General features: G+C 70.1%; 204 protein-coding genes and 2 tRNA genes (1 of these 206 only partly in view). 68 read left to right on the top strand and 138 right to left on the bottom strand.

Going from position 1 to position 230,686, the window contains the following annotated elements; translation table 11 throughout:
- Positions 1-133 precede the first annotated feature (133 nt).
- The 4 genes from VTA80_RS17690 (at position 134) to VTA80_RS17675 (ending at position 3,416) form a co-directional block, all read left to right on the top strand.
- Positions 134-925: an amino acid ABC transporter ATP-binding protein gene (locus VTA80_RS17690; RefSeq protein ID WP_407342399.1), complete on the top strand. Its 792-nt coding sequence runs from the start codon at positions 134-136 to the stop codon at positions 923-925.
- 66 nt (positions 926-991) lie between these two features.
- Positions 992-1,861 (top strand): glutamate ABC transporter substrate-binding protein, encoded by an 870-nt coding sequence (locus tag VTA80_RS17685; protein WP_407342398.1) that lies wholly within the window; start codon positions 992-994, stop codon positions 1,859-1,861.
- A 93-nt stretch (positions 1,862-1,954) separates the two neighbouring features.
- Complete coding sequence (locus VTA80_RS17680) at positions 1,955-2,605, top strand: amino acid ABC transporter permease (RefSeq protein WP_407342397.1); 651 nt, start codon at positions 1,955-1,957, stop codon at positions 2,603-2,605.
- A 142-nt stretch (positions 2,606-2,747) separates the two neighbouring features.
- Positions 2,748-3,416, top strand: coding sequence for an amino acid ABC transporter permease (locus tag VTA80_RS17675; protein WP_407342396.1), 669 nt, complete (start codon positions 2,748-2,750; stop codon positions 3,414-3,416).
- Positions 3,417-3,422: 6 nt separating this feature from the next.
- Here VTA80_RS17675 and rny read toward each other — a convergent pair whose 3' ends face one another.
- The 6 genes from rny to VTA80_RS17645 all read right to left on the bottom strand — a co-directional run bounded on the left by rny (position 3,423) and on the right by VTA80_RS17645 (position 10,050).
- Positions 3,423-4,889, bottom strand: coding sequence for a ribonuclease Y (gene rny / locus VTA80_RS17670; protein ID WP_407342395.1), 1,467 nt, complete (start codon positions 4,887-4,889; stop codon positions 3,423-3,425).
- Positions 4,890-4,931: 42 nt separating this feature from the next.
- A complete protein-coding gene (locus VTA80_RS17665) occupies positions 4,932-5,513 on the bottom strand; it encodes a regulatory protein RecX (protein WP_407342394.1) in 582 nt (193 codons plus the stop codon).
- Between the two features lie 14 nt (positions 5,514-5,527).
- Entirely contained in the window at positions 5,528-6,568 is a 1,041-nt protein-coding gene (recA, locus tag VTA80_RS17660; RefSeq protein WP_407342393.1) for a recombinase RecA, read from the bottom strand.
- A gap of 213 nt (positions 6,569-6,781) precedes the next feature.
- Complete coding sequence (locus VTA80_RS17655) at positions 6,782-7,711, bottom strand: MBL fold metallo-hydrolase (protein WP_407342392.1); 930 nt, start codon at positions 7,709-7,711, stop codon at positions 6,782-6,784.
- 13 nt (positions 7,712-7,724) lie between these two features.
- Positions 7,725-9,809, bottom strand: a complete 2,085-nt coding sequence (locus VTA80_RS17650) for an alkaline phosphatase family protein (RefSeq protein ID WP_407342391.1) — start codon at positions 9,807-9,809, stop codon at positions 7,725-7,727.
- A gap of 7 nt (positions 9,810-9,816) precedes the next feature.
- Complete coding sequence (locus VTA80_RS17645; protein ID WP_407342390.1) at positions 9,817-10,050, bottom strand: DUF3046 domain-containing protein; 234 nt, start codon at positions 10,048-10,050, stop codon at positions 9,817-9,819.
- A gap of 158 nt (positions 10,051-10,208) precedes the next feature.
- On the opposite strand from VTA80_RS17645, the gene VTA80_RS17640 reads away from it, so the two are divergent.
- Both VTA80_RS17640 and VTA80_RS17635 read left to right on the top strand, forming a co-directional pair.
- Entirely contained in the window at positions 10,209-15,134 is a 4,926-nt protein-coding gene (locus VTA80_RS17640) for an ATP-dependent helicase (RefSeq protein WP_407345806.1), read from the top strand.
- A 33-nt stretch (positions 15,135-15,167) separates the two neighbouring features.
- Entirely contained in the window at positions 15,168-15,974 is an 807-nt protein-coding gene (locus tag VTA80_RS17635; RefSeq protein WP_407342389.1) for a DNA-formamidopyrimidine glycosylase family protein, read from the top strand.
- A 33-nt stretch (positions 15,975-16,007) separates the two neighbouring features.
- Here VTA80_RS17635 and VTA80_RS17630 read toward each other — a convergent pair whose 3' ends face one another.
- The 3 genes from VTA80_RS17630 to pgsA all read right to left on the bottom strand — a co-directional run bounded on the left by VTA80_RS17630 (position 16,008) and on the right by pgsA (position 17,657).
- Positions 16,008-16,355, bottom strand: a complete 348-nt coding sequence (locus VTA80_RS17630; protein ID WP_407342388.1) for a helix-turn-helix domain-containing protein — start codon at positions 16,353-16,355, stop codon at positions 16,008-16,010.
- A 173-nt stretch (positions 16,356-16,528) separates the two neighbouring features.
- The gene (locus VTA80_RS17625; protein WP_407342387.1) at positions 16,529-17,056 is read right to left on the bottom strand and encodes a CinA family protein; all 528 of its coding nucleotides are present in this window, start codon (positions 17,054-17,056) and stop codon (positions 16,529-16,531) included.
- A 19-nt stretch (positions 17,057-17,075) separates the two neighbouring features.
- A complete protein-coding gene (gene pgsA, locus VTA80_RS17620; RefSeq protein WP_407342386.1) occupies positions 17,076-17,657 on the bottom strand; it encodes a CDP-diacylglycerol--glycerol-3-phosphate 3-phosphatidyltransferase in 582 nt (193 codons plus the stop codon).
- A 98-nt stretch (positions 17,658-17,755) separates the two neighbouring features.
- Here pgsA and VTA80_RS17615 point away from each other — a divergent pair, with 98 nt between their 5' ends.
- A complete protein-coding gene (locus VTA80_RS17615) occupies positions 17,756-19,072 on the top strand; it encodes a CapA family protein (protein ID WP_407342385.1) in 1,317 nt (438 codons plus the stop codon).
- A gap of 39 nt (positions 19,073-19,111) precedes the next feature.
- Here VTA80_RS17615 and VTA80_RS17610 read toward each other — a convergent pair whose 3' ends face one another.
- From VTA80_RS17610 to VTA80_RS17590, 5 genes are all read right to left on the bottom strand, one after another.
- Positions 19,112-21,796 (bottom strand): DNA translocase FtsK 4TM domain-containing protein, encoded by a 2,685-nt coding sequence (locus tag VTA80_RS17610; protein ID WP_407342384.1) that lies wholly within the window; start codon positions 21,794-21,796, stop codon positions 19,112-19,114.
- 73 nt (positions 21,797-21,869) lie between these two features.
- Positions 21,870-23,555 (bottom strand): ribonuclease J, encoded by a 1,686-nt coding sequence (locus tag VTA80_RS17605; protein WP_407342383.1) that lies wholly within the window; start codon positions 23,553-23,555, stop codon positions 21,870-21,872.
- Positions 23,556-23,572: 17 nt separating this feature from the next.
- Positions 23,573-24,493, bottom strand: a complete 921-nt coding sequence (gene dapA / locus VTA80_RS17600) for a 4-hydroxy-tetrahydrodipicolinate synthase (RefSeq protein ID WP_407342382.1) — start codon at positions 24,491-24,493, stop codon at positions 23,573-23,575.
- A gap of 19 nt (positions 24,494-24,512) precedes the next feature.
- Positions 24,513-25,073, bottom strand: coding sequence for a dihydrofolate reductase (locus tag VTA80_RS17595; RefSeq protein WP_407342381.1), 561 nt, complete (start codon positions 25,071-25,073; stop codon positions 24,513-24,515).
- Positions 25,074-25,083: 10 nt separating this feature from the next.
- The gene (locus VTA80_RS17590; RefSeq protein ID WP_407342380.1) at positions 25,084-25,890 is read right to left on the bottom strand and encodes a thymidylate synthase; all 807 of its coding nucleotides are present in this window, start codon (positions 25,888-25,890) and stop codon (positions 25,084-25,086) included.
- Positions 25,891-25,968: 78 nt separating this feature from the next.
- On the opposite strand from VTA80_RS17590, the gene VTA80_RS17585 reads away from it, so the two are divergent.
- The 3 genes from VTA80_RS17585 to VTA80_RS17575 are packed head-to-tail and all read left to right on the top strand — an operon-like array spanning position 25,969 to position 28,585.
- On the top strand, positions 25,969-27,441 hold the full coding sequence (locus VTA80_RS17585; RefSeq protein ID WP_407342379.1) for an NAD-dependent succinate-semialdehyde dehydrogenase: 1,473 nt from the start codon (positions 25,969-25,971) through the stop codon (positions 27,439-27,441).
- Between the two features lie 23 nt (positions 27,442-27,464).
- Positions 27,465-28,268, top strand: a complete 804-nt coding sequence (locus VTA80_RS17580) for an AzlC family ABC transporter permease (RefSeq protein WP_407345805.1) — start codon at positions 27,465-27,467, stop codon at positions 28,266-28,268.
- A gap of 11 nt (positions 28,269-28,279) precedes the next feature.
- A complete protein-coding gene (locus tag VTA80_RS17575) occupies positions 28,280-28,585 on the top strand; it encodes an AzlD domain-containing protein (protein WP_407345803.1) in 306 nt (101 codons plus the stop codon).
- 14 nt (positions 28,586-28,599) lie between these two features.
- Here VTA80_RS17575 and VTA80_RS17570 read toward each other — a convergent pair whose 3' ends face one another.
- Entirely contained in the window at positions 28,600-30,216 is a 1,617-nt protein-coding gene (locus tag VTA80_RS17570; RefSeq protein ID WP_407342378.1) for a DUF222 domain-containing protein, read from the bottom strand.
- Positions 30,217-30,606: 390 nt separating this feature from the next.
- Between VTA80_RS17570 and VTA80_RS17565 the strand changes: the two genes are divergently transcribed.
- Positions 30,607-31,164, top strand: coding sequence for a GNAT family N-acetyltransferase (locus VTA80_RS17565; protein WP_407342377.1), 558 nt, complete (start codon positions 30,607-30,609; stop codon positions 31,162-31,164).
- A gap of 139 nt (positions 31,165-31,303) precedes the next feature.
- On the opposite strand, the gene VTA80_RS17560 is transcribed toward VTA80_RS17565, so the two are convergent.
- The 8 genes from VTA80_RS17560 to VTA80_RS17525 all read right to left on the bottom strand — a co-directional run bounded on the left by VTA80_RS17560 (position 31,304) and on the right by VTA80_RS17525 (position 39,390).
- A complete protein-coding gene (locus tag VTA80_RS17560; RefSeq protein WP_407342376.1) occupies positions 31,304-31,756 on the bottom strand; it encodes a hypothetical protein in 453 nt (150 codons plus the stop codon).
- Between the two features lie 12 nt (positions 31,757-31,768).
- Positions 31,769-32,548 (bottom strand): 4-hydroxy-tetrahydrodipicolinate reductase, encoded by a 780-nt coding sequence (gene dapB, locus VTA80_RS17555; protein WP_407342375.1) that lies wholly within the window; start codon positions 32,546-32,548, stop codon positions 31,769-31,771.
- 21 nt (positions 32,549-32,569) lie between these two features.
- Positions 32,570-33,910 carry a M16 family metallopeptidase gene (locus VTA80_RS17550; RefSeq protein WP_407342374.1) on the bottom strand — a complete coding sequence of 447 codons (1,341 nt, stop codon included), beginning with the start codon at positions 33,908-33,910 and terminating at the stop codon, positions 32,570-32,572.
- A gap of 1 nt (position 33,911) precedes the next feature.
- The gene (locus VTA80_RS17545) at positions 33,912-36,140 is read right to left on the bottom strand and encodes a polyribonucleotide nucleotidyltransferase (protein ID WP_407342373.1); all 2,229 of its coding nucleotides are present in this window, start codon (positions 36,138-36,140) and stop codon (positions 33,912-33,914) included.
- 204 nt (positions 36,141-36,344) lie between these two features.
- The gene (gene rpsO / locus VTA80_RS17540; protein ID WP_407342372.1) at positions 36,345-36,614 is read right to left on the bottom strand and encodes a 30S ribosomal protein S15; all 270 of its coding nucleotides are present in this window, start codon (positions 36,612-36,614) and stop codon (positions 36,345-36,347) included.
- Between the two features lie 89 nt (positions 36,615-36,703).
- Entirely contained in the window at positions 36,704-37,747 is a 1,044-nt protein-coding gene (locus VTA80_RS17535; RefSeq protein ID WP_407345802.1) for a bifunctional riboflavin kinase/FAD synthetase, read from the bottom strand.
- Between the two features lie 84 nt (positions 37,748-37,831).
- Positions 37,832-38,803 carry a tRNA pseudouridine(55) synthase TruB gene (gene truB, locus VTA80_RS17530; RefSeq protein WP_407342371.1) on the bottom strand — a complete coding sequence of 324 codons (972 nt, stop codon included), beginning with the start codon at positions 38,801-38,803 and terminating at the stop codon, positions 37,832-37,834.
- On the bottom strand, positions 38,800-39,390 hold the full coding sequence (locus VTA80_RS17525; protein ID WP_407342370.1) for a TetR/AcrR family transcriptional regulator: 591 nt from the start codon (positions 39,388-39,390) through the stop codon (positions 38,800-38,802). The genes truB and VTA80_RS17525 overlap by 4 nt, the downstream gene beginning before the upstream one ends.
- A gap of 71 nt (positions 39,391-39,461) precedes the next feature.
- Between VTA80_RS17525 and VTA80_RS17520 the strand changes: the two genes are divergently transcribed.
- On the top strand, positions 39,462-40,922 hold the full coding sequence (locus tag VTA80_RS17520; protein ID WP_407342369.1) for a DHA2 family efflux MFS transporter permease subunit: 1,461 nt from the start codon (positions 39,462-39,464) through the stop codon (positions 40,920-40,922).
- 62 nt (positions 40,923-40,984) lie between these two features.
- Here the strand turns inward: VTA80_RS17520 and rbfA are convergent, their stop codons facing one another.
- The 5 genes from rbfA to rimP all read right to left on the bottom strand — a co-directional run bounded on the left by rbfA (position 40,985) and on the right by rimP (position 46,497).
- Positions 40,985-41,443, bottom strand: a complete 459-nt coding sequence (rbfA, locus tag VTA80_RS17515) for a 30S ribosome-binding factor RbfA (RefSeq protein WP_407342368.1) — start codon at positions 41,441-41,443, stop codon at positions 40,985-40,987.
- Between the two features lie 114 nt (positions 41,444-41,557).
- Entirely contained in the window at positions 41,558-44,422 is a 2,865-nt protein-coding gene (gene infB, locus VTA80_RS17510; RefSeq protein WP_407342367.1) for a translation initiation factor IF-2, read from the bottom strand.
- Positions 44,423-44,598: 176 nt separating this feature from the next.
- Positions 44,599-44,808, bottom strand: coding sequence for a YlxR family protein (locus VTA80_RS17505; RefSeq protein ID WP_407342366.1), 210 nt, complete (start codon positions 44,806-44,808; stop codon positions 44,599-44,601).
- 134 nt (positions 44,809-44,942) lie between these two features.
- Positions 44,943-45,968: a transcription termination factor NusA gene (gene nusA, locus VTA80_RS17500; protein ID WP_407342365.1), complete on the bottom strand. Its 1,026-nt coding sequence runs from the start codon at positions 45,966-45,968 to the stop codon at positions 44,943-44,945.
- Between the two features lies 1 nt (position 45,969).
- Positions 45,970-46,497, bottom strand: coding sequence for a ribosome maturation factor RimP (gene rimP / locus VTA80_RS17495; RefSeq protein ID WP_407342364.1), 528 nt, complete (start codon positions 46,495-46,497; stop codon positions 45,970-45,972).
- 119 nt (positions 46,498-46,616) lie between these two features.
- On the opposite strand from rimP, the gene VTA80_RS17490 reads away from it, so the two are divergent.
- Positions 46,617-47,654 (top strand): DUF4439 domain-containing protein, encoded by a 1,038-nt coding sequence (locus VTA80_RS17490; protein WP_407342363.1) that lies wholly within the window; start codon positions 46,617-46,619, stop codon positions 47,652-47,654.
- 6 nt (positions 47,655-47,660) lie between these two features.
- Here VTA80_RS17490 and VTA80_RS17485 read toward each other — a convergent pair whose 3' ends face one another.
- The gene (locus VTA80_RS17485) at positions 47,661-49,484 is read right to left on the bottom strand and encodes a proline--tRNA ligase (protein WP_407342362.1); all 1,824 of its coding nucleotides are present in this window, start codon (positions 49,482-49,484) and stop codon (positions 47,661-47,663) included.
- Between the two features lie 76 nt (positions 49,485-49,560).
- On the opposite strand from VTA80_RS17485, the gene VTA80_RS17480 reads away from it, so the two are divergent.
- The gene (locus VTA80_RS17480; RefSeq protein WP_407342361.1) at positions 49,561-50,436 is read left to right on the top strand and encodes an Fpg/Nei family DNA glycosylase; all 876 of its coding nucleotides are present in this window, start codon (positions 49,561-49,563) and stop codon (positions 50,434-50,436) included.
- A 3-nt stretch (positions 50,437-50,439) separates the two neighbouring features.
- Here VTA80_RS17480 and VTA80_RS17475 read toward each other — a convergent pair whose 3' ends face one another.
- From VTA80_RS17475 to VTA80_RS17465, 3 genes are all read right to left on the bottom strand, one after another.
- The gene (locus VTA80_RS17475) at positions 50,440-51,327 is read right to left on the bottom strand and encodes a GNAT family N-acetyltransferase (protein WP_407342359.1); all 888 of its coding nucleotides are present in this window, start codon (positions 51,325-51,327) and stop codon (positions 50,440-50,442) included.
- Between the two features lie 70 nt (positions 51,328-51,397).
- A complete protein-coding gene (ispG, locus tag VTA80_RS17470; RefSeq protein ID WP_407342358.1) occupies positions 51,398-52,552 on the bottom strand; it encodes a flavodoxin-dependent (E)-4-hydroxy-3-methylbut-2-enyl-diphosphate synthase in 1,155 nt (384 codons plus the stop codon).
- A gap of 34 nt (positions 52,553-52,586) precedes the next feature.
- Positions 52,587-53,951, bottom strand: coding sequence for a M50 family metallopeptidase (locus VTA80_RS17465; RefSeq protein WP_407342357.1), 1,365 nt, complete (start codon positions 53,949-53,951; stop codon positions 52,587-52,589).
- Between the two features lie 141 nt (positions 53,952-54,092).
- Between VTA80_RS17465 and gabT the strand changes: the two genes are divergently transcribed.
- The 4 genes from gabT (at position 54,093) to VTA80_RS17445 (ending at position 58,440) form a co-directional block, all read left to right on the top strand.
- Entirely contained in the window at positions 54,093-55,475 is a 1,383-nt protein-coding gene (gene gabT / locus VTA80_RS17460) for a 4-aminobutyrate--2-oxoglutarate transaminase (RefSeq protein ID WP_407342356.1), read from the top strand.
- A gap of 4 nt (positions 55,476-55,479) precedes the next feature.
- On the top strand, positions 55,480-56,865 hold the full coding sequence (locus tag VTA80_RS17455; RefSeq protein WP_407342355.1) for a transaminase: 1,386 nt from the start codon (positions 55,480-55,482) through the stop codon (positions 56,863-56,865).
- 109 nt (positions 56,866-56,974) lie between these two features.
- Positions 56,975-57,598, top strand: a complete 624-nt coding sequence (locus VTA80_RS17450) for a DUF6318 family protein (RefSeq protein WP_407342354.1) — start codon at positions 56,975-56,977, stop codon at positions 57,596-57,598.
- Positions 57,599-57,810: 212 nt separating this feature from the next.
- The gene (locus VTA80_RS17445) at positions 57,811-58,440 is read left to right on the top strand and encodes a PKD domain-containing protein (protein WP_407342353.1); all 630 of its coding nucleotides are present in this window, start codon (positions 57,811-57,813) and stop codon (positions 58,438-58,440) included.
- A 143-nt stretch (positions 58,441-58,583) separates the two neighbouring features.
- Here VTA80_RS17445 and VTA80_RS17440 read toward each other — a convergent pair whose 3' ends face one another.
- The 6 genes from VTA80_RS17440 to VTA80_RS17415 all read right to left on the bottom strand — a co-directional run bounded on the left by VTA80_RS17440 (position 58,584) and on the right by VTA80_RS17415 (position 66,025).
- Positions 58,584-60,281 (bottom strand): DUF222 domain-containing protein, encoded by a 1,698-nt coding sequence (locus VTA80_RS17440; RefSeq protein WP_407342352.1) that lies wholly within the window; start codon positions 60,279-60,281, stop codon positions 58,584-58,586.
- A gap of 83 nt (positions 60,282-60,364) precedes the next feature.
- Complete coding sequence (locus tag VTA80_RS17435) at positions 60,365-61,663, bottom strand: saccharopine dehydrogenase family protein (protein WP_407342351.1); 1,299 nt, start codon at positions 61,661-61,663, stop codon at positions 60,365-60,367.
- Between the two features lie 57 nt (positions 61,664-61,720).
- Positions 61,721-62,581: an ABC transporter permease gene (locus VTA80_RS17430; RefSeq protein WP_407342350.1), complete on the bottom strand. Its 861-nt coding sequence runs from the start codon at positions 62,579-62,581 to the stop codon at positions 61,721-61,723.
- Complete coding sequence (locus tag VTA80_RS17425) at positions 62,578-63,522, bottom strand: ABC transporter permease (RefSeq protein ID WP_407342349.1); 945 nt, start codon at positions 63,520-63,522, stop codon at positions 62,578-62,580. Before VTA80_RS17425 ends, VTA80_RS17430 begins: the two co-directional genes overlap by 4 nt.
- Positions 63,523-63,605: 83 nt before the next feature.
- The gene (locus VTA80_RS17420; RefSeq protein WP_407342348.1) at positions 63,606-64,784 is read right to left on the bottom strand and encodes an ABC transporter ATP-binding protein; all 1,179 of its coding nucleotides are present in this window, start codon (positions 64,782-64,784) and stop codon (positions 63,606-63,608) included.
- A complete protein-coding gene (locus VTA80_RS17415) occupies positions 64,784-66,025 on the bottom strand; it encodes a spermidine/putrescine ABC transporter substrate-binding protein (RefSeq protein ID WP_407342347.1) in 1,242 nt (413 codons plus the stop codon). The genes VTA80_RS17420 and VTA80_RS17415 overlap by 1 nt, the downstream gene beginning before the upstream one ends.
- 425 nt (positions 66,026-66,450) lie before the next feature.
- Here VTA80_RS17415 and VTA80_RS17410 point away from each other — a divergent pair, with 425 nt between their 5' ends.
- Genes VTA80_RS17410 through VTA80_RS17400 form a run of 3 tightly spaced genes read left to right on the top strand, consistent with a single transcriptional unit; the run spans position 66,451 to position 69,648 of the window.
- A complete protein-coding gene (locus VTA80_RS17410; RefSeq protein ID WP_407342346.1) occupies positions 66,451-66,927 on the top strand; it encodes an Lrp/AsnC family transcriptional regulator in 477 nt (158 codons plus the stop codon).
- Positions 66,924-68,315 carry an aspartate aminotransferase family protein gene (locus tag VTA80_RS17405; protein WP_407342345.1) on the top strand — a complete coding sequence of 464 codons (1,392 nt, stop codon included), beginning with the start codon at positions 66,924-66,926 and terminating at the stop codon, positions 68,313-68,315. The genes VTA80_RS17410 and VTA80_RS17405 overlap by 4 nt, the downstream gene beginning before the upstream one ends.
- 10 nt (positions 68,316-68,325) lie before the next feature.
- Positions 68,326-69,648, top strand: a complete 1,323-nt coding sequence (locus tag VTA80_RS17400; RefSeq protein ID WP_407342344.1) for an FAD-dependent oxidoreductase — start codon at positions 68,326-68,328, stop codon at positions 69,646-69,648.
- Between the two features lie 91 nt (positions 69,649-69,739).
- On the opposite strand, the gene dxr is transcribed toward VTA80_RS17400, so the two are convergent.
- From dxr to rpsB, 14 genes are all read right to left on the bottom strand, one after another.
- A complete protein-coding gene (dxr, locus tag VTA80_RS17395; RefSeq protein ID WP_407342343.1) occupies positions 69,740-70,951 on the bottom strand; it encodes a 1-deoxy-D-xylulose-5-phosphate reductoisomerase in 1,212 nt (403 codons plus the stop codon).
- 12 nt (positions 70,952-70,963) lie between these two features.
- Positions 70,964-72,565: an MFS transporter gene (locus VTA80_RS17390; RefSeq protein ID WP_407342342.1), complete on the bottom strand. Its 1,602-nt coding sequence runs from the start codon at positions 72,563-72,565 to the stop codon at positions 70,964-70,966.
- A 236-nt stretch (positions 72,566-72,801) separates the two neighbouring features.
- Positions 72,802-73,080: an HPr family phosphocarrier protein gene (locus VTA80_RS17385; RefSeq protein WP_407342341.1), complete on the bottom strand. Its 279-nt coding sequence runs from the start codon at positions 73,078-73,080 to the stop codon at positions 72,802-72,804.
- Between the two features lie 38 nt (positions 73,081-73,118).
- A complete protein-coding gene (locus tag VTA80_RS17380; RefSeq protein WP_407342340.1) occupies positions 73,119-74,804 on the bottom strand; it encodes a putative PEP-binding protein in 1,686 nt (561 codons plus the stop codon).
- A gap of 55 nt (positions 74,805-74,859) precedes the next feature.
- Positions 74,860-76,890: a fructose-specific PTS transporter subunit EIIC gene (locus VTA80_RS17375; RefSeq protein WP_407342339.1), complete on the bottom strand. Its 2,031-nt coding sequence runs from the start codon at positions 76,888-76,890 to the stop codon at positions 74,860-74,862.
- Positions 76,887-77,858 carry a 1-phosphofructokinase family hexose kinase gene (locus VTA80_RS17370; RefSeq protein ID WP_407342338.1) on the bottom strand — a complete coding sequence of 324 codons (972 nt, stop codon included), beginning with the start codon at positions 77,856-77,858 and terminating at the stop codon, positions 76,887-76,889. The genes VTA80_RS17375 and VTA80_RS17370 overlap by 4 nt, the downstream gene beginning before the upstream one ends.
- Positions 77,855-78,643, bottom strand: coding sequence for a DeoR/GlpR family DNA-binding transcription regulator (locus VTA80_RS17365; protein ID WP_407342337.1), 789 nt, complete (start codon positions 78,641-78,643; stop codon positions 77,855-77,857). Before VTA80_RS17365 ends, VTA80_RS17370 begins: the two co-directional genes overlap by 4 nt.
- A gap of 186 nt (positions 78,644-78,829) precedes the next feature.
- Complete coding sequence (locus VTA80_RS17360; protein ID WP_407342336.1) at positions 78,830-79,384, bottom strand: DivIVA domain-containing protein; 555 nt, start codon at positions 79,382-79,384, stop codon at positions 78,830-78,832.
- Positions 79,381-80,532, bottom strand: a complete 1,152-nt coding sequence (gene rlmN / locus VTA80_RS17355; RefSeq protein ID WP_407342335.1) for a 23S rRNA (adenine(2503)-C(2))-methyltransferase RlmN — start codon at positions 80,530-80,532, stop codon at positions 79,381-79,383. Before rlmN ends, VTA80_RS17360 begins: the two co-directional genes overlap by 4 nt.
- Positions 80,533-80,550: 18 nt before the next feature.
- Positions 80,551-81,402 carry a phosphatidate cytidylyltransferase gene (locus VTA80_RS17350; RefSeq protein ID WP_407342334.1) on the bottom strand — a complete coding sequence of 284 codons (852 nt, stop codon included), beginning with the start codon at positions 81,400-81,402 and terminating at the stop codon, positions 80,551-80,553.
- Positions 81,402-81,959: a ribosome recycling factor gene (gene frr / locus VTA80_RS17345; protein WP_407342333.1), complete on the bottom strand. Its 558-nt coding sequence runs from the start codon at positions 81,957-81,959 to the stop codon at positions 81,402-81,404. The genes VTA80_RS17350 and frr overlap by 1 nt, the downstream gene beginning before the upstream one ends.
- Before the next feature lie 56 nt (positions 81,960-82,015).
- Positions 82,016-82,765 (bottom strand): UMP kinase, encoded by a 750-nt coding sequence (pyrH, locus tag VTA80_RS17340; protein ID WP_407342332.1) that lies wholly within the window; start codon positions 82,763-82,765, stop codon positions 82,016-82,018.
- A 121-nt stretch (positions 82,766-82,886) separates the two neighbouring features.
- Entirely contained in the window at positions 82,887-83,735 is an 849-nt protein-coding gene (gene tsf / locus VTA80_RS17335) for a translation elongation factor Ts (RefSeq protein ID WP_407342331.1), read from the bottom strand.
- 38 nt (positions 83,736-83,773) lie between these two features.
- Entirely contained in the window at positions 83,774-84,832 is a 1,059-nt protein-coding gene (gene rpsB, locus VTA80_RS17330; RefSeq protein WP_407342330.1) for a 30S ribosomal protein S2, read from the bottom strand.
- A 350-nt stretch (positions 84,833-85,182) separates the two neighbouring features.
- Between rpsB and VTA80_RS17325 the strand changes: the two genes are divergently transcribed.
- Positions 85,183-85,722, top strand: coding sequence for a peptidoglycan DD-metalloendopeptidase family protein (locus VTA80_RS17325; RefSeq protein ID WP_407342329.1), 540 nt, complete (start codon positions 85,183-85,185; stop codon positions 85,720-85,722).
- Positions 85,723-85,750: 28 nt separating this feature from the next.
- Here VTA80_RS17325 and whiG read toward each other — a convergent pair whose 3' ends face one another.
- From whiG to VTA80_RS17150, 35 genes are all read right to left on the bottom strand, one after another.
- Positions 85,751-86,599, bottom strand: coding sequence for an RNA polymerase sigma factor WhiG (gene whiG / locus VTA80_RS17320; RefSeq protein ID WP_407345800.1), 849 nt, complete (start codon positions 86,597-86,599; stop codon positions 85,751-85,753).
- 112 nt (positions 86,600-86,711) lie between these two features.
- The gene (locus tag VTA80_RS17315; RefSeq protein WP_407342328.1) at positions 86,712-87,656 is read right to left on the bottom strand and encodes a tyrosine recombinase XerC; all 945 of its coding nucleotides are present in this window, start codon (positions 87,654-87,656) and stop codon (positions 86,712-86,714) included.
- Between the two features lie 168 nt (positions 87,657-87,824).
- Positions 87,825-89,042 carry a DNA-processing protein DprA gene (gene dprA, locus VTA80_RS17310; protein WP_407342327.1) on the bottom strand — a complete coding sequence of 406 codons (1,218 nt, stop codon included), beginning with the start codon at positions 89,040-89,042 and terminating at the stop codon, positions 87,825-87,827.
- Positions 89,039-90,577 carry a YifB family Mg chelatase-like AAA ATPase gene (locus tag VTA80_RS17305; RefSeq protein ID WP_407342326.1) on the bottom strand — a complete coding sequence of 513 codons (1,539 nt, stop codon included), beginning with the start codon at positions 90,575-90,577 and terminating at the stop codon, positions 89,039-89,041. Before VTA80_RS17305 ends, dprA begins: the two co-directional genes overlap by 4 nt.
- On the bottom strand, positions 90,577-90,933 hold the full coding sequence (locus VTA80_RS17300) for a YraN family protein (protein WP_407342325.1): 357 nt from the start codon (positions 90,931-90,933) through the stop codon (positions 90,577-90,579). The genes VTA80_RS17305 and VTA80_RS17300 overlap by 1 nt, the downstream gene beginning before the upstream one ends.
- 146 nt (positions 90,934-91,079) lie before the next feature.
- The gene (locus VTA80_RS17295; RefSeq protein ID WP_407342324.1) at positions 91,080-91,403 is read right to left on the bottom strand and encodes a DUF2469 domain-containing protein; all 324 of its coding nucleotides are present in this window, start codon (positions 91,401-91,403) and stop codon (positions 91,080-91,082) included.
- Positions 91,404-91,473: 70 nt separating this feature from the next.
- A complete protein-coding gene (locus VTA80_RS17290; protein ID WP_407342323.1) occupies positions 91,474-92,199 on the bottom strand; it encodes a ribonuclease HII in 726 nt (241 codons plus the stop codon).
- Between the two features lie 22 nt (positions 92,200-92,221).
- Positions 92,222-92,968: a signal peptidase I gene (lepB, locus tag VTA80_RS17285; protein WP_407342322.1), complete on the bottom strand. Its 747-nt coding sequence runs from the start codon at positions 92,966-92,968 to the stop codon at positions 92,222-92,224.
- Positions 92,969-93,154: 186 nt separating this feature from the next.
- Positions 93,155-93,514 carry a 50S ribosomal protein L19 gene (gene rplS / locus VTA80_RS17280; protein WP_407345799.1) on the bottom strand — a complete coding sequence of 120 codons (360 nt, stop codon included), beginning with the start codon at positions 93,512-93,514 and terminating at the stop codon, positions 93,155-93,157.
- A gap of 148 nt (positions 93,515-93,662) precedes the next feature.
- Positions 93,663-94,448, bottom strand: a complete 786-nt coding sequence (gene trmD, locus VTA80_RS17275; protein ID WP_407342321.1) for a tRNA (guanosine(37)-N1)-methyltransferase TrmD — start codon at positions 94,446-94,448, stop codon at positions 93,663-93,665.
- Position 94,449: 1 nt separating this feature from the next.
- A complete protein-coding gene (gene rimM / locus VTA80_RS17270) occupies positions 94,450-95,001 on the bottom strand; it encodes a ribosome maturation factor RimM (protein ID WP_407342320.1) in 552 nt (183 codons plus the stop codon).
- A gap of 118 nt (positions 95,002-95,119) precedes the next feature.
- On the bottom strand, positions 95,120-95,359 hold the full coding sequence (locus VTA80_RS17265; protein WP_407342319.1) for an RNA-binding protein: 240 nt from the start codon (positions 95,357-95,359) through the stop codon (positions 95,120-95,122).
- The gene (gene rpsP, locus VTA80_RS17260) at positions 95,359-95,790 is read right to left on the bottom strand and encodes a 30S ribosomal protein S16 (protein WP_407342318.1); all 432 of its coding nucleotides are present in this window, start codon (positions 95,788-95,790) and stop codon (positions 95,359-95,361) included. The genes VTA80_RS17265 and rpsP overlap by 1 nt, the downstream gene beginning before the upstream one ends.
- Before the next feature lie 202 nt (positions 95,791-95,992).
- A complete protein-coding gene (gene ffh, locus VTA80_RS17255) occupies positions 95,993-97,600 on the bottom strand; it encodes a signal recognition particle protein (RefSeq protein WP_407342317.1) in 1,608 nt (535 codons plus the stop codon).
- 28 nt (positions 97,601-97,628) lie between these two features.
- A complete protein-coding gene (locus VTA80_RS17250; protein ID WP_407342316.1) occupies positions 97,629-99,461 on the bottom strand; it encodes a [protein-PII] uridylyltransferase in 1,833 nt (610 codons plus the stop codon).
- Positions 99,462-99,463: 2 nt separating this feature from the next.
- Positions 99,464-99,805 carry a P-II family nitrogen regulator gene (locus VTA80_RS17245; protein WP_407342315.1) on the bottom strand — a complete coding sequence of 114 codons (342 nt, stop codon included), beginning with the start codon at positions 99,803-99,805 and terminating at the stop codon, positions 99,464-99,466.
- Complete coding sequence (locus tag VTA80_RS17240) at positions 99,802-101,112, bottom strand: ammonium transporter (RefSeq protein WP_407342314.1); 1,311 nt, start codon at positions 101,110-101,112, stop codon at positions 99,802-99,804. Before VTA80_RS17240 ends, VTA80_RS17245 begins: the two co-directional genes overlap by 4 nt.
- 163 nt (positions 101,113-101,275) lie before the next feature.
- Positions 101,276-102,490 (bottom strand): signal recognition particle-docking protein FtsY, encoded by a 1,215-nt coding sequence (ftsY, locus tag VTA80_RS17235; protein ID WP_407342313.1) that lies wholly within the window; start codon positions 102,488-102,490, stop codon positions 101,276-101,278.
- Between the two features lie 46 nt (positions 102,491-102,536).
- Positions 102,537-102,866 (bottom strand): hypothetical protein, encoded by a 330-nt coding sequence (locus VTA80_RS17230; RefSeq protein WP_407342312.1) that lies wholly within the window; start codon positions 102,864-102,866, stop codon positions 102,537-102,539.
- A 78-nt stretch (positions 102,867-102,944) separates the two neighbouring features.
- Positions 102,945-106,505, bottom strand: a complete 3,561-nt coding sequence (smc, locus tag VTA80_RS17225; RefSeq protein WP_407342311.1) for a chromosome segregation protein SMC — start codon at positions 106,503-106,505, stop codon at positions 102,945-102,947.
- 101 nt (positions 106,506-106,606) lie between these two features.
- Positions 106,607-107,059, bottom strand: coding sequence for a nucleoside-diphosphate kinase (ndk, locus tag VTA80_RS17220; protein WP_407342310.1), 453 nt, complete (start codon positions 107,057-107,059; stop codon positions 106,607-106,609).
- 19 nt (positions 107,060-107,078) lie between these two features.
- Positions 107,079-107,507, bottom strand: coding sequence for a DUF4233 domain-containing protein (locus VTA80_RS17215; protein WP_407342309.1), 429 nt, complete (start codon positions 107,505-107,507; stop codon positions 107,079-107,081).
- Positions 107,504-109,213, bottom strand: a complete 1,710-nt coding sequence (locus VTA80_RS17210; protein WP_407342308.1) for an MDR family MFS transporter — start codon at positions 109,211-109,213, stop codon at positions 107,504-107,506. Before VTA80_RS17210 ends, VTA80_RS17215 begins: the two co-directional genes overlap by 4 nt.
- 73 nt (positions 109,214-109,286) lie before the next feature.
- Positions 109,287-109,907, bottom strand: coding sequence for a TetR/AcrR family transcriptional regulator (locus VTA80_RS17205; RefSeq protein ID WP_407342307.1), 621 nt, complete (start codon positions 109,905-109,907; stop codon positions 109,287-109,289).
- Positions 109,908-109,980: 73 nt separating this feature from the next.
- The gene (dhaM, locus tag VTA80_RS17200; RefSeq protein ID WP_407342306.1) at positions 109,981-110,715 is read right to left on the bottom strand and encodes a dihydroxyacetone kinase phosphoryl donor subunit DhaM; all 735 of its coding nucleotides are present in this window, start codon (positions 110,713-110,715) and stop codon (positions 109,981-109,983) included.
- Positions 110,712-111,356 carry a dihydroxyacetone kinase subunit DhaL gene (gene dhaL, locus VTA80_RS17195; protein WP_407342305.1) on the bottom strand — a complete coding sequence of 215 codons (645 nt, stop codon included), beginning with the start codon at positions 111,354-111,356 and terminating at the stop codon, positions 110,712-110,714. Before dhaL ends, dhaM begins: the two co-directional genes overlap by 4 nt.
- A gap of 40 nt (positions 111,357-111,396) precedes the next feature.
- The gene (dhaK, locus tag VTA80_RS17190) at positions 111,397-112,392 is read right to left on the bottom strand and encodes a dihydroxyacetone kinase subunit DhaK (protein ID WP_407342304.1); all 996 of its coding nucleotides are present in this window, start codon (positions 112,390-112,392) and stop codon (positions 111,397-111,399) included.
- A 201-nt stretch (positions 112,393-112,593) separates the two neighbouring features.
- Complete coding sequence (locus VTA80_RS17185) at positions 112,594-113,967, bottom strand: bifunctional folylpolyglutamate synthase/dihydrofolate synthase (protein ID WP_407342303.1); 1,374 nt, start codon at positions 113,965-113,967, stop codon at positions 112,594-112,596.
- Positions 113,964-117,296, bottom strand: a complete 3,333-nt coding sequence (gene ileS / locus VTA80_RS17180) for an isoleucine--tRNA ligase (protein WP_407342302.1) — start codon at positions 117,294-117,296, stop codon at positions 113,964-113,966. Before ileS ends, VTA80_RS17185 begins: the two co-directional genes overlap by 4 nt.
- Before the next feature lie 232 nt (positions 117,297-117,528).
- Positions 117,529-118,584, bottom strand: a complete 1,056-nt coding sequence (locus VTA80_RS17175) for an ABC transporter ATP-binding protein (protein WP_407342301.1) — start codon at positions 118,582-118,584, stop codon at positions 117,529-117,531.
- Positions 118,581-119,576, bottom strand: a complete 996-nt coding sequence (locus VTA80_RS17170) for an ABC transporter permease (protein WP_407342300.1) — start codon at positions 119,574-119,576, stop codon at positions 118,581-118,583. The genes VTA80_RS17175 and VTA80_RS17170 overlap by 4 nt, the downstream gene beginning before the upstream one ends.
- 1 nt (position 119,577) lies before the next feature.
- A complete protein-coding gene (locus VTA80_RS17165; RefSeq protein ID WP_407342299.1) occupies positions 119,578-120,558 on the bottom strand; it encodes an ABC transporter permease in 981 nt (326 codons plus the stop codon).
- Positions 120,555-121,643, bottom strand: a complete 1,089-nt coding sequence (locus tag VTA80_RS17160) for an ABC transporter ATP-binding protein (RefSeq protein WP_407342298.1) — start codon at positions 121,641-121,643, stop codon at positions 120,555-120,557. Before VTA80_RS17160 ends, VTA80_RS17165 begins: the two co-directional genes overlap by 4 nt.
- A gap of 86 nt (positions 121,644-121,729) precedes the next feature.
- Complete coding sequence (locus tag VTA80_RS17155; protein ID WP_407345798.1) at positions 121,730-123,394, bottom strand: ABC transporter substrate-binding protein; 1,665 nt, start codon at positions 123,392-123,394, stop codon at positions 121,730-121,732.
- A gap of 93 nt (positions 123,395-123,487) precedes the next feature.
- On the bottom strand, positions 123,488-126,022 hold the full coding sequence (locus VTA80_RS17150; protein ID WP_407342297.1) for a beta-glucosidase family protein: 2,535 nt from the start codon (positions 126,020-126,022) through the stop codon (positions 123,488-123,490).
- A gap of 101 nt (positions 126,023-126,123) precedes the next feature.
- Here VTA80_RS17150 and VTA80_RS17145 point away from each other — a divergent pair, with 101 nt between their 5' ends.
- From VTA80_RS17145 to VTA80_RS17135, 3 genes are all read left to right on the top strand, one after another.
- The gene (locus VTA80_RS17145) at positions 126,124-126,816 is read left to right on the top strand and encodes a TetR/AcrR family transcriptional regulator (protein WP_407342296.1); all 693 of its coding nucleotides are present in this window, start codon (positions 126,124-126,126) and stop codon (positions 126,814-126,816) included.
- Positions 126,817-127,064: 248 nt separating this feature from the next.
- Positions 127,065-127,742 carry a LamG-like jellyroll fold domain-containing protein gene (locus VTA80_RS17140; RefSeq protein WP_407342295.1) on the top strand — a complete coding sequence of 226 codons (678 nt, stop codon included), beginning with the start codon at positions 127,065-127,067 and terminating at the stop codon, positions 127,740-127,742.
- 68 nt (positions 127,743-127,810) lie between these two features.
- Positions 127,811-128,323 carry a hypothetical protein gene (locus tag VTA80_RS17135; protein ID WP_407342294.1) on the top strand — a complete coding sequence of 171 codons (513 nt, stop codon included), beginning with the start codon at positions 127,811-127,813 and terminating at the stop codon, positions 128,321-128,323.
- Between the two features lie 28 nt (positions 128,324-128,351).
- Here the strand turns inward: VTA80_RS17135 and VTA80_RS17130 are convergent, their stop codons facing one another.
- Entirely contained in the window at positions 128,352-128,498 is a 147-nt protein-coding gene (locus VTA80_RS17130) for a hypothetical protein (RefSeq protein WP_407342293.1), read from the bottom strand.
- Positions 128,499-128,851: 353 nt separating this feature from the next.
- Between VTA80_RS17130 and VTA80_RS17125 the strand changes: the two genes are divergently transcribed.
- Positions 128,852-130,456 (top strand): DUF222 domain-containing protein, encoded by a 1,605-nt coding sequence (locus VTA80_RS17125; protein WP_407342292.1) that lies wholly within the window; start codon positions 128,852-128,854, stop codon positions 130,454-130,456.
- A gap of 98 nt (positions 130,457-130,554) precedes the next feature.
- Here the strand turns inward: VTA80_RS17125 and VTA80_RS17120 are convergent, their stop codons facing one another.
- From VTA80_RS17120 to VTA80_RS17085, 8 genes are all read right to left on the bottom strand, one after another.
- Positions 130,555-131,529, bottom strand: coding sequence for a DUF5692 family protein (locus VTA80_RS17120; RefSeq protein WP_407342291.1), 975 nt, complete (start codon positions 131,527-131,529; stop codon positions 130,555-130,557).
- A 4-nt stretch (positions 131,530-131,533) separates the two neighbouring features.
- On the bottom strand, positions 131,534-132,199 hold the full coding sequence (locus tag VTA80_RS17115; RefSeq protein ID WP_407342290.1) for a TetR/AcrR family transcriptional regulator: 666 nt from the start codon (positions 132,197-132,199) through the stop codon (positions 131,534-131,536).
- 146 nt (positions 132,200-132,345) lie between these two features.
- Positions 132,346-133,899 carry a CoA-acylating methylmalonate-semialdehyde dehydrogenase gene (locus tag VTA80_RS17110; RefSeq protein WP_407342289.1) on the bottom strand — a complete coding sequence of 518 codons (1,554 nt, stop codon included), beginning with the start codon at positions 133,897-133,899 and terminating at the stop codon, positions 132,346-132,348.
- A 60-nt stretch (positions 133,900-133,959) separates the two neighbouring features.
- The gene (locus VTA80_RS17105; RefSeq protein WP_407342288.1) at positions 133,960-134,715 is read right to left on the bottom strand and encodes an SDR family NAD(P)-dependent oxidoreductase; all 756 of its coding nucleotides are present in this window, start codon (positions 134,713-134,715) and stop codon (positions 133,960-133,962) included.
- The gene (locus VTA80_RS17100; RefSeq protein WP_407342287.1) at positions 134,712-136,022 is read right to left on the bottom strand and encodes an aspartate aminotransferase family protein; all 1,311 of its coding nucleotides are present in this window, start codon (positions 136,020-136,022) and stop codon (positions 134,712-134,714) included. Before VTA80_RS17100 ends, VTA80_RS17105 begins: the two co-directional genes overlap by 4 nt.
- A gap of 78 nt (positions 136,023-136,100) precedes the next feature.
- On the bottom strand, positions 136,101-137,144 hold the full coding sequence (locus tag VTA80_RS17095; RefSeq protein ID WP_407342286.1) for a TIGR03842 family LLM class F420-dependent oxidoreductase: 1,044 nt from the start codon (positions 137,142-137,144) through the stop codon (positions 136,101-136,103).
- 14 nt (positions 137,145-137,158) lie between these two features.
- A complete protein-coding gene (hydA, locus tag VTA80_RS17090; RefSeq protein WP_407342285.1) occupies positions 137,159-138,580 on the bottom strand; it encodes a dihydropyrimidinase in 1,422 nt (473 codons plus the stop codon).
- A gap of 13 nt (positions 138,581-138,593) precedes the next feature.
- The gene (locus VTA80_RS17085) at positions 138,594-139,442 is read right to left on the bottom strand and encodes a nitrilase-related carbon-nitrogen hydrolase (RefSeq protein ID WP_407342284.1); all 849 of its coding nucleotides are present in this window, start codon (positions 139,440-139,442) and stop codon (positions 138,594-138,596) included.
- 266 nt (positions 139,443-139,708) lie between these two features.
- On the opposite strand from VTA80_RS17085, the gene VTA80_RS17080 reads away from it, so the two are divergent.
- Genes VTA80_RS17080 through VTA80_RS17055 form a run of 6 tightly spaced genes read left to right on the top strand, consistent with a single transcriptional unit; the run spans position 139,709 to position 145,420 of the window.
- Positions 139,709-140,755 (top strand): putative F420-0 ABC transporter substrate-binding protein, encoded by a 1,047-nt coding sequence (locus tag VTA80_RS17080; RefSeq protein ID WP_407342283.1) that lies wholly within the window; start codon positions 139,709-139,711, stop codon positions 140,753-140,755.
- 5 nt (positions 140,756-140,760) lie between these two features.
- A complete protein-coding gene (locus VTA80_RS17075) occupies positions 140,761-141,792 on the top strand; it encodes a putative F420-0 ABC transporter permease subunit (protein WP_407342282.1) in 1,032 nt (343 codons plus the stop codon).
- Complete coding sequence (locus tag VTA80_RS17070; protein ID WP_407342281.1) at positions 141,783-142,661, top strand: putative F420-0 ABC transporter ATP-binding protein; 879 nt, start codon at positions 141,783-141,785, stop codon at positions 142,659-142,661. The genes VTA80_RS17075 and VTA80_RS17070 overlap by 10 nt, the downstream gene beginning before the upstream one ends.
- Positions 142,658-143,665 (top strand): 2-phospho-L-lactate transferase, encoded by a 1,008-nt coding sequence (cofD, locus tag VTA80_RS17065; RefSeq protein WP_407342280.1) that lies wholly within the window; start codon positions 142,658-142,660, stop codon positions 143,663-143,665. Before VTA80_RS17070 ends, cofD begins: the two co-directional genes overlap by 4 nt.
- Positions 143,666-143,711: 46 nt before the next feature.
- Complete coding sequence (locus VTA80_RS17060) at positions 143,712-144,074, top strand: PadR family transcriptional regulator (RefSeq protein ID WP_407342279.1); 363 nt, start codon at positions 143,712-143,714, stop codon at positions 144,072-144,074.
- Positions 144,071-145,420: a permease prefix domain 1-containing protein gene (locus VTA80_RS17055; protein WP_407342278.1), complete on the top strand. Its 1,350-nt coding sequence runs from the start codon at positions 144,071-144,073 to the stop codon at positions 145,418-145,420. Before VTA80_RS17060 ends, VTA80_RS17055 begins: the two co-directional genes overlap by 4 nt.
- On the opposite strand, the gene cofC is transcribed toward VTA80_RS17055, so the two are convergent.
- The 3 genes from cofC to VTA80_RS17040 are packed head-to-tail and all read right to left on the bottom strand — an operon-like array spanning position 145,360 to position 147,811.
- Positions 145,360-146,070, bottom strand: a complete 711-nt coding sequence (cofC, locus tag VTA80_RS17050; protein ID WP_407342277.1) for a 2-phospho-L-lactate guanylyltransferase — start codon at positions 146,068-146,070, stop codon at positions 145,360-145,362. The genes VTA80_RS17055 and cofC overlap by 61 nt on opposite strands.
- The gene (locus VTA80_RS17045) at positions 146,067-146,843 is read right to left on the bottom strand and encodes a coenzyme F420-0:L-glutamate ligase (RefSeq protein ID WP_407342276.1); all 777 of its coding nucleotides are present in this window, start codon (positions 146,841-146,843) and stop codon (positions 146,067-146,069) included. The genes cofC and VTA80_RS17045 overlap by 4 nt, the downstream gene beginning before the upstream one ends.
- Positions 146,840-147,811, bottom strand: coding sequence for a TIGR03557 family F420-dependent LLM class oxidoreductase (locus tag VTA80_RS17040; protein ID WP_407345797.1), 972 nt, complete (start codon positions 147,809-147,811; stop codon positions 146,840-146,842). Before VTA80_RS17040 ends, VTA80_RS17045 begins: the two co-directional genes overlap by 4 nt.
- Before the next feature lie 137 nt (positions 147,812-147,948).
- Here VTA80_RS17040 and valS point away from each other — a divergent pair, with 137 nt between their 5' ends.
- Positions 147,949-150,657, top strand: a complete 2,709-nt coding sequence (gene valS, locus VTA80_RS17035) for a valine--tRNA ligase (protein WP_407342275.1) — start codon at positions 147,949-147,951, stop codon at positions 150,655-150,657.
- Between the two features lie 30 nt (positions 150,658-150,687).
- Here valS and VTA80_RS17030 read toward each other — a convergent pair whose 3' ends face one another.
- Complete coding sequence (locus VTA80_RS17030) at positions 150,688-151,887, bottom strand: Vms1/Ankzf1 family peptidyl-tRNA hydrolase (RefSeq protein ID WP_407342274.1); 1,200 nt, start codon at positions 151,885-151,887, stop codon at positions 150,688-150,690.
- 174 nt (positions 151,888-152,061) lie between these two features.
- Here VTA80_RS17030 and VTA80_RS17025 point away from each other — a divergent pair, with 174 nt between their 5' ends.
- Positions 152,062-153,879, top strand: a complete 1,818-nt coding sequence (locus VTA80_RS17025; RefSeq protein ID WP_407342273.1) for an AMP-dependent synthetase/ligase — start codon at positions 152,062-152,064, stop codon at positions 153,877-153,879.
- A 22-nt stretch (positions 153,880-153,901) separates the two neighbouring features.
- Here the strand turns inward: VTA80_RS17025 and VTA80_RS17020 are convergent, their stop codons facing one another.
- From VTA80_RS17020 to VTA80_RS16995, 6 genes are all read right to left on the bottom strand, one after another.
- The gene (locus tag VTA80_RS17020; protein WP_407342272.1) at positions 153,902-154,195 is read right to left on the bottom strand and encodes a chorismate mutase; all 294 of its coding nucleotides are present in this window, start codon (positions 154,193-154,195) and stop codon (positions 153,902-153,904) included.
- Complete coding sequence (gene clpX, locus VTA80_RS17015) at positions 154,192-155,472, bottom strand: ATP-dependent Clp protease ATP-binding subunit ClpX (protein WP_407342271.1); 1,281 nt, start codon at positions 155,470-155,472, stop codon at positions 154,192-154,194. The genes VTA80_RS17020 and clpX overlap by 4 nt, the downstream gene beginning before the upstream one ends.
- A 197-nt stretch (positions 155,473-155,669) precedes the next feature.
- The gene (locus VTA80_RS17010) at positions 155,670-156,362 is read right to left on the bottom strand and encodes an ATP-dependent Clp protease proteolytic subunit (protein ID WP_407342270.1); all 693 of its coding nucleotides are present in this window, start codon (positions 156,360-156,362) and stop codon (positions 155,670-155,672) included.
- Between the two features lie 47 nt (positions 156,363-156,409).
- Positions 156,410-157,030: an ATP-dependent Clp protease proteolytic subunit gene (locus VTA80_RS17005; RefSeq protein WP_407342269.1), complete on the bottom strand. Its 621-nt coding sequence runs from the start codon at positions 157,028-157,030 to the stop codon at positions 156,410-156,412.
- Positions 157,031-157,202: 172 nt separating this feature from the next.
- Positions 157,203-158,702, bottom strand: a complete 1,500-nt coding sequence (gene tig / locus VTA80_RS17000) for a trigger factor (protein ID WP_407342268.1) — start codon at positions 158,700-158,702, stop codon at positions 157,203-157,205.
- A gap of 176 nt (positions 158,703-158,878) precedes the next feature.
- Positions 158,879-158,952: transfer RNA gene (locus VTA80_RS16995), tRNA-Pro, on the bottom strand.
- 124 nt (positions 158,953-159,076) lie between these two features.
- On the opposite strand from VTA80_RS16995, the gene VTA80_RS16990 reads away from it, so the two are divergent.
- Both VTA80_RS16990 and VTA80_RS16985 read left to right on the top strand, forming a co-directional pair.
- Positions 159,077-159,150, top strand: a tRNA-Gly gene (locus VTA80_RS16990).
- A gap of 107 nt (positions 159,151-159,257) precedes the next feature.
- Positions 159,258-160,619 (top strand): tyrosine-type recombinase/integrase, encoded by a 1,362-nt coding sequence (locus VTA80_RS16985; protein ID WP_407342267.1) that lies wholly within the window; start codon positions 159,258-159,260, stop codon positions 160,617-160,619.
- Positions 160,620-161,237: 618 nt separating this feature from the next.
- Here the strand turns inward: VTA80_RS16985 and VTA80_RS16980 are convergent.
- Together VTA80_RS16980 and mobF are read right to left on the bottom strand one after the other, a co-directional pair.
- The gene (locus VTA80_RS16980; RefSeq protein ID WP_407342266.1) at positions 161,238-161,459 is read right to left on the bottom strand and encodes an excisionase family DNA-binding protein; all 222 of its coding nucleotides are present in this window, start codon (positions 161,457-161,459) and stop codon (positions 161,238-161,240) included.
- A gap of 35 nt (positions 161,460-161,494) precedes the next feature.
- Positions 161,495-164,443, bottom strand: coding sequence for a MobF family relaxase (mobF, locus tag VTA80_RS16975; protein WP_407342265.1), 2,949 nt, complete (start codon positions 164,441-164,443; stop codon positions 161,495-161,497).
- A 451-nt stretch (positions 164,444-164,894) separates the two neighbouring features.
- Here mobF and VTA80_RS16970 point away from each other — a divergent pair, with 451 nt between their 5' ends.
- The 3 genes from VTA80_RS16970 (at position 164,895) to VTA80_RS16960 (ending at position 167,597) form a co-directional block, all read left to right on the top strand.
- Positions 164,895-165,227: a hypothetical protein gene (locus VTA80_RS16970; RefSeq protein ID WP_407342264.1), complete on the top strand. Its 333-nt coding sequence runs from the start codon at positions 164,895-164,897 to the stop codon at positions 165,225-165,227.
- 916 nt (positions 165,228-166,143) lie between these two features.
- Entirely contained in the window at positions 166,144-166,794 is a 651-nt protein-coding gene (locus VTA80_RS16965) for a hypothetical protein (protein WP_407342263.1), read from the top strand.
- 101 nt (positions 166,795-166,895) lie between these two features.
- On the top strand, positions 166,896-167,597 hold the full coding sequence (locus VTA80_RS16960; RefSeq protein WP_407342262.1) for a hypothetical protein: 702 nt from the start codon (positions 166,896-166,898) through the stop codon (positions 167,595-167,597).
- 420 nt (positions 167,598-168,017) lie between these two features.
- Here VTA80_RS16960 and VTA80_RS16955 read toward each other — a convergent pair whose 3' ends face one another.
- The 9 genes from VTA80_RS16955 to VTA80_RS16915 all read right to left on the bottom strand — a co-directional run bounded on the left by VTA80_RS16955 (position 168,018) and on the right by VTA80_RS16915 (position 175,949).
- Entirely contained in the window at positions 168,018-169,433 is a 1,416-nt protein-coding gene (locus tag VTA80_RS16955) for a PQQ-binding-like beta-propeller repeat protein (protein WP_407342261.1), read from the bottom strand.
- Positions 169,430-170,008 carry a SigE family RNA polymerase sigma factor gene (locus VTA80_RS16950; RefSeq protein WP_407342260.1) on the bottom strand — a complete coding sequence of 193 codons (579 nt, stop codon included), beginning with the start codon at positions 170,006-170,008 and terminating at the stop codon, positions 169,430-169,432. Before VTA80_RS16950 ends, VTA80_RS16955 begins: the two co-directional genes overlap by 4 nt.
- A gap of 388 nt (positions 170,009-170,396) precedes the next feature.
- Positions 170,397-171,080: a hypothetical protein gene (locus tag VTA80_RS16945; RefSeq protein ID WP_407342259.1), complete on the bottom strand. Its 684-nt coding sequence runs from the start codon at positions 171,078-171,080 to the stop codon at positions 170,397-170,399.
- Between the two features lie 257 nt (positions 171,081-171,337).
- Positions 171,338-172,021: a hypothetical protein gene (locus tag VTA80_RS16940; protein WP_407342258.1), complete on the bottom strand. Its 684-nt coding sequence runs from the start codon at positions 172,019-172,021 to the stop codon at positions 171,338-171,340.
- 242 nt (positions 172,022-172,263) lie between these two features.
- On the bottom strand, positions 172,264-172,869 hold the full coding sequence (locus tag VTA80_RS16935; RefSeq protein WP_407342257.1) for a SigE family RNA polymerase sigma factor: 606 nt from the start codon (positions 172,867-172,869) through the stop codon (positions 172,264-172,266).
- Between the two features lie 125 nt (positions 172,870-172,994).
- Complete coding sequence (locus tag VTA80_RS16930) at positions 172,995-173,345, bottom strand: hypothetical protein (protein ID WP_407342256.1); 351 nt, start codon at positions 173,343-173,345, stop codon at positions 172,995-172,997.
- A gap of 271 nt (positions 173,346-173,616) precedes the next feature.
- On the bottom strand, positions 173,617-174,345 hold the full coding sequence (locus tag VTA80_RS16925) for a hypothetical protein (RefSeq protein ID WP_407342255.1): 729 nt from the start codon (positions 174,343-174,345) through the stop codon (positions 173,617-173,619).
- Between the two features lie 278 nt (positions 174,346-174,623).
- Positions 174,624-175,202: a SigE family RNA polymerase sigma factor gene (locus VTA80_RS16920; protein WP_407342254.1), complete on the bottom strand. Its 579-nt coding sequence runs from the start codon at positions 175,200-175,202 to the stop codon at positions 174,624-174,626.
- A 192-nt stretch (positions 175,203-175,394) separates the two neighbouring features.
- A complete protein-coding gene (locus VTA80_RS16915) occupies positions 175,395-175,949 on the bottom strand; it encodes a hypothetical protein (protein ID WP_407342253.1) in 555 nt (184 codons plus the stop codon).
- A 327-nt stretch (positions 175,950-176,276) separates the two neighbouring features.
- Here VTA80_RS16915 and VTA80_RS16910 point away from each other — a divergent pair, with 327 nt between their 5' ends.
- The 5 genes from VTA80_RS16910 to VTA80_RS16890 all read left to right on the top strand — a co-directional run bounded on the left by VTA80_RS16910 (position 176,277) and on the right by VTA80_RS16890 (position 180,269).
- A complete protein-coding gene (locus tag VTA80_RS16910) occupies positions 176,277-176,999 on the top strand; it encodes an ATP-binding cassette domain-containing protein (protein WP_407342252.1) in 723 nt (240 codons plus the stop codon).
- Positions 176,996-178,222: a hypothetical protein gene (locus VTA80_RS16905; RefSeq protein WP_407342251.1), complete on the top strand. Its 1,227-nt coding sequence runs from the start codon at positions 176,996-176,998 to the stop codon at positions 178,220-178,222. The genes VTA80_RS16910 and VTA80_RS16905 overlap by 4 nt, the downstream gene beginning before the upstream one ends.
- Positions 178,215-178,820, top strand: a complete 606-nt coding sequence (locus VTA80_RS16900; protein WP_407342250.1) for a hypothetical protein — start codon at positions 178,215-178,217, stop codon at positions 178,818-178,820. Before VTA80_RS16905 ends, VTA80_RS16900 begins: the two co-directional genes overlap by 8 nt.
- A 187-nt stretch (positions 178,821-179,007) precedes the next feature.
- The gene (locus tag VTA80_RS16895; protein ID WP_407342249.1) at positions 179,008-179,535 is read left to right on the top strand and encodes a VanZ family protein; all 528 of its coding nucleotides are present in this window, start codon (positions 179,008-179,010) and stop codon (positions 179,533-179,535) included.
- Between the two features lie 137 nt (positions 179,536-179,672).
- Positions 179,673-180,269, top strand: coding sequence for a phosphoribosyltransferase family protein (locus VTA80_RS16890; protein ID WP_407342248.1), 597 nt, complete (start codon positions 179,673-179,675; stop codon positions 180,267-180,269).
- Between the two features lie 133 nt (positions 180,270-180,402).
- Here VTA80_RS16890 and VTA80_RS16885 read toward each other — a convergent pair whose 3' ends face one another.
- Both VTA80_RS16885 and VTA80_RS16880 read right to left on the bottom strand, forming a co-directional pair.
- Positions 180,403-180,693 (bottom strand): helix-turn-helix domain-containing protein, encoded by a 291-nt coding sequence (locus VTA80_RS16885; RefSeq protein ID WP_407342247.1) that lies wholly within the window; start codon positions 180,691-180,693, stop codon positions 180,403-180,405.
- On the bottom strand, positions 180,690-181,349 hold the full coding sequence (locus VTA80_RS16880) for a hypothetical protein (RefSeq protein WP_407342246.1): 660 nt from the start codon (positions 181,347-181,349) through the stop codon (positions 180,690-180,692). The genes VTA80_RS16885 and VTA80_RS16880 overlap by 4 nt, the downstream gene beginning before the upstream one ends.
- A 417-nt stretch (positions 181,350-181,766) precedes the next feature.
- Between VTA80_RS16880 and VTA80_RS16875 the strand changes: the two genes are divergently transcribed.
- From VTA80_RS16875 to VTA80_RS16850, 6 genes are all read left to right on the top strand, one after another.
- Complete coding sequence (locus VTA80_RS16875; protein WP_407342245.1) at positions 181,767-181,997, top strand: hypothetical protein; 231 nt, start codon at positions 181,767-181,769, stop codon at positions 181,995-181,997.
- On the top strand, positions 181,916-182,494 hold the full coding sequence (locus VTA80_RS16870) for an RNA polymerase sigma factor (RefSeq protein WP_407342244.1): 579 nt from the start codon (positions 181,916-181,918) through the stop codon (positions 182,492-182,494). Before VTA80_RS16875 ends, VTA80_RS16870 begins: the two co-directional genes overlap by 82 nt.
- Positions 182,491-183,579: a CU044_5270 family protein gene (locus tag VTA80_RS16865; RefSeq protein ID WP_407342243.1), complete on the top strand. Its 1,089-nt coding sequence runs from the start codon at positions 182,491-182,493 to the stop codon at positions 183,577-183,579. Before VTA80_RS16870 ends, VTA80_RS16865 begins: the two co-directional genes overlap by 4 nt.
- The gene (locus VTA80_RS16860) at positions 183,572-184,303 is read left to right on the top strand and encodes an ABC transporter ATP-binding protein (protein ID WP_407342242.1); all 732 of its coding nucleotides are present in this window, start codon (positions 183,572-183,574) and stop codon (positions 184,301-184,303) included. Before VTA80_RS16865 ends, VTA80_RS16860 begins: the two co-directional genes overlap by 8 nt.
- The gene (locus tag VTA80_RS16855; protein ID WP_407342241.1) at positions 184,303-186,546 is read left to right on the top strand and encodes an FtsX-like permease family protein; all 2,244 of its coding nucleotides are present in this window, start codon (positions 184,303-184,305) and stop codon (positions 186,544-186,546) included. The genes VTA80_RS16860 and VTA80_RS16855 overlap by 1 nt, the downstream gene beginning before the upstream one ends.
- Positions 186,547-187,132: 586 nt before the next feature.
- Positions 187,133-187,456, top strand: a complete 324-nt coding sequence (locus tag VTA80_RS16850) for a hypothetical protein (protein WP_407342240.1) — start codon at positions 187,133-187,135, stop codon at positions 187,454-187,456.
- Between the two features lie 79 nt (positions 187,457-187,535).
- Here the strand turns inward: VTA80_RS16850 and VTA80_RS16845 are convergent, their stop codons facing one another.
- The 6 genes from VTA80_RS16845 to VTA80_RS16820 all read right to left on the bottom strand — a co-directional run bounded on the left by VTA80_RS16845 (position 187,536) and on the right by VTA80_RS16820 (position 191,801).
- Positions 187,536-188,003 carry a hypothetical protein gene (locus VTA80_RS16845; RefSeq protein WP_407342239.1) on the bottom strand — a complete coding sequence of 156 codons (468 nt, stop codon included), beginning with the start codon at positions 188,001-188,003 and terminating at the stop codon, positions 187,536-187,538.
- A gap of 741 nt (positions 188,004-188,744) precedes the next feature.
- Positions 188,745-189,500: a DUF881 domain-containing protein gene (locus tag VTA80_RS16840; RefSeq protein ID WP_407342238.1), complete on the bottom strand. Its 756-nt coding sequence runs from the start codon at positions 189,498-189,500 to the stop codon at positions 188,745-188,747.
- Positions 189,501-189,534: 34 nt separating this feature from the next.
- Positions 189,535-190,146 carry a hypothetical protein gene (locus tag VTA80_RS16835; protein WP_407342237.1) on the bottom strand — a complete coding sequence of 204 codons (612 nt, stop codon included), beginning with the start codon at positions 190,144-190,146 and terminating at the stop codon, positions 189,535-189,537.
- Between the two features lie 59 nt (positions 190,147-190,205).
- Positions 190,206-190,475 carry a hypothetical protein gene (locus tag VTA80_RS16830; protein ID WP_407342236.1) on the bottom strand — a complete coding sequence of 90 codons (270 nt, stop codon included), beginning with the start codon at positions 190,473-190,475 and terminating at the stop codon, positions 190,206-190,208.
- Positions 190,476-190,629: 154 nt separating this feature from the next.
- Positions 190,630-191,295 carry a VOC family protein gene (locus VTA80_RS16825; RefSeq protein WP_407342235.1) on the bottom strand — a complete coding sequence of 222 codons (666 nt, stop codon included), beginning with the start codon at positions 191,293-191,295 and terminating at the stop codon, positions 190,630-190,632.
- A gap of 158 nt (positions 191,296-191,453) precedes the next feature.
- Complete coding sequence (locus VTA80_RS16820) at positions 191,454-191,801, bottom strand: hypothetical protein (RefSeq protein ID WP_407342234.1); 348 nt, start codon at positions 191,799-191,801, stop codon at positions 191,454-191,456.
- Positions 191,802-192,692: 891 nt separating this feature from the next.
- On the opposite strand from VTA80_RS16820, the gene VTA80_RS16815 reads away from it, so the two are divergent.
- The 3 genes from VTA80_RS16815 to VTA80_RS16805 all read left to right on the top strand — a co-directional run bounded on the left by VTA80_RS16815 (position 192,693) and on the right by VTA80_RS16805 (position 195,784).
- The gene (locus VTA80_RS16815; RefSeq protein WP_407342233.1) at positions 192,693-193,361 is read left to right on the top strand and encodes a hypothetical protein; all 669 of its coding nucleotides are present in this window, start codon (positions 192,693-192,695) and stop codon (positions 193,359-193,361) included.
- Positions 193,362-193,597: 236 nt separating this feature from the next.
- Entirely contained in the window at positions 193,598-194,431 is an 834-nt protein-coding gene (locus VTA80_RS16810; RefSeq protein WP_407342232.1) for an HNH endonuclease, read from the top strand.
- Positions 194,432-194,860: 429 nt separating this feature from the next.
- Complete coding sequence (locus tag VTA80_RS16805) at positions 194,861-195,784, top strand: pseudouridine synthase (RefSeq protein WP_407342231.1); 924 nt, start codon at positions 194,861-194,863, stop codon at positions 195,782-195,784.
- Positions 195,785-196,158: 374 nt separating this feature from the next.
- Here the strand turns inward: VTA80_RS16805 and VTA80_RS16800 are convergent, their stop codons facing one another.
- On the bottom strand, positions 196,159-196,296 hold the full coding sequence (locus VTA80_RS16800; protein ID WP_407342230.1) for a hypothetical protein: 138 nt from the start codon (positions 196,294-196,296) through the stop codon (positions 196,159-196,161).
- 520 nt (positions 196,297-196,816) lie between these two features.
- On the opposite strand from VTA80_RS16800, the gene VTA80_RS16795 reads away from it, so the two are divergent.
- Positions 196,817-197,737, top strand: a complete 921-nt coding sequence (locus tag VTA80_RS16795; protein ID WP_407342229.1) for a hypothetical protein — start codon at positions 196,817-196,819, stop codon at positions 197,735-197,737.
- 881 nt (positions 197,738-198,618) lie between these two features.
- Here VTA80_RS16795 and VTA80_RS16790 read toward each other — a convergent pair.
- A complete protein-coding gene (locus VTA80_RS16790; protein WP_407342228.1) occupies positions 198,619-200,265 on the bottom strand; it encodes a hypothetical protein in 1,647 nt (548 codons plus the stop codon).
- 633 nt (positions 200,266-200,898) lie between these two features.
- The gene (locus VTA80_RS16785) at positions 200,899-201,633 is read right to left on the bottom strand and encodes a TetR/AcrR family transcriptional regulator (protein WP_407342227.1); all 735 of its coding nucleotides are present in this window, start codon (positions 201,631-201,633) and stop codon (positions 200,899-200,901) included.
- A 128-nt stretch (positions 201,634-201,761) separates the two neighbouring features.
- Between VTA80_RS16785 and VTA80_RS16780 the strand changes: the two genes are divergently transcribed.
- The 6 genes from VTA80_RS16780 to VTA80_RS16755 are packed head-to-tail and all read left to right on the top strand — an operon-like array spanning position 201,762 to position 210,276.
- Positions 201,762-204,455, top strand: a complete 2,694-nt coding sequence (locus tag VTA80_RS16780; RefSeq protein WP_407342226.1) for a glycoside hydrolase family 3 protein — start codon at positions 201,762-201,764, stop codon at positions 204,453-204,455.
- Between the two features lie 42 nt (positions 204,456-204,497).
- Complete coding sequence (locus VTA80_RS16775) at positions 204,498-205,739, top strand: ABC transporter substrate-binding protein (RefSeq protein ID WP_407342225.1); 1,242 nt, start codon at positions 204,498-204,500, stop codon at positions 205,737-205,739.
- Entirely contained in the window at positions 205,732-206,688 is a 957-nt protein-coding gene (locus VTA80_RS16770; RefSeq protein ID WP_407342224.1) for a carbohydrate ABC transporter permease, read from the top strand. The genes VTA80_RS16775 and VTA80_RS16770 overlap by 8 nt, the downstream gene beginning before the upstream one ends.
- On the top strand, positions 206,685-207,569 hold the full coding sequence (locus VTA80_RS16765) for a carbohydrate ABC transporter permease (protein WP_407342223.1): 885 nt from the start codon (positions 206,685-206,687) through the stop codon (positions 207,567-207,569). The genes VTA80_RS16770 and VTA80_RS16765 overlap by 4 nt, the downstream gene beginning before the upstream one ends.
- Before the next feature lie 2 nt (positions 207,570-207,571).
- Positions 207,572-209,575 (top strand): beta-galactosidase, encoded by a 2,004-nt coding sequence (locus VTA80_RS16760; protein ID WP_407342222.1) that lies wholly within the window; start codon positions 207,572-207,574, stop codon positions 209,573-209,575.
- Entirely contained in the window at positions 209,572-210,276 is a 705-nt protein-coding gene (locus VTA80_RS16755) for a TetR/AcrR family transcriptional regulator (RefSeq protein ID WP_407342221.1), read from the top strand. The genes VTA80_RS16760 and VTA80_RS16755 overlap by 4 nt, the downstream gene beginning before the upstream one ends.
- A 692-nt stretch (positions 210,277-210,968) precedes the next feature.
- Here VTA80_RS16755 and VTA80_RS16750 read toward each other — a convergent pair.
- From VTA80_RS16750 to VTA80_RS16740, 3 genes are all read right to left on the bottom strand, one after another.
- Entirely contained in the window at positions 210,969-211,487 is a 519-nt protein-coding gene (locus VTA80_RS16750; RefSeq protein ID WP_407342220.1) for a Pycsar system effector family protein, read from the bottom strand.
- Positions 211,484-212,188 carry an adenylate/guanylate cyclase domain-containing protein gene (locus VTA80_RS16745; RefSeq protein WP_407342219.1) on the bottom strand — a complete coding sequence of 235 codons (705 nt, stop codon included), beginning with the start codon at positions 212,186-212,188 and terminating at the stop codon, positions 211,484-211,486. The genes VTA80_RS16750 and VTA80_RS16745 overlap by 4 nt, the downstream gene beginning before the upstream one ends.
- Before the next feature lie 1,212 nt (positions 212,189-213,400).
- Positions 213,401-214,351, bottom strand: a complete 951-nt coding sequence (locus tag VTA80_RS16740; protein WP_407342218.1) for an alpha/beta hydrolase — start codon at positions 214,349-214,351, stop codon at positions 213,401-213,403.
- 283 nt (positions 214,352-214,634) lie between these two features.
- Here VTA80_RS16740 and VTA80_RS16735 point away from each other — a divergent pair, with 283 nt between their 5' ends.
- The 3 genes from VTA80_RS16735 to VTA80_RS16725 all read left to right on the top strand — a co-directional run bounded on the left by VTA80_RS16735 (position 214,635) and on the right by VTA80_RS16725 (position 217,910).
- A complete protein-coding gene (locus VTA80_RS16735) occupies positions 214,635-214,760 on the top strand; it encodes a hypothetical protein (RefSeq protein WP_407342217.1) in 126 nt (41 codons plus the stop codon).
- 91 nt (positions 214,761-214,851) lie between these two features.
- Positions 214,852-216,384, top strand: a complete 1,533-nt coding sequence (locus VTA80_RS16730) for a PQQ-binding-like beta-propeller repeat protein (protein WP_407342216.1) — start codon at positions 214,852-214,854, stop codon at positions 216,382-216,384.
- Positions 216,385-216,524: 140 nt separating this feature from the next.
- Positions 216,525-217,910: a diguanylate cyclase domain-containing protein gene (locus VTA80_RS16725; RefSeq protein WP_407342215.1), complete on the top strand. Its 1,386-nt coding sequence runs from the start codon at positions 216,525-216,527 to the stop codon at positions 217,908-217,910.
- A 178-nt stretch (positions 217,911-218,088) separates the two neighbouring features.
- Here the strand turns inward: VTA80_RS16725 and VTA80_RS16720 are convergent, their stop codons facing one another.
- The 3 genes from VTA80_RS16720 to VTA80_RS16710 form a co-directional block, all read right to left on the bottom strand.
- Positions 218,089-218,919, bottom strand: a complete 831-nt coding sequence (locus tag VTA80_RS16720; protein ID WP_407342214.1) for an ANTAR domain-containing protein — start codon at positions 218,917-218,919, stop codon at positions 218,089-218,091.
- Between the two features lie 920 nt (positions 218,920-219,839).
- Positions 219,840-220,544 carry a hypothetical protein gene (locus VTA80_RS16715; RefSeq protein ID WP_407342213.1) on the bottom strand — a complete coding sequence of 235 codons (705 nt, stop codon included), beginning with the start codon at positions 220,542-220,544 and terminating at the stop codon, positions 219,840-219,842.
- A gap of 224 nt (positions 220,545-220,768) precedes the next feature.
- A complete protein-coding gene (locus VTA80_RS16710; RefSeq protein WP_407342212.1) occupies positions 220,769-221,383 on the bottom strand; it encodes a recombinase family protein in 615 nt (204 codons plus the stop codon).
- A 392-nt stretch (positions 221,384-221,775) separates the two neighbouring features.
- Here VTA80_RS16710 and VTA80_RS16705 point away from each other — a divergent pair, with 392 nt between their 5' ends.
- Positions 221,776-222,087 (top strand): hypothetical protein, encoded by a 312-nt coding sequence (locus VTA80_RS16705; protein ID WP_407342211.1) that lies wholly within the window; start codon positions 221,776-221,778, stop codon positions 222,085-222,087.
- A 293-nt stretch (positions 222,088-222,380) separates the two neighbouring features.
- Here VTA80_RS16705 and VTA80_RS16700 read toward each other — a convergent pair whose 3' ends face one another.
- Genes VTA80_RS16700 through VTA80_RS16690 form a run of 3 tightly spaced genes read right to left on the bottom strand, consistent with a single transcriptional unit; the run spans position 222,381 to position 224,499 of the window.
- On the bottom strand, positions 222,381-223,340 hold the full coding sequence (locus VTA80_RS16700; RefSeq protein WP_407342210.1) for a DUF3883 domain-containing protein: 960 nt from the start codon (positions 223,338-223,340) through the stop codon (positions 222,381-222,383).
- Positions 223,337-223,633, bottom strand: a complete 297-nt coding sequence (locus VTA80_RS16695) for a DUF4258 domain-containing protein (protein ID WP_407342209.1) — start codon at positions 223,631-223,633, stop codon at positions 223,337-223,339. Before VTA80_RS16695 ends, VTA80_RS16700 begins: the two co-directional genes overlap by 4 nt.
- Complete coding sequence (locus tag VTA80_RS16690; protein ID WP_407342208.1) at positions 223,630-224,499, bottom strand: hypothetical protein; 870 nt, start codon at positions 224,497-224,499, stop codon at positions 223,630-223,632. Before VTA80_RS16690 ends, VTA80_RS16695 begins: the two co-directional genes overlap by 4 nt.
- A gap of 867 nt (positions 224,500-225,366) precedes the next feature.
- Between VTA80_RS16690 and VTA80_RS16685 the strand changes: the two genes are divergently transcribed.
- From VTA80_RS16685 to VTA80_RS16670, 4 genes are all read left to right on the top strand, one after another.
- On the top strand, positions 225,367-226,791 hold the full coding sequence (locus VTA80_RS16685) for an SIR2 family protein (RefSeq protein WP_407342207.1): 1,425 nt from the start codon (positions 225,367-225,369) through the stop codon (positions 226,789-226,791).
- Positions 226,792-226,842: 51 nt separating this feature from the next.
- Positions 226,843-227,619, top strand: a complete 777-nt coding sequence (locus VTA80_RS16680; protein WP_407342206.1) for a DNA-processing protein DprA — start codon at positions 226,843-226,845, stop codon at positions 227,617-227,619.
- Positions 227,616-228,365 carry a ComF family protein gene (locus VTA80_RS16675; protein ID WP_407342205.1) on the top strand — a complete coding sequence of 250 codons (750 nt, stop codon included), beginning with the start codon at positions 227,616-227,618 and terminating at the stop codon, positions 228,363-228,365. The genes VTA80_RS16680 and VTA80_RS16675 overlap by 4 nt, the downstream gene beginning before the upstream one ends.
- A gap of 941 nt (positions 228,366-229,306) precedes the next feature.
- Positions 229,307-229,732, top strand: coding sequence for a hypothetical protein (locus VTA80_RS16670; RefSeq protein WP_407342204.1), 426 nt, complete (start codon positions 229,307-229,309; stop codon positions 229,730-229,732).
- Between the two features lie 795 nt (positions 229,733-230,527).
- On the opposite strand, the gene VTA80_RS16665 is transcribed toward VTA80_RS16670, so the two are convergent.
- On the bottom strand, positions 230,528-230,686 hold the final stretch of the coding sequence (locus tag VTA80_RS16665) for a hypothetical protein (protein ID WP_407342203.1). It continues 456 nt past the right edge of the window; the window shows 159 of its 615 coding nt (coding positions 457-615); the start codon falls outside the window, past its right edge — the gene reads right to left on this strand; it ends in the stop codon at positions 230,528-230,530.

Here is a 230,686-nt window from a genome sequence, read left to right as displayed (position 1 = left end):
GACGACGTACGTCCGGGGGCTCGTGGTCGTGGACACCGACCCTAGGGTACGGGGCCGCCCATGTTTCCGGGATGTTACCGATGCATGACCCGAAATGGTATTACCTGAAACAAATGCCGCCTACGTTCAAAGAATGGCCCAACAAACCTCCTCCCTCGCCCTGCACTCAGGTCGCGAGGAGGTGCCCGGCGAACCGCTCGTGGTGCTCTCCCACGTGAACAAGCACTTCGGCTCGCTGCACGTGCTGCAGGACATCAACCTGACCGTGCACCGGGGCGAGGTCGTCGTCGTCATCGGGCCCTCCGGCTCCGGAAAGTCCACCCTCTGCCGCGCGATCAACCGCCTCGAGACCATCGACTCGGGCTCGATCACGATCGACGGCGTACCGCTGCCCGCCGAGGGCAAGGCCCTCGCCCAGCTCCGGGCCGACGTCGGCATGGTGTTCCAGTCGTTCAACCTGTTCGCCCACAAGACGGTGCTGCAGAACGTCACCCTCGGCCCGATCAAGGCCAAGGGAATGAAGCGCGCAGCGGCGGACGCGCTGGCGATGCAGCTGCTCGAGCGGGTGGGCGTTGCCAACCAGGCCGGCAAGCTGCCGGCCCAGCTCTCCGGCGGTCAGCAGCAGCGGGTCGCAATCGCCCGGGCGCTCGCGATGCACCCCAAGGTGATGCTGTTCGACGAGCCGACGTCGGCTCTCGACCCGGAGATGATCAACGAGGTCCTCGACGTCATGGTCTCGCTGGCGAGCGAGGGGATGACGATGGTCGTCGTCACGCACGAGATGGGCTTCGCCCGCAAGGCCGCCGACCGGGTCGTGTTCATGGACGGCGGCCAGATCGTCGAAGAGGCCGAGCCCGACCAGTTCTTCACCGCGCCGCGCTCCGACCGCGCCAAGGACTTCCTCTCGAAGATCCTCACGCACTGATCGAACCCGCACGACCTGCTCTTCTCGGCACGCGCTGTACCCGTGATCGCCCCACAAGGAGAACCGATGCGCACCCGCCCCACTGCCCTGATCGCCCTGCTGTCCGCGTCAGCGCTGCTGCTGTCCGCGTGCGGGACCAACGGGGGTGACGCTGCCGCGGACGTGCCCAGCGTGGCAGCCAGCTCGTTCCCGGCCGGCTCGACCATGGAGAAGCTGGCCAAGGCCGGCAAGATCACCATCGGCACCAAGTTCGACCAGCCGCTGTTCGGTCAGGTAGGTCCCGACGGGGTCCCGACCGGTTTCGACGTCGAGATCGCCCAGCTGATCGCCGGCAAGCTGGGGATCGCCGCGGACAAGATCACCTGGACCGAGACCGTGTCGGCCAACCGTGAGACGGCCATCCAGACGGGCACGGTCGACCTCATCGTGGCGACCTACACGATCAACGACAAGCGCAAGGAGTCGGTCGCCTTCGCGGGGCCGTACTACCTCGCCGGCCAGTCCCTGCTGACACTCAAGACCAACAAGGACATCCAGGGGTCCGAGGACCTCGCCAACAAGAAGGTCTGCACCGTCTCAGGCTCGACGCCCGAGGCGAACCTGCTCGCGAACTTCCCCGACACGGACGTCAAGTCCTTCGCCACCTACGGCGACTGCCTCGAGCCGCTCCGCAACGGCCAGGTCGACGCCGTGAGCACCGACAACGTGATCCTCGCCGGCTTCGCGGCCGACAACGAGGACGTCGAGGTCCGGGGCGAGCCGTTCACCGAGGAGCCGTACGGCATCGGGCTCGCCAAGGACGACACGGTGTTCCGCACGTGGGTCAACGACACGCTCGAGGAGAGCTTTACCGACGGCGCCTGGACCGCGGCCTGGGAGGACACCGCCGGCACGGTGCTGCCGACGCCGAAGCCGCCGGTGCTCGACCGCTACTGATCGGCCCGCCGAAGCTCCGCCGCCGCTGACCGAAAGCTCGACCGGTCGCAGCAGCCCCCACACGCACGCACGCCGAAGCCCGGAGGCCATCTGGTGAACGTCCTAGCCGAGAACTACTCGGCGTACCTCACGGGGTTCGCCGTGACGTTGGAGCTGACCGTGGTGTCCGGTGCGGTGGCGCTCGTGTGGGGGCTGGTGCTTGCCGCGCTGCGGATCTCGCCGATCGCGCCGCTACGGGTCTTCTCGACCGTCTACGTCGAGCTGTTGCGCAACACCCCGCTGACGATCGTGTTCTTCTTCCTGGTGTTCGTCGCTCCCCAGTTCGGGCTCATCCCGCCCCTGGGGTTCTGGGCGGGCGTGATGGCACTGTCCGCCTACACCTCCGCTTTCGTGAGCGAGGCCGTCCGGTCAGGCATCAACAGCGTCGGGATCGGCCAGGCGGAGGCGGCCCGTGCGATCGGGCTGAGCTTCGGACAGACGCTCAGGCTCGTGATCCTCCCCCAGGCGATACGCACCGTGATCCCGCCCCTGATCAACGTCTTCATCGCGATGACGAAGAACACCTCGGTAGCCGCGGGGTTCGCGACAACCGAGGTCATGGCGACCGGGCGGCGGCTCGCCGCCACCAACCCAGGCGACAACATCCCGATCCTCATCGGGGTCGGCCTGTGCTATCTGGCCATCACCATCCCCGCGGGCATCCTGGCCAGCGTCGTCGAGCGAAAGGTGGCGTTCGCGCGATGAGCACCGTCCTGTACGACTCCCCCGGACCGATCACCCGCCGTCGGGAGCGCCTCGGCTCCGTCATCGGCGCCGTCGTCGTCCTCGCGCTGGCGTTCGTCGCCCTGAGGTACGCAGCCGGCCGGGGCGTGTTCGAGGTCGACCGGTGGGACGTCCTGTACGCGCCGTCGAAGGGGGCCAGACCGCATCCGACGTCTGGACCTCGATCATCGTCAAGGGCCTTGGCGCCACGCTGCGGGCGGCCGTCGTTGCGGCACCGCTCGCCCTCGCCGGAGGCCTGATCCTCGCGCTGTGGCGCACGGCCCGGCGGCGCTGGGTCCGACTGCCCGCCGTGCTGGTCATCGAGCTGTTCCGCGGGCTCCCGGTCCTGCTGATGATGTTCTTCGCGTCGCTCGGGTTCGGCTGGAGCGCGTTCGCGGCGGTCGTGTTCGGGCTCACCGTGTACAACATGGCGATCATGGCGGAGATCCTGCGCGCCGGACTGGCTTCCCTGCCGCGGGGTCAGGCCGAAGCGGCCTACGCCATCGGACTGACCCGGACCCAGACCCTGCTCACGATCCTGCTGCCGCAGGCCGTGCGCACGATGCTGCCGAGCCTGATCAGCCAGCTCGTGGTGCTGCTCAAGGACTCCTCGCTCGGCTTCATCGTCGGCTACGCCGAGCTGCTGCGGTCCATCCAGCTCAATGCGGCGTTCTTCAGCAACCGGTACGTCGTCGCGCTCTTCGTCGTCGGCGCGACGACCTACCTCATCGTGAACCTCACGTTGTCGCGCCTGGCCGTGTGGATCCAGCGGCGCTCGACCAAGGCCGGCTGAGCCGGGCTACCCCGCGGTCGCGCTCGCCCGGATCTCCCGGATGACCGTCACCTTGATCTCGCCCGGGTAGCTCAGGTCCGCCTCGATGTGCTTCGCGATCGCCGTGGCGAGCCCGGGGAGCTGGGTGTCGTCGACCGTCTCCGGCTCGACGAGCACGCGAACCTCGCGGCCGGCGGACATCGCCAGGACGCGGCGGACCCCGACGTGCTCGGCCACCAGGCTCTCGATCTTGTCCATCCGCTCGACGTACTGGTCGAGCTCCTCGCGCCGGGCTCCCGGCCGCGCGGCGGAGCACGCGTCGGCCGCCTGGACCAGCACCGCCTCGACCGTCTCGATCGGAACTTCGTCGTGGTGCGCGGCGATGGCGTTGACGACCGCTGCCGGCTCGCCGCAGCGTCGGGCGAGGTCGGCGCCCACGAGGGCGTGCGGGCCGGTGATCTCGGCGGTGAGCGCCTTACCGATGTCGTGCAGCAGGGCCGAGCGGCGGGCCAGATCGACGTCGGCGCCGATCTCGGCCGCCATGAGAGCCGCGATCTGGGCGCTCTCGACGAGGTGCGCCAGCACGTTCTGCCCGTAGGAGGTCCGCAGGCGCAGCCGGCCCAGGGTCGCGACCAGATCAGGGTGCAGCGCCGTGACCCCGGCCCGCTCAGCAGCCTCGTGCCCCGCCGCGATCGCCCGCTCGTGCGCGCCCGCCGCGGCCTCGGCGTACGCGGCCTCGATCCGCTGCGGATGGATCCGACCGTCGGCGACGAGCGACTCGAGCGCGACCTGCGCGATCTCGCGCCGCTCGGCGTCGAAGCACGACAGCATGACCGAGTCCGGGGTGTCGTCGATCAGCACGTTCACGCCGGTGAGCGCCTCGAACGTGCGGATGTTGCGCCCCTCCTTGCCGATGATCCGCCCCTTCATCTCCTCGGACGGCAGCGGCACGACGACGACGACGCTCTGCGAGCTCGTCGGCACGGCCAGCCGCTGCACGGCCGTGGCCACGATCCGGCGCGCACTGGCGTCGGCGCTCTGCCGGGCCTTCGCCTCGACGCGTCGCACGGCCGCCTCGGCGTCCCGGGTCGCCTGCTCGACGATCCGCCGCTCGAGCTCGGCCTGCGCGTCGACGGCACTCGAGCCTGCGATGCTCTCGAGCTCAGCGAGCACGGCGGCACGGCTCTCAGCGAGCTGGGCAGCGGCGCGGCGCTCGGACTCGGCGAGCGCCAGCTCGCGGTCCCGCAGGATGTGCGCGAGCGCGGCGGCCTCGGCCTGGTCCTCGCTCAGCGCGCGCTCCCGCGCTGCGAGCCTGGTCTCGCGCTTCTCGACCTCGAGCGCCGCGGCGTGCGCGTCCTCCCGGATCGCAGCGACGTCCTTGGTGGCCTGCTCGCGCCGCGCGGTGGCCTCCTTGCGCGCGAGCTGGACGAGCAGCAGCGCCACCAGGCAGGCCAACAACAGGCCCACCACGATCGCCATCTGGCCCAGATCCATGTGCTTCTCCTTCAACGATCCCTAGGCCATGACCGTACGGCCTCAATCGTCGCCGAAGTACCCGCTCGCCTGCATGTCCGCCGCTTCCGTGTCATCGTTCGGCTCCCCGGCCGCGGACGGACCCTCCGCGGCGAGCAGCTCGCACACGATCTTCACCGCGAGCCCGGACGAGTACCCCTTGCGCCCGAGCATCGCCACGGCCCGCCGCATCCGGACCTCCCGGGCGAGCCCACGGCTGCCCGCGAGCCGGCGTCGGGCGAGCTCGCGCGCCGTGGTCTCCTCGAGGTCCTCGTCGACGGCGCGCAGCGCCATCGACGCCACCTCGTCGTCGATGCCCTTGCGGCGCAGCTCGACCCGCAGCGCGCGGCGCGCGAGGCCACGGTCCTCGAGCCGGGCGCGAACGAGCATCCGGGCGTACTCCGCGTCGTCGATGAGGCCGACCTCGGTGAACCGGTCGAGCACCGCCTGCGCGACGTCTTCCGGCACGTCCTTGCGCGCCATCGCCTCCCCGAGCTGAGCCCGGCTGCGTGGCCCCCGGGTCAGCAGTCGCAGCGCGAGGGCCTTCGCGACAGCCTCGTGATCGACCTCGTGATCGACCTCGTGATCAGGTTCGGACTCGCTCACCGACGATCGACCGGTCAGAAGTCGACGGCGGGGCCGTCGTCGGCGGGGGCGTCGAGCTTGGCGCCCACCCCCAGCTTCTCCTTGATCTTCTTCTCAAGCTCGGCCGCCAGGTCCGGGTTGTCGCGCAGGAAGCTGCGCGCGTTCTCCTTGCCCTGCCCCAGCTGGTCGCCCTCGTAGGTGAACCACGAGCCGGACTTGCGCACGAACCCGTGCTCGACGCCCATGTCGATCAGCCCGCCCTCCCGGGAGATGCCGACGCCGTAGAGGATGTCGAACTCGGCCTGCTTGAAGGGCGGAGCCATCTTGTTCTTGACGACCTTGACCCGGGTCCGGTTGCCGACCGCCTCGGTGCCCTCCTTGAGGGTCTCGATCCGGCGGATGTCCAGCCGGACCGACGCGTAGAACTTGAGCGCCTTGCCACCCGTGGTCGTCTCCGGGGAGCCGAAGAACACGCCGATCTTCTCGCGCAGCTGGTTGATGAAGACAGCGGTGGTGCCCGACGCGCTGAGCGCACCGGTGATCTTGCGCAGCGCCTGGCTCATGAGGCGGGCCTGGAGCCCGACGTGGCTGTCACCCATCTCGCCCTCGATCTCCGCCTTCGGGACGAGCGCGGCGACCGAGTCGATCACGACGATGTCGATCGCCCCCGAGCGGATCAGCATGTCCATGATCTCGAGCGCCTGCTCGCCGGTGTCGGGCTGCGAGACCAGGAGCGCGTCGGTGTCCACGCCGAGCTTCTCTGCCCACTCCGGGTCGAGCGCGTGCTCCGCGTCGATGAAGGCGGCGATGCCCCCGGCGCGCTGCGCGTTCGCGATCGCGTGCAGTGCGAGCGTCGTCTTCCCGCTGGACTCCGGGCCGTAGATCTCGACGACCCGCCCGCGCGGCAGGCCGCCGATCCCGAGCGCGATGTCGAGCGCGATGGAGCCGGTGGGGATGACCTCGACGGGGGCGCGGCCCTCGTCGCCGAGGCGCATGATCGAGCCTTTGCCGAACTGGCGGTCGATCTGCATGAGAGCGGCTTCGAGCGCCTTCTCGCGGTCCTGGGGAGCGGCCATGGTGCACCTCGCGTGTCTAGGGGGTGGCAGCCGGAGCTGCGCTGGACTGGGGCTGGTCTGTGCTGGAGGCGACGTTATGCCCGACCACCGACATCCACCTCGGGTGCTCTCCGGTCTGTGGAGAGCCCGTCGCTGTCTTCGCCTGTGGAGAAGGCTAGCCGAACATCTGTTCGATAGCACGTCCTGTGCTCATCGACACACCGGCGCGTCGGATCAGAGAGACCCGACCTGGGCCAGCGGGTCGGTGGGTCGGAGCGTGGCGGTCCAGCTCTCTCCGGCCCGGAGCACGACCGCGAGGCAGTCCGGTGCCTCGCGCGCGAGCGCAACCGCGAACGCGTCCCCGGCGCGATCCATCCAGCCCGGCGGCAGCCGGGTCGAGGCGGGCGCGTGCAGCGTCCCCCAGTGCACCGGCACCGCGAACCGGGCCCCGACGAACGCGCACGCGCGCGCCGCGGTGATCGGACCCATGTGGCCCTCCGACAGCCGGGGACCCCACCCACCGACCGGGACGAGCGCGACGTCGACCGGCGCACCCGCCAGCGCGGGCAGGTGCAGCATCCCGGGGAAGACCGACGTGTCGCCCGCCACCCACACGCACGCCGACGCACCCCGGACCAGATGCCCGTTCGCGGCGTTGGGCCGGTGCGGCATCGGGCGGTGCCCGTGGACCGCGGGGCACAGGCGGACGCGCACGCCGCCGCCGACCGGGACCGGATCGTCCCCCAGCCGGTCGCCGACGAGCTCGCCCGGTCCGCGTGCGTCGACCCGGAACCATTCCGTGTTGCGCAGCCCCACTGCCCGGAACCCCCGCTCCGCGAGCCAGCGCGCGCTCGACGGGGCGGTGAGCACGGGGACGTCGCCGAGCAGCCGCAGCGAGCCGAGCTCGGCATGGTCGTGATGCAGGTGCGAGAGCAGCACCGCGTCGGTCGACCGCCAGACGGCAGCTTCCGGCCGGTCCCCGCGCCGGCGCAGCAGGCCCGCGTGCCGGCGCAGCAACGGGTCGGTGACCAGCCGCACCCCGTCGAGGTCGAGCACGACGGACGAGTGTCCGAGCCAGGTCACGCGCAGCAACGGGCTCTCGGGCTGCGCCCGGCCGCGCAGCACCATCGCCGGCCGGTGCCGACCACCCCCGCCGCGGCTCACGACCGCCGCCCGTTCACGGTCGCAGCCCGTTCAGGCGCTGCCAGCGGACCAGCTGGGTAAAGACCGCCTCGGATCCGATCAGCATGGACTCACCTCCCACGTCGCCGCGCAGATCGGCGTCGATCACCCAGAGCGCCGGGTACAGGATCATCGCGTCGTTCTGCGCCCCACCGAGCCCGCCGTGCGACCCGACGAGCCCCTCGAAAGCATGCACCGATCCGCGGTCGTCCACCGCGGAGATCAGGATCAGGTCACCCGCGTGCGCGAGCCCGGCGACGCGCAGCAGGTCGGGTCGTGCGTGCGGCCCGTACGGCGCGAGCGGGTCGACACCCCGGACGGCCTGCTCCGGCGGGACGCCGTCGGCAAGGAGCCTGCTGCCGCCCGCCCCGAGAGCGACCGGGCCCCGATCGCCCGTCTGGACGACGACGACGCCGATCGCGGCGCGCGCGAGCAGGCCCGGCACCAGCCGCGGCCACCGCGCGGTGATCTCGTCGAGGTCCACGCGGCCGGCCAGCCGTGGGAACCAGAGCATCCCGAGGTTCCCGGACGCGCTCACCGCGACCTCGGGCAGCGCGGCGTCGTCCGCCAGGGCGGCCGGCCCGGTCCGCCCGGTCCGATCGGCGAACCGTGCCCCACCGGACCCGCTGAGCAGCGCGTTGAGCGGGCTCCACTCCTCCCCGGCGTCGGCCCTCGATCCAGCGGTGCCCGCAGCCACCGCCGCGGCGGCGTCGTCGATGAGGCCGTGCACGACGTCGACCAGCGACGCACCCTCAGCCTGCTCGAAGGTCGCACCCAGCGACTGCCCGTGGTCGGACAGCACGACGATCCGGTAGGAACGCGGGGCGTGGTCGGCCACCTGGGCCAGGATGGCCAGCACGCGATCGAGGCCCTCGAGCGAACGCAACGACTCCGGCCGGACCGGGCCGGCGTGGTGGGCGATCTCGTCGTAGTCGACCAGGTCGACGAACACCGTGGGGGCGCCGCCCAAGAGCTGCTCGGCCACGAGCGCGGTGTTGAGGTCACGCATCAGCACGTTGCTCATCGCGCGCAGCACGACGTACACGCCGCGCCGCGAGACCCGCGGAGCGACCCCGCGGGCGCGCTGCTGCCGCCCCTGGTACAGCTCCTTGACCATCTCGCCGAGCGTCAGCCCGACCGTGCGCGTGAGCACGTACGGGCTCGAGAAGAAGCGGACGAAGGCGCTGCCCGGACCGAACCCGCGGCGCCCGCTCGCGCGGCTGATGACCACGAGCGCGGTGGGCGCGTCGCCCGTGAACATCGTGCTGATGGCGACGCCGTCGTGCGCGAGCAGCCCGTCCCCGTCGCTCAGCCGGGACTCGACCAGGGCCGCGTCGCCGGGCCGGTTGGTCACGATCATCCGGGCGAGGTCCTTGTCCCACCAACGGAACGCGGGCACCTGGACGCTGGAGCCGTGCAGCAGCCCGGCCTGGCTCGCGGGCGTCGTGGCCGGGACCTGGGCCCACCAGCCGTCGACCCGATGGGTCCCGCTGCGCAGCCAGCGCGTCATCGTGGGCACGAGCCCGGCATCGATCGCGTGGTTCAGGACGGGCCGGGACACGCCGTCGAGCTGGACGATGAGCAGCCCCGGCTCGCCGCGACCGGGCACCTGGCCGCGCCGGGCGCGCGACCTGGCCCGACGCAGCACGTCACCCAGCACGTAGCCGCTGTCGTTGCCACCGACGAGCCAGCGGGCCCCGGCCATGACCCCGGAGGCGATGACGAGCAGGAGCAGGACCTGCACCCAGCTGCGCACGGTGATGCCGGGCACGAGGTTCAGCGCACCCCAGGCGATCAGGAACTGGGCCGCGAGCCCCGCGAGCAGCGCGCCGACGATCCCGGTGGCGACCGCCAGCAGCCGCAGCACGGGCCGCACGAGCCGGTCGCCGACGGCGATGAGCGCGGCCGCGGCGAGCACGTCCAGCCACGACCCGGCACCCGCGCCGTCGAGCACGAACAGCGCGATGCCGAGCCCGAGCGCGGACGTGACCACCGCGAGCAGGCCCTCGCCGATGTCGCGCAGCGTCGGTCCCCACCACGGAGCGGTGGGTGCGGTGATCGCTGGCGCAGCCGTGGCCACCGGTGGCTCACCCCCGGGGTGGCGCCGCGCGGTGGGTGTCGGCGCCCCAGCGCCGTGCCTCGGGGACCTCGAGCGCGTCGCACAGCGCGTGCCACACGGTGCGGGGCTCGTCGCCGTCCTCGATCGCCTGTTCGGCCGTGCGACTGCCCAGCGCACCGATGACCTGATCCGAGGCGAGCGTGCGGCCGTAGGCCTCGCCGAACACCTCGTCGACGAGCGCCCAGAACTCCCGATGCCGCATACGGCCCAGCCTGCCATGTTCGCGCGTCTGTCGGTGGCGCACCGCAGAATGAGCGGGTGACCTCGCACCTCGACGGCGGCGCACCACGCGCCGACGCCACCGCGCACGAACCGACCGCGCCCGACCCGGCTGCATCCGACCCGGCTGCATCTAACCCGATGGCGGGCTTCTCGCCCGCGACCCGGGCCTGGTTCGCCGGCGCCTTCGCCGGGCCGACGACGGCGCAGACCGGCGCGTGGGCAGCGGTCGCGGCGGGTGACCACGCCCTCGTGGTGGCACCGACCGGTTCGGGCAAGACCCTGGCCGCGTTCCTGTGGGCGCTCGACGGCCTGATCGCACCGGGTGCGGCCGAGCCCACGACCCTCAACCCGGTCGATCGCTGCCGCGTCGTGTACGTGTCCCCGCTCAAGGCGCTCGCCTCCGACATCGAGCTCAACCTGCGGTCCCCGCTCGTGGGCATCCGGCAGGCGGCGACCCGGCTCGGGCTCACGGTGCCGGAGGTGACCGTCGGGGTCCGCACCGGCGACACGCCCCCGGCGGAACGCCGCGCGTTCGCGACCAAGCCCTGGGACATCCTCATCACGACCCCGGAGTCGCTCTACCTCGTGCTGACCTCAGCCGCGCGGGCCGGTCTGGCGGGCGTGCAGACCGTGATCCTCGACGAGATCCACGCGGTGGCCGGGACCAAGCGCGGAGCCCACCTCGCGGTGTCGCTGGAACGCCTCGACGCGCTGCTGCCCGCACCCGCGCAGCGGATCGGGCTGTCCGCGACCGTGCGCCCGGTCGAGTCTGTCGCGGCCTTCCTCGGGGGCGGGCGGTCGCTGGCCGACGGCGGGCGACGGGTCGTCGTCGTGCAGCCGCCGTCGACCAAGCAGATCGTGGTCGACGTCGTCGTGCCCGTCCCGGACCTGTCCGACCTGGGCGGTGCAGGCACCCCGGGGCTCGACGACCAGGTCGACCTGTCGGGGCCCGCCGCCGGGTCGCCCGCGAGGCCGTCGATCTGGCCGCACGTCGAGGAGCGCGTGGTCGACCTCGTGGCCGCGCACCGCTCCACCCTCGTGTTCACGAACTCGCGGCGCGGCGCCGAGCGGCTGACCGCGCGGATGAACGAGGTCTGGGCGGCGCGGCAGGGCGAGGACGTGCCCGATCCGGGCTCGCTGCGCCCCGCCGCCGCCCCGGGCCAGTCCGGCACCGCCGTCGGGATCGACACGTCCGACGCGACGCAGATCCTGGCCCGCGCACACCACGGCTCGATGAGCCGCGCCGAGCGGACCCGCACGGAGACCGAGCTCAAGGCGGGCCGGCTCCCCGCGGTCGTGGCGACGAGCTCGCTCGAGCTCGGCATCGACATGGGGGCGATCGACCTCGTGGTCCAGGTGGGCGCACCGCCCTCGGTGGCGAGCGGGCTGCAGCGGGTCGGGCGCGCCGGGCACCAGGTCGGCGCCGTGTCCCGCGGCGTCATCTTCCCGACCTTCCGGGGCGACCTCGTGCCGTCGGCGGTGGTCGCCGGGCGGATGCGCCGGGGCGAGATCGAACGGCTCACGGTCGTGGCCAACCCGCTGGACGTGCTCGCCCAGCAGATCGTGGCGATGGTCGCGGTCGAGGACTGGACGGTCACCGAGCTCGCCGGGGTGCTGCGGCGCTCCGCCCCGTTCACCGCCCTGGGCGACGCGACGCTGCACGCCGTCCTCGACATGCTCGCAGGGCGGTACCCGAGCGAGGAGTTCGCCGAGCTGCGCGCGCGGATCGTCTGGGACCGCACGACCGACGTGCTCACGGCCCGCCCCGGCGCGCTGCGACTCGCCGTGACGAGCGGCGGCACCATCCCCGACCGGGGCCTGTACGGCGTGTTCCTCGCCTCCGGGGGCTCCCCCGTGCCCGGTGCGAGCGACGTCCCCGCCGACGACGAGCGCACCGGCGGCCGGCTGCGCGGCGGCAAGCGTGTGGGCGAGCTCGACGAGGAGATGGTCTACGAGTCCCGCGTCGGGGACACGTTCACGCTGGGCTCGAGCAGCTGGCGGATCCAGGACATCACCCCCGACCGGGTCCTGGTCACCCCCGCCCCCGGGGTCCCGGGCCGCCTGCCGTTCTGGAAGGGCGACTCCCCCGGCCGGCCCGCGGAGCTGGGCCGGGCGATCGGGGCGTGGGTGCGCGAGCTCGCCCCGCTGCCCGACGCCGCCGCGCGCGCCGCCGTCGAGCGCGCCGGTCTCGACCCCTGGGCGGGCGACAACCTGCTCGCGTACGTGCGCGAGCAGCGCGCGGCGACCGGGCAGATCCCGGACGACCAGACCATCGTCGTCGAGCGGTTCCGGGACGAGATCGGCGACTGGCGCGTCGTCGTGCACTCGCCGTACGGGGCTCGGGTGCACGCGCCCTGGGCGCTCGTGATCGCGGCCCGGATGCGCGAGCGGTATTCCGTGGACGCCGCCGCGATGCACGCCGACGACGGCATCGTGCTCCGGCTGCCCGACATGCTCGCGGGCGACGGCGCCATCGCCGGAGCCGACGCCGGTACGTGGAGCGGGGACACGGGCCCGGCGATCGACGCCGCCGACCTCCTGATCGACCCGGACGAGGTGGCCGACGCCGTCCGCGCGGAGCTGGGCGGTTCGGCGATGTTCGGTGCCCGCTTCCGGGAGGCCGCCGCCCGGGCGCTGCTGCTCCCCCGCCGCCGACCGGACCGCCGGCAGCCGCTGTGGCAGCAGCGCCAGCGCTCGGCGCAGCTGTTGAGCGTGGCCGCGCAGTACCCGGACTTCCCGATCCTGCTCGAGGCGGTGCGCGAATGCCTCCAGGACGACTTCGACGTCGAGGCGCTCACCGAGCTCATGCGGGACGTGGCGGCGCGCCGCGTGCGACTGGTCGAGGTCACGACCCAGTCACCGTCCCCCTTCGCGCAGTCCCTGCTGTTCGGGTACACCGCGCAGTTCCTGTACGACGGCGACGCCCCGCTCGCCGAGCGACGCGCCGCGGCCCTGACCCTCGACCCGACGCTGCTCGCCGAGCTGCTCGGCCAGGGTGGGTCCACCCAGCTGGCGGACCTGCTCGACCCGGTCGCGGTGCTCAGCACCGAGGCCGAGCTCGCGGGCCTCGCCCCGGACCGGCAGGCCCGGCACCTGGAGGACCTCGCGGACGTCGTCCGCCGCCACGGCCCGCTCACCACGGCCGACGCCGCCGCCCGGACCCGCGAGGACGTTCGCGACCAGGCAGCGACCTGGCTGGGCGAGCTCGAGGCGTCCCGGCGGGTCATCCGGGTCCGGATCGGCGGGCTGGACGCGGATCGCACCGCGCAGTGGGCGGCCGTCGAGGACGCCGGCCGGCTGCGCGACGCGCTCGGCGTGGCGCTCCCTGTCGGCGTGCCGGAGGCGTTCACCGAGGTGCTCCCCGACCCGCTGGGCGACCTTGTGCGTCGGCATGCCCGCACGCACGGCCCGTTCCCCGCCGCCCAGGTCGCCGAGCGGTTCGGGATCGGCGTCGCCGTGGCGACCGACGTGCTGCGCCGCCTCGAGGCCGCCGGGGTGCTCGCGTTCGGGCGGCTGCGGCCCGACGTACTGGGCGGCACCGGGAGCGAGTTCTGCGAGGTCGAGGTGCTGCGACGGTTGCGACGCCGGTCGCTCGCCGCGCTGCGCGCCGAGGTCGAGCCCGTCGACGGCCGCGCGCTCGGCGTGTTCCTGCCGCGTTGGCAGGGCATCGGGCGGCTGCGCGGGGTCGAGGGGGTGGCCCGCGCCGTCGAGCAGCTCGCCGGGGTCGCGCTGCCGGCCTCGGCGCTCGAGACGCACGTGCTGCCCGCACGGGTCCGGGACTACTCGCCGGCGATGCTCGACGAGCTGACCGCGGCCGGCGAGGTCCTGTGGGCCGGGCACGGGTCGCTCGCAGCCCGAGACGGGCTCGTGAGCCTGCATCCCGCGGCGACGGCAGACCTCACCCTGCCGGAGCCGATCGACCTCGACGGCGCCGGCGCGCTCGACACCCCGCTGCACCGCGCCGTGCTGGCGGCGCTCGCCGGCGGGGGCGCGTACTTCATCGGCGGCCTGGGGGCGCGGGTCGACGCCCTGCTGGCCGACTCTCTGCTGGCCGACTCTCTGCTGGCCGACGCCGATCCGATGACGGCCGCCGTCCGGACCTCACCGGCGGTGCTCATGGCGGCCGTCTGGGACCTCGTGTGGGCGGGGTACGTCACGAACGACGGGTTGACCCCGCTGCGCGCCCGGCTCGGGTCGGGCGGTGGCCGCGGCACGGCACACCGCACGCGACCGTCCGCGCCGCGGGCCCGCGCGATGCTGCGTGGCTCGCGGCTCGGGCTGCGCGACGGACGCCCGGTGACGGCCGCCGGGGTCGGACCGGAGGCGAGCGGCCGGTGGTCGCTGCTGCCGTCCCGCGAGCTCGACCCGACCGTGCGCACGCATGCGCTCGCCGCGCAGCTGCTCGACCGGCACGGGATCGTGACGCGCGCGGTCGCTCCCGCGGAGGGCATCTCGGGGCAGTTCGGCGCGGTCTATCGCGTGCTTGCCGCGCTCGAGCAAGCGGGGCAGGTGCGCCGCGGCTACTTCGTCGAGCACCTGGGTGGCTCCCAGTTCGCGCTGCCGGGAGCCGTCGACCAGCTGCGGTCCGACGCAAAGGACGCCGTCGTGTCCGACGGACCGCTGGACGGGCCCGAGGACGTCGCGCGCCCGCACCTCGCCGGCGCTGTGCTGCTCGCGGCAACTGACCCGGCCAACCCGTACGGCGCTGCGCTCGCCTGGCCCCCGTCGCAGACCGGCGAGGGTGGCGACGACCCGGCCCGGCACCGCCCCGGCCGCAAGGCGGGTGCGGTCGTGGTGCTGGTCGCCGGCGCGCTCGTGCTGTACGTCGAACGCGGCGGGCGGACGTTGCTGTCCTTCTGCCCGGACGAGGCACCGCTCACGACCGCCGCTGCTCTGCTCGCCGAGAATGTGCGCTCGGGCCGGCTCGGCCGCTTGACGGTGCAGCGCGGCGACGGCGCTGTGCTGCTGGGGGGCAAGAGCCTGGACAGCCCGCTCGGCCGGGCGCTGACCGATGCCGGTTTCGCCCCAACCCCCCGGGGACTGCGACTGCGGGGCCAGGCATGACGACGCCCCGCCTGCGGCCACCGCGAGCTCGCCGTGCCCGAGGGTGACATCGTGCGCCGCACGGCCCTGCGGCTCGACCAGGCGCTCGCCGGCCAGACCCTGACCCGGGCCGAGATCCGGTGGCCGGCAGCACGCGAGGTCGCTGCCGGGCGGACGGTGCTGGGCACGATCTCCTACGGCAAGCACCTGCTGACCCGGTTCGACGACGGCCAGACGCTGCACACGCACCTGCGCATGGAGGGATCCTGGGCCATCGCCCGGACCGGTGCACCGGCCGCGGCCGCCCGCGGCGCGTTCGTCCGGGTCGTGCTGGGCACCTCGACCTGGACCGCCATCGGCACCAGGATCGGCATGCTGGACGTCGTCGCGACCCGGGACGAGCAGGCCCTCATCGGGCATCTGGGCCCCGACCTGCTCGATCCCCAGTTCCCGGGAGCTGGCCTCGTCGAAGCGCTGCGTCGCTGGGACGCCCAGGGCGCGGCACCGATCGCCGAGGTGCTGCTCGACCAGCGGGTCGTCGCGGGGATCGGCACCATCTACGCGGCCGAGTCGCTCTTCACCCGCCGGTTATGGCCGTGGACCCCGGCGGACCGGCTCGCGGATCCGGCAGCGCTCCTGCTCGCTGCGCGGGCGCTCCTGATCCGATCGGTGGCGGCCCCGATACCCACGGCGACGGGAGAGACCGCTCGCGGCCGCACGACGCTCGTCCACGGCCGCACGCATCAGCCCTGCCGACGATGCGGCACCCCGATCCGGGTCGGCCGCGCGTTCAAGCCACCCGTCGACCGACCGATCTTCTACTGCCCGGTGTGTCAGGCCGAACCACGGTCGACCGAATGACGATCGACCGGAACGTGATCAGTCGGAACTGGCTCAGCCGACTGGGGTGAGCTCTCCGCGCAACCGACCGCGACCGAGGCCGGGCTCGCCCGTGCCCCGCAGGGACGCCGCCAGCTCGACCGGAACGGTGTCCGGGATCGACAGACCTTCGGCGACGGCGATCCGCTCGCTGACCTCACGTAGGACGATCGACAACGGGACGTCCAGCGCGCCACAGATGCTGCCGAGCAGCTCTGAAGACGCCTCCTTCTGACCCCGTTCGACCTCGCTCAAGTAGCCCAGAGAGACCCGAGCAGCCGAGGACACCTCGCGGAGGGTTCGACCCTGCCGCTGGCGGGCATCCCGCAGCACATCACCGATCTCGCGGCGAAGTACAACCATGGGTCGTCCCCCTTTCGTGTCTCGTTCGAGCCCCGCATCCACCGTGGGACTCGACCCGGCGGGCCGGCGAGTCGTCACCGTAGCGTTGGCGCGTCCCCTGGTGGGGAGATTCCTACCGTACCCCGGGCCACGGACGCTACCTTCTGGGGCTCGGTTCATGGGCCTGTTCTGCATCACAATTCATCCAACGAGCCGAGTGCCTCGCCTGTTCCCGACTCACCGAGAACGTCGATCGCGAGGGCGAGCACGAGGTCCCGGGTCGCAGATCGCACGCCGGTCCGGTCTCCCGCCAGGTGCGCCGAGCGCACCCGAACGCCCGCAGGGGTCGCGACCGCCAGATGGACGGTACCCGGTAGGTGACCACCCTGCGGTTCGGGCCCGGCGACACCGGTGGTGGCCAGACCGACGTCGGCCCCGAGCAGGGCTCGGACCCCGGCTGCCATGGCTGCCGCCACGTCCGGATCCACCGGCCCCCTGCTCGCCAGCAGCTGCGAGGAGACCCCGAGCACGCTCGCCTTCAGATCGGTCGCGTACGCGACGACGCCCCCGCGCACGCTCCGCGACGCACCGGGGACCGCAATGAGCGCGGAGGTCACCAGGCCGCCCGTGAGGGACTCAGCCACGGCTACGGTCCAGCCCCGGGCCTGCAGCGCGCCTAGCAGCTCGACGGCCAGCCCGGGGGCCGCGACCGGCGGGCTCATGGTCTGGCCCATCGTCGGCTCAGCGGGCCGGCGCGCGATGGCGCAGCGCGACCGCTTGGCGAACGTAGTCGGCGCCGGTGACCACGGTCACGGCGACCGCCAGACCCATCGCGATCCCGGCGACGACCTGGATCCAGGACGGCAGCTGGTCCAGCGGAAGCAGGTAGATGGAGATCGCCACCGACTGCAGCACGGTCTTCCACTTGCCGCCGCGGGACACGGGAAGCGTCATCTTGCGCCGCAGGAGCACGAACCTCAACGCCGTGATGCCGAGCTCGCGCACCAGGATCACGACGGTGACCCACCACGGCAGCTCACCGAAGGCCGACAGGATGACGAGCGCCGTGCCGATGAGGAGCTTGTCGGCGATCGGGTCGAGCAGCGCACCGAGGCTCGTGACGAGATTGTGGCGCCGGGCGATGTAGCCGTCGACCTTGTCTGTCAGGGCTGCGAGCACGAAGACGACGGTCGCGATCAGGCGCCAGAGCACCGAGTTCCCGTCATCCACGAGCAGTGCGGCCGCGAAGAACGGGACGAGCGCGATGCGCCCGATCGTCACCAGATTCGCGACGTTCCACCGGGAAGGGGCTGCTTTGACCACATGACCAGCGTAGGCGTTCGATCTACCCGTCCTCGCCACGCCGGGCCCGAACCCCCGTTTTGGCCCCGGCGACGGCGTGTGTCGATATCGTCAGAACCGTGACCCGCCACGCCCGCACGGTGCCACCTCCGTCGCTCGTGGGTTTGGCCGTTTTCGGGGTCTTTCTGCTGGTGAGCGGCCTGACCTGGGGTATCGCCGCCGCCTGGGAGACGACGATCGCCGACGCCGGGCAGTGGGCGGCGACAGGAGCTGCGACGACCGACGAGCTCGCCTCCGATGTGTCGGTCGCGCAGCCTCTCGCAGACCCCCCGGAGCCCGTCCCGACCCCCGAACCCGACGCCGAGTTCACGATCGTGGCGGCCGGGGACGTCCTGCCGCACCTGCCGGTGCTGCGGTCGGCTCGGCTTGCCGACCGCTCGTACGACCTGACCCCGCTGCTCGCGCCGGTCGATCCCTGGATCAGGGGCGCCGACCTCGCCCTGTGCCACCTCGAGGTCCCGGTGAACCCGCCCGGTGTGGCCCCTTCCGGCTACCCCCTGTTCAGCACGGTCCCCGCGGTGGTCCAGGCACTGCGGGACCAGGGCTGGGACGGCTGCTCGACCGCCTCGAACCACTCGGTCGACCGGGGTTTCGCCGGGGTCGCCGCGACCCTCGACGCGCTCGACGCCGCGGGGCTCGGGCACGTCGGCACGGCGCGCAGCGCGACCGAGGCAGCCCAGCCCCAGCTGTACCGGCTGGTGCGCGGGGGGCAGACGCTGACCGTGGCCCAGATCTCCGCGACCTACGCCGTCAACGGCATGCCCGTCGAGACGGACAAGCCCTGGTCGGTCAACCGCATCGACGTGCCGACGCTCGTCGCGCAGGCCGTCGCGGCGCGGTCCGCGGGCGCCGACCTCGTCGTGGCGAGCATCCACTGCTGCGTGGAGTACCAGAGCGGGCCGAGCGCCGAGCAGCTGGCGATCGACCAGGGCCTGGCGGAGTCGGGGCAGATCGACGTCGTGCTCGGGCACCACGCCCACGTTCCCCAGCCGGTGGCCAAGCTTGCGGGCGGACCTCGCGGCGAGGGGATGTGGGTCTTCTACGGTCTGGGCAACTACCTGTCGAACCAGGACTCGGACTGCTGCAGCCCGGCGACGGACTCCGGCCTGCTGGCGGCGATCCACGTCCGCAAGCCCGTCGACGGCCCCGCGAGCGTCGCTGCGCTGGAGTGGACGGGTCTGACGGTCGACCGCGTGGGCAAGCACCGCGTGTACGCGCTGCCTGAGATCACTGCGGGTGCCGGCACCCTGACCTCGACCGAGGTAGCCCGACGGGCGGCCCGGGTCGCGACGGCCGTCGGCACCCAGGCAGCGCAGCGCACGACCCCGCTCACGCCCACAGGCCCGGTCCCCACCGTCGTGGCGCGGACCAGCTGACTCACCTCATCGACCGACCGAACAAGCGAACGACCTACCTCACCGGCCGGATCGGCGCGGACCGGGCTCCTCGTCGTCGGCGTCGTCGTAGTAGTCCGTGGCGACCGGGGGCGCGCCGTCGGTCATGTCGGGCTGGTCGTAGACCTGCTCGGTGCCGGGAGCCGGATCGCCGCGCAGCATCGCGAGCGTGGCGGCCAGATCGTCAACGCCGACCAGGACCTCGCGCGCCTTCGACCCCTCCGAGGGCCCGACGATCTCGCGCGACTCCAGCAGGTCCATCAGCCGACCGGCCTTGGCGAAACCGACCCGGAGCTTGCGCTGCAGCATCGACGTCGAGCCGAACTGGGTGGTCACGCAGAGCTCTGCGGCCTGCAGCAGCAGGTCGAGGTCGTCCCCGATGTCCTCGTCGACCTTCTTGTGCACCACCGTGACCGCGACGTCCTCGCGGTACACGGGCTTGAGCTGGGCCTTGACGTGCGCGACCACCGCGTGGATCTCGCTCTCGGTGACCCACGCCCCCTGGGTGCGCATCGGCTTCGCGGCCCCCATGGGCAGGAACAACGCGTCACCCTGTCCGATGAGCTTTTCCGCGCCGGGCTGGTCGAGCACGACCCGCGAGTCGGTCAGGGAGGACGTCGCGAACGCCAGCCGCGAAGGCACGTTCGCCTTGATCAGCCCCGTCACGACGTCGACGCTCGGTCGCTGGGTCGCCAGGACGAGGTGGATCCCCGCGGCGCGGGCCAGCTGGGTGATCCGCTGGATCGAGGCCTCGACCTCGCGCGGGGCGACCATCATGAGGTCCGCGAGCTCGTCGACGACGATGAGCAGGTACGGGTACGGCGCGATCTTGCGCTGGCTCCCGGGCAGCGGTTTGACCTTCCCCGCACGCACCGCGGCGTTGAAGTCGTCGAGGTGCTTGAAGCCGAACATCGCGAGGTCGTCGTAGCGCGACTCCATCTCGCGCACGACCCACTCGAGGGCCTCGGCGGCCTTCTTCGGGTTGGTGATGATCGGGGTGATGAGGTGCGGGATGCCCTCGTAGATGGTGAGCTCGACCCGCTTGGGGTCGACCAGCACCATGCGCACCTCGTCAGGGGTGGACCGCATGAGGATCGAGACAATCATCGAGTTCACGAAGCTCGACTTGCCGGCGCCGGTGGCACCGGCGACGAGCAGGTGGGGCATCTTGGCGAGGTTGGCCACGACGTAGCCGCCCTCGACGTCCTTGCCGACGCCGATCACCATGGGGTGCTCGCTGCGCCGCGCGGCCGACGACCGCAACACGTCGCCGAGCGAGACGATCTCGCGGTCGGTGTTGGGGATCTCGATCCCGATCGCGGACTTGCCGGGGATCGGCGACAGGATCCGCACGTCCGCGCTCGCGACGGCGTAGGCGATGTTCTTGCTCAGCGCGGTCACCCGCTCGACCTTGACGGCCGGGCCGAGCTCGACCTCGTACCGGGTCACCGTCGGGCCGCGCATGAACCCCGTCACGTGGGCGTCGATCTCGAACTGGTCGAGCACCGTCGTGAGCGCCTCGACGATGCGGTCGTTGGCGGCGGACCGGACCTTGTGCGGCGGCCCCTTGCCCAGGACGTCGTCGGGAGGCAGGGAGTAGATGACGTCGCCCTCGAGCATGGGCTGCTCGCCGCGCGGCACGCCCGTGGTGGGCGGCGCGACCAGGTCGCGCGCTGCCGGCTTGGCGGCGCGGCCGATGAGCGCGGTCGGCGTCGCATCGGCCGCTGTGTCGGCAGCCTCCTCCGCCACGCGGGCCGCCTCGACCACAGCGGCGCGCTTGAACGCCTCGTCGGCCTCGTAGGCGTCGAGCAGGTCGGCGTCGGACACCGGGGCGGTCTTGCGTCGGCCCGCAAGCGCACGCCGGAGACCGCGCTTGGCGGGCTTGGTCGTCTCGTCGGTCGCGGTGTGCCCCGCGTTGATGACCAGCGGGCCGTCGTCGTCCACGTCGCCGTCCGCGTCGCCGCGGTCCTTGCGCGTGAGCCGGTCGTAGCCCGCGTGCATGCGGGCGCCGATGAGGTTGACGGGCGTGGCTGTGACCACGAGCAGCCCGAAGAACGCGAGCAGCACGAGCAGCGGGACCGCGACCCACGCGGTGAGGGCGCTCGCGAGCGGGGTCCCGGTCAGGTAGCCGAGGATGCCGCCGGCGTCACGCACCGGGCCGAGCCCGTCGGCCGGGTCCGGCAGGCCCGCCGAGACCTGCAGCAGGCCGCACACCGCGAGGCCGATCGCCGACAGGCCGATCGAGACGCGTGAGTTGGCCTGGGTGCGGTCGGGGTGCCGCATGATCCGCACGGCCAGGCCGAGCAGCACCAGCGGGATCGCGTACCCGACCTTGCCGAACGTGCCAGCGACCGCGGCGTGCACCGTCGCGCCGGCACTCCCGGTCAGGGCGAACCACTCGCGGGCGGCCACGATGATCGCCAGGGCGACCAGGGTGAAGGCGACGCCGTCACGACGGTGCGCGGGGTCGAGGTCGCGCGCATCACGTCCGATCCGGCGCGCGGTGCCGCCGATGAGGTGGGCACAGCCCATCCAGATCCCGCGGATCACCCGCACCGGGAGAGCAGACCGCACGGGCTGCGCAGGCGGTCCGGCGGGGCGTTTAGGGCGCGGCGAGGCGCCGCCCGACGCGGCGGGGCGGACCGCTGAGGTCCGCGCGCGCTTCGTTGGGGCGGGCCGTCCGGAGGAAGACGTACGGGTCGCCATGGTGCCAAGGTACCGGCGGCACCCTGTTCGGGCGTTTCACAACACCCCGGGCCGGGCGAACTGGTTAGATCCGCTACGCCTCGACCACGACGGGAAAGATCAGCGGCCGACGCTTGAGCTGCGACGACACCCACCGCCCGACGACCTGCCGGACGACCTGCTCGAGCTGGAAGACATCCACGGCGCCCCCGGCCGTCGCGGCCTCGATGGCGGCGGTGACCTGCGGCACGATCTGGTCGAACACCTCGTCCGACTCGGCGAATCCCCGTGCGTGCAGGTGCGGGCCGGCGAGCACGCGACCCGTGGCGGAGTCCACGACGGCGAAGATCGAGATGAAGCCCTCCTCACCGAGGATCCGGCGGTCCTTGAGCTCCGCGTCGGTGACCCCACCGACGCTCGAGCCGTCGACGTACACGTACCCGCAGGGCACCGCGCCGACCACGCGGGCGAGCCCGTCGGTGAGGTCGATCACGACCCCGTCCTCGGCGACCAGCACCCGGTCGGCCGGCACCCCGGTCGACACCGCGAGCGCCGCGTTCGCGACGAGGTGCCGCACCTCGCCGTGCACCGGCAGCACGTTGCGCGGGCGCACGATGTTGTAGCAGTACAGGAGCTCGCCGGCGGCAGCGTGCCCCGAGACGTGCACCTTGGCGTTCCCGCCGTGCACGACGGTCGCCCCGCACCGGGTGAGCCCGTTGATCACGCGGTAGACGGCGTTCTCGTTTCCCGGGATCAGCGACGACGCCAGGATCACGGTGTCCCCCGGGCCGACGACGATCCGGTGGTCCCGGTTCGCGATGCGCGACAGCGCGGCCATCGGCTCGCCCTGGGAGCCCGTGCACATGAGCACGATCTCGTCGCCGGGCAGGGCGTCCGCCTTCTTCTGCTCGATGAGGACGCCCGCGGGAAGGGTGAGGTAGCCGAGGTCGGCGGCGATGTTCATGTTGCGGACCATCGAGCGCCCGACGAAGGCGACCCGGCGACCGTGGCGCGCAGCGGCGTCCACGACCTGCTGCACGCGGTGCACGTGCGAGGAGAACGACGCGACCACGATCCGGCGGGTCGCCGCCGCAAACACGCCGTCGAGCACCGGGCCGATCTCGCGCTCCGGGGTGACGAAGCCGGGGACCTCGGCGTTCGTGGAGTCGACCATGAACAGGTCGACCCCCGCCTCGCCCAGCCGGCCGAACGCGCGCAGGTCGGTGACCCGCCCGTCGAGCGGGAGCTGGTCCATCTTGAAGTCGCCGGTGTGCAGCACCGTGCCCGCGCGGGTGCGGATCGCGACCGCGAGCGCATCCGGGATCGAGTGGTTGACAGCGACGAACTCGCACTCGAACGGGCCGAACGTCTCGGTCTGCCCCTCGGCCACGACCAGCGTGAGCGAGTCGAGGCGGAACTCCTTGAGCTTGGCCTCGAGGAACGCGAGCGTGAGCTGCGAACCCACCAACGGGATGTCGCCGCGCAGCCGCAACAGGTACGGCACGGCCCCGATGTGGTCCTCGTGGCCGTGCGTGAGCACGATCGCCTCGATGTCCTCGAGCCGATCGGCGAGGTAGGCGAAGTCCGGCAGGATCAGGTCGACGCCGGGCTGGTTGTCCTCCGGGAAGAGCACGCCGCAGTCGACGACGAGCAGCCGCCCCTCGGTCTCGAACACGGTCATGTTGCGGCCGATCTCGCCGAGACCGCCGAGCGCCACGATGCGCAGCGCCCCGTCGGGGAGCGCGGGGGGAAGGTCCAGCTCGGGATGCGGGTGCGACACGGCGGTTCCTGCGCCGGTCAGCGGGTCGGCAGCAGGCCAGCGGCGACCAGGGCCGCTCGGACGAGCACGACCTCGTCGTCGTCGGCCTCCACGTGCGGCAGGCGCACGGTGCGGGTCGGGATGAGCCCGAGCAGCTCGAGCGCGGTCTTCGAGCGCACGACCCCGTTCCCGGAACCGCAGATGAGATCGATCGCGGGCAGCATCGAGACGAACCCAGCCCGGGCCGCGGCGAGGTCACCCGCGTCCATCGCCCGGACGAGGGCGGCCAGCCCGTCGCCGACCAGGTGGCCGGCCATGCTCACGACGCCCGCCGCGCCGTGCGCGAGGAAGGCGAGGTTGAGCGCGTCGTCGCCCGAGTAGTACGCGAGCGAGGTGCGGGACATGGTGCGGGCCGCGGCGAACACGTCGCCGGTCGCGTCCTTGACGGCGACGATCCGGTCGTGGGTCGCCAGCCGGTCGAGCGTCTCGGGGGCGTAGCGCACGACCGTCCGGCCCGGGACGTCGTAGAGCATGACCGGCAGGTCCGTGGCGTCCGCGACGGCGACGGAGTGCCGGTAGACACCCTCCTGCGAGGGACGGGAGTAGTACGGGCTGACGACGAGCAGCCCGTGCGCCCCGGCGGCGGCGGCCTGCTCGGCCATCCGCACGGCGTGCTTCGTGTCGTTGGAGCCCGCTCCCGCCACGATGACGGCCCGATCCCCCACCGCGGCGACCACGGCGGCGATCAGGTCGGCCTTCTCCGGGGCGTGCGTGGTGGGCGACTCACCCGTGGTGCCGTTGAGCACCAGGCCGTCGTGACCGTGGTCCACGAGATGGGTCGCGAGGCGGACCGCGGCCTCGACGTCGACCTCGCCGGTCACCGTCATCGGCGTCACCATCGCGGTGAGGACCGCTCCGAACGGACGTGCGGGGACGGTGGGGGTCGCTGCGGCCGGCATGGTCCCAAACTACCGCGCGCTACGCCGGCGCCTTCTCGTAGGTCACGAACCGATACCGCAGCCCTGTCGTCGAGGTGCGCCAGCCCGCGCCGGGGTCGGTCGCGACGACCTGCCAGCTCGCGTCGATCTCGGGCGCGCGCGCATCGGGCTCGTCGACCGGGTCCAGCGTCAGGTCGATCTCGGTCACCTCGAGCCGGTCCGCGAGCGCCCAGGTCGCGGCGTAGACCTGGGCGCCGCCGATCACCCACGCCTCGCCGTCACCCTCGTGCACCGCGCGGGCCTGCACGATGGCGGTCTCGACGTCGGTCACCACGGCCGCACCTTCGAAGACCTCCTCGGACGCCGCACCCGGGCGCCGGGTGAGGACGACGTTCGGGCGCCCCGGCAGCGGCCGGAACCGCGGCGGCAGCGACTCCCACGTCGCGCGTCCCATGATCACCGGATGCCCGGTCGTGACCCGGCGGAAGTGCGCGAGGTCCTCCGGCAGGTGCCACGGCATGCCGCCGTCGCGCCCGATCACGCCGGGGCCGCCGTCGGCCGAGCGGGCCTGGGCCCAGATCAGGCCGAGGCGCTCGCTCATACCGCGACCCTCATACCGCGACCGGGGCCTTGATCGCCGGATGGTGCTGGTAGTCGGCGACCACCACGTCGTCGAAGGTGTAGTCGAAGATCGACGGGGCGGGGCGCAGCTCCAGCGTCGGGAACGGGTAGGGCGCGCGGGAGAGCTGCTCACGCACCTGGTCGACGTGGTTGTCGTAGATGTGGCAGTCGCCGCCGGTCCAGATGAAGTCGCCGACCTCGAGCCCGGCCTGCGCCGCGACCATGTGCGTGAGCAGCGCATAGCTCGCGATGTTGAAGGGCACGCCGAGGAACAGGTCGGCGCTGCGTTGGTAGAGCTGGCACGAGAGCCGGCCGCCGGAGACGTAGAACTGGAAGAACGCGTGGCACGGCGCGAGCGCCATCTTCGGGATCTCGGCGACGTTCCACGCCGAGACGATCATGCGCCGCGAGTCCGGGTCGGTGCGCAGCGTCTCGAGCAGCTCGGCGATCTGGTCGACATGTCCCCCGTCCGGGGTCGGCCACGAGCGCCACTGGACCCCGTAGACGGGACCGAGGTCGCCGTCGGACGCGGCCCACTCGTCCCAGATCTTCACGCCGTGCTCCTGCAGCCAGGAGACGTTCGAGTCCCCGCGCAGGAACCACAGCAGCTCGTACACGATCGACTTGAGGTGCACGCGCTTGGTGGTCACGAGCGGGAACCCCTCGGCCAGGTCGAAGCGCATCTGGTGGCCGAACACGCTGCGCGTGCCGGTACCGGTCCGGTCGGCCTTGGGGGTCCCGGACTCGAGCACCAGTCGCAGGAGGTCCTCGTACTGCGTGCGCACCGGTCGAGTCATGCGGGTCATCCTAAGGTCGCGCCCGCGACGCGCCGGATTGTCCGGCGCGTCCTGGGTCGGGGCGCAATACTGGCGCACATGTCGACGCCGACCCTCCCCCCCACCGTTGCCGCGCACCTGCCCACCGGGCTGCTGATCGACGGGGCCTGGCGCCCCGCGACCGGCGGTGGCACCTTCCCTGTCGGGGATCCCGGCACCGGGGAGGTCCTCTTCGACGTCGCCGACGCGACCCCCCAGGACGGGCTCGACGCGCTCGCCGCCGCCGACGCCGCGCTGCCCGCCTGGCGCGCGGTGGCCCCGCGGGAGCGCGGCGAGCTGCTGCGGGCCGTGTTCGAGACCGTCATCGCCCGGATCGACGACTTCGCGGCCCTCGTGACCGCGGAGGGCGGCAAGCCGCTGGCCGAGTCGCGCGCCGAGGTCGTCTACGGCGCCGAGTACGTGCGGTGGTACTCCGAGCAGGCGGTGCGGATCAACGGGCTGACCCGCACCGCGCCGTCGGGCGCCAACCGCCAGATCGTTCTTCGCAAGCCCGTCGGGCCCGCGCTGCTCATCACGCCGTGGAACTTCCCGATCGCCATGATCACCCGCAAGGTCGCCCCGGCGTTGGCCGCCGGGTGCACCGTCGTCATCAAACCGGCCGGGCTCACACCGCTCACGACCGCGCTGTTCGCCGAGGTCGTGCGCTCCGAGCTGGAGCGGCGCGGGCTGCCGACGGGTGTGATCAACGTCGTGCCGACGTCGTCGTCGAGCCGGCTGGTCGAGCAGCTGCTCGCCGACCCCCGCCTGCGCAAGCTCTCGTTCACCGGGTCGACCGAGGTGGGCCGGGTCCTGCTGCGCGGGGCCGCCGAGGGTGTGCTCCGCACGTCCATGGAGCTCGGCGGCAACGCCCCGTTCCTCGTGTTCGAGGACGCCGACATCCCCGCCGCGGTCACCGGCGCGGTCGCCGCCAAGATGCGCAACGCGGGCCAGACCTGCGTCGCCGCCAACCGGTTCCTGGTGCACGAGTCGGTCGCGAAGGAGTTCGCGGCCGGGCTCACGGCGGCGTTCGACCGCCTCGTCGTCGGGCACGGGGCGGCCGAGGGCACCACCGTCGGCCCGTTGATCGAGGAGAAGGCCGTCGACCGCGTCGATCGCTGGGTCGCGGAGGCCGTCGACGACGGCGCCCGCGTCACCACCGGTGGCGACCGGCCGCGCCGCGCCGGCTGGTTCTACGCCCCCACGGTGCTCACGGATGTCGACCCGTCGTCGCGGATCGTGCGCGAGGAGGTGTTCGGACCCGTCGCGCCGATCGTCACGTTCACCGACGAGGACGAGGCGCTCACGATGGCGAACTCGACCGAGTTCGGGCTCGTGGCGTACGCGTACACGCGGGACGTGTCGCGGGTGTTCCGGGTCGCCGAGCGGATCGAGGCGGGCATGCTCGGGATCAACCGCGGCATGGTCTCCGACGCGAGCGCCCCGTTCGGTGGCGTGAAGTCGTCCGGGCTGGGCCGCGAGGGCGGCGAGGCCGGCATCGAGGAGTACCTCGAGAGCGTCTACGTCGCGCTGTAGTGCGGGCGCGCCGCCAGGCTAACCTGACCGGCGTGACCCAGGACCTCGGCGCGCGGACCGCCGTCCGCCAGGCCGTCAGCGTGTCCGTGGCGACCGGGCTCTACGGGATCTCGTTCGGCGCGCTGTCCGTGGCGGCGGGCCTCGACCTGCCGCAGACGGTCGCGCTCAGCGTGCTGATGTTCTCCGGCGGCTCCCAGTTCGCGTTCATCGGCATCCTCGGCGCCGGCGGCACCGGGCTGGCCGCGGTGGCTACCGCCGGGCTGCTGGGCGCCCGGAACGCGCTCTACGGCGTGCGGGTCGCCCCGCTGCTGGGCGTGGCCGGCTGGCGCCGGCCGCTCGCGGCCCACCTGACGATCGACGAGTCCACCGCCGTCGGCACGGCGCAGCCGACCGTGGTCGCGAACCGGGTCGGTTTCTGGTGGACCGGGATCGGTGTGTTCGTGGCCTGGAACGCGTGCACGCTCGCGGGTGCGGTGCTGGGCGACGCCCTGGGCGACCCGCGCCGCTACGGGCTCGACGCGGCGGCCCCGGCTGCGTTCCTCGCGCTCGTGTGGCCGCGGCTGGCCGGACGCACGGCGCAGGTCACCGCGCTGGCCGCGATCGTCGTCGCGCTCGGACTCACACCGATCACTCCCCCGGGGGTCGGCGTTCTCGCGGCCGCGGTCGTGGCGGTCGTGATCGGCTGGACCCGGCCCGTCACCGCCGCCGAGGCGCCCGACGAGGCAGCCAGCGTGGCCGCCGCCGAGGCAGCAGGCGTGGCCCCCGCCAAGGCCGACACCGCGGCTGACACCGCCGATGACACCGTCAACGGGCAGGAGCGAACGTGAACGCCTGGGCGATGACCTGGCTCGCGATCCTTGCGGCGTCGGCGGTGGTCTTCGCGATCAAGCTCCTCGGACACCTGGTGCCCACTCACTGGCTGGCCGACGCCCGGGTCGCCCGAACCGCCTCGCTCGTGACCGTGGCGCTGCTCTCGGCCCTCGTCGCGGTGCAGACGTTGACCAGCGGCTACCACGTGGTGCTCGACGCACGCGTCCCCGCGCTCGTCGTTGCGGCGGTCGCGCTCGCGCTGCGGGCCCCCTTCATCGTCGTGGTGGTCGCCGCGGCACTCACGGCAGCCGGGCTGCGCGCACTGGGTCTCTGAGCCCTCGCGTCGGTTCAGCGGCGGATCACGACGCCGTGGCGGTCGGTGAATTGCCAGCCGGTAGGTGTCCAGGTGATCTCGATGCCGTGGTCGTGGGTGTGGTCGTGGTGGTGCCAGCACAGCAGCACCCCGGTGGTGGCATCGGTGTCGCCGTGGTCACGGAACCATTGGATGGAGTGGTGGCATTCGCACATGCGCGGTGGCGCGGTGCAACCGGGGTATTGGCAATGTTTGTCACGGGCGATGATCGCGCGACGTAATTGGCCGGTGAAGGTGCGTTTGGCGCGGCCGATATTGATGAGCTGCGAGTCCGGGCTGAACATGAACCGACTGATCTCCGCATCACACAACAGTCGGTCCAGCACGACGCGCGGCACCAGCTGCCCGTCCTCGAACACCGCCGGACGAAGCACCTGCGGGACCAGCGGCGACCCGTGGGGCAGCCCGCGCCCGCGCAGCCCAGTGTCGAGCGACTCAGTACCGAGCAGCCCCTGCTCAAGCAGCCCGCCCGGTGCGGGGGGCGGGAACAGCAGGGCCGGGTCCACCCGGTCGCAGTCGGTCGGGTGCAGGGACGGGTCGAGCAGGTGGGTCACCCCGGCGCGGGTGGTCATGGCGATCAGGGTCGGGTAGTCCACCAGCACACTGATGTGCGGGCGTACCGAGGCGCCTTTGCCGGTCAGGCCCTGGTCCAACGTCAACCGGGCCAGGTCCGACAACGCCCCCGCGCGACGCTGCGACGCGGTCCGGTCATCACCGGCCGCCGGCACGCCTTGCACGGCCTGCAGGGCGACCAGGAGCCCTTGGCCGTGCTCGGTGGTCAGGAACCCGGACAGGTGGCACCCCCCGGTGGTGGCGGAGATGTCGAAGAACTCCCGCTCGGTGGCGCCGGTGTATCCCCGCTCGTCCGCTTCCGGGTCCGCGGCGGCCGCCCACCGGCGGGCGAGCATGCGCAGCGTGTCGGCGCTGACCTGGGCGGCCTGGTTCAGCAGGAACCGTTCACCGACCGGGGCGTCCGGGTCCGCCAACACCGCCCGGCGCGCCTCGCTGGTCGCCGCCGCGGTGGTCAGGATCTCGGCCTGCTCCACACTGACCCGCCCCTCACCCCCGGTGACCACCGCCGCGGCAGTCAACGGCAGCTCGTCGCGCAACGCGTGGGCCAGGCGCGTCATCCGCTTCGCGCGGGCGTAGGTCAGGTGCGCACGCCGCGCCAACCAGGTCGGGAACGTGCGCGCCCCGTTGACGTTCCACGGCACGTCGGACTCCACCACGGGTAGTGCGCGGGTGGCGATGGCCTGCAACCGGTCCGACAGCTCGAACACCCTGTCGAACAGCTCCAACGCGCCCGCCCCTTCCAGGTCCCGCGGAGATACGGCGGCCAGTGCGTCGACCTGGGCCTCGATCACCGCCACCCGCTGCGCCAACGACAACGACGCCAGCCGCGCGGACGAGTGCGGCGGCGTGGGTGTGGGTGTGGGTGTGGGTGTGGGTGTGGGTGTGGGTGTGGGTGTGGGTGGTTGCGACGACGGCCCCAGGCCGAGCGACGGCGTAGGTGTGGGCGTGGGCGACTGGGCGGCCGGCTGGGCGGGTGTGGGCGGCTGCGACGATGCGCGCTCGTCCTCTTCAAAGGTCATCTCACACCCCCCGCCGCTGCTCGTCAGGAATACCCTTGCTGCCTCAGAACGGGTGAACCGTCACCATTTCCGATGCAATCCACACTAACCGGGGGCACTGACATTCCCCGCTGCGTCGTCGGGCAGGGGTGTGGACAAAGAACAGCACACCGAAATCTGTGGATTAGCATTCGTGGGGGCCGGCTGGGGGCGGTTCATTGACCGCAATTCCTCTCGCGAGAACTGCGACCGAGCTCCGGCCCGACCGCGCCGACCTCGCACTGGCACCCGCCCCGGCAGCGGTGGCTCTGAGCAGCATCTTGATAGCCTGCGGGCACCAGACCCACCAGGCCCCACGCGTTCGGAGATCATCGTGACCCAGCTCGCAGCGACCAACCGGGTTCAGCGCTGATGGCGCTGTTCTCCGAGTCCGCGGATGTCTCCGTCCGCCCCGCCGTCGCCGGTGACGAGGTGACCATCACCGAGATCCAGCTCGCGGCGTGGCGGTCAGCTCACGCCGAGGTGCTCGGCGCTGCGGCGCTCGACAGCCTCGACGCAGCGGCGTTCCGGGCCCGTTGGGCCGCCGCGATCGTCCGGCCGCCCGGGGCCGGGTACCGGGTGCTCACGGCCTGTGAGGGCGCCACGGTCGTCGGGTTCGCCGCGGTGCGCCCGCTCCCGGCGGACGAGGCGACCCCGCTCGCACCGGTCGGCGGGGAGCTCCTCGCGCTCGAGGTCACGACCGCCTCCCAGCGCACCGGGCACGGCTCACGGCTCCTCGCGGCGGCCGTCGACCTCCTGCGCCAGGACGGCGCGAGCTACCTCGTCGCGTGGGTGCTCGACGGCGACGCCGCCCGCGCCCAGTTCCTGCGCGCCTCCGGTCTCGGGCCGGACGAGACGACCCGGGAGCTCGCTACCGGCCCCACCCCCGACAGCACCGTGTCGGAGCACCGGTGGTCGGCCGAGCTGTAAGCCGCGTCAGCTCAGCCAGTCGGCCGCTCAGCCGGCCAGCAGCTCAGCCAGTCGGCCGCTCAGCCGGCCAGCAGCTCAGCCAGTCGACCGCTCAGCCAGTCGGCCGCTCAGCCAGTCGGCCGCTCAGCCAGTCGGCCGCTCAGCGCGCGCGGTGCAGCCCCGCGGCCCGACGCAAGGACTCGCGAGCGCGCTTGCGGTCCCCGGCCGCGTCGTAGGCGAACGCGAGCCGGTACCACGCAGCCCAGTTGCCCCGGTTGGCCTCGGCTTCGGTCCGCGAACCCTCGAACGCAATCCGCGCCGCGGCGCGGTCGATCCGCCCGCTGGGCGAGCGGGGCAGGTCGTCGACCGGCAGCGCGCCGTCGGCCTCGAGCTCGTCAGCCATCCGCTGGACCTGGACGGCGAGCAACCACTCACGCGTGATGAACCACACCGCGAGGAGCGGGAGCACCAAGAAGGCCACCCCGAGCGCGACGCCGACCGGCTCTGCCGTGCGCATGAGAGCGACCGCGCGCGTCGCCACGAGCCAGACGTACAGCGCCAGGAGACCAGTCAGAGCGACCGCCACCAGGATCGAGCGCAGGTTTCGCTTCATCGTCGCGCGCCCTCAGCCGAGGTCGAGGAGGGGGTCGAGGCCGACTGTGAGCCCCGGTCGACCGGCGACCGCGCGCACCGCGAGGAGCACGCCCGGCATGAACGAGACCCGGTCGAACGAGTCGTGCCGCAGTGTCAGCTGCTCCCCCGGGTTGCCGAAGAGGATCTCCTCGTGGGCCACCAGCCCGCGCAGGCGGACGCTGTGCACGCGCACGCCGTCGACATCGGCCCCGCGCGCACCCGGCAGCCCGGTCGCGGTCGCGTCCGGGATCGGTCCCAGCCCGGCCGCGGCCCGAGCTGCGGCGATGCCGGCCGCTGTGTGCTGCGCCGTACCGGAGGGCGCATCGAGCTTGTCGGGGTGGTGCAGCTCGATCACCTCGACGGACTCGAAGTAGCGTGCGGCCATCGCGGCGAAGCGCATCGCGAGCACCGCCCCGATCGCGAAGTTGGGCGCGATCACCACCCCGATCCCCGGGACGCGGGTCAGGTGCTCCCGCACGCGCGCGAGCGACTCGTCGGTCCAGCCGGTCGTGCCGACCACGGCGTGCACGCCCGCGTCGATCAGCGCGTGGACGTTGGCCTCGGTCGATGCGGGGGTGGTGAAGTCGACCGCGACCTGAGCACCGTTCGCCGTGGCGACCGCGACGTCGTCGTCCACCTCGAGAGCGGCGACGAGCTCGAGGCCGTCCGCGCTCGCGACGGCAGTCCGCACCGTCCGGCCCATGCGCCCGCGCGCCCCCAGAACGGCCACGCGGATCGCGACGGACTCGGTCGACTCGCTTCGCTCGCTCACGGCTAGAAACCCTAGCCGCTGTCAGTCGCCGAACGGGCCGATCCGGACGATCGACCGGGGCCGGGCCGCGAGATCGGCTGCCAGCTCGCGCACGTCCTCGGCCGTGACCGCGCGGATCAGCTCGAGGGACTCGTCGAGCGTGGTGAGCTCGCCGAACACGAGCTCGGCCTTGCCGAGCCGACTCATCCGCGCGCCCGAGTCCTCCATGCCGAGAACCAGCCCGCCCGAGAGCTGACCGATGCTCCGGGTCAGCTCCCCGGCCGTGATGCCGTCGTTCGCGAGGCGCTCCCACTCCTGCTCGAGCAGCGTCGTCACCTCGTCGACCTTGGCCGGCGCGCACCCGGCGTAGAGCCCGAAGATGCCGACGTCGGCGTGGCCCGAGGCGAACGAGTACGTCGAGTACGCCAGCCCGCGCTTCTCGCGGATCTCCTGGAACAGGCGCGACGACATGCCGCCGCCCAGGGCCGCGTTGAGCACCGACAGCGTGAACCGACGGGGATCGGTCGCGACCAGCCCCGTGCCGCCGATGATGACGTTGGCCTGCTCGTTGGTGCGCCGCACCGTGACGCGCTTGCCCACCGCGGGGACGCCCGTCAGGGCATCGGGCGCGTCGGCACCAAGACGCCGGCCGAACGGGGCCGACGCCGACGTGGCATCCCAGCCGCCCTCACCGAGGGTGCGGAGCACCTGCGCGCACAGCGCGTCGTGGTCGACGCCGCCAGCCGCGGTGATGACAAGGGTGCGGGGGTTGTAGTGCTCGCGGTAGTGGTCCCACACCGCGGCGCGGGGCACCGCCTTGATCGTGTCGGGCGTGCCACCGATGGGGCGCCCGAGGGGGTGCTCGCCGAGGACGGCGGCAGCGAACAGCTCGTGCACGACGTCGGACGGGTCGTCGTCGTTCATGGCGAGCTCTTCGAGGATGACGCCGCGCTCGGTCTCGAGCTCCTCGGCGTCGAGCCGGGGCGAGCTGACCATGTCCATGATGACGTCGACCGCCATCGGCAGGTCAGAGTCCAGGATCCGTGCGTAGTAGCACGTGTGCTCCTTGCCGGTCGAGGCGTTGGCCTCGCCGCCGACGGCGTCGAACGCCTCGGCGATGTCCATGGCGGAGCGACGCGCCGTGCCCTTGAACAGCAGGTGCTCGAGGAAGTGGGTCGAGCCGTGGTGGCCGTCACGCTCGTCGCGCGACCCCACCCCGACCCAGGCACCGACCGTGGCCGAGCGCACGCCCGGCATCGTCTCGGTGAGGACCCGCACCCCGCCGGGCAGGACGGAACGACGCACGAGGGCGTCGCCGTCCTGCCCGGCGGTGAGCTCGCTGCCCGGCTCACCGGGCGCTACGAGCTCGAATGCGAGTGGCACGTCAGGCGTTGGCGTCGGCCGGGGCGCCGGACGTGGCCGTGTCGGTCGGCTCGTCGTCCACGACCGCGTGCAGCGACAGCTTGCCGCGCGGGTCGATCTCGCCGATCTCGACCTGGACCTTCTGGCCCACGGACAGCACGTCGTCGACGTTCTCGACGCGCTTGCCACCGACGAGCTTGCGGATCTGCGAGATGTGCAGCAGTCCGTCCTTGCCCGGCGAGAGCGAGATGAAGGCGCCGAACGGCGTCGTCTTGACGACGGTACCGACGAAACGCTCGCCGATCTCCGGCATCATCGGGTTCGCGATCGCGTTGATCGCTGCCCGGGCGGCCTCCGCCGACGGTCCGTCGGTGGCACCGATGTAGACCGTGCCGTCGTCCTCGATCGAGATCGTGGCGCCGGTCTCCTCCTGGATCTGGTTGATCATCTTGCCCTTCGGCCCGATGACCTCGCCGATCTTGTCGACGGGGACCTTCACCGAGATCACGCGGGGCGCGAACGGGGACATCTCGTCCGGGACGTCGATGGCCTCGGCCAGGACGTCGAGGATCGCGAGCCGCGCGTCGCGGGCCTGGGTGAGCGCGGCCGCCAGGACCGACGCCGGGAGGCCGTCGAGCTTGGTGTCGAGCTGGATGGCGGTGATGAAGTCGCGCGTTCCGGCGACCTTGAAGTCCATGTCACCGAACGCGTCCTCGGCGCCGAGGATGTCCGTGAGGGCCGCGTAGCGCGGCTTGCCCTCGAACACGTCGGAGACGAGGCCCATCGCGATGCCGGCGACCGGCGCCTTGAGCGGCACACCGGCGTTGAGCAGCGACAGCGTCGAGGCGCAGACCGAACCCATGGACGTGGAGCCGTTGGAACCGAGAGCCTCGGAGACCTGGCGGATCGCGTAGGGGAACTCCTCGCGGCTCGGGAGAACCGGCATGAGGGCCCGCTCGGCGAGCGCCCCGTGCCCGATCTCGCGACGCTTGGGCGAACCCACGCGACCGGTCTCACCGGTGGAGTACGGCGGGAAGTTGTAGTTGTGCATGTAGCGCTTGCGCGTCTCCGGGGAGAGCGTGTCGAGCTGCTGCTCCATGCGGAGCATGTTCAGCGTGGTGACGCCCAGGATCTGGGTCTCGCCGCGCTCGAAGATCGCCGAACCGTGCACGCGTGGCAGGACCTCGACCTCGGCGGACAGCGTCCGGATGTCGGCGAGCCCGCGGCCGTCCATACGCACGCCGTCGGTGAGGACGCGGTGCCGCACGAGCGCCTTGGTGACGGCGCGAACCGACGCCGACAGCTCCTTCTCGCGGCCGGCGAACTCGCCGGAGAGCTGCGCGAGCGCAGCGGCCTTGATCTCGTCGAGGCGGTTCTCGCGGTCCTGCTTGTCCGCGATCGTCAGCGCCACGGTGAGGTCGGCCTCGACGACGGCCTTGACGGCCGCGTAGGTGTCGTCCTGGTAGTCGAGGAAGCGCGGGAACTCGCGGACCGGCTTGGCTGCACGCGCGGCCAGGTCGGACTGCGCGTCGCACAGTGCCTTGAGGAACGGCTTGGCGGCCTCGAGGCCCTCGGCCACGACGGCCTCGGTCGGTGCGGTGGCGCCTTCGCTGATGAGGTTCCACGAGTCGTTCGTGGCCTCGGCCTCGACCATCATGATCGCGACGTCGTCGCCGACGATCCGACCGGCGACGACCATCTCGAAGACGGCGCGCTCCTTCTGGGAGTACTTGGGGAACGCGACCCACTGGCCGTCGACGAGCGCGATGCGCACGCCGGCGATCGGACCGGTGAACGGCAGGCCGGAGAGCTGCGTGGACAGCGACGCGGCGTTGATCGCCAGCGTGTCGTACGCGTCGTCGGGGTTGAGCGCCATGACGGTGATGACGACCTGCACCTCGTTGCGCAGGCCCTTGGCGAACGTGGGGCGCAGCGGGCGGTCGATCAGGCGGCAGGCCAGGATCGCCTCGGTGGAGGGGCGGCCCTCGCGGCGGAAGAACGACCCGGGGATGCGCCCGGCGGCGTACATCCGCTCCTCGACGTCGATCGTCAAGGGGAAGAAGTCGAACTGGTCCTTGGGGTACTTGCCGGCCGTCGTGGCCGACAGCAGCATGGTGTCGTTGTCCAGGTACGCGACGGCGGAGCCGGCGGCCTGGCGGGCGAGGCGGCCGGTCTCGAAACGCACGGTGCGCGTCCCGAACTTGCCGTTGTCGATGATGGCTTCGCTGAACTCGATCTCGGGACCCTCCATGGGTACCCTCCTCTTTCGTGAAGGCGCCGGACGGTACCGCGGCGGTCTTCGATCGAGGTCCGCGGAGGCCTTGCTCCGCGAGCCACTACCGAGGACCGGACGGGCCGGGACGGCGCGTGGTTTTCCGTGCTGCCGTGTCGCGGGGCCGAAGGCCCCACACGGGGCCAGCCCGGACCTCGGTGAGGTCCGGGCTGGTGTGACGTGCTAGCGGCGCAGGCCGAGGCGCCCGATGAGGGCGCGGTAGCGGTTGATGTCGATGCGCTTGAGGTAGCTGAGCATCCGACGACGCTTGCCGACGATGAGGAGAAGTCCCCGGCGGCTGTGGTGGTCGTGCTTGTGCTCCTGGAGGTGCGCGGTCAGGTCGGTGATGCGCTGCGTCATCATCGCGATCTGGACCTCGGGGGATCCGGTGTCGCCCTCGTGCGTGGCGAACTCGGTCATGATGGACTGCTTCTTGGCTGCTTCGAGGGGCACGGCTCTCCTGGTTGTCTCGCTGCGCGGTGCTCTGGGGCATATCCACCCGAGCGCTCTGGGTCCGCGGCCGATCTGACGGCGACCCGATGTTACCAGTCGGTGGGAGCCCCGCCCGCATCGGCCAGCAGGTCGCGAGCCCGGGTGACGTCCTCGTGCATCTGGACGATGAGTTCGTCGACCGAGTCGAACCGCAACGTCGGGCGCAGGTGCGCGACGAACTCGAACGCGACCTCCTCGCCGTACAGATCGAGGTCGGTCCGGTCGAGCGCATAAGCCTCGACCCGCTGCGTGACGCCGTCGAAGGTCGGGTTCGTGCCGATCGAGATCGCGGCAGGAAGAACGACGTCAGCCGCGTCCGCCGCGAGGGCGAGGCGCCGCAGCCAGCCGGCGTAGACGCCGTCGGCCGGGACCATCCCCGCGACCTCGGGGCCGAGGTTCGCGGTCGGGAACCCGAGCTCGCGCCCCCGCGCATCACCATGCACGACGACGCCGCGCACCCGGTGCGGGCGCCCCAGCACGGTCGCAGCGGCCGCGACGCGACCCTCGATGAGCAGCTCGCGCACCCACGTGGACGACCAGCGGCGGTGCAGCGGATCCGCTGCGTGCCGCAGGCGCTCGTCCTGGGGGGTGTTGACCTTGAGCTCGGCCGGCTCCTGCTCGGCCGCGAGGTCCTCGATCACCTCGACGGTGAAGCCGTAGCGCTCGCCGAGCTTGGTCATCGTGGCGAGGTCCCCCGCGTTGCCCCAGCCGAACCGCACGTCGCGTCCGACCACCACCGTCCGCGCGCCGAGCGCGTCCACCAGGTACCGGCTGACGAACTCCTCGGGCGACTGCCGCGCGAAGTCGAGCGTGTAGTGCTGCAGCAGGACGGCGTCGAGCCCGGTGCGCTCGAGCAGCGCGAGGCGGTCCTCGACCCCGGTCAGCAGCGGGGGCGCGGTGTCGGGGTGGTGCACCTGCGCGGGGTGCGGCGAGAAGGTCACGGCGACCGCCTGCGCACCGGCCGCGCGGGCATCGGCGACCATCCGGGTCAGCACGCTGCGGTGCCCGCGGTGCACGCCGTCGAAGTTGCCGAGCGTGACCACCGACGGCCCGAACCCCGTGGGGACCTGGGAAAGGTCGGTCCAGCGATGCACGATCACTCCCGTTGTGTATGGGCGTCCGCCCACGAAGTGGGGCGGGCCGAGGACAAGACTGCCACGCGCGCCGACCGGGCCCGGTCAGGCCGGCGCGAACACCAGCGCCGGGCGGGCGTGCAGGCCGTCCGCGGTGAGCAGCGCCACCAGCGTCCCGTCGGGCGCGATGGCCGCGACCGTCTCGCCGTCGCGCACCTGGCCGACGTCGATCCGCTTGCCGTAGGAGAGCGCGGCCGCCTCCTCGCCGGTGAGGTCGCGTACCGGGAAGGTCGCGCGCGCGGCGTCCGCGAGCGAGAGCACCTCGAGCGGGACGTCCGGATCGAGCTGCTCGAGCTCGTCGAGCGTGCGCGCCCCGGTCAGCCCGTAGCCGCCCACGCGCGTGCGGCGCAGCGCGGTGAGGTGGCCGCCCACGCCGAGGGCCGTCCCCAGGTCGCGCGCCAGGGCGCGGATGTAGGTCCCCGACGAGCACACGACGGTGACGTCGACGTCGAGGACGGCGCCGTCGGGCAGGTGCTCCGTGCGGACCTCGTGCACGTCGAACCGCGCGACGGTCACCGGCCGGGAGGCGAGCTCGACGTGCTCGCCGGCCCGCACCCGGGCGTAGGCGCGCTGGCCGTCGACCTTGATGGCGCTCACCGAACTGGGCACCTGCTCGATCGGGCCGGTCAGCTTCGCAACGACGGCGTCGATGGCGTCCCGCGTGATGCCGGACGCGTCGGTCTGGGTCAGCAGATCGCCCTCGGCGTCGTCGGTGGTGGTGGCCACCCCGAGCCGGATCGTGGCGACGTACTCCTTGTCGGCGCCCACGACGTAGGTGAGCAGCCGGGTGGCTCGCCCGATGCCGAGCACCAGGACCCCGGTCGCCATCGGGTCGAGCGTGCCGGCGTGACCGACCTTGCGCGTGCCCGCGACCCGGCGCATCCGCGCGACGACGTCGTGGCTCGTCCACCCGATCGGTTTGTCGACGACGACCAGGCCGTCCGCCGCCGTCGGGCGCCGGGGCGGGCGCACTCCCGGCTCGGTGTGCGTGCGCGTGCCCGGGACCGAGCCGGTCATCCGGCGACCGCTGCCGCGCCGGCAAGCGCCGCGGGCAGCCCGCTGCCGAACGTGCACACCGTGAGCGCGTCGAGCGCGGGGTCCTCCCCCGCGTGCTCCGGTGCGCCGACGGCGAGCATGACGTTGATGAGCATCCCGTGGGCGACGAAGACTCTCGCCTCGTCCTCGTCCTGCCCCGTGCGCTCCCGGTACAGCCGGAAGGCCTCGCTCAGCGTGTGCCGGGCCAGCCGGCCGATCTCCGGCTCGGAGCCGGAGGCGAACCCGTGCAGGAGCAGCAGGAGCAGGTCGCGGTCGGCGAGCAGCCCGACGTACGCCTCGCCCATCTCGCGCTTGGCGTCCGGGCCCGGCTCGACCGCCGCCAGCGCCTCGACGACGCGCTGGCTGGCCCGCGCGTACACCTCGGCGAACAGCTGCTGCTTGCCGCCGAACAGGCGCACCACGTAGGGCTGCGAGACCCCGGCCGCGCGCGCGACCTGATCCGTCGTCGTCCCGATGTAGCCGCCCGCGGCAAAGACGCGGAGCGCGACGTGCAGGATCTGCTCGCGCCGCTCCCCCGCGGTCATCCTTCGGACCAGTTCGTCGCTCATGCTTGACAGGTTATCAGTCAATGCCTACCGTCGGTCGAGTTAGTAATCATCCGATGCATACAGGAGCTCTCATGACTGTCACCGCACCGACCGACCAGCTCGACCCCCCTCCGGGTTCGCTCGTCGCGACCCCGCCCCGAGCCCCGGTGGGGCGGCGCGCCGTCCCGGTCGCGCTCGCCCTGGCGGCCGCCTCGATCCCGATGTTCATGTCGACGCTCGACAACCTCGTCATGACCAGCGCGCTGCCGGTGATCCAGGCAGACCTGGGCGCGAGCATCGAGCAGCTGCAGTGGATGGTGAACGCCTACACGCTCTCGTTCGCGACCCTCATGCTCACCGCCGCGACCCTCGGGGACCGCTGGGGCCGACGACGCGTCTTCCTCGGCGGGATCGCGCTGTTCACGCTCGCCTCGATCGGCTCGGCGCTGGCGACCTCCGCCGGCACGCTCATCCTCGCCCGCGCCGTCCAGGGTGTCGGCGGGGCGGCGATCATGCCGCTCTCCCTGACCTTGCTCGCCGGGGCGGTACCGGCGTCCCGCCGCGCGATGGCGATCGGCGTCTGGGGCGGCGTGTCCGGCCTGGGCGTCGCGCTCGGACCCGTCATCGGAGGCGCCGTCGTGGACGGCTTCTCCTGGCAGGCGATCTTCTGGCTCAACGTCCCGGTCGCCCTGATCGCCATCCCCCTGATCCTGCGGGCCCTGCCCGAGTCGCGCGGCCGGCGACAGCCGCTCGACGTCGTCGGCCTCACGCTGGTCGGGTTCGGGGTCCTGGCCGGGGTCTGGGGCATCGTGCGCGCCAACGAGCTCGGCTGGGGGTCCGCTCCCGTCGTCGCCGCGCTCGTCGGCTCGGTGGCCCTGCTCGCCGCGTTCATCGTGTTCGAGGGCCGGACGGCGCACCCGCTGATCCCGCTGCGGCTGTTCCGCTCGCGCAGCTTCACCGTGGCGAACGTGACATCGCTGGCGTTCTCGCTCGGCATGTTCGGGGCGGTGTTCCTGCTCGCGCAGTACCTGCAGATCGTCGACGGCTACACCCCGCTCGAGGCCGGGATCCGGACGCTGCCGTGGACGGCCGCGCCGATGTTCGTGGCCCCGATCGCCGGGCTGCTCGCGCCGCGCGTGGGCGTCCGCGTGCTGCTCGGCACGGGGCTCACGCTCCAGGCGATCGGCCTGGCCTGGCTCGCGCTCACCGTGGGTGCGTCGACGCCGTACGCCGAACTCGTGCCCGGCTTCGTGCTGGCCGGCGTCGGGATGGGGTTGACGTTCGCGCCGAGCGCGACCGCCGTGCTGGCCGACATGGTGCCGGACGACCACGCCACGGCGAGCTCGACCAACGCGACCATCCGGGAGATCGGCGTCGCGCTCGGGGTGGCCGTGCTGGTCGCCGTCTTCCAGGCCGGTGGCGGGACCCTCACGCCGACCGGTTACGACGCGGGCCTGCGTAACGCGATCCTCACCGGCGCCGCCGTGCTCGCGGTCGGCGCCATCGCCACCCGCTGGCTCCCCCGCAGCACGGGCCGCGCGACCCACGAGTAGAGCCCAGTCGTTCGAGCGGTGACGTCCACGCGGGACGTCACCGCTCGAACACGCACCAGGCGTCAGTCGTTCTCGGACTCGGCGTCCTCGTCGTCGTCGGCCACGGGGGCCTTCTTGTACGGGTCGGCGTCGCCCGCGTAGACGGCGCCGGCGGCCAGCGCGGCCACCTCGGCGTCACGGCGTGCGGCCTCGGTCAACGCGGCGGTCATGTTCGCCGCCGTCTCCGGGACGGCGTCGAGCACGAACTCGAGCGACGGGGTGAGCCGCACACCGGTCTGCTTGCCGACCTCGGACCGCATCAGCCCCTTGGCGCTCTCGAGCGCGACGGCGGACCCGGCGCGGGCCTCGGCGTCGCCCAGCACGGTGTAGAACACCGACGCGTGCTGCAGGTCGCCGGTGACGCGCACATCGGTCACCGTGACGAAACCGAGGCGCGGGTCCTTGATCCGCGTGTCGATCATCTGGGCCACGATCACCTGGATCCGGTCCGCGAGCTTGCGCGCGCGTGCGTGATCAGCCATGACTTGTTCTCCTTTAGCGGTGCTGCCTGGTCGTACCCGACGAACTCAATCCTCGTGCCGGACGGCAAAGCCCGGGTGACGACGTACCGTCACCCGGGCTCAGCCACCGTCGTACTACTTGCGAGGCTTCTCGCGCATCTCGAAGGTCTCGATCACGTCACCGATCTCGACGTCGTTGAACGAGCCGAGCCCGATCCCGCACTCGTAGCCCTCGCGGACCTCCGTGGCGTCGTTCTTGAAGCGCTTGAGCGACTCGACCGTGAGGTTGTCCCCGACGACCTTGTCCCCGCGCAGAACGCGCGCCTTGGAGTTGCGGACGATCTGACCGGACCGCACGAGCGAACCCGCGACGTTGCCGAACTTGGAGGACCGGAACACCTCGCGCACCTCAGCGGTACCGAGCTGGACCTCTTCGTACTCCGGCTTGAGCATGCCCTTGAGGGCCGACTCGACGTCGTCGATCGCCTGGTAGATGACCGAGTAGAAGCGGACGTCGACGCCCTCGCGGTCTGCGAGGTCCTCGACGCGCTCACCGAACTTGACGTTGAAGCCGATGATGATCGCGTTGTCGACCGTCGCCAGGTTGACGTCGTTCTGCGTGATGTCGCCCACCCCACGGTGGATGACGCGCAGCTCGACCTCTTCGCCGACGTCGATCTTGAGCAGCGAGTCCTCGAGCGCCTCGACGGCACCCGACACATCGCCCTTGAGGACCAGGTTGAGGGTCTCGACCTTGCCCTGCTGCAGCGCCTGCGTGAAGTCCTCGAGGCTGATGCGCTTGCGACGCTTCGCCAGGAGCGCGGCCCGCTGGGCGGCCTCACGCTTCTCGGCGATCTGCCGCGCGGTCCGCTCGTCGGGCGCCACCAGGATGGTGTCACCGGCTCCCGGGACCGAGGCGAGCCCGAGGACCATGACCGGACGCGCCGGACCGGCCTCGAGAACGCTGCCGCCGTGCTCGTCGAACATGGCGCGGACCCGGCCGTGAGCCGTTCCGGCCACGATCGCGTCGCCGACCTTCAGCGTGCCCGACTGGACCAGCACGGTCGCAACCGCACCGCGGCCCTTGTCGAGGTTCGCCTCGATGGCAACCCCTCGCGCGGCCTTGTCGGGGTTCGCCCGCAGGTCGAGGGCCGCATCCGCCGTGAGGAGGACGGCCTCGAGCAGCTGGTCGATGCCCAGCTTCTGCTTCGCGGAGACGTCGACGAACATCGTGTCGCCGCCGTACTCCTCGGCCACCAGGTTGTACTCGGTGAGCTGCTGACGGATCTTGGCGGGGTTGGCCCCCTCCTTGTCGATCTTGTTCACCGCGACCACGATCGGCACGCCGGCGGCCTGGGCGTGGTTGAGCGCCTCGATCGTCTGCGGCATCACGCCGTCGTCGGCCGCGACCACGAGGATCGCGATGTCCGTGACCTGCGCACCACGTGCACGCATGGCGGTGAACGCCTCGTGGCCCGGGGTGTCGATGAAGGTGACCGCGCGGTCGATGCCCTCGTGCATGGTCCGGACCTGGTAGGCACCGATGTGCTGGGTGATGCCACCCGCCTCACCGGCCACCACGTCGGTCTGCCGGATCGCGTCGAGGAGCTTCGTCTTACCGTGGTCGACGTGACCCATGACGGTCACGACGGGCGGACGGGCCTTGAGCTGCGAGTCGTCCTCGTCGGCCAGCTCGGCGTCGAGGTCGATGTCGAAGGCCCCGAGCAGCTCGCGGTCCTCTTCCTCGGCCGAGACCATCTCGATGACGTAGCCGAGCTCAGCGGCGAGCGTGCCGAACATGTCCTCGTCCAGCGACTGCGTCGCGGTGACCATCTCACCGAGGTGGAACAGCACCGTGACCAGGCTGGCGGGGTTGGCGTCGATCTTGTCGGCGAAGTCGTTCAGCGACGAACCGCGACGCAGGCGGACCGGCGTCGTGCCGCTCCCGCGCGGAACCTGCACGCCACCCAGCGAGGGGGCCTGCATCTGCTCGAACTCCTGGCGCTTGGCCCGCTTCGACTTCCGTCCGCGAACGGGACGACCTCCGGCGCGACCAAATGCACCCTGCGTGCTGCCGCGACCGGCACCACCGGGACGACCGCCACCACCGGGGCGACCGGCGAACCCGCCGCCAGCGCCCGGGGCGCCACCAGGAGCGCCACCACCGGCGCCACCGGGACGGCCGGCGTAGCCGCCACCGCCACCGGGACGGGCGCCGCCACCGCGACCAGCAGGGGCCGGACGGTCACCGGGGCGACCGACCGCGCTGCGCTGGGGCATCATGCCCGGGCTGGGACGCGGGCCACCGGGACGGGGACCGCCGGGACGATCACCCGAGGCTGCGGGCGTGGTGCCCGCGGCCGCGGCCGGGTCGACGCGACGCTCACCGGGACGGGGCATGCCCTGGCTCGGGGCGAACGGGTTGTTGCCGGGACGCGGTCCGCTGGTCCGGGGACCACTCGGGCGCGCACCGGGTGGTCCGGCCGGCGTACCGGTCGAGGCGGGCGCACCGGATCCGCCGGAGCGGGGCATGCCCTGGCTCGGGGCGAACGGGTTGTTGCCCGGCCGGGGCGCACCGGGGCGCGAACCGGACGGAGCCGGAGCCGCGGGCGCCGGCGCTGCCGGAGCCGGGCGCGGCCCGGGGGACGGCGCGGTCGAGCGGGCGGGCGCGGCGGCGGCGGGTGCCGTCGGGGCGACTGCTGCTGCGACCGGAGCGGCGGGTGCCGACGGGGCCGCGGCCGGAACCTCGGCCACGGGGGCGACGGGCGCCTGCGGGGCGGGGCTGGGCCGCTTGGCGCCAGGTTTGGGAGCTGCCGGAGCAGCGGTGCCATCCGTCGTCGGACCGGCCGGGTACGCGTCGCGCAGCTTGCGCACGACGGGCGGCTCGATGGTCGACGATGCCGAGCGGACGAACTCTCCGAGCTCGCCCAGCTTGTTCATGATGGTCTTGCTTTCCACACCGAGCTCTTTAGCGAGCTCGTAGACGCGGACCTTAGCCACAACTCTCCTGTCTCGGCCCGCCCGGACAGGGTCAGGCCGTCGTTAGTACTGGGTACTCATCGCTGGGTACTCATCGCTGGATTCTCATCGGGCAGCCATCGGCTTCCAACCCGCTTTCGTGTCGCTGTTGGTCGTGCTCCACTCGGCGACCGGCTGTGGAACCGGCACCGCTCCTTCTACTTCTCCTGCCGGGCTGCGAGGTACGCGCGCACCGCGGAGACCTCCACCAGGCCTGCAACATGCAGGGCCCGGGGGAATGCCCGACGGCGTTCAGCGAGCTCGAGGCACGCAGGTTCGGGGTGCAGCCACGCTCCCCTACCCGGCAGGCAACGCCTGACGTCGACCACGAGCTCGGCAACCGCTCCCGCACCCTCGATCGCAACCACGCGCACCAGCACAGATCTGGACCCGGTTGACCGACACCCCACACACGTACGCACCGGACCCGTGATCGGTCCCGGCGCGGCGCTGCTGGAGTGCCGGGTGCCTAGCCCAGCCGCAGTGAGTCTACCGCCATCGCTCACCGGGCTGAACCGGGAGCGGCCTCCCCGCTCGCGTCCGCCACGGCGGCGTCGGACCGGATGTCGATCCGCCAACCCGTGAGCTTGGCGGCGAGGCGGGCGTTCTGCCCCTCCTTGCCGATCGCGAGCGACAGCTGGAAGTCGGGCACGATCACGCGCGCGGCCCGGGCGATCGGGTCGACGACCGTGACGGAGAGCACCCGGGCCGGCGAGAGCGCGTGGGCCACCATCTCGGCCGGGTCGTCGGAGTGGTCGACGATGTCGATCTTCTCGCCGTGCAGCTCGGACATGACGGCCCGCACCCGTGAACCGAGCGGCCCGATGCAGGCGCCCTTGGCGTTGAGGCCGGGGACCTTCGTGCGCACCGACATCTTGGTGCGGTGGCCCGCCTCGCGCGCGATCGACATGATCTCGACCGTGCCGTCGGCGACCTCGGGCACCTCCAGCTCGAAGAGCTTCCGCACGAGGTTCGGGTGCGTGCGCGAGAGCGTGACCTGCGGGCCCCGCGGGCCGCGACCGACGTCGAGCACGTAGCCGCGCAGACGCTCGCCGTGCACGTACTTCTCGGTGGGGACCTGCTCGTGGGCGGGCAGGACGGCCTCGGTCCCGCCGACGTCGACGAGCACCACGCGCGGGTCGCGACCCTGCTGGATCACGCCCGCGAGGACCTCGCCCTCCTTGCCGCGGAAGTTGCCGAGCACCTGGTCGTCCTCGGCGTCGCGCAGCCGCTGCACGATGACCTGTCGTGCCGTCGCCGTGGCGATCCGCCCGAAGCCCTCCGGGGTGTCCTCGAACTCCGGACCGGGATCGCTCGCGACCCCGTCCTCGTCGAGCACGACGTCGTCCGTGGCCCACACGGTCACGTGGCCGGACTTGCGGTCCACGACCACGCGGGCCTTGGTCCGCGCGCCGGGGGTGCGGTGGTAGGCCGAGAGCAGCGCCTGCTCGATGGCCGAGACCAGCACGTCCAGGCTGATGTCGCGCTCGCGCTCCAGCATTCGCAGCGTCGTCATGTCGATGTCCATGTCAGCTCTTTCCGTCGTCGTCGTCGTCGCCCCGCGCGCGGGAGAGCTCGACCTCGACTGAGGCGCTCGCGATGTCCGCGAGCGCGATGGTGATGGGTTCGCCCGCGACGTCACGGCTCGTGGCCGCGTCGACGGGGCTCAGGATCAGCTCGGTGCCCTCGACCGCCGCGAGCCGGCCCAGAGTGGCCGTCCCGTCGCGCAAGGTCAGGCGCACGAGCCGCGTGCGTGCCCGCTTGAAGTGGCGCAGCTCCGTGAGCGGACGTGACGTCCCGGGCGTGCTCACCTCCAGGGTGTACTCGCCGTTCACGGGGGACGTCTCGTCGAGCGCCGCGCTCACTGCGCGGGCCACGTCGGCCAGCGTGTCGAGATCGAGGCCGCCGACGGCGTCGTCCTCCAGGTCGATCGTGACGCGGACCACCGTGCGTCGACCGGCCGGGACCACCTCAAGGTCCTCGAGGACCAGCCCGGCTGCGACGACGACGGGTTCCACCACCGTGCGAACCCGCTCCGTGCTTGCTGGCGTCGCCATGCGTTTCTCCCGTCGGCTCCAGCGGGCAACCCCTGCGTGGATTCGACCCTGTTGTTGTACTTGCGGCCCCTAGCCTACCGAGTCCCAGGGGATGGACCGGCATGGCAAGATCACCCGCGATGACCTCCGCACGCACATTCCCTCCCCGACCTGGATTCGAGCACCCCGCGACCGGGCGCCGACGGCCGGCCCGACGCCGCCTGCGCACCGTCGCCGCGGGTCTCGCGCTCGTCGGGTTGCTGGCGGGCTGCGGCCTTCGGGTCGAGACGCCGCCCGTGGTGGCACCCGTGCCCGACGCCAACGAGATCGCCCGCCAGCGCGCGAGTGCGGACTCCGTCGGTCTCGTGGTGCTCGCGGCCCCGGCCGGCACGGATCCCGCCGACCCGATCACCGCGCTGCGGGCGGCTGTCGTCACCCAGTCCGACGCGCACCTCGACCAGCTGGGCTCGGGCGACACCACGCCGACCGAGGACCCCGGCCCGGCCAGCCCCACAGCATCCGATCCCGCGGCGACCGCGGCTGCCGCAGCCACCGAGGCCGACCTGGTCGCGAAGCTCGTCCTCGCCGCCTCGAGCGCCCGCGCCGACGCCGCCTCGGTCCCCGACGGCGCGCTCGCCCGGCTGCTCGGATCGGTCTCGACCGCCCGCCTGCTCCTCGCGCGGCAGCTTGCCGGCGCGGCCGGCCTCGAGGTCCCGGCCCTGCCGGAAACCGTCGTGCCGACCGCGGCGCCGTCGGGCCTGGCACCGAGCGCGCTGAGCGCGATCGTGGCGGGCGAGGACGAGGCGGGGTACGGCGACGAGGTCGTCGCCGCCCAGCTCTCGGACGCGGCCCGCACGACGGCGCTCGACCGTGCGGCCGTGCACCGCGACCGCGCCGAGCAGTGGGCCCGGCTGGCCAAGCTCACCACCCCGGGGCTCGACCCGCGCCGCGCCGCCTATGCGCTGCCGGCCGGGCTGGGCGACCCCGCCGTTGCCACGGTCTTCGCGCAGACGATCGAGCTGTCGCTCGCCACGTCCTACGCCTCGCTCCTGGCCGACGCCGACCCGGACTCCCGCCCAGCGCTGGCCGACGCGCTCACTGAGGCCACCGCGACGGCGGTCGCCTGGGGTGCACCGGTGCCGGCGTTCCCAGGGCTCCCTGAGCGCGCTGCGGGCTGACGACCCTCAGCCCGCGAGCAGCGCGTCCACGAGCTCGGCGATCCGGTCGGGCGCCTCCGCGACCGGCACCTGCTCGGCCGAGGGACCGTCCGGACCCGCACGACGCGGCCGGACCTCGACGACGCCGTCGGTCAGCCCGCGACCCACGACCACGACGAGCGGGACGCCCAGCAGCTCGGCATCGGCGAACTTCACGCCGGGCGAGACCTTCTTGCGGTCGTCGTAGAGCACCTCGATGCCCCGCGACGACAACGTGGTCGCGAGCGACTCCGCCGCCTCGAACACGGCCGGGTCCTTGCCGGTGGCCACGACGTGCACGTGGGCGGGGGCGACCTGCGGCGGCCAGGCGAGGCCGACGTCGTCGTGGTGGGCCTCGGCCAGGGCGGCCAGGACCCGGGAGACCCCGATGCCGTACGAACCCATCGTGACGACCACGGCCTTGCCGTTGTGGTCGAGCACCGTCAGACCGAGCGCGGCCGCGTACTTGCGACCGAGCGCGAAGATGTGGCCGATCTCGATCCCCCGGGCGAGCTCGAGCGGACCCGAACCGTCCGGGGCCTGGTCACCGGCCCGGACCTCGGCGGCCTCGACCGTGTTGTCCGCGCCGTCCTGAGCCGCGGCGAGGAAGTCCCGGCCCGCGACGAGGTCGAAGACGTGCCTGCCGGGCGCGTTCGCACCGGTGATCCACCGGGTGCCGCTGACGATCCGGGGGTCGAGCAGGTAGCGCACGCCGAGCGGCGCACCCTTGGCGTCGAGCCCGGCGTTCTCGCCCAGGCTCTCCGGTCCGATGTACCCCGCGACGAGCTCGGGCCGGGCGGCGAGATCCGCCGGCGTAGCGGTCTCGACCTCGGCCGGGGCCATGGCGGCCTCGAGGCGCTTGAGGTCGACCTCACGGTCGCCGGGCAGCCCGACGACGAGCAGCTCGCGCTCCCCGGTGGGGCGCACCAGCGCGAGCACCACGTTCTTCAGGGTGTCCGCACCCGTCCACGGGCGGTCTTCGCGGGGGAACCGGGCGTTCGCGACGGCCACGAGCGAGTCGATGGTCGGGGTGTCCGGGGTGTCCTCGACGTGCGCGACCGGCGCGGACGCGAAGTCGATCTCCGGCGGCGCGGGCGTGGTCACGGCCTCGACGTTGGCGGTGTAGCCGCCGGCCGAGCGCACGTAGGTGTCCTCGCCGATCGCGGTCGGGGTGAGGAACTCCTCGCTCCTCGACCCACCCATCGCGCCGGACGTCGCGGCAACGATGACGTACTCGAGCCCGAGGCGGTCGAAGATCCGCCGGTACGTGTCGCGCTGGATCTGGTACGAGGCCTCGAGCCCGGCGTCGTCGACATCGAACGAGTAGGCGTCCTTCATGATGAACTCGCGGCCCCGGATGAGCCCGGCGCGCGGCCGGACCTCGTCGCGGTACTTCGTCTGGATCTGGTAGAGCGCGAGCGGCAGGTCCTTGTAGGACGAGTACAGGTCCTTGACCAGCAGCGTGAAGAGCTCTTCGTGCGTCGGCGCGAGCAGGTAGTCCCCGCCCTTGCGGTCCTTGAGCCGGAAGATGTTCGGCCCGTACTCCGTCCAGCGGCCGGTCACCTCGTACGGCTCCTTGGGGAGCAGCGCCGGGAAGTGCACCTCCTGCGCACCGGCGGCGTCCATCTCCTCGCGCACCACGGCCTCCACCTTGCGCAGCACGCGCAGGCCGAGCGGGAGCCAGGTGTAGATGCCGGGCGCCGCCCGGCGGATGTAGCCGGCACGCACGAGGAGCCGATGACTGGCCACCTCGGCGTCCGCCGGGTCCTGGCGCAGGGTCCGGACAAACAGGGTCGACATCCGCAGCAGCATGGGCGCCAGCCTACTGGCCGCCCCGGCGGGGCCCGTTCGGCGGGACGGGGCGCGGGCGGTGCGCCACGATGGGCGGATGCCTGAGCTTCCGGAGGTCGAGGCGCTCGCGCGGTTCCTGCGCGAACGCGCGGTCGGGCGCGTGCTGGCGGCGGTCGACATCGGGTCGATCAGTGCGCTGAAGACGTTCGCCCCCGCCCCGGCCGACCTCGTCGGGCGCCCGGTGGTCGACGTCGAGCGGCACGGGAAGTGGCTCGATGTGACGACGTCCGGCCCGCACCTCGTCTTTCACCTCGCCCGGGCGGGCTGGGTGCGCTGGTACGACTCGGCCCCCACGGGCCCGGTCCGGCCGGGCAAATCCCCGCTCGCCCTGCGAGCGCGACTGGCCGACGGCGCGGGGTTCGACCTCACCGAGGCCGGCACCCGCAAGCGGCTCGCCGTGCACATCGTCGAGGACCCGGCCACGATCCGCGCGATCGCGACGCTCGGGGTGGAGCCACTCGGCCCTGACTTCACCGTCGAGCGCCTGGGCGAGCTGCTCGCCGCCCGCAACCAGCAGATCAAGGGCCTGCTGCGGGACCAGTCGACGATCGCGGGGATCGGCAACGCGTACTCGGACGAGATCCTGCACGCGGCGCGCGAGAGCCCGTTCGCACTGACCCGCTCCTTCGATGCGAAGCGGACGGCACTGCTGCACGCCGCCGTCGTCGACGTGCTCAACGGCGCGGTCGCGTCGTCGTCGGGCAAGCCCGCCGCGGAGCTGAAGGACGCCAAGCGACGCGGGATGCGCGTGCACGCGCGGACCGGGCAGCCATGCCCGGGCTGGAACGGGGTGCCGTGCGGCGACACGGTGCATGAGGTGTCGTTCGCCGACTCCACGCTGCAGTACTGCCCGACGTGCCAGACGGGCGGCCGACCGCTGGCCGACCGGCGGCTGTCGCGCCTGCTGCGTTAGCGGCTAGAACAGCACCGTCGCAAACGTGCCGACCTGCTGGAAGCCCACCCGCTGGTACGCGGCCAGGGCGCGCGTGTTGTAGTCGTTGACGTACAGCGACACGATCGGAGCCACGGCCTCACGCGTCATGACGACCACGGCGGCCATCCCCCGTTCGGAGAGCTTGCGACCGCGGAGGGAAGGGGTCACCCAGACCCCCTGCACCTGCGCGACCCCGCCGGCGACGGCACCGAGCTCGGCCTTGAACGCCACCTCGACACCGTCCGGCCCGCGCACGAGGCGGACGAACGAGCGGTCCTCGGCGATCAGGGAGCGGACCCGGGTCTCGTACGGGCCGTTCACGCCCGACGCCGGCGAGTACCCGACCTCCTCGGTGAACATCTGCACGCACGCGGGAAGGATGAGGTGGTACTCGTTCGGCAAGGAGCGGCGCACGAACTGGTCGGGCTCGACGAGCGGGTCGCCGTCGATCGCGAGCGACGGCTGGTTTCCCCGGACCTCGCGCGGCTTCGACCAGGAGTCGGCGAGCCGAGCCCACAGGCCGAGCGCGGCGTCGGACTCCCCCACGATCGACGAGCAACGACGCCCCTGCGCCCGGGCCAGGTCGGCGAAGGCGTCGAGCGCGGCGTCGGTGCCCGCAGGGACGACCGGGACCAGGTTCGCCCCGGCCCAGCACACCGCAGTGAGCTCACCCGCGCGCTCGTAGCCCCACAGCTGCCCGCCCGAGGTCCTCAGACCGGAACGCGTGACCGCCTCGATCCGATTGGCGGCCAGGACGGACTGCACCGGCATCTGGGCGCACACCCGGGCCGCAGCGGGAAGATCGGCGTCGTCGAGGACGCGTCCACCTGTTGCCGTTGCCTCCAGAGTGGCGTCGCGCCAGCGTCCCATTACCCAATTGTGCACTATTGACCCCCCAAAGTGAGTCGATCCTCACCTCGGGGTGTCACAGGCATCGCGGTCAGGAGACCGTGACGACCGGTGCCGCGTCCTTGACCGGCTCCATCGACTCGGCGAGGCGCATGGCCTCCTCGATGAGGGTCTCGACGATCTTCGACTCGGGCACGGTCTTGACGACCACGCCGCGGACGAAGATCTGACCCTTGCCGTTGCCGGAGGCCACGCCGAGGTCAGCCTCGCGCGCCTCGCCGGGGCCGTTCACGACGCAGCCCATGACGGCCACGCGCAGCGGCACCTCAAGCCCCTCGAGGCCGGCAGTGACGCGCTCCGCGAGCGAGTAGACGTCGACCTGGGCGCGACCGCACGACGGGCACGAGACGATCTCGAGCTTGCGGGGCCGCAGGTTGAGGGACTGCAGGATCTGGATCCCGACCTTGACCTCCTCGACCGGCGGGGCCGAGAGCGAGACCCGGATGGTGTCGCCGATGCCCTTGCTCAGCAGCGCGCCGAACGCGGTCGCGGACTTGATCGTGCCCTGGAACGCCGGGCCCGCCTCGGTCACGCCGAGGTGCAGCGGCCAGTCGCCCTGCTCGGAGAGCAGCTCGTACGCCCGGACCATGACCACGGGGTCGTTGTGCTTGACCGAGATCTTGAAGTCGTGGAAGCCGTGCTCCTCGAACAGGGACGCCTCCCAGACCGCGGACTCGACGAGCGCCTCGGGCGTGGCCTTGCCGTACTTGGCCATGAGCCGGGGGTCCAGCGAGCCGGCGTTGACGCCGATCCGGATCGACACGCCGGCGTCGGACGCGGCCTTGGCGATCTGCTTGACCTGATCGTCGAACTTGCGGATGTTGCCCGGGTTGACCCGGACCGCCGCGCAGCCCGCATCGATCGCGGTGAAGACATACTTCGGCTGGAAGTGGATGTCGGCGATCACCGGGAGCTGCGACTTGCGCGCGATCGTGGCGAGCGCGTCGGCGTCGTCCTGCGTCGGTACGGCGACCCGGACGATGTCACAGCCGGCCGCGGTCAGCGCCGCGATCTGCTGCAGGGTCGCGTTGATGTCGGTGGTCTGCGTGGTGCACATGGACTGCACGCTGACCGGGGCGTCGCCGCCGACATTGATCTTTCCCACCTTGATCTTGCGGGTAGGTCGGCGGGGGGCCAAGACCGGGGCAGGTGCCGCCGGCATACCCAGACTGATCGGGATGCTCACCGGGTCAGTATCCCTCCTCGCGTCTGCGCGGGCCTCACAGTGTGACCGGACGCACGATGTCGGCGTAGATGAGCAGCACACCCACACCGGTGAGCAGGATGAACACCCCGTAGGCCAGCGGCATCATCCGGGCGATGTCGACCGGGCGGGGCCGCGGCAGGCCGCGCACCTTCGCCACCTGGCGACGTGCGCCCTCCCAGAGCGCGCCGGCGACGTGGCCGCCGTCGAGCGGGAGCAGCGGGATGAGGTTGAACACGAAGAGCGCGATGTTGAGCGAGGCGAGCAGGCTGAGCATCGTGAGGACCTGACCCGTGAGGCCGAAGTCGCCGCCGCCGTCGGCCGCCACCTCACCCGCGATCCGGCCGATCCCGACCGGTCCGATGATCGAGTTCTGCGAACGCGCCTGCGTCCCGAACGCCGACTGCGCGACGTCGACCACGCGCGCGGGCAGAGCCAGGACCACGGCAGCGGTCCCGACGACGCCCTGACCGACGGCCGCCGGGATAGCGGACACCGGCTGGCGCTGCAGGGCGAACTCCGGGCCGATGCCGAGGTAGCCGACAGGCTCCGTGCGGGCGGTGCCGTCGGCCGCCACGACGGCGGCGCCGTTCGCGTCGAGGATCGGGCGCTCCACCTGGACCGGGTTCACGGTGAGGGTTTGTTCGGCGCCGCCCCGCTCGACCACGACCTGGACCGTGTCGCCGCCGGACGAGCGGATCAGGCCCGAGAGCTGCGTCCAGGAGTCGACCGCCACACCGTCGAACGACGTGATGACGTCCCCGGACTCGAGCCCGGCCGCCGCGGCCGGCGACTTCGGGTCGGTGCTGGTGCAGTCCTGCGACCCCGCGGCGGGTACGCAAGGGGTGACGGCGGCGACCGTCGACGTGGCGGTCGGGACCCCGAACCCCACGAGGATGACGCCCAGCAGCACCGTGGCGATGACAAGGTTCATGACGGGCCCGCCGAGCATGACCACGAGCTTCTTGGGGGTCGACAGCCGGTAGAACGCGCGGTGGTCCTCCCCCGGGCGGATCTCCTCGCTGCTCGCCTCGCGGGCATCCTGGGCGACCCGGCCGAACCAGTTGCGCACGGGCGGGTTCCCGACGGCGTCCGGGGTCGGGTACATCCCCACGAGCCGCACGTAGCCGCCCAGCGGGATCGCCTTCACGCCGTACTCGGTCTCGCCCTTGGTGCGGGACCACAACGTCGGGCCGAACCCGACCATGTACTGGCTGACGCGCACGCCGAACTTCTTCGCGGGCACCATGTGGCCGACCTCGTGCAGCGCGATCGACAGCAGCAGGCCCGCGACCATCACGAGCACACCCACGAAGTAGGCCATGTACGTCTCCGATCCGTGCGGGCGCCGGGTGCCACGCAGTACGAGGGCGACCATCATCCCCCGGGAGTCTGACAGTTCGCTGCACGTCCTCACGGCAAGTATCTCGCCTGACAGCACTTCTACATCCCTGGAGAGGGGGCCACGGTTTCCGTCGCCCAAGGGCTCCCAATCCGCGAAATCCACCGGTATGTTCGGGGCATGACCGCCGAATCCGCGACACATCCCCTCGTCCGTCCGGACCTGCCGCAGCGCCGCCTGCTCGTGACGGCCGTGCCCGGTCCCCGTTCCGTCGCGCTCGCGAAGCGCAGGTCCGCCGTGGTGGCCGCCGGGGTGACGAGCTCGCTGCCGGTCTTCGTCGCGCGCGCCGGCGGCGGCGTCCTCGAGGACGTCGACGGGAACACCTTCATCGACCTCGGCTCGGGCATCGCGGTGACGTCGGTGGGCAACTCCGCACCGGCCGTGGTCGCGGCTGTGGCCGACCAGGCCGCCGACTTCACGCACACCTGCTTCATGATCGCGCCGTACGAGGGGTACGTCGCCGTCTGCGAGGCCCTGGCGCGTCTGACTCCCGGCGACCACGAGAAGCGTTCGGTCCTCGTCAACTCGGGCGCCGAGGCGGTCGAGAACGCGGTGAAGATCGCGCGGCGCGCGACGGGACGCGACGCCGTCGTCGTCTTCGACCACGCCTACCACGGGCGCACCAACCTCACGATGGCGATGACCGCCAAGGCGATGCCGTACAAGACCGGGTTCGGTCCGTTCGCGGGCGAGGTCTACCGGGTCCCGGCGTCGTACCCGCTGCGCGAGCCGGTCGCGATCAGCGGCGCCGACGCCGCCGCCCGGGCCATCGCGATGATCGAGAAGCAGATCGGCGCCGACCAGGTGGCCGCGATCGTCATCGAACCGATCCTCGGCGAGGGCGGCTTCATCGTCCCCGCGCCGGGCTTCCTGCCGGCGCTCGCGACGTGGGCCCGCGCGAACGGCGTCGTGTTCGTCGCCGACGAGGTCCAGACCGGGTTCGCCCGGACCGGCGCGATGTTCGCGTGCGAGCACGAGGGGGTCGTGCCCGACCTCATCACCATGGCCAAGGGGATCGCCGGCGGGCTCCCGCTCGCGGCCGTCACGGGGCGGGCGGACCTCATGGACGCCGTCCACGGCGGCGGGCTCGGCGGGACGTTCGGCGGCAGCCCGGTGGCGTGCGCCGCCGCGCTCGCCGCGATCGACCTGTACGAGCAGGCGGACCTCGCGGGGGCAGCCCGCGCGATCGAGGCCCACATGGTGCCGCGCCTGCGCGCTCTCGCCGCACGCGCCCCGCAGATCGCCGAGGTCCGCGGACGTGGCGCGATGCTGGCCGTCGAGCTCGTTCGCCCCGGCACGCTCGAGCCTGATGCCGCCGAGGCCGCCCGGATCGCCCGCGAGTGCGCCCAGCGCGGCGTGCTCGTGCTGACCTGCGGCACCTTCGGCAACGTGCTGCGGTTCCTGCCGCCGCTCGTCATCGACCTTGCCCTGCTCGACGACGCGCTGGACGTCCTGGACGACGTCGTCGTCGGGGCCGGCCCGGCGCCGGTCGGCGAGCGCTGAGCCCGTGCCGGCGAACGCCGTGCGCGCCGTCGACCGCGATGCCCTGACCTCGGGGCTCGCCGACGAGCATCGCCGGTTCGTCGGGGACCACCCGCGCTGCGGGGAGCTCGCGGCGGCCGGTCGCGCCCACATGCCGCTCGGGGTCCCGATGTCCTGGATGGCCAAGTGGCCCGGTGCCTTTCCGGTGCACGTCGTCGACGCGGTCGGTGCGCGCTTCACCTGCGCGGACGGCCTCGAGCACGCGGACCTGTGCCTGGGTGACACCGGCGCGATGTCCGGGCACTCCCCCGCCGCGACCGTCGCTGCGGTCCAGCGCCAGGCGGCGCGCGGGATGACCGCGATGCTCCCCACCCCGGATGCCGCACCCGTCGCGGCCGAGCTCACCCGCCGGTTCGGCCGGGGGCCGGAGCCCGTGACGCAGTGGCAGTTCACGCTCTCGGCGACGGATGCCAACCGCCATCTCCTGCGCTACGCCCGCCAGGTCACCGGTCGACCGAAGGTGCTGGTCTTCGACTACTGCTACCACGGCAGCGTCGACGAAAGCTTCGCCACCCTCGATGCCGCCGGCCGGGTGGTCGCGCGACGCGGCAACATCGGCGCCCCCGTGCCGCTGGCCGAGACCACGGTGGTGGTGCCGTTCAACGACGTCGCCGCGCTCGCCGCGGCCCTCGCGGTCGGCGATGTTGCCGCGGTGCTGGCCGAGCCCGCGATGACCAACATCGGCATCGTCCTGCCCGACCCCGGATTCCACGACGCCCTGCGCGCGCTGACCCGCGCTCATGGAACCGTGCTGATCATCGACGAGACCCACACGCTGTGCGTCGGACCTGGCGGTGCGGTACGGGCCTGGGAGCTCGAGCCCGACGCCGTCGTCGTCGACAAGACGATCGGCGGCCGGATCCCCGCGGCGGCGTTCGGCATGACCGCCTCTCTCGCGGCCCTCGTGCACGCGAGCGTCGCCCTCGAGGACATCGACGTCGGCGGGGTCGGCGGCACCCTCGCTGGCAACGCGCTGTCGATGGCCGCCGTGCGGGCGACGCTGACGCAGGTCCTGACCGACGACGTCTTCGCGTCCATGACCGCGCTCGCCGCCCGGTGGACGGCCGGGGTCCAGGGCGTGCTGGACGACGTCGGCCTGCCCTGGCACGTCACGCAGCTCGGCGCGCGGGCCGAGTACGCCTTCTCGCTCGCGCCACCGCGCGACGGCGCCCAGGCGGCAGCCGACGACGACTTCCCCCTGCAGCAGTATCTCCACCTGCAGGCGCTGAACCGGCGCGTGCTGCTCACGCCGTTCCACAACATGGCCCTGATGAGCCCCGCGACGACGACCACCGACGTCGACGCCCACACCGACGCGTTCGCAGAGGCCGCCGCCACCCTCGCCCCCTGAGGCCACCGCGCAAGGCGGCATCCACAGACCACACCAAAACGGTCAGGAACCGGAGCATCTCGGCTACGGTCGCGCCATGGCGCAGCGCGGGGGGCAGTCCAGGCGGGTGATGCACGACGGCGACGGGATCCTCCGGGTCGGTGCCATCCGGGCCACGACCCTGGCGTTCGCGGCGGCATTGACCCTCGCCGGGTGCACAGCCACGGCGGCACCGGCGCCATCAGCACCCGGCACCCCCGGCATCGTTCACCCCGCCGGGCCGACGACGACGCCGTCCCCCACCCCGACCCCCATCGCACCCCCACAGCGCCCCGCCGCGATGGACCGCGACGACACCGAAGGCGCCATCGCCGCCGCCACGTACTTCATCTCCCTGTACCCATACGCCTACGCCAGCGGTGACCTGCTCGCGTGGAACGCCATGAGCGATCCCGCCTGCGGATATTGCTCAGGGGTCTCCGAGGCGGTCAAGCTCTTGCACGGAGCCGGCACGCGCATAGATGGCGGCGAGATCGAAGTCGCTGCCGCGAAATCATTCCCGTTGAACGCGTCGACGGGCATCTACCCCATCGACCTCGAGTTGGTGGAGAGCCCCTCTCGTGAAGTCGCCGCGAACGGAAGTGTTCGCAACGAGATGACGGGCGGCAGAACACTTGCTCAGCTCGACATCGCCTGGTCCTCCTTGGGGTGGTCAATCCACGCGGTGAAGACGACCGATGAGCCAGACAAGTGAAGCGGGCGCTCGTCGGGACCCTTGCGATCGCAATCATCGTGGCCTCCGCATCCAGTTCGCTCGCTGACACCCGAATTGGCGGGGGCACCGAGGATGACTCAGTCACCCTTGATGGAAGAAGTTCCGCCACTCAGACCAGCACCGGACTCTCGGGCGCAGCCGCGGGACCGGTGGTGGCGTATCTGCGCACGGCGCAGTGTCCCAATCCGGCGTTGGGGACCTTGGACACCCCGGACTGCCCCAACGGCGCCGCACCAGTGCCGTCGCCGACCTGCCCCGCAGGACAAGTCGCGCTGCCCCCGCTATGGACCCGCACCGCCGATGCGACCACACCCACCGGGTGGACCCCCTGGATCCTGCTCGCCGGGACCAGCACCTGCCCCACCGACCCCGGCTTCCCGACCCTGACCACCACCGACTTCCAACGCCTGCCCCTGACCCCGTCCACCATCACCATCGAACCCCCCACCGGGTGGACCCTGGCGAACATCCCCACCATCGTCTTCACCCCCAACCCACCCCAGACCCTGCGCACCACCGTCCTGGGCGTCGCGGTCACCGTGCGCGCCACCCCCAGCGAGTTCACCTGGGACTTCGACGACCACACCACCCCAGTGACCACCACCGACCCCGGCCACCCCTACCCCCACCAAAGCCTGACCCACACCTACCGCACCGCCGGCACCCACCACCTCACGCTCACCACCCGATGGACCGGCGAGTTCCTCATCGACGGCTACACCACCTGGCAACCCATCACCGGCACCGCCCAAACCACCACCACCAGCGACCCACTGACCGTCCACACCGCCCAACCCCACCTCGTCGCCGACCCCACCTGAACATGCGATGAGACGCCCGCGATTGAGAACGCAGCGTTGAACGCCGTCGCGATCCTTCGACGAACGCATCAACCCGTCGATGAACTAAACCGCCAGACGGCAGTTACACCGTCTATCGGACACTCCCTCCCCCGCGGGTCGGGTCAGAACGGTGGTGGTGCGGGGTCCCAGGCGAGTGGGGGTTCGTGTCCGGGGGGTGGTTCGGGTCGGTGGTGGTAGACGTGGCCGGTGGGGGTGGTCCAGGTCGCGGTGCCGTCCGTGGATCGGGTCAGGCGCCAGCGGGCGTGGGTCTTGATCAGGTGGTCGCGTTTGCACAGCGGGTTGAGGTTGGCGGCGGAGGTGGATCCGCCGGTGCCGTCGGGGTGGAACGGGTCGCGGTGGTCCAGCTCGCAGCGATGGGAGGGGATCTCGCAGATCGGCAACAGACACCGGGTGTCGCGGGCGCGGATGATCGCGGCGAGGTCGTCGGGGGGCCGGTACCGGGTTGTGCCCACGTCCAGGACGGTGCCCGAGGTGGGGTCGGTCACCAGGCGCCGCCACGTGCCCACGGCAGCCAACCGGCGGGCGGTCTGCGCCGTGATCGGTCCGTACCCGGCCAGCTCCCCGGGGTTCTCGTCCGCCCCGAGCAGGGTGGCCAGGGACACGGTCACGTCCACGCGCACCCCGGCACACCCCCGACCACACGCACCGGAGGTGGAAGTCCCGGCCGCCGACGGCCCCGCGGCGCACGAACCACCGTTGGACGCCCCGGACCCGAACGCCCCGACACAGCAGCTCCCGACTCCGGTCAACCCGCCGATCGACGCCCCGGGTCCGAACGGCCCGGCCGCGAACGCCCCGACCCCGAGGGACCCGTGACCGCAGGTGCCGGTCAGGGCGGCGGCAAGGGTGTCGGCGCGCAGCTGGTCGGGGGTGCGGGGGTCGCCGGCGGTGCGCGCGGTGCGGGCCGCGGTACTCAGGGCGTTGTCGATCTGGGTGGCCACGGCGGCGGGCAGCACGGCCCAGATGCCGGCCATGCCGTCTGCCAGGCGCTTGGGGTGGCACACGCGGCGTTTGTCGACCGCGCGCACGGTGCGTTGTTCGGCGTCGGTGGGGTCGACCACGATCAACGCTTTGGCCAGGTCCCGGCGCAGCTGGGCGTGGGTGCGCCGACCCGCGTCGGGCAGCACCCGGGCCTGCACGTCCACGGCGACCTGCACCGCGACGTCGCCCAGCACGGCGGCGAAGATCTTGGCTTTGCCCCAGTCGATGTCCCCGCACCGCAGGGCGGCGGCGGTGGGTAGCAGGGGGCCGGCCAGCAGCCGGGCGGTGTCCACCAGGGTCCGGCCAGCGGCGCGGGAGGTGCCCAGGGCGGCGGCGACCTCCTCGGCCGTGATGTTCGGCTGGGAGACCTTCACGGGCCAGAACGGGTTCATCGACTCCCGCCGCGACAACGCCTCCACCACGATCAACTGCCGCGCCCGCGCACACGACGCCTCACGTTCCAAATCCCCGATCAGCTCCACCAGCGCGAAGTCGTCCAGCCCATCCACGACCGGCTCCCCGAACTCCACCGGCGGCTCCGGCTCGCCCAGCTGCGCGTCGATGAACTCCCAGAACGCCACCTGCTCGGCCGGGGGCACCGGCGCCGCTACCGGCACGTCCGTCGCATCCCAGAGCGCTGCCATCTCCTCCGAGGGCTCGATCGACACCCCCACCGCGCGCCCCAAAGCAGGCACAGCCACGGTTTCGCCGACCCGAGCACGCACCGCACCGGCACCCCGGCGCGGCGGCACGTCTCGCACGCCCAGCACGCGGTCACCCGCGTCACCGCCGTCGCCCACCCGCTCGTCGTCGAACATGTGTTTGATTCTACCCAAACCCACCCACATTGTCCTGTCGAACGGCCCGACCCAGCAAGAACTCCCGCTACGACGAACTACCGCTACGACGAGCTACCAGGAACCCGCTCCTCCATGGCCCACGGGGAGCCGAACCCTGCCGGCTCGGCGGCCGCGAGCAGGTCGAGGAACGGCGCGGCGTCGAACGCCTCCGGGCCGAGCACCCCCACCCCGGACCACACCCCGGTCGCCATGAGCTCGAGCGCCACGACGGGGTTCACCGCGGTCTGCCAGACCACGCACTGCGCGCCGTACTCGGCCATCGACCACTCGTTGTCCGTGATGTGGTGCAGATAGACCTCGCGCGGCTCGCCGTCCTTGCCTATCCCGGTCACGAGCAGGCCGGCGCAGGTCTTGCCGCGCATCCGGTGGCCGAGCGTCGCGGGGTCGGGGAGCACGGCGGCGACGACGTCGCGCGGGCTGACCGAGACCGCACCCGGGCTCGCGGGGTGCGCCGACTTGACCCGCACCGGAGTCGTCCGGTCCAGCCCGAGCGTGTGCAGCGTGCGCAGCACCGAGATGAACTCCTCACCGAGCCCGTACTTGAAGGTGACCTTCTTCGCCTCGAGGAACCGTGGCATGAGCAGCACCTCCTCGTGCTCGACGTGCACGCACTCGACCGGGCCGATCCCACCCGGGAAGTCGAAGAACTCCGGCTCGAAGAACGGCTCCACGGTGTACCACCCGCGGTCGGCCTCCCAGATCACGGGCGGGTTCAGGCACTCCTCGATCGTCGTCCAGATCGAGAACGACGGCGCGAAGATCGGCTCGCCGTCGTCCCCCACCACCACGAGGTTGGAGCCGTCGCGCGTGCCCAGCTCGTCGACCTCGCTGAAGAGGTGGTCGACGGCGTAGCGCGCGAACACGTCGGACAGCCCCGGCTCCACCCCCATCCCCACCACGGCCAGCCGGCCCGCATCGCGCCAGAGCACCTCCGCGGCGAACTGCTCGTCGGCCAGCTTCACCCCGGTCAGCTCGTAGGGGCGCTCGGCGTGCGGGTGCGACAGGGACGCCGCCATGTCGAGGTAGTCGGCCTCGGCCCCGAGCGCGCCGGTGAACACCGACATCACGAACCGGGGGTCGACGGCGTTCAGCACGTGCGTCGCGCTGTGCTCGAGGGCCAGGGCGGTCACCGCGGCCGGGTCGGAGGCGTCCACCCGTGCCGCGACGAACCGCGGCTGGGCGGGGGACGTGAGGTCGCGGTCGTTCGCCGCCTGCACCGTCCGCTCGGCGCGCACGAGGTCGTAGTCCGCCACGACCATGCGCTCGAAGAACGAGCGCCGCGCCGCGATCCGCGCGACCGCGTCACCCACGCCACCGCTACCTATTACCAGGATCCGCACGTCGAGCTCCTTCGCTGGCCTGCTGTGAGTTGTTGACTGGACTGACGTGCTGAACGCTCAGGACACCGCTGCCGCGCGGCGCCGTTTGACGGCACCGATGATCTGGACCGCGAGGACCAGCGCGAACGCGAGGAAGAACATCATCGAACCGATGACGTTCGCCTGCGGCGGGATGCCGCGGGTCGCCGAGACGTACACGAACTTCGGGAACGTCGTGAAGCTGCCCGAGTTGAAGTTGGTGATGATGAAGTCGTCGAAGCTGAGCGAGAACGCGAGCAGCGCGGCGGCCGCGATCCCCGGCACCAGCAGCGGGAAGGTGACCTTCCAGAAGGCGAGCCACGACGAGGCGTACAGATCGGCTGCCGCCTCCTCGAGCTTCGGGTCGAGGCTCGCGACGCGCGCCTTGACCGTCACCACGACGAACGAGATGCAGAACATGATGTGCGCCACCACGACGGTGCCGAACCCCGGCTGGACCCGCACCGCCAGGAACTGCGCGAGCAGCGCCGCCCCCAGCACGACCTCGGGGGTGGACATCGGCAGGAAGATCAGCAGGTTTGCCGCTGTGCGACCGCGGAACCGATACCTCACCAGCGCGATCGCTATCAGGGTGCCGAGCACCGTGGCCACCGCGGTCGCGATCACCCCGACGGTCAACGAGTTGACCAGCGACTGGCACACCTGGGGTGCACCGCACGGGTTCTGCCAGGCGGCCAAAGAGAACCCGCGCCACACGAGGTTCGACCGGCCGGCGTCGTTGAACGAGAAGGCCACGGTGTACGCGATCGGCACCATCAGGTAGATGAACCCGAGCGTCGCGAACACGGGCACGATCGACTCACCCAGGGACCATGCCCGACGGCGGCGCGGGGCGTCACCTCGCATCCGGGTCGGGGTCGCCGTCGCCTGGTTGCTCATACGAGGTCCTCGGTCCCGGCACGGCGGACGTAGAGCCCGACGAGGATGAGGATCGCAACCATGAGCACCACGGACAGCGCCGACGCCGTCGGGTAGTCGGAGACCCGGAAGAACCGCGAGTCGATGACCTGGCCGATCATCGCGGTGCTCGTCGGGTTGCCCAGCAGGCTCGAGTTCACGTAGTCGCCCGAGGCCGGGATGAAGGTCAGCAGGGTGCCGGACACCACCCCGGGCATCGACAGCGGGAGCGTGACCCGCCAGAACGTGTTCATCCCGCTCGCGTACAGGTCACCCCCGGCCTCGATCAGCCGGATGTCCATCCGCTCCAGGCTGGCGTAGATCGGCAGTGCCATGAACGGCAGGAAGTTGTAGGTCAGACCCGCGACCACAGCGAACGCTGTCGCCGTCAGGCGGCCGTCCGGCGGGAGCAGGTGCAGCCACTTCATCGCGGTCACCACGAACGCGTCGTCGGCCAGGATCTGCTTCCACGCGACGGTGCGCAGGATGAAGCTGGTGAAGAACGGCGCGATGAGCAGCACGAGCAGGAGCCCCTGCAGCAGCGTCTTGCCGCGCGCCTTGATCGCGATCACGTAGGCCATCGGGTACCCGATCAGCAGCGCCGCGAAGGTCGCGATGAGGGCGAAGGCGAACGACCGCACGATCTGCGGCCAGAACGCCGAGATCGCGTCGGGGTAGTTCTGCCAGTGGAGGGCCGGCTGGAACTCCCCGACGTCGCCGCCGGGGACCGGCACGTACAGCGACGTCGCCAGCAGAGCCACGACCGGCAGGATGAAGAAGACGACCAGGTAGAGCAGTCCGGGCAGCAGCAGCAGGTACGCACCGCTGCGCGCCCTGCGCGTGGGAACCGCCGCGATCGCCGGCCCGCCCGTCGGCCCGACGGCGGCCGCGTTCTCGGTTCCGAGCGCCGCCGCGATGCTCATGCGCGGGCCTCCGGCCCGTCGGTGCTCATGCGCGGGCCTCCGGCCCGTCGGTGCTCATGCGCGGGCCTCCGGCCCCGGGAGGCTCACGTGAGGTCCACGCCGTCGGTCACGTCGTCGGCGCCGTCCAGACCGAAGGTGAAGCCCGGCGCCCAGGCGAGGCGCACCCGGTCACCGACCGCGATCCCTGCGCCGCCGGCGAGGTTCTGGGCGAACACCCCGAACGTGCCGAGCCCCGGCACCTCGACCTGGTACTGCGTGCTGACCCCGGTGAACGAGACGTCCGAGACCACCCCGGGCCCGATGACGTTCGCGTCGTCGGGCAGCTCCTCGTCCGCGGGTAGCAGCAGGACCTTCTCCGGTCGCACGCCCACGAGCACGTTCCCCTCGCTGGACACCGCCCGGGCCTGCGGCACGACGACGCGCGTGCCGCCGACGTCGACCCCGACCCACCCGTCCCGGACCTCGCGGACCGTGCCGGGCAGCAGGTTCGACTGCCCCAGGAAGTTCGCCACGAACGCCGTGCGCGGCAGCTCGTAGAGGTCGGCCGGCGAGCCCATCTGCTCGATCCGGCCGGCGTTCATGACCGCGACGGTGTCGGCCATGGTCATGGCCTCCTCCTGGTCGTGGGTCACGTGCACGAACGTCAGGCCGACCTCGATCTGGATCCGCTTGAGCTCGACCTGCATCTGGCGGCGCAGCTTGAGGTCGAGCGCGCCGAGCGGCTCGTCCAGCAGCAGCACCGCGGGGTTGTTGACCAGCGCCCGCGCAAGCGCGACCCGCTGCTGCTGGCCGCCCGAGAGCTGGGCGGGCTTGCGATCGGCGAGGTGCCGCAGCTCGACCAGGTCGAGGCCCTCCCCGGCGCGCGCGGCGGCGTCGGGCACATGCTTGCGCCGCAGCCCGAACGCGACGTTCTCGAGCACGGTGAGGTGCGGGAACAGCGCATAGCTCTGGAACACCGTGTTGACCGGGCGCTGGTACGCCTTGCGGTCGGTGACGTCCAGCCCGCCGATCGAGATCGAACCGGCGGTGGGCTGCTCGAGCCCGGCCACCATGCGCAGGGTCGTGGTCTTGCCGCAGCCCGACGGGCCGAGCAGGGCGAAGAACGACCCCGACGGGATCGTCAGGGTCAGGTCGTCGACGGCGAGGAACGAGCCGAACGCTTTTGAGACGCGCACCAGCTCGAGGTCGGCGCCCGACTCGGTGGCGGGGCGCACCGCCGTGGGCGCCGTGCCGGGGACCGCCCCGGTGACGTCGAGCGCCATCAGGCCCCCACGGCGGTCAGGAAGTCGCCGTTGTACTTGGTCTCTTCGGCCGGGGTGAGGGAGCGGAAGACGAACGACTTCGCCAGGGTCGCGTCGTCGGGGAAGATCAGCGGGTTGTCCACGAGGGTCGGGTCGATGTCGGCCATCGCGGCCTGCGCCCCCTCGACCGGGCAGATGTAGTTGACGTACGCCGCGACCTGCGCCGCGACGGCCGGGTCGTAGTAGTAGTTCATGAGCGCCTCGGCGTTCGCCTTGTGCGTGGCGCCGATCGGGATCATGAGGTTGTCCGACCACAGCGTGCCGCCGGCGTCGGGCAGCGCGAAGGACCAGCGATCGTCGTTCTCGAAGTTGATCTGCGTGATGTCGCCCGACCAGCCGATGACGGCGACCGCGTCGCCCGAGATCAGGTCCTCCTTGTACGAGTTGCCCTTGACCTGGCGGATCTGGCCGGACGCGATGTGCTCGGTGAGCACCGCGAGCGCCGCGTAGAACTCGTCGTCGCCCCACGCGCCCGCGATGTCGACGCCCTGCTCGAGCATGATCAGCCCGACGGTGTCGCGCATCTCCGAGAGGACCTCGATCCGGCCCTTGTACTCCGGGTTCCACAGGTCCGAGACGCTCTTCATCCCGGCGGGGATCTTCTCCTTCGACCACGCCACGCCGCCGAACCCGGTCTGCCAGGTCAGCGAGTGCTTGCGGCCCGGGTCGAAGTCCACGTTCTGCAGGCTCGCGCGCAGGTTGGCCGCGTTCGGGATGTTGGCCGCAGCCAGCTCCTGGGTGTAGCCCAGGCGGATCATCCGCCCCGCCATCCAGTCGGTGAACGTGACGATGTCCTGGCCGATGTCCTGGCCGTTGGCGAGCTGGCCCTGGATCTTGCCGAAGTACGTGTCGTTGTCGTCGATGTCCTCGACGTAGTGCGCCGTGATGCCGGTCTTCTCCTGGAAGGAGTCGAGCGACGGGTAGCTCTGGGTGGCGTCGTCGTAGTCGAGGTACAGCGTCCAGTTCGCCCAGAAGACGTTCTTGTCGGTGGCCGACACATCCTTGCCCGGCGCACCCGATGCCTTGGCCGAGCCCGCAGTACCGCCCGTGCCGCACGCGGCCAGCAGCGCACCGACGCCGGCGACGCCCGCAGCGCCGGCCAGGACGCTCCGCCGCGACACCGCGCCCCGCTGGGACTGCCTGGCTTGCTGGACCAGGGCACGGATGAGCGGGTCGGCGGGAAGGTCCTGCGCGTGGTTCATCGTCTGGCTCCGGTCTCGAGTCGGGCAGCTCGGGCGGTCGAACACACCGCACCGTAGAGGGGATGTTGACACCGGATCACCTCGAATACAAGCGATTCCGTGGTTGAGCTCATGGTTCGCAACGAAAATGTTTCATGTTCGGAACATTCACGACGAGATCCGACGCTCCCGTCGCGCGATGGAAACAACTCGCTCCAGCGCGCCCCGGCGAGATCAGCCCGCCAGGTGGGTCGTGACGCGCCTGGTACGTGTCTAGTCCACGAGGCGGTGCATCGAGGGGTCTTTGCCCTCCCCGGAGCGTCTGGATCCTCCGTCCGGCTGACCTCGTCGTCGGCGCGCCCCCGGAACGACGAAATCGATAGTCAAATTGCCTTCGCACCGCGAAATCACTTGCATTCGTCGCCTGGACAGGCGAACATCGTGCCATGACACCCCGTTCGCGAAGCTCGGCGACCGTCCCTCTCGATGCGATCTCGAAGGCGATCATCGAGCAGCTCCAGGAGGACGGCCGGCGCGCGTACGCCACCATCGGCAAGGCGGTGGGCCTGTCAGAGGCCGCCGTGCGCCAACGCGTCCAGCGCCTGGTCGAGTCCGGGGTGGTCCAGATCGTGGCCGTGACAGACCCGATGCAGGTCGGGTTCACCCGCCAGGCCATGATCGGGATCAAGTGCGAGGGCGACCTCGACGCCCTCGCGGACACGCTCGCCGAGCTGCCCGAGGTCGACTACGTCGTCATCACCGCCGGCGGCTTCGACCTCCTGGTCGAGGTCGTGTGCGAGGACGACGAGCACCTGCTCGAGGTGCTCAACACCAAGATCCGCGCCCTGCCGGGCGTGCACGGTACCGAGACATTCGTCTACCTCAAGCTCCGCAAACAGCTCTACAACTGGGGAACCCGATGAGCACGCAATCACACGCCGTCACACCGCTGGGCACGCCGCGAGACGACGCCGCCCGGCGTCACCTCTGGGGCCACTTCACCCGGCAGAGCAGCTGGGAACACGGGGTTCCCACGATCGTGCGCGGGGAGGGTCACCACATCTGGGACGACACCGGCCACCAGCTCATCGACGGCCTCTCCGGGCTCTTCGTCGTCCAGCTCGGGCACGGCCGGACCGAGCTCGCCGAGGTCGCGCGCAAGCAGGCCAGCGAGCTCGCGTTCTTCCCGCTGTGGTCCTACGCGCACCCGAACGCGATCGACCTCGCCGAGCGCCTGGCGCAGCACGCGCCCGGCGACCTCAACCGGGTGTTCTTCACCACCGGCGGCGGCGAGGCGGTCGAGACCGCCTGGAAGCTCGCCAAGCAGTACTTCAAGCTCAAGGGCCAGCCGAACAAGTACAAGGTCATCTCGCGGTCGATCGCGTATCACGGCACCACCCAGGGCGCGCTGTCCATCACCGGCATCCCCGGCATGAAGGCACCGTTCGAGCCGCTCGTGCCCGGTGCGCACAAGGCCGCCAACACGAACATCTACCGTGGCCCCGCGGAGCTGCGCGACGACCCGAAGGCCTTCGGCCTGTGGGCTGCGAACCGGATCGAGGAGGCCATCATCTTCGAGGGCCCCGAGACCGTCGCGGCCGTCTTCCTCGAGCCGGTCCAGAACTCCGGCGGCTGCTTCACGGCGCCCCCCGGGTACTTCGAGCGGGTCCGTGAGATCTGCGACCAGTACGACGTGCTGCTCGTCTCCGACGAGGTGATCTGCGCGTTCGGCCGGATCGGCGACGTCTTCGCGTGCAACGACCTGGGCTACGTCCCGGACATGATCACGTGCGCCAAGGGCATGACGAGCGGGTACTCCCCGATCGGCGCGATGATCGCGTCCGACAAGCTCTTCGAGCCGTTCAAGAACGGGTCGACGACGTTCTACCACGGGTACACGTTCGGCGGTCACCCGGTGTCCGCGGCCGTCGCGCTGGCCAACCTCGACATCTTCGAGCGCGAGGGGATCACGGACCGGGTGCACACGAACGCCCCGATCTTCCGCCGCACGCTCGACAAGCTGCTCGACCTGCCGATCGTGGGCGACGTGCGCGGCGACGGCTACTTCTACGGGATCGAGCTCGTCAAGGACAAGGTCACGCGCGAGACCTTCAACGACGACGAGAGCGAGCGGCTCCTGCGCGGGTTCCTGTCGAAGGCACTGTTCGACGCCGGCCTGTACTGCCGCGCCGACGACCGTGGCGACCCCGTCATCCAGCTCGCCCCACCGCTGACCTGCGGACCGGCCGAGTTCGACGAGATCGAGCAGATCCTGCGCGGCGTTCTCTCCGAGGCGTGGACCCGCCTGTGATGATCACGGCATGACCGGTCTGCACCGCCCCTCGCTCTGGCTCGACCAGGTGGTCGCCGACGGCGACGACCTCGCGCCCCGGCCCCCGCTCGACGGGGACACCGAGGCCGACGTCGTCGTCGTCGGCGCGGGGCTGACCGGCCTGTGGACCGCCTACTACCTCACGGAGGCCGACCCCGAGCTCCGGGTCGTCATCGTCGAGAAGGAGTTCGCGGGGTTCGGGGCGAGCGGGCGCAACGGTGGGTGGTGCTCGGCGCTCTTCCCGACGTCGGCCGCCTCGCTCGCGCGCGAGCACGGGGTCCCGGCAGCGCGCGCGATGCGGGCGGCGATGCGGGACTCGGTCGTCGAGGTGGGCGGGGTCGCCGCGTTCGAGGAGATCGACTGCGACTTCGCCTATGGCGGCACGCTCCGGCTGGCACGCTCCGCCGCCCAGCTCGAGCGGGCCCGCGACGAGGTGGATGACGCCGCGCGGTGGGGCGACGACGTCACCCTGCTGGACGCCGCGCAGGCCCGCGCCCGGCTGCGGGCCACCCGCGTCCTCGGCGCGACCTTCTCCCCCGACTGCGCGCGGGTCCAGCCCGCCCGTCTCGCCCGCGGGCTGGCCCGGGTCGTCGCGGCACGCGGCGTCACGATCGCAGAGGGCACGACGGCGCTGCGCCTGTCACCGCGCGCGGTGGTCACCGACCACGGCACCGTGCGCGCGCGGCACGTGGTGCGGGCGACCGAGGCGTGGACCGCGCACCTGCCCGGGAGCCGGCGCGCCGTCATCCCGGTGTACTCGCTGATGATCGCGACCGAACCGCTGCCGGCCGAGGTCTGGGACCGGATCGGCCTGGCCCGCCACGAGACCTTCGCCGACCACCGCCACCTCGTGATCTACGGTCAGCGCACCGCCGACGACCGGATCGCGTTCGGGGGCGCGGCGCCCCGTACCACCGGGGTTCGCGCATCGACCCCGCGTTCGACCAGGAGGACCGGGTGCACGCCCACCTGCGCCGCGCGCTGGTGGAGCTGTTCCCCGAGGTCGCCGACGCCGCGATCACGCACGCGTGGGGCGGACCGCTCGGCATCGCGCGCGACTGGCACGCCAGCGTCGGGCTCGACGCGAGCACCGGGATGGCGTGGGCGGGCGGCTACGTCGGGGACGGGCTGTCCACGACCAACCTCGCGGGCCGCACGCTCGCCGACCTCCTCACGGGCCACGACTCCCCCCTCACCCAGCTGCCGTGGGTCGACCACCGGTCGCCGCAGTGGGAGCCCGAGCCCGCACGGTGGCTCGGGGTCAACGCAGGGCTCGTGCTCGCCGGCGCGGCAGACACCGAGGAGTGGGTGACGCGCCGACCGAGCGGGCTCGCGCGCCTGCTGGGCCGTGTGACGGGGCACTGACCGGCACCTGATCGGGCACCGACGGAGCGGCTACAAGCTCACCGCTGCGCCAGGAGCTCGTTCGCCCGCGCCCGCGCCCAGGTCTCGGTCGCGAGCAGGTCGGCGAGCGTGAGTGTCGCGGCGCCGATGCCGGTGTGCTCACCGAGCACGCGGGCGACCGTGTCGACGATGTCGAGGAAGCCGATCCGCCCCGCCAGGAAGGCAGCGACGCACTCCTCGTTGGCCGCGTTGTAGACCGCGGGGTGGGTCGCCGACGCCGCGATCGCGGCCCGGGCCAGCCCGACGGCCGGGAAGGCCACCTCGTCGAGCGGCTCGAACGTCCAGGCGTGCGCGCCCGTCCAGCTGCACGCCGACGCGACGTCGTCCAGCCGGTCGGGCCACGACAGCCCGAGCGCGATCGGGAGCCGCATGTCGGGCGGCGAGGCCTGCGCGATCGTGGATCCGTCCACGAACTCGACCATCGAGTGCACGATCGACTGCGGGTGCACGACCACGGTGATGTCGTCGGCCGGGACCCCGAACAGCAGGTGCGCCTCGATGAGCTCGAGCCCCTTGTTCATCAACGTGGCGGAGTTGATCGTCACGACCGGACCCATGGTCCAGGTCGGGTGCGCGAGCGCGGCCGCCGGTTGCACGTCCGCGAGCTCGCCCCGCGTGCACCCGCGGAACGGGCCGCCGGACGCGGTGAGGATCAGGCGGCGTACCTCGGCGTGGGTCCCGGAGCGCAACGACTGGGCGATCGCCGAGTGCTCCGAGTCGACCGGCACGATCTGGTCCGGTCGCTGCGTGGCGGCGGCGACGAGCGAGCCCCCGCAGACCAGCGACTCCTTGTTGGCCAGCGCGAGGGTGCTGCCACCCCGCAGGGCCGCGAGCGTCGGGCCGAGCCCCACGGAACCGGTGATCCCGTTGAGCACGACGTCGGCGCCCCGCGCGGCCAGCTCGGTAGCCGCCTCGGGACCGACGAGAACCTCGATCTCCGCGGCCGACCATCCGGCCGCGCCCGCGGCCTCGGCCAGCGCCGCCATCAGGGCCGGGGCGGCGGCCGGGTCCGCGACGGCCACTGCCCGCACCCCCAGCGCCACCGCCTGGTGCGCGAGCGCGACCGGGTCGGCGCCCCCCGCACTGATCCCCGTGACGGCGAACCGGTCCTTGTGGCGGTTGATGACGTCGATCGCCTGGGTCCCGATGGACCCGGTCGACCCGAGCAGGACAACGCTGCGCTGGCTCACGTGCGCATTGTGCACCGTCATGGAGGTTCTCCCTTACATGCGTGCGGGCTCTTCCGTGGCCGGGTCCTCGAGCGACGCGACCTCGACGAGGTCCTCGACCGGCATCGGCAGCTCGTAGGTGTGGTCGAACGGCATCTCGTTGAGGTCCAGGAGCGGGTTGTCGTCCTGGCTCGCCACCAGCTCGTGCGCCTCTTCGAGCGTGTCGACGCTCGGCATGGAGCCGGGCAACGGCCGGTTGGCCGACTCGCGCAGGAAGTAGATCGCGACGGCGCCGATGACCGCCCACGCCATGAGGTAGTACGCCGGCATCATGTCGTTGTCGGTCGTCGCGATGAGCGCCGCGATGATGAACGGCGACGTCCCGCCGAAGATGGCGACCGCGAAGTTGTACGCGATCCCCATGGCGCCGTACCGGCTCGCCGTCGGGAACAGCGCCGGCAGGGCGGAGGCGATGTTCGACACGTAGAACGCCACCGGAACGGCGATCAGCGCCAGCCCCAGCAGGGTCGACCAGATCGCTCCGTGGCCGATGAGCAGGAACGCGGGGATCGCACCGACCGCCGCGGTGATGGACCCGAACCAGAGCACCGGTCGTCGACCGATCCTGTCCGAGAGGTGGCCGGCCAGCGGGATGCAGATCGACATGACCACGAGGATCGGGATCGTGAGCAACGTGCCGTGCACCTCGTCGTACCCGAGGTTGTCCGTGAGGTAGGTCGGCATGTAGGACGTGAGGGCGTAACCCACGGTGTTGGCCGCGGCCACGACCATCATCGCGACCAAGATCATGCGCCAGTACGACTTGAAGATGCCGACGGGGCCCTTGGCGTCCGTCGACACCGTCTCGATCTCAGCCTCGTGGGCCGCCGCCTGGGCGTCGAGCGTCGCCTGGAACGCGGGCGACTCCTCGATCTTCATCCGGAAGTAGATGGCGATGAGGCCGAGCGGGCCGGCGATGAGGAAGGGCAGTCGCCAGGCCCACTCCTCCATGGCGGCCTGACCGAGCGTGAGCTGCAGGACCGAGACCAGGAGCGCGCCGAGCGCGAAGCCCATGTAGCTGCCCATGTCGAGCATGCTCGCCACGAAGCCGCGGCGGTTGTCGGGCGCGTACTCGCTGACGAACGTGGTGGCGCCGGCGTACTCGCCCCCGGTCGAGAAGCCCTGGATCAGCTTGGTGAGCACGAGCAGCGCCGCTGCCCACATGCCGATCGCGGCGTAGCCGGGGAGCAGGCCGACCGCGAAGGTCGACGCCGCCATGACGATCAACGTCATCGCGAGGACCTTCTGGCGGCCGATCTTGTCGCCGAGCCAGCCGAAGAAGACCCCGCCCACGGGCCGCGCGAAGAACGTCGCGGCGAACGTCCCGAACAGGAACAGGCTCTGGACCTTCGGATCGGACTCGGGGAGAAATACCGGTCCCATCGTGGTGATCAGGTAACCGAAGACGCCGACGTCGTACCACTCCATGGTGTTACCGACGATGGTGCCGCCCAGCGCTTTGCGCAGCATGGGCCGATCAACGATATTGACGTGCGAAACCTTGAGGCGACGAATGCGCAACCGCGGTTTGACGATCTTTTCGGCGGCGCTCTTGGCGCCCTTCTTCGAGCCGATCAAGCTTCTGCCGTGGGGCATGTGTGAAGTTCTCCTGCACGCGTCACGTCGTCGCAACACATGGCTGCACACCCAAGAGAAAAGCACCTCGGCGCAACCACGGCGTCAGAGAAGGCTTTTCGGCTCAGCACGGAGTATTCCGCGCACGAGGGGCGTCAGTTCCAATAGAGGAGCCCTAGGAAACCTTCTGACAGACTGGACGCCGAACCGCCCGAATTCTCCGGCGGTTCGGCGTCACAGCGACAACTTGGTAAAGACTATACCGCGTCCAGGTCAGTTTCGAGAATCTTGGCCAGGGCTTCGAGGGTTTCCTCGGCCCCTTCTCCCTCGGCGCGGAGCACGACGACGTCCCCGTTGGCGGCGCCCAGGCTCATGAGGGACAGGATGCTGGCGGCGTCCATCGCGTCGTCCGCCGGCTCCCCGTCGAGCGCGATCGTCACGTCGATCGGGACAGCGCCGACAGCCTCGGCGAAGATGGCCGCGGGGCGTGCGTGCAGCCCGACGCGGCTGGCGATGGTGGCCTTGCGTTCGAACATGTTTTCCTCCGGCGATCGGTTTTCAGGAACGGACAACTCTAAAGGCCGAGCGAGTCGAGGATCGGCAGACCGGCCCGCACGCGGGCGCGCGCCTCGATCGCGGTGGGAGCCGCGAGGGCGAGCTGCGCGAGCGCCTTGGCCTCGTCGAGAGTGACGGTGCGGAGCACCGCGGCCACCGCCGCCAGGGCACGCGGGGTCATCGACAACGTCGACACCCCCAGGCCGGCGAGCACGACCGCCAGCGCGGGGTCGGCCGCGGCCTCACCGCACACGCCGACCGGCTTGCCGTGCCCCTCGGCCACCGAGCCGGTGACCGTGAGCCCGATGAGCATGAGCACGGCGGGCTGCCACGGGCTGTTGAGCGCGGCGAGCGGGCCGAGCTGACGGTCCGCCGCCATCGTGTACTGGGTCAGGTCGTTCGTGCCGAGGCTCGCGAACTCGACCTGGCCGAGGATGGCCGCCGAGGTCAGCGCCGCGGACGGCACCTCCACCATCACGCCGGGGGTCTTCAGCCCGGCCGCGGCACACATCCCGGCGAAGTGCTCCGCCTCGTCGACCGTCGCGATCATGGGAGCCATGACCCAGACGTCCGCGGACGTGCCCTCGGCCGCGGCAGCGATCGCCGCGAGCTGACGTGCGAGCACTCCCGGCGAGGTCCAGTCGGTCCGATACCCACGCACCCCGAGGGACGGGTTGGGCTCGGTCGCGTCGGTGAGGAACGGCAGGGGCTTGTCCGCCCCGGCGTCGAGCGTGCGGACGACGACCTTCTTGCCGGCGAAGGCGTCGAACACCCCGCGGTAGGCCGCGATCTGGTCCTCGGCCGACGGCTCGAGGTCGCGCCCCAGGAAGCAGAACTCCGTGCGCAGCAGGCCCACGCCCTGGGCTCCGGCCGCGGCCGCGGCGACCGCGTCCTTGGCCCCACCGACGTTGGCCAGCAGCGGGAGGAGATGACCGTCCGCGAGGCAACCGTTCCCGTCGAAGACGGTGAGCGTCGAGGCTGCCGCCGCCCAGGCCGCGGCTGCAGCGACCTGCGCCTCGCCGGGATCGACCTGCACGACGCCGGCGGTGCCGTCCACGTAGACCACGCACCCGTCGACCAGGTCGCCGACGCCGACCGCGGCGACGACCGCAGGCAGGCCCAGGGCCCGCGCGATGATCGCGGTGTGCGACTGCGGGCCGCCCCCGGACGTCACCAGCGCGAGGATCTTGGTGGGGTCCAGCGTCGCGGTGTCCGCCGGGGCGAGGTCCTCGCCGACGAGGATGAACGGCACGTCGGACTCCGGGATCCCCGGTGCCGGCACCCCGCGGAGCTCGGCGACGATCCGGGCCCGGACGTCGAGGACGTCCGTGGCCCGGTCCGCCATGTATCCACCGAGGTTGTGCAGCATCTCGGCGACCGACGCGCTGGCATCCCAGACCGCCCGCTCCGCCGTGGCGCCGCCGTTGACCAGCTTCGCCGCGGACTTGAGGAGCATGGGGTCCACGGCCATCAACGCCGTGGCCTCCAGGACAGCCTTGGCGTCCCCCTGGGCGGCATCCGCCCGACGCTTGAGGTCCCCGTGGACGGACTTCGCCGCGGCCCGCAGTGCGGCCACCGCTACCTCGGCCGTCACCGCCCCCGGCCGGCTCTCACCTGCCGGGGGCTCGCTGACGGGCTGGGGCATCTGCCGGACGGCGCCGATGATCCGCCCGGGACTGACGCCTACTCCTGAGAAACTCTGCACAGCTCGTCCTCGTCTTTCGTGTGCGGGCCGCCCGAACCGGTCGTGATCGAGCAGGTCAGACGGTGACGAGGATGGCCTCGTCTGCCTTCAGCGCGGCCTTCTTGGCCGCCTGCCGCTTGAGCCCGATCACGGCGAAGGCCGAGATGACCGTGCCGATCGCGATCGAGACGACGAACATCAGGACGTTGCCGATCGCGAAGAACACGAAGATCCCACCGTGCGGGGCCTTCGAGGTTACGCCGGTCGCCATGACGAGCGCACCAGTCGTGGCTGCACCGAGCATGCTGGCCGGGATCACCCGCAGGGGGTCCGCGGCAGCGAACGGGATTGCTCCCTCCGAGATGAAGGACATGCCGAGCAACCAGGCGGCCTTGCCGTTCTCGCGCTCGGCGGGGCTGAACACCTTCCGGTCGAGCGACGTGGCGAGCGCCATGGCGAGCGGCGGAACCATCCCGGCAGCCATGACCGCGGCCATGATCTGCCACGGTGCCTGGTTGTCGATGGTGGCAGCGCCGAGACCGGCGACCGCGAACGCGTAGGCGACCTTGTTGACCGGGCCACCGAGATCGAACGCCATCATGAGGCCGAGGATCACGCCGAGCAGGATCGCGGACGTGCCGGTCATCCCCGTGAGCCAGCTGTTGAGGCCGTCCGTGACGGCCGCGATCGGGCCACCGAGCACCAGGATCATCAGCCCGGACGCCACGATCGAGGCGACGAGCGGGATGATCACGACCGGCATCAGGCTGCGCAGCCACCGCGGCACATCCAGGCGGCCGATGGCCCTGGCCACGACGCCCGCGAGGAGACCACCGACGATGCCCCCGATGAAGCCGGCACCCATGAAGCCCGCCACCGAACCGGCGACGAATCCGGGCGCGATCCCCGGCCGGTCGGCGAGCGCGTAGGCGATGTACCCCGCGAGCGCGGGGACCAGGAAGTTCATGGAGAGCGCGCCGATCTTGAAGAAGACCGCGCCGAGGAAGTACATCAGACCCTCGGGCGGCAGGTTCGCGAGGGTGCTCCCGAGCACGACCTTGTCGGCCGTGTCGCCGAGCGCGATCTCGTAGCCCGCCAGCAGGAACCCGAGCGCGATCAGGAGCCCACCGCCGGCGACGAACGGGATCATGTAGCTCACGCCGGTGAGCAGGGCCCGCTTGAGCTGCTGGCCGAAGTGCTCGCCGGCCTCCTGCGTCTGCGAAGCATCCGCGGTGCCACCGGTGACCCGGCGTGCGTTCGGGTTCTCGGCTGCCGCCAGCGCCTCGGCGATCAGCTTGCCCGGCTCGTCGATGCCGCGCTTGACCGGCGCGTTGATGACCGGCAGGCCGGCGAAGCGCTCCCGGCCGCGCACGTCGACGTCGACCGCGAAGATGACGGCGTCTGCGGCCGCGATGACGGCCGGGTCGAGCGGCGTGAGGCCCGCCGACCCCTGGGTCTCGACCTGCAGGTCGACGCCGAGCTTGCGGGCGGCTTCCACGAGGGAGTCGGCGGCCATGTAGGTGTGCGCGATCCCGGTCGGGCAGGCGGTGACGGCGACGAGGCGCTTGCCCGAGGTCGATCCGGCGCTCGACGTCCCGGCGTTCGCGTTCTCGACCGCCGGAGCGGCGTGCGTGCCGGCCGCGGGCGGGACGGCGACGGGGTTGACCACGGCGGTGACGAGCTCGACGATCTCGGCCGGCGTCGTCGCTGCGCGCAGCGCCGCGGTGAAGGTCGGCTTGAGCAGCGACCGGGCGAGCTTCGAGAGCAGCTTGAGGTGCGCCTGGTCGGCGCCGTCCGGCGCAGCGATGAAGAAGACCAGGTCAGCGGGGCCATCCTTGGCGCCGAAGTCGACCGGCGGGGCGAGGCGCGCCATGACGAGAGTCGGCTCCGTCACTGCCGTCGAGCGGCAGTGCGGGATGGCGATCCCGCCCGGGATCCCGGTGGAGGTCTTGCCCTCGCGGGCGAGAGCGTCCGCGTACAGTCCATCAACCCCGGTGGCCCGACCGGATGAGACGACGAGCTCGGCGAGGTGCCGGATGACGGCGGCGGGATCCGAACCGAGGTTCTGGTCCAGGGCCACGAGCTGTGGGGTGATCAACGCACTCACTGGTCATCCTCCAAAGGATGGGGGGCGATGGCCGTCACGATGACGGCCGCGGGGTTGGTCTGATCGAGCGCCGGGACAGTGGATCCCGGCATCGAGGCGGCGGCCGCTCCATGCGCAGTGGCCTGTCGCAAGCACTCGGGAGCGGACGCTCCCGTGAGATGACGGAGCAGGTAGCCCGCCAGAGCAGAGTCCCCGGCGCCGACCGTGCTGCGGGCGACGATCGGGGGGCTCTGGGCGAACCAGCTTCCCTCGGCGGTGACGAGCAGGGCGCCCTTCGAACCGAGGGTGGCGAGCACCGCGCCCACGCCGGCGGTGACCAGCGTGCGAGCGGCTTCGGCAGCCAGGAGGGGGTTCCCCTCCAGGCTGTCGGCGTCGGAGCGGCCAGTGAGTTCGGCCAGCTCCTCAGCATTGGGCTTGAGGAGGTCGGGGAGGGCCGCCAGCGCTGCCGCGAGCGGGGCACCCGACGAGTCGATGGCCACCTTCGGCGCGGCGGTGCCGTAGCGCCGGCGCAGCTCGAGGGTGATGTCGGAATAGAAGTCCACGGGAAGGCCGGGCGGCAACGAACCCGCCAGGACCAGCCACTGCGCGCCGTCGGCCGCCTCGATCACGAGCTCGATGAGCGCGGCGCGGTGCGCCTGCGTGAGCACGGGACCAGGCTCGTTCACCTTGGTGGTGGTGCCGTCCGGCTCCGTGATCGCGACGTTGCTGCGCAGGGTGGCGCCGATCGGCAGGCCGAGGTGCGGGATCCCCTGGTCGCGCAGCGCCACGAGCACGGGGTCCTGCGGATCGCCCGGCAGGACGGCGAGGCACTTCACGCCCGAGGCCTCGAGCGCACGGCAGATGTTGACGCCCTTGCCCCCCGGCTCCTGATGGGCGGCGAGGGCCCGCTGCACCTCCCCGCGCGCGAGCGGCGAGGCCAGCTCGATCGTGCGGTCGAGGCTCGGGTTGGGGGTCAGGGTGATGATCATGCGATCACAATCTCGACGTCGGCCGCAGCGAGGGCGGCCGCTAGGAGGGGCGAGGGTCGGGCATCGGTGACGAGCGTGTCGACGTCACGCAGGGCCGCGAATCGGACGAGGGTCTCCTCGTCGAGCTTGGAGGAGTCGGCCAGCGCGACGACCCGGCGCGCGGAGCGCACCATCGCGGACTTGATCGCGGCCTCGACCGTGTCCGGCGTGCTGAACCCGAACTCCGCATCGACGCCGTTCGCGCCGATGAACGCGATGTCGACCCTTAAGGCGTCGAGCTGGCTCGTCGCGGCCTCCCCGACGATCGCGCCGGTCAGGCCGCGCACCCGGCCGCCGAGAAGGTGCAGCTGGATCTCGTCGTTGCCGGCGAGCAGCGCGGCGATCGCCAGCGCGTTCGTGATGACCAGCAGCTGGTCGCCCGGGGTGGACGGCGACCAGGTCACCAGCCGGTCGGCGAGGCGTTCGGTCGTGGACCCCGAGTCGAGGATGATCGACGCCGTCCGGCTCGTCGGGATCAGCGCCATGGCGGCGGTCGCGATCCGCGACTTCTCGTCCTGGCGCTGGGTCTGACGCTCGGCGATGCTCGGCTCGGACATGCTCAGCTTGTTCATCGCCACCGCACCGCCGTGCACCCGGCGCAGCTGGCGGACGTTCTCGAGCACGTCGAGGTCGCGCCGGATCGTCTCGGGGGTGATGCTGAATCGCTCCGCCAGGTCGCTGACCGTCACGCGACCGTGATCGGCGACCAGTTCGGCGATCAGCAGCTGTCGCTCTTCTGCGAACACCGTGCCTCCTCGACATTGAGTGGGTCTGTTCATCTCTTGCTGGGAGCGACTCTACCTTTATTCATCTTTGGTTGTCAACTAGATCAAAGGCAAACACAGAACGCAGATCAGGGGAACCCTGGCCCGACGACGACGAGGGGGCACCCGGTCTTCCCGGACACCCCCTCGATTCAGCGGATCGAGTGCCTACTCGACGCCGAGCAGCACCTCGACGGCGCGATCGCAGAACGCGTCGACCGGCCCCTCGGCATACCCCTTGACCCCGCTGCGCCGCCGGAACGTCGCTGCCCGCACGTCGTTCGCCGTCAGCGGCGCGCCCGAGTCGAAGTACGCCACGAGCCGGTGGCACAGAGCGTCGACATCGGCGGGCTCGTAGCCGGGCCGGCCACGGTGCGCCGGGGCGAATTTCGCGCCGTCGGGCCGGGTGAGGCGGCCGTACAGCGTGCGCGCGCCGTCCGCCAGCTGTTCCATCCAGGCCTGCTGGCCTCGCGACGCCACGAACTCCTGGCGGCTGCGCGCGATGAACGCCGCCTCGAGGCGGTCGAGCGCGGCATCGACAGCGCCCGTCGAGTACCCGCCACGGACGATGTCGAAGGCCATCGAGCGCACGTCACGCCCGGTCAGCGGCTCCGCGACCTGGCCCTCGTAGGCCCGCCGGGCAAGGTCGAAGAACTCGTCGACCTCGTCCGGGGCGTACCCCGAGCGGAGCCGAGACACGGTCCGGAACATTCCCTTGCTCACCCTTCCTCCTCAGCCGCAAGCTGCCCACAGGCACCATCGATGTCGCTCCCGCGCGTGTCCCGGATCGTCGTCGGGACGCCGTGGGCCCGCAGCCGGGCGACGAACTCGTTCTCGACGGCCGGATCGCTCGCCGTCCACTTCGAGCCGGGTACCGGGTTGAGCGGGATCGGGTTGCAGTGCACCCAGCCGCGGCCCCGGGCGTTGAGCTTCTCGCCCAGCAGGTCCGCGCGCCAGCCCTGGTCGTTGATGTCGCGGATCAGTGCGTACTCGATCGACACCCGTCGTCCGGTGACCTCGAAGTAGTGGTACGCGGCGTCGATCGTCTCGTCGACGGACCACTTGGTGTTGATCGGTACCAGCTCGTCGCGCAGCTCGTCGTCGGGCGCGTGCAGGGAGACGGCCAGGGTGACGGGGATGCCCTCGTTCGTCAGCTTCTCGATCGCCGGGACGAGGCCCACCGTCGAGACGGTGATGTTGCGCGCGGACATCCCGAAGCCGTCCGGCTCCGGCGCGATGAGCCGCCGCACGGTCTCGAGGACAGACCGGTAGTTGGCCAGCGGCTCGCCCATCCCCATGAACACGATGTTGGACAGCCGCGTCGGGCCGCCGGGAAGCTCGCCGTCGGCCAGGGACCGCGCCGCCGAACGCACCTGCTCGACGATCTCGGCCGTGGAGAGGTTGCGGGTGAGGCCGAGCTGCCCCGTCGCGCAGAACGCGCACGCCAGGCCGCACCCGGCCTGGCTGGACACGCACAGCGTGGAACGGTGCTTGTAGCGCATGAGGACCGACTCGACCTTGGCGTCGTCGAACATGCGCCACAGGGTCTTGACGGTCGTGCCGCGGTCCGCCTGCATGGTCCGCGCCGCGGTGAGCAGCGGCGGGAACAGGTCGGCGGCCAGGAGCTCCCGGCTCGCCGCCGGCAGGTCGGTCATCTCGGCGGGGTCCGCCGTGAGATGGGTGAAGTAGTGCGTCGCGAGCTGCTTGGCCCGGAACGGCTTCTCCCCGAGGTCCACGACCGCCTGCACGCGCTCCTGCGGCGTCAGGTCGACGAAGTGGCGCGGAGGTTTGCCCCGCGGCCCACGCCGGCTCGTCGAGAAGTCGAGCGCGACGGGTGTGGCCACCCTGGGGGTGGTCGTGGGCACAGTCATCGGTTCACAACTTTCACATCAGTCGCCGACCGGCAGGAACGCCAGCAGGACGAGGTACACGACGGGTGCGGACAGCAGCATCGAGTCGATCCGGTCGAGCACGCCGCCGTGGCCCGGCAGCAGGCTCCCCATGTCTTTGAGCTCCAGGTCGCGCTTGATCAGCGACTCGGACAGGTCTCCCACGGTTGCCGTGGTCACGGTCGCGAGACCGAGCCCGACGCCGATCCACGGGTTCGACGAGAAGCCCCACCCGAGCCCGACGGCGCCGACCACGCAGGACAGCAGCACCGAACCGGCGAGGCCCTCCCACGTCTTCTTCGGGCTGACCGACGGCGCCAGGGGATGCCGGCCGAACAGCACGCCGGCGACGTAGCCGCCGACGTCGCTCGCGACGGCGAGCAGGACGAAGAGCAGGACGCGGCGCGCGCCGTCGGGCATCGAGAGCATGAGCATGACGAAGCCGGCGAGGAAGGGCAGGTACGCCGCGGCGAAGATGCCGGCCGTCGAGTCCCGCATCGCGGCGGACCCGTCGCCGTCGAGCACGCGCCAGACGACGACGCCGCCGGCCGTGAGCATGAACGACACGAGCAGCGCCTCGCTGCCGGCGACGTACGCCGAGACGAGGATGCCCACCGAGCCGACGAGCAGGGGCAGCAAGGGCAGGTGGATGTCCCGGCGCGCGAACGCCTGCGCGAGCTCCCACAGCGCGGCACCGACCGCGACCAGCGCGACCGCGACGAAGACCTCCTTGCGGATGAACAGCGACCCGATCACCGCCGCCAGGAGCCCGAGCCCGACAACGGTCGCCACAGGAAGGTCCCTGCCGGAGCGGGTCACCTGGGGAGCCGTGGGGTGGGCGAGCTCAGTCATCAGACCTCAAGCAGCTCGCTCTCCTTGGCGGAGAGCACGTGGTCGATCATCTCGACGCGCTTCTTGGTCAGGGCCTCGAGCTCCTTCTCGGCGCGTGCGACCTCGTCCTCGCCGGCGTCGCCGTCCTTGACGATGCGGTCGAGCTGCTCCTTGGCCTTGCGGCGCACGTTGCGCACCGAGATACGCGCGTCCTCGGCCTTGGCCCGGGCGAGCTTGACGAAGTCCTTGCGGCGCTCCTCGGTGAGGATGGGGAGCATCACGCGGATGGTGTTGCCGTCGTTGGTGGGGTTGACACCCAGATCGGAGTCGCGCAGCGCCTTCTCGATCGCGACCGTGGAGGTCTTGTCGAACGGTGCGATCAGGATCGTGCGGGCCTCCGGCGTGCTGAACGACGCCAGCTGCTGCAGCGGCGTCGGGCTGCCGTAGTAGTCGACGAACACCTTCGCGAACATGGCCGCACTGGCCCGACCCGTACGGATCGTCGCGAAGTCGTCCTTGGCGACCTCGATCGCCTTGTCCATCTTCTCCTCGGCTGCGAGAAGGATCTCGTCGATCACCGCTACTCCCTTGTTCGCCTGCGTCACGTCATCTAGGTCCTGCTGCGTGCCGGACCTCAGTCCGCAGTGACCAACGTCCCGATCTTCTCACCCTCGAGGGCCCGCGTGACGTTGCCGGGCTCGCCCAGGCCGAACACGCGCATCCGCACGCCGTTGTCCTTGCACAGGCTGAACGCGGTCGAGTCGACGACCTCGAGGCCCTGCTGCAGGGCGTCCATGTACGTGAGGTGGTCGAGACGCTCCGCGGTCGGGTCGGTGCGCGGGTCTGCGGTGTAGACGCCGTCGACGCCGTTCTTGCCCATGAGCACCTCCTGGCAGTGGGTCTCGAGGGCGCGCTGCACCGCGACGGTGTCCGTCGAGAAGTAGGGCATGCCGGCTCCGGCGCCGAAGATGACCACGCGCCCCTTCTCCATGTGCCGGATCGCGCGCAGCGGGATGTACGGCTCGGCGACCTGCCCCATCGTGATGGCGGTCTGCACGCGCGTGTCCACGCCGGCCTGCTCGAGGAAGTCCTGCAGCGCCAGGGCGTTCATCACGGTGCCGAGCATGCCCATGTAGTCCGCGCGGGCGCGATCGAGGCCGCTCGCGGAGAGCTCGGCGCCCCGGAAGAAGTTGCCGCCGCCGGTGACGACCGCGACCTGGATCCCGGCCCGAACCGCGACGGCGATCTCGGCCGCCACCCGCTGGACGACGTCGGGCGCGAGTCCGATCGCTCCCCCGCCGAAGGTCTCCCCCGACAGCTTGAGCAGCACACGGCGCGTCGTCGCCTCGCCGCGGACGGTCGTCGTCCCGAGTTCCTGCACCACGTGTCCTCCACTTGCCGGTTACCTACGGTGATGCCGGTGTCGCCCGTCGCCGCGGGACCGCCCACCTAGCGAAGTGGCCCCGGTCCCGAAGGACCGGGGCCACCCCCTTTCTGAGAACAGATCAGGCCCCGACGCGGAACCGAACGAAGCCGGTGACGGTGCCACCGGACTCCGCGAGGATCTGCTTGACGGTCTTCTTCTGGTCCTTCGCGAAGGCCTGCTCGACGAGCACGGTCTCCTTGAAGAACCCGTTGAGGCGACCCTCGATGATCTTCGGGAGCGCGGCCTCGGGCTTGCCCTCGTTGCGCGAGGTCTCCTCGGCGATGCGCCGCTCCGACGCGACGGTCTCGGCCGGCACGTCCTCACGGGTGAGGTAGATCGGCGAGTACGCCGCGATGTGCATCGCGATGTCCTTCGCGACACCCGCCCCGGCTGCGTCGGTCGCCACGAGCACGCCGACCTGCGGGGGGAGGTCCTTGTTCACCTTGTGCAGGTAGACAGCGACCTTCTCGCCCGCGACCCGAGCCACCCGGCGCACGACGATCTTCTCGCCGAGCGTCGCCTGGGCGTCGTCGACGATGGTCGCCACGGTTGCGCCGCCGTCGACGGTCGCAGCCAGCAGCACGTCGGCGTCGCGAGCCCCGGAGGAGACCGCTGCGGCGAGCACCTTGGCGGCCAGATCCGTGAACGTCACGTTCTTGGCCACGAAGTCGGTCTCCGAGTTGACCTCGACGAGGACTCCGACCTCACCCTCGCCGTCCGGCGTGGCTGAGACGTCCGCAGTCACGAGACCGTCGGAAGCCGACCGGCCTTCGCGCTTGCTGACGCCCTTGAGGCCCTTGACGCGGATGAGCTCGAGCGCCTTCTCGGCGTCGCCGTCGGCCTCGTCCAGGGCCTTCTTGACGTCGAGCATGCCGGCGCCGGTGCGCTCCCGGAGCGCCTTGATGTCAGTGGCGGTGTAGTTCGCCATGAGATGTCCGTCCTTCGATGCTGTGTCGGGTTGAGGGCTTACTCAGACTTCGGCGCGTCGGCCTCGGTCGGAGCAACCTCGGTGACAACGGCCTCGACGACCGGCGCGGCAGGCACCGGAGCGGCGGGAACGGGCGCAACCTCGGTCGCGACGACCTCGGCAGCAGCAACGTCCGACGCGGCGACGTCAGCATCGACGACCTCGGCCGCGACGGCCTCGGCAGCGACGACGTCCGCGGCGACAGCCTCAGGCGCGACAACCTCGGCCACGACAGCCTCGGCCACCGGGGCGGCGGGCGCCTCGGTACCAGCAGCGAGGTTGGCCTCAGCGCCGGCGAGGAGCTCGCGCTCCCACTCGGCGAGCGGCTCAGCCTCGGCCGTGCCCTCGGCGCCGGCGGTGCGGCCCGAGTGACGCTGGATGAGGCCCTCAGCGACGGCGTCGGCGATCACACGGGTGAGCAGCGAGACGGCACGGATGGCGTCGTCGTTCCCGGGGATCTTGTAGTCGACGACGTCGGGGTCGCAGTTGGTGTCGAGGATCGCGACGATCGGGATGTGGAGCTTGCGCGCCTCGTCGACCGCAAGGTGCTCCTTGTTGGTGTCGACGATCCACACGGCCGAGGGAACCTTGGTCATGTCGCGGATACCGCCGAGGGTCTTCGCAAGCTTGTCGCGCTCGCGACGCATGATCAGCAGCTCCTTCTTCGTGAAGGCGCTCCCGGCGACGTCGGCGAAGTCGATGAGCTCAAGCTCCTTGAGGCGCTGGAGGCGCTTGTTCACGGTCTGGAAGTTGGTGAGCATCCCACCGAGCCAGCGCTGGTTCACGTACGGCATGCCGACGCGGGTGGCCTGCTCGGCGACCGGCTCCTGGGCCTGCTTCTTGGTACCGACGAACAGGATCGTGCCGCCGTGGGCAACGGTCTGCTTGACGAAGTCGTACGCGCTGTCGATGTAGGACAGCGACTGCTGCAGGTCGACGATGTAGATGCCGTTGCGCTCGGTGAAGATGAAGCGCTTCATCTTCGGGTTCCAGCGACGGGTCTGGTGCCCGAAGTGGACACCGCTCTCGAGCAGCTGACGCATGGTCACGACGGCCATGGCACGTCCTTTCGGCGCGCACCCTCGCGGTGTGCACGCAAAGTCGCAGGTCCGTGGGACCTGCGGTCCGGTTGTCGGCGCCGACCATTCGGTCAGTACCCCTGGCGTCACATCCGAGCTGGCGCCGGGACCAGAGCCCCGGACCGCTGCCAGCGCGAACACCCGGTCCCTGCGGCCGGGCCGTGAGGCTCGAACAGCGGGTCCGCGGGCGAATGGCGCGCGATGTCGGCCGGCACATGCCGGTCGCACGCGCTACCTTACCCGACCACCGGACGCCGGGACGACTGCGGTCTGCACCGCCGGGAGGTCCTCGACCTGCCCGGCCGCCCTGGGTGGGCGAGCGTCGAGCCATGGTGCACGCACTCGGCACGATCGCGGGGATCGCAGCAGTCGCGGGCGCGCTCGCCGTCGGGCTGGTCTCGGGCGCACCGGTGACCGGCCCGACGTCGGGCGCCGCCGCCGGCCCCGGTCAGTCCGTCCCCGCCGGGCTGCCGTTGGCGGGCGAGCCGACCGTGGTGCACCCGTTCGACGCCCCGGCAGCGCGGTGGGGACCGGGTCATCGCGGTGTCGACCTCGCCGGCACGGTCGGACAGGTCGCGCTGGCGCCCGTGAGCGGGATCGTGACCTTCGCGGGCACGGTGGTCGATCGCGGCGTGCTGACGATCACCGATCCGGCGGGGCGTCGGTCGACCCTGGAACCGGTGCAGTGGTCGGTGCAGCCCGGCACGCACGTGGAACGCGGCGACCCGGTGGGAACTATCCAGGCGGTCGCGGGGCACTGCGCCCCGGCCATCTGCCTGCACTGGGGCGTGCGCCAGGGCGAGGTCTACCTCGATCCGCTGACGCTCGTGCGCTCTGCCGGACCGGTGGTCCTGCTGCCGGACCCGTAGGTGCGCCCGTGCGTCGTGGTCGCCGTCCTCAGCCGCGTTCGGAGTCCGTCAGCCTGGCCCGGAGCCGGAGCATCGCCGCCGTGTGCATCTGGGAGATGCGGGACTCGGTCACCCCGAGCACCCGACCGATCTCCGCAAGGGTCATGCCCTCGTAGTAGTACAGGACGAGCACGATCTTCTCGCGCTCCCCCAGCTGCTCGATCGCTCGGGCCAGCAGGAACTTGGTCTCCTGCGCCTCGAACGAACCCGCCGGGTCGGGCGTGCGGTGGTCCTCGAGCGTGTCGAGCAGGGACACCTTGTCGGTGCGCTCGGCACCCGCGCCGAGCAGCTCGTCGAGCGCCGCGACGTTGACGTTCGACAGCTGCGCGAACACGGTCCGCAGCTCGGGGACACCCACCTCGAGCCGCCCCGCGATCTCGGACTCGCTCGGGGTGCGCCGCAGCTCACCCTCGAGGTCGGCGTACGCACGGTCGACCGCGCGCGCCTTGGTCCGCACCGAACGCGGGATCCAGTCGATCGCCCGCAGCTCGTCGATGATGGCGCCACGGATGCGCGAGCTCGCATAGGTCTCGAACTTCACCGACCGGTCGAGCTCGTACTTCTCGATCGCGTCGATCAGCCCGAACATGCCGTACGAGACCAGGTCGGCCTGCTCGACGCTGCTCGGCAGACGCATGCCCAGGCGACCCGCGACCGAGGCGACCAGAGGCGCGTAGTGCAGGATCAGCCGCTCGCGCAACGCGCGGTCGCCGGTGACCTTGAACTCCAGCCAGGCCGACGCGATCAGGTCGGCGACGGTGATGTCCGCCGGATCGACTGTCACGTCGAGGGGGTCGATCTCGTCGAGGTCCGCCGCGGCCTCGACGAGCTCGCCCATCAAGGGACTGCTCGACGCGCGCGGCCTGGGCACGACCGTGGCCAGCGCGGCCTCGGCCTTGCTGGACAGATGCTCCGACTGAGCACTCATGAACGCTTCCCCGTGCTCATTCTCATGCTCGTGGGTGTGCCTGTTGGAAAGAGCTCCGCAAGCGATCAGCGGACACGTGCGTGTATCGCTGAGTAGTCGCGAGCGTAGCGTGACCGAGGACCTCTTGGACCGAACGCAGGTCCGAGCCGCCCTCGAGCAGGTGCGTGGCGGCGCTGTGACGCAGCGCGTGGGGGGCCACGTCGTCCACCCCGGCGAGTGCGGCCACGGTGTGCGAGACCTCGCGCAGCTGGCGCTGATCGGCGCGATGACCGCGACGCCCGAGCAGGAGGGCCGGTCCGGACGCCCCATTGACGAGCTTCGGGCGTCCGTCAGCCAGCCACTGGCGCACGGCGCGCGCTGCGGGCACCCCGAACGGAACCACCCGCTCCTTGTCGCCCTTGCCGAGCAGGCGCATCGTGCGCTGCTCCAGGTCGACGTCCGCGACATCGGCGCCGACGAGCTCGCCGACGCGTGCGCCGGTCGCGTACAGCAGCTCGAGGGCCGCCCAGTCGCGCAGGTGGATCGCATCGCCGTCGTCGGCCCGGGTGCGGGCGATGTCGAGCAGGTGCGCCGCAGACTCCACACCGAGCACCGTCGGCAGGGTCACCGTGGCCCGGGCTGACGCGAGCCTGAGCGCCGGATCCGTCGCCACCTGACCGGTGCGCTGCGCCCAGGCGAAGAACGTCCGCGCCGCCGCACCGCGCCGCGCGAGCGTGGCACGGCTCAGCGGGACCGCTGCCATCGAGGCGAGCCATGCCCGGAGCACGGCGAGGTCGATCTGGTCGAGCGTGGTGCGCCCCTGGCTCCGCGCGTACGCAAACAGGTGCTCGAGGTCACCGGTGTAGGCCCGCACGGTGTGCGGCGACAGGCCACGCTGAGCGGAAAGGTGGGTGGAGAACCGCGCACTGCGCTCAGCCGACCACGCCGCAGTGGCGTCGGTCGTGCTGGTGGCGGCGGGAGTGCACATATCCCTACGGTGACCCGCGGTCGAGGCGAGGACAAGGATGACTTCCTGGGCGGGCGCCTCAGCTGGTCGCCAATCGTCCCCTTTACCCCGTTCGCCCCGGTCACGACAGGGCTTCCTGGGTGACATGTGACGTAGATCACACTCGAAGGAGACCTCAAGAATCCCGAATCACCGTCGATGCCGACGCCAGCCGGGCCCTTCTCGCACCGCCAGGCCCTCGAGCTCGAGCATTCCCAGGTCCGCCAAGACGGCAGCCACGGACATCCCCGCGACCCGGGCGACCGACTCCGGTGGCGCCGGCCGCACCACGGGCAGGGCGTCAAGCACCCGGCGCGCGCCCTCGTCGAGGTCGTCGGTCTCGGCGGGCACGACGACGCGCTCCGGAGCCAGGTCGCGACCCGCCTCGCCGGCGAGCTCCGCGACCTCTGCGGCATCGGTGACACAGACGGCAGCGCCCTCCCGCAGGAGGCGGTGGCATCCCGCCGAGGCCATCGACGTCACCGGCCCCGGCACCGCACCGACCGGACGCAGCAGCCTGCCCGCGTGCCCGGCGGTGTTGAGCGCCCCGGACCGCCACGCGGCCTCGACGACGACGGTCGCGCCCCCCGCGGCCGCGATGAGACGGTTGCGCTGCAGGAACCTCGACCGACTCGGCACCCCGCCCGGCGGGACCTCGCTGACCACCGAGCCGCCGGACTCGAGCACGCGGGCCAGAAGCGTCGCGTTCCCCGCGGGATACGGGCGGTCCACTCCCCCGGCGAGGAAGACGACGGTCTGCCCGCCGACCGCCAGGGCGCCGCGATGGGCTGCCGCATCGATCCCGTACGCCCCGCCCGACACGATCGCGAACCGGCGGTCGGCGAGCCCGGCGGCGAGCTCGGCCGCGACGTGCTCGCCGTACCCGGTGGCCGCCCGGGACCCCACGAGCGACACCGACCGCGGCAGGCGGGCATCGAGGCCCGCCGCACCGCGGACCCACAGGCACGGCGGGGCAGCGGCACCGAGGTCGTCGAGGGCCGCCGGCCACCCCGCGATCCCGGGATGCACGACGACGCCCCCGAGTTGCGCGAGCGCGCCCAAGTCGCGACGCGGTTCGAGGCCCTCGAGGCGCGGCGCCCACCGGGCAAGACCGGCGGCGAGCCGGCGTCGGTCGGACTCACCGAGCGGCCCGGCGCGCTCGATCATCTCCCCCAGGGCCCGAGCGGTCAGGCTCGACCCCGTGCGCCGGACCCAGTCGAGCGCGCCCGCGCCGCCGAGCGCCGCGATCACGGCCCCCGCGACGGCGTCGCCGGGCTCGACCAGCCGGCTCCAGCCGGCACGCGCGACGGTCTCGCCATCGGGGTCCGCGGGCCCCTGGTCGCCGACGCCGTTCGGCCGGCCGGTCACGCGCCCACCTGCCCGCGCGTGCGCAGCAGGAGACCCTGGCCGATCTCGGCGCGCCCGGGCGCCGTCCGTCCGGCGAGGTCCGCCAGGGTCCACGCCACCCGGAGCACCCGGTCGACCCCCCGCAGGCTGAGCAGGCCACGATCGAGAGCCCGATCGAGATCGGCGAGCAGCGATCGATCCGCACCGAGGGCCGACCGGATCCAGTGCCCGGGGACCTCGGCGTTGGTGCTCCACCCCGTCCCGGCCAGACGATCCGCCTGCGCCCGCCGCGCGGCCGCGACCCGGGCCGCGACGACGGCGGTCGACTCGCCGCGCCCGGTGCCGTCGATCTCCGCTCGCGAGGCCTGGTGCACCTCGACCTGCAGATCGACACGGTCGAGCAGCGGCCCCGACAGCCGGGCCCAGTACCGGCGGCGCGCCATCGGCTGGCACGTGCACTCGAGCCCCTTGCCGACCGCCTTGCCGCACGGGCACGGATTGGCTGCCAGGACGAGCTGGAAACGGGCCGGGTAGCGAGCCGATCCACCGGCCCGGTGGATCACCAGCTCGCCGTGCTCGAGCGGCTGGCGCAGCGTCTCGAGGACCCGCGGCGAGAACTCCGGCGCCTCATCCATGAAAAGCACCCCCCGGTGGGCGCGGGACGCCGCCCCGGGCCGCGGGATCCCGGACCCGCCGCCGACCACGGCGGCCGGCGTCGCGGTGTGGTGGGGGTCCTCGAACGGCGGCCGGTGCAGCAGCCCCCCGCCCGGGTCGAACGTCCCCGCCACCGAGTGCACGGCCGTGACCTCGACGGCCTGCGACTCGGTGAGGTCCGGCAGCAGGCCCGGCAACCGGGCGGCGAGCATGGTCTTGCCCGCGCCCGGTGGTCCCACCATGAGCAGGTGGTGGCCGCCCGCGGCGGCGACCTCGAGCGCTGCCCGCGCCTGGTGCTGGCCGAGAACCTCCGCCAGGTCGACCCCGGCGTGCTCGATCGGCCGGCTCACCGCAGCGGCGACAGGCGGCGCCGGCGGCGGCTCGGGGATGTCGGCGCCATACCACCAGGCGACCTCGGCGAGGCTGGCGGCCGCGTGGACCACCGCGCCCGGCACCAGGGCCGCCTCGGCCGCATTCGCCACGGGCACCACGACCTGGGGATGTCCGGCCGCCACGGCCGCGGCCACCGCCGGTAGCACCCCCCGCACGGGCCGCAGGCGCCCGTCGAGCCCGAGCTCGCCGAGATGGACGACGTCGGCGACCTGCTCGGTACCGAACACCCCCGCACCGGCGAGCATCGCCACCGCGATCGCGAGGTCGAACCCGGAGCCCGACTTCGGCAACGACGCGGGCGAGAGGTTGATCGTGATCTTCCGGTTCGGCCACGCGATCGCCGAGGAGGTCACCGCCGCCCGCACTCGGTCCCGGGCCTCGGCCAAGGACGCGTCGGGCAGCCCGACCAGCGAGAAGCCCGGCACGGATGCCGCAAGGTGCGCCTCGACCTCGATGACGTGCCCGGCGAGCCCGAGCAGGGACACCCCGAGCGTGCGCCCGAGCCCCATCAGACGACCCCGACCAGGTGCTCGACCTGCGCGGCCCCGCTGCGGGGCACCAGGACGGCGATCACGTCGATCCGGATCGACACCGCATGCACGTCGTGGGCGGCGAGCCATTGCGCTGTGAGCCGGCGCAGCCGGGCGAGCTTGCGCGGGGTGACGGCCTCCGCCGGGTGCCCGAACCCGAGTCCGCGCCGCGTCTTGACCTCGACCACCACCAGGGTCTGCGCCCGCAGCGCGACGATGTCGAGCTCGCCGTCGCGGCCTCGCCAGTTGCGGTCCAGCACCTGCCAGCCGGCGGCGACCAGGTAGCTCGCGGCCACCCGTTCCCCGTAGTGCCCCACCGCGTCCTTGGCGCGCACGCGACCACCTCCGCGGGCCACCCTGCCGCGCGCCTGCGGGCCCCACGGGGGTGCGCGACCGGACCGAGGACGCGACGGACGCAGGCTCGACCTGGGGTCGGCTCAGCGCCACGCGTCAGCAGCACCGCAGAACGAGACCGAGCAGCTCAGCTCGGGAACGGACCGCTCTCGGTGAGGTCCAGCTCAGCCTTGGCGAGCTCCTCGACGTTGACGTCCCGGAAGGTCACGACCCGCACCGACTTCACGAACCGGGCGGAACGGTAGACGTCCCACACCCAGGCGTCCCCGAGACTCAGCTCGAAGTAGACCTCGCCCGCGGCAGAGCGAACCTGCAGGTCCACCTGGTTCGCCAGGTAGAACCGTCGCTCGGTCTCGACGACATACGAGAACAAGCCCACCACATCGCGATACTCGCGGTAGAGGGCCAGCTCCATGTCGGTCTCGTAGTTCTCCAGGTCCTCCGCGCTCACGACCCCATCATGGACCATGGCGGGGGCAGGTGGCGCCCGTCGAGCCGGTGTCGGGCCCCGGGCACGGGCATTACTCCTCGAGCGGGAGGTGCCAGCTGAGCCGGTGCAGCGGGCTCGGGCCGTGCGCCCGCAGGGCCGCCAGATGGTCGGGCGAGCCGTACCCCTTGTTGCTCTCCCAGCCGTACGTGGGGTGGTCCGCGGCGAGCGCGGTCATCAGCGCGTCGCGCTCGCACTTCGCCAAGACGCTGGCTGCGGCCACCGACGCGCACGTGCGGTCCGCCTTGACGAGCATGTGCACGGCAGGGCACGGCGCCGCGGGGAAGGCCTCCGAGGACTCCGGCGCGAACAGGTCCCCCTGGGCGGGGGTGGACAGCCAGTCGTGCGATCCGTCGAGGAGCACGACCGTCGTCGGCCCGACGAGGTCCGCGAGCTGAGCGAGCGCGCGCCGCCCGGCTAGGCGCAGGGCGACGATGAGCCCGAACTCGTCGATCTCGGCGGCCGACGCATGCCCGACGGCGCGGCCCAGGCCCCACCGGGACAGGGCCGGCAGCAGCGCTGTCCGGGCCGCGGGCGTGAGCAGCTTCGAGTCCGCGACCCCCCGCGGACCGGTCCGGGTCGCCGCGGCGACGGCCACCACCCCGACGCTCACGGGGCCCGCGAGGGAACCGCGCCCGACCTCGTCCATCCCCATCACGATCCCAGCGCCGCCGCCGAGCAGCGCGCGCTCGTGGCGCAGCGACGGCGCGGGGAACCGGCCGGCGCTCTGCCGAGCGACGACGGCGACGGCGGGACTCACCGGGGCACCCGCGAGCGACGCCTCACGACGACGGATCCGGCACGCCGGCGAAGTTGGACGAGGGGTTGCGCAGCAGGCTCATCCGGTTCGCGGGCCACACCCGCGCGAACGAGACCCCCACCACGTTGGCCTCCGGGATGCTGCCGCCGCCTGCGTCGCCCAGGTGGCCGCGCGAGTCGCGCGAGTTCTGGCGGTTGTCACCCATGACCCAGAAGCTGTCCGGCGGCACGATGATGTCGAACGGCACCTCACTGGGGACCGAGCCGGGCTTGAGCTGAGGCTCGTTGATCCCGACCCCGTTCACCGTGACGCGCCCGGCCGCGTCGCAGCATGCGACATGGTCACCGGGAAGGCCGATCACGCGCTTGATCAGGTGCTCGCCCGAGTCCTGGGGAAGCAGCCCGACGAAGGTCAGCCCAGTGTTCAGCGCGTCCTGGAGCGGGCTGCGCTCGGTCGCCGGAGTCGCCGGCAGCCAGCCGCCGGGATCCTTGAACACGACGATGTCCCCGCGCCGCACGTCGAACGGGCCCGGCGCCAGCTTGCTCACCAGCACGCGGTCCCCGATCTGCAGCGTGTCCTCCATCGACGCGCTCGGGATGAAGAAGGCCTGGACCAGGAAGGTCTTGATGATCAACGACAGCACGAGCGCGCCGACCAGGATGATGACGGTCTCGCGCAGCCACGACGTCGCGCGCTGCTGGGGGGCGTGCCGCGCGGTGTGGGGCTCGGCGCGATCGCGCGGGGTCTCGGACTCGGGGTGCTCAATCACGCGCTTACTGTGCCACTGTGCGCCGGGCGCGGCACAACCGACTCGCACCCGGGATACCCCAATCGGTCGACGCCACCCTCGGCCGGGGAACGACGACGGGCGGTCACCGCATGCGGTGACCGCCCGTCGGGCGAAACTGGTCGAGCGTCCGGCACTGCTACGTGGCCGGTAGAGCGTCCGGCAGTGCTACTTGGCCGGAACGGTCTCCCGCTTCTCCTTGATCTTCGCCTTCTTGCCCCGCAGCGCGCGCAGGTAGTACAGCTTCGCGCGGCGGACGTCGCCGCGCGTGATGACCTCGACGGAGTCGAGTGCCGGGGAGTGCACCGGGAAGGTGCGCTCGACGCCACAGCCGAAGCTGATCTTGCGAACGGTGAAGGTCTCCCGAACGCCACCACCGGCGCGAGAGATCACGATGCCCTGGAAGACCTGGACGCGGGAACGGGTTCCCTCGACGACCTTGACGTTCACCTTGAGGGTGTCACCGGCGCGGAAGGCCGGGATGTCGGTGCGCAGCGATGCTGCGTCGACGGAATCGAGAGTGTGCATGATGTTCGCTTCCTCGCGCTGCCACAGGTCAGACACGTTGTCGGGGACACCCTGCGATGAGGGCGTCCCGATGGCGTTGGTACGCGGGTGGGCCGTGGTCGTGACCGTCTCCCCTGTGGCAGAGACGCGACCGGCACACACCGACCGGTCATTCTGCCACAGTCACCGGGCGCAGTGCGCCGTCGACGACGTCCCAGCCCAGCTCGGACAGGCGCCGCAGGTCGGCGCGGTCGAGCGCGGCGACGTCGAGCGCAGCGACGAGGTCGGGGCGCAGCTCCGCGGTGCGGGCGAGCGCCTCGTCCCGGCGCCAGCGCTCGATCCGCGCGTGGTGCCCGGAAACGAGCACGTCGGGCACCTCGAGCCCGTCCCAGACCGGCGGCTTGGTGTACACGGGATACTCGAGCAGGCCCGCGAGGCTGTGCGACTCCTCCACGAGCGACTGCGGGTTGCCGACCACCCCGGGGAGCAGCCTCGCGACCGCCTCGACCACGACGAGCGCGGCCACCTCACCGCCGTTGAGCACGTAGTCCCCGATCGAGACCTCGCTGACCCGGGTTCCGCGCGCCCGGTAGTGCTCGGCCACCCGTGCGTCGATCCCCTCGTACCGGCCGCACGCCAGCACGAGGTGCTCCTCGCCCGCGAGGGCCTCGGCGGTGCGCTGCGTGAAGGTCGTGCCCGACGGCGTCGGGATCAGCAGGTGCGACGCCGCACCGAGCAGACCGTCGAGCGCGACGCCCCACACGTCGGGACGCATCACCATGCCGGCACCGCCGCCGAACGGGGTGTCGTCCACGGTGCGGTGGCGATCGGTGGTCGAGTCGCGCAGGTCGTGCACGTGCACGTCCAGCAGCCCGGACGTGCGGGCCTTGCCCACGAGCGAGAGCTCGAGCGGCGCGAGGTACTCCGGGAAGATCGAGACGATGTCGATGCGCACGTCAGACCTCGCCGGGGCCAGACGTCTCGTCGGAGATGACGAGGTTCGCCACGTCGGACGCGAGCAGCCCGCCAGGCGGGTCCAGGACGACCCGGCCACCCGGCACGTCGACGACGGGCACGATCGCCCGGACGAACGGCACGAGCGTGCGGGCTCCGGACTCCTCGACCAGCACCAGCATGTCGTGCGCCGGAAGGTGCTCCAGCCCCGCGATCGTGCCGAGGAGACGACCGTCGACGTGCTCCGCGCGCAGCCCGGCGAGCTCGTGCGGGTACCAGGCGTCCTCCTCGTCGCTCGCCGCGGACTCCACCAGCAGCTCGACGCCCCGCAGGTTCTCGGCGCCGGTGCGGTCGGGCACCTCGTCGAAGGTGAGGAACCACTTGTCGTGCAGCGAGCGGACCTGGGCGATCGTGAGCGGTCCGGCGGCGGCCGGTGCGGTCGCGAGCACCGCCCCGACGACGAGCCGGGCCTCGGGCACGTCGGTGCGCAGGTCCAGTGCTACCTCGCCGCGCAGCCCGTGGGCGCGACCGATTCGGGCGACGGTGAGCTGCATGGGAATCCTTCCGAAGGGCGGGGCATGGTGACCTCACGAGAAAACCCGGCCCCGACGTTCCGGGACCGGGCCTCGTGGTTCGTGCTGGTCGTGCGCAAATCCGTGCGTGCGGACGCGATCAGCGCCGATCGACGTCCACGACGTCGATCCGTACCGGTCCGTCCGAGGCGAGTGCGCCGACGACGGTGCGCAGTGCGCGCGCCGTGCGGCCGCCTCGACCGATCACGCGCCCGAGGTCTTCGGGATTGACCCGGACCTCGAGCAGCTCGCCCCGACGCAACGGCTTCGTGTTCACCTGGACGTCGTCCGGGTGGTCCACGATGCCGCGCACCAGGTGCTCGAGCGCGTCCGCGAGCATCAGGCCTGCTTGTCCGCGTCAGACTCGGCAGCCTTGGCCGCAGCAGCGGCCGCGTTGGCCCGCTTCTCTGAGGCCTTGGCCTTGAACTTCTCGGCTGCAACCGCGTTGGCCTCGATCTTGGCCGCCGGGTCGAGCTTCTCGCCCTTGACGCGCAGGGTCCCCTCGGTGCCCGGGAGGCCCTTGAACTTCTGCCAGTCACCCGTGATCTTCAGCAGTGCGGCGACCTGCTCGGTCGGCTGTGCGCCAACCCCGAGCCAGTACTGCGCGCGCTCGCCGTCGATCTCGATGAGCGAGGGCTCCTCGGTGGGGTGGTACTTGCCGATCTCCTCGATGACGCGACCGTCACGCTTCTTGCGCGAGTCCGCGACAACGATGCGGTAGTACGGCTGACGGATCTTGCCAAAGCGCTTCAAACGAATCTTGGTGGCCACAGTGGTGGTCTCTCCTGGTTTCTGCTGGGATGACCGGGCGTCCCGTCCCGTGGGGGCAGGGTGGGCCGTCAGGCCTAAGGACACGGCACGTGCGGCTAGAGGGTCCGACGCACCGGGTACAGCGGGTCATTGTGCCAGATCCCTGGCCCGGCCCCAACCCCAACCCCAACCGCTCGAGCACGCCGCGCCCGGGCGCCGTCGCCTACCGGCCGAGGAACTTCTCGAGCCCGGCGGGCAGCTCGAGCGGGGCCCCGCCACCGGTACCGGCGTCAGCTCCGGGCTTGGCGCCCAGCCCGAAGGCCGAGCCTTGCGGAGCCTTGGGGGCCGCCGGACCCGCTGCCGCCAGGCGCTCCTGCTCGGCGCGCTTGGCCGGGTTCCCGGACTTGCCCTTCTTGCCCTTGGCCGGCGGCGCGCCGCGCCCGCGACCCTTCTTGCCGCCCATCCCCGGGAGGTTGCCCATCCCGGGCATGCCCATCCCGCCGCCCTTGGCCATCTGCGCCATCATCTTGCGCGCACCCTCGAACCGCTCGAGCAGCTGGTTGACGTCGGTCGCCGTCGTGCCCGAGCCCTTCGCGATGCGGGCCCGGCGAGACCCGTTGATGATCTTCGGCGTCCGCCGCTCGCCCGGGGTCATCGAACGCACGATGGCCTCGACCCGGTCGACCTCACGCTCGTCGAAGTTGTCGATCGCCTCACGCATCTGGCCCATGCCGGGGAGCATCCCGAGCATCTTCTTCATCGAGCCCATGTTCTTGAGCTGCTGCATCTGCACGAGGAAGTCCTCGAGCGTGAAGCCGGTGCCGGAGGCGAGCTTCGCCGCCATCTCTTCGGCCTGCTCCGCGTCGAACATCTTCTCGGCGTGCTCGATCAGGGTGAGCACGTCACCCATGTCGAGGATCCGGGAGGCCATGCGGTCAGGGTGGAACACCTCGAAGTCGGTGAGCTTCTCACCGGTCGAGGCGAACATGATCGGGCGCCCGGTCACGGACGCGACCGAGAGAGCCGCACCACCGCGCGCGTCGCCGTCGAGCTTGGTGAGCACCACCCCGGTGAAACCGACGCCGTCGGCGAACGCCTGGGCCGTGGCGACGGCGTCCTGCCCGATCATGGCGTCGATGACGAACAGGATCTCGTCGGGGTCGACGGCGTCCCGGATGTCGCCGGCCTGCTGCATGAGCTCCGCGTCCACACCGAGGCGGCCGGCGGTGTCGACGATCACGACGTCGTGCTGGCGGGTGCGCGCGGTCTCGAGGCCCTCGCGTGCGACGGCGACGGGGTCGCCGGCGATCGCCTGGCTCTCGTCGGCGTGCCCCTGGGTGCCCGGGTGCGGCGCGAAGACGGGCACGCCCGCGCGCTCCCCCACGATCTTCAGCTGCGTGACCGCGTTCGGGCGCTGCAGGTCCGCCGCGACGAGCAGCGGGGTGTGGCCCTGGTTGCGCAGGTGCAGCGCGAGCTTGCCGGCGAGGGTCGTCTTGCCGGCGCCCTGCAGGCCCGCGAGCAGGATCACCGTGGGCGGCGTCTTGGCGAGCGTCAGCGGGCGGTTCGCCCCGCCGAGGATCGCGACGAGCTCGTCGTTGACGATCTTGACGACCTGCTGGGCGGGGTTGAGCGCGCCGGAGACCTCGACCGAGAGCGCGCGCTCCCGGACCTTGCCGGTGAACTCGCGCACGACGCTCACCGCGACGTCGGCATCCAGCAGGGCACGTCGAATCTCGCGCACCGTGGCGTCGATGTCGCTTTCCGACAACCGGCCCTTGGTGCGCAGGTTCTTGAAGGTCGACGTCAGTCGATCGGACAGGGTGGCGAACACCGCGAATTCCTCACCGTTCGTTCGTCGATCACGGACGGTTCAGCGTACCTGCCAGCGTCGCCGCGGCCCGGCCGGTCAGGTCGTCGATCAGCCGCGCCCGCCAGGCGGTCCACGCCGTGGGTCCCGCGGCCGACGCGTCCGCCTCGGTCAGCACGCGCAGCATCCGGAGCATCTCGGCGCGATGGTCGACCGCCTCGAGCAGCGTGTCGACCGTGGCGGGGTCCTCGGGGTCACGCGTCGTGGCCAGCTCGGCGAGCGTGAGGTGGTGCCGCACGAGGCGGGTGACATCCGCCGCGACGACCTCCGTGAAGCCCATCCGGGCCAGGATCGGTCCGACCAGCCGGGCGCCCTCGACCGAGTGGTCGCGCGAGCCGGGCCGCTTGCCGATGTCGTGCAGCAGCGCAGCGAGCAGCAGGACGTCGGGCCGACGCGTCTCGTGAACCGAACGACCCGCGCGCGCGACCGTCTCGATGAGGTGCCGGTCGACGGTGTGCCGGTGGATCGCGGACCGTTGCGGACGGTTGCGCACCGCGGCCCACTCGGGGATCCACGTGGTCACGACGCCCGCCAGGTCGAGCGCCTCCCACACGGGGATCTGCGCCGAGCCGCTCCCCAGGAGCTGAAGCAGGGACTCGCGCGCCGGCCGCGGCCACGGGATCGGCAGGTCCGGGGTCAACGTCAAGCTCGCGACCGACACGGGCGATAGGCTCAGGCCCGTGCGGGCCGCCGTCGCCGCCGCGCGCAGCGAGAGCAACGGGTCGCTCGCCGGGCGCGCGTCGACCCCGAGCACGAGCTCGCCGTCGTGCTCGACGAGCCCCTCGCCGACCGAGGCGAGCTTGGGCGCCGCCCGGCGCCCACGCACGAGCACGGGCCGACGGGACACCGTGGGGCGCTGCAGCGCCTGACGCGCGTGCCGCACCGTCGTGTCGAGCGCGTAGGACACGACGCGGCCGGCCTCCGCCAGGCTCGCGAGCAGGTCGTCGGAGTCGTCGAAGCCGCACAGCGCCGCGACCTCGTCCTGGTCGGCGAGCAGCAGCCGGTTCGTGCGGCGTCGCGTGACGACCTGCACGGCGTCGCGCACGTCGAGCAGGTGCGCGTGCGCGTCGTCGACCGCCCCGTGCGGGCGGTCCGTGAGCCAGGTCGCTGCAAGGGCCGACAGCACGACGGCGTCGCGGATGCCGCCGCGCGCCTCCTTGAGGTCGGGCTCGATGAGGTAGGCCAGCTCGCCGTGCCGCTCGGCCCGCTCGCGCGTGGACCCGAGCAGCTCGGGCAGCCGGCGGCGCGCGGCGCCACGCCAGTCGCTGAGCAGGGCCGACTTCGCGCGGTGCGCGACGATCCCGTCGCCGGCCACGGGCAGCAGGTCGATCAGCCCGACCGCGGCGGGCAAATCCTTCGAGGCCACTTGGCGGCACTGCGCCAGCGACCGCACGGAGTAGTCGAGATCGAGCCCCGCATCCCAGATCGGGTACCAGAGCCGTTCGGCGAGCGCCGCGAGCTGTTCGGCGCTGTGCCCGCGCCCGTCGTGCACGAGCACGAGGTCGAGGTCGCTCGCGGGGCTCGGGTCGCCGCGCCCGATGCTGCCGACCGCGCCGAGGGCGATCCCCGCCACGCCGTCGGGCCCGTACGAGCTGTCGACCAGCGCGAGGTCGGTCACAGCGGAGTCCCACAGCTCGACCAGGCGGGCCGTGACGAGCTCGGCGATCGCCGTCCGGCGGGCCACCCCGTCGGCGCCTGGACCGCTCAACCGGGTCGCCAGTGCCAGCCGCTCCGCGCGGAGGTCCCGCACCCCCGTGCGGGGGTGCGGGACCTCGGCGGCCGCGAGGCCTGCTGCGTCGCCTTCAGGCGCACGCGGTGTTGACATGCTTACAGCGCGTCCGCGCCGTGCTCGCCGGTGCGGACCCGGGCGACGTCCTCGACCGGGACCACCCAGACCTTGCCGTCACCGATCTTGCCGGTCTGGGCCGCCTTGATGAGCACCTCGGTCACGGTGGCCGCGTCCTCGTCGGTGACGAGGACCTCGATGCGCACCTTCGGGACCAGGTCGACGGTGTACTCGGCGCCCCGGTAGACCTCGGTGTGACCGCGCTGACGGCCGTAGCCGCTCGCCTCGCTCACCGTCATGCCGCGCACCCCTGCCGCCTCGAGGGCCGACTTCACATCGTCCAGCCGATGGGGCTGAATCACTCCGGTCACGAGCTTGGTCATGCCTTCACCTCCGCCATTGCCACGCGAGCACCCAGGGCCTCGTACGCGGTCTCGCCGTGTGTTGCCAGGTCGATACCGGACACCTCGTGCTCGTTGCTCACGCGGAACCCGATCGTCGCCTTGAGGATGGCACCGATCGCGAGCGTCGCGGTGAACGAGTACAGCAGCACCACGCCGGCGGCGATCGCCTGCGTGGCGAGCTGCGTCAGCCCGCCTCCGTAGAACAGGCCCGTCAGGGCGCCCGTCGGGAGGAAGGTGGAGTTCTGATCGGTGGCGAAGAGCCCGATGAGCAGCGTGCCGGTGAGCCCGCCGACGACGTGGACACCCACCACGTCGAGCGAGTCGTCGTAGCCGAACTTGTACTTGAGCCCGATGGCCAGCGCGCACAGCACCCCGGCGATCCCGCCGATGGCGATGGCACCGAAGGTGTCCACGGCCGCAGCGGCCGGGGTGATCGCGACCAGGCCGGCCACCACACCCGAGGCAGCGCCCAGCGACGTCGCCCGACCGTCACGCAGCCGCTCCGTGAGGAGCCAGGTGAGCATCGCGACGCAGGTGGCCACCATCGTGTTGAGCCAGGCGCGACCCGCGACGCCGTCGGCCGCGAACTCGGAGCCGGCGTTGAAGCCGAACCAGCCGAACCAGAGCAGCGCCGCGCCGAGCATCACGAACGGGAGGTTGTGCGGCCGCATGGCCTCTTTCCCGAAGCCCTTGCGCTTGCCGATGATCAGGGCGAGCGCGAGGCCGGCGATCCCGGCGTTGATGTGCACGACCGTGCCGCCGGCGAAGTCGATCGGTGTCGACAGGCCCTCGGTGATCCCCGTGGGGCCGAGCAGCCCGACCCCGCTCCACACCCAGTGCGCGACCGGGACGTAGACGACCGTGACCCAGATCGCGGTGAAGATCAGCCAGGTGCTGAACTTGGTGCGGTCGGCGATCGCACCGCTGATGAGGGCGACCGTGATGATCGCGAACGTCGCCTGGAACGCCACGGCGACCAGGGCCGGGACACCGGCGGCGATCATGAGGCTTTCCGCGTCGGTCATGCCGTCGAGCCCGAAGTAGGTACCCAGGTTGCCGATGAAGCCGCCGCCCAGGTCCGGTCCGAACGCCCCGGAGTATCCCCACAAGACCCAGATGAGACCGACGACGCCCATGGCGCTGAAGCTCATCATCATCATGTTGAGCACGGACTTGCCGCGCACCATCCCGCCATAGAAGAACGCCAGGGCCGGCGTCATCAGCAGCACGAGCGCGGAGGACGTCAGCATCCACGCTGTGTTACCCGTGTCCAGCGTAAATTCCATGAGGATCGCCTCTCCCTACGTCGGCCGCTCGGCCGATCGGTCACTACCTTCCGGGAAGGGAGTTTCCCGACAGTGCCCGTGGTGTTACCAGGGCGTGACAAGGGATGGGGTCAGGTAAACGTTGCGTTTCGGCTCACCCGCGCGGGTGACGCCCCGGGCCTGTTCAGTCCCCGAGCAGCCCGTCCACGAAGTCCGCGGCGTCGAACGGCGCAAGGTCGTCCGGACCCTCGCCGAGCCCGATGAGCTTGACCGGGACCCCGAGCTCGCGCTGCACGGCGATGACGATCCCGCCCTTGGCGGTGCCGTCGAGCTTGGTGAGCACGATCCCGGTGACGCCCGCGACCTCGGCGAACACGCGCGCCTGGTTGAGCCCGTTCTGGCCCGTGGTCGCGTCGAGCACGAGCAGGACCTCGGTGAGCGGCGCCTCGCGCGTGATGACGCGGGTGATCTTCCCGAGCTCGTCCATCAGGCCGGCCTTGTTCTGCAGGCGCCCGGCGGTGTCGACGAGCACGACGTCGGCACCGGTCTCGCGGCCGCTGTGCACCGCGTCGAACGCGACCGCTGCGGGGTCCCCGCCGTCCCGGTCCGAGCGCACGGTCGGCACGCCGACGCGCGCCCCCCACGTCTCGAGCTGATCGGCGGCCGCGGCACGGAACGTGTCGGCCGCGCCGAGGATCACGGTGCGCCCGTCGGCCACGAGGACGCGGGCGAGCTTGCCGACCGTCGTGGTCTTGCCGGTGCCGTTGACGCCGACGACCAGGACGACGGCGGGCCGGTGCAGGCCGTCCTCGCCGAGCCCGGGCGCAGTGGCCAGGGTCCGGTCCAGCGCGGGGTCGACCAGCGCGATGAGCTGCTCGCGCAGCAGCGCGCGCACGGCGGCCGGCTCCTTGACCCCGTCGACCCGCACCTTGCGGCGCAGGGAGTCGATGAGCTCACCGGTGGGCCCCGCACCGACATCCGCGAGCAGGAGGGTCTCCTCGAGCTCGTCCCAGTCGTCCTCGGAGAGGTGGTCCCGCGACAGGACCGCGAGCAGGCGGGCGCCCAACGGTGAGCCCGATCGGGCCAGCCGGCCCCGCAGGCGCGCGAGGCGCCCGACGACCGGCTCCGGCACCTCGAGCACGGGGGTCGGCGCCTCGGCGACGGGCGGAGCAGCAGCGACCGGCGGAGCAGCAGCGCGGGGCTCGTCCAGCGCGACAGACGCGGCAGGGGCGTCGTCGGGCACCGCCTCGGTGGCCGCGGGCGGCGCGGCGTCGGTGGGCGGAGCCGTGGGCGGAGTGGGGGCGCCGCCGCGGCGTCGGGCGAGCAGGGCGACCGCGGTGCCCAGCACGACGAGCGTGGGCAGGCCGACGGCCAGGAGCAGATCGAGGGTGTCGTTCACCGGGTCAGTCTGTCAGCACCCGTCCACGCGACGGGTGAAGAACGCCTCAGCGACGGACGCGATCCACCCCGCGCGAGGCGAGCTCGCGGGCCCGGTTGAGCGTGTCGGTCAGCTCCTCGAGCTGCAGGTAGCCGTCGTCTTCCACCTCGGCCGCGGCGAAGAACTCCGCCATCGTGGCATCCACGGGCTCAGGGTCGGCGGCCGCCGCCGCGGACACCGTCCCGCGCGTACGCCACATGGCCAGGCCCGCGCGCATGTCGCGCCAGGCGGCGCGGGGTCCACCACCACGGACGCTGTCGTTCCCGCCGCCGGCAAGCACGAGCACCAGCGCAGCAGCACTGAGCGCGACGAGAGTCCAGACGGCCAGGGAGATCATGTGATCAGTATCCCCTGCTCCCGTCGCAGCGCGCCTTCGCCGTCGACCACGGTGACCGAACTCACCTTTGCTCGGGGCTCAGACCCGGGTGCTCTCCCGCATCCGCTGGCTGACGACGGTCGTGACGCCGTCTCCGCGCATCGTCACGCCGTACAGCGCGTCGGCGATCTCCATGGTGCGCTTCTGGTGGGTCACGACGATGAGCTGGCTGTCCTGCTGGAGCTCGGCGAACAGCTCGAGCAGTCGGCCCAGGTTCGCGTCGTCGAGCGCCGCCTCCACCTCGTCCATCACGTAGAACGGGCTCGGGCGGGCCTTGAAGATCGCCACCAGCAGCGCGACGGCCGTCAACGACCGCTCCCCGCCCGAGAGCAGCGAGAGGCGCTTGACCTTCTTCCCGGCCGGGCGGGCCTCGACCTCGATCCCCGTCGTGAGCATCTGGTCCGGCTCGGTCAGCACGAGTCGCCCCTCCCCACCGGGGAACAGCCGGGGGAAGACGATCTCGAACTGGGCGGCGGTGTCGCGATACGCATCGGCGAACGCCTGCTCCACGCGCGCATCGATCTCCCGGACGATCTCGAGGAGGTCCGTCCGTGACTTCTTCAGGTCGGCAAGCTGATCGGTGAGGAACTTGTGCCGCTCCTCGAGCGCCGCGAACTCCTCGAGCGCCAGTGGGTTGACCCGGCCGAGCAGCGCGAGCGCACGTTCCGCCGCACGCAGGCGCTTGACCTGCTGCTCCCGCACGTACGGGACCTCGCGCGGCGAGTCGTCGTCGGCCACCGAGCCGAGCACCGGCACGGGGCGGTGGGGACCGAAGTCTTCGAGGAGCACCGCAGGGTCGAGCCCGAGGTCCTCGATCGACCGCGTCTGGAGCTGCTCGATCCGCACCAGCTGCTGGGCGCGCGCGACCTCGTCGCGGTGCGCGACGTCGGTGAGCTGGGCGAGCTGGCGCGCGGCCTCGTCGACCTCGGCCCGCACCTCCACGAGCGTGCGGTCGCGCTCCTGCCGAGCGGCCTCGGCCGCCTCGCGCTCGACCCCGGCACGTTGCAGCGACACCTCGAGCTCGGCGAGGGCCTGCTGCGCCCCGCTGCGCACGGCCTGGGCGAGGTGGGCCTGGCGAGCCCGCGCCCGCTCGCGCTCGGCCGCGCGCACCCGCGCCGCGCGCTCGGTCCGCGCGGCCCGCTCGAGCGACTCCGCGCGCCCTGCGAGGGCCCGCGCGCGTTCCTCGCCGGTGCGCAGGGTGAGCCGAGCCTCGGTCTCGCGCCCGCGCGCCGAGGTGGCCAGCGCGGCGAGCCGGTCCCGCTCGCTCGTGCCCGCCTCGATCGCGGCCTCCGTCTCGGCGGGCTCGGTCTGCGCGGCGGCCAGGCGGGCGGTGAGCTCCGCGAGCTCGGCAGAGTCGGCGGACAGCGATGTGGCCGCGGCCGCGAGCGAACCCTCGACCCGCTCTGCCTCGGCGCGAGCTGCCCGCGCGGCCGCACCGAGCTCCCCGAGCTGTTCGGCCACCGCGGCGAGAGCGGCGTCCGACTGGTTGAGCCGGTCCAGGGTGGCCTCGTACGTCGACCGCGCGGCGGTCTGGCGTTCCGTGGCGGTCGCGAGCTCGAACCGCGCCCGCTCTCCGCGGCCCGCGGCGTCGGCCAGCGCCCGGCGAGACTCCTCCAACGCCGCCTGCAGGTGCAGCACGCTCGGGGCGGTCGCGGACCCCCCCGATGCCGCGGTGCGCGACAGGAGGTCGCCGCCGCGCGTCACCACGGTCAGGTCGGGTCGGGTCGCGACGATCGCCCGCGCGGTCGCGAGATCGTCGACCACGACGACGCCCGCGAGCAGCGTGCGCACCGCGGCCAGGACGTTCTCGGGCGCCTGGACGAGGTCGATCGCGCGATCGGAGCCGGCTGGCGCCGTCGGCTCGGTGGGACCTGCTCCCCCGGCGGCACCTCCGATCACGAGGTTCGCGCGGCCGGCATCCTCGGCGCGCAGCCACCGCAGGGCGTCCACCGCCCCGTCGACCGACTCGACGGCCACCGCCTCGGCCGCGGCACCGAGCGCGGCCGCGATGGCATTCTCGTTGCCCTCGGCGATGCTCAGGAGAGCGGCGACCGAACCGAGCAGGCCACCCAGACCGTCGGCCGCGAGCAGCGCGCCGGCACCGTCCTTGCGGATGAGGCTGAGCTCGAGCGTCTCGATCCGGGCCGTCTGCGCGGCGCGGTCCCGATCGGCCGCGGCCAGATCCTCCCGCACCTCCGCGACGCGGGCGGTGGCCTGCTCGACGGCGTCCGCGGCCGCCTCGTGCTCGGAGTCCAGGCTCTCCTCGCCCTCCTCGACCCCGGCGACCTGGGTCTCGAGCGCGGCGAACTTGGTCGTGGCACTGGTCCCGCGCTGCTCGGCCGCCGCGAGCGTCTGGCGCAGGCGGCCGAGCTCGCTCTGGGTCGCCTCGACCCGGCTGCGGCGCGCGGCGACCAGGCCGGCGAGCCGCGCCAACCCCTCGCGCCGATCGGCAGCGCCACGCAACGACGTCGCGAGCTCCTTCTCTGCGGCCGACGACGCCGCCTCTGCCGCACCCCGAGCGTCCACGGCCGCGGCGAGAGCGGCTCGGGCCAGCTCGACCGTCGCGCCGAGCTCGGCCTCGGCGGCCCGAACCCGGGCAGCCTGCGCATCGAGGTCGTTCGGGTCGCTGCCGCGGTCCACCTCGGCGCCGGCGGACCCGAGCAGCCGCAGCCGCTCGGAGGCGAGGGTCGAGGTGCCGCGCAGCCGCTCGCGCAGCGATGACAACCGGTACCAGACCTCGCTCGTCTCGGAGAGCACCGGGGTGGCCGCGGCAGCGAGCTGCTCGAGCGCGGCCAGGCGCTCGCGCGCGGCGTCGAGCGTGTGCTCGACCTGGCCGCGCCGGGACCGCAGCGCGGACTCGTCGGCGATCTCCTGCTCGAGGGTGGAGCTGAGCTGCGCGAGGTCGTCGGCGAGCAGGCGGGCCCGGGCGTCGCGGAAGTCGGCCTGGACGACCTGCGCGCGGCGCGCTACCTCGGCCTGCTTGCCGAGCGGTCCGAGCTGGCGGCGGATCTCGCCGGTGAGGTCGGCAAGGCGCGTGAGGTTGGCCTGCATCGCGTCGAGCTTGCGCAGGGCCTTCTCCTTGCGCTTGCGGTGCTTGAGGACCCCCGCGGCCTCTTCGATGAAGCCGCGCCGCTCCTCCGGGGTCGCACGCAGCACGGCGTCGAGCTGCCCCTGGCCGACGATGACGTGCATCTCGCGCCCGAGCCCGGAGTCGGACAGTAGGTCCTGGATGTCGAGCAGGCGGCACGAGGACCCGTTGATCGCGTACTCGGAGCCACCGTTGCGGAACAGGGTGCGCGAGATCGTGACCTCGCTGTACTCGATCGGCAGGGCGCCGTCGGCGTTGTCGATCGTGAGCGACACCTCGGCCCGGCCGAGCGGCGGCCGGCCGGCCGTCCCGGCGAAGATGACGTCTTCCATCTTGCCGCCGCGCAGCGACTTGGCCCCCTGCTCGCCCATCACCCAGGCGAGCGCGTCGACCACGTTGGACTTGCCGGAGCCGTTGGGCCCGACCACGCACGTCACGCCCGGCTCGAAGTTCAGGGTCGTCGCCGAGGCGAACGACTTGAACCCGCGCAGGGTCAGGGTCTTGAGGTGCACGATCCGAAGCCTAGGAGGTTCCCCCGGCGGACCTCACCAGCCCACGCCGTCCGGCGCGTGGGGAAGTCTGGGCGTCGGGAACCTCAGAGCGTCGCCGAACCTCAGAGCGTCGGGAACCAGAGCGCGATCTCGCGCGCGGCCGACTCCGGGGAGTCCGAGCCGTGCACGAGGTTCTGCTGCACCGCAGAGCCCCAGTCTCGGCCGAGGTCCCCGCGGATGGTGCCGGGCGCGGCGCCGGTCGGGTCGGTCGTCCCGGCGAGCGAGCGGAAGCCCTCGATCACGCGCTCCCCCTCGGCGACGACGGCGAGCACCGGTCCGGAGGCCATGAAGTCGACCAGGGGGGCGAAGAAGCCCTTGCCGGCGTGCTCGGCGTAGTGCTCCTCGAGCAGGTCGACCCCGGCGGTGCGCAGGTCCACCGCGACGAGGCGGTAGCCCTTGGCCTCGACCCGGCGCAGGACCTCGCCCGCCAGGCCGCGACGGACGCCGTCGGGCTTCACGAGGATGAGGGTGCGCTCGGTGGGTGCGGTCGCTGCGGGTCCTGCGGATGAGGTCATGCGCAGACCCTAACCGGCCCTAGCCCGCGGGGTTCGCCACGTCCCACTCCGCCTTCTCGCGGTCGATCCGGCCGCCGAGCCGAAGCGCGACCACCCACAGGGCGATGAACAGGATCCCGACGAAGATCGCGGTGGCCGCGGCGAACGAGGCCGCGCGGGCGGGCGCGGCGAGCAGCACGAGCCCGCCTGCGAGGATCAGGCCCTGCACGACGCTGCCGGCCAGGTAGGCGCCCGGCCGGCGAAGCATCCCCGACAGCGCCACGAGCACCACCGCGAGCGTGCCGCCGACCGCCCAGACGACGCCGGTCGGAGCGACCCGGAGCCCGAACGCCACCAGCGTCGCGAAGAACACCACGAACGCCTCGAGCACGAGCACGGTCGCCGCGAACGTGCGGCGCGCGGACCGGCGGCGCACCAGCGGAGGCGAGTCGCTCGACGGGTTGGTCATCGCGTCAGGGTACCGGCGCCTGCGTCCTGCGGGGCGTGGTCGACCGGGCCCGCGGGAACCCGCCCGGCCGCCTCGAGCTGGGTGGGGGTCCCCTCGACGATCGACCCGTGGTCGGCGACCGCCTCGCCGCGGGCGACCATGCCGGCGACGTCGGACAGCTTCACCTCGCGCAGGAACAGCGTCAGGGCGAAGCCGAGCACGAGCAGCGGCACGAGGTACCAGAAGGCCGGCGCGAGCGCGTGCGCGTACGCGTCGATGACCCCGGTGTGCAGGGGCTCGGGCAGGGCGGCGACCACCGCGGGGGTGAGCCCGTCGGTCCCGGCCCCACCGGCGCCCGCGGGGGCGCCCGCGAAGACCACGCCGAGGTTGGTCTCCAGCCGGGAGACGAAGATCGTGCTGAACAGCGCCGTGCCGACGGCGGCACCGATCTCGCGGAAGAAGTTGCTCGCGCTGGTCGCCGTGCCCATCTCGCGGGGGTCGACCGAGTTCTGCACCGCGAGCACGATCGTCTGCATGACCAGGCCGAGGCCCGCGCCGAGCACGAAGATCATCGCCGAGAAGGCCAGCATGCTGATGTCCCCGGTGAGCCCGGTCAGCCAGACGACGCCGAGCGTGGCGATGCCCATGCCCAGGATCGGGTAGATCCGGTAGTGCCCGGTCTTGGTGATCGCGATCCCGGACCCGATCGCGGTGGCCATGACGCCGACCATCATCGGGAGCATGAGGAAGCCGGACTCGGTGACCCCGGCGCCGGTCGACATCTGCAGGAACTGCGGCAGGAAGCCGAGCGCGGCGAACATACCCATCCCGATGACCAGGCCGACCGACGTCGCGATCGCGAAGGTCGGGTTCTTGAACAGGTGCAGCGGGAGCAGGGGCTCCTGCGCGCGCTGCTCGACGAGGACGAAGACGACGGCGGCGACCACGGTGCCGACCACGAGGGCGCCCAGGCCGAGGTCGGTCCAGTCGTAGCCCTTGTTGCCGCTCCAGCTCTGCCAGCTCGTGGCGAGCACGAGCCCGGACGTGGCCATCACCATGAGGATGATCCCGGCGACGTCGATCTTGCGGCCGGACCGACGGCTCGGCAGCTGCAGGGTCTTCCAGGCGACCACGAAGGCCGCGATGCCGATCGGGATGTTGATCCAGAAGCACCAGCGCCAGCTCAGGCTCTCGGTGAAGAACCCGCCCAGGAGCGGCCCGATCACCGCGGAGACGCCGAACAGCGCCCCCATCGGCCCCATGTACTTGCCGCGGTCCTTCGCGGGCACGATGTCCGCGATGATCGCCTGCGACAGGATCATGAGCCCGCCGCCACCGAGCCCCTGGATCCCGCGCCAGACGACGAGCTCGCCGAAGTTCTGCGCGAAGCCCGCCCCGGCGGAGGCCACGGTGAACAGCCCGATCGCGACCAGGAACGGGTAGCGGCGGCCCCACAGGTCGCCGAACTTGCCGTACAGCGGCATCACGATCGCGATCGCCAGGATGTACGCCGTGATGACCCAGCCCTGGTGCGCGACGCCGTTCAGCTCGCCGACGATCGTGGGCATCGCGGTGCCGACGATCGACTGGTCGAGCGACGACATGAACATGCTCGCCATCAGCGCGCCGAAGATCACCCACACGGTGCGCTTGGTGAGCACGATCAGCGCCGGCGCGGGCGCCGGGGCAACGGTCGGCGGAGCTGGGGTGGGAGCGGCGGTAGCCATCAAGACCTCGTTCATTGAAAAGGGAAAGGTGGTGTCGGCGCCGTTGCCGCGATGCAGGAAGGGAAAGTCAGGTTCAGAACTCGGCCAGGAGCCCGCGCAGCTCATGCACGACGCCGGCCAGCTGGTCCCGGGCGCTGCCGTCGCCCCCGGTGGCCTCCCAGCGGACGAAGGCGGAGCGCGTGATCACCATGACGAGGATCCCGATGAGCTCGACCCGCTCCGTCGGCGCGTCGGGACCGAGCCGCCGCCGCACGAGCGCCTCGACCTCACCGCGGCTCTGCTCCATCCACGCCATCTTCGCGAGCAGCAGACGCGGTTCGCGCCGCGCGAGCGCCATCGCGGCGGCGACGCGGTCCCGACCGATCATGGGCTTGTCGAGCAGCCAGGTCACCAGCACCTCGAGGTCGGTCATCAGGTGCCCGGTCGGCCCACCGGCGGCGAACTCGTCGGCGACCGCGGGGTCCATCGCCCAGGGTTCGATGCCGAGGACGGCGTCATCCTTGGACGCGAAGTAGTTGAAGAAGGTCCGCGTGGAGACGCCGGCTTCGGCGCAGATGGCCTCCACGGTCGCGCCGTCGAGGCCGTGGCGCTCGACGAGCAGGTGCGTGGCATCGATGAGCGCCTCGCGCCGCGCCGCCTTCTGGCGCGAGCGCAGGCCCGCGCGCAGCGGCGCCTGCTCGGAGGTGAGGATCATGCGAAAAGACTACATCCGATGCAAAAGTGCAGTGAGTGTAGTGATGGGTGATCTTCGTCTCGCTGGGGTCGAGCTAGGCCTCGCCGAACCCCGACTCGATCTCGTCGACGACGGCGACCAGCGCCGCGCGCGCCTGCGGGCCGGCCGCCGTCACGACGACCTCCTGCCCACCGACCGCGCCGAGGCCGATCAGCGCGAGCACGCTCGCGCCGTCGATTCCGTTCACGGTGACCTGGGCCTCGAAGCTCGCCGCGGTCCGCGCGAGCTGCGCGGCAGGGCGGGCGTGGAGCCCGAGCGGGTTGCGCAGCACGGCCGTGGCGCGAAGTGCGGCGGCGGGTGCCGTCGCGACCGGCGCCGGCGGTTCGGTCGCCGAGCCGCCAGAACGAGCGAAGGACGCGCCCGCGAGCTCGGCGGCGTTGAGCGTGGTGGACAGGTCCGCGCCGCTCTCGGCAGCGACCGCTGCGGCCACGGCACCCTCGACGAACGGGGCGTTCGCGAGCCGCACCCGCGCCGCGACGTCGTCGTCCGTGAACTCCAGGACGGACTCGGTCGTGAGCACGGCGGAGCCGAGGTCGGTGAGCACGACCACGCTGCGGCCGTCCGCGGACGCCTGCTCGAGCCCGGCGGTGATGAGGTCGAAGCTGGTGCCGACGCCGCCGTCGTCGAGACCGCCGGCGGCGACGAGCAGGACCGTGGGCGCCATCTGCGCGGCCAGCGCGGCGGCCCCGGCCGCGAGCTCACGCGAGTGCGAGACGAGCAGGAGGGCCACCCCGGCGCGGGCAGCGCCCGCCCCGGCAGGTGTGGTCATGCCCCGGCCGCTGCGGCCGCGTCGGACGCGGCCCGGAGCACGATCGACGTGGAGGTGGCCCCCGGGTCCTGGTGCCCTGCGCTGCGCTCGCCCAGGTAGCTCGCGCGACCCTTCGTCGCCACGAGCGGGATGGTCGCCACGGCGCCGAGCTCGGCCGCCACGGCGGCGGCGACGAGCACAGCCGCCGGGTCGGCTCCCCCGTCGGTGCCGGCGACGGCGGCCTCGACCGCCGGCGTCCAGGCGTCGACCATCGTCTTCTCGCCGGTCGTCGCCTTGCCGCGCGCGACGATCCCCTCCAGCGCTGCCTCGAGCATCGCCACCACGGCGGGAGCGTCGAGCGCGGGGACGGCCGTGACCTTGGCGGCCCGCAGATACGCGGTGCCGTACAAGGGCCCGGCCGCCCCACCGACCTTGGACATGAGCGTGGTGGCGATGAGCTTGAGCACATCGCCGACCTCGCCGAGTGGCTCCTCGAGTGCGTCGAGTCGAGCGATGACGGCGGTGAAACCGCGCGCCATGTTCTCCCCGTGGTCGCCATCGCCGATCTGCCGGTCGAGCTCGTTGAGCTCAGACCGACGAGCAAACAGCTCGTCTGCCGTTCGCCGGGTCCAGTCGACCGCCCACGCCACATCCAGGGTCATGCTCAACCTTCCGAATCGTCCATCGTCTACTGCCGCACGTCTACCAGTGCATCGCTGCCGTGTGCACGTGCGCGTCCCAGAGCGCCGTGAGCTCGGTGTCCAGCCGCAGGACCGTCACCGACGCGCCCTGCATCTCGAGCGAGGTCACGTAGTTGCCGACCAGCGAGCGGACGACGTTCACGCCGCGTGCCTCGAGCAGCTTGCGGGCCTGACGATAGACGATGTACAGCTCAGACGCCGGGGTGCCACCCATGCCGTTGACGAACAGCAGCACGTTCTCACCGGCCACCAGGGCCAGGTCGTCTGCGACCGGGGTGAGCAGCATCTCCGTGATGGCGTCCGCGGGGGCCAGCGGGATGCGTCGGCGGCCGGGCTCACCGTGGATCCCGATGCCGATCTCGATCTCGTCGTCGGTGAGGTCAAAGCTCGGGACCCCGGCGTGCGGGACAGTGCAGGCGGCGAGCGCGACGCCCATCGTCCGGACGTTCGCGATCACCCGCTCGGCGACGGCCGTGACCCCGGCGAGGGTGTCGCCGCGTTCGGCCGCGGCGCCGGCGATCTTCTCGACACAGACCGTGCCCGCGACCCCGCGCCGACCGGCGGTGTACAGCGAGTCCTGGACCGCGACGTCGTCGTTGACGATCACGGTGCTGACCTCGATGTCGTCCGCCTCGGCGAGCTCGACGGCGGTCTCGAAGTTGAGCACGTCGCCCGTGTAGTTCTTGACGATGGCCAGGACGCCGGCGCCACCGTTGGCCGCGGCGATCGCCGGGGCGATCTGGTCAGGGGTGGGCGAGGTGAACACCGCGCCGGGCACGGCCGCATCGAGCATGCCGACACCGACGAAGCCGGCGTGGAGCGGCTCGTGGCCGCTGCCGCCACCCGAGACGAGGCCGACCTTGCCCGCGACCGCGCCGCCCGCCCGGGAGACGAAGTCCGGGTCAAAGCTCACCGCGACGAGGTCCGCATGGGCCCAGCCGAATCCCTCGACCGACTCGGCCACGACGTTCTGGGGGTCGTTGATCAGCTTCTTCACGCTGCACATCCCTTCTTCACCGGCGCGTCGCGCGCGCGGGTCCGAGCCAAGGCAGGGGCGCGTCGTCGGTGACGCGTCCGGTGAGACGCCGGTGAGGGGCGACATGCGCCCCTCACCTGGTCTTCACCTTTTCGCCGGTGCCAACGTGGCGTCAAGGGGAACTCGTGCACCAACGTTGCACGTATGTTCACCCCGGCAGGATCAGCCCCGGCCGAGCAGGATCCGGACGTCCGCGACCATCGTGATCGACCCGGTCACGAGCACTCCTGCGCCGTACTGCTCGGCCGCCTCGGCCAGCTGCACGCCGAGGTCGAGGGCGTCGTCGAGCCGCTCGACGGCGTGCACCCGATCCTCGCCGAAGACCTCGATCGCGATGTCCTGCAGGTCCGTCACGTCGTACGAGCGAGGCGAGGACGAGCGGGTGATGACGATCTCGGCGAGCAGCGGCTCGAGCCCCGCGAGCACCGCCTCGGCGTCCTTGTCCTGCAGCACCCCGACGACGCCGACCAGGCGCGTGAACTCGAACGCCTCCTCGACCCCGGCCACGAGCGCCTCGATCCCGGCCGGGTTGTGCGCGGCGTCCACGATGATGGTCGGGCTCGAGCGCAGCACCTCGAGCCGGCCGGGCGAGTCGGAGTTCGCGAACCCCGCCCCGACGACGTCGCCGTCGAGCGCAGCGCCGCCCGTCATCAGGGCCTCGGTCGCGACGAGGGCGAGCAGCGCGTTGTGCGCCTGGTGCTCGCCGTACATCGGCAGGAAGATCTCGGTGTAGACGCCGCCGAGGCCGCGCAGCGAGATGAGCTGTCCGCCCACCGCGACGGTCCGCTCGGTCACCGAGACGTCGACGCCCTCGCGCACGACCCGCGCACCGCACTGGGCAGCGGCCGCGAGCAGCACACCCTCGACGTCGTCGTGCTGGTTCGACATGACGACGGTCGCGCCGTCCTTGATGATCCCCGACTTCTCCCCCGCGATCGAGACCAGGTCGTGCCCGAGCCACTTCTCGTGGTCGAGCGCGATCGGCGTGATGACCGCGACCTCGCCGTCGACGACATTGGTCGCGTCCCACGTGCCCCCCATGCCGACCTCGATGATCGCGACGTCGACGGGCGCGTCGGCGAACGCCGCGAACGCCATCGCCGTGAGGACCTCGAAGAAGCTCATGCGGGGGCCGCCCTCGAGGGCGGACTTCGTGTCGACCATGTGGATGTACGGCGCGACGTCCTGCCAGACCTCGACGAAGCGGGCGGCGCTGATCGGCTCGCCGTCGATCGCGATGCGTTCGCGCGGGCTGGTCAGGTGCGGGCTGGTGAACCGGCCGGTGCGCAGGCCGTGCTCCCGCACCAGGGAGTCGATCATCCGGGACGTCGACGTCTTGCCGTTGGTGCCCGTGACGTGCACGGTGCGGAACGCCTTCTGGGGGTCGCCCAGGAGGTCGCACACCGCGCGCACGCGGTCCAGGGTGGGCTCGAAGTCGTGCTCGGGGCTGCGGGACAAGATGGCCTGGTAGACCTCCTTGGCAGCCTCGTCCGCGGCGCGTTCGGCGTCGCGGCGGGACCGGTCGGCGCGGGTCACTTGGCTGCTCCCCTCGTGGTGTCGGCAGGCACAGCGTCGACGCGGTCGACGGTGGCCGTGAGCTCGTCGCCCGCGGCCTGCGTCACCACGAGCTCGGTCGCCAGCGTCTCGCGCGCGATCAGCTCGCGATGCTCCTCGACCGCTGTCCGCCACTGCGCCGGCACGCCGAGCGTGAGCCGGATGCGGTCGGTGACCTGCAGACCGGCGGCCTTGCGGGCGTCCTGGGCGGCGCGCACGACGTCGCGCGCGAAGCCCTCGGCGCGCAGCGCGTCGTCCAGCGCGATCTCGAGCACCACGAAGCCGGTGCCTGGCAAGATCGCCGCGACCAGCTCGTCGCCCCCACGGCCCGCGACGACGGTGCGCAGCTCGTACTCGCCCTCGAGGAGCGGCACGGCGGCCGTGGCCGTGGTGACCACGACCGAGCCGTCGGCCAGTCGCTCCCACGCGCCGGCCTTCGCGGCCCGGATCGCGTCCTGGACGCCCCGGCCCAGGCGCGGACCCGCGGCGCGCGCGTTGACGCTGAGCTGGGACGACACCCCGTACTCGCTCGAGGTGGCGTCCGCGAGGTCGACCAGGATGACGCTGCGAACGTTCAGCTCGGCCTCGATGAGCGAGGTGAACTCGGCGAGACGTTCGGGGTGCGGGGCGGCGACCCGGAGCGCGCGCAGCGGCTGGCGCACCCGCAGCCCGTTCGCCTTGCGCAGCCCGAGGCTCACGGAGCAGATCTCGCGGACGCGGTCCATCGTGTCGACGAGCTCGGCGTCCGTCAGCGCGGCGTCGGTCAGACCGGCACCCGTCTGCGCGGCGCCGTCGGTCACCGGCACGTCCTGGGTCGTCGGCCAGTCGGTCAGGTGCACGCTCCGGCCACCGGTCAGGCCGCGCCAGACCTCCTCGCTCAGCAGCGGGGCGAGCGGCGCCATGACGCGGGTGAGGATCTCGAGCGCGGTCCACAGCGTGTTGAACGCTGCGGGGTCCTCGTCCCAGAACCGCTGGCGCGAGGTGCGCACGTACCAGTTGGTCAGCATGTCGAGGTGGCTGCGCACGCTCTCGCACGCGCCCGGCACGTCGTACTCGTCGAGCTGCGTCGTGACCGTGGCCACGAGGTCGCGCGTCCGCGCGAGCAGGTACCGGTCCATGGTGGCCAGCCCCGCGACGTCGTCGGCCGTGATGGCGCGGGCGGTGAGGCCCTCGCCGCTGTTCGCGGCGCCCGCGTAGAGCGCGAAGAAGTACCAGGTGCTCCACAGCGGCAGCATGACCTGGCGGACGTTCTCGCGGATGCCCTCCTCGGTCACCACCAGGTTGCCGCCACGCAGGATCGGCGAGGCCATGAGGAACCAGCGCATCGCGTCCGAGCCGTCGCGGTCGAAGACCTCGTTGACGTCGGGGTAGTTGCGCAGGGACTTGCTCATCTTGCGGCTGTCCGACCCGAGCACGATGCCGTGCGAGACGGCGGTCCGGAACGCCGGCCGGTCGAAGATCGCCGTGGCGAGCACGTGCAGCAGGTAGAACCAGCCGCGCGTCTGGCCGATGTACTCGGTGATGAAGTCGCCCGGGTAGTGGTGCTCGAACCAGTCGCGGTTCTCGAACGGGTAGTGCACCTGGGCGAACGGCATCGAGCCGGAGTCGAACCAGACGTCGAGCACGTCGGTGATGCGACGCATGGTCGAGGCACCCGTGGGGTCGTCCGGGTTGGGGCGGGTGAGCTCGTCGATGAACGGGCGGTGCAGGTCGGTGACCTCGACGCCGAAGTCGGCCTGGAGCTCGGCGAGCGAGCCGTACGCGTCGGTGCGCGGGTAGGCCGGGTCGTCGCTCACCCAGATCGGGATCGGGGTGCCCCAGTACCGGTTGCGGGAGATCGACCAGTCGCGCGCGCCGGCGAGCCACTTGCCGAACTGCCCGTCCTTGATGTGGTCGGGCACCCAGGTGATGTCCTGGTTGAGGTCGACCATGCGGTCGCGGAACTCGGTCACGCGCACGAACCAGCTGGAGACGGCCTTGTAGATCAGCGGGTTCCGGCAGCGCCAGCAGTGCGGGTAGGAGTGCTCGTAGGTCTCGTGGCGGACGACGGCGACGCGCCGCTCCGCCGGGATCGCGGCGAGCGGGCCGGTGCCGGCCTTGAGGTCGGCGATGATCGGCTTGTTCGCGTCGAAGACGAGCATCCCGGCGTAGTCGGGCACCTCGGACGTGAACCGCCCCTTGGAGTCGACGGGCACGACGGTCGCGATCCCCGCCGCGTTGCACACGGCCATGTCGTCCTCGCCGAAGCCGGGGGCCAGGTGGACGAGCCCCGTGCCGTCCTCGGTCGTGACGTAGTCGGCGACCAGCACGTGGTGCGCGGTCGGGCGCGCGACCGCGTCGATGAAGTACCCGAACGGAGGCGTGTAGGACCGGCCGGCGAGGTCGGTGCCGCGCAGCCGCTCGAGGACGACGGCGTCCTCGCCGAGCTCGGCCGCGTAGGCCGCCAGGCGCTCGGCCCCGAGGATGACGCGCTCCCCCGCGAGCGCGCTGCCCGCGCCCGGAGCCACGATCACGTACTCGATCTCGGGCCCGACGGCGACCGCCAGGTTCGCCGGGAGCGTCCAGGGCGTCGTCGTCCACAGCAGGGCGAGCTCGCCGGTCTCGAGCCGGACCCCGACGGTCAGGGCCGGGTCCTGGCGGGACTGGTAGACGTCGCTGTCCATCCCGAGCTCGTGGTTGGACAGCGGGGTCTCGTCGCGCCAGCAGTAGGGCAGGACCCGGTAGCCCTCGTAGGCCAGGCCCTTGTCGTAGAGCTGCTTGAAGCCCCAGATGACCGACTCCATGTAGGTCAGGTCGAGGGTCTTGTAGTCGTTGTCGAAGTCCACCCAGCGCGCCTGGCGCGTGACGTAGACCTCCCACTCGTCGGTGTACTTCAGCACCGAGCTGCGGCAGACCGCGTTGAACGCGGCGATGCCCATCTCGTCGATCTGCGACTTGTCGGTGATCCCCAGGATCCGCTCGGCCTCGAGCTCGGCCGGCAGGCCGTGGGTGTCCCACCCGAAGCGGCGCTCGACCCGGTGGCCGCGCTGGGTCTGGTAGCGCCCGACGAGGTCCTTGGCGTAGCCCGTCAGCAGGTGGCCGTAGTGCGGCGTGCCGTTGGCGAAGGGCGGGCCGTCGTAGAAGACGAACTCGTTCGCGCCGTTCTCGCCGGCCGGGCGCTGGTCGATCGACGCCTGGAAGGTGCTGTCCATGGCCCAGTAGGCCAGCACGTCCAGCTCGATCGCGGGCAGGTCCGGGGAGGCCGGCACGGCCGCGGCCGGGGTGCGGTCGCCGTCGGTGGAATCGCTCGAACGGTGCATCGGGTAGGCCATAGCTGCCTGGCTCCTGGGTCGGTGGCGTCAACGTGTTCGTGCCACGAGGACGACGGGAGGCTGTGTGAGCCACCTGCCGCGGTACCACCCCGCTTGCCGCCGCAACATTCGACGACCACTCGAGCCGGCTGTGACGGGCCACCCGTCCGGTTCTACTGGGGTCCTTCAAGCGGGTCCCGTTCTTCCGGAAGGCTCGCCGGTGATGGCCGGGTCAATGCCTGTGCTCGTCAGTCTACTGTGCCGCCCGCACGGCCAGCTCGACCGGCAGCGCCTCGACGTCGTCGTGCAGGAGGCAGGCCACCCGCCGGTCCACCTCCGCGGCACCGAACGTGGTGGACCCGAGCTCGGGGTGGTCGACCGCGCAGCGCGCGGTCGCAAACGGGCAGCGGGGGTGGAACGGGCAGCCGGACGGCAGCGCCATGAGGTCCGGCGGGGAGCCCGGGATGCCACCGAGCTCGCGGCGGGGACCGTGCAGCGCCGGGAACGAGCGCAGCAGGCCGCGCGAGTACGGGTGCCGGGGGCGGCGGTAGACGTCGTCCGCGCTCGCCTCCTCGACGATCTCGCCGGCATACATGATGGCGATCCGGTCGGCGATCTCGATCAGCAGCGACACGTCGTGCGTGATGAAGATGACCGAGAAGCCCAGGCGCTCGCGCAGCTCGGTGATCTGCTCGACGATCTGGCGCTGCATGACGACGTCGAGCGCCGTCGTCGGCTCGTCCATGATGAGGACCTGCGGCTCGAGGGCGAGGGCCATCGCGATCATGACCCGCTGGCGCATGCCGCCCGAGAGCTCGTGCGGGAACGAACGCAGCCGGTCGGGCGAGATGCCGACCGTCGTGAGGAGCTCGGCCGCACGTTCGAGCCGGTCGGCCTTGGTCTGCTTCGAGCCGCGTGGCTGGTGCGCGGCGATCGCGTCGGCGATCTGCCGGCCGACCCGGTACACCGGGTTGAGCGAGTTCATCGCCCCCTGGAACACGATCGCCGTGTCCCGCCACCGGGACGCGCGCAGCGCGGCGTCGTCGAGCGCGAGGAGGTCGACGCTCGAGCCGTCCCGCCCGGTGAAGATCACCTCGCCCCCGGTGATCAGTCCCGGCGGGGGAAGCAGCCGCGTCGCGGCGTACGCGAGAGTCGACTTGCCGCAGCCGGACTCCCCCGCGAGCCCGAGGACCTCGCCGCGGTGCAGGGTGAGCGAGACGTCCCGCAGCGCGTGCGCCGGGTTCGCGTCGTAGCCGTAGTCGACGGACAGGTTCCGGATCTCCAGGACGGGGTCGCGCAGCGCGTTCATGAGGCGTCCTTCGTCTCGTGCACGACGGGGGTGAAGCCCACCCGCGCCCGGATGCCGCGGCGACGCATCGCCTTGGCGTTGGCGCCCGTGTTGCGCAGGCGAGGGTTGACGAACTCGTCGATCCCGAAGCTGATCAGCGCGAATGCCATGCCGAGCAGCGCGATGCTGAGCCCGGCCGGCACGAACCACCACCAGGCACCGCGGGCGAGCGCCTGGTTCGACTGGGCCCAGAACAGGATCGTGCCCCAGTTCCAGTCGCTGATGGAGGTGACGCCGATGAACGCCAGCGTGATCTCCGAGAGCACGGCGAACGTCACCGTCCCCACGAAGCTCGAGGCGATGATCGCGGTGAGGTTGGGCAGGATCTCGAAGCTGATGATGCGCCAGGTGGACTCGCCGTTGGCGCGGGCCGCCTCGACGAAGTCACGACGGCGCAGCGAGAGCGTCTGCGCGCGCAGCACGCGCGAGCCCCAGGCCCACGCGGTCACGGAGATCACGAAGGCGATGGTCAGCTCGCCCGACGACGGCAGCTGGCCGGCGATGATGATGATCAGGGGCAGCGCGGGGATCACGAGGAAGATGTTCGCCGCCACCGAGAGCACCTCGTCGCCGAACCCGCCGAGGTAGCCCGCGGTGACCCCGACGAGGACGGCGAGCGTGGTCGCGATGAGGCCGGCCGCGAGGCCCACCACCATCACGCCGCGGGTGCCGACGAGCAGCTGGGAGAACACGTCCTGGCCGGTGTTCGTCGTGCCGAGCCAGTGCGCACCGGTCGGTGGCGACATCACGTCCGGTCCCAGCGCGCTCGGGTCGTACGGCGCGATCCACGGCCCGATCACCGCCAGGACGGTGAAGGCGACAAGGATGGCGATCCCGGTGAGCGCCTTGGCGTTGCGCAGGAACACGAACCGCGCGCGGCGGCCCGGTGCGCTCGTGGCCACGGCCGGGGAGGGTGCCGCCACGGGCTCGACCGCGGTGAGGTCCAGGGCCATGTCAGGCCTCCTGTCGGGTGCGGGGGTCGAGGACGACGTACAACAGGTCGGCCAGCATGTTGGCCACGAGGACCGAGAGCGTGATGATCAGGAAGACGCCCTGCATCAGGGGGTAGTCCTTGGCACTGACCGCCTGGAAGAGCACGAAGCCGATGCCGGGGTAGGAGAAGACCATCTCCATCACGAGCGTGCCGCTGACGATGAAGCCGAGCGAGAGCGCGAAGCCCGACACCTGCGGGAGCACCGCGTTGCGGGCGGCGTAGCCGAGCATCACCCGGCTCTCGCTGAGCCCCTTGGCCTGGGCGACGGTGACGTAGTCCTCGGACGTGACCGTCACCATCATGTTGCGCATCCCGAGCATCCAGCCCGCCACCGACGAGACCACGATGGTGATCGCGGGCAGGACGGCGTGCGAGACCGCGGAGCCGATGAACTCCCCGCTCCAGCCGGGGACCAGGCCGCCGTCGTACCCCCCGGAGGCCGGGAGGATCGGCCAGGTGACCGCGAAGACCATGATCGCGATGAGCCCCAGCCAGAAGTACGGCACCGCGGAGAAGAAGGTGGCCACCGGGAGCAGCGCGTCGGCCCAGGTGCCACGGCGCCAGCCGATGAGCACCCCGACGAGCGTGCCGAGCAGGAAGCTGATCACGGTCGAGACCCCGACCAGCGCGACGGTCCACGGCAGCGACTGGGCCACGACGTCGCCGACCGGGGTGGGGAAGAACGTGAAGGACAGTCCCAGGTCGCCGTGCAGCAGGTTGCCCCAGTAGTCGGTGTACTGCGACCAGAGGCTGGCGTCCTTGTCGAGCCCGAAGAGCGCGTACAGGGACGCGATCGCGTCGGTGCTCATCTGCCCGCGGTAGCGGTTGATGAGCGCGTCGACCGGGTCCCCGGGCATCATCCGCGGGATGAAGAAGTTGAGCGTGATCGCCGCCCACGCGGTGAGCGTGTAGAAGGCGATCCGCCGTGCGAGGAACTTCACGTCAGCGCCTCCGCCGGGAGCTCGGGCCGGGGGGCGCCCGGCGTGGTCGGGGAGTAGAGCCAGCACGCGGCGCGCCGGTCGGGCGCGGGTGCCGGTCCGGCCGACGGGACGGGTAGCAGCGGCGGCGCCTGGGTGCGGCACAGCTCCGCCGCGTGCGGGCACCGCGGATGGAACCGGCAGCCAGACGGCGGCGCCACCAGGCTCGGTGCCTCACCCCGGACGCCCGACGACGGGCCGGAGCCCACGCGCGAGAGCCGGTCGGGGTCGGGCGCCGACCGGACCAGGAGCTGGGTGTACGGGTGCGCGGGGTGCTGGGTGACGGACTCGCTGTCGCCCGTCTCGACGATCCGGCCGGCGTACATCACGACGGTCTCGTCCGCGAAGTACCTCGCGGAGGCGATGTCGTGGGTGATGTAGAGGATCGCCAGGTGGAGGTCGTCGCGCAGCGTGCGCAAGAGGTTGAGGATGCCGAGCCGGATCGAGACGTCGAGCATCGAGATCGGCTCATCGGCGAGCAGGACCTCGGGGTCGGCAGCCAGGGCTCGGGCGATCGCGACGCGCTGGCGCTGACCGCCGGAGAGCTCGTGCGGGAACTTGTCGATGTAGCGCTGCGCCGGTCGCAGCTGGACCCGCTCGAGCAGCGCGACGAGCCCTTCGTCGAGAGCGCCGCCCCGCAGTCGCGGCGAGTGGATCCGCAGGCTCCGGGTGAGCGTGTACCGCACGGTGTGGATGGGGTTGAGCGAGGCATAGGGGTCCTGGAAGATCATCTGGACCGTCCGGCAGTACGTGCGGAACTGCCGACCTCGACGCACCGTCGAGTCGGCCCCGCGCAGCAGCACCTGCCCGCCCGTGCGCGGCATCAGCTGGGCCAGCAGCCGCGCGACGGTCGACTTGCCCGAACCGGACTCCCCCACCAGGGCAACCACGGTGCCCCGGCGCAGGACAAGATCGACGTCGTCGACCGCGTGCACGACCTGCTGGGAACGCACCCCGCCGACCGGGAAGTGCTTGGTCAGTGCCCGGGCCTCCAGGACGATGGCGTTCGCGGCATCGCCATCGGGTCGGGCAGGGACGAGGTGCGGCATGGGGGTACCTCCACGAGAGGGGGCGCCGCGGCGCGCTGCGGGATCGCAACGCGCCGGGCACCGGCGGATCAGGTCGCGACGAGAGCTCAGTCCGTGGCGGGCTTGAGCTTCATCACGATCTGCGACGCGGCGGGCATCGTCGCCTGGGGCGTGGCGTACGGGTCGTCCTCGGACGGCCAGCCGGTCCAGTACTTCGTGGAGAACTCCGCGGCGATCGGGCGACCGACCATCGCGATGGCGGGCACCTGCTCGACGAAGGACTTCTGCACGCGGTCCATCGCGTCGGCGCGGACGGCCGGGTCCGCCGAGGTGGCGAAGTCCGCGAGCGCCTTCGTGGCGGCGTCGTCGGAGAACCGCCCGAAGTTCCAGTTCGCCTTCTCGCCGAGGGGCACGTACTGCGCTCCGTCCATCATGTTGGAGTACATGTCCCACGGAGTGGAGCCCGAGTTGGTCCAGTGCATCGAGGCCTGGAACTCACCGTTGGCGATCGCGGCGAACCACGCGTCGGCGTTCATCGTCTCCACCGTGGCGGTGATCCCGAGCGGCTTGACCGCGTCGGCGACGATCTGCAGGCCGGTGAGGTAGTCGGACCAGCCCGCGGGGTCGACGAGCGAGAAGGTCACCGGCTCGCCGCTGGGGTCTTTCAGGGTCTCGCCGTCGAGCGTGTAGCCGGCGTCGGCCAGGATCTTCTTCGCGGCATCGACGTCGGGCGTGAGCGTCTTGCCCGCGAACTCGGCCGAGAGGAACTCCGTCCCGGCCGGCTCCGGGATGCCGGTCGGGTTCTCGAGCTGCGGGAACACCGACGAGGTCGCCTGGGTGTGGATCTGCTCGCGGTCGATCACGAGGTTGACGGCCTGGCGCACCGCGACGTCGTTGAACGGTGCCGTCTCGTTGTTGAGGTAGAGCACGTCGATGCCCAGGCCCGCGGGGTACCAGTACGCGTTGTGGTCGGGGTCCTTGGCGACGTAGACGTTCTCGAAGTCGGGGATGAAGGTCCAGCCCCACTGCGCGTCACCGTTGACGAGGGCGGTGGTGAGCGCGTTGTTGTCGTTGTACGAGGTGTAGCGCAGCTCCGGCACCGGCGGCTTGCCACCCCAGTAGGCGTCGTTCGGGGTGAGCGTGGCGGCCTGCGGCGTCCACGTCTTGAGCGTGTACGGGCCGGTGCCGACGGGCTTCTGGTTGAGGTCCGTGGTCGGGTCGGCGATGGCCGACCAGATGTGCTTCGGCACGACGAACAGGTTGAGCACCTTGGTCTGGTTGACGAACTGCGACGCGGTGAAGGTGACCGTCACGGTGTTGTCCGCGGTCGTGATCTCGCCGTAGGGCAGCGCGTCCGCGTTGAGGGCGGGGTTGTCCTTGCGGATGGTGAACGAGTAGGCGACGTCGTCGGCTGTGAGGTCCTTGCCGTCCTGCCACTTCACCCCGTCCCGCACGGTCAGGGTCAGCGAGGTGAAGTCCTCGTTCCAGGTCCACTCGCTCGCGAGCCACGGGGTGGGGTCGTCAGCGGGCCGCACCGCGTTCACCTGCGCGAGGGGCTCGTAGATCATCCAGGCGTACCCGAGCGACTGCGCCGAGGACGTGTTCATGAACGGGTTCGAGTTGTTGGTCTGCGAACCGTTCGGCATGCCGATGGTCAGCGTCTGCCCGGCCGCGCCGCCCGAACCCTTCGCATCGGCCGTGCCCGACGAGCCGCAACCGGCGACCAACGCCACAGCGGTGAGCCCGACGATCAGGGGGGTCAGCTTGCGCATTCTCACGAGTGCCTCCTTGCACTGGAAAGGGATGGTGCTGGAACTGCTGGACTGCTGGACTGCTGGATGGAACTGCTGGACTGAACTGCTGGACTACGGGTGGTGCAGCGGGTCCACGTCGAGGTCGAGCCGCAGGTCGCGGATCGACCGCCCGACACGAACCCGGTAGGACGCGGCAGGCAGGACCCAGCCGCGTGCGTCGGTGTCCCAGATCTCGAACGCGCGTCGCGGGATCTGGACGTGAGCGGTCGTGGCCTGGCCCGCAGGGGCGGCCACGACCGCGAAGCCCGCGAGCCAGCGGACCGGCCGCTCCGGCCCGGTGCGCGGGTCCTCGAGGTAGACCTGCACGACCTCGCGCCCGGCGCGAGGACCGGTGTTGCGGATCGCGACGGCGAGGTCGACGCCGCCGTCGGGCCCGGGCGCCGCGTGGACGCCGTCGTAGGCCCAGTCGGTCCAGCCCAGGCCGTGGCCGAACGCGGCCGCGGGGGTGCGGCCGCTGCGCTCCCACGAGCGGTAACCGACGTGCAGGCCCTCGTGATAGTCGAGACGGCCCGTCGCGTCGGGGATGGCATCCGGCACCGGCACGTCGGCCTCGGCGGCCGGCAACGTCCACGGCAGGCGCCCGGACGGCTCGGTGAACCCGAGCAGCACGTCCGCGAGCGCGTGGCCGCACTCCTGGCCCGGGAACCAGCTCCACAGCACGGTGCGAGCCCGGTCGAGCCAGGGCAGCACCACCGGCGCACCGGCGTTGACCACGACGATGGCGTCCGGGTTCGCGGCGATCACCCGCTCGACGAGCTCGTCCTGGCGACCGGGCAGCGCGAGCGAGGTGCGGTCCCAACCCTCGGACTCGACCTCGTCGTTCGTCCCGACGACGACGACGACCAGGTCGGCCGCGCGCGCCGCGGTCACCGCCTCGGCGATCTCGTCGTCGACCGACGGCCCCGGGATGCGGTGCCGCAGCGCCGCTCGCACGAAGTTCCCGTACCCCTGCGTGTTGACCACCTGCAGGTCCGCCTCGAGCAGGACGCTGCGAGCGGGTCCGACCGGGATCGCCCGGCCGGCCGCGGCGGGGCTGTTGACGCTGGAGTCGAGCACGACCTCCGCGCCGACGACGACGTCGGACGTCGAGACGACCACGCCGTCCAGCGCGATCCGATGCCGTCCGACGGTGCCGACGCCCAACCAGTGCCCGCCGGGCTCGTCGAGAGAGATCTGGGCCGTCAGGTGCACGCTCATCGCGCCCGCCGGGAGGTCCCGGAGCCAGCCCGACCACGCCCCCGCCGCGCGGCGGGTCTCGAGCAGGTCGCCCGTCGCGCCCAGGATCTCGAGGCGCAGGCCGGGCTCACCGGTCACCGGGTCGGTCGCGCGGGCCTCGACCTCGAGGTCCGGGACGTGCGGGCGGGCGTAGCCGCCCCGGCACACGGTCACCGCGGCGCCCGGGAGCGCCTCGCGCAGGCCGGCCGCGGGAGTCACGATGTGGTCGGGGGTCACGTGCGCGCTGCCGCCACCCTGGATGAAGGCATCCACGGCGTTGGGCCCGATGAGGGCGACGGTGCGCACGGCGGACGGTTCGAGCGGGAGCTGGTGGTCGCGGTCGCGGAGGACGACCGTGGACCGCGCGGCGAGCTCGCGCAGCAGGCCGGGCTCGGGTGGAACGACCGAGGCCGGGCGGGCGTCGTCGAGCGCGCCCACCCGCGTCGCCAGGCGGAGCAGGCGGAGGACCTTGTCGTCGATCTCCGACTCGGCCACCTCGCCCGCCTGGACCGCGGCCAGCAGGTGGTCCACCCACGGGCCACCCGGGCCGGGCATCACGAGGTCGAGCCCGGCGTTCGCGGCGGCGACCGCCGTGCGGGTCGCGAGCCAGTCGCTGATCACGACGCCGTCGAAGCCCCACTCGTCCTTGAGCACGTCGCGCAGCAGGTGGCGGTGCTCGGTGGCGGAGGCGGCCTCACCCCCGGCGTCGACCCCGTTGTAGGCGGCCATCAGCGTCCAGGTCCCGGCCACGCGCACGGCGTGCTCGAACGGGGCGAGGTAGACCTCGCGCAGGGCGCGCTCGCCGATCTGGGCGACGTACTGCGTGCGCCCGGTCTCGGACTCGTTGGCGACGAAGTGCTTGACGCATGCGCCGACCCCGGCCGCCTGCATGCCCGCGATCAGCTCGCCGGCGAGGTGCGCGGTGAGCAACGGGTCCTCGGAGAAGCACTCGAAGTGCCGACCGCCGACGGGCGTGCGCTGGAGGTTGACCACGGGTGCGAGGACCACGTCGACGCCGTGCCGGCGGGCCTCGGCGGCGAACAGCCGGCCGAGCCGGGCTGCGAGGTCCGTGTCCCAGGTCGCCGACAGTGCGCTCGGGGCCGGGAACGAGGCCGACGTCTCCCCCGCCACCTCACCCGTGCCGCGCACGCCGGCGGGACCGTCCGAGACGACCATGGACCGCAGGCCCGCGGCCGCCGCGGCGTGCAGCCGCCAGGCCGACGCGCCGGTGAGCAGCTGCACCTTGTCGGCGAGCGACAGCGTGGCGAGCCGCTGCTCGAGCGTCGCGTTCGAGCCCTCGGGAGCGGTCGGGGTCGACGGCGTGATCGAGGTGAGGGGGGTACCCGCAAGAGTGGGTGGGTGCAGCGTCACTGTGGCAGCTCCGGTCCGGACGACATCGTCTGTGCGACGTTCATCCAACCACACTTACTTACCGGTCAGTAAGGGTGCAGGTCCAGCGCTAGGGTTTCCCTATGACCGACACGTTCGACACCCTCGCCACGGCTTCCCCGGCGACTCCCGTCGTCGGGCGGAGGGCACCCGCGCGAGCGCGGCGCCCCCGCCAGGAGACGGCGCGACGGCGCGAGGAGATCCTGCAGGCCGCGATGACCACCTTTGGCGCGAAGGGTTACCACAACGGTTCGCTCGTCGACGTCGCCGAGCAGGTCGGGATCACCCACGCCGGCGTGCTGCACCACTTCGGCTCCAAGGACCAGCTCCTCATCGAGGTGCTCGAGTACCGCGACCGGGCTGACGTCGCGCACCTCGAGGGCCAGCACGCACCGACCGGCCTGGAGCTGTTCCGGCACCTCGTCACCACGGCCCGGCTGAACATGGAACGGCCCGGCATCGTCCAGACGTACACCGTGCTGTCCGCGGAGTCCGTCACGGACAACCACCCGGCCCAGAACTGGTTCCGCGGGCGCTTCCAGGGCCTGCGTGAGCTGCTCACGGCCTCCCTGGCGCAGGTGTGCGGCCCCGACAACCTGCCCACGGACGACGAGCTCGAGCTCGCCGCGGGCGCGATCATCGGCGTGATGGACGGGCTGCAGATCCAGTGGCTCCTGGACCCGGACGCCGTCGATCTTGCGCGTTCCACCGCGTTTGCGATCGAGGCGATCCTCACCGCTGTCGTCGGCAACCGCGCGCGCACCCCGATCCTCTGACACCGCCTGGACGGGCGCCCGCAGCTCTGGTGCGAACGCATCCCTTGTGAGGCACCTGGGCGCCCGCTGTGAGATGCGGACGTGACCGAGCGGTGCAAGCCTGGGACCACCCTTGGAGATGAGGTGATGCAGCTGCATCTGCCTACATTCCGTGCCCCGCGACCCCGACGAAGTGGCCGCAGCCGGCAGCGTGCGTCGTCGGGCACCCCCCGCATTCGACTACCCCACGTTCACCGAAAGGCGACGCCATGTCTGGAAGGACGCACGCACTCCTGCGCTACCCCGCCGTCGTTGTTGTCAGCCTGCTGGGCCTGGTCGGCCTCGCAGCATCCGCAGAGGCTGCCCCGCGCATTGTCCTCAACCTCCCGCTCAGCGAAACGTCCGGAAAGACCGCCGTCGATATCAGCGGCCTCGGACACAACGGCACGTTCGGCGCAGGCGTCACCGTGGGACAGCCCGGAGCGTCCTACAAGTTCACGACCGGCCACGTCACCGTCGCGTCCAAGAAGAGCATGAACCCCGGCACCGCTGCGTTCTCGTTCAGTTTGGAGTTCGCGTGGAACACGACCGCCGTAGCTCCGACCGCGGCGAAGGACTACGACCTCATGCGCAAGGGCCTGAGCGCTAACCCGGGTGGCTCGTACAAGATGGAGTTGACACCTGCGCCCACCTGCTTCTTCAAGGGAGCGAATGCGAGCGAGCGTGCCGTGTCGAGCCCCGTCAACGTGCTCGACGGGAACTTCCACAGCATTACCTGCCGACGCACCGCCGGCGTTGTCTCGATCACGGTCGACGGCGTGGTCACCAGCCGATCCATGGCCATCGGCTCCATCAGTAATCTCAGCTCTGTCACGGTCGGCGCGAAGAACGACGGCGACGACCAGACCAAGGGTTATCTCCGAAACGTGAAGATCATCGTCGGATGACCCTCCGGAATACCGCTATGTTGTCGGTGCTTGACACACTCTTTGCACCCGACAATTCAGGGGGATTCATGACCAGCATGCCGACCTATCCGACCGGATCCGGCCCCGCAGCCAACCAGATGGGCGCGCCTCGGCGGCCCACACCGACCGATGTGCTGACCTCGGTCAAGCTGTGGTTCGCGAGCATCGGGGTCGGGCTCCTGGGCGGGATCCTGGGTTATGTCCTCTCCGATACGACCGCAGCCGTCAAGAAGTTGTCCGAGACCGACACGAGCGGGTTGACCGAGGCTCAGCTTCAGGCCGCGGTGAACATCGGACTCGTGGTGGCGCTCGTGCTCACGCTCGTCATGCTCGGGCTCCAGATCCTGTTCGTGTTCAAGATGAAGGCGGGCCGCGGTTGGGCTCGCATCGTGCTGACCGTGCTCGCCGCCTTCAGCGCCATCTCGACGCTGATGTCCCTCACGGGCGGCTTCACCGTCAGCACCGCCTTCAGCCTCGTCTCGCTCGGGCTCGTCGTCGCTGCGGTCGTCTTCATGTTCCGCCCCGCTGCAAACCCGTATTTCAGCAAGGCCCAGGCCTGACCCCTGCGGCTTGCTATGACACCTACGCTTAGGTGTCGAGAGTGGACCCCGAGGCCTGAGCGGCCAGCCGGTCATTCGCGATGGCGGTGTTGTCCGCCGCGATCTGCGCCCGGCTGGCTTGGGCTTTGAGGTTCGCCTCAAGTCGCTGCTGATCGCGCTCGAGCTGAGCCTTCATGGCCGCCTGAGCCGCCGCACTGGCTGCGGTGGTGGTGGCACTGACTGCGCTGACTGAGATGGGCGTTCGCCCGTACGAGCGGTGGAGGGGTCGAGCTGACCCCTCCACCGCGCTATCGACACGCCAGCGCCGCTGGTGAACTCCCCCGCGGCCTTGGATCGACTGTGACTGTGCGGAAGTCCCCTTGCGTCACCTCTTGACCGTTTTATCCTCATTGGGTATGATTAGCACAGGTGTTCGATCTTCTTCGACTCAGTGCTGTGACTCGATGGCGGGAGGGGGCGGCTGTGGAGGCAACCACCGGGCCTGCTCCCGCACCAGCGGTGATCACTGTGTCGGGTTCTCCTCGGGCCGTGGCCGACGGCGGCCCGGTCGCGCCGCTCGCGTGCGGGGCGGGCGGCGAGGTGGCCGCGTTGCGCGCGGCCGCCGCCGCGCTTGCCTCCGCTGCTTCAGGGGCGTCGGGGTGGGCAGGGCCTGAGCGGCAGGGCGTGCTGACCGAGCTGAACCTGACCATCGACACCCTGCAAGCGATCCGGTCCGCGGTGCTCATCGCCGAACGCAACGCGGACACGTGGCGCGGGTCCGGGGACCCCAGCTTCGAAGCGTGGGTCGGCCGCAAGACCCGGCTCGGCAAGCGCGGCGGGGCCGCGCGGGTGCGCCAGGCCGCCGAGCTCGACACCGTCCCGGACGTGCGCGAGGCCGTGACCGAGGGGCGTATCCCGCTGGAGCACGCCGGCATCATCGCCAAGGTCGCCGCCACCGGCACCCCCGCCCAACGCGAAGCCGCCACCTCCCCCGCCGGGCAAGAAACGTTGTTGGGCCTGGCTGCCGGGCAGGACGCGGGCACGTTCGCGCGCACCGCCGACCGGTGGGCCGCCAACCTGGACCCCGCCGGCCTGGAACGCGACCACCAAGCCCAACGCCGCGCCCGGTTCCTGCACCTGACCCACACCCCGCACGGCACCCACCTCAAAGGACTGCTCGACTCCCTCACCGGCCACCAGGTCGCCCTCGCCCTGGAAGCCGCCACCCCACGACCCGCCGCCGACGACGACCGCGACTACGGCCAACGCAACGCCGACGCCCTGGGGTCCATCGCCGACCGCATCCTGGCGTCCGTGAACACCAAACCCGGCGCGCACGTGCCACCCCAGGTCTCGGTCATCCTGACCGAAGCGACCTGGGTCGCCGCCCAAGCCGACCGCGACCGCCGCCGGGCAGCCCTAGCCACCTTCGGATTCACCACCGACGACGACGCCGACGATGGCGGGGAGGTTGGCGGGCGCAGCGGGGGTGGCAGTAGCGAGAGCGGCGCAAGCACCCTGTTCGGCAGCGGGACCGGCACCGGCAGCAACGCCGGTTCCGAGACCGAATGCGGGGCGGGGCCTGCGGTGCTCCCGGTGTTGGGGTATGCGCCGGCGACCCTCGAGGACGGCACGCCCGTGCCGGCAAGTGAGCTCGGGGTGATCATGTGCGACTGCGAGCTGACCCGCATCGTCATCAACGCCGACGGCGTCCCCCTGGACCTGGGGCGCACCGAACGGCTGTTCACCGGGGCCCAACGCAAAGCCGTCATCGCCCGCGACCGCGAATGCGCCTGGCCCGACTGCCACGCCCACGCCCGCTGGTGCCACATCCACCACCTGGCCTGGTGGCAACGCGACGGCGGAACCACCTCCGTAGAAAACGGTGCGTTGCTATGCAACTTCCACCACCACGAAGTCCACCGACTCGACCTCACCCTGACCCGCCACACCACACGCGACTACGACGGCATCACCGGCATCGCCCGCGTCTGGTACGACTTCACCGACCCCACCGGACGAACACTCCGCGGCCCCGCCGGGGCAAGCCCACCCACCGGACCACCCGGGATCCAACCACCCGCACCACCACGACCACCCGAACCACCGAACGAGCTCGGCCTCGACCGCGACGTCGACACCCTCGTCGCGTGACAGCCGATTTGCGAATGGCTGAGGGCCAGGCCGCGCGGCCGCACGGCTTGCGGGTGGGCACGCCGTGCGGTGCCGGAGCGCGCGAGAGCAGCTTTCGCTCAGCCTGCGAGGGCAGCTTCCGGGGTGTCGGCGTCAAGGATTCCCTGCGAGGCCAGAGGGCGGTTGGCCTCGACCACCTTCTGGTACGCGGGCAGGTCGCGGTAGAGCTCGTCCTTGAGCGGGTTGCACTTGCCCTGGACGATCTTCATCACCTGGTAGATCACGACGGCAAGGTTCGCCGCCAGGGCGATGGCGCTGACCACGAACAGCGCGGTCGGGTCGTTCGAGGACTTGACCGCGAAGGTGGACTCGCCGACGAATGCCGGAAACGCCATCGTGAACATCATCCAGAACGCGAGCGTCTGGGCCCGGTGCTGGAGCCACGCACCGCGCTTGATGAAGAAGGCGGGGATCGTGCACGAGACGAGGAGCGCGGCACCTGCGTAGAACGCGTGGTCGCCCACGCAGTTGTAGACGTACGCGAAGTTCCACAGGTCGTACGCGATGATCCAGAACCAGAGCATGTCGGGCCAGATCATGTCCTTCTTCTTGCCCCGGCTGATGAAGATCCCCGCCCACCCGCAGATGGTGAGCAGGTTGAGCAGGCCGGCCACGCCGTTCATGATGTTCCAGGGCCCGCCGACCATCATGACGCCGTCGATGTGGCCGTTCAGGCCGTAGACCTGGAAGTCGCGGATGACCGCCTCGAAGATGTTCAGGGCCAGGATCGCCGCCGGGAACATCAGGGCGAACTTGTTCTTGATCAGGCCCGGGATGAAGCGCAGGGCCATGAACCCGAGACAACCAGCCAGCGACGAGTAGACCTTGACCCAGTGGAACCAGGTCCCGGTGCTGGACCCCGCCCCGGCCGTCGTGGGCCAGACGAAGATAGTCAGGGCGAGAGGGAGCGCGAGGAAGAGCGAGAGCCCAACCCACTTGTTGGCTCGCGCGGCCTCGTTGGCGAGCATCAGCGCCCCGACCACCGCGATCCACATGAGTGCCGAATACCACGGGATCGACTCGAACAGGAACACGGGGTCAGTCTCCTTCGACGTGAGCGGGTGAGGCGGAAGTGGGTGGGACGTCAGCGGGCAGGGCGTCAGCGGGGAGGTGGAGGGTCTGTCGCACGATCCCGATGAGGACCCGGTCCTCGATGCCGGGCTTGGACCGGGTGAGCCCGATCAGTCCGTAGACCAGCACGTAGAAGGTCTCGTAGACGTGCCCGATCTCCAGCTCGTGGAGCCGGGCATACGCCTCGACCGTGGTCGTACGGAAGCAGTCCACGATGGCGATGACCGCGCGGTCGACGAACTGGTTGTACAGGCCGGCGTTCTCCGGCCGGTGCAGGTCCGCCCGGAGCGGGCCCGCGTCGTGCAGGTGGTGCCGGAAGATCGCGATGCAGTCCGTCAGGGCGCGCTCGATGTTGCCGACCTCGCGCTCGGCGTCCCACGCCCGGATGCTGGCGACGAACTCGGTGATGTCCGCGTCGAGGACGTCCTGAACCAGCACGTCCTTGTCGGCGAAGTAGTGATAGACGAGCCCGCGCGTCACGCCGACGCGTTCGGCGACGTCCGTGAAGGATGTCTTGGCTATCCCCTGCTCCGAGAAGAGCTCGCGCGCCGCGGCGCGGATCTCGTCCCGGCGCTCCTCGGGCGGCTTGATCGACCGCGCACGCGGTCCGGCGGACTCCCCTGTCCCAGCCATGTCAGCTCCGTCGGATCGCCACCTGGTCGCACGTGGTCGTCGTCGACCAGTGCGTACGAGATGACGCTACCCACATCCGTTGACACAGTGTCAACGGATGGGGGTAGCGGCGGTGAAGTCGACCCGTTCGGCTCAGTCTCGAGCGCTCAGTCGTTGCGCGGGAAGCCCAGGTTGATGCCGCCGTGGCTCGGGTCGAGCCAGCGCGAGGTGACGACCTTGCCGCGCGTGAAGAAGTGCACGCCCTCGATCCCGTGCGCGTGCGAGTCGCCGAACAGCGACGACTTCCAGCCGCCGAACGAGTAGTAGGCCATGGGGACCGGGATCGGCACGTTGATCCCGATCATGCCGACCTGCACCTCGTTCTGGAACCGGCGCGCGGCACCCCCGTCGTTGGTGAAGATGGCCGTGCCGTTGCCGTACCGGTTCGCGTTGATCAGGGCCAGGCCGTCGTCGTAGGACTCGACCCGCACGACCGAGAGCACCGGCCCGAAGATCTCCTCGGTGTAGACCGACATGTCCGGGGTGACGTGGTCGAACAGGGTCGGGCCGAGCCAGAACCCGTCCGAGTCGCCGTCGGCCTGGATGCCGCGCCCGTCGACCACGAGCTCGGCCCCCTCGGCCGCGCCGGCGGCGACGAAACCCGCGACCTTGTCGCGGTGCGCGCGCGTGACGAGCGGCCCCATGTCGGCGCCCACCCCGTCACGCAGCAGCGCGCCGTCGCCCGTGCGCAGCCCGGCGATCCGCTCGGTGATCTTGGCGATGAGCTCGTCCGCGACGGGCTCGACCACCACGAGCGCGGAGATCGCCATGCAGCGCTCCCCCGCCGACCCGAACCCGGCGTTCACGGCCGCGTCCGCGGCGAGATCGAGGTCGGCGTCGGGCAGCACGAGCATGTGGTTCTTCGCGCCCCCCAGCGCCTGCACCCGCTTGCCGTGCGCGGTCCCCCGCTCGTACACGTAGTGCGCGATCGGCGTGGACCCCACGAACGAGATCGAGGCCACGTCCGGGTGCTCGAGCAGCGCGTCGACCGACTCCTTCGCGCCGTGCACGACGTTGAAGACGCCGTCGGGCAGCCCGGCCTCGCGCCACAGCTCGCCGAGCCAGACCGAGGCCGACGGATCCTTCTCGCTCGGCTTGAGCACGACCGTGTTGCCGGCCGCGATCGCGATCGGCACGAACCACAGCGGGACCATCACCGGGAAGTTGAACGGGCTGATCACGCCCACGACGCCGAGCGGCTGGCGGATCGAGTAGACGTCCACACGGCTCGAGGCGTTCTCCGTGTAGCCGCCCTTGAGCAGGTGCGGGATGCCGCACGCGAACTCGACGATCTCCAGGCCGCGGCTGACCTCGCCCAAAGCGTCGGCCAGCACCTTGCCGTGCTCGGCCGTGAGGATCGCGGCCGCCTCCTCCTTGCGCGCGTTGAGCAGCTCCCGGAACGCGAACAGCACCTGCGCGCGGCGGCTGAGCGCGGTGTCGCGCCACGCCGGGAACGCCGCGAGCGCAGCGGCGACCGCAGCGTCGACCTCGGCCGCCCCGCCGAGCGGCACCGCCCCCGTGACCTGACCGGTGGCCGGGTTGGTGACCGGAGCGGTCGGCGCGCCGTCGGCGGCGGCCACGCGTCGACCGCCGATCCAGTGCGGGATCGGGACGACGACGGGCGCGGTCGTCGCGAGGGGGGCGTGCACGGCGCTGCTCATGGTGGTGGCCTTTGTCCGGGTCGGAAACGGGGATTTGTCGACAAACACACTAGCGAGGCACTACGCGCGGGCCACCTGGGTGTTGGAGACCTGGGCGCGCGGACGGATGACCATCTGGTCGATGTTCACGTGGTGCGGTCGGGTGAGGGTCCACACGATCGCGTCGGCGACGTCGTCGCCGGTGAGCGGGGCATCCACCCCGGCGTAGACGGCGTCGGCCTTGGCCGCGTTGCCACCGAAGCGGTTGAGGGAGAACTCCTCGGTGCGCACCATGCCGGGCGCGATCTCGATGACCCGGATCGGCTGGCCGATGAGCTCGAGCCGCAGCGTCGTGGCGATCTGCCGCTCGGCATGCTTGGCCGCGACGTACCCGCCCCCACCCGGGTAGGTGTCGTGCGCGGCGGTCGACGTCAGCACGACGACGTCGCCGCGACCCGAGGCCCGCAGCGCCGGGAGCAGGGCGCGCGTGACGCGCAGCGTGCCGAGCACGTTGACCTCGAACATCGCGCGCCAGTCGTCGATCGACGCGGTCTCGACACTCGACGCGCCCACGGCTCCGCCGGCGACGTTCACCACGGCGTGCACCGGGCCCTGCGCGGTCACGGTGGTGGCCAGGCGCGCGACGTCGTCGTCGTCGGTCACGTCGGCGACCAGCGCGACGGCGCCGGTCTCGGCCGCGAGCGCGGCGAGGCGGTCGGCCCGTCGCGCGACCGCGACGACATCCCACCCCAGCGCGCGCAGCTGCCGGGTCGTGGCGGCCCCGATGCCCGACGACGCCCCGGTGACGACCGCGCGCAGCGTCGGCGAGCCGGTCACAGCGTCGCCTCGACGACCGTGAGCGCCTCGTCGTAGATGGCGAGCGCGCGGGCCACCTCGTCGTCAGTCACGACGCACGGCGGGACCACATGGATCCGGTTCTCCGCGAGGAACGGCAGCAGGTGGCGGGCCATGAGCTCGCCCTTGATCCGCCCCATGACGGCGGACGGCACGGGCGCCCGGGTCTCGCGGTCGGCGACCAGCTCGAGGGCCCAGAACACGCCGAGCCCGCGTACCTCGCCGATCATCGGGTGCCGGTCGGCGAGATCGGCCAGGCCGGGAGCGAGGACGTCGGTGCCGATCCGCGCCGCGTTCGCCACGATCCCCTCCACCTCCATCGCCTCGAGCGCCGCCTCGATCGAGGCCATGGCGAGCGGGTGGCCGGAGTAGGTCAGGCCGCCCGGGAACACGCGGTCGTCGAACGTCGCCGCGATCTCGTCGGCGATGATGACGCCGCCGACCGGGACGTAACCGGAGTTGACCCCCTTGGCGAACGTGATGAGGTCCGGGCGCACGTCGAAGTTGTCGAACGCGAACCACGCACCGGTCCGGCCGAACCCGGCCATCACCTCGTCGAGGATGAGGATGATGCCGTACCGGTCGGCGAGCGCGCGCACCCCGGGGAGGTAGCCGGGCGGCGGGACCAGCACGCCCGCGGTCCCCACGACCGTCTCGAGCAGGATCGCCGCGATCGAGCTGGCACCCTCGGCCTGGATGACGCGCTCGAGGTGGTGCAGCGCGCGCTCGGACTCCTGCTCGGGCGTGGTCGCCCAGAACTCCGAGCGGTACAGGTACGGGCCGAAGAAGTGCACGTGGCCGCGCGCGAACTCGTTGGGGATCCGGCGCCAGTCGCCGGTCGCGACGATCGCCGCGCCCGTGTTGCCGTGGTACGAGCGGTAGGTCGACAGGACCTTGTCCCGGCCCGTGTGCAGGCGGGCCAACCGGATCGCGTTCTCGTTGGCGTCCGCTCCGCCGTTCGTGAAGAAGACCTTGGCCATGCCCGCCGGGGCGTGCGCCACGATGGCGCGTGCGGCGAGGCCGCGGTCGAGGTTGGCGACGGACGGCGCGATCGTCGGCAGCACGTCTGCCTGCGCCTGGATGGCGGCGACGACCTTCGGGTGCCGGTGCCCGATGTTGACGTTGACGAGCTGGCTCGAGAAGTCGAGGTACCGGGTCCCGTCGAAGTCCCACACCTCGCTGCCCAGGCCGCCGGCGATCACGAACGGGTCGAGCGTCGCCTGCGCCGACCACGAGTGGAACACGTGCGTGCGGTCCAGGTCCCGAGCAAGCTCACCAAAAGATTCCATGCGAGCCACCTTCGCACCCCGGCCCGCCGAGAACGCACGTTCCGCCCGCCGAGTCCCGTCAGATGGGCGAAAAACCGTTCAGCGGGTCGTGGTGGCGGTGGGCCGCGGGCGGACGGCGGGGATGACCTGCTCGCCGTAGGCGCGCAGCGTGTCCTCCTTCGAGTCGTGCTGGAGGTAGCCGGCGAACTGGGTGACGCCGAGGCTCCGGAGCTCCTCGAGCCGCTCGATGTGCTGGGCGGCCGTACCGAGGATGCAGAAGCGCTCGATGATCTCGTCGGGCACGAAGTCCGCGTGGACGTTCCCCGCCCGGCCGTGGTCGTTGTAGTCGTAGCCCCGGCGGCCGGCGACGTAGTCGGTCAGCGCCCGCGGGATCCCCGACGCCCCGGCGTCCGCGCCGTGCTTGGCGATGATGTCCGCGACGTGGTTGCCCACCATCCCGCCGAACCAGCGCACCTGGTCGCGCATGTGGGCGCGGGACGAGCGCGTGTCCGCACCGATGTACATGGGCGCCGCGACGCAGAACCTGATCGCGTCGGGGTCCCGGCCGACCCGCTCGGCGGCCTGGCGCACGACCTGGATGGTCCACCGGGCGATGTCCGGATCCGCGAGCTGCAGGATGAACCCGTCCCCGACCTCCCCGGTGAGCTTCAGCGCGAGCGGGCCGTACGCCGCGACCCACACGTCGAGGGTCGACCCGTGGCTCCACGGGAACCGCAGCTCGACGCCGTCGCGCTCGATCGAACGGCTGTTGGCCAGCTCCCGGATCACGTGGATCGACTCGCGCAGGGTCGCGAGGTTCGCGGGCCGGCCGTTGAGGACCCGCACGGCGGAGTCGCCCCGCCCGATCCCGCAGATCGTGCGGTTGCCGAACATCTCGTTCAGCGTGGCGAACAGCGAGGCCGTCACGGTCCAGTCCCGCGTGGACGGGTTCGTGACCATCGGGCCGACCATGATCTTGCGGGTCGCGGCCAGGATCTGAGAGTAGATGACGAACGGCTCTTGCCAGAGCAGGTGCGAGTCGAAGGTCCACACGTGGCTGAACCCGTTGAGCTCGGCCAGCCGCGCGAGCTCGATCGTGCGCGAGGCGGGCGGGTTGGTCTGCAGGACGACACCGAGATCCATGCGATGGCCCTTCGCTACAGCAGGTACTGGGACAGGCCGCGAGGCACGTACCGGCCGTGGCCGGTGCGGCCGTGGAACGCGCCGGCCTCGATCACGACGGCGCCCCGCGACAGCACGGTGTCGACGTGCCCCGCGATCTCGTAGCCCTCCCACGCCGAGTGGTCCATCGCCATGTGGTGCGTCTTGCCGTACCCGATGCTCGTGTGGCCGGCCGGGTCGTAGACGACGACGTCGGCGTCGGCGCCCGGCGCGAGCACGCCCTTGCGGCCGTAGAGCCCGAACATGCGCGCCGGCGTCGTCGAGCACAGCTCGACCCAGCGCTCGAGGGTGATCCGACGGTCGACCACGCCCTGGTAGAGCAGGTCCATGCGGTGCTCGACCGAGCCGATGCCGTTCGGGATCTTCGAGAAGTCGCCGAGCCCCAGCTCCTTCTGGTCCTTGAAGCAGAACGGGCAGTGGTCGGTCGACACGACCTGGGCGTCGTTCGTCCGCAGGGCCTGCCAGAGCGCGTCCTGGTGCCCCTCGGCGCGCGCGCGCAGCGGAGTCGAGCACACCCACTTGGCCCCCTCGAAGCCGGGCGCCCCGAGGTTCTCCTCGAGCGAGAGGTACAGGTACTGCGGGCAGGTCTCGGCGAACACGTTCTTGCCGGCATCGCGCGCCGCCGCGACCTGCGCGATCGCCTGCTTGGCCGAGACGTGCACGACGTACAGGGGTGCGCCGGTCAGGTCCGCGAGCATGATCGCGCGGTGGGTGGCCTCCTCTTCGAGCTGCCACGGCCGCGACACCCCGTGGAAGTACGGGGAGGTCTCCCCGCGCGCCAGGTGCTGCGCGACGAGGGTGTCGATCGCCGGGCCGTTCTCGGCGTGCATCATCACCATCGCGCCGTTGCCGGCGGCCTTCTGCATCGCCCGCAGGATCTGGTCGTCGGTCGAGTAGAAGACCCCGGGGTAGGCCATGAAGAGCTTGAAGCTCGTGATCCCCTCGGCCACGAGCTCGTCCATCGCCTTCAGCGAGTCGTCGTCGACCCCGCCGATGATCTGGTGGAAGGCGTAGTCGACCACGCAGTTCCCGGCGGCCTTGGCGTGCCACGCGGCCAGTCCGTCCTGGACCCGTTCGCCCTGGCGCTGCACGGCGAAGTCGATGATCGTCGTCGTGCCGCCCCACGCGGCGGCCGCCGTGCCGGTGGCGAACGTGTCGGACGCGAACGTGCCGCCGAACGGGAGCTCCATGTGGGTGTGCGCGTCGACACCACCGGGGAGCACGTACCGGCCGGTCGCGTCAATCACGCGGTCGACGGAGCCGGCGAGGTCGGCCGCGAGCGCGGTCGAGCCGGGGGCCACGAGCGCGACGATCAGCTCGTCGTCGATCAGGACGTCAGCCACGCAGCGTCCGGTCGCGTTCACGACCGTGCCGCCGGTGATCAGGGTCGTCGCCATGTCGCCCGCCCCCCTACGGCGCCACGAGCGGGCCGTAGGTGTCCGGCCGGCGGTCTCGGAAGAACTGCCAGGTCTCGCGCACCCGCCGCATCGCGTCGAGGTCCAGATCGCGCACGAGCAGCTCGGGGGTGTCGGTGCTCGCTCGGTCGCCGACGTCGTTCCCGTCGGGCCCGACGAAGTACGAGCTGCCGTAGAAGGTCACCGCCTGGTCACCGAACTCGGCGGTCTCGGTGCCGATCCGGTTGTTCGCGCCGATGAAGTAGCCGTTGGCGATCGCCGCGGCCGGCTGCTCGATCTCCCACAGCCGGTTCGAGATGCCGGGCGCCGTCGCGGACGGGTTGAACACGATCTCGGCACCCGCGAGGCCGAGCGCGCGCCACCCCTCCGGGAAGTGCCGGTCGTAGCAGATGTACACCCCGATCCGGCCGACGGCGGTCTCGAACACCGGCCACCCGGAGTTCCCGGGTCGGAAGTAGAACTTCTCCCAGAAGTGCGGCAGGTGCGGCAGGTGCGTCTTGCGGTACTTGCCGAGGTAGCGTCCGTCGGCGTCGATCACGGCGGCGGTGTTGTAGAGCACCCCGGGCTGCTCCTCCTCGTACAGCGGCAGCACGATCACCATGTGGTGCTCGCGCGCCAGGGCCTGGAACCGTTCGACGGTCGGACCCGGCACCGGCTCCGCGTACGTATAGTACGTCGCGTCCTGGACCGCGCCGAAGTAGGGGCCGTAGAAGAGCTCCTGGAAGCAGATGATCTGCACCCCCTGGGCCGCGGCCCGCCGCACGAAGTCCTCGTGCACGGCGATCATCGACTCCTTCGAGCCCGTCCAGCTCGTCTGGGTCAGTGCTGCGCGGACCTTGGTCATCGGCTCACCCTTTCGGCGCGCGGCCCACGGGTGACACGGCCGCTGGTTCACTATGACCCGCGACCGGGCAGTTCGCCCGGGTTTCGCAGCACTCGGTGTGGTTCGCGGCGCCGTCGGCCGTGCCCGCCGCGACCCGGCGGCCTAAGGTGGACCCGGATCCCGGCCCCTCCTTGGCCCGGGGCGCCGCCCGGTCTTGGGCGGCCGGTCCATGCGGCGCGACGTGCGCCCACCCTCCCGTCTCGCCCCCGCCAAGGAGCGCCCTGCCCATGATCTCCCCGTCCCCCGCGATCGCCCGACGCCGGTCCGTCCTCGCGAAGACCACCGGCGCGGTCCTGTCCGGCGGCGCGGCCCTGTTCGCCGTCGCCGGTTGCACCTCAGCCGACTCCGCGACGGCACCCGAGCCGACGGCGTCGTCGTCGTCGGCCGTGGCGTTCAGCCCGCTCACGCTGGACAACTGCGGCACCGACGTCGCGATCACGGCCCCGCCGACCCGGGTGATCACCGTGAAGTCCACCGCGACCGAGATGCTGCTCGCGCTCGGCCTGCAGGACTCGATGGTCGGCACCGCGTTCGCCGACGGTCCCGTGCCCGCGCCCTTCGCCGCGGCGTACGGGACGATCCCGGTGCTGTCCGACAACGTGCCCGGCCAGGAGGCCGTGCTCGCCGCCGACCCCGACTTCGTCTACGGCGGGTGGGAGTCGAACTTCTCCGCCGACGGCGCCGGCGACCGCGCCGGCCTGGCAGCGCTCGGGATCGGTACCTACGTCTCCCCCGCGGCGTGCAAGGAGGCCGGGTACCAGCCCGACCCGCTGACGTTCGACGCCGTCTTCGACGAGATCCGCGAGGTCGGAGCCATGTTCGGCGTCGCCGACCGCGCCGACGAGCTCGTCGCCGCCCAGCAGGCCGAGCTCGCCGACGTCACCGCGCCCGCCAAGCCGACGACGGCGCTGTGGTACAGCTCCGGGACGGACGCCCCCTACGTCGGGGCCGGCATCGGCGCACCGCAGATGATGCTGACGGCGGCGGGCCTGACGAACATCTTCGCCGACGTGCACGACACCTGGACGTCCGCCGGCTGGGAGCAGGTCGTGGCGGCCGACCCCGACGTGATCGTCCTGGTCGACGCGAGCTGGAACACCGCCGCGAAGAAGATCGAGCTGCTCGAGGCCAACCCCGCGACCAGCCAGCTCACCGCCGTCCGCGAGCACCGGTACCTGACCGTCCCGTTCCCCGCGGCCGAGGCGGGCGTGCGCAACGTCGAGGCGGTCGTGAGCCTCGCCGACCAGCTCGCCGCCCTCCCCGCGGTGAGCTGAGCGCAGTGAACCGTCCCGGGTGGCGCCCGCCGCTGACCGCCCTCGTGGTGGTCGGGCTCGCGGCACTCGTGGTGACCGTGCTCGTCACCGTGACGATCGGGCCGGCCGACATCGCCGTGGCCGAGGTCGCGCGGTCCATCGCGGGCCATCTCGGGCTCGGGGGGGCCGACGGCGTCCCGCGCCTCGTGGACGCGATCGTGTGGGACCTGCGCCTGCCGCGGGTGCTCACCGCCGCGGCGGTGGGCGCGGGCCTGGCGCTGGCGGGCGCCGTGATGCAGAGCCTGACCCGGAACGCGCTGGCCGACCCCTACCTGCTCGGGCTGTCGTCCGGCGCATCGCTCGGCGCCGTCGCGGTGCTGTTGATCGGGGTCGAGCTGCTGCTGCCGGTCGCCGCGTTCGCGGGCGCACTCATCGCGCTCGTCGCGACCCTCGCGCTGGCCCGGACGAACGGCGTGCTCACCCCGGGCCGGGCGGTGCTCGCCGGCCTGGCGATCTCGCAGCTGTGCGCCGCCGGCACGTCGTTCGTCATCTTCTGGACGGCCACCGGGGACTCCTACCGCGAGATCCTCAGCTGGCTCATGGGCTCGCTCGCGGGGACGACCTGGACCTCCGTCGCGATCGCCGGGGTCGCGTTGGCGGTGGTCGGCACGGTCCTGCTCGCAAGCGCCGTCCGGCTCGACGCGTTCGCGTTCGGGGACACATCGGCCGCGGCGCTGGGCATCGACGTCGAGCGCACGCGGTGGACGCTCATGACCCTCGTGGCGCTGCTGACCGGGGCGATGGTCGCCGTCAGCGGCGCGATCGGGTTCATCGGGCTCGTGCTCCCGCACGCGGTCTCGGTCCTCACCGGGCCCGGGCACCGGCGGCTGCTGCCCGTCGCGGCGCTCGCCGGCGCCACGTTCCTCATCTGGGCCGACACCGCTGCTCGAACGATGTTCGACCCTCGCGAGCTGCCGGTCGGGATCATCACGGCCCTCGTCGGCGTGCCGGTCTTCGCCGTGCTGCTGCGCCGAGGCCGAGGTGCTGCATGGAGCTGACCATCGCCGCGGTGCGGACCCGGCTCGGGGGCCGCTGGGTGATCGACGGCATCGAGGCCACCCCTCCCCCGGGTCGGGTCACCGGGCTCCTCGGCCCGAACGGCTCCGGCAAGACGACGCTGCTGCGCCTGATCGCCGGGCTGCTCGAGCCCGAGGGCGGGGCCGTGCTCGTCAGCCCGCCCGGTGCCTCGGACGAAGCCGCGCGGGCACCGGCACCGGTTCCGGCACAGGTGCCCGTGCACACCCTCGACCGCCGCGAGCGCGCGCGCCGGATCGCGCTGCTCGAGCAGGAGTCGGCCAGCACGGTGCCCCTGACGGTGCGGGAGGTCGTCGCCCTCGGGCGCATCCCCTACCGCACGCTGTGGGGCGCAGATCCCGACGCGGGCGCCGTCGAGCGCGCGTTGACCCATGCGCACGCCGCGCACCTCGCGGACCGCGCGTGGTCGGACCTGTCGGGTGGCGAGCGCCAGCGGGTGCACATCGCGCGCGCCCTGGCCCAGGAACCCGACCTGCTCCTGCTCGACGAGCCCACCAACCACCTCGACGTGAGCGCACAGCTGAGCGTGCTGGCCTTCGTGCGCGACCTGGGCACCACGACCGTCGCAGCGCTGCACGACCTCAACCTCGCGGCGACCTTCTGCGACCACGTCCTGGTCCTCTCGCAGGGCCATCTGGCCGCGGCGGGCGACCCGCGCGACGTGCTGCGCCCGGACCTGATCCACGCCGTCTACGGCGTCGACTGCGACGTGCTCACCCACCCGCGCACCGGCCGCCCGGTGATCGCGTTCTCCGAGCAGCACCCGGGGCGCGCGGACGACGGCACGACCGCGAGACAGACTGCCGACCCCACCCTGGAGGATGCTCGATGAAGGTCACGGTGCTCTCGGGCGGCGTCGGCGGTGCGCGCTTCACACGTGGCCTGCTCGCCCACCTGCGCACGACCCTGCCCGACGGCGCGCGGGGAACGACGGCCGAGATCACGGTCGTGGCGAACACCGGGGACGACATGTGGTTGCACGGGGTGCGCGTGTGCCCGGACCTCGACACCCTCATGTACACCCTGGGCGGCGTCGTGCACGAGGGGCAGGGCTGGGGCCGCGCAGGCGAGACCACGCGCCTGGCAGCGGACCTGGCGGGCTACGACGTCGGGGGCGACTGGTTCACGCTGGGCGACCTGGACCTGGCCACGCACCTCGCACGCACGCAGCTGCTGCGCGCGGGCCTGTCGCTGTCGGCCGTGACGCAGCGGCTCGCCGATCGCTGGCCCCTCGGCGTCCGGCTTCTGCCGATGTCCGACCAGGAGGTCGAGACCCACGTCGCCGTCGACGGCCCGGTGCCCGGCGGACCCGAGACGCTGCTGCACTTCGAGGAGTGGTGGGTGCGGCACCGGGCGGTGCCGGTCGCGCACCGGTTCGTGCAGGTCGGCCTCGAGCGCGCCAGCGCCGCGCCGGGCGTCGTGGCAGCGCTGCTCGACGCCGACGTCGTCGTGCTGCCGCCGTCGAACCCCGTCGTGTCGGTCGGCACGATCCTGGCAATCCCCGGCATCCGGGAGGCGCTCGTGGCGACCAGCGCCCCGGTGGTGGGGATCTCTCCGATCGTCGGCGGCGCTGCGGTCCGCGGCATGGCCGACCAGTGCCTGCGGGCGATCGGCGTGGCGACCTCCGCGGCGGCGGTGGCGAGGCACTACGGGCGCCGGACGAGCGGCGGCGTCCTCGACGCATGGCTGGTCGACACCGTCGACGCCGCCGACGCGGCCGACCTCGCCGCGGACGGCTGGCGCGTCGGGGTGGCGCCGACCCTGATGACCGACATCCCGACCACCGCCGGCATCGCCGCGAGCGCCCTCGCGCTCATCGCCCGCTTGCATACCTAGAACCTCTAGGGTTCAATACCTGGTACATCTAGGTATAGGGGTCGCCATGCACATCGACAAGGATCTGGTCGCCGCATCGGCGACCCCGATGGTGCTGGGCATCCTGACGGAGGGTGACCTGTACGGCTACGCGATCGTCAAACGCGTCAGTGAGCTGTCGGGCGGCGGCATGCAGTGGACCGACGGCATGCTCTACCCCCTGCTGCACCGGCTCGAACGTCTCGGGCACGTGTCCTCGTCCTGGGGAACCTCCGAGGCCGGCCGGCGCCGCAAGCACTACGCGATCACGCCGTCGGGCCGGGCGTCCCTCGCCGAGCGGCAGGAGCAGTGGACCGTCGTGGCCGACGCGCTGCGACAGGTGTGGCTGTCTGCGCCACGATCGCCGCTCACGGCGCAGGGGTGGGCATGATGGAGCAGCACCTCGAGCTCGATGCCGACATCGACCGATGGCGCGGGTACGTCCAGCGGCACCAGGCCATCTCCACCGCGGACATCGACGAGCTGGAGGACCACCTGCGCGGGCAGGTCGCCGACCTGCGGGCCGCCGGGCTCGACGACGCGGAGGCCTTCGGAGTCGCGATCAAGCGGCTCGGCAACCTCGACGCCGTCTCGCGCGAGTTCGCCCGGGAGCATGCGGACCGGCTGTGGAAGCAGCTCGCCCTGGTTCCCCCGGCGCCGCGCGAGGCCGGCGGGACCCCGTCGCGCGAGCTCGTGGTCGTCCTCGCGCTCGCCGTCGGGGCGGGGCTCGCCGTGCGGGCCGCTCTCACCTGGCTCGACGACGCCGCCCTCGTGCGCAATCTCGCCCTGCTCGTCGTCCCGTTCGTGGCCGCGTACTTCGCCTGGAAGCGCCGGCTCACGATGCGGACGGTGGCGGCGCTCGTGCTGCCGGCCGTCGTGCTGGCCGTGCTGCTGAACGTCTACCCGTTCGAGCCCGACAGCTCCACCGAGCCGCTCGCTGCGATGCACGCGGTCGTCGCGCTGTGGCTGCTCGTCGGCGTGGCCTATGTCGGCGGCCGGTGGCGTTCGGACGGCCGGCGCATGGACTTCGCCCGATTCACCGGCGAGCTCGCCATCTACTTCACGCTCCTGGCTCTCGGCGGGGGCGTGCTGATCGGGCTGACCGTCGCCGTGCTGCGGCTCGTCGGCATCGACCCCGAGCCGGTGCTGGGGAGCTGGGTCCTGCCGTTCGCGGTGCCCGGGGCGTTGGTCGTGGCTGCGTGGCTCGTGGAGGCCAAGCAGAACGTGGTCGAGAACATCGCACCGGTCCTCACCCGCGTGTTCACCCCCTTGACGATCCTCATGCTGCTGACCCTGCTCGGTGCCTTCGCGATCGCCGGCGGGCTCGGCGAGGTCGACCGCGACCTGCTGATCCTGATGGACGCGATCCTCGTCCTCGTCGTCGGCCTGCTGCTCTACTCGATCTCCGCCCGGGAGCCGTTGGCACCCCCGGGGCTCTTCGACACGCTGCAGCTGGTGCTGCTCCTCGCAGCGCTCGCCGTCGACGCGGTGCTGCTCACGGCGATGCTGACGCGGATCGCCGAGTTCGGCGCCAGCCCGAACAAGATTGCCGCCCTCGGCCTGAACCTGGTGCTCCTCGTGCACCTCGCCTGGTCGGCCCGGCTCTCGGTCGGCTTCCTGCGTCGGCGCAGCACCTTCGCCCCGCTCGAGCGCTGGCAGACCCGCTACCTGCCGGTCTACGGGGTGTGGGCGGCCGTAGTGGTCGTGGTCTTCCCACCGGTGTTCGCCTTCGCGTGACCAGCGAGGGCTCGGCGCGTGCAAGGGCCCACCCCGAGCGCCAGCGCCGCGTCGAGGTCCTCGGGGTAGTCGACGTCGTGCGTCAGGCCGGAGGTCGGCGCGACCACGATCCGGACGTGCCCGCGCGCCAGGTGGGCCGCGGCGGACCCCGCACCGAACGCCGGGTCGACGGCGTGCCCGGGCCCGGCCGTGAGCAGCGTCGTGCCCGTCCCGGCCCAGTCGGTGACCACGCCGAGCGGGTGGCGTCCCGCCTGGGCGAGCGCCGCGTCGAGATCGGCGGCGCGCAGCGCGGGCAGGTCCCCGAGCAGCACCCCGAGCCCGTGGGTGGGCGCGTCGCGCTGCGCCCGCTCGACCCCCGCGCGAACGGCGGGGTTCAGCCCGGCCGGGTCGGGCTCACCGATCACGTCGATCAGCACGGCCGTGTCCGGCCCGCCGGTCACCGATCGCACGGCCGCGGCCACCGTGGCGTCCGCGGTGACGATGACGATCCGGTCCACCGACCGCGCGCCGGCGGCCGCGGCCAGGGTGTCCTGGACCATGGCGCGCGCCAGCTCCTGCCGCGGACCGGGGGCGAGCCAGGACGCCAGCCGCGACTTGCCGTCGCCGGCGGCCTTGATCGGGACGACGAGCGTCCAGCGCAGCCCGGTCACGACCGCTCGCCGGCGGCCGCGTCCTTCCAGCCGCGGGCGTAGGCCTCGGCGGTGCCCTGCGCGAACATGTCCTCGGCTCCCAGCCGCACGAGCGCGCGGGCGCCCGGTCCGTCGTCGTCGGTCACCACGCGGGCCAGGCCGCGCACGACGGCGACCGGCCGGCCGGAGGACTTGCCCTTGACGAGCTCGGCCGCCGCCGCGATCTCGTCGGCGATCGCGGTCATCGTGGCCGTGAGCACGCGCCCGTAGCTGTCGCGCGCGCCGCGCAGGTCGTCCAGGACGACGACGCCCGCGGCACCGATGGCCAGGTCCGTCACGCCCTGGCGCCACGGGCGCCCGGCGGTGTCGGTGATCACGACGCCGACGCGCACGCCGAACCGCTCGCGCAGCCCGGCCCGGATCGCGCGGGCCGTCGCGTCCGGGTCGAGCGGGAGCAGCAGCACGGTCCCCTCGGGGGTGTTGCTCGCATCGACGCCCGCGGCGGCCATGACCAGCCCGAGCCGGTTCTCCACGATGCGCGTGACCCCGCCCGGGTGCTCGCGCGTGGCGACGACCCGCACCGTCTCGTCGGTGATGGCCTGCTCGCGGTCGGTCGCGGCGACCACCCGCCCCTCGGCCTTGGAGACGATCTTGGAGGTCACGACGACGACGTCCCCGTCGCGGCAGTCGCCCAGGACGCCGGCCAGGAGCTCGACGAGGTCGTCACCGCTCGTGACCTCAGGCAGCCCGTCGGGGGCCCAGATGGTCAGCGGGCCGTCGGTGAGGTAGCTCATCGGACCAGCGCCGGCAGCACGTCGCGCCCGAAGGTCTCGATCCACTCACGCTGGTTGCGCCCCACGTTGTGCAGGTAGACCCGGTCGAAGCCGAGGTCGACGTACTTCTGGATCTCGGCACGGTGCACATCGGGGTCCGCCGAGATGACCATGCGACCGGCGAAGTCCTCGGGACGCACGAGCTTGGCCATCTGCTCGAAGTCGAACGGGGAGCGGATGTCGGCCTTGGGGAACTTCATCCCGCCGTTCGGCCACTCGGTCATCGCGTTGGCCAGCGCCTGCTCGTCGGTCTCGGCCCACGACAGGTGCAGCTGCAGCACGCGCGGCATGGTCTGCGGGTCCTTGCCGGCCTCGCGCGCGCCGTCGTCGAACTTGGCGAACAGCCCTGCGATCTTCTCGAGCGGGGCCCCGACGGTGATCAGCCCGTCCGCGAGCCGGCCGGCCCGCTTGGCGGTCACCGGGCCCGCGGTCGCGACGAGGATCTCCGGAGCGACCTCGGGCATGGTCCACAGGCGGGTCGACTCGTGCTTGTAGAACTGGCCGGAGTGCTTGACGTCCTTGCCGGCGAGCGAGCCGGTGAACAGCTTCTTGATGATCTCGATGGCCTCGAACATGCGGTTGATCCGCTCCGGGGCCTCGGGCCAGTAGCCGGCCACGACGTGCTCATTGAGGGCCTCGCCGGACCCCAGCCCGAGCCAGTGCCGGCCCGGGTACATCGCCGCGAGCGTCGCGGACGCCTGGGCGACCATCGCCGGGTGCCACCGGAACGTCGGGGCGGTGACGCCCGGTCCGATGTCCCCGCGGGTCCGCTCTCCCAGTGCGGAGAGCACATTCCACACGAACGCCGACTGCCCCTGCGCCGGGACCCACGGCTGGAAGTGGTCAGCGGCCATCACCCCCGAGAACCCGTGCTCCTCGGCGAAGACCGACAGCGCGATCGCCTCCGTCGGGTGGAACTGCTCCAGCATCGCCGCGTATCCGACCGTCAGACCCTGCGCCACAGGAGTGTCTCCTTCGTCCTCGATGGACCGTCCGCACTGAACCGTCAGAGGCGAGCGTATCGGCGCGCCCCGACCGGTCGGCGGGTCTGGGAGGATGGCTGACCATGAGCAACACCCAGCCGACCGAGCCCACCACCGCCGAAGACCCCACGCGAGGAGCCGGTCCGCAGGTACCCGACAAGGTATCCCTGGCCGGGCTCGAAGACCGGTGGGCCGCCACCTGGGCCGAGCAGCGCACCTACGCGTTCGACCGCACGGCCACGCGCGAGCAGGTCTACTCGATCGACACGCCGCCGCCGACCGTCTCCGGTTCGCTGCACGTGGGCCACGTCTTCTCCTACACGCACACCGACATCGTGGCGCGCTTCCGCCGGATGTCCGGCCGCGAGGTGTTCTACCCGATGGGCTGGGACGACAACGGCCTGCCGACCGAGCGGCGCGTCCAGAACTACTTCGGCGTGCGCTGCGACCCGTCCCTGCCGTACGACCCGGCGTTCACCCCGCCCCAGGTGGGCGGCGACGGCAAGAGCACGCGGGCCGCCGACCAGCTGCCGATCTCGCGGCGCAACTTCATCGACCTGTGCGAGCAGCTCACGGTCTCCGACGAGCGCGAGTTCGAGTCGCTGTGGCGCTACCTCGGCCTGTCGGTCGACTGGGAGCACCACTACCAGACCATCTCGGGCGAGTCCCGCGCCGTCGCGCAGCAGGCCTTCCTGCGCAACCTGGCGCGCGGCGAGGCGTACCAGGCCGAGGCCCCGGGCATGTGGGACGTGACGTTCCAGACCGCCGTCGCGCAGGCCGAGCTCGAGGCCCGCGACTACCCCGGTGCCTTCCACCGGGTCGCGTTCCACCCGACCGACGAGGTGACCGGCCTGCCCGGCGCCCCGCTGTACATCGAGACCACCCGGCCCGAGCTGCTGCCCGCCGCGGTCGCGCTGATCGCGCACCCCGACGACGAGCGCTACCAGCACCTGTTCGGCACCACGGTCCGCTCGCCGCTGTTCGGCATCGAGATCCCGGTGCTGGCGCACCGCGGCGCCGAGCCCGACAAGGGCTCCGGCATCGCGATGTGCTGCACGTTCGGTGACCTGACCGACGTCGTGTGGTGGCGCGAGCTCCAGCTGCCGGCCCGTTCGGTGATCGGCCGGGACGGTCGCCTGCTCCGCGAGACGCCGGCCTGGCTGACGGTCGCGGAAGGCGCGAGCCCCGCCGCCGCCGCCCTGTGGGCCGAGCTCGGCGGCAAGACGACGTTCTCCGCCCGGACCGCCGTCGTCGACGCGCTGCGCGCGAGCGGCGACCTCGACGGCGAGCCCGTCCCCACCCAGCGCAAGGCGAACTTCTTCGAGAAGGGCGACAAGCCCCTCGAGATCGTCACCTCCCGCCAGTGGTACATCCGCAACGGTGGCCGCGACGAGGCGATGCGCACCGAGATGCTCGCGCGCGGCGCCGAGCTCGCGTTCCACCCCGACTTCATGCGGGTGCGGTACGAGAACTGGGTCGGCGGCCTCAACGGTGACTGGCTCGTCTCGCGCCAGCGCTTCTTCGGCGTGCCGATCCCCGTCTGGTACGCGCTCGACGCGGACGGCGAGGTGCTCTACGACGCACCGATCGTGCCGCGCGAGGACCAGCTGCCGATCGACCCGTCGAGCGACCTCCCGGCCGGCTACACCGCCGGCCAGCGCGGCGTGCCCGGCGGGTTCGTGAGCGACCCCGACGTGATGGACACCTGGGCGACGAGCTCGCTCACGCCGCAGATCGCCGGCAAGTGGCGCACGGACCCCGACCTGTTCGCGCGCGTGTTCCCGATGGACCTGCGCCCGCAGGGCCAGGACATCATCCGCACCTGGCTGTTCTCGACCGTGGTGCGCTCGCACCTCGAGCACGGCTCGCTGCCGTGGGCGAACGCCGCGATCAGCGGCTGGATCCTCGACCCCGACCGCAAGAAGATGTCCAAGTCCAAGGGCAACGTCGTCACGCCGCGGGGGCTGCTCGAGGAGCACGGGTCGGACGCCGTGCGGTACTGGGCTGCCTGCGCGCGCCTCGGGACCGACGCGGCCTTCGAGGTCGGCCAGATGAAGATCGGTCGGCGCCTGGCGATCAAGGTTCTCAACGCGAGCAAGTTCGCGCTGACCTTCGGTGGCGACGGCGAGCTGGCCATCGACCCCGCCCTCGTGACCGACCCCCTCGACCGCGCGATGCTCGCGGGCCTCGCCGACGTCACCGACCGTGCCACCGCGGCCCTGACCGCGTACGACCACACCCGCGCGCTCGAGGTCACGGAGACGTTCTTCTGGACGTTCTGCGACGACTACCTCGAGCTCGTCAAGGACCGCGCGTACGGCGGCGGGGCGACCGAGGTCTCCGCGCCGACGGCTTCCGCCCGCGCCGCCCTGGGGCTCGCCCTCGACACGCTCCTGCGCCTGTTCGCGCCGGTGCTGCCGTTCGCGACCGAAGAGGTCTGGTCGTGGTGGCGCAAGGGCTCGGTGCACCGCGCACCGTGGCCCGTGGCCGCACCCCTGTTCGCGGTCGCCGCCGGTGCCGACCCCGCGCTGCTCGGGTCGGCGGGCGCCGCGCTCGCCGCGCTGCGCAAGGTGAAGTCGGAGGCCAAGGTGTCGATGCGGACAGAGATCTCGCACGCCGAGCTCGTGGTCCCCTCCGGCCGTGTGGCCGCGCTGGAGACCGTCGTCGGCGACCTCCGCGCCGCGGGTCGCGTCGTGGGCGACCTGGTCCTGGTGCCTGCGGCCGACGACGCGGACGGTGTCGAGGTCCGCGTCGCCGACCTCCTGCCGACCCCGCCGAAGAACAAGGCCTGACAGGTCGCCGGCCCGCCTTCGTCAGATCGGTCAGACGACCTCACGGAGGCGGGCGCGGTCGCCCGACTGGCTCACGACGGACTCGCTCGGCGTCCCGGGGTCCGTCCAGCGCAGCACCGCGCCGACGCCGTCGATGAGCTCGACGCTGCCGTCCACCGCGAAGGTGACGCCCGCGTCCTGACCGAGGGCCGCCCGGATGAGGCCCACCTCGGCCGGCAGCTCGCGGGCGCCGTCGACCACCCCGATCGACTCGAGGTCGTCGCGGTCGAGGCCGATGTGCAGCGGGTCCGGGCCGACCCAGACCGTGCGATCAGCCAGCGAGGAGGCCTGGCCCAGCGGCGGCTCGGCGAGCACGAGGTCGCGCACCTGGCCCCGACGCAGGACCTCGATCACGTCCCCGAGCTCGGTGACGGCGCCCTCATCGCGGCCCTTCTCCTGCCGGAAACGGCTCAGCACGAGCTCGCGCCGGCGGGTGCGGAACAGCTCGAGCGCCTGGCGCACCCGCTGGGCGAAGACGTCCGCCTTGACGCCCTGCGCGCGGGACCCGCCGGGCACCTCCACGAGCAGCTCGGCCGCCCGCTGCCCGACGCCGTCCCGCACGAGCGCGACCGCGCGCACGTCCCCCGTGATCAGCACGAGCTCCGGATCGCGGGCGGCCACCACGCGGTCGAGCTCGGCGGCGACGGCGTCCGCGTTGCGCTCCCAGGAGTCCTCCGCGCGCGTCTGCATCCGCCGGTGCGACATGCCGCCCTCACGCATCTTGTGCACGACGTCGTGGCCGCCGTCGATCACGTCGTGCAGCACCTCCCCGACCTGCCCGGACGGGCCGGGCCACAGCAGGTCGGCGCCCTGGCGGTCGACCTCGATCACCAGGTAGTCGACGGTCTGGTCGGCGGCGCGCACCGCGGGCAGCAGTGCCGGGACCGCCTCGTAGACCGCCACCGAACGGGCCGGCGGGTCCGCGAGGACGCGGTCCACGCACACGCCGTCGACGTCAGCTATGAGCACGCGCCCGTGCGGGCCGGAGACCCACGTCGGTCGCTCGACCGCCTCCTCGAGGCTCGCCAGGACGCCCACGGGCGCACCGGCATGCTCGAGCTCGCGCCGCAGACCGCGCCACCGGTCGACCGCCTCGGACTCCCCCGCGGAGTCCGCGCGGGTGGCGTCGAGGTAGACGGTGGTGAACGGCCCGGAACGTCCGAGCAGGGGCTTGAGCCACTGGAGCTTCATGGGCATCGCCTTCGGTCGAAGGGGTCCGGCTCACGGCGCCCGCGGCCGGGGATGACCCCTCCACCCTCGCGCCAACCCCGGGCCGAGCGCTACCCCTGCGGCCACCCGGAACCGAGAGCCCCGCGCCGCACCGGATAAGGTCAAGGCAGTCCCCTTCCCTCTGGAGCCCCCCTGATGCTTGAGTCCACCTCCCCGTCGCTGGTCGACGTCCCGGCTTCGACGAGCATCAGCACGCTGCTCGCGCAACGGGTCGCCCGGGCACCCGAGGGCACGCTCGCGGAGCGCAAGTCGGGGCTCGGCGGCGCCTGGATCCCGGTGTCGGCACGCGCCTTCGCCGCCGAGGTGGCGGCGGTCGCCAAGGGCCTGGTCGCCCTCGGGATCGCGCCCGGCGAGCGCATCGCGCTGATGTCCCACACGCGATACGAGTGGACCGTGCTCGACTTCGCCATCTGGGCCGCCGGCGCGGTGGGCGTGCCCGTGTACGAGACGTCCTCGATGGAGCAGGTCAGCTGGATCCTGTCCGACGCCGACGTCCGCCTCGCGATCGTCGAGACGCCCGCGCACGCCGCGACCGTCGAAGAGGCCCGCAGCGGGCTACCCCAGCTCGGCCGGGTGCTCGTCATCGACGCCGAGGCCGTCTCCACGCTCGTGGCAGCGGGCACCGAGGTGGCCGACGCCGAGATCGAGCGCCGCAGCGCCCTGGCCGGGATGGACGACCTCGCCACGATCATCTACACGTCCGGGACGACCGGACGACCCAAGGGCGTCGAGCTCACCCACGGGAACTTCGTCACGCTGTCGCTCAACGGCGTCAACGGGCTCGGCGAGGTCTGCGCGCAGCCCGACTCGCGCACGCTGCTCTTCATGCCGCTCGCGCACGTCTTCGCGCGGTTCATCCAGGTCCTGTGCATCCCGTCGGGCGCGGTGCTCGGCCACACCCCCGACACCAAGAACCTGCTCCCCGACCTGCAGTCGTTCCGTCCCACCTTCCTGCTCGCCGTGCCGCGCGTCTTCGAGAAGGTCTACAACTCGGCCGAGCAGAAGGCCGGGTCCGGCGTCAAGCTGCGGCTGTTCCGCTGGGCCGCGAAGGTGTCGATCACCTACTCCCGCGCGAGCGAGACCCCGCAGGGCGCGAACGCCGTGCTCAAGACGCAGCACGCCGTGGCCGACAGGCTGGTCTACGGCAAGCTGCGCACGACCCTCGGCGGGCACGTGGTGTACGCCATCTCCGGCGGTGCGCCGCTGGGTGAACGCCTCGGCCACTTCTACCGGGGGCTCGGGCTGCGCGTGCTCGAGGGCTACGGCCTGACCGAGACGACGTCGGCCACCGCCGTCAACCGGCCGCACGCCATCAAGATCGGCACCGTCGGCCCGCCCTTCCCGGGCGCATCCTTCCGGATCGCGGAGGATGGCGAGATCTGGGTCTCCGGCGGCCACGTCTTCCCCCGCTACCACAAGAACCCCGAGGCGACCGCGGAGGCGCTCGTCGACGGCTGGTTCCGTACCGGCGACCTCGGCGCCCTCGACGAGCAGGGGTACCTGCGCATCACCGGGCGCAAGAAGGAGATCATCGTGACCGCGGGCGGCAAGAACGTCGCGCCCGCCCTGCTCGAGGACCGCCTGCGGGGCCACCCGTTGGTGAGCCAGGTCGTCGTCGTCGGCGACCAGCGGCCCTTCATCGGCGCCCTGGTGACGATCGACGCGGAGATGCTCCCGGGCTGGTTGGCGAGCCACGGGCTGCCGCGGATGGACGTCCCGACCGCGGCCGTGCACCCCGACGTGCTCGCAGCCCTGGACCGCGCCTCGGTGCGTGCGAATGCGGCCGTCTCGCGCGCCGAGTCCATCCGCAAGCTGTCCGTGCTGACGGTCGACTTCACCGAGGCGAACGGGTACCTCACGCCGTCGATGAAGGTCAAGCGCAGCGCCGTGCTGCGCGACTTCGCCGGCCAGGTCGACGGGATCTACGGCGGCCCGGTCCCCTCTCGCGTCTGAGGACGATCCAGGTCGCACCCCGTCAGGGCAGCGACTTGGCGATCTCCTCGTGGTGCCGGATGACCTCTTCGACGATGAACCCGAGGAACTTCTCGGCGAAGACCGGGTCGAGTCCGGACTCCTGGGCGAGCCGGCGCAGCCGCTCGATCTGCTGGGCCTCGCGCGCCAGGTCCGACGGCGGCAGCCCCTCGTGGGCCTTGAGGTGGCCCACCTGCTGGGTGCACTTGAACCGTTCGGCGAGCAGGTGCACGAGCGCAGCGTCGATGTTGTCGATGCTCTGACGCAGCGACGACAGCTCGGGTGGGAGGGCGTTCACGCGCTCTTCTCGCGGCGCTTCGCCGGCGCCGGGATCTCGCGGGGCACCAGCGTCGGGTTGACGTTCTCGAGCACGACCTCGCGCGAGATGACCACCCGGGCGACGTCGTCGCGGCTGGGCACCTCGAACATGACCTGCTGGAGGACCTCCTCCATGATGGCCCGGAGCCCGCGTGCACCGGTTCCGCGCAGCAGCGCGAGGTCGGCGATCGCGTTGACGGCCTCGTCGGTGAAGTCGAGCTCGACGCCGTCGATCTGGAACATCCGCTGGTACTGCTTGACGAGCGCGTTGCGCGGCTCGGTGAGGATCCGGACCAGCGCGTCGCGGTCCAGCGGCGACACGGTCGTGATCACCGGCACGCGGCCGATGAACTCGGGGATGAGCCCGAACTTCAGCAGGTCCTCCGGCATGACCTCGCCGAACACGTCGGTGTCGTCGATCGAGTGCAGCGAGGCCCCGAAGCCGATCCCACGCCGCCCGGCGCGGGAAGTGATGATCTCGTCGAGGCCGGCGAAGGCGCCCGCAACGATGAACAGCACGTTCGTCGTGTCGATCTGGATGAACTCCTGGTGCGGGTGCTTGCGGCCACCCTGCGGCGGGACGGACGCCGTCGTGCCCTCGAGGATCTTCAGCAGCGCCTGCTGGACGCCCTCGCCCGACACGTCGCGCGTGATCGACGGGTTCTCGCTCTTGCGGGCGATCTTGTCGATCTCGTCGATGTAGATGATGCCCGTCTCGGCCTTCTTGACGTCGTAGTCAGCGGCCTGGATGAGCTTGAGCAGGATGTTCTCGACGTCTTCGCCGACGTAGCCGGCCTCGGTCAGCGCCGTGGCGTCCGCGATCGCGAACGGCACGTTGAGCATCTTGGCCAGCGTCTGCGCGAGGTACGTCTTGCCGCAGCCCGTGGGGCCGATCAGCAGGATGTTCGACTTCGCGATCTCGACCGCGTCCGCGTCCGAACCGGGGCCGCGGGAGGCCTCGCCGACCTGGATCCGCTTGTAGTGGTTGTAGACCGCCACCGCGAGCGACCGCTTGGCGGGCTCCTGGCCGATGACGTACTGCTCGAGGAAGTCGAAGATCTCGCGAGGCTTGGGCAGCTCGACCATCGCGACCTCGGTCGCCTCGGCGAGCTCCTCCTCGATGATCTCGTTGCACAGATCGATGCACTCGTCGCAGATGTAGACCCCTGGCCCGGCGATCAGCTTCTTGACCTGCTTCTGCGACTTTCCACAGAACGAGCACTTGAGCAGATCGGCGCCGTCTCCGATGCGAGCCAAGGCCGCCACCTCTCTTCGGGTCATCCGCCCGTCAGCGGACGAAGTACATCGAGTGCGAACGGTACCGACCGGCCCGCGCCCTTCCCATTGCACACCACCGGCGACGCAATGTCGCCCTCAACACCCGGCCGCGCTGCCCCAGTGTGCGTGGTAGGCCGAACGGGCACCCTGGTAGGTGCCCGTTCGGACCCGTTCGATCAGACCGAGGCGACGACAGGCGCCTTGCGGCTCTCGAGCACCTGGTCGACGAGGCCGTACTCCTTGGCCTCGGCAGCCGTGAGGATCTTGTCCCGCTCGATGTCGTTGCGCACCTGGTCGACAGTCCGACCGGAGTGCTTCGCGAGCGTCTCCTCGAGCCACTCCCGCATGCGGATGAGCTCGTTGGCGTGGATCTCGATGTCGGACGCCTGCGCGTACCCGCCACCCTCCATCGCGGGCTGATGGATCAGCACGCGCGCGTTCGGCAGCGCGAGCCGCTTGCCGGGGCTCCCCGCGCCGAGCAGCACGGCCGCGGCCGAGGCCGCCTGCCCGAGGCAGACGGTCTGGATCTGCGGCTTGATGTACTGCATCGTGTCGTAGATCGCCGTCATGGCGGTGAACGACCCACCGGGCGAGTTGATGTACAGGATGATGTCGCGGTCCGGGTCGGTGCTCTCGAGCACCAGCAGCTGGGCCATGACGTCGTCCGCGGACGCGTCGTCGACCTGGACACCCAGGAAGATGATGCGGTCCTCGAACAGCTTGGTGTACGGGTCCTGGCGCTTGAAGCCGTAGGCCGTGCGCTCCTCGAACTGCGGCAGGACGTACCGGCCCGACGGGGCGCCGTAGGGCAGCGCCCGGCCGCCGGCGAGGCGGGTTGCGCTGGAGATGTACTGCGACTCGATACTCACGGGTTCTCCTCGAACTTCAGCAGGGCGGATGCGGTCGATGACCGGGATCAGGAAGCGGCTGTGCCGCCGCCACCCGCGACGAACCCGGCGTGCGCGACGACGTGGTCGACGAACCCGTACTCGAGCGCCTCGGGCGCCGTGAACCAACGGTCACGGTCCGAATCGGTGTGGATCTGCTCGACGGACTTGCCGGTCTGCTCGGCGATCAGCTCGGCCAGCACGTTCTTCATGTGCAGGATCAGCTGGGCGTTGATGCGGACGTCCGTCGCGGTGCCGCCGATGCCGCCCGAGGGCTGGTGCATCATGACGCGGGCGTGCGGGGTCGCGTAGCGCTTGCCCTTGGTCCCGGACGAGAGCAGGAACTGCCCCATCGAGGCGGCCATGCCCATCGCGACCGTGGCCACGTCGGGCTGGATGAACTTCATCGTGTCGTAGATCGCCATGCCGGCCGTGATGGAGCCACCGGGCGAGTTGATGTAGAGGAAAATGTCCTTCTCAGGGTCTTCCGCCGCAAGGAGCAGCATCTGGGCGCAGATCGCGTTCGCGTTCTCGTCGCGCACCTCGGACCCGAGCCAGATGATCCGTTCCTTGAGAAGTCGGTTGAAGATGTGGTCGTTGAGTCCCAGGCCTGCGCCTTCGGCCCGCGCGATCATCGGCTGCTCGTTCACCAAGGCTCCCTAGTTCTGACGTTCGTGCCGGGGCGAACCACCGTGTGACGGTGGCGCGGATACCGGGCGTGTGCAGTGACCCTAACGCCGCGCCGCCAGCGAGAACGCCCCGGAAACAGGAGTTTTCGCTGACGGCGCAGCGCAGTCGACGCGGGGTGGGCGCCGGGTCGGATCAGGCCTTGGCGGCGTCCGTGCCGTCGGTCGCGGCGTCGGTCGCGCTGTCGGTGATCTCGATCTCGACGTCCGTCTCAGACTCGATCACGACGTCGGCCTCGTCGTCGAACACGATGTCCGAGTCGGCGACCTCGTCGTCGAACACGATGTCCGAGTCGTCGCCGGCAACCGCGGCGGCGGCCTGCGCGGCAGCGAACACGGACTCGGCCTCCTGGTCGTCGGCGTCCGAGCCGATGAACTCGGACAGGTCGACGGCGGTGCCGGCGGCGTCGACGACGCTGACGCGGCGCAGCGCGACGGCGATCGCCTTGGAGCGTGCGACCTCGGCGACCATGGCCGGGACCTGCCCCTGCTCGTCGACCGTCTTGATGAACTCGTTCGGGTCCATGCCGTACTGGCGCGATGCGCTCACCAGGTACTCGAGCAGCTCGTTCTGGCTGACCTTGACCTCGAGCTTCTCGGCCAGGGTGTCCAGCAGGATCTGGTGCTGCAGAGCGGTGGTCGCCTGCACGACGACCTCTGCGCGGTGCTCGGTGTCCTCGGTGCGACCCTCGGACTCGAGGTGGCGGACGACCTCGGCCTCGACGACGCCGGCCGGCACGGGGATCGCGGCGGCCTCGAGCAGTTGCTCGAGCAACCGGTCGCGCGCCTGGACCGCCTGGCCGGAGGCCTTGCCCTTCGCGGCCTGCTCGCGCAGGTCCGCCTCAAGCTCGGCCAGCGTGTCGAACTCGCTCGCGAGCTGGGCGAAATCGTCGTCCGCGGCGGGCAGGTCGCGCTGCTTGACCGTGGTCGCGGTCACCGTGATGTCGGCCTGCTGACCCTCGAGCTCGCCACCGGCGAGCGGAGCGGAGAAGGTCGTGGTCTCGCCGGCCGACAGCCCCGTGAGGGCCTCGTCGAGCCCCTCGAGCATGTTGCCCGAGCCGATCTGGTAGCTGACGCCGCTGACGTTGTCGACCTGCTCGCCCTCGGAGTTCGCGACGAGGTCGAGCACGACGAAGTCGCCCACGCCGGCCGGACGGTCGACGCCGACCAGGGTGCCGAAGCGCTCACGGAGCGCGTCGAGCGCCTTGGTGACGTCCTCGTCGGTGACCTCCAGGTCGTCGACGGCCACGGTGATCGCGTCGAGCGCGGGGATCTCGATCTCCGGGCGGACCTCGACCTGTGCGACGAAGTGGAGCTCACTGGAGGTGTCGGAGATGTCGGGCACCTGCGTGACCTCGATCTCGGGCTGACCCAGCGGGCGCAGCTTGTTCTCACGCACGGCAGCGCTGTAGAAGGACGACATGCCGTCGTTGATGGCGTGCTCGAGCACGGCCGCGCGCCCGACCCGCTGGTCGATGATGCGCGGCGGGACCTTGCCCTTGCGGAAGCCGGGGACCGAGACCTGCCCCGCGAGATGCGCGTAGGCGTGGTCGATGCTCGGCTTGAGCTCCTCGTACGGCACCTCGACGGTCATTTTGACCTTGGTGGCGTCCACGGTTTCGACGGCGCTCTTCACTTCGGTGGTCTCCCAGTGCTCTGGTGTGATCGGCCGGGAATGCCGGCCGGCGGTCGCGTGCCGTGGGTCGTGGGGCGAGGGGTGGGTACCCCGTCTCCTGTTGGCCCGCAGCGGCGCGAGCGGGCATGGAAGACCGCGCGCGCAACCCGACGATGGTACGTCACCGAAGAAATGAGTCGGGATGGCGGGATTCGAACCCACGACCTTCCGCTCCCAAAGCGGACGCGCTACCAACCTGCGCCACATCCCGTGACGGCGGCGAGTCTAGTGGCTGGGGATGTCGACGCGTGCGCGACCGGTCTGGCGGGGTGGGACGTCCCGAACCCGGCGGCGGAGCGGTTAACCTTGTGGCCGACCGGAGCGATCCGGCCTTCGCGGGTGTAGCTCAATGGTAGAGCACCAGTCTTCCAAACTGGCTACGGGAGTTCGATTCTCCTCACCCGCTCCAGTATTTCCGCAGGTCACAGACCTGCGGCGACCATGTCAGACCCCCGCTGGACCCTTGTCGCAGGCCCGTCGTGCCATAACGTGCCATTAGCGCCCGGAGGTCCCGCCATGACTGCTCGCACCTCGCACCGCCGCTCGAGCGGCGCCATCCGCCGACTGCCGTCCGGGAGGTGGCAGGCCCGGTACACCGGACCCGACGGCGCGATGCGCACCATCGGCACCTTCGCGGCCAAGGCCGAGGCCGACCAGGCGCTCGCCCACGAGGTCTCCGCGATGGCCCGCGGCGGGTGGCGCGACCCCCGGCTGGGCGAGCAACCGCTGGGTGAGTGGTTCCGCGGCTGGATCGCGACCCGCACCGACATCGCCGAGTCGACCCACGCGCTGTACGAGCAGGTCCTGGCCACCTGGATCGACGCGCCCATCCCCGTGGCCACCACTACCGGGCGGCCGCGAGCCATCCACCTGGGGATCCGGACGCTGGCCTCGCTGACGCCAGCCGTGGTGCGGGAGTGGAACCACGCGGTGACCACCGAGTCGACGCGGCGCGTGACCGAGCGGTGGGAACGCAGCAGCAAGCACGACACTCGCGTGAACGCGGCGATCCGGGCGTGGGCGGCAGCGTCGGGTGCGCCGTTGGCGGCCACCGGCCGGATCCCCGGCTGGGCGCGGGACGGATGGGTCGCCGCGACCGGCGGCACCTCGGTGCCCGAGCGCCCGTTGCGGCGCAACGCCGGCCAGACGGCCGCGACGCAGGCCTACCGGTTGCTGCACGCCGGGATGGCACAGGCGGTGGCGGACGAGTTGATCACCGCCAACCCGTGCGCGATCAAGGGCGCCGGGCAGCGGGACGCTCATGACCGCACCGACCGGCGCACCGTCAACCTCGAGGAGATGTGGGCGCTGGCCGACGGCATGCCCGAGCGGTACCGGGCGTCCGTGATCCTCGCGGTCTGCGGCGGCCTGCGCGCGGGTGAGCTGTTCGCTCTCCAGCGCAAGCATGTCGACGTCGCCGCCGGCGTGGTGCGGGTCGAGCAGTCCCTGGCTCGCCGGCACACCGGCCAGGGCTGGTTCAGCGCGCCGAAGACCCGGGCTGGCAAGCGGGCCGTGGTGCTGCCGAAGATCGCCGTCGCCGCACTACGGGAGCACATGACGCGGTTCACTCCCCCGGGCCGTGATGCGTTGATCTTCGGCACGCAGAACGGGACGCCGCTGTCCAGCGGGTCGCGATCGACGATGTTCGCCAAGGCGCGCGGTGCGATCGGGCGCGATGACCTGACGTGGCACGACCAGCGCCACTCGGCGCTCACCCTCGTGGCGGCCACAGGCGCGACCCTGCCCGAGCTGATGGAACGTGCGGGCCACGCGAGCCCGCGCGCCGCCCTCCACTACCAGCACGCCGTCGACGACTCCCAGCGCCGAATCGCGGAGCGACTGGATGAGGTGCTCATCGAGCGACCGCGGACGGCGTGACACCTGAAGGCGCAAGCGGCATCGTCATCGCCGGCCCGCGCGCGCGTGCGCAAGCTAGACAGCCCGGCGGTGGCTGCGCTGGCAAGCGGCAGGCGCACGTGCGAAGGCCTCTGCTGCAGCCTCCTCGCCGAGCGACGGATCCCCCGTCGCCAGGGCGAGCGCGCGGCTGACCCGAGGAAACTCCTCCCGATACCAATCCGCGAAAACCCGCCCCGTCCGGGCGCCCCCTGATATCTGCATACCTCTACAAGTCCTGAGAGCCGAGAAACGTTTAGTCAGTCCGCGGCCCGATCGGCCAGCAAGTCCTCAGGCTGTCACCTCCGAGCGACTCCGAACCAAAGAAGACGCTCCGTGTCGTCGTGACCGCCTGCGTGGCGCTTGCCGAGGGATCCCGGCCGCACCTGTTTGCTGGCCCTGGAACGCGCCGGCCACGCGTCGCGCGAACACCACTTGATGCCGTCTAAGGCGCGGTCGCCGACTGGTCGAGTGATGCTCGATGGGGTTTCGGATCCTGAGACGTAACGTGCTGGCCCGCGCGGCTCGGTCCGCTGGCAATTGAGCGCGTCGTTCGCCCGAAGCCGGCGGGAACCCGTCTCCAAACCAGATCGAATGAAGCTCTCAGCGACGCCTCGGCGCCGGGGCGACGATTCGCATGGGCCGCAGAATCTCCTGCAAGCTCGCGCGCCGGATGCGCACGAGGCGGCTACCGACTTTCACGGCGCTCAGGTCGCCGTTGGCGATCAGCTTGCGGATGTAGCGCTCGGTGACGCGCAGCTCCTCGGCTGCTTCCGTGACGGTGATGAACTCCGAGCGGTACGGATCGGTGACGGTGAGGGACATGGCATTCCTTTCGGTCGTGCGTTGGTAGGTGCAGGTCAGCGTCCGATCGCGGGTCCATCGCGCGTTGGGTAGGTCGGTTCTGCCGACAGCGGTTTCTGTGGACGGCGGCGGCGTTCGAGGCCGTGGGGGTGCCAGTCGGGGCCGGGGTAGTCCCGGCGCCGGGGTGGGATCGGGGAGGGCGTGTCGGGGTGGTAGACGGCCCAGGTCTCGGTGGCGGTGAGCTCGGCGTGGGTGGTGGCCAGGATCTGGTCCAAGACGTCGCGGGCGGTGGGGGCGGGGCCGCCGACGGCGGGCAGGCAGTCGTCGTCGTGGGTGTCGGTGATGACGTAGGTCCGGTTGAGGTCGCGTCCGCGGCTCATGGCCACGTACAGGTCTTCGCGGCCCATGCCGGGTGCGGCGATGGTGTGGGTCTCGTCCACGGTCAGGCCCTGGCTGCGGGCGGTGGTGGTGGCGTACCCGAGCTCGACATGCTGGGCGACGTATTCGGCGGGCAGCCGGACCGCTGCGCCGTCGGGGGCGTGGCCGGTTCGGGTGGCGGGTCGGGCGAGGAGGGCTCCGCCTGGCAGGACGGCGGTGACGTCCCACAGGGCGCCGTTGCGCACGTACCCGTCCGCGGTGGGCAGGTGGCGGTTGTTGCGCCGGGTCACGATGCGGTCCCCGACCCCCGCGGTCAGCCCGTCGTGCAGGGTGACGCCGGCCCGGGAGACGGCGCCGTCCAGGACGCCGGCGGCGTGGGCGCGGGCGTTGAGCTCGGTCACCGTGCGGGTGTCCACCGCCTGCAGGACGGCGACCCGCCCCTGGTCGCGGGCCGTGGTCACCGCATCCAGAGCGTCGTCGAGCATCTGGTCGGCGGTCCCGGAGGTAAACGCACCGTGCGCGTCGTAGGTGTCCAACGCGCTGGGGTGGGCGCGGCGTAGCTCGAGGCTGGCGCGCGCTTCCCACGGGTGGCTGAACCGCCACAGGGACGTGAGCTCGGCGGTGGGGCCACGGCGGGCGAGCATCGCGAACCCACCACCGGCGTCCACCGATCCGCGTTGCAGGTGGTCTCCGACCAGGAGCACCTTCGCCCCGACCGCCTGCGCCTGGGCGGTCAGGTCGGCCAGGGTGCGGGTGTCGGCCATGGAGGCTTCGTCGATGATGACCAGCTGGCGTGGCGCGAAGCGCCACTGGTCTTGGATGGTGCGCACCGCCCACTGCCGCACCTCGGACTCTTGACGCTGCGCGGAGGTCCGAGGTGCGGGGTCGCAACGGATCTGCTCCAGGGCGTCGAACATGGCGCCCCGTTTGGCGGCGCCGCCGCCGGCGCTCTCGTACAACCACTTCGCGGTCGTCTCACACTGGGTGCCCAGCGAGGTGGCCAGGGTGTGGGCGGCGCTGGCCGAGGGCGCCAGGCCGATCACGGGCCCGATCCACCGCCCCCAGTACGCGGCCAACCCGGCCAGGGTCGTGGTCTTGCCGGACCCGGCCGGGCCAACCATCGCGTCGAGCACCTTCCCCGACATGATGACCGCCTGCGCGGCAGCGAGCTGGTCGGGGGCCAGGGCGTCGAGGTACCCGCGCGCGAACGCGGGCACCTGGTCGGCGGCATGCGCCGGGGCGCCGGTCATCTCGGCGGCGTCGATCAGGACCCGCTCCGCACCGAGCATCTGAGGCGTGGTGAACAGGTCCTCCCCGACCCGGCGGGACTCGGGGGTGCGGGTGTCGTCCAGCTGCACGCACAGGCCGCGGGTGTCGGTCAGGATCGCCTTGAGCAGCAGGCGCCGCTCGACGGGGCTGGCCATGCGCAGCAGCTTCGAGGCGCGCAACGCTTCGGCGCCCAGGTTGAACGTCGTGAACACGGCCTTCTTCTCCTGCACGGCGGACAGCGCCTGGGCGGCGATCGCGGCGCGGACCTCGGGGCCGACGTCGTGCGCGTGCAACGCCCGCCCGTAGGTGCCGGCCAGGGCCCGCGCAGCCAGATCCAGGGGTTCGGCCCCGGTGCGGGCCCGGGCACGGTTGGCCCAGTCGCTGAACAGGTCCGTCAGCCGGTGCACCTGCTTGGCGGGGCGGGTCGTCAACGTGAAGTGCTGGCGGGCCTTCGTGGTCTCGCGGCGGTTCGGGTCGCGCCCGTGCTCGACCCGGAACTGGGTGGCCCACTGATCGGCGGCCTGGTGGATCTGCCCGGAGCGGGTGGAGAACTCCGCGAGCAGGTCCTCACCGATCCCGTCGACCTCGAACGCCGCGTTGCGCCGCGCGCCCCGCTCGCGCAACGACCAGGACACCGGCAGCACCCGCGCCAGTCCGTCGGCCAGCAGGACGTCGTACAGCTCGGAGACGGTCACGGTGGCAGCGAAGATCGTCTTGCCATCCAAGGACCGCCACTGCCCGTCGTGGCCCTGGGTCTTGTTGGCCAGCGCGACGTGGGTGTGCAGGTTCGGGTCCCCCGCCCGGGTGTCGAAGTGCTCGAACGCGACCGCGAGCATCCCCCGGGTGCGGATCTGCCGGGCACCGGCGGGCCCGACCCGGGAGCGGACCACCTGCTCCTCGACGAACTTCAACGCCTGGCCCACCGCGTCGCGGTGCGCGCCGTGGACCTTGGCCCGGGTGTCGTCATCGCCCAACGCCCACAGCACCGAGACGGACTTGGGGACCGTGAACGTGAAGTCGTACCCGACCACCGCCGGCGACACCTTCGGCGACCCGTCAGGGTTCGGCGCGGTGGTGGCGGTGGGGAACTCGCGGCCGAGCGGCTCACCGGTCAGCGGGTCGTGACCACGACCGAACAGGGCCCCCATCGCGTCCTCTGTGACGATGGCCCCGGCCGCCAGTCGGGCGGTGCTGCCTTCGCCGATGCCGGGCAGGCCTTTGCCGGTCCACCGCCCGGGCGGGTTCCCGCTCGCGGCGTAGTACGCCGTCAACGAATCCCCAGGCTGCAGGGGGATGTCGCCGGCGGCGACCTGCCGGGTCAGGTACCGGTACCCGTCGCGCGCGGTGAGCTTGTGCATCGACAACATCCCCACCACCCCCTTCCCGCTCGCCGTCGTGCGTGTAGTGCGTCCCTCTACCCGCAGGTATGCAGGCGAAGGGCAGAACACCCGGTTGGGCGGGCCCGAGTTTCCGGCTCGCCCCTCTACCCGCAGGTGTGCAGCAAAAGGGCAGAAGACGGTGTTGGAGCCCGATCGGGTTTCCCGGATCTCCCTTCGCTGTCTGCGGATGTGCGTGCACACGAGGGAGCCCGGGACGTGCGCACATGCGCTGGGTCACCGAAAGCGCAACTGAACGAAAGGAGTGCGCCGAACGGGCAGAAGACCGGGCTCACCCCCGGAAGTTCGTGCCCGGATCCGCTCGGCCGCGCCCGGTCGCGGGCTTGCGGTTCGCGCGGCCGAGGCTCAAGTCCCGCGTCCCATCGGCGCCAATCCCAGGCGCGCTGCCGAGGTGGCGGCCTACGGTGCTGACATGGTCATCGAGGAGGTCGACGAGCGCGACAGCGGGTGGGAAGTCTCCGATCCGCGCTTTCGCGTCTACATCTTCGAAGGCGAGAACCCGGGCTTCAATGTCTCGACGTACGACGTCACCGACGCCGATGTCGTGGAGGTCATCCGATGGGCCCAAACTCGGGCCGGCAGCAAGCACCTGTACGCCGTCGCCCTCGTTGGCACGATGACGATGCCCGACGGCGAGCACCGCGGCCTGACCTGGCTTGTCGGCAGTGACGCGAACGACCACGACGCCGACCTCGACTCAATGCGCGCCCGCCGCGATTCACCTGCGGTCCAATCGGCGTCCTGACGCCGTGAACTGACGGCGCCGAAGGAACCCCTCGAAGGCAGCTGTCAGACGAATGGCAACCCCGCTCGAGCACTCGGTGCAAGAGGAGTGAGCCCGTTCTTGCTTACGTCTGGGAGCTGGATCGCGATCTGTTGAGGCGCGGCCTTGGACCGGGCACGGTTCGCGTGTTCGAGACGAGCTGAAACGGGATCGTTGCTGCGCCTGCGGGGTGTTTCGGAGTTCGTAGACCGTGAGGTCGGGCGTCAGAACCCGGATGACGGTCGTCATCGTCGTTGTCGCTGTCGGCCGGACCGGTTCCGGCCGCGGCACGGTGAGTTGGGGGGGACGCTGCCCGGGATGAGCGCCGGCGATCGGGGACCTGGGCTCGAGCTGGACCGCGGCTTCCTCACTGGGCGGGAGCTCGTTTCCCGCTCGGTGTCCGGCGTTGTCGCGGACGACCGCCGCACTGACCCCGGTCACGACGGGCGCGGTAGCGCCGTGCCGACGTGCATGACGGCGCCCGATCGAACACCCGAGGTATTGCCAAAACCCTGACACTTGTCAGCGCGTGGGGGTTCCAGGCCCACCTACGGGTTGCCGAAACCCTGACACTTCACACCACGGACCGTTCCGTCGTGCCACCTGAACTGGGCAAACGCTAAGTGTCAGGGTTTTGGCAATAGCAGAAGTACAGAGGAGCGTGCTGTCCTCGACGGGAGTTGTGGTCTGTCGCCCCACGTTGGTCGAGGTCAAGGGTGAGGGTGAGGGTGAGGGTGAGGGTGAGGGTGAGGGTGAGGGGGAAGTGGAGGCTCGGGCACGGCGCGCCAGGCGGTCGCATCGAGAGTTGGCACCTGCGATAGAGAAGAGACGGCGACGTGTCTTAAGTGGCAATAAGTGATGTTTCGCGACCAGTCACTGAACCGTACGGGCAGGGCCGATGAGCCGCCGGATCGTTGCCAGCACTGGGCTGCGCACATGGGGGGAGATAACCTTCGGCGTGACCGTTCCGATGATGAGACAGGGTGCGGCACAGGACTCGCTCGCATGGACCACGAAGTTCGTTGGGACTGTCTCGTATCTCGTCATATGTTGCGGCGGTCTATATTTCACGGCATTCGTGGCGTCGTGGTGTGATCGCGCTACACCCCGGGTCGAATTGGGCGGCGTGACGGTGACCGTGGACGGCTTGGTCACGTACGCGGTGATCCTGCCGGCGCTCTATCTCGCCGGATTCGCCGGACTCTCGCTCCTCGAAGGAGGAAAAGGCGGGATCCGAAGGGTCCACGGAGCGGGGCCAGTGCTCGCCTGGCTCTTCTTCGGCGTCCATGTCCTGGTGCTCGCCCTCTTCACAGCCATGACGGCGGACTGGCCCGAAGCAAGAATTCATTCCCTGAATTACGTGCTTCGCGGCAGCATGTGGCTCCCAAGGTCGTTCTGCGTCGCCGGCTTCATCTACTGCACCTACTCCGTGGCCGCACGAATCAGAGCCAGCCAAAACCCGAACTACACCCACAGCAGCATGCGGCACTTCTTGGCGGGCGCCATCCCGACTGCAATGTTGGCCGCGATGGCGATGGCGATCTCGTAGTGGACGCAACTCAATAGTCCAGGGTCACGACGAGGAGGGAAACGTTGACGACGGTGACCAACGCGTGCGCACCCGAGAGGGTCGCCGTCTAAGGTGGCGCCATGCGTATGGTCGGCAACCAATGGCGAACTAATCGGTTCCTGACTGGGTATCAACCGGGTACGGCAGACCGGGCGATGCGCGTGCGCCGAGTGCGCGTTGTTGCCCTGCTGCTGGCCGCGAGTACTGCCGCGGTGGCCCTGACGGGTTGTGCCAACCCCGTGTCGCTTCAGCGCGCCGATATCGCCGCCGCCCGCACGTCGGTTCAGGCCGAGACTGCCGATCGTGTTGACCTGACTGGTCTGGTGGTCCTTGGACAATTGCACGATGCGGACTGCACGGTCGGAAGCAACATGGATCCCGGCAGGGATGCCTACGAGTTCTTCTGTTACTCCCGAGAGATCCGCGTCGTGGACCTTGGCCGGGTTGACCCAGCGGAGGCGCTTGCGGCTGCGGACCGGGCCACGAGCGCGGTCTGCGGCCAAACGGTTGCGTCCCTGTCCGACCCGGCCAACTCGGTAGCTCCCGTCGGACACCCGGTGCTCCGCGAGGCGCAAGTGCAGTGCGGCGACATGACCCTGGACGTCTTGGTCGGCCAGCCGGACGACGAGGACCTGATGTCAAACGTCTCGTTCTGGCCGCGCCACCCAACGGCGACGGATGCGAAAAGGACCGTCCCTGGACTCGACGCTGCCAGCCGTGCGGGGAGCAGTTACGTGCTGTGTTTGCTGGGTCGTATGGAGTTCATCCGCCAGATGCGCTGAGCGTGCACCGCTGCCCGCTCGAGCCGACTCGTGGGTCCGGAACACCTGACCCCCGTCGCCCTCTTTGAGAGCGATGTAGCGGTGATGCCGTGCCAGGACCTTCTTTCTCGATCTCCGAACTGGCAAGGTGTGGCGTCATCTCGGGCGCACTCGCCGAACGGAGCAGTTCGAGGTTCCCCTCGCCACGGGGCTCGATCCGCACCGTTGGGGGAACTTGGGAATCCGTCATCTGCATAGTCGGACGACGGACTCTCGCGAGCCGCGGCCCGCGCCGTGCCGGCGGAAGCGACCTGCGCAGCGCACCCGGTACTTGCCTGCCGGCAGAGGCCGAGACGGGTCTGACCGGAGGATTGTACGAGGCCCCTCACCTTGCACCCCCGGCTCTCGGATTCGACCTTCTGGTCGTCCTCAACACGCCGGTCACGGCGTAAGTGCGGTGATTTGGTCCTGTCCCAACGCGAGCACGGTCCCGGTTGGCAACACGTAGAAACTGGTGCCGTCGGCCCGCGTCCAGGGCTCGGCCCAGATCACCGCCCCTGTGGTGAGGGTGCGTGCGACGAGAGTGATCTGGTCGGAAGAGCCCTCAATAGTGAGAATCTGATGGCCGTCTGTGACCGGGGTCATCATGTCGCCGTCGGTCATATCGATGGGTTGAGCCCAAAGGACATCACCGGTGCGCGCATCAAGGACACTGACGCCACCCGTGTTCGACGAGGTGACCAGCTTCCCCTCGACGATCGCGACTGGAGTGATGTCCGCACTCGACCACATCTCGCGTCCAGAACGGGCATCGAGTGCACGCAGGAGTCCGCGCGTCTGAGTGTTCTCTACGAACACGAGCCCTGGCACGGTGCCGTCGTCGACCTGCGGGATGTGGAGTACACCTTGTGTGGTCAGAAGTTCGGCACCGTCGGCGGAAACGATACGCACGCTCATGGGGGTCGTTTCCGAGCCCTCCTGGATGCCCGTCAGTCCGCCTGCAAGCTCGGTCGAGGACTGCACTGAACTGGCGCTAGACGGCAACTCAGAGCCGCTCTCGAGGTCCAAGCGCACCGTTTCCGAGCCTGTCGTCAGTGTCACGGATGAAGCCTGGACCTCGAGCCCGAGGGATTGGTCGCTGCCTGGCTGCGGGGTTTTCCCGACGTAGTTCCAGACGATGGCACCGGTTTCGACGTTCCACCGGCGCGCTACGACGTGCCCTTGGCGGTCGACACCAGCGGCAACTACGTCGCGGTCGATCACATTCGCCACCAACTTCGGCCAGTCGACGGACGCTGACCCCAAGACCGTTCCAGTGGCAACATCGCGCACCTGGATCGTGCCCTCAGCCCGGTTCTCGCACAGCACCCGTTCCGGCCCTGCCACAGCGTTGGCCGCCGTCGTCGCCGAGAATCCGGGATTTGAGAGGTTGCACCGCCAATCGGCCGGGTCAACTGCCCACTGCGGCTCGCCAGTGGCCAGCGCCACCGCTGAGTACCCGGAAGCAGTTGCGAGCAGGATCACCCCGCTCGACTCCGATACACGCCCGAGCTGACCCCTCGCCTGCCACGCTTGGCGCAACGGCTTAGACAGGTCGCCTGCCAGCCCCTCAACTTCCGCCAAGCGGGCATTCTGAGCCGCGACAGCCCTCCGGTGCCCCAAATCCACCAACGGCGCACCACCAACCAGGACAGCCACGAGCGAGAGCGTGGCTGTGACCGAGGCAATGGCCGCGCGCCGCCGGCGGGCGCGCCGACTCGCTGCTAGCACCGTGTAGGGATCAAGCCCCGAGTGCAGGTCCTCCAAGTCCAACCGCTCACGCAGAGCCCCGGCGAAAAGGTCGGTGTCGTTGTTCATCGCGCCCCTCCTGCGTTGTTCAAGGTCTCCCGGAGTCGGGCAAGGGCCCGCGACGCGGTCGACTTCACCGTGCCGACCGGAATGCCGAGCTCGACTGCGACCTCCGCCTCGCTCAGATCGAGTAAGTGACGCAACACCATTACCCGGCGCTGCTTGACCGGCAACGTGAGCAGCGCGCGCACCACCGCGTCACGCTTGTCGACCGTTCCCTCGCCACCATCAACGCCGATGCGAGGATCCATCCCGGTCAACACCTCGCGCCGTGTCCGTCGCCAGGTGTCGATCCGCAGGTTCGCCAGAATTCGCCGCGACCACGCCAGCGGATCACCGCGCCGGGCCGAGCGCCAGGAACGCCAGGTCCGTTCAAAGGTCTGCTGCACAAGCTCTTCTGCCCGATACGGATCGCCGCTGAGCAGGTACGCCATGCGATAAAGCGGGTCCTTCGCCGATCCGACAAAGTCCACAAACTCCTGCTCAAAACTCGCCCCGTCTGCTAAGACGACGGCGATATCCTCGGCGGCGACAGCTTGCGCCCTCAACTCGCTCGTCGGCAGCTCCGACCTGATCACACTCACGCCCCTAACACGCACCGGCCCACGCCAAGGTTCCATCCTGACGGGACCAAATCGAGTCCAACCCGCAGGTCACGAAGGTGAACGACGCAATCAACACTCATACGCCGGCCACGAACCGGATTCAAACGGTCATTTCGGTAGCCGGTGCCGAACCTACGAAGGAACAGTTCGGCGCTTTGGTCGATCACTTGACGTCGTTCAGCGACGGATTGGTCGGGTTCCTAAACAGCTGAGACGGTGGGGTTGCGGGCTCCCGAGGAGGTCCTACGCGCGTTGGTCGAGGTCGAGATCACCGCGCGCGACGCGGCCAAGGCCTGAAGCTCGACTCAAGGCCGCGGCGTTCCCGGTCGCTACGACGCTAAGGGCGGCGCCCCGCGACACGACGAGTTCAGTGTGGCGGGCGCAGGTCATCGGAGAGCGCGGTGTCTGGGCCGCAACCGAGCTCGCCGGGCTGCAGGTAGACGGACGGAGGGTAGACATCGATGATCGCGTCACTCTTTCGAGCTACAAGGACGCAGTCGTCCGCACTTCCGGTTGCGATGCCGACGTCGGTGCCTTCCACCACGGCGCTCACGTCGGCAACCGGGGCGCCACCGACCACGCCGTCACGAAGCAGCGCGGTCACCTGGTCGGCGATCTCGTCCGCGGACGGGAGTCCAGAAACGGGCAGTCCCGCGAGGACCTCGTGTGCAGCCTCCCGTGCGTTTTCCGCGACGACCGGTAGATCCGAAGGCGGCGGGACGACGGGGCTGGCGTCGGAAGGGCATTGGATGTGCGTCACGCCGTCGGCGGTTCCGAAATCACCCTGCTTGCCCCAGTGGTCGAACACGACCTCGAAACAGTATGGGCCTTGGTCGCTTTCGCTCTCAGGTAGCTCAAAGTCCGAGGAGTTGCTCTTTGCAGGAGAGTCGACTCGGAAGGTCAACGTGCCGACAACATCTCCCTTTCCTGCATCTGCCCTGCGGATATCGATCACCTGCACTCCACTCGATGAAGCTACCGCCGCACGGGCGAACCCATCGATGTCGGCCGTATAAGAGGCCATCGCGACATTCGTCAGCAGCCGGACCACGCTGTCCTGCGCTTCCCTACCGCCATCACCCAGAGTCGGGCCCGCACCGCAACCGGTCAAACCGGCGATCAACAAACCACCCAACACTGCGGTCGACCCACTCTGCCGGCCCCGGTTAACTCGCCCCATGACATTGACGCTAGTCCCTGCCCGACCCCCGTTAACCCGGTAGGCGGGGCGGCGGGTCGTTGATGTGGTAGGCCCGTGACCTCGGAGATCATGGCTGGACTCTCCCGCCGATCCGATCCCACGCGCTCTCAACGCGTGAGCGCGCTAAGCAGTTCGGACCGGAGGTCGAGGCCGTCGGGCTGAACACCTGCGCACAGTTCGGGGGCGCGAGCGCAGTCGCCGTCGGCGTCGAGGAAGGTTCCATCAGGTGCCACGAAGGCGATGCCCCTCACCGGTCCTTGGTTGACCGGCACGCGAGGGTCTGTGACCACCAGGTAGAGGCGGCCCCCCGAGCCGGCGGGATCGGCAAACGTCGGCACCTCGACCGCGTGCACCAATTTGCCCGATGGGTCGGCCATGCCGTCCGCGGAGAACAGCACGACGTGCGCGTCAGAGAGCCAGCTCGGCACGACGCCTGCCATGATCCGCGAGCTGTTGGTGCCCCAGGCGTTTTCAACACGGAACAGCGTCCTGGTCGACAGCGGCGACGGCCTCTCGCCCGTGGGAGCCTGCTGTTCATCGGCCCAGGCCACGACGAGGGACTCGGCCGGATCGACGCCCGACACCGTGACCCGGACGGCGTGGTCAAGGGCGCTGGCGGCGCCGGCTTGCGCCTCCTGGAGGTCCTTCGATGTCCCGGCGAGGAGTTCGATGGCGAAGGTGCCGTCCGACCCGTTCAGGGTGAGGCCGGTGCTCCACGGCGAGCCGCTTCCACTCACCGCTATCGTCGCAGTCACCCCGGCGGCGAGCGTCTGACTGCTCGAGGCCGTCACCACGGGACCCTGAGTAGCCGGGCTGACGGCTGGCGGGGAGGTGAACACGGACAGGGCACCTGCCGTGACCACGAACGCGGCCACCACGGCCGTCAGACCCCCTCCAGCGGCCACCCAACGACGCGCACGAGTGGCACGGCGCCCCGCGGTGCGGACGGCGAGCCCATCGAGCGACATCTGAGGCAGCACCGTGTCGGTGCGCGCACGCAGCTCGGCGATGAAGGCGCGGTCGGTCGGTGTCGTCACGAGGACCTCCGGGGCGAAGAAGGGGACGGCCGGCCGTCGTCGGCCATGGAAGCGCGAAGGGCCGCGAGGGCACGCGATGCGGTGGACTTGACGGTGCCGACAGTGATGCCCAGCTCCGCGGCCACCTCAGATTCGGGAAGGTCGAGCAGATGCCGCAGGACGATCACGCGACGCTGCCGCGTGGTGAGGGTCGCCAGTGCCCGGACCAACTGGTCACGGTCGTCGGCTCGCCCATCGGCGGGAACCCCCGAGTCGGGCATGCGCTCCGGAGGCGTCAGCACTTCGCGTCGTCGACGCCGCCACGTGTCGACCCTTAAGTTGACCAGCACCCGCCGCGCGTAGGCGAGCGGGTCGCCGCCACTGGCGCGCGGCCACGCCGCGTACGTTCGCACCAGCGCCTGCTGCGTGAGCTCTTCGGCCCGGTGCGCGTCTCCGCACAGCAACCACGCCGTGCGCAGGAGGTCGCCCTGGTGGCTCGCCATGAACGCGGCGAAGCCCTCGTCGCGCGACACCCGGGAGGTCCCGACCGGCACGACCTCCACCCGGCTCTCGCTGGGCGCTTCGATGGCGCGGGAGGCTGGGTCCCGAGACACGAGCGGCATGTTGGTCACACCTTATAGAACGCAGCAGGGCGCCTCGAGGTTGTCCCTTCTCGCGAACGAGTTCTGCGAGGCACCGCAAACGAGCCTGGGTAGTGTCCGAATCCGCCGTGACGTGCGGCGCCAACTCATTCCTCTATCGCACCGACCCCGTGTCCGTGGGCCGGTGGTCGCACCAAATGGACGATCGCCGTCAGGATTAGCAGGGCGACGGTCGTGGCGAAAACGGTGGCCATGTTGAGCAGCGACGTCGCCATACCTGGCGGGAAGAGGCCGTCACTGCCGCCCGACTGGCTCCCTGCGTGGCCCATAAACAACCCTCCGAAGAAGGTCACGCACGCGAGAATCTCGCACAACCCCGGCACAATCAGGAGGTACCACCACGTCATGCGCCGCCGGATGATCATCACCGCGAGCCAACCGGCGACCAGCAGCGCGGGCAGTTTCCATGCGTAGGCAAGTACGAACTGCCCAAACATGGTCATAGTCGTGCCTCTCGACAACGCGTCGACCCGGCGGCATTCCAGGATGCTGACGTCGCCGGACGGCGGACTCTATCGCCGCCGGTCAGATACGCCGTGCCTGGCGCTCAGCATCGATCGACAGCGACTTGATGGCGCCGTGCTGCATCGCGGGTCGCCAGGGGGCACTTCGTGGTCACGACCTGGACTGGCGTGCCACGAGACTGCCAACGCCTCGGCGATCCGCAGGGCCGTCAGGTGCGTCGACGGCTGTGCGGTAGGGCGTGAACTACGGCATGTCGATACCGGCGTTGGCCAGGTACGCCCGCGACGTCACCAGCGCCAGTTTGGCAGTTGTCTGGTACGCCGCCACGAACTCAGGCGCCGAGTCGAGGTACGCCTGCTGGTCGCCCGCATCGATATCCGCCAATCGCTGCCGCAAGTCCGTCGACTCCTTGCAGTCGATGTCGATCAGGCCGATCCGCACCTGCTCCGGCAGGCTCATGCTCATTACTCTGGCGGGCTTCAGAGAGCCCTCCTCGTCCGGCGCTGCCACCTCGTGAGCTTCCAGACAGGCGGCCCACTCGGCCACTACGGACTGACCCTCCGGCGTGTAGACAGCGGATTGGACTCCCACCGCCGGCTTGATGTCGTCGAACGATGTGGGCTCGAAGATGAATCCCATCGGCCGCACCTGGTCCACGCACCCCTGCATCGCCGCCTCGACCGCAGGCGAGGAGACGTGAATCTCGCTGCCCTCCCCGTCGTAGGGGTCGAGCGCCGGCTCCGCGTAGCCGCGCTGCCTGAGGTCGTCCCGGTTCCAGATCCCGTAGAGCCTCGAGGTGTCCCGTAGTGCGGTTCGCGTGACCGCGAAGACGAAGCTGTCGGCGTATCCAGCGTCGGCCATGCACCGCGACCGGGCGAGGTCCCACGCGCTCATCATGACGTCGAGGTCGTTCTGGCTGACCTGAAAGCTCGTAAAGGGCGTGGTCACCACACCGGTCACCGGGTCGATCACGGCGTGCGCGGAGCGTGGCGATGGCCCGGGGGCTGGCGCAGTCGTCGCTGTACTCGTCGCCGTCGTGGCTGGCGCAACGGCGTAGTGCGTACCCGGCAGCACGGCCACGGCCGCAGTGACCAGGCCCGCGACCGCGACCGTACTGATGACGGAGACAGCGGCCACCCGCGTCCCACGGCGACGTCGTCCGACCGCCAGGACGCGACGATGATCGACGGGCAGGGGCGGCGTCGGCCCCTCAAGGTTCTTCAGGTGAGCGACGAAGGCGTCGTCGTTGTTCATCGGGACTCCTCAAGGACCGCAGAACCAGACAGGATCGTGCGCAGCTGATCGAGACCGCGCGACGCAGTGGACTTCACGGTGCCCACCGAGATGCTCAGGTCGTCGGCGACCTCGCGCTCTGACAGGTCCAGCAAGTACCGCAACACGACCACCCGGCGCCGGCGCGGGCTGAGTTGCAGGAGGGCGCGGACCAGGACGTCCCGGTCGGCGTACGAATGGGTGCCCGACCCGCCGGCCGCGAGCTCGGGCATCGCCTCGGGCGACGTCAGGCACTCCCGTCGGCGCCTACGCCAGGTGTCGATGCGCAAGTTCGTGAGCGTCTTGCGGGCGTAGGCCAGCGGGTCGCCCGACCTGGCGCGAGGCCACGCCATGTACGCGCGCACGAGTGCCTGCTGAACCAGTTCCTCGGCACGGTGCACGTCGCCGCACAGCAGCCACGCCATACGACCCAGCAGTGGCTCCGCCTCGACCATGAACGCCGTGAACTCCGCCGCCCGATCGTGCAGCGCATGGTCGACGATCACATCGACGGTGCCATCCGGCTCCACCGCAAGCCCCTCAAACAACGTCGTCATGCCCAGAACACGCAGCGGGTGGTCGAAAGGTTGCTCAGTCTGCCGCACGCCCCGGTCAGGAGGCGCCGAACTCGAGGAGTCACTCGGGCTCCACCACTTTGCTGTCGTTCAGTACCGATTGGCGCCTGACGTCGTCGTTGATTCCTGACGCGGTGTCGACGCTGTCCTCGCGGCAGCGACTCTTCGCCGGAGTCACGACGGCAATTCGTCGACGATCACGCGGTCCGGGTCGCCGTGGCGGCGTATCCATCGCTTACCCCGCTCGGCGAGAACGGTGTCGGTGTCGGTGAACACGATGCGCTCAGCCTTCACTCCGCGCGGACCGATGAGTGCTCGCCTTCCAATCCACGTCTCCGTCCGCATCGGCCGACTGAGTTGCCGCGCCATCCACCGCACCGCGGCCTCGGCAGCCGCCGGCTCATCGTGCTCGGTGAAGTGCGACCGCGTCAGCACGTCGAGCGCGTCTCCAACGTCGTCGAAGTACATCTCGTCACCCCAACCAGCCGTCAGGTCGCCGTCGTAGAGCCGCGCCTGAAGGTGCCAATTCCTTGCCGCCGTGCGCGGGACAAGAACCGTAAGACAAACGCCCTGGTGCGAGTCTTCCTCGGTCCACACACCCGGGTGGGTCTCGCTCACCTGTGCGCTGACCAATGACCCGAGGACCTCAGGGGCAAGTTCGCGCGCCCGTGTGAGGAAACCGCTGGGCACCTCATGCGGCACCCTGGGGAACCACGAGTTCAAGGTCATGCGGTCAGTGTCTTCCATCGCAACGGACCCCGGGCCCATACAGCCGCTGGACACGTCGAGGGAGTGTCCGCTGCACTTACCGCATCAACTGGCGCTTGGTGATGATCGCACCGGTTTGTGGCTGGCGATGGTCGCTGCTTGTTGGGGATCGGTCTCCATGGCGGGGAGGAACTGCGAGCATGCGTGCATGTGCTCATTGACGAAGCCGCTGATCAGCCAGCAGATGAGATGCGCAGGACGTCTCGCGCTGCCGCATCGAACGGGTCGATCTGGCGATGCCGTTGAGGTGCGCGCGGCCTCAATTCTCCTCATTTCGGCCGAGGTCTCGTGACCCATCAGCTCATCAGTGAGGGCGTGCGGTTTCGCTACCTACGGCGCGGCCCGGCGCATATCAGCATCGACTCGCTCACGCTCACGAGCGGGGTGACGTTCTTGGTCGGCCCCAATGGGTGCGGCAAATCCACCCTGCTCAAACTCTTCGCGGGTCTGCTGACCGCCGACGACGGGCAGATCACGTTCGACGACGACGAGCTACTCGGATCCGCGAAGGACATCAACGGGGCCCGCACCGCGACGGGCTATCTGCGCCAGGACTTCACGCTGGGTGGCCGGACCACGGCGTCGGCGTTCCTGCGGTACGGGGCCTGGATGCACGGCATCGGGTCCGCCCAGCTCGATGAGCGCAGTCGCGATCTTCTGGCAGAGGCCGGCCTGGCGGACCGGGCGGCCACGCAGGTCGGGCGGCTCTCGGGTGGGATGCAGCGACGCCTCGGGATCGCGGTGGAGGTCTCCCATGATCCGGTGCTCCTGCTGCTGGACGAGCCGACGTCCGGTCTGGACCACGATGCCAGGGAGCGGGTGCACGCCGTGGTGGACCGATTGGTCGGTGCTGGCGCGATCGTGGTGATCGCCTCCCACGAGGAGTCCGAGATCGCCCGGTACGACGCGACCGTGCACGTGATGCGACAAGGGCGCATCACCGCCACCACCGTGCACCGCAGGGGCGACCCGGTGAGCCTCGCGGTCCTGCTCGGCGAGACCCCGCAATGAAGCCGCTCCGGCTGCTCCTCGTCTTTGCGGGATCGTCTCGGGCGGTCGTTCCGGCGGTCCTGATCGCCACGGCCGGGACGGTGATCGCCGCGGTCAGCGACCCGTCCAGCTCGACGTGGGTGGGCAAGGCGCAGAACACCGCCTCGTATACGACGGTCTTCGCGTTCGCCGTGGCGGGGTGCTTGTCGGTGGTGGCCGGGTACGTCGCGGGCGCCGACCTGGCCCGAGACGAGCACACCCTGCTGCGCCGGGGTATGCGCCCGGTGTCTGTGCTCGTCGCTTTGCGCGCCCTGGGCGATCTGGCGTGGTTGTGGGCGGGGCTGCTGACCGCGCTGGCTGCGGCGTTCGGGCGCACGATCGTGGTCGGCGGCGGGTTCCGGGCTGATTCCTGGTCGCCGGTGGTGTTGGCGATGTGCTCGGTCGCAGCGACCTACGCCTCCGGGATGTTGGCCGGGGCAATGTTGCGCCATCGGGTGGGGCTGGTCGTGGTGGCGCCGTTGCCGTACGTCGCGACCTTGTGGTCGAGCGGCGTGTTGAGCATGTCCGAACAGGCGCCGATGCAGTTCCTCATCGCCCCGTACGTGGACCAGTCCTGGTTCCCCGGCTACGTGCCCGCACCGGGCGCCTTCGGCGCGCTGGCCGGCTACGTCGCGGGCGCCGCCGCGGTCTTCCTCGCGTGCACGATCGCGTTCCTGCAACCACGGCTACGCCGGCGCCCACCCGGTGCGCGACTACTTCTGGCGGCGTCGGTGGTGACGCTGCTCGCCGCGGTGCAGGTCGTCGGGCTCGGTGGGCCGTCTTCGTTCGGGCGCCCGAACCCAGCCGGCGTCCTGTGCACGAGCGGACCGGCCCCGGTGTGCGTGTGGGGCGACCAGGAACGCCAGCTGCCCGTGTGGGTCGCCGCGGCCCGGGACACCGCCCTCGCGATCGAGGGTCTACCGGTAGACGCACCCCGGTTCGTGCAGACGTTCGTCCCGCTGTCCGGCGCCGCCGATGTCGAGATCCAGACCCTGAACCCGCTGCCGTCGGTCGACCAGCTCCGCACGGCCATGTTTGATTTCATCGCGCAGGAGTTGCTGAACTCGTGCATCCCACCGCAGCGGCAGCAGCGCGAGACACGCCAGGACCTGATCGACCTGATGAGCGCCCGAGTATCGAACCAGCAGACCCGAACTGCCGGGAGCAGCGACTTCACGACCATCACGGCGGGCCGCTGTGGTTGACCCCCGCCTGGTGTGGCTCGGGCGGCGCAACGTCATCGTGACCGTCGCCGCGGCCGTCGTGCTGTCGTTCGTCGCGGTAGCCGCGCACGGCTTCACCCCGACACCCCAACTGCGTGGGCCCTCAGTGCCGCTCGGGGTCCCCACCGTCCAGGCCATGCTGATGGGCACCGTCCTCGCCCTGGCCGTCCGGGCGGCCGACGCCGACCTCGAGGCGCTCTCACCGCGGCCGATCCGCACCTACCGGGCGCTCATCGGCGCTGGGCTCGTGGCCGTGCTCCTCGCCCTGCTCGTGGGATCCACCACGATCGCCGGACTTTCCGGCCCTGACCAGCTCGCCGCGATCCGGACGCTGAGCGTTGTGGCCGCACTGACCACCCTCGTGACCTGGCGGACCTCCTTTTCGACGGCCGCCGCCGTGCTCCTCGCCTACCTCGGGTGCGTCCTGTTCGCTGGGGTCGATCCCGACGGCCACCTCGCCTGGTGGGCCCGGCTGCTCGCCCCCTGGGAACCGACGACCGACCCCTGGATCACCGCCATCGCCATCGGCGCGACGCTCTACGCATTCGCCGCAACCCCCACCAACCACCCCACCGACTAAGAACCACGGCCGATTCCAGATGCGGTGCGAAACCGCCGATTGGCTTTCGCTGACGCTCGATGGTTCCAACCGAGTGATCCCCGGTGATCGAATCCGTTCCCGACTCGATTGGGTTCGCTCTCCCGACAGGAGCGGCGGGTGGAAGTATCAGTGAATGTCGTTCCTTCGGTACATCCCGGTGCAACTGTTGCTCATCATCGTGGTGTCGGCGATCGTGGCGGTCGTGCTCGCAGCGGCCCCGGGAGTGATCGCGCGTGACTTCAGTCGCGCGATCGCGGGCGCCAGACGGGTCCTGCTGCTTGGGTCTGTCGCCGCGATTCTCATCCTGACCCTGGTTCCGACGGCCCATGGTTCCGGAGTGAACCTGGTCCCGCTTCGGGGCATTGCCGGGCAGATGGGGAACGTCAATGGGGCTCTCGGGGCCGTCAACGTACTGGGCAATACGGCGATGTTCGTGCCTGCTGGCTTTCTCGCTGCGATGACGCTCGGGTGGGGGGTTCGGCGCGTTTCGGTCGCCGGCCTCGTGCTATCGGTCGCGATCGAGTTGTGCCAACTCGCGCTGGGTCGCAGTGCTGACGTCGACGATCTCATTCTCAACACGACCGGTGCTGCAATTGGGGCAATTGTCTGGTTGACGTTCGTGAGGCTGCAGGGCCGACGAATCGCGCGCCAGCCCGCGGTCCGAGTACCGCCGACCACAACACCCGCGACGTAGGTGTCGCTAACGGGCCGGCGCGATCCAGAGACTCGATGCGTCGTCCGGCGCAATCTTGACTTCGTCGACGTCAACCAACTCTGTTCCGAGACGCCAGATGCCGGTGCGACTCCCGGTCGGGCAGGGAGAATGACGCCGTGACGGACCAGAACAAGGCTGCCGCAGAGGCGCGCCGCAGTCGATCGGGAGCCGTTCGTCCGATCCGCGAAGACCTGCTCACGAAATACCGCGAGCAAGGTGACCGCACCGACGATGGCCGATGGGCAGATGTCACCGGCTGGTTTCGCGATGCCGCATTACTCGCCCGGCTCGGACCAGAGCTTGGGGCTTTGTTCTCGGACGCCGACGCCACGGTCGTCGTGGGCACGCAATCTCGAGGCACTCTCCTCGGGGCTCTCGTCGCGGCGCATCTTGGCGTCGGTCTGATCGAGATCCGTAAGAACAGCGGACCCGCAGCGGGTAGCGAGGCATGGCGATACAGAACCACACCGCCGGACTACCGCGACCGCCACCTGACTCTCGGTTTTCCGAAGCGCCTCCTCCCCGCCGGTGAACGCGTCCTGTTCGTTGACGACTGGATCGCCACCGGAGGCCAAGCGCTCGGCGCTCAGGGCCTGGTCGCGGACGCCGGGGCACACTGGATCGGTGCCGCGGTCGTCGTCGACGCGCTTACCGAGCCACGGCTCAGGCGAGACCTGACCGTCAGATCGCTGCTAAACATCCGCGATCTGTAAAACGACGCTTCGGCGCCGTCGTCAGGGCTCTTCACCGCCAGTGCTGAACTGTCGCTACGAGCTGTTGCTCATCCACGCGCTCGCGCGGCACCGGCCTACGTTCGCGCGGGAACGTCCTCAATCTGATTGCGTGTCACGTGCGAATGAAGTCGGGTTCGTTCCGCGGGCGAGCGTCGCTCGGGGTGGGGGTTTCGTCGCGGACGGTGAGGAGGTCCGCGGGTTGGCATTGCAGGGCGTCGCAGATGGCGGTGAGCGTGCTGTAGCGGATGGCGCGGGCTCGTCCGTTCTTCAGGACGCCGAGGTTGGCAACGGTGATGCCGGTGATCTCGGCGAGCTGGACGAGGGTCATGTCGCGGGTTTGGAGGAGACGGCCGAGGTCGCACTCGACCCGGTGCGGTGCACGCTCGGGGTGATTGTTCTTCACACCAGGCCCTCGGTCTCCAGGCGGGCGCCATGGGCTGTCGCTGCAGCCAGGACGGCGAGGAACACGACGAAGCCGAGCGGCCACCACGACGGTTGGAACACCGAGGCGTACCACTCGGCCGGCACACCTGCCATCTCCCCGGTGATCGCACGCTGGGCGGCGATGACCGGCAGGGTCGATGCCAGGGCCCATCCGGCCGCAGCGGCCGAGGCGGCGATCGTGAGCCGGCGGGCGTTGCCCGCGGCGAAGGGACGGCCGGCCGTGGTGGCGCGCAGCGCCGGGATCAATAGCAGGACGACCCCGCCGGCAGTGAGAAGGCCGACCCAGATCCCTGCCCGGGACAGGACCGCGGTGAGCGGGTCGGCGTCGATGACCGAGAGCAGGAGCTGTCCGGAGTGGACGAGCGGGAGGTCCACAGCTGCGGGCCAACCGGGGTCTCCCGGACCGATCCCCGCACCGGTCGGCTGCGGCGCGTCGGCGGTCACCCGTACCGGGACAGTCACCGAGGTGTGAGCAGTCGTAGTTGCCGCGAGGTAGGCGACGTTCAGGCCGATCGACATGCCGATCAGCGCCGCGACCGCCACGATGCCGATCAAGATGGCCGAACCGGCCACGCGGCGAGGGGTGGCGACCTCAGCTTCGAGGGCAGTGCTCATCGTGGGCTCCAGTCGATAATCGATCTGTTGGCGTAGACCAGGCTATCGACTGTCGATGCGTTGGACTTGAGGGCAAGAACGAACGAGTTTCCCGTGCAGCCCACGCCGCGCGCGACGACGCAGCACCCCGAGTTCACGCCGAGCGAATTGCGCGACTCGACGACGACGCCGGAGCAGCGAGATCACACTTAGATCGGGGCGTGATCAAGATCACTCATCCCGTTAGTTCGAGCGCGTGACATTTGGAGACCCACTCGTCATGACCTGATCATGATGCTCACACCTTGTCAGTCGCCGCGCGGCGCCCCGGTCCGCCTGCTGCCGTGTCTCTGTTCGTCGGCCCGTTGGGCATCTCGGCCTTCGCGGTTGATGTCCAGCCCGGAGAACCGTAGCTAGTGCTCTGCGAGCCGCTTCTGCGTGTGGAACGGGACTCTGTACACCGCAACTGTGTTCAGTACGGTGACCTCGGGCAACGTGCAGGGTATGACGGTCGCAGGATCGGTGTGGAACCGCATGTCCACGGCTGTGCGTGTGTACTCGGCAACGGGCGGGAGTGGGTCGTCGACGTGTTTCGCCCCAAGGGCTCACCTGGCCAGCACGAGCGTGGCAGCACGATCGGTGAAGGTTCTGTCCACGACCACCTGTTAGCTAGCGAGGCATTCAGCGACCTGTTCGCAGCCTCGCACCGCGATGTGCGGGCATTCGTCGTACGGCATGTCGGTTTCGACGGCGCAGACGACGTCGTGGCTGAAGTTTTCGCGACGGTATGGGTGCGGTGGGACAGCGCGCCTCCGGACCTGGACCAGCAGAGGGCGTGGACGTTCGGTGTCGCCCATCACAAGTTGCAGGAGGCGAGTCGTGCCTCGCTGCACACCCGGCACCTGCAGGACCGCCTCGCCTGCGTGCTTCCTCGTCCGCACCGTGACCCCGGAGACGACATGGCAGCCCTTGAGCGTGCGCGGGAGATCCTCGCGTTGCTCCCGGGTGCCGAGCGCGACGCGGTGAGCCTGACGGTGTTGGCCGGTCTGACATGTGACCAGGCCGCGCAGATCCTCGGATGCTCGACGAGCGCTGTCACCAGTCGAGTGCATCGTGCGCGCCTGCGTTTGCGTGATCTGCTCGAGGATCGCAGAGGTGAAGTGTGAGTGCCGACCGAGGCGACAGGGACGTCGACGAGCTGCGCGAGTTCATGGCCGCGCACGGTCTCTTGCCGCCAGTGCCCTCAGATCACGACGAGCGCGAGCAGGCCGCGGGGCTGTTGCACCGCGTGCTCGCCCAGAATGGGCCGCCGCGCCGGCGCTCACCGGTGGGTTTGGCTGCCGTGCTAGTTCTCCTTCTTGTGCTCGGCGCGGGGTACGCGTTGATGCGCACGGCGCCACCTGCCGCCGCGGGCGCTCCCAGGGCACTGCGGTACTCCGTAGCTTCCCCCGTCGAGCTCGCCGCAGCACCGTCCGCAACGATTTCGCTCCTTGCGATGGCTCGCGCGGCCGACACGGCGCCCGCCGCGTCGCACACAGGCACAGGCACAGTGCAGTACGTCGCCGACTACGGGTGGTTGCTCGCGGTGGACGTCACGGCCACCGCGACGACGACCACCATCTACCCGACGATGACCCAGCGGTGGACCTCACCGGACGGATCGGTGCGCGTCGACCAGCGTCGTACCGGGGCTCTGAAGCTCGACGGGACGGTAAGCGACGACGCATCCATCAGCGTGGAGAACCAGTCCAGCGACGCCGTCGGTGCCGGCACCGTCGATGCGGCCCTCGCCGGCCAGCTCCCGCTCGAGACGGACGCTCTACGCACCGACCTGCTGGACAGGTATGAGTCGCTCCCCTGTGAGGAGAGCGACGCGTGGACGACGCAGTGCCTCCTGACTGCGATCCAAGAGATCTACAGCCAGTACGTCGTGCCACCTGCCTTGAGCGCGAGCCTGTGGCGGGTGCTGGCGTACGAGCCAGGGGTGAAGGACCTGGGCACCACTGACGACCGTCTCGGGCGGCGCGCGCATGCGATCGCTGTCCAGGCACCGGACGACCCCCTCGTGACCGTCGTCACAGTCTTGCTCATCGACCCGGGAACCGGGGCGCTGCTCGGCAGTGAGACCGTCACTGTCCACGACGGCCGGTCGGGTGCAGCAAAAGCCACGGTCACCGCGTTCACCAGTCTGACGACGTCAGCGTGGGTGGATGCGGTGGGCGACCAACGTGAGGATGACGACGATGACTGACCTGTGGTCCGACCTGGCCGACTCCAGTGCTGCCGGGCCTACCGGTGGGATCAGCGAAGGTCTTCACGTGCTGCACCTCGCGAAGTCCTTCGGCAACCGGCCCGCGTTGATCGACGCGTCATTGAGGGTCGAACCCGGTCAGATCGTCGCGGTCATGGGCCCGTCCGGCTCGGGCAAGTCCACCTTGCTGCACTGCGCTGCAGGCGTCCTGAAACCCGACTCCGGCACCGTCTTGCTCGACGGGCGCGACCTGACCAACGCCTCAGCCGCGCAGCGCGCTCAGGCACGACGCACCACCTTCGGCTTCGTCTTCCAGTTTGGCCAACTCGTTCCGGAGTTGACCGCTGAGGAGAACGTCGCCCTGCCGCTCCTGCTCAACGGGGTGCGGCGGCGCGCGGCCCGCGAGAAGGCCCGCCAGATGCTCGCTCGCCTCCAGATCGCCGATGTGGCCGACCAACGGCCAGCGGCGATGTCGGGCGGGCAGGCGCAGCGCGTCGCGGTCGCCCGGGCCTTGGTGATCCACCCGCGGGTGATCTTCGCCGACGAACCCACCGGGTCGCTGGACTCCGCGACGGGCGGCGCGGTTATGGAGCAGTTCGTCGCGGCCGTCCGCCAGGAGAACGCGGCGATGGTCCTGGTCACCCATGACCCCCTGATCGCCGCGCACGCCGACCGCATCGTGAGCATGCACGACGGGCGCACCGACACCGACCAGGACGCCTGATGCTGCACCTCGGGATCCGGTTGTGGAGAGGTTCCGGAGTACCCGGATTGCTGGTTGGTGGGCTCGTCAGCTTCGCGATCGCACTCGGACTCGGCGTGACGCTCGTCGGCCTCGGCGTGGGACCGGCCATCCAGGATCGCGCCGACAGAGTCGCCTGGACCGAGCTCGACATGCCCGAGCTCGTCGCCGGCAGTCCCGCGAGCCTGACATTGGCCCGCTACTCCACCTACGTCGGCACCCACCGGATCACGGTGATGACCGTCGCGGCCGCCGACACCCAGGCGCCGGTGCCGCCCGGCATCGACGCCGTCCCCGAGCCCGGGCAGACCTATCTGAGCCCGGCCGTCGCCGACCTCCTCGCCGACACCCCACAGGCCCAGGGACGGTTCGGCATGGTCGTCGGCACGATCGACGACAACGGGCTGCGCGGCCCGGGGGACCTGCTGGTCGTTCGCGGCGTACCCCTCGAACAGGCCGCGTTGTCCGGGGTGACCGTCGACCGCTTCCCCGATCAGGGTCGCCTGCCCAAGCTGAGCGGCGTCGAGCGATTGACCCTCGCGGTGGGCGTTGTCGCCCTGATCGCACCCGTGCTGCTTCTGGTCTCGATCGCCGTCCAGCTCAATGCCACGACTCGCCGCCGCCGTCGAGACATCCTCGACCTGGCCGGCGCTACCACCCGCCAGCTCGCCAGCATCGCGGTCGGCGAGATGAGTGTGCCCGTGCTCGCGGGCGCTCTCCTCGCGGTTCCCACCGCGAGCCTCCTGCAGCGGTTGGCCGCATCGGTGCCCCTGGACGGTGCCGCGTTCTTCGTCGAGGACCTCACCCTGACCACGTCGGCCACACTCGCCCTGCTCGCCGTCGCCGTCGCGCTGTGCGTGGCCGCCATCGCAACCGGCGCCCGGGCCACCACCACGGCCCGGCCCGCACGTTCACCGCGACGCTGGGTGCGTCCGGCCGCCGTGGTGGTCGGAGCCGGTATCGCTGTCGCCGCGGGGTCCCGGGGCTCCGCCGGCTCCCCCGCCCTCGCGGTCGCGACCTTCCTGGGCACCCTCACCGTGCTGCTCGTGGTGGCTCCCGGACTGCTCCGCCACGTCGGGCACGCGCTCGAGAACGTGCCGGGAGCTGCGGCGCTGATGGCCGGTCGTCGTCTACGGGACAACCCCCAGGCCGGCGCGCGGGCCTCGGCCGGAGTCGGGCTCGCCCTGATGATCACCGCCATGTTCGCCGCCATCACCCCGGCCGCTGCCGTGACACTGGACCGCAGCGACCAGGTCGGACAAGCCGACGGAACTGCCCAAGCCCTCATCCAGTACACCAGCCCCCAGGACGCGACCACGACCGCCGACGCTGTGGCCGCCAGCGCCGGGATCAGTGGAGCCGCGCTCGTGGTCACCGCACAGGTCAGCGGCCCGGACGGGGCCTGGCGGGCATGGATCGGTGACTGCGCGGCAATCACCTCGCTCACCCACCTCACGGACGCCAACTGCCAGACGGGACTGGTCGTGGGCCGCGACGTCGCCTCGACGCTCGGCGACCCCGCAGCGGTCGAGCTCTACGACCTGACCCCCGCCACGGTGCGGGCATGGGATGCGCTACCCGAGACGACCGACCCCAGCACCGCCAGGCTGCGGGACGGTGCACGGTGGCAGGTCATGGCAGCCCAGCCCGGCATCGACATGCCCGCCGTCATCATCGACCCCACGCTGATCGACCTCGACCCCACAACCGTGCGCCCCACCCTGCTGCTGTTCACCTACGACTCGCCCGCCGCACTCGAAAACGCCCGCACCCTCATAGAGCAGAACAACCCCGAAGCCACCGTCGCGACCCGCGCGACCACCTTCGACGGGCTGAGCCTGAACGCGCGGCGCCTGTACACCGCGGTCAACCTCGGCGCGGCGACCCTCGCACTGGTCTGCGGGGCAGCGCTGCTGGCCGCGACCCTGGCGAGCGTCATCGAACGGCGCAGATCCCTGACAACGCTGCAGATCACCGGCGCACCCCTGCGGACGCTACGCGCCTCGATCCTTCTCGAGGGCCTCACCCCGCTCCTCACCGTGGCCGCCCCGTGCGCCGCAGCTGGCATCGGCCTGGGCATCCTGCTCAGCGGCTCCAACACCTTCCCGCTGCGAGGCGTCGTCATCCCCCTCATCGCCACCACCACCACGGCAGCGCTCGTCGTGGCAGCCAGCGCGTTCCTTGTCGAACCCCTCACCCGCACCGAGCAGACCCGAACAGAGTGACGGACGGGGCGCTCATCACGAGCACCCCTCCCACCACCTGACCGCACCGAGACGCGCCAGATCTCCTGCAAGTAGATGTCCGCGTCCGTCCCCGAACGCTACGGGAGCGTAAACGTGAGCGCCGTACTCTTCGAGCACGCCGCCCGGCTGCAGTCCGTGCCCTGGTAGGGGTTGTACGTGGCGCAAGCGTGACCAGCACCTAACTGTCGCTTTGTGGTGAGCACGACCGCGCACATGCTGGGGGACGACGCCCTCCAGCCGGCTCGCCCACCTTCCCCAACGTCTTGCGGCAAGCAGTCGGTCAGAGGCACGAGGCCGCCATTGACCTGCTTTTCGACATATCTGAGCCAGCTCGCGTCTACCGTGATGCCGAGGCTGTCTTCGCAGAATGGGATTCAGGAGTTGAAGTGCACCCCGCTCGCACATCCACCGACGACGGTTCGAGGCCGTGACGACGGAGACGCTGCACCGGGGCGCCCTCGTTGCCTGCGCAATCACATTTCTGCTCGTGCTGTCGGGCTGCAGCAGCAGGTCGACGGTCGCCCCGCTCGAGACCCCACCACCTGACGCCACCCCGGAACAGGTCGTGGGCGCTTACATCGAGGCGATCAATGCACAGGATCCATCGATACTGGCGGCGATCGCGACACCCGGGCTGGCCCAATCCACCGTCGACGGCTGGTTCGGCACAGCCATCGAAGAGGTGCAGATCGACGCGGCGCTCGACGGAACACAGCTGGCCATCGGCACGGGATACGAGGGGCAAGACAACGCCTGGGTCCACATCGACGCCGTCTTTCATCACACCGACGGATCCCTACCTGAGGGCGAGCTCACCGGTTGGGGCTACTACCTCACCAGGGACGAACCCTCGTCGAGTTGGTACATCTGGACCCAGGGATCGTCCTAGGGCCTAACCCATCGACGAGCACCTTGGCTGTCGCTACGAGCTCTTGCGCCACCGTCAGGCCTGCCCTAGCCGCAATCGCTCACGGCGCGAACACTTCCTCCCGTCGCAGTCGCTCAACCCAGTTGGCTACCGACGAAATCCTCGAGGTGTCACCAACCGTCAGCCAGGCAGCAATGGCCCCGGCAACCACACTTCCCAGGCCGTATCCGACCAAGTCGACCGCTCGTGGCTCTGAGTAGATGAGCGTGAAGGCCATAACAATCAGCGCACCGCTGATACCCGCCGTGATCGCACCGGCCGTCGTCGAGCCTGCCGACATACGGAGCGCGAGCCAGACGGCGACCGCCTCCGCGATGCCAGCCAGCGCTAGGACGGGGACCATCACGACGACCCAGAACGCGTAGCTGACTATGAGCGAATCGAGGCCGCCAACTCGGCTCCAGTCCAAGGCAGGCTGGAACAAGGCAAAGCTGACAGCTAGCAAAGCGATCAGCAGGACGTACCCGGTCGCAGCTCGCACCACCCAGCGCCAGGCCAGGGCAAACATGGATCGCCACCTATCGGACTCGATCTGCCGGATCATCATTTTGACTGATTCGCGATCACCGTGCGGGAGGTTCGTCGCTCAGATGAACCCGCCTCAAGTCCCTCGACGGACCGGAACCCTCGCGCGGGGCCGTCCACCCGTTGGCCAGTGCGTTCCTGCGGAAAGGTGTCGACGGAGACCGTGGACGATTCCATCTCAGTTCTTGGGACGGAACGTTCCCGCGGGAACGCTCATGACGCTGGCACTGCGGAGCGATCGCCGCATCGGAGCTGACACCGCTTGACTGTCGTTCAGCATTGAGCGCGTCGGCGCCTACGTCTCGATAGGAGTCGGCTTCGGGTCACTTGCTGACGGGGACGCTGCCGGCCATCTCGATCATGTCGGCCGTTGTCGCCCCGCTTGTTCCGCTGTCCGTCTTTATGACGGTCGTGATGAGCAGGTATGAGCGTTTGCCGTCGGTCCAGGCGACAATTCGCCACCAACTTCGGCCAGTCGACGGACGCTGACCCCAAGACAGTTCCGGTGGCAACATCGCGCACCTGGATCGTGCCCTCAGCCCGGTTCTCGCACAGCACCCGTTCCGGCCCTGCCACAGCACGACGAACGCGAGTAGGAATACGCCGAGCGTGATCATGTGCTGGGGAGGACTCCCGTGATGGTCAGCCCGAGCCCGCGCCCGCGCGGGTCACCGGACGGCGACGCCGAGCGGCGGCCGGCCGTGCGCGGCCCCCACGGCACCGATCACGGGAAGACGTTCGTCCCGGCCGGGACGGTCGCGTACTTCAGCTCGGTGGTTCCTTCGGCGGCGGGGAGCTCGAGGGTGTCCTCGGTCGTCAGGGACCAGCCGAGCCCGACCCAGTCGACGTACTGGAGGAACTTGAGGATGGCTTCGGACCGGAACAGCGCCGCCCTGAGGGCCGTCGGGTCACCGATCGCGCGGATCACATAGGGCGGCGAGTACAGCCGGCCCCCGAGCTGGAGCACGTTGCCGTTGCACAGGATGACGGTCGTCGCGACGACGCGCTGGTCCTGCACCGTCATGGCCTCCGCACCCCCCGCCCAGAGCGCGTTCATGACGTCCTGGAGGTCCTGCTGGTGGATGACGAGGTCGTCCGGCTTGGCGAGCTCGGGCTGGGTTCGTCCGGCCGGCGCATCGCTCAGCTCGACGGTGACGCCCGGGCCGCTCATGGCGGTCTGGCCGGAGGCAACCTTCACCAGTTCGGCCGCGGCGGGGTCCCCCACGTCGATGGTGCTCACCTGGTCCTTGGTGAGCTTGTCGACCTCGGCGCGCAGGTTCTCGACGTCGCCGGTGAGTGCCTCGACCCGGTTCGACTCGACCTGAGCGAGCTCGCCCAGGTTCTGCGGGTGGCGCTCCTCCTGGCCCCGGGCCAGGCGCGCGTTCGCTGTGAAGAGCAGCCCCGCCAGGGCCAGCACCATGCCCACCGCCGCGGGCCCCCGCACGGCGCGCAGCGTCCCACGACGCGTGCGGTCCGTCACGAGCGCTCCTCCCGGGGTGGATGTCGGCACCACGCTAGTTCACGTGTGGCGGGAGAACTGAGTTCCCGCCCGACTGTCCGCTCAGACTGGTCCGAACGGACCCACCGATCGAGAGCACCAGCCCGGCGATCAGAAACGCCACGCCCGCCCAGCCTGCCAACGGCGCCCAGTCTCGGCCCACGACCTCGCGACCGTCGGAAGCTGGAACTTGCGTCAGCGCTGCCGCGCCGATTCGCGTGTCGACCTCCGGGCCGCTGATCGACGACGCGGCGGATGCCACTCGCAGGTCACCGTCGACGATCGGGTCGCCCGTCACGGTGAGGAACATCGTGGTGGGTGACCCCGCGGCAGTCCGCGCTGCGATCTGGACCTCGGCCCGCAGCCCGTCCAGGTCCCGACGCCACTGGTAGCGAGCATCATCCAACCCGAGCCCACCAAACTGACCGATCCACGCCTCGGCAGCCTCGAGGTCCACCCCGCTCGGCGGACCGTCCCGCGTCGCTCGTTCACCCGCCACCAACTGCGCCACAGCGGCCGTATCGCCGGCGTTGAGATCACTGACGAGAACGTCGAGGAGATGAGTGACGCCGTGCCCGTCGAAAGGGAACGTCGCCGAATCCACGGTCACCACACGCGTTCCCGCCATGACAAGCAGCAGCGCCACCCCGACCGAAACCGCACCAAGCGCCAAGGTGCGAAGGCGCGTCATTTCGAGGACTCAGCGCCAGCTTCGACAACGCTGGCCGCCCGACGGTCGACCAAGCGCAAGCCGATCACCAAAAGCAACACCGCGAGAAACGCATAGCGTTGGGCGGAGACCAACGCCGACGCGCCGCCAGCGACAGCATCGGAACGGGCGTAACCCTGGGCGATCGCGAACCAGTTGAGCGCAGCGATCGCGTTCCCGCACGCGATGGCCACAATCAGCCCGCCCCACGACAGCCACCGACCCATCACTTGTTCGAATCGCGCCATCATGTCTCCTTCGACGGGTCAGCACCTCATCCAACCGCATCCACAACCCGCGGGTACCGAACCGACGACCGAGAGGGTGACCCGACCGATCGCAACAGCCACATACCTGTCGCTTTGTTCCGCTCCCGCTGACGATCGGTTGCGGGCCTTCTGGCTACCTGTCGTTGGACGCCGGCGTCGTTGGATGCCAGCGCCGGGTCCCCGCCGCGAAGGCCAAGACGAGGACCGCGAGGACCCCGACAAGCCAGAGGTCGACCTGCTCGCCTGGCCGGAAGAACGACGGGATGAGCAAGATCAGGACCGCGGCCGATACGGCCAGGCTGACCAGGCTGACGACGCACAGCAGCGATCGCCTGTCCATCGGGTACTCAGAAGAAGCTCGCGCCGGCGGCACTGGACGCGCCAGTTCTCCGCGACCATGGGATGGCTCGAGGGCGAGCGCGGCCCGTGCCGCCAGCTCCCAGGAGCCATCGGTGTCCACCACGAAGCAGAATTCGTTGTCCTCCGGGTCGGCCATCACGACGTAGCCGTCGCCGGTCTCACTCAGATGCCGCTGGCCGAGTTCTCGCGCACCCAGAGCAACTGCCCGCGCGATCGCTTCGGGGGCATCGGACACCGCGATGTCCAGGTGCAATCGGTTCTTGGGAGACGACTTCGACTCCGGGACGCGCTGGAAGGCGAGCAGCAGGGGGTCGGCGCCGACGTTCGCCCAGTCGTCGTCGCGCGCGGCCCATCTCGACTCGAGAAGGGCACCCCAAAACCGTGCGAGGTCCGCAGGAGCAGCGCAGTCGATGACGATCTCCTGGATGCGTGGCCTCATGCGCAGGAGGGTACTGACATCAGGTTCAGGGGCCTCTTCCCGGCGCGGGCTTCGGAGGGGCCGCTCCGCGCACAACGCTTACCGGGGCCACCTACTGCGGCGTAGCGGTTTTTGGACTCCGTGACGTCAACTCGAACCGACCAGATGCCGAGTGAAAGTCAGGCGTAGACGTCGACCTCGCCCTTGCGTCGTTGATCGGGGGTGCGCTCGGCCTCCGATGCCCCCGAGGGGAGCGCACTGGTGCCCTGACTGCGGTCCTGCTCGCGCGCGAGCACGGCGGCAGCCGCGGCGACGGCCGCCGCCGCCATCTCGACCAGCGCCTCGTCGACCTTCAGCGTCTCCTCGGGTGCCTTGTTCACGGCGTCCTGGGCGAGCTGTTTCTGCGCTTCGGTCAGACGCTTGACGGCTCTGTCGTACACCTGCTGCGCTGCTGAACCCGAAGCCGCGGGTCCTGCCACGAGGCCCGACAGTTTCGTCGACGCCGCGCTGATCCTGATGTCTGTCATGACCGCCCCCTTGTTGGTCCTCAGAGTCCGAATCGACCGACAAGCGACCCGATGAAGGAGAATCGAAACGCTGCACTATCAAAGAACCAAGAATCACGAATGGCCCCACATGAGGCAATCGATACGGTACGTGGCGGTTGCGTTCCCGAGTTGGGGCGGCTAGCGTCGATAATGATCAAAGAAAGTCAGGCTTGGGGTCAATTGACGATGCGAAATGCTGTGGCATTGCTTTCACTTCCGAGTAGCCAAGCAGTTCCAATGCCTATTTAAGGCGTCGGTACAGTATTTCAGTCGACTGGCACAACAAACCGCAGGGGAGAGTCGTGTCTATAGGGAATGTGAATCCGACCAATGCGCCATTCATTGTTCAGGCCGCAAGGCACGATCGTCCGAATGCACTGAATTCATTGACCTCGGATGATATGAAGTTCGTCGAGGCTACGACAGGCTACAAGATCACGAGCGACCGGAAGCTCGCCCCGGGAGTTGCGTTCGAGTTGGCTGCCGATCGCAGTGTCGGGCTACTTACGGATGAAGTCGATTCGACCTACTTGAGATCGCTCGTAGATCGATACTCAAATTCGGACCCGACAAACCGTCCGTTCACCTCTGCGTGGATCGATGTCGCGCTGAAGTACGCTGACGCCAATTCTTTCGACACGGCTAGAGCAATCGATACAGACGCTTGACGAACCTTGTCAACATCGAGCGCTAATGATTTTGCCTGACCGCTGCGAGACAATGCAGAGGCATGTCGCTGTTCCTTGCTCGACCAAGTTCCATCGCTTAGCTGTCGTTATGCGCGGGTCGACGACGCGCCGCTTGCACCGACCGGTTGGGCAATCGTGGCGGGAAGCTGGCTGGCCACGCGGGTCCCGCCATACTTGATCCGTGAGTCCTGACGTACGGCGGTTCGAACTCGTGATGGTCGACGACTCCGAAGACGCTTGCTTGTTCATCGAACTGTCCAGCCACGCGGCCGACCTGGTGGAGGCACGCGATGCGCTCGAACTGGCGCAGCGGAGCACGTCGGCTGATTCGCCGCTCGAGGACGCCGAGCGGTCCCTCTTGGCCAACGCTGTCATGGCCTACTGCCGCACCTTCTTCCCCTCGAAGGTGCGGCGACCAGTGACCAAATTTGTCGAGATCCCTCAGGAGCTCTCCTCGACACATGAGCTCGTCGCGAAGTTTCGCAACCGCACCATCGCGCACTCCCAGTCGGACCTCTCGGTCACCTACGCGTTCGGCGTCCTCGACGCCGAAACACTCGAGGTTCTCGACATCGGGGCGTACAGCGTCTGCAGCACGATGCCCCCGGAGCAGGTACGCAACTTTGTTGAACTCGTCAACGCGGTGGCGGAGCGACTTGATGAGGTCATCGAGCCGATTCGGAAGCGACTGATGGGCCGACTCGTCGACGCCGACCGCGCTGCCCTCATCAAGGTTGGCTTGAAGCCCGCGGTACGTGAGTTGCTGGCAACTGATTTCGAATCAAAGACGACCCGTCCGCCTTACCCCGTGTCGCACCCGGTGTACCTGAGCAGAGTGATCGACAGCTGAGCGCACGATGACAGCGCGGAACGGCTTGCGAACGACGATCATCTGAAGACCATCGCAGTCGTCAGCACCATCAGCTTCTTCATCAGGAGCTACCGGGACGCCAGCCGTCGGCGCTGGGGAGATGTCGCAGGCGGCGTATAGCCTGCGACCGTGGCCATCACGCGCATGCCCCGTGCTGGTCTGGCGTCGGCGGGCGCCCGGTGAGCAGGCACGCCACCCCGCCATACGGACGGGTCATGGCCAAGGTGGAGCGCCGGGGCAACTGCCTGGTGTTCACAGGCAAGTTGCGCAATGGCTACGGCCTTACCTCTGAGACTGTGGACGGCCACTCACGGGATCGCATGGCCCACCGGGTCGTCTACGAACACCACCACGGACCGATCCCTGACGGGTTGTTCGTTCTGCACTCCTGCGACAACCCGCCGTGCGTCGAGATCACCCATCTTCGCGTCGGTACGGTGCGGGAGAACGCGGCGGACATGGTCGATCGGGCCCGCGGGCGGCACGCGCATGTCAAGGATGTCTGCGCGCGGGGGCACGACCTCACCGTTCCCGGCGCAATCAGTGCGCGACCAACGCGCTCCAAGAACCCCGCAAAGGCACCCGGCCGCAAGTGCGTGCAGTGCCAGCGCGAGGACACTCGCGCGAACCGCGAGCGTGCCGGCTATCTCTATACGGGGCAGCCGGCCAACGGCGACAAGACACACTGCAAGCGGGGCCATGAGTTCACTCCAGAGAACACCCACGTCCAGCGGCGCGGAGGCCGGGCGTGCCGGGCATGCGCGGTCGAGTACCGGCGTGCGCGCGCGGCAGAGCGCAAGAGGTATCAACGCCCCGGCCCAGTGTTTGGGGAAGCGATCACGCGCGCTTGGCTCGCGCGCCGGCCTGGTCTATCGGGCGACGAGCTCCTCCAGGTAGGAGAGCTCGCTGGCCTGTTCGCTGTGTCGGCCAGCACCGTGCGCCGGTGGGGCGAGGTCGGGCTGCTGCGGGCTGGGCGCACCGAGGGCGGGCACCGCCGCTACGCGGTCACGGACGTGGACGATGCCGTCCAGGCCGAGACCCACGCCTAAGCGGATGTCAACGTCAGGGCCGACCTCGCTGAGCAGGCGACGACGACTGCGCCTGCTGCATCGGTGGCATCACACAGCGTTCAGTCCGATTTCCTGGGCGTCGAGGGTGCGCGGCTCGCGGTCCAGGATGCACAGGGTCCCGAGGTTGAAACCGCCTCGGGTGCGCGGCGGGATGCCTCGTAGAACCGCAGACCGAAGTCGCCCTCGACTAACGACCGTGCACGCACGTCGACTGCGGCGTCTTCGATGATCCACGGCGCCCGGCGCCGTCATAAGTCAGCTGCGGTGATCTTGCGCAGCGCCAGGGAGGTTCGGCTCGCCGTGGGGCGATCGGTGGGGTGGGTGGCGGTTATCGCCTCGAGCAGTCGGGCCCACTGCACAGAGGACACCACCGGTCTGGGCGACGGGTCCGCCTCGTACGATCGTCCGGTGCCTCCTCGCTCACCGCTCCCGGCACGCCACGGCCTCGCCGCCGCCTGGCTCCGCACCCCCGACCGCGATCGCGGGGGCCCGACCGTGTGGCCGACGATGGGCGCGTGGCTGCGGCACCGCCTGCCGGAGCACGTCGATGTGCCGGGGATGCTGGCGCAGGAGCGCTTCGTCGAGGAGAGCGGGCGCGCCGTGCGCGACGCGGACCCCTACGGGCCACACCGATTCGTCTGGTTCCATCGCGACCTGCGCGACGAGCCGGAGGTGCCGGGTCGGATCCATGTGGTGTACCGGGACGAGCGCCTCATCGTCGTCGACAAGCCGCCATTCCTCGCAACGATCCCACGCGGCGGACACGTGATGCAGAGCGTCGTCGTGCGGCTGCGCGCGGAGCTCGACCTGCCGGAGCTGTCGCCGCTGCACCGCCTCGACCGGGTCACATCCGGCCTGCTGATGCTGGCCACCGAGAGACGCTGGAGGGGCCCCTACCAGACGGCGTTCGAGCTCCGCGCAGTCGAGAAGACCTACCGGGCGGTCGCGCCGCTGCGCGCCGACCTGGTATTGCCCGCCGTCGTCCGCAACCACATCCGCAAGGTGCCCGGCACGTGGCGCGCCCAGGTCGTGCCCGGGGCGCTCGTCAACGCCGAGACGCGCGTCGAGCTGGAGCGGCAGGTGGACGGCGCCGGGGTCTACCGCCTGACACCCCGCACGGGCCGGACCCACCAGCTGCGCCTCCACCTGCTGGGGCTCGGCATCCCCATCGTCGACGACCCGTTGTACCCCGTCCTGCAGGATGTCCCGGTCGACGACTTCCGTCGGCCCCTCCAACTCCTCGCGGCCGAGGTCGCGTTCACGGACCCCGTCGACGGGCAGCCCCGGCGGTTCCGCAGCGTCCGCTCGTTGCCGCTCACCGCGCAGGAATGACCCGGGAGATCCCGGACGAGCGACCGGTGCGGCATCGGTGAGTCGACCGTGCCCGAGGCGGGAGGTGTCAACGGCTTGTCTCGGACGTGGACAGCACCCGGCCCAGTCCGTTGAGGATGACGTCGAGGCCGAAGTCGGAGTCGGCCTCGGCGTCGTAGCCGACGTCCATGGCCAGTGGGACCATCCGATGGAGATGAGGGTCGTCGGCGGCAGGACCCGCGGACAGCGCGCGCCGGCGCGCCGAGCACCTTCCTGGGTGACGACCCAGGACTCAACACGGGGTTATCTGCCTCGGCGTAGAAGGTGTCGATCGCGTCCAGAACCGAGTGGACGGTAATCCGCGGCCTCGACCCCGCTTCGTTCCCAACAGATTCCTAGATGAGTACTTCGCCGTCGGTGATCAGGGCTGTCAGAGTCGCCGCCGCGGCGAGTTGCTCTGCCTGTTCAGCGCCGGCCGTCTGAGCCTCGATTTCCAGGCGCAGTGCCTCGACATCCGGAGCGAGGTCCTCCATGGCCTGACAAAGGCGGGGCACACGATCAGTCCGTCGCGACAGGATCGCACCTGACTCGGGTTGCAGTGCAAGTCGGTGGGCGCGCAGCTTCGCAGGCGCTATGTAGCGACCGCGTCCGCGGCATCGGTGGCATCAAGAGGCGACCGGTTGGCGGGTCTGTCCGGTCTACATCCGGGGATGCCTGTTGCCGACCGTAGGGCCATCACCCGGGCAAGGCAGGTCGGGGTGGCCGACTCTCAGCCGCCTCGCGCGCGAGGTCGGTTTGAGCGAGCTTGACCCTTGCCTCGTCGTCAGCGTGCCTCACCTCCCCGGCAAACTTCAGCGAGCCGCAGATGACACGACTCGGGCCTGGGTGCCACTCTTTAGGAGCGGCTGAACCTGGGGCGCAATCAGGGGCGCCGGAGAAGTTGGCGAACAAGGATGAGCAGGGCGGATTGGCGGAGATCAGGCACCTCCGTTTGTTGCTCGGAGAGGCCACATCGACGATCAGTACCGGAGAGTTCCATTGGGGGGACATTACGTGAAGCGTCCGAAGGCATCCCTTGAGCCCATAGCGGCAGCGAGCCGCAAGTGCGCATCCGTTTTAGCAGGGAGCCTTCGTCACCCAGTTTGGTCCGGACTGGCAGGCATTGCGACTATATTGGCTCTGATTTTCGCTGGATACTCGACTTTCGTCGATCGCGATGTGCCGAAGACACCTGCGAACAAAGAGGTCTGGTCGGCTCAAATGTCAGCAACGGAGTCCGAGTATTACTTCGATGGGCGAGTTGAACAAATCCCTAATCCACCAGGTTTCGCTATTGAAAAGACATATAATCACTGCAGCGAGTGGGAGCATTGGCTCGATTCGCAAACGAAGTTGTATCGCAAAGACTCGCGTATTCAACTCAATGTCTATAGCGTAATGAAAACCCAAATATTCATTGATTCCGTAAGAGTAGAAGTGTTTTCACGGATCGAGATGAAAGAGCCCTTCACGGGCGTGACGTGTTCGCCGCCACCGCCTCCGGCGCCACTCTGCGCGGTCAACTGCCCGGCTCCTTACGTGATTAGCGAACCTGGTCCGAACATTACCGTGGATGTCGCAAAGGGCAAGACTTATATCAACCCAGAAGCCCCGCTAGATGAAGGCGCAACCGTGACTAGTCCTAGTCTTAGTGCTCTATGGGAGATGCCGCCTGCGGCAATTGTTATGCGTAACAGCGACAACATTCGTGCAACCATCTGGCTCACATTCACCCCCGGATTTCTTTACACGGGACGGGTTGTTGTCTCCGCGGTCGTCAATGGACATTCTGAGACCGTGACGCTCGGTACAGCTGACAGGCCACTGAGATGGGCCGGATCGCCCGGCTCTACGAATGAGGACTTCACTTGGGATGTCCTAACTGCACGCTGGACCAGGGTGTCGGAATTTTCTGATGTCTATAGCACGAAGTAACGTTCGGTGCGGTCCGGGCTTGACCGGCTCTTCCCAATCCAGGATGGAGCGGTGTAGCCGGTGTGATGTCTCAGGAAATCGTGCACGTTCATGTCTCGGGACATCGTAGACACGGGCATGTCTCATGACTTCGTTGACGGTTTTGTCTAGGCGGGCCCGTGCCAGCCGCGGCGTTCGGAGCGCCGACTTTCCCGACCCCGCCGTGCCCGTTACCACCAACAGGCCCCCGCCATGCTCCGGCCTGGCCTCCACCGTCCCAGCGCTCCACGAGGCTAGCTACGCCTTCGGACTGCTGCAGATCATCTGGTTCGCCTGGCTCGCCGCAGTGCTCCTCGCGCACCGAGCGAACGCCCAAGGCCGGATCGACCGTCAGCCTGTGCTTGACGCGGTTTGAGCCTCCACACGCGTCGGAGGCAACCGACGTCAACAAGGGGCCGGGGCAGACTCCGGGCGGCCCACGGTGGCGACGACGGACCCTGCCCTGGCTCTGACAGCCTGGGGCCAATTCGAGTTGACACAGCCACTGCCCCGGGGCGGCCACGATTCCCGTCATCCACGCCCCGGTGCCGGGCCCATCGGCATCCTCAAGGAGTGCATTGAGGGACCCGGCGAGGGCCTAGCAGACTGAAGAGTGGCGCCCGGATCGTTGACAGTGACCCTGAAGTCAGGTTCGTGCGAGGTGAGTGGCGAGGACGGCGCGCAGCGCCGCCCGCAGACGCCACGCCCGCGGCGCCGTTGCCTTGATTCCATAGAGGTGGATCCGGCAATTGCTCCGGCGGTCCACAGACCGCGACACTCCCATATGCGGTGCTCACCCAGCAGCCGGTCACCTGCTCAGTTCGGTCGTGCTCTCCATTGACGCGACACCATTTCGTGGTCGCCTACATCTCGTCTTGGGCCTGCAGCGTGGCGTTGAGTGTTTCCTCAATGCGGATATCAAGCGTCGCGTGCTCCTCAACCCTTGAAGCATGCTCCTTGAGGCGCTCGTCGACGAAGGCACCAGTTGCGTTCAGGAGGTCAAACAGGCGCTGAGGTTCGACCGCCGATACGGCCGTATTGCCCTGACCGTCGTAGTAACATGATCCGGCGGCATCCTCGGCTCGAAGAAACGCATGGATTCGGTCGACGAGAGTCTCTCGGTGACCCCCAAACCCCGTCGGGACGGAGTCGGCGCTGGCGGGAATCCGTAAGGAGTCATCCAAGGCCAAAAGAACGACCTCTTCGCCGTGCAAACCAGCGCGATTGACGGCAAGAACCCATTCCGGCAGCGGACCGGCAGAGGCGAGCGCTTCCAGATACGCTAAACCCTCCGCTTCGCTACCAGCATCAATCTCGGCGCTTTGACGTGCCTGCTCATCAAGCACCAATTCTGCCCTGCTCAAGGCAGATCGCAATTCGTCCACTCGCGCCGGGATCTCCGCCTCATCCAGTACCTCAACGCGCGTGGTTCCGTCCTGGCGCACCTCCCAGCGACTCCTGGCCGGCGGATGTGAAAGCAGTTCGCGTATGCACTCGGCCCAAGTGGAGTAGTCGACTCCTGCCGGAACGTCCCGCAGCGTGAACGTCAGCAGCCACCGATCGGGAAGCGGAGTCGCCGACCCAGATTGGTTGAGCAACACGCGGCCCCGGTCGGGTGTCGAAGTCGCGTCTGCAATGGAGGCAGGACCGGCACCGGTCCGCACATGGCGTTGCGCTCGGTCTCTGCGCGCCCGCCGATCTGGCTCCCAGGTGCTCAGGGCCGCTTCCAGACGGATCACCCACCAGAAGACGAATGCGACGGCTCGGCGGGCCTCGCCTTCATCGATTAGGTTTCCCTGCTCGCGAATTAGGCCGCGAAACCAGAGATACTCCTGACCGTCGGGCGCAAGCGCGCCGTCTCGCGCCAATGCGCTGAGCTCGGCGACTTCCACGGCCAACTCTCCGCTTTGACCGGGCGACACAATCGAAAGCCCCCCAGACGACTGGAGCCGGTGCCATTGGCGCTGAGACTCTTTGAAGGCAATTGTTGCGACAGCCACTGCCCCGGCGTAGTCGCCGCCATCGACGAGTTGCATGGCCTGCTCAAGCGCGGCACGGCGCTCGTCGTCCTGGACGGCGATAGTCAGGACTACGTGCGTGACGTCTACTCCAAACTGGGCGTCGATTAGGTCGCGTACGTACGTGCGCGCGGCGGTTGCCCAGCTGGGCACCAGCTCGCCGGCCGGCGGTAGCCCCTCATGCTGTGCCGCATTACGGGCGCGCCGCAGTTGCCGAATGTCTGAAAGGACGGTGGGCTGCCAGCTCTCTCCCATGTCCTGCTTGACTTTTGAGATGAGCTCGTCGAGACCGTCATTCCTGGCAACCGGCACACCCCGCGTGACGGCGACAAGGTGCGTGGCCCTTTCGACGACCGCGTCGAGTAGCACGATGGCGGTAGCCCGTCGCATGAACGGTGCGGCAGTAGCCTCCGTTAGCGCGTGCTCAAGCATCACTCGGACATTGACCAATTGAGAGGCTTGATCCGCTGTCAGGGCAGCCGGTGTCGTCACGCTTCGCAGCATAGGAGTCCTTGCGGGACGCGGGCCAACCCCGGGCCACCGCTTCCATGTGTTGGTCCAGCCCTAGCCCAGCCATCTATGCCCCGAGCTTCTGATGAGTGCACCAGCACAACGGGCCCGGTCGTCCACGACATCGCTTCGCCGCGCGCCCGCTGCTTCCACGGAGTGGTGAGCCAGACAAGCAGTTCGGGTGGCGTCTCCACAAGAGTCCTGGCCCTACGAGCCCCAGCGCCGGCCGCGGGTCCGATGCGACACGATCGGCTTGTTTGTCAGCACGGATGCTCCTCGTCGTCCGCCCGGCGGGCCCCGGGACGCTGTCGTAGAAGACGCTGTCGGCGAACGTGAGCCATTGCCGGCGAGCCAACAACGCCTAGTTGGCGATAAGTGCCGAGTCTGCCCGACCTGGACGTTAGTTCGGTATGCGATGTACCGCACCGGGCTGTTGAGCAACGCGTCGTACCTGGCGGGCTGGCCTGGCGGACCCGTGACCCGTATCTGACTCCTCAACGATCCTGGCCAGATTGTGGTGGACCGCACCGCCTCTCACAGGCGCGAACATCGAGTCCGTGCTCGTGGACTTCACTCGCAGCGTCCTGAGCGGTCATCTAAGTTCCGGGGAGTCTCCTACCGCCCGATCGCAGTCCCTCCGGCATCGGCGTTTCCCTGGAATTGGATGCCCCATCGGGCGAGCACGGACTCGATGATCAGTTCGACGGCGGTGGGCATGTCGACTTCGCTCGGATCGAGGAGCCACTGGACTTGGAGTCCGTCCATCATGCCGATGATCGCGGTCGTGGCCGCTTCGATCTCGGTGTCTGGCACTGTCGTGTCCGACGGCAGGGCATCTTTGAGCGCGTTGAAGATCATGCTTCGTAGCCCGGCGTAGCGACTGCGGAACCACTCGCGGGCGGGGTGATCGGTGGTGACGGCTTCGGCGGACAGTACGGCGTAGGTCTGGACGATGCCGGGGCGTTCCTGGTTCTGCGCTGCCGTGCGGATGAGGTGCTTGAGCATGTCCGTGCCCGCCGGGACGTGATGGCCCTCGAGATCCTCGACGTCGGCCTGGTCGCGATACTCGAGCACCTCGACGAGCAGCTGCTCCTTGGAGCCGAAATGGTGCAGCACGCCGGCATGGGTCATGCCGACCTGGTCGGCGATCTCACCGAGGGACCCGTTGCGGTAGCCGTGGGCGGCGAAGACCACCATCGCTGCTTCCAGGATGGCTTGGCGGCGCTGCAATGTGCGCGCTTGTGGGTTGCGGGCCTTCGCTGCCCTGGATCCGTTGGTCTTGGCCTGGACGGTCGTGGACTTGCGGCGCGGGCGCGGCGAGACGGTCTCCGGTGTGGGTGTCGAGGTCATGTTGCGCCCATCTTGGTCGTCCCCTTGCCCGTGACGCAATCGTTACGTTCAAAGGTTACTAACCTGTTAGTAACTGTGGTTCCATGATCGTACGCGCTGACGCCGGCGCCGTCCCCGGAAGGAGCAACGTGACGCACCTCGAAGCTGTGACCCAGGCCATGGCGAAGCTCTCCATCGAGGAGAAGGTCCGGTTGCTCACGGGGGCAACCGCGTGGAGCCTGCACTCCCTCGAGACGATCCGGTTGCGTTCAGTGGTGGTCTCAGATGGCCCCGTCGGGGTACGCGGGGTGCGGGACGATCCGGCCGACTGGTCGCTGCTCTTTCCCGCGCCGAGCGCCCTGGCCGCGACCTGGGATGTGCAGGCCGCCCGCCGGCTCGGAGACCTGTTCGCCACCGAAGCGCGACGCAAGGGCATCGACGTGATCCTGGCCCCGGTCGTGAACCTTCAACGCACACCCGTAGGCGGACGGCACTTCGAGTGCTTCTCAGAGGACCCGGTGTTGACCGGCAACATCGCCACGGCGCTTATCGGGGCGATCCAGTCGCACGGGATCGGCGTGTGCCTCAAGCACTTCCTCGCAAACGACTCCGAGACGGAGCGCACCAGCTACATCGCCCGCATGGACGAGAGGACTCTCCGGGAGGTCTACCTCGCGCCTTTTGAACAGGCGGTCCGGGAAGCGTCCCCTTGGTCGATCATGGCCGCCTACAACGGTATCGACACGGGTATCGAGGCGTCGCCCGCGACCGAGCACCACCATCTCTTGGTCGAGATCTTGAAGGAAGAGTGGGGCTACGACGGTGCCGTCATCAGTGACTGGCTCGCCGCAACGTCCACCGTAGGGGCGGCCTTGGGGGGTCTCGACCTGGTGATGCCCGGGCCGGGTGGCCCTTGGGAAGACCGGCTCACCGCGCAGGTGCGCACCGGCGCGGTCCCCGAGTCCGTGATCGATGACAAGGTGAGGCGACTTCTCCGCCTGGCCGAGCGCGTCGGGGCGTGGTCTCCTGGCCAAACCCGCGAACCTGTTGCGGCACGGCCCGTTCACGCCGACGTCGCGGACGCTGCGACCGAGGCGCTGACCCGTCTCGCCGCCCAGGCCACCGTGGTGTTGAGCAACAGCCTGCCCAATGGGGCCGCCCTGATCCCGGTGGATCCTCACACGATCCGGTCCGTTGCGCTGATTGGTCCTGGCGCGGTCGCGCCGTTCGTCCAGGGTGGCGGCAGCGCTCACGTCAACCCCCACCACGTCGTTACGCCCGTGCAGGGGCTGCGCGCCTTGCTGCCCGACGACGTGACGATCTCGGTTCACCGTGGAGGAATCGCGACTGCGCAGGCCCCAGCGTTGGACCTCGCCGCTCGTGCCACGGACCCGGTGACCGGCTCGCCGGGGCTGCGGATCGAGATCCTCGACGCTCTGGGGGAGATCCTTGACGCTTGGACCGAATGCGAGGGGTGGGACGGCCGCCCAGCTCTGGGTGACCGGTACCCGAGCGCTGACCACCTTCACCTGTTCGCCAATGTGACCCTCACGGAACCGGGTGTACACCGAATCGGAATCGGCACCGTCGGCCAGTACAGCATCCGGATCGACGGTCAGGTCACGGCCAAGGGGGACCACCGGGTCGGTGCAGAGGTGATTCTCAACTCCTCGGTCAACGAGCCGCAGGAGATCCCCGCCTTGATCGACGTGGTGAACCCGCGCGTGATCAAGATCGACGCGACGGTCCAGGTGATCGACGGCCAGGCCTACGGCCGGTTCGCTCGCGCGGCCATCCGACATCTACGACCTGGTCTGAGCGTCAGTGAGGAGATCACCGAGGCGGTCGAGGCAGCGCGCACCGCCGACCTCGCGATCATCGTGGTGGGCACCAACCTCGAGTCGGAATCGGAAGGGTGGGACCGGACAACACTCGCGCTGCCGGGCCGCCAGGACGAACTGGTCCGCCGCGTGTCGGCCGCCAACCCGAGGACTGTCGTTTTCGTCAACGCTGGCGCCCCTGTGATCCTCCCCTGGCTCGACGCGGCCTCCGCTGACAACACAGCGGCAGAGGACGGGGCTCGACCCGCGGCCACGTTGTGGTGGTGGCTTCCGGGCCAGGAGGCCGGTCACGCCCTGGCCGGCACCATCTTCGGCGCATTCGAGCCGGCAGGGCGACTGCCCTGGACTCTGCCCGCACGCGAGGCGGATGTGCCCGTGCCAGCGGCGACACCCGTGCACGGCTACCTCGACTACACCGAGGGCGTCAACGTGGGATACCGGTCTTGGGACGTCCTCGGGCGGGCGCCAGCCCGCCCGTTCGGGTTCGGCCTGGGCTGGGGCGATTGGACGTACGGCCCGCTCGAGATCATCGACCGGTCCGAAGCGGGCGTGACGGTGCGAGTCGAACTTCACAACGCTGCGCCTCGTCCTTCCAGTGAGGTCGTGCAGGTCTATCTGGACGTCCTTGAACACCACGACGGACTTTGCTTTGCCGAAGCCAGCGGCGGGTGTGACGGCCGGTGTCTGACTCCCGTCGGCGCGCGACGTTTGGGTGGGCACGTCGTCGTCAGTGCAGCTGCGGAATCCGACGCGACGGCAACCATCCTTTTGCCACGCCGCGTTTTTGAGAGATGGGACACCGGGGCGCACAGTTGGGCACCCGCAGGAACGCACTTCCGCTTACATGCGGCCCGGAACGTGCGCGACACACAGGCGACCTCGATCCTTCGCGCCGGGGATCCCGTGACACCTCCCTACACGCGGACCGAGCCCTCCAGGTCCTTCACCACACGCCTTCCGCGCCTTCAGGGCAAGGAGGCACACGACCCCGATCCGATCTGACAACGACGTCCGCACTTTGATCGAGAGAAGAGACCAGGAAACATGCGAGCCCAACGCACGGCAGCACTCCTCGCAGCGACGACCATGGTGGTCGCGCTCGGGGCCTGCGCAAACGACAGCACCACCGGCACCACCGGCACCCCAGAGCCAGTCACCATCACTTTCCAAGAGCAGTTCAACGACGCGCAGACGGCCGCCATCGAGAAGTTGGTCCCGAAGTTCGAGGCCGAGAACCCGGGGATCAAGGTCGAGCTCCTGCGCGACAACGACGACGCGTTCTACGACAAGCTCGTCACCCAGATCACGGCCGGACAGGGACCAGACCTGGTCCGGGTCGACCCTGCCAAAGCCCCCCAGTACATCGCTTCCGGGTGGGCCGTCCCGCTCGGCGACGTCGTCGGCAACTCTTCCGACTACTTCCCCGCCGCACTGGACGCCGTCACCAAGGACGGCGAGCTCTACGGGGTCCCCCTCGACGTCGAGGCCCTTGCCCTGTTCTACCGTTCCGACCTGCTCGCCGCAGCGGGCTACGACGCCGCCCCCACGACCTGGGCCGAGTTCACCGAGGTCGCGAACGCGCTGACCAAGGACGGCAACTACGGTGCCGCACTGTTCGGCGGTTGGGGTGCGTTCGAGTTCTACCCCTGGTTGTGGCAGTCAGGCGCTGAGATGCTCAACGCCGACGGCACCAAGGCAGTCTTCAACTCCCCCGAAGCGGTCAGCTCCTTGCAGCTGTGGGTCGACCTGCAGGCTTCAGCCATGCCCCCGGGCATGGCAACGGCCGCGGAGGACGAGGTCAAGGGGCCATTCGTCTCCGGAAATGTGGCCATGTTCACCTCGGGTCCGTGGACGATTCCCGCCCTGCAGGAGGCTGGAATCGACGGTAAGTGGGCCGTGGCTCCCATGCCCGCCGGCCAGACCGAGGCCACCGTGCTGGGAGGGATGGACCTGCTCGTCCTGGACAACTCCAAGCACCAAGAGGAAGCCAAGACCTTCATCGGCTGGCTGATGAAGGACGCCAACGTCAAGCAGTACTACCAGGAGATCGGTGGGCTCCCCGCGAAGGTCGCCCTGTTTGACGACCCGACCTTCGCCGATGACCCGTTCGTATCGCAGTTCAAGAGTGTCCTCGAGCAGGCGAAGTCCCGCCCGGCCGTGGCCGCATCGAATGACGTCGACGCCGCGCTAGGTGAGGCCGTCCAGGCCGCGCTGGCAGGAACGCAGACCCCGAAGGAGGCGTTGGACGCCGCGGTGGCCAAGGCGAACGAGGCTCTCAGTGAGTAGTTCCACCCTCGCTGCTCCGGGTCGGGCATCCGCGCCCGGCCCGGAGCGGGGACTCAAACCGGTCGCGCTCCCCCGGCGCCGCCGCCGCGGGAGCTGGGTGCCGTACGCGTTCATGGCCCCGGCGGTCGTTGCGGTGCTGGCCCTGGTCGTCGTGCCCATCTGCCAGGTCGCCGCGCAGAGCCTGTTTGATGTCCGCCCCACCAAGCACCAGGGCTGGGAGTACATCGGGCTGGAGAACTACACCAAGGCCTTCGGTGACGCGGAGGTCTGGTCCGTGCTTGGTCGTTCGCTGGTCTGGACAATCGGTGGCGTCTTCCTGCAGTTCGTCGTCGCCATGGCCGGTGCACTGCTGTTGCGCAACATCGTGGGGGGCAAGTGGCTGCGGGCGGTCTTTGTCCTCCCCTGGGCGACCCCGATGGTCGTCGGATCGTTGGCCTGGAAGCTCATGTACCAGCAGAACGGGCTCGTGAACCAGATCCTCGCCGCCATCGGGCTAGGGGACTTCCAACATGCCTGGCTCGCGGACCCGAAGACGGCGCTCGGCGCAGTCATCTTGGCCAACGTCTGGCGCGGCTTTCCGTTCATCATGATCATGCTGATCTCCGGGATGGTGTCCATACCCGAAGAGGTCTACGAAGCCTCCGCAGTCGACGGAGCGGGGTTCTGGCGCACGTTCACGAACATCACCATGCCGATGCTCAAACCCGCCATCCTCACCTCGACCCTGATGGCACTGATCTGGACCTTCAACAGCTTCTCCAACATCTACGTCCTGACCGGCGGCGGACCCGCAGGCACCACCGACATCTTGACGACATTCGTCTACAAGGAAGCGTTCTCCAGCTTCAACTTCGGCTACGCCTCCGCGCTGTCCATGATCCTGTTCGTCATCGTGGCCGCCGGCTCCTCGGTGTACATCCGCGCCTACGGGAAAGAGGTCCTCGCATGAGCACCCTCACCGCGTCGACGACGCTGACCCGCGCCGCACCACCGCGAAGACGCAAGCCCCTTCGCCCGTCGCGGGTCTTCGTGTGGATCGGCGCACTCGTCTTCGCGTGCTTCGCTGTGGTGCCCGTCATCGGGATCATCTCGGCGGCATTCAAGACCACGGCGGAGATCTACCAGGTACCGCCAGCGGTCATCCCCGCCAACCCCACCTGGGACAACTTCGTGTACATCCTGGGCCGAGGAAGCTTCGGGAACTGGTTCCTCAACTCCGTCATCGTCTCGGTCTGCAGCGTCGCCATCGGCCTGTTCATCGGCATCTTCGCCGGGTACGCACTGTCCCGGTTCAAGTTCCGCGGCCGGGTCGTACTCCTCATCGGCCTGCTCGCCACCCAGATGTTCCCCTCAGTTCTCCTGATCATCCCGCTCTTCAAGATCATCTCCGGCCTCGAACTGCTCGACACCCCCTGGGGTCTGGTCCTGGCCCAGGTCTCCGGCGCAGCACCGCTGGGTGCATGGCTCATGAAGACCGCCTTCGACCAGGTACCGAAAGAGATTGACGAGGCCGCCCGGATCGACGGCTGCGGATTCGTCGGTGCGATGCTGCGCGCAGCCCTACCTGCAGCGCGACCCGGCGTCGTCGCCGCGGGAATCTTCTTGTTCCTGGGCGCATGGGAAGAGTTCACCTTCGCCCTGACCTTCACCAGCAGCGACGCCCACCGCACCCTGCCGGTCGGGCTAGCGCAGCTTTCCAGCAGCTATGAGGTGGCCTGGAACGACCTGTCCGCAATGGCAATAGTCGTGGCGATCCCCTCGATCGTGCTGTTTTCCCTGATCCAGAAATGGTTGATGCAAGGGTCAATCGCCGGCGGGGTAAAGGGCTGAGCATGGATCAGATCCGGGTAGCCGACGGCCAACTGTGGGTCGGCGAGAAGTCGATGCCGTTGATAGCCGGCGAGGTGCAGTTCTGGCGGATGCCACGCGCCCACTGGCGCCCCGCCCTCGAGGCGGTCGTCGCGCTTGGGATCCCCATGATCAGCACCTACCTGTCCTGGCGACGCCACGAGCCCGAAGAAGGTCAGTTCCACTGGGGCGACCGGGACCCGCGACTCGACGCACGTGCGTTCGTCGAACTGTGCGCCGACCTCGGACTGCTCGTGCAACTCAAACCCGGGCCGTGGATCTGCGCGGAAGAACCCGGCGGCGGCTACCCGGACTGGATCATGGCCGACCCCGACATCCTCGCGCTCGGCGCAGGCGACCAACCCGTCGTGGGCTACAACCCCCCGTTCCTGCACCCGGTCCCCAGCCACCACCACCCCCGCTACACCAGCGCGGCACGGGGCTGGCTCACCGAGGTGTGGCGCGAGCTCGGCGACCTCCGGCACCCGACCGGACCGATCGTGGCCATCCAGCTCGACAACGAACCGAGCGTGTGCTTCCAGGACGCCCTCTACTTCGCGGACTACCACCCCCTCGCCATCGAGGCGTTTCGGGCATGGCTCCCGGCACGCTACGACGCCGACGTCGACCGCTGGCGTGCCGCCTGGGGCCAGGCAGCCGCAACCGCGTACAGCTTCAGCGACGCCCAACCACCCCGACCCAACAACCCGAGCGGTGCGACGGTTCTGGGTGTTGGCACCGTCGCGCGGCCCACGCCCGCGAACCGCCGAGCCATCCACGACTGGACAGAGTTCCTCGGGTCCTCGCTCGTCGGACATCTCGAGACCATCCGCCAGATCCACCAAGACCTGGGCTGCGGGCACCTGCTCGCGACCGTGAACATCATCAACCACCCGATCCACGACGTGCCGATCTCACATCAGGGGATCCGCCGCGGACTAGGTGCACAAGCCAGCGCCATCGGCGTCGATCACTACTACGAACCCCCGCTCACCTGGGAAGCGGTCGACAGGCTCGCCAAGACCGCCGCTACCGCGCGAGCGGTCGGCGAACCAGTGGTCTGGGCCCCAGAGCTCATGACAGGTATCTGGCGCTCCCCCGGTGAGGTAGTCGCCTACCCAGACCCAACCCCCGTCGAGCAAGAGGCCTGGTGGGGTGCCGCCGTGGCCCTCGGATACCAAGGCTTCAACCTGTACATGCTCGTCAACCGGGAGAACTGGGAGCACGGACCCCTCAGCTCCGACGGAGCCGAGACGACGTTCGCGGGACCAGTGCGGCAGGTGACGACCGTTCTGGCCCTGCACCCCGCGCTCCTCATGGCTCGATTGGCACCCAAGGTCTCCGTGATCTGGCACCGGCCCGACGCAATCGATGCGTACTGCGCCACCGGCACGATGCGCCAGCCCAACGTGCCTTGGGGCAACAACGAGCTACCCCGCGCGTACAACGCCTGGTCCAAGGTCGTTCAGGACCTGGTCATCGGCGGCTTTCCCTACGACCTCTGGGACCCCACCGCACTCGTCGACGCTCCCGGCAACCCCGCTAACATGCCAACCCCGGGCACAATCGTCGTCGTGCCCGAACCCAGCACCGTCTCCGAGGCCACACTCACGAAGGCGCGGGGAGCCGGATTTGCCGTGGTCCGGGTGCCCGCTGAAAAGTCGGCAACGGCCGTTCTCTCAGCGCACGGCCTGCGCCCATCGGTGGCGATCACCGATGCCGGCCAGCCGGCCCAGCGGGTGCTCGCCACCCTGCACGCCACTGGCTCCGAGCGCTTCATCCACCTTGTCTCCTGGGGCGAGGCACGGACCGTCACCCTCGAACTCGGGCCCCCCACCGACACGAGGCCACCACTTGGCCCGGATCCCTCCCCAAGAGGGCTGCTCACCGACCTCACGACGGGCACCCTCCACACGATCACAGCCACCGGCACCTGCAGACTCGAACTCTCGCCGGGCCACCAGATCCTGGCCTGGGAGCAGAGATGACGATGACCACCCACGAAGAATGCCCCGGCGCTCACGCGCTTGCCGCAACGCCGTCACCCGGAGTCCCCCAGCCCGATCGGGCATCGAAACGACCCCGACAAGCGACCGTCCAACGACGTGAAGACATCCTGCGCGCAGCGATGGCGACTTTTGGCACCAAGGGGTACTACCAGTGCTCGCTCACCGAAATCGCCGCGCAGGTCGGCATGACCCACGCCGGAGTCCTCCACCACTTCGGATCCAAGGACCAGCTGCTGCTCGAGGTACTTGACTATCGTGACCGCGCCGACATCGCACACCTCCACGGCCAGCACGCCCCGACGGGGCTAGACCTCTTCCGGCACCTGGTCGCCACCGCACGCCAGAACATGGACCGTCCCGGAATCGTCCAGACCTACACCGTGCTCTCAGCAGAATCCGTCACCGACGGCCACCCAGCCCAGACCTGGTTTCGGGCACGATTCGACGGACTACGCGCACTCGTCGCGAAGTCCCTCGACGAACTCTGCAGCCCCGACGACCGCCCTACCGAGGGCGAAATCACCGTGGCCGCCAGCGCAATCATCGCCGTCATGGACGGGCTCCAAATCCAATGGCTGCTCGACCCCAAGAGAATCGACCTAGCCCGCTCCACCGCATTCGCAATCGAAGCGATCCTCGCCGCCACTATCGCCGGACGCAAACGAGACCCAATTCTCTGACACCTCTAAAACCCACCGAGAGACAGTCCGAGCGGAGCCACCTGCCTCCTCGCGATCTGCGGCCTTGCGGGGCGATCGCGAGGAGCGCACGGCGCCGCGGGGTCAGATATTCATGGCCTTGCCGCAGTTGCCGCACTTGATCAAGCCATGCTTCGTAGCCGTCACGCCGACGAACGTGTGCCGGCAGTAGGGACATGTGATCGTGGGGATCGAGGGAGCCATCGTTGGGTCCTTTCGCGAGGTGTACACCGAGGCCGGAATTGGCCGTCAGCGAGACCGTATCCGACCCCTCTGACATGGCCAGATACAGCGCGAGAGGCACTGCCTAGCAGCGAAGGCCGAGGACCTATGCGCCGTGTCGGAATCTGAGATGATGGCGTTGGTGCGTGAGCGGGAGCGCCCTCCCTGAGCGAATGTCGGAAAGCAGGCGCTATGGCGCGACCGCGTTCGCTTTTTCGGTAGCGCCAAAGTCGTGTTCCGCGTCCCAATCGGTGAGCCATCCGAACTGGAGCGGATGGCTCAGGGAGTGGCGCGAGGGGTTTTCACGTTCTCGAGTGTCGGCAACTCGTCTGGGCCTGATTCGCTCTGACCAAACACCTCGATGCCACCCAGAACTCGCCGGCCCCGGGAAGCTTCCACGGTCCCATCTTCGGACAAACCGCTCGAGCAAGTTCGCGATGGCGCGCGGACAATCAAATTCTCGAGACCACAGCAGACGCGAGGAGCAGCCCACCACCTACGACAGCCAGCCAGATGGACCAGGCCACGCGGCGATGCTTCCCCCATACGATTTTGGCCATCACCACGACTTGTCGAGCTACTTGATCCGTGAGGTCTGTCCGACGCAACTCATCTGCTAAGGCGTCCGGTTCCCACGCACGAGCGTGGCCGAAATAGATAAAGTTCGAAGCCGCCTCTGCCGCAACGTGCTTCATTCTTAATGCAGGCGCGACGACTGATGCCGCGAAGACTGCGCCAGCAGACACGAGCAAAATACTAAGCCCGTTCAATGCGTACTCAAGGCGCGTGTCCATGTCTGGGAGCAAGCTGACAGCCACGGCGAGGATCGCAGTTTGGAACGTCAGGGCAAACGCCGCCTTCGTATCTACCTTGCCCGTCCAGTCCATCTGGGCATCGTGGATCTGCCAGGCATTTTCGACAGCCTTCGAGTCACTAGTGGAAGCCAGTTTCGGCACCCGCTTGGATCTCACGGCTTCCTCATCCAACCGCAGTTGTAGGTGGTGACAAAGTGAGGCCCGACCCACTTGTCGTCCCGCTCAATCCACATAGACCGATCATTACTGAACTCGTTATGCTTCAGCAAGAATCCATGCACGCGGCTCGTTATCGTCATTGTCCCTCCCTCACCGCGGATACCACTCAGCTTCGCAGCGATATTCGCGGCATTACCGACGGACACGAGGTCGCTGTTGTCGCGCGCTCCACCACGCACGATAAACGTCTGTCCATCGTCGATTCCACTTCGATGACTCACTCGCCATTTTGGATCAGCGGAGTCCCATAGCTTGATCGCGAGCATCGGGTTGAGTTCTTGCTCGACGACCCACGAGATACCAAGACCTGCTTCGACAGCGCTATTTCGCCGCCGGTCCCCGATGAAGATGCCCATGACCCGGTCGCCGTCGAAACTACGGATCTCGCCGCCCTTGGCACGGATACAGTCGACCGCGATTCTCAGGTAGGACCGCATGATTCGTGCCGCCAGATCGGGAGGCAACCTCTTGACGAGCAGAGTGGAGTCGGCCATGTCGGCGTAGAGATAGGTCGCATCAAGTCTCTTCGCCCCGTCGCGCTGAACCACGTCTTCCGTCGTAGGTACAACCCTGGCGTCCTCTATGTTCCAGTCGGCGTAGAGGATGCTCGTCAACTTGGTATTGAAGTCGTCAGTCATGTCTCCCCTTAGAAGCGTCTAGCAGCAAAACAGACGCTACCTCCCAGCACCGACACGCCACTTGGACGTGAGGCACCCCACCCTTGAGCGGACCCAAACACGCCATCAATCACCTGGACTTATCACCTCCGAAAGGCGGCGCCGCAGGCCCTACGCAATTTTCCGGCCAATCACGGGTCTCCGTCAAAAACGTGTCCTCCTGCGCCACACAGTCGGGGAGTCCGACGCTGATCCGACCGAGGGATGAACCGTCGAACGCGGTGACGCGCAGGTGACGCCACGCGTCTTGATTCGCCTCCATGCGCACTCTTCGACGATTGATCCAGGATCAACCGCCACTAGCACAGGATCCTGGTTCGCTCTTCCTTCCATCTCTGCCATCTGATTCCATTTGAAAGTTATGTCGGAATAGAGCGCACGCGGCATCCTGCGCTTCCCACTGCGAGCTGTATCGTCCCGTATCGCCGACGACTCCAGTTGGCAGGGTGCTACGCCCCCACCACTGCCGATCGTGCTCCTCATTGATAACCGAAACAGATACAAGCGCAGCGACCAGCAAGGTGCCCGCCACAACCATCCAAACAACTCCCCTTTTGCCGTCAGTCAGACGGTCCATTTCGAACTGAAACTCGCTTCTCTTGACGTATGAGAGAACCTTTGCGACACCGGCCGCCATACCGAGACCACAGAAGATTGCGGCAACCATCCAAGCCAGAAGAACCGCGAAGGCGATCATGAATCAGGCCCCAACTAACAGAGAATGATGATGAATCTCGGAAGCCAAGGGCATCGGCGATGCGCGGTAGAGGTCGTGGCCCGAGAATCAAACCTTAGTCCTTCACCAGCGTCAGAATGTGTCGATTCAGAGAGGCATGGCTCCGGATCTAGCGCCCATTCGACCGGATTTCATTGCTTAATCGCGCACAGTTTCAGACGCTTAATACGAATTTGACCCTTACGGCACCTTGTCGCGAGCCCCCAGGCTCTCGACCGGACGCAGTCCAGGGAACGCTCCATAGTTGGCGCGAAGTGCTGGGTCCACTCGGCCCGCGCGCTACCTGCGGCCCAGACGGCCGTCCGGGCATTGCGCATGCACGGATTCCGCGACGTGCGCCTCGGCGAGAGTTTCCACGTGGTCGGGCTCACCGGTCCTCTCCTGGAGGGGGAAGAAGATCGAGCCAGGGCGTGCGGCCGACAGCTCGCTCGCGACCTCTAGGCACTCGTCGCTGCAGCCGTGACACGGATCCTGCGAATCGGCGCCACATCGGCGAGGAACGCGCGAACCGCGGCGGCGTACCCGTCCGGATCCTTCTTGATCGCGTCGAGATGACCGCCTCCGACCTGGGCCAGGAGGGCCTCAGGGTAGAGACCGGCCAGGTTCTCCTCGTCGTCGAGGTGGATATAGGGATCGTCGCGGCCGTGGAGGAACAACATGGGGGTCTGCCCTGCCGGCGTGGAACTGGGGTCGACGGGCCAGGTCGCCCCCAACATGTCGATCGTGGTGCGGGCGAAAGTGTCCGCCGCCCCGGGCCGGCCGGCGAGCTTGGCGGCTGCACCCCTGAGGTTGAATCCTGTGGGCGGGAATCGCACGAACATGCGGTCGAAGTCCAGCCCGGGTCCGCTGTCGAAGATGACGCCGTCGGAGCGATGGGCGGGCAGGCGCAGGGAATACATCGTGATGAACGTGGAGAACGAGAAGCCCCAGGCGATCACGGGCAGATGCGGCCACAACCCGCGGGCGTAGTCCACGCAGGTTTCGACGTCCTGCGAGTACGCGGCGGCAAGATGGTCGAAATGCTTGTACTCCCCCGACTTCCCGTGGTTCCGGTGGTCGAACAGAAGGGCGTTGAAACCGAGATCGTGCACGAGCCTGGCCTGCCGCAGACTCGCCGATTTGGTGAGCCCGATGCCATGCCCGAGGATCACCGTTCCCCGGGCGGATGCCTCGGCGAGCGGAATCGGTCCGCCGTCAGCAGTGGCGTCAGTCGCGTCGGCCAATTGGGCGAGGACGAGCCAGGTATGGATGGCCGTTCCGTCGGGGCACGTGAGAACCGTCACCGAGGAATCAAGGCCGAAGTTCTCCGGCGTTCGGTGATGTGGCTGGCGCGGCGGATGCAGAAAGGTCCTAGCGAGATGAGTTCCAACCTGCGTGTCCAGAAACACCTGGCGACCAGCCCCTCTGACCCATAATTCTCTACCTACGCTTGCGTAACTTACGGTAGCGTAGGTGCGTATCGATCACGGGTGCAAACCGACTGGCCCGTGCGGGTGCGCGCGGAACCGGCGACGCATCCTGCGCAGACAGCGGCCAACGTGGAGAAGGGGTGGGCGCGGTGCAGGAAGGAAGCGGGGGGCGACTGGCGCTGGGACGGAACTCAGGTGCGAGGCGACCCACTCGCCGTCTGCACGGGGCCACAATCGACCATCGCCGCTAGCCTGTCGTTCAGTGACGATCGCGGCCGCGTCCGCCGCCTGCGGGGTGACTTTCCCGGTGGCGTCGTCGGCTCAGTTGCCGCTTTGCGATGGCGACACGCTGATCGCGGAGTTGGTGATCGGGCACGTGACGCCGTAGGACGGGGCCCGTCAGCCCTCGGCAAAGGGGGGCGACCTCAGCCTCTCGGGAAAGGGCAGCTGCCACGTTCCCACACGAGTAGGGTCCGAAAATGGGGTCCACCCGGCGGGGCATGGTCGACGTTCTGCTTGAGGGCGGCGGACCCGACGCCACACCGGACGGCCTGTCGACCGGGGCCAGCGTTTCGGGTCCCCTCGACCCCCCGGACGAGCGGCGGCTCACTTGGCTGCGGCTGTCGCGGCGCTGGTGGCCGGTCGCTGCCGTCCTGGTGATCGTCCTGCTCACCACGTCCGTCGTGGCAGACGGCCGGGAGCGTCACAGGATTGCGGCACTGGCGGACGTGCCTGGAGTCCTGGCCCCGCTAGGTGCTTCGGTCACGCAGAAGTGGTACGCGGACGAAGGCCAGTACCAGGTGGTGGGGTCCACCGCAGACCTGGTGATCGCGGAGCTCGATCGGGCTGACGGGCGTGGCGCCGTGGTCGGCTTGGCGATGACGTCGGGCGACATCGCCTGGGAGGCCGCCTTGTGGCCGGACGGCGCCGCCAACTTCGGCGCGCAGTGTGCGGCGCCGTCCTCGCGCCCGGCCACCGTCGTCGTCTGCGTCGTCGTCGACGAGATCGAGGAGGTGATGGTGGGCACAGTCGTCGGGGCGAGCTTCCCGAGCAAAGCCCGCCTGCTCGTGCTGGACGCGTCCGATGGCACCGTCCTCGCGGACGGGCCGACCGACCCGAGCAGCACGCCGTTCTTTGCCGAGTCGGACCTCGTGATCGGCCAGGTCAGGTCCGACGGTCGATTCCAGGTGAGCCGCCAGAGCACCTGGGACGCGCCGCCCCGGTGGACGTTCACGACCCCGGAACCGCTCGGTGTTGACGAGTTCGGGCACCGTGCGGCCTGGGCGACCGCGGCGGGCGACCTCGTCCAGGTCGAGTCGTGGTCGATGAGCACCTCCGGTGGCGCCAGGTTGAGCTGGGTGCTCGCCGGAGATGGTTCGGTACTGCGCTCACCCAGGGTCAGCGACGCTGCCGGGTACGGCGACGGTTACGGCACGCTGCGCCGCGGCCGGCTGCTCACGGAACCGGGCGGCGCGTCCGGCTCGGGCTACACCACGCTCTTTGACCTTGCGACCAACTCGCAGTTCCGGGTGGACGCCCACCCGTTCGACGCCGTGCCCGACGACGGCTCGCTCGACGACCTCCTCCTCGCGCAATCACCCTCTGGCCACGACCTGATCGCTATCAGCATCGCCTCGGGCCGGCCCCTGTGGACCGTCCCGAGCCCGAGCACGTCGGGCGCGATGGTCATCGAGGGCCGGATCATCCGGGTCGAGACCGACCGCCTGGTGTCCATCGACGGACGCACGGGCGAGACGCTCTGGTCGATGCCGCTCGACGAGGCGAGCGTCGCCGCCGCCAGGTACCAACCCATGGCGACCTCGCTCTTCACCGACGGCCGGGTGGTCCTGTTCGCAGGCGCCGACCCGTCCCGATCCCTCGAGGTCACCGCCTACGGACTCGCTGACGGCCGCGAGCTCTGGTCGAGCACGTTGCCCCGAGGAACCTGGCTCTCCGAGCTCGACGGCAAGCTCATCGGTTGGTTCGAGCAGACCCTCCTAGGGCTGGGCTGAGTAGCCACGACGAGCCGTACGGCGTGCAGGACGAGCCGGCTGCTTCGGTCGCACCGAGGACGGCCACGTCGGCCACGGGAGTCATCTGGTCGACAGCGTGTAGGTGCTCGGTCTGGGACCGCGATGAGCGAGCCTGCTCGATGCTGCGACGGCTTGTGCGTATCTGTTGCGGCATGGGTAGGATACGTTCGACTTGTTCCAGTTCCCAGAAGGGACGGACGATGGTGCTTCGACCGCGATCCACCCGTCAGGTGTGGGTCGTGGTTGGGCTTGTGGTCACCGTCGTCATCGCTGTGCTTGGCAGTGCTGTGAGCTCTGGTTGGCTTCGTGTTGTTATCGCTGTCCTGAGCGTCGGTGCGGGCGCCGCCCTGGGGCGCCTGGCCATCGCAAGGGCCGATCAGCGGCCCTCGGTCGCTGACGAGCGCGACGATGACGCTCAGGCGCGCGACGACGCAGCGGGGCACCGCGATCTGATCGCTGGCACGCGAGATGAGGCGGCCGGTCACCGAGATCGGTCCGCACAGCGTCGGGATCTCGAGTCCGACCGCCGCGACGAAGAAGCCGGCGAACGCGACCACGCCGGAGACCGGCGCGACGCGGCCGGAGACCGGCGCGACCTCGCCGCAGGAAAGCGCGACGTGGCCAGCCAGCGACGAGATGAGGTCCGCGCCCACCACCAGATCCAGGGGCACACCCCCATCGAAACGGCCGTCGACGCGTCCGTGGGGGCTCGGCGGGAAGCGGCCTCAGATCGCAAGCGGGCCTCCCAAGATCGTCACGCCGGCGCCGCCGAACGCGCCCAGGCCGAACACGATCGCAGCACTGCCTCGGCCGACCGGGGTGCGTCGGCCGACGAGCGCGCCCAGGCCGACGCCGATCGCAGCACGGCGTCCGCCGACCGGGGTGCGTCGGCCGACGAGCGTGGGCACGCCGACGCCGATCGCAGCACGGCGTCCGCCGACCGGGGTGCGTCGGCCGACGAGCGTGGGCACGCCGAACACGATCGCGTCGCCGCGCTCGATGATCGAGGTGCCTCCGCACGAGAACGGGAGTACTCCTCGGTGGACGGCCTCACCGGGGTGTACCTGCGCGGCGCAGGATTCGTCGAGCTAGACCATGAGGTCGACCGGGCCCGGCGGTCCGGCGCGCCGCTCGTGCTGGCCTTCGTCGATGTCGACCACCTCAAGGACATCAACGACTCACGCGGTCACGACGCCGGGGACAAGACCCTGCTCGCGGTCGCGAAGGCACTGGCCGCCCAGATGCGCTCCTACGATCTGATCTTCCGTTACGGGGGTGATGAGTTTGTGTGCGCTCTGGTGGGGGTGACCATCGAGGACGTCGCAAAACGCTTGGCCCTGGCGAACGTCGCCCTGGCCCTTGGACCCGAACACGCCTCGGTGACGGCCGGGCTGGCGGACCTGCGCCCGGGCGAGAGTGCCGACGCTCTCGTGGCTCGCGCAGATGCCACCCTCCTGCGTGTTCGCCAACAGATCCGCCGGCCGCCCGAGGTCACCAACCCGTGACTATGGGGTCCGTGACCCGACCCGGCTCCACCGTGGCGACGCACGCCCGTCGCCCGAATCGAGGTGACCTCGCACACTGTCGGCCTCGCCGGGCAGATGGACACAATCCGCGGCGGTTCCCCCTGAGCGGCGCGCGGGTGAAACGCGCCGCGTCGTGACTGGTCTGCCGCGCGCCGCGCTACGTCGCGCCAGCCTCGCCAGGTAGCTGAACGGCGTCAGCGGCGGTTCCCGCATGAGCGGTGCGCGGGTGAAACGGGCCACTCTTCGGCTCCCCGTCGGACCAGCTGCCCATGATGTCGGCCGCAACGTCTCGTAGCTTGATGTTGCGGTTGGACGAGGCTCGCTGGAGTATCGCGAAACTCTCCTTCGCCGAGCAACGGTTCTGCGCCATGATCACTCCGATCGCCATGTCGATGGTCGACCGAGACGCCATCGCGGCGGCGAGGTCGGTGTTGATGGTGTCCCGGTCGTCGATCTGGCGGACCAGCCCGGCAATCTGCAGACACAAAGAAATCACCTGGGCGATCTGCTGAGCGAACATCCCCGCCCTGCTCGTGACCTCCTCACTCCACGGATCGCGAGATTCCGAATACACGGTCAGCGCGATAGACGACCCAACTCCAGCGTCGGCCGCGACTACCAACACGGAGTTGAAGCCCTCCAATACCGCGCAGTCCCTCCACCGCGACCACCGATCGGAACTGCCGATCTGCGACCAGCTGACCGAATGACGCTCATCGAGGGCAGTGAGGCCCGGACCCGAGCCCGCAGCGAGCGCCACATCACCGCACCGTGCGGTGCGGGCATCACTGCTGGCTGCACGCCAGTCATGACCCTGATCGCGCAAGGTCACGTTGCACTGGATCCCGAGCCCGATGCTGCCTGCAGCGTTCCTGGCAAACTCCTCCAGGTAGCCCTCGACGCTCGCGGACTCGAACAACAATGCGACCAGCACCAGGTGGGCGTCCAGCGCGCGCGTGGCGGCACGCGACACACTGGATTCCGTCATGGTGCAGCCTCTCCCCGGGGCGAGTTGCGCCCGATGGGCCACCGACGCCGCGCCACGCAGGGCTGCTGACACCAAGAGCCGACGACACTTTGAATGGTTGCACGTTTGCCCAACCCAAGGTCGGGACGTCTTGACCCGACCCCGCGCGGTCCACGGAATCGCACCACGAGGGGGCATCGAGCGCCCGTTGAGCGCCACCCGAACGGCGCAGTGCAACAACGCCCCGTGCCGACAACGACCGACCTGCGACAACTGATGCGAGCCTGTTCGCGGAGCGGCGACAGGACGGACCTTCGCGTCGTGCGTCCGGGCCACTGGGCAACCCGACGGATGAGCCCCGGGCCGACCCCGGGCTCTGAACGTTGAGTGGACCGCGCAATCCAGCGAAGACCCCAGATTGTGGGCTACTCGCAAGCGATGGCGACATTGGCGCCCGACCCGATCATGTCGAGCACGAGCGCCAGACCGATCGGCGACGCCGCAATCGGTTTCGTCGCACCAACAAGGCGTACGGTGCAAGCACACCCGGTTGCGACGGGACGCGGACTCTGGCGACAGTGCCCAACGGTCTGCGTAGGCGGCGTCCCCACTTGCGGTGAGCAGGGGCTTCGTAATCCGAGCGCACGTTGCCCCCGCCGACACGGCGAATGCCCTTGACCTCAACGACGAGGCCAGGGGCATTCGACATGTGCCCGGCGGCACCCCAGCGGGGGGCCGTGTGGCGCCACCGGCCCCGTCACGCTACGCGCCTCGAGAGGCCCACCTCATCACTTTGGGACGCGCACACTCGATCGGGCACGCACGACGCAGTGCAGGTATCCGACCGGGCAGGCTGCACGAATCGCCACCCACCAGATAGTTGGCGCTATGTGCCGTAGGCGCGACTATGCATAGTTCGCTACCTGCGCCGTCCCCGTTCGTTATCCGGCGCGTCCTCGGCGTCCGGGTGGCAGGAGTCCGCGGGTGCGGGCTTTCGCGACCCAGCCTTGAGCGGTGCTGAGCGCGACGCCACTGAGCTCGGCCATGGTCGCGGAGGGGTTGGCGTCCCCGCTCGCGGTGAGCCGGCCGTGCTGGAGCGCGACAAGCTCGTAGAAGTCGGGGGTCTGTTTCGGGTCGCTGAGTGGCTTGAGCAGGTCGCGCTCGGCAACCTTGCGCCCGCTCGGCAGTTCGATCTTGCCGCCGGTGATCGTGCGCTCGACGACGAACAGCCGCTTGTTGATCGCCGCTTCGATGCGGGCCGTCGGTAGTTCTCGCAGAAGCTGGCTGGTGATCGGTTCACCGTGCCGCCAGGGCAGGTAGACGACTCCGGTGATGCGAATCTCCTCGGGGACCGAGGACGTCTGGCGCTGAAGACGGAGGTACACCCGGGTCGCGGTCTTGGTGTGCTCGATGTAGCGCCAACGGCCGTCCACCGTCTCGTTCTGCTCGGATTCGAGCAGTGCCTGCTGCTCCTCCCCCGTGACGGTCTGGTCGTCGTAGCCGAGCACGGCATCGATCTCGCCACTAGCGTCGTCGAGTCGCTCGCCGGGGAACGGGCCGGCCAGACGCCAGCCGGCAGGTAGGTCTTCTTGGACGAGAAATTCGTCGTCCGCCTGATCGCGGCGCCGGTGAGGCTTGGTCGACATAGCTGGAGGTTACTGGGAGGAGGGCGCACTCTCGCGTACTTGCCATTACCCAGGTAGGCGTGTCGCAGTGAAGTAGCGCCGGTACCGGCGAGAACACGAGGTTAGCGAGCGTCGAGATGAAGGCTGTCGACCCCAGACCGCGCCAACCAAGATCGGAGGGGCGTACTCCCCCGTTCACTCGCACGAGGTCCTCGCCGGTCAGCCAAGGCGCCCGGTCGTCCCCACTACTTTCGGGTGAGGACACGAACGCCGTCAGGCCTTGGCTCGCCGGTCGGCGAGACGTGCCGGTACAGAGTCTGCCTGGATATCCCGAGCTCTTCGCACAGCTCGCTGACCTTCGTCTCGGGCTTCCCCATCGAGGCCATCGCCAGCCGCACCTTCGCCGGCGTCATCGTGAACGGCCGGCCCCCGCTTCGCCCTCGGGCGCGCGCTGAGGCCAAGCCCGCAATCGTGCGCTCGGAGATCAGCTCACGCTCGAACTCAGCAAGGGCGGCGAAGATCCCGAAGACGAGCTTGCCCGCTGCGGTGGTCGTGTCGATCGCCGCGCCCTGACCGGTGAGTACCTTCAGTCCGATGCCGCGGGCCGTGAGGTCATGCACGGTGTTGACCAGGTGGTGGAGGTCACGGCCAAGTCGGTCCAACTTCCACACGACGAGCGTGTCCCCGTCGCGGAGCGATTTCAAGCATGCAGCCAGTCCGGGTCGCTCATCGCGTCGACCGGATGACTTGTCTTCGTAGAGGTGTCTGTGGTCAAGCCCTGCCTCAAGGAGGGCATCTCGCTGCGGGTCCGTGGTCTGGCTTCCGTCGGCTTTCGAGACGCGCATGTAGCCGACGAGCATCGCCGCCACCCTCCTGTCACTTATACGGCCGAATACGTGACAGCACTCGTTGGGCGCCACCGAACGGACCGGTGTGTCACGTAACCCGTCAAGAATTCTATGACTCGTGAACGGTCACGCACCGAGTTATGGAATGGCTGACAACTGAGGTTCCACGCAGTGTGGTGCCCGACGAGTCCGGTCGGACGCGAAAGGCCCGCGCCGCGCTGGCTCGACAGTGATCCAGAGCGTGCGCTGCGCTATCTACCGGTTGTCGCGTGCTAACGCGCGGTGCGGGCTCTACGCCGCAGTTCGAGCCTCACGTTGTCCGCCCGATCGACGCCGTGAACCTGGCTTCGGCTGCGTGTGCGCGACCGCCGGCTTCCCGGTGTTGGTGGCGTAGCGTCGTGCGCGTGACGCGATATGAATACGACGAGGCTGCGAGCGAGTCCGCGCACATGGACGTCGTGTACGAGGTCGAGGACACCACTCCCGCCACCCCGTCGCAGTGGTTGGAGGCCGCGCGTCGCCTCAACGGGATAGACGACCCGCTCGCGCGGAAGCTCTTGGAGTTGCACCGCGACTGCGGGTCAGGCGACGGCGTCTGCGACGACAACGATGCCAACTCTGAGGCGCTCGAACGCCGCCAATGGTGGAACTGCGAGACGACCGCGCTGATTGCTGGGCACTACGGCGTCGAGTACCCGGCCGCGCCCGCGAAGTAGCGCACTGAGTACCGATCGAGTCCCAGGGTTGGGCAGGTTCGGGTGACGATGAGAAGCCTCGAGAACTCGGGTTGGCCGGGACCGCCCTCGAGAGGCGGGAGATGACGGGCCTAGGTCTCCGCAGCCCGACCACGCCGCGCAGCGACGGAATCCGATCCGACGGCTCAGCAAGTCCCGCAATTCTCGGCTCCCGGCTGACGTCCAACAGGGGCGGACCATCTCCCGGCATCCGCGACCCGGCCAAGAACCTCAAGCCCTCGATTGGCGGCGCAGTCAGGTCAAGTCAGATCAAGTCAGATCCGGTCGAGATCGGCCCGGTACACAATTGGGGCCGCGGCATCGACGACGGCGTTCCGGTCGAACTCGTGCACGACTGGTGCAACGAGCGCCTGCGTCACCACTACGAGGGACCAGAGCGGGTCGCCGGCAGCCTTGTCCACCTCGTTGCGGGTAAGCAGTACCGACGGGCGACGTCCGGAGACGCCCTTCACCTCGACGTGACGCTCGTCGAGGCCACACGTGAACGTGATGTCCCAGCCAACCTTCTGCATGCTCACGTCGTCGTGCTCCCAGCCCTCAAAGTGCTCGATCACCTTGCGCATGGCGGCGAGTTCGACGACCTGGTTCGTCGCCGCGTCACCGAAGCCGGCGCCGCCCGGTCCGATGAAGACCTCCCGTGGGGCGTCGTCAATCTCGTCCCGGGAAAGGACCTTGCCGGCCGGCGACAAGTGGATCGGTGCATTTTGACCCGGTGCCTTCGAGATCAGGCGGAGCTCGTCGTCGAGGTAGTCGTACGTCTGCGCGCGCAACTTGCGCAACCGCGCCCCGGTGTCAGTCGAGATCGGCGAGTCGATCTGCTGGCTCCACCAACGGTTCACCCCGGCCTCGAAACTCCCCACCTGCCGCCAACCCGGGATCGACGACTCGATGGACGGGCGGGTCCGCAGGAACGCCAGCGTCTGCGCGACGAGCATGTGTACGTCGTCGTCGCTCAGCCGGTCGAGGGTCGGGCTCCGAATCCCCCGGCGGTCGGCGTCCGCGAGCGCGTCAAGGAGAACATCTGCGAGAGTCCGAGGCATGCGCGCAGTGAACCACGGCGCGGGGTGGACTCGGCGAGCATCGAGAAGGCACTCGAGCGCCGTGTCTAAGTCGCCCGACTTCACCGTGTCGAAGACCCCTGCGTCGTGAAACTCACCGTGCTGAGCCTTGACGACGTCGGCGGCGCCGTGAGTGTCGCCGCCGTCGTCGATCAAGCGGCGGATGCCTCCAGTCGGGCCGCTCGGAACTCTTCATCCGTCCACCTCGCAGGGTTGTTCCACAAGATCGTGATGACCCACTTGGTCGCGGGCACGACCACCACCTCGAGGTCGCGGTGTTTGTAGGTGTAGCGACCCGGGCCCCAGCTGAAGGCTGCCTCCACGAGGTCCGGACTCTGAATTGCCTCGAGCACCTCACGGACCGTGACGCCACGCTTGCGAGCGCTGTCCCGGGCGTGATCACACAGGCGCCATCCGAGTGTCGAACGCAGGTCCCCGATCTCGCTCATCGTGCGGCCTCAACCTTCGACGTGCCCAGGCGGGTCTCGGGCAAGTTCCGCCATCGTCCGAGGTGGCCGAAGGAGTTCTTGAACCCGAAGGTCTCCAGGTATCGGCGGATATCTGCATCCGTCGTGCCTTCGCCCCGTAGTCGCTGGGTCACTTCGACGCCGGCCGCAAAGTCCCGTACCGGGGCCGGGCCCACGGGAAGTGCTGTAGCGAAGGCGCTATTGAGTTCCGTCAGGTCCGTGCTCGTACCGAGGAGCGCGCTCAGCGCGGCCCGGTCCTGTGCGACCCGACCTGAGCGCACGACTTTCGTCAGCTGCCCGGGCTTTCCAGGTGCGGGGTAGACGACGTCGAGGGGCCAGTTGTTCTGCTCGATCGGACGCCGACCGGTCTCGTCGTCCGGGCGGGACGTTGCGTCAATTCTGGACTCGGTGGCCAGAAGGATCAGGTCCTGGGTGCGTGGGCGCTGGTAGTCGAGCCATCCGGGCACGCAGATGGTCGTGACTTCCGCCGGTGACCCCGACAGCGTGCTCCATGCCAACAGCGCCCGGAACGCGCTCAGCTGCTCGGTCTCGGGCATGTCCTCCGTGTACGGGATGAACACGCTGATGTAGCGGTTGAGGTACGTCGTATCGCTCCGACGGGACTGGGTCGCCAACTCTTCCGCGGTCCAGCGGCCTCGGACCGGATCGCCCCGCCGGCCGAAGACCAGCATCGGTCGTCGCGACGACGCGTCTTCGCACGGAAAGGCGGGCCCGGACGTCGGGAAAGGAAAACGCTTCATGATGATGGTCCTCAAGGTTTGATGGAAGCGGGTGGAAGCACCACCGTGGCACTCGACCTGGCATTCTGCAAGGCGCGGTCGCTCCAATTAACGCAAATCCTAGAAGCCACTATCGAATAGCTCGAACGAAATACTTAAGGCAGTCAACGCTGAAGTCGTGCAAGCCCCTGACCTGCACGTTCGCTGAACGATGCGACTGTGGGCTCGCAGATTCGCGATCTCGAGCGGCCGCCAGGTGGGTGAAACTTCACCCCCTGATGCGGGCTGAGAATTAACAGGTTCCGCGCCGAACACTAAAATTAGCCCGATCCAACCCCTTAGGATCCGCAAAATAGTCAGCGATCCACGGAGTTAGCACCATAAGAGTTACCCTCCGCCGGGCAGGCTTAGTTAACTCGGCGCCGATAAGTCCTCTGGAACTTATCCATACTCAGCTGCTAAAAGTCGCTTATCAGCTTCGTTGCGGTGCCCACCGGCGACGGCGGGAGGACCGCTACGGGTGCCACGAGGTTCGCGTACTCGTCCCGATGCCCCAATATCTGCTGCTTACGCTTCGCATCCCGGTTCGTGCCAAGGGAGTCCGTGGTGCAAGTCGGTCGAGGATCTCAGAGTTGGTGGCAAGCGGTGCCGCCCCGGCGGAGCCGCGCGGCGGTCGCTCAACTCCGGGCCTTACGGCATCTTCGGCTCCATCGACGGCCAGACCACGATAACCAACATGGGCAACGTGCAGACTCACGCTCAGGAGCGGCGAAACCTGGCGGGGTAACCCTCGCCCGCCAAAGTTCGAAAGGGAGAATGCAGGATCCTGCCGGGGTAGAGCGACCTCGCGTCCGAATAGTCACCCAATCATGCAGCAGACCCACGTGTCCCTGAAGTGCCTTGGGTAGGACGCTTGGGCTCTTGCGCGACGAGGCGCAGCGCAATTCGCGCCCCTCGTACCGCTAGCGTGGGGTCATGACGCCGGACGAATTGGTGCGGGCGTTCGGCACCGCCATCGACGCGCGGCAAGCGAGCCTGCTGGTCGGCGCGGGCTTGTCGCGCGGCGCCGGTTTCCCGCTGTGGGAGGACCTGGTTGACGGCGCGGCGGTGCAGGTCGGTGTCCCAAAGTTGGACGACTTCCCGTTATGGGCTCAATACGTCGAGAATGCCCCCGACGGAGCGGCGATCCTGATCGATGAGGTCGTGAGGCGGATCGCATCGGTCGAGCCGATGCCGATGCAAAATCACCGCCTGATGGTGAAACTGCCGATCAGCGACTTCTGGACCACGAACTACGACGCGATGATTGAGACCGTCGACTCGGCCGCCCTAGACGTCGTCGAGCACGACGAGGCATTGGTCTTGCGGCGCGCTGGCGACCGGCGACTGTACAAGATGCACGGGTCGATTCCCTACGGAGCGACCGCACCGGTCGGGGGTCGGGACCAACTGGTCATCACCCGGAACGACTACGAGCGCTACGCCGAGGCGACACACCCGCGGCTTTGGCGCCTGCTTCAGGCGCAGTTTCTCACTTCAAGTTTCCTGTTCCTGGGCTTCTCCTTCGACGACCCCAACTTCGGGGAGATCTTCAAAATGATCCGCCGCGCGATCACCGACGGTCCCTTGATGCCGCACTACGCCTTGATGAAGCGCCCTGATGACGATGACGGACACTTTGCGGCCAGGACGCGCGACCTCGAGCGCGCAGGTGTCATGGTCGTGGAAATTCCCGACTACGACGAGATCACCTCGGTACTACGGCGACTGGTTGCTCGCACCCTCCCGATGCGGTTGCTCGTCTCCGGATCAGCCCGCTCCCCTGACCAACCGACATGGACCACGGGGACCTATCCGACCGTGGCGACACCCGACGACCTCGACGAGCTCGCCACCGCCATGGGCGCAGCCCTCGCCGCCGCGGACGTACCCGGGCTCCTGGCCGCTGGCGACGTCGGGGCTCGCGTCGGCTACTCCTATCTCCAGACCCTCGACGCCTACGACCCGGCCCGTTTCGTGCTGCTGCGGCGCCGGGACGACGAGCGTGACCTCACCCCACCGAGCAAACGTCTCGGTGAGATTCGCCTCGCAGAGACCGAACCGTCCCAGTTGCGTGACCGCGCCTTCGACTCGGTGCGGTGCATCCTCGTCCTCGGTGGCGGACGCGGCACCCTGGACGAGGTCAGGCGAGCCCGTGCCACCGGGATGAGCGTCGTCCCTCTCGCGGTTTCCGGCGGTGCCGCCGAACAGGTCTGGACCGAAATGCGTTCCGACCTGTCGAACCACGCCATCGGCCAGCAACCGGTGCCGGTCGACCTGTTCAACCAACTCGCCGCTGACCGCACAGCCGCGATCTCCGCAGCGGCCCGGCTGGTCGCCCTGGGACTGTTCATGGCGTAGGGCATTGCCCAGAAACTGGTTCTGTCGGACGCACTGTCTACGATCGTAGGCATGATCAGTGAACAGGTTCGTCCTGGGAACGCGACGCTCGCGGCCAAAGTCACGGCCGCCTCGCGGGCCGCAGACCGATGGGCCCAACCGCCAAGCCAGCTGGGCCGACCTGTCTCGGGCGCCGAACTGCTCGCGATCACCGATCCCCGATTCCCACGGATGCTGCGGTTGATCGAGGACCCCCCGCAGCACCTATACGTCCGCGGCTCTCTCGGCCACTCCAGTGACGAGTCTTCCCTTGCCATCGTCGGCAGCAGAGACGCGACCGCAGAAGGCATCCGAGTCGCCGAAGCCGTGGCCGGGTACGTGGCGTCACTCGGGCACACCATCGTGTCCGGTCTCGCGGCCGGCATCGACGCAGCCGCGCACCGCGGAGCACTGGCAGCGAACGGCCGGACCATCGCGGTAGTCGGCACCGGCGTGGACCGCATCTACCCCGCCGCCAACGCCGCTTTGCGGGACCGCATCGCCGAACGCGGTGCCGTGATCTCGCAGTTCGAACTCGGCCAGCCGCCCAGCAAGACCACCTTCCCCGCACGCAACGTGCTCATCGCGGGCCTCACCCGCGCCAGCCTGCTAGTCGAACTGACCGAGCGAAGCGGGACACGGATCGAGGCGACTATCGCGCAGGAGCAGGGCAAGCCCGTACTGCTCTGGGAACCCCTACTCGGCCACCTACCGTGGGCCCGCAGATACGCCGCCGAGTCGCTCGTGCACTTTGTCGGCAGCGCCGACTCCGTCGCTCAAGCACTCGAAGCCTTCGTAGCCGCACCGTGACCCCCGGCCTGATCACCAGCTCGGACATGCTCGTACCGGAGCTGGTACCGATGGCGCAGGACGCCCCGGACGTGTGCCCGCTTTGTCGGTCTGGCCGGACCCGGCCGGACCGGCTCTGCTTCAGTTGCGAACGCACCTCGGCTCAGGTCTCGCACCCGTGCGAACTGGTAATCCCGATCAGCTACTACACCACACCGTCCGCACTGCGAGACCGGATGCACGACTACAAGGAACATCCGGACCCCGCGGTACGCAAGGAGCAGTCTCACTACGTCGCCGCAATCCTGGCCCGCTACCTTGTCGAGCACCACGACGCGCTAGTCGCCCGGTTCGGGGCCTGGGACGAAGTCATAGCAGTTCCTTCTACCCATCACGACAACCAGCCTGCCCTGCAGGCGGCAATCGAGGCGAACTTCCCCGACGCGCTCGGGCCCTTCACCAGGCCACTCGAGCACGGCCCGGGCGCGATGACGTTCAACCAGGCCAGCCCCACCGGCTTCATTCCGATTGCCGGCTCGGCCATCTCGGGCCGCAGGATGCTCCTCGTCGACGACACTTACACCACCGGAGCCCGCCTACAGTCCGCTCACCACGGGCTGGTGGCGGCCGGCTCCACCGTAGTTGCGGCAATCGTGGTGACCCGCAAGATCAACCCCGACCCGCGGTACGGGTCAGACCGTCTTTGGGAGAGGCAGAGCGCCGTAACCTTTGACTTTCCCTCCCCACCGTGGTGGGTGGGGCCCTGATGATCGCTGCGACTGAAGTCGTCCCCCAAACTCGATGAGTGTCGAGCAGATGGCACCGAACTCACCTTTTACTCGTCGCTAATGATTGAGACCAGCCATGACCACCCACGCCGACCACGCCCGGGTAGGCGGCATTTATCCAGGTCACAGGGACTAGCCGTGAGCAACCGTGGTTACCACGGGCCACCTGTCAAACCCGATCCAGTGCGAGTTCGAATCTCGCTCGGGGCACAGAAAGGGCGCCTGACCTGCGGAAATACTCCGTAGGTCAGGCGCCGACCGGGCCGAGATTCGATCCGTTTCCGAGGTCAAGTTGGAATCAAGCACCAGCCGGATCGAACGGAACCAGCATCTGATCTGCGCAAACGCTCCTTGAGGCCGGCTCGGATCCGAGCCCAGAACCCGTCAAGGTCACCGTTTACTCGCCACTTTGAACCGAAACGCCCCCCGTCCGTGGACGCGCTCGGCTCCGCCTCGCACGGTCGACCATGCCGCGGGCACGGCCGGTGGTCGGCGGACTCCCCCAACAACAAGCCCGCCCATCGCACTCCCCTACGGGCCGGCGTTCCCAGCGGGCGATCGTCACTTAAGTGGCACTATGCGGCGTTGATGTGCGCCCGTCAGAGCGGGCAATCTTCGTAATTCGCACTTGATTGCGACGGAGTCGGAGTCGACGGTACCGATTCCTGGCGAGACGATCTGGAGGGTGGAGGTCGAGACCCAATAGCCGTTTCCATCGACAAGGACCTCCTTGCCCGGATGGTCAACTACTTCAGAGACTAATAGGCGCCTCCCAGTCGTCGATTGGGACACAAAGAGGAGACCTAGTGATCAGTTTGTCAAACTATGTGACATCGCCGTTGAGCCCCTGGTTCTCACCAACGCGTTCGGGGTCGGTGGTCTCGTCGTCAGCGCATGTCTCCCTCACGGATTCTGCTCGCGTGAGCCTCGCATCAGTGGACCTGCGACCGACTGTCACCGAGGGCGACAAGACTCTCCTCGCGCGACTGCTGGCGCCTGCGGCCGGCGCCGGTTCTGGGACCCTTCTGCAGAACCTCGTGGGGGACCCTGCGATTAGCCGACCAGACTTCGTTGCCGTGCGTTCGGGTGCTGGAGTCACGGACATGTTCTCCGGTGGTGGGAACCTGACCAGCTGGACGCTCGGGGCGACGGTGATGACGTTCTTCGGCGAAGGGACGGCGCCGGCCGCCTACAAGGGCGTGGCGATCACCTACGGCGCGGACGCTACCGGAGGCGACCGGGACAACCTGAAACGGCTCGCCATGTCGTGGCTTTCCGGCCACCTCGACGACCATCAAGACGCGGGCGGGGGCTGGAACCGCCCACTGATCGACGCGACTGCGTGAGAAAGGGGTCAGGCAAATCTCCGCCCCCTGGCCCAGGCGGGGCCGAATGTCGCGATTTCCAGATCGGATCTGCCGATTGGAAGAACGTACGGGGAGTTGCCACGTGACTGTCGCTAAGACCCGGCTTTAGTGGCCTTCGATTCTCGTTCCCGCCTCGCGCGCACTACCCCCCGATAGAACCACCATGCAAGCGGGACGATCGAAAGTGGACCGATCCAGGTTGCCAACCGGTCAGGAGCCTGAATCGTTACCGGAATGAGCACAAAAGGAAGAACTACAAGCACCGCGGTGAAGACTAAGCGCCACCGTGGTCGGAAAATAGCATCTCGTTCTTCCGGGCCAATTCTAATCACCGAAACCCCCTGAGGTCTTGCCGCTTGGGCTTCTTCCACCTGCTGTCATGGTATCGGAAGGGTGGTCGCACAATTCACAACACCAGCAGTGGTGAGTTTCACGGGTTCGACTGCAGCGCGCGAGATCGACCCACTCGCCTCTTTGGGCCACCACCGCTTGGCTGTCGCTACGTGCTGAGTCGGCGGCGACCTGAATGGCAGAAGGGACGTCCGTGCCGCCGGCGCCTCTGTGGCCGCCGGAGCCCACGCACCTCGCGAATGCGGCCAGTGGGGCCAGTGCACGAACCGGGTGTCGTGGTCGATCCTCCTGCGGAGCGAGCAGCCACTTCCCCTGGTTCGCCAGCGAGCTGCACGATGCCAGCAGCCGCGGTCGGTCCTTCAACAGTTGGGGCGTCCGATTGCGGACCGTGCTGCACTGCCTCAGCCACACACTTGCGTCGAGTCAGCGGTGCGTAGGACGGCGGTCGGCGGCGACGATCGCTGCTCTGATGGTGGCGAGCAACAGCGCGAAAACCACAGAGACCCAGAACGACCGTGCGGGCGCTCCGCCGGGACCCTGGAGGGCGAATGCCGTGAGTTCGCTCAGCCACAAGGTGACTGG

Source organism: Pengzhenrongella phosphoraccumulans (genome assembly GCF_045689905.1).
Classification (GTDB): Bacteria; Actinomycetota; Actinomycetes; order Actinomycetales; family Cellulomonadaceae; genus Pengzhenrongella; species Pengzhenrongella phosphoraccumulans.
The sequence above is the reverse complement of the archived record's forward strand: the minus strand, read 5'-3'. Positions and strand labels throughout refer to the sequence as shown.

Bases quoted from the DNA above. Each gene is read 5' to 3' on its own strand.
- VTA80_RS17690 (WP_407342399.1), top strand. From the start codon at position 134: ATGGCCCAACAAACCTCCTCCCTCGCCCTGCACTCAGGTCGCGAGGAG.
- VTA80_RS17685 (WP_407342398.1), top strand. From the start codon at position 992: ATGCGCACCCGCCCCACTGCCCTGATCGCCCTGCTGTCCGCGTCAGCG.
- rny (WP_407342395.1), bottom strand. From the start codon at position 4,889: ATGGATCTGGGCCAGATGGCGATCGTGGTGGGCCTGTTGTTGGCCTGC.
- recA (WP_407342393.1), bottom strand. From the start codon at position 6,568: ATGGCCGCTCCCCAGGACCGCGAGAAGGCGCTCGAAGCCGCTCTCATG.
- VTA80_RS17645 (WP_407342390.1), bottom strand. From the start codon at position 10,050: ATGCGGCATCGGGAGTTCTGGGCGCTCGTCGACGAGGTGTTCGGCGAG.
- VTA80_RS17640 (WP_407345806.1), top strand. From the start codon at position 10,209: ATGGCGGGCTTCTCGCCCGCGACCCGGGCCTGGTTCGCCGGCGCCTTC.
- VTA80_RS17630 (WP_407342388.1), bottom strand. From the start codon at position 16,355: ATGGTTGTACTTCGCCGCGAGATCGGTGATGTGCTGCGGGATGCCCGC.
- VTA80_RS17625 (WP_407342387.1), bottom strand. From the start codon at position 17,056: ATGAGCCCGCCGGTCGCGGCCCCCGGGCTGGCCGTCGAGCTGCTAGGC.
- VTA80_RS17610 (WP_407342384.1), bottom strand. From the start codon at position 21,796: ATGGCGACCCGTACGTCTTCCTCCGGACGGCCCGCCCCAACGAAGCGC.
- dapA (WP_407342382.1), bottom strand. From the start codon at position 24,493: ATGCCGGCCGCAGCGACCCCCACCGTCCCCGCACGTCCGTTCGGAGCG.
- VTA80_RS17595 (WP_407342381.1), bottom strand. From the start codon at position 25,073: ATGAGCGAGCGCCTCGGCCTGATCTGGGCCCAGGCCCGCTCGGCCGAC.
- VTA80_RS17590 (WP_407342380.1), bottom strand. From the start codon at position 25,890: ATGACTCGACCGGTGCGCACGCAGTACGAGGACCTCCTGCGACTGGTG.
- VTA80_RS17585 (WP_407342379.1), top strand. From the start codon at position 25,969: ATGTCGACGCCGACCCTCCCCCCCACCGTTGCCGCGCACCTGCCCACC.
- VTA80_RS17575 (WP_407345803.1), top strand. From the start codon at position 28,280: ATGACCTGGCTCGCGATCCTTGCGGCGTCGGCGGTGGTCTTCGCGATC.
- VTA80_RS17570 (WP_407342378.1), bottom strand. From the start codon at position 30,216: ATGACCTTTGAAGAGGACGAGCGCGCATCGTCGCAGCCGCCCACACCC.
- VTA80_RS17565 (WP_407342377.1), top strand. From the start codon at position 30,607: ATGGCGCTGTTCTCCGAGTCCGCGGATGTCTCCGTCCGCCCCGCCGTC.
- VTA80_RS17560 (WP_407342376.1), bottom strand. From the start codon at position 31,756: ATGAAGCGAAACCTGCGCTCGATCCTGGTGGCGGTCGCTCTGACTGGT.
- VTA80_RS17545 (WP_407342373.1), bottom strand. From the start codon at position 36,140: ATGGAGGGTCCCGAGATCGAGTTCAGCGAAGCCATCATCGACAACGGC.
- truB (WP_407342371.1), bottom strand. From the start codon at position 38,803: ATGACCGGCTCGGTCCCGGGCACGCGCACGCACACCGAGCCGGGAGTG.
- VTA80_RS17525 (WP_407342370.1), bottom strand. From the start codon at position 39,390: ATGAGCGACGAACTGGTCCGAAGGATGACCGCGGGGGAGCGGCGCGAG.
- VTA80_RS17520 (WP_407342369.1), top strand. From the start codon at position 39,462: ATGACTGTCACCGCACCGACCGACCAGCTCGACCCCCCTCCGGGTTCG.
- rbfA (WP_407342368.1), bottom strand. From the start codon at position 41,443: ATGGCTGATCACGCACGCGCGCGCAAGCTCGCGGACCGGATCCAGGTG.
- nusA (WP_407342365.1), bottom strand. From the start codon at position 45,968: ATGGACATCGACATGACGACGCTGCGAATGCTGGAGCGCGAGCGCGAC.
- rimP (WP_407342364.1), bottom strand. From the start codon at position 46,497: ATGGCGACGCCAGCAAGCACGGAGCGGGTTCGCACGGTGGTGGAACCC.
- VTA80_RS17490 (WP_407342363.1), top strand. From the start codon at position 46,617: ATGACCTCCGCACGCACATTCCCTCCCCGACCTGGATTCGAGCACCCC.
- VTA80_RS17485 (WP_407342362.1), bottom strand. From the start codon at position 49,484: ATGCTGCTGCGGATGTCGACCCTGTTTGTCCGGACCCTGCGCCAGGAC.
- VTA80_RS17480 (WP_407342361.1), top strand. From the start codon at position 49,561: ATGCCTGAGCTTCCGGAGGTCGAGGCGCTCGCGCGGTTCCTGCGCGAA.
- VTA80_RS17475 (WP_407342359.1), bottom strand. From the start codon at position 51,327: ATGGGACGCTGGCGCGACGCCACTCTGGAGGCAACGGCAACAGGTGGA.
- VTA80_RS17465 (WP_407342357.1), bottom strand. From the start codon at position 53,951: ATGATGGTCGCCCTCGTACTGCGTGGCACCCGGCGCCCGCACGGATCG.
- gabT (WP_407342356.1), top strand. From the start codon at position 54,093: ATGACCGCCGAATCCGCGACACATCCCCTCGTCCGTCCGGACCTGCCG.
- VTA80_RS17450 (WP_407342354.1), top strand. From the start codon at position 56,975: ATGCACGACGGCGACGGGATCCTCCGGGTCGGTGCCATCCGGGCCACG.
- VTA80_RS17440 (WP_407342352.1), bottom strand. From the start codon at position 60,281: ATGTTCGACGACGAGCGGGTGGGCGACGGCGGTGACGCGGGTGACCGC.
- VTA80_RS17430 (WP_407342350.1), bottom strand. From the start codon at position 62,581: ATGAGCAACCAGGCGACGGCGACCCCGACCCGGATGCGAGGTGACGCC.
- VTA80_RS17425 (WP_407342349.1), bottom strand. From the start codon at position 63,522: ATGAGCATCGCGGCGGCGCTCGGAACCGAGAACGCGGCCGCCGTCGGG.
- VTA80_RS17420 (WP_407342348.1), bottom strand. From the start codon at position 64,784: ATGGCGCTCGACGTCACCGGGGCGGTCCCCGGCACGGCGCCCACGGCG.
- VTA80_RS17415 (WP_407342347.1), bottom strand. From the start codon at position 66,025: ATGAACCACGCGCAGGACCTTCCCGCCGACCCGCTCATCCGTGCCCTG.
- VTA80_RS17410 (WP_407342346.1), top strand. From the start codon at position 66,451: ATGACACCCCGTTCGCGAAGCTCGGCGACCGTCCCTCTCGATGCGATC.
- VTA80_RS17405 (WP_407342345.1), top strand. From the start codon at position 66,924: ATGAGCACGCAATCACACGCCGTCACACCGCTGGGCACGCCGCGAGAC.
- VTA80_RS17400 (WP_407342344.1), top strand. From the start codon at position 68,326: ATGACCGGTCTGCACCGCCCCTCGCTCTGGCTCGACCAGGTGGTCGCC.
- dxr (WP_407342343.1), bottom strand. From the start codon at position 70,951: ATGACGGTGCACAATGCGCACGTGAGCCAGCGCAGCGTTGTCCTGCTC.
- VTA80_RS17390 (WP_407342342.1), bottom strand. From the start codon at position 72,565: ATGCCCCACGGCAGAAGCTTGATCGGCTCGAAGAAGGGCGCCAAGAGC.
- VTA80_RS17385 (WP_407342341.1), bottom strand. From the start codon at position 73,080: ATGTTCGAACGCAAGGCCACCATCGCCAGCCGCGTCGGGCTGCACGCA.
- VTA80_RS17370 (WP_407342338.1), bottom strand. From the start codon at position 77,858: ATGATCATCACCCTGACCCCCAACCCGAGCCTCGACCGCACGATCGAG.
- rlmN (WP_407342335.1), bottom strand. From the start codon at position 80,532: ATGACTGTGCCCACGACCACCCCCAGGGTGGCCACACCCGTCGCGCTC.
- VTA80_RS17350 (WP_407342334.1), bottom strand. From the start codon at position 81,402: ATGACTGAGCTCGCCCACCCCACGGCTCCCCAGGTGACCCGCTCCGGC.
- tsf (WP_407342331.1), bottom strand. From the start codon at position 83,735: ATGGCGAACTACACCGCCACTGACATCAAGGCGCTCCGGGAGCGCACC.
- rpsB (WP_407342330.1), bottom strand. From the start codon at position 84,832: ATGGCCGTCGTGACCATGCGTCAGCTGCTCGAGAGCGGTGTCCACTTC.
- VTA80_RS17325 (WP_407342329.1), top strand. From the start codon at position 85,183: ATGGTGCACGCACTCGGCACGATCGCGGGGATCGCAGCAGTCGCGGGC.
- whiG (WP_407345800.1), bottom strand. From the start codon at position 86,599: ATGGGCGAGCTCGTCGAGGCCGCGGCGGACCTCGACGAGATCGACCCC.
- VTA80_RS17315 (WP_407342328.1), bottom strand. From the start codon at position 87,656: ATGTGCACTCCCGCCGCCACCAGCACGACCGACGCCACTGCGGCGTGG.
- VTA80_RS17305 (WP_407342326.1), bottom strand. From the start codon at position 90,577: ATGGGGCTCGGGCGCACGCTCGGGGTGTCCCTGCTCGGGCTCGCCGGG.
- rplS (WP_407345799.1), bottom strand. From the start codon at position 93,514: ATGCACACTCTCGATTCCGTCGACGCAGCATCGCTGCGCACCGACATC.
- rimM (WP_407342320.1), bottom strand. From the start codon at position 95,001: ATGCAGCTCACCGTCGCCCGAATCGGTCGCGCCCACGGGCTGCGCGGC.
- VTA80_RS17265 (WP_407342319.1), bottom strand. From the start codon at position 95,359: ATGCTCGCGGACGCGCTCGAGCACCTGGTGCGCGGCATCGTGGACCAC.
- VTA80_RS17250 (WP_407342316.1), bottom strand. From the start codon at position 99,461: ATGTCAACACCGCGTGCGCCTGAAGGCGACGCAGCAGGCCTCGCGGCC.
- VTA80_RS17245 (WP_407342315.1), bottom strand. From the start codon at position 99,805: ATGACCAAGCTCGTGACCGGAGTGATTCAGCCCCATCGGCTGGACGAT.
- VTA80_RS17240 (WP_407342314.1), bottom strand. From the start codon at position 101,112: ATGGAATTTACGCTGGACACGGGTAACACAGCGTGGATGCTGACGTCC.
- VTA80_RS17230 (WP_407342312.1), bottom strand. From the start codon at position 102,866: ATGATCTCCCTGGCCGTCTGGACTCTCGTCGCGCTCAGTGCTGCTGCG.
- ndk (WP_407342310.1), bottom strand. From the start codon at position 107,059: ATGACCTCATCCGCAGGACCCGCAGCGACCGCACCCACCGAGCGCACC.
- VTA80_RS17215 (WP_407342309.1), bottom strand. From the start codon at position 107,507: ATGACCAACCCGTCGAGCGACTCGCCTCCGCTGGTGCGCCGCCGGTCC.
- VTA80_RS17210 (WP_407342308.1), bottom strand. From the start codon at position 109,213: ATGGCTACCGCCGCTCCCACCCCAGCTCCGCCGACCGTTGCCCCGGCG.
- VTA80_RS17205 (WP_407342307.1), bottom strand. From the start codon at position 109,907: ATGATCCTCACCTCCGAGCAGGCGCCGCTGCGCGCGGGCCTGCGCTCG.
- dhaM (WP_407342306.1), bottom strand. From the start codon at position 110,715: ATGACCACACCTGCCGGGGCGGGCGCTGCCCGCGCCGGGGTGGCCCTC.
- dhaL (WP_407342305.1), bottom strand. From the start codon at position 111,356: ATGACCCTGGATGTGGCGTGGGCGGTCGACTGGACCCGGCGAACGGCA.
- ileS (WP_407342302.1), bottom strand. From the start codon at position 117,296: ATGGCCTACCCGATGCACCGTTCGAGCGATTCCACCGACGGCGACCGC.
- VTA80_RS17175 (WP_407342301.1), bottom strand. From the start codon at position 118,584: ATGAACGCGCTGCGCGACCCCGTCCTGGAGATCCGGAACCTGTCCGTC.
- VTA80_RS17170 (WP_407342300.1), bottom strand. From the start codon at position 119,576: ATGGCCCTGGACCTCACCGCGGTCGAGCCCGTGGCGGCACCCTCCCCG.
- VTA80_RS17160 (WP_407342298.1), bottom strand. From the start codon at position 121,643: ATGCCGCACCTCGTCCCTGCCCGACCCGATGGCGATGCCGCGAACGCC.
- VTA80_RS17155 (WP_407345798.1), bottom strand. From the start codon at position 123,394: ATGCGCAAGCTGACCCCCCTGATCGTCGGGCTCACCGCTGTGGCGTTG.
- VTA80_RS17145 (WP_407342296.1), top strand. From the start codon at position 126,124: ATGACCGACACGTTCGACACCCTCGCCACGGCTTCCCCGGCGACTCCC.
- VTA80_RS17140 (WP_407342295.1), top strand. From the start codon at position 127,065: ATGTCTGGAAGGACGCACGCACTCCTGCGCTACCCCGCCGTCGTTGTT.
- VTA80_RS17135 (WP_407342294.1), top strand. From the start codon at position 127,811: ATGACCAGCATGCCGACCTATCCGACCGGATCCGGCCCCGCAGCCAAC.
- VTA80_RS17130 (WP_407342293.1), bottom strand. From the start codon at position 128,498: ATGAAGGCTCAGCTCGAGCGCGATCAGCAGCGACTTGAGGCGAACCTC.
- VTA80_RS17115 (WP_407342290.1), bottom strand. From the start codon at position 132,199: ATGGCTGGGACAGGGGAGTCCGCCGGACCGCGTGCGCGGTCGATCAAG.
- VTA80_RS17110 (WP_407342289.1), bottom strand. From the start codon at position 133,899: ATGAGCAGCGCCGTGCACGCCCCCCTCGCGACGACCGCGCCCGTCGTC.
- VTA80_RS17100 (WP_407342287.1), bottom strand. From the start codon at position 136,022: ATGGAATCTTTTGGTGAGCTTGCTCGGGACCTGGACCGCACGCACGTG.
- VTA80_RS17095 (WP_407342286.1), bottom strand. From the start codon at position 137,144: ATGGATCTCGGTGTCGTCCTGCAGACCAACCCGCCCGCCTCGCGCACG.
- hydA (WP_407342285.1), bottom strand. From the start codon at position 138,580: ATGGCGACGACCCTGATCACCGGCGGCACGGTCGTGAACGCGACCGGA.
- VTA80_RS17085 (WP_407342284.1), bottom strand. From the start codon at position 139,442: ATGACCAAGGTCCGCGCAGCACTGACCCAGACGAGCTGGACGGGCTCG.
- VTA80_RS17080 (WP_407342283.1), top strand. From the start codon at position 139,709: ATGATCTCCCCGTCCCCCGCGATCGCCCGACGCCGGTCCGTCCTCGCG.
- VTA80_RS17070 (WP_407342281.1), top strand. From the start codon at position 141,783: ATGGAGCTGACCATCGCCGCGGTGCGGACCCGGCTCGGGGGCCGCTGG.
- cofD (WP_407342280.1), top strand. From the start codon at position 142,658: ATGAAGGTCACGGTGCTCTCGGGCGGCGTCGGCGGTGCGCGCTTCACA.
- VTA80_RS17060 (WP_407342279.1), top strand. From the start codon at position 143,712: ATGCACATCGACAAGGATCTGGTCGCCGCATCGGCGACCCCGATGGTG.
- VTA80_RS17055 (WP_407342278.1), top strand. From the start codon at position 144,071: ATGATGGAGCAGCACCTCGAGCTCGATGCCGACATCGACCGATGGCGC.
- VTA80_RS17045 (WP_407342276.1), bottom strand. From the start codon at position 146,843: ATGAGCTACCTCACCGACGGCCCGCTGACCATCTGGGCCCCCGACGGG.
- VTA80_RS17040 (WP_407345797.1), bottom strand. From the start codon at position 147,811: ATGCTGGAGCAGTTCCACCCGACGGAGGCGATCGCGCTGTCGGTCTTC.
- valS (WP_407342275.1), top strand. From the start codon at position 147,949: ATGAGCAACACCCAGCCGACCGAGCCCACCACCGCCGAAGACCCCACG.
- VTA80_RS17030 (WP_407342274.1), bottom strand. From the start codon at position 151,887: ATGAAGCTCCAGTGGCTCAAGCCCCTGCTCGGACGTTCCGGGCCGTTC.
- VTA80_RS17025 (WP_407342273.1), top strand. From the start codon at position 152,062: ATGCTTGAGTCCACCTCCCCGTCGCTGGTCGACGTCCCGGCTTCGACG.
- VTA80_RS16985 (WP_407342267.1), top strand. From the start codon at position 159,258: ATGACTGCTCGCACCTCGCACCGCCGCTCGAGCGGCGCCATCCGCCGA.
- VTA80_RS16980 (WP_407342266.1), bottom strand. From the start codon at position 161,459: ATGTCCCTCACCGTCACCGATCCGTACCGCTCGGAGTTCATCACCGTC.
- mobF (WP_407342265.1), bottom strand. From the start codon at position 164,443: ATGCACAAGCTCACCGCGCGCGACGGGTACCGGTACCTGACCCGGCAG.
- VTA80_RS16970 (WP_407342264.1), top strand. From the start codon at position 164,895: ATGGTCATCGAGGAGGTCGACGAGCGCGACAGCGGGTGGGAAGTCTCC.
- VTA80_RS16965 (WP_407342263.1), top strand. From the start codon at position 166,144: ATGAGCCGCCGGATCGTTGCCAGCACTGGGCTGCGCACATGGGGGGAG.
- VTA80_RS16960 (WP_407342262.1), top strand. From the start codon at position 166,896: ATGCGTATGGTCGGCAACCAATGGCGAACTAATCGGTTCCTGACTGGG.
- VTA80_RS16955 (WP_407342261.1), bottom strand. From the start codon at position 169,433: ATGAACAACGACACCGACCTTTTCGCCGGGGCTCTGCGTGAGCGGTTG.
- VTA80_RS16935 (WP_407342257.1), bottom strand. From the start codon at position 172,869: ATGCCGCTCGTGTCTCGGGACCCAGCCTCCCGCGCCATCGAAGCGCCC.
- VTA80_RS16930 (WP_407342256.1), bottom strand. From the start codon at position 173,345: ATGTTTGGGCAGTTCGTACTTGCCTACGCATGGAAACTGCCCGCGCTG.
- VTA80_RS16920 (WP_407342254.1), bottom strand. From the start codon at position 175,202: ATGACGACGTTGTTTGAGGGGCTTGCGGTGGAGCCGGATGGCACCGTC.
- VTA80_RS16915 (WP_407342253.1), bottom strand. From the start codon at position 175,949: ATGACCTTGAACTCGTGGTTCCCCAGGGTGCCGCATGAGGTGCCCAGC.
- VTA80_RS16905 (WP_407342251.1), top strand. From the start codon at position 176,996: ATGAAGCCGCTCCGGCTGCTCCTCGTCTTTGCGGGATCGTCTCGGGCG.
- VTA80_RS16880 (WP_407342246.1), bottom strand. From the start codon at position 181,349: ATGAGCACTGCCCTCGAAGCTGAGGTCGCCACCCCTCGCCGCGTGGCC.
- VTA80_RS16860 (WP_407342242.1), top strand. From the start codon at position 183,572: ATGACTGACCTGTGGTCCGACCTGGCCGACTCCAGTGCTGCCGGGCCT.
- VTA80_RS16855 (WP_407342241.1), top strand. From the start codon at position 184,303: ATGCTGCACCTCGGGATCCGGTTGTGGAGAGGTTCCGGAGTACCCGGA.
- VTA80_RS16845 (WP_407342239.1), bottom strand. From the start codon at position 188,003: ATGTTTGCCCTGGCCTGGCGCTGGGTGGTGCGAGCTGCGACCGGGTAC.
- VTA80_RS16835 (WP_407342237.1), bottom strand. From the start codon at position 190,146: ATGGCGGGAACGCGTGTGGTGACCGTGGATTCGGCGACGTTCCCTTTC.
- VTA80_RS16830 (WP_407342236.1), bottom strand. From the start codon at position 190,475: ATGGCGCGATTCGAACAAGTGATGGGTCGGTGGCTGTCGTGGGGCGGG.
- VTA80_RS16825 (WP_407342235.1), bottom strand. From the start codon at position 191,295: ATGAGGCCACGCATCCAGGAGATCGTCATCGACTGCGCTGCTCCTGCG.
- VTA80_RS16820 (WP_407342234.1), bottom strand. From the start codon at position 191,801: ATGACAGACATCAGGATCAGCGCGGCGTCGACGAAACTGTCGGGCCTC.
- VTA80_RS16810 (WP_407342232.1), top strand. From the start codon at position 193,598: ATGGCCAAGGTGGAGCGCCGGGGCAACTGCCTGGTGTTCACAGGCAAG.
- VTA80_RS16800 (WP_407342230.1), bottom strand. From the start codon at position 196,296: ATGGAGGACCTCGCTCCGGATGTCGAGGCACTGCGCCTGGAAATCGAG.
- VTA80_RS16785 (WP_407342227.1), bottom strand. From the start codon at position 201,633: ATGACCTCGACACCCACACCGGAGACCGTCTCGCCGCGCCCGCGCCGC.
- VTA80_RS16775 (WP_407342225.1), top strand. From the start codon at position 204,498: ATGCGAGCCCAACGCACGGCAGCACTCCTCGCAGCGACGACCATGGTG.
- VTA80_RS16765 (WP_407342223.1), top strand. From the start codon at position 206,685: ATGAGCACCCTCACCGCGTCGACGACGCTGACCCGCGCCGCACCACCG.
- VTA80_RS16760 (WP_407342222.1), top strand. From the start codon at position 207,572: ATGGATCAGATCCGGGTAGCCGACGGCCAACTGTGGGTCGGCGAGAAG.
- VTA80_RS16755 (WP_407342221.1), top strand. From the start codon at position 209,572: ATGACGATGACCACCCACGAAGAATGCCCCGGCGCTCACGCGCTTGCC.
- VTA80_RS16745 (WP_407342219.1), bottom strand. From the start codon at position 212,188: ATGACTGACGACTTCAATACCAAGTTGACGAGCATCCTCTACGCCGAC.
- VTA80_RS16730 (WP_407342216.1), top strand. From the start codon at position 214,852: ATGGGGTCCACCCGGCGGGGCATGGTCGACGTTCTGCTTGAGGGCGGC.
- VTA80_RS16725 (WP_407342215.1), top strand. From the start codon at position 216,525: ATGCTGCGACGGCTTGTGCGTATCTGTTGCGGCATGGGTAGGATACGT.
- VTA80_RS16720 (WP_407342214.1), bottom strand. From the start codon at position 218,919: ATGACGGAATCCAGTGTGTCGCGTGCCGCCACGCGCGCGCTGGACGCC.
- VTA80_RS16715 (WP_407342213.1), bottom strand. From the start codon at position 220,544: ATGTCGACCAAGCCTCACCGGCGCCGCGATCAGGCGGACGACGAATTT.
- VTA80_RS16710 (WP_407342212.1), bottom strand. From the start codon at position 221,383: ATGCTCGTCGGCTACATGCGCGTCTCGAAAGCCGACGGAAGCCAGACC.
- VTA80_RS16695 (WP_407342209.1), bottom strand. From the start codon at position 223,633: ATGAGCGAGATCGGGGACCTGCGTTCGACACTCGGATGGCGCCTGTGT.
- VTA80_RS16685 (WP_407342207.1), top strand. From the start codon at position 225,367: ATGACGCCGGACGAATTGGTGCGGGCGTTCGGCACCGCCATCGACGCG.
- VTA80_RS16680 (WP_407342206.1), top strand. From the start codon at position 226,843: ATGATCAGTGAACAGGTTCGTCCTGGGAACGCGACGCTCGCGGCCAAA.